Source organism: Rhizobium sp. WSM1328 (assembly GCF_057653715.1).
This window is the reverse complement of the sequence record NZ_CM172788.1, coordinates 890,811-1,112,640: the sequence shown is the minus strand read 5'-3', so window position 1 is coordinate 1,112,640 and position 221,830 is coordinate 890,811. Positions and strand designations below refer to the sequence as shown.

The 221,830-nt window shown below is 61.8% G+C and carries 227 protein-coding genes, 1 tRNA gene and 1 pseudogene; 108 read left to right on the top strand and 121 right to left on the bottom strand.

Annotation, left to right across the window (positions count from 1 at the left end; genetic code table 11):
• Positions 1 to 167: 167 nt before the first annotated feature.
• From AC2444_RS05695 to rpoZ, 9 genes are all read right to left on the bottom strand, one after another.
• Positions 168 to 920, bottom strand: coding sequence for a Crp/Fnr family transcriptional regulator (locus AC2444_RS05695; RefSeq protein WP_012756790.1), 753 nt, complete (start codon positions 918 to 920; stop codon positions 168 to 170).
• A 150-nt stretch (positions 921 to 1,070) separates the two neighbouring features.
• On the bottom strand, positions 1,071 to 2,012 hold the full coding sequence (gene era / locus AC2444_RS05690; protein ID WP_012756789.1) for a GTPase Era: 942 nt from the start codon (positions 2,010 to 2,012) through the stop codon (positions 1,071 to 1,073).
• Positions 2,013 to 2,019: 7 nt separating this feature from the next.
• Positions 2,020 to 2,739 carry a ribonuclease III gene (gene rnc / locus AC2444_RS05685; RefSeq protein WP_003546941.1) on the bottom strand — a complete coding sequence of 240 codons (720 nt, stop codon included), beginning with the start codon at positions 2,737 to 2,739 and terminating at the stop codon, positions 2,020 to 2,022.
• Entirely contained in the window at positions 2,736 to 3,479 is a 744-nt protein-coding gene (gene lepB / locus AC2444_RS05680; protein ID WP_012756788.1) for a signal peptidase I, read from the bottom strand. Before lepB ends, rnc begins: the two co-directional genes overlap by 4 nt.
• 157 nt (positions 3,480 to 3,636) lie before the next feature.
• Positions 3,637 to 4,041 (bottom strand): holo-ACP synthase, encoded by a 405-nt coding sequence (gene acpS, locus AC2444_RS05675; RefSeq protein ID WP_012756787.1) that lies wholly within the window; start codon positions 4,039 to 4,041, stop codon positions 3,637 to 3,639.
• 38 nt (positions 4,042 to 4,079) lie between these two features.
• Complete coding sequence (locus AC2444_RS05670) at positions 4,080 to 4,670, bottom strand: DUF2062 domain-containing protein (RefSeq protein ID WP_012756786.1); 591 nt, start codon at positions 4,668 to 4,670, stop codon at positions 4,080 to 4,082.
• Positions 4,671 to 4,830: 160 nt separating this feature from the next.
• The gene (locus AC2444_RS05665) at positions 4,831 to 4,980 is read right to left on the bottom strand and encodes a DUF3563 family protein (protein WP_012756785.1); all 150 of its coding nucleotides are present in this window, start codon (positions 4,978 to 4,980) and stop codon (positions 4,831 to 4,833) included.
• 193 nt (positions 4,981 to 5,173) lie between these two features.
• Complete coding sequence (locus AC2444_RS05660; protein WP_012756784.1) at positions 5,174 to 7,408, bottom strand: RelA/SpoT family protein; 2,235 nt, start codon at positions 7,406 to 7,408, stop codon at positions 5,174 to 5,176.
• Between the two features lie 204 nt (positions 7,409 to 7,612).
• A complete protein-coding gene (gene rpoZ / locus AC2444_RS05655; protein ID WP_003558080.1) occupies positions 7,613 to 8,017 on the bottom strand; it encodes a DNA-directed RNA polymerase subunit omega in 405 nt (134 codons plus the stop codon).
• A gap of 297 nt (positions 8,018 to 8,314) precedes the next feature.
• Here rpoZ and AC2444_RS05650 point away from each other — a divergent pair, with 297 nt between their 5' ends.
• Entirely contained in the window at positions 8,315 to 8,896 is a 582-nt protein-coding gene (locus tag AC2444_RS05650; RefSeq protein ID WP_012756783.1) for a LabA-like NYN domain-containing protein, read from the top strand.
• Positions 8,897 to 8,964: 68 nt separating this feature from the next.
• On the opposite strand, the gene smpB is transcribed toward AC2444_RS05650, so the two are convergent.
• A complete protein-coding gene (gene smpB / locus AC2444_RS05645) occupies positions 8,965 to 9,444 on the bottom strand; it encodes an SsrA-binding protein SmpB (RefSeq protein ID WP_003558077.1) in 480 nt (159 codons plus the stop codon).
• A 102-nt stretch (positions 9,445 to 9,546) separates the two neighbouring features.
• A complete protein-coding gene (dapA, locus tag AC2444_RS05640; protein WP_012756782.1) occupies positions 9,547 to 10,431 on the bottom strand; it encodes a 4-hydroxy-tetrahydrodipicolinate synthase in 885 nt (294 codons plus the stop codon).
• Between the two features lie 214 nt (positions 10,432 to 10,645).
• Here dapA and AC2444_RS05635 point away from each other — a divergent pair, with 214 nt between their 5' ends.
• On the top strand, positions 10,646 to 12,721 hold the full coding sequence (locus AC2444_RS05635) for a lytic transglycosylase domain-containing protein (protein WP_012756781.1): 2,076 nt from the start codon (positions 10,646 to 10,648) through the stop codon (positions 12,719 to 12,721).
• Between the two features lie 65 nt (positions 12,722 to 12,786).
• Positions 12,787 to 13,683 carry an alpha/beta fold hydrolase gene (locus tag AC2444_RS05630; protein WP_012756780.1) on the top strand — a complete coding sequence of 299 codons (897 nt, stop codon included), beginning with the start codon at positions 12,787 to 12,789 and terminating at the stop codon, positions 13,681 to 13,683.
• Positions 13,684 to 13,785: 102 nt separating this feature from the next.
• On the opposite strand, the gene AC2444_RS05625 is transcribed toward AC2444_RS05630, so the two are convergent.
• The 4 genes from AC2444_RS05625 to AC2444_RS05610 form a co-directional block, all read right to left on the bottom strand.
• Complete coding sequence (locus AC2444_RS05625) at positions 13,786 to 14,793, bottom strand: porin (protein WP_012756779.1); 1,008 nt, start codon at positions 14,791 to 14,793, stop codon at positions 13,786 to 13,788.
• 556 nt (positions 14,794 to 15,349) lie between these two features.
• Positions 15,350 to 15,440 (bottom strand) — tRNA-Ser (locus AC2444_RS05620).
• 169 nt (positions 15,441 to 15,609) lie between these two features.
• Positions 15,610 to 16,827: an NAD(P)/FAD-dependent oxidoreductase gene (locus AC2444_RS05615; RefSeq protein WP_012756778.1), complete on the bottom strand. Its 1,218-nt coding sequence runs from the start codon at positions 16,825 to 16,827 to the stop codon at positions 15,610 to 15,612.
• A gap of 186 nt (positions 16,828 to 17,013) precedes the next feature.
• Complete coding sequence (locus tag AC2444_RS05610; RefSeq protein ID WP_012756777.1) at positions 17,014 to 18,129, bottom strand: Gfo/Idh/MocA family protein; 1,116 nt, start codon at positions 18,127 to 18,129, stop codon at positions 17,014 to 17,016.
• A gap of 206 nt (positions 18,130 to 18,335) precedes the next feature.
• Here AC2444_RS05610 and AC2444_RS05605 point away from each other — a divergent pair, with 206 nt between their 5' ends.
• The 8 genes from AC2444_RS05605 (at position 18,336) to AC2444_RS05570 (ending at position 26,827) form a co-directional block, all read left to right on the top strand.
• Positions 18,336 to 19,211 carry a MurR/RpiR family transcriptional regulator gene (locus tag AC2444_RS05605; RefSeq protein ID WP_012756776.1) on the top strand — a complete coding sequence of 292 codons (876 nt, stop codon included), beginning with the start codon at positions 18,336 to 18,338 and terminating at the stop codon, positions 19,209 to 19,211.
• Between the two features lie 92 nt (positions 19,212 to 19,303).
• Positions 19,304 to 21,238, top strand: coding sequence for a bifunctional 5-dehydro-2-deoxygluconokinase/5-dehydro-2-deoxyphosphogluconate aldolase (locus tag AC2444_RS05600; RefSeq protein ID WP_012756775.1), 1,935 nt, complete (start codon positions 19,304 to 19,306; stop codon positions 21,236 to 21,238).
• Positions 21,239 to 21,436: 198 nt separating this feature from the next.
• Complete coding sequence (gene iolD, locus AC2444_RS05595; protein ID WP_012756774.1) at positions 21,437 to 23,287, top strand: 3D-(3,5/4)-trihydroxycyclohexane-1,2-dione acylhydrolase (decyclizing); 1,851 nt, start codon at positions 21,437 to 21,439, stop codon at positions 23,285 to 23,287.
• A 63-nt stretch (positions 23,288 to 23,350) separates the two neighbouring features.
• The gene (gene iolE / locus AC2444_RS05590) at positions 23,351 to 24,268 is read left to right on the top strand and encodes a myo-inosose-2 dehydratase (RefSeq protein WP_012756773.1); all 918 of its coding nucleotides are present in this window, start codon (positions 23,351 to 23,353) and stop codon (positions 24,266 to 24,268) included.
• A gap of 197 nt (positions 24,269 to 24,465) precedes the next feature.
• Positions 24,466 to 25,263: a 5-deoxy-glucuronate isomerase gene (iolB, locus tag AC2444_RS05585; protein WP_012756772.1), complete on the top strand. Its 798-nt coding sequence runs from the start codon at positions 24,466 to 24,468 to the stop codon at positions 25,261 to 25,263.
• 89 nt (positions 25,264 to 25,352) lie between these two features.
• Positions 25,353 to 25,562 carry a DUF1127 domain-containing protein gene (locus AC2444_RS05580; RefSeq protein ID WP_012756771.1) on the top strand — a complete coding sequence of 70 codons (210 nt, stop codon included), beginning with the start codon at positions 25,353 to 25,355 and terminating at the stop codon, positions 25,560 to 25,562.
• Positions 25,563 to 25,628: 66 nt separating this feature from the next.
• Positions 25,629 to 26,462 carry a helix-turn-helix transcriptional regulator gene (locus AC2444_RS05575; protein ID WP_012756770.1) on the top strand — a complete coding sequence of 278 codons (834 nt, stop codon included), beginning with the start codon at positions 25,629 to 25,631 and terminating at the stop codon, positions 26,460 to 26,462.
• Between the two features lie 203 nt (positions 26,463 to 26,665).
• Positions 26,666 to 26,827 (top strand): hypothetical protein, encoded by a 162-nt coding sequence (locus AC2444_RS05570; protein WP_012756769.1) that lies wholly within the window; start codon positions 26,666 to 26,668, stop codon positions 26,825 to 26,827.
• 104 nt (positions 26,828 to 26,931) lie between these two features.
• Here AC2444_RS05570 and AC2444_RS05565 read toward each other — a convergent pair whose 3' ends face one another.
• Complete coding sequence (locus AC2444_RS05565; protein WP_012756768.1) at positions 26,932 to 28,299, bottom strand: MATE family efflux transporter; 1,368 nt, start codon at positions 28,297 to 28,299, stop codon at positions 26,932 to 26,934.
• 81 nt (positions 28,300 to 28,380) lie between these two features.
• Positions 28,381 to 28,821 (bottom strand): glyoxalase superfamily protein, encoded by a 441-nt coding sequence (locus tag AC2444_RS05560; RefSeq protein WP_012756767.1) that lies wholly within the window; start codon positions 28,819 to 28,821, stop codon positions 28,381 to 28,383.
• A gap of 79 nt (positions 28,822 to 28,900) precedes the next feature.
• On the opposite strand from AC2444_RS05560, the gene AC2444_RS05555 reads away from it, so the two are divergent.
• Together AC2444_RS05555 and AC2444_RS05550 are read left to right on the top strand one after the other, a co-directional pair.
• Positions 28,901 to 29,134, top strand: coding sequence for a hypothetical protein (locus AC2444_RS05555; RefSeq protein WP_128449108.1), 234 nt, complete (start codon positions 28,901 to 28,903; stop codon positions 29,132 to 29,134).
• Between the two features lie 42 nt (positions 29,135 to 29,176).
• Positions 29,177 to 29,509: a hypothetical protein gene (locus AC2444_RS05550; protein ID WP_012756766.1), complete on the top strand. Its 333-nt coding sequence runs from the start codon at positions 29,177 to 29,179 to the stop codon at positions 29,507 to 29,509.
• On the opposite strand, the gene AC2444_RS05545 is transcribed toward AC2444_RS05550, so the two are convergent.
• Positions 29,460 to 29,723, bottom strand: a complete 264-nt coding sequence (locus tag AC2444_RS05545; protein ID WP_012756765.1) for a hypothetical protein — start codon at positions 29,721 to 29,723, stop codon at positions 29,460 to 29,462. The two genes, AC2444_RS05550 and AC2444_RS05545, sit on opposite strands and share 50 nt — an antisense overlap.
• Positions 29,724 to 29,813: 90 nt before the next feature.
• Here AC2444_RS05545 and AC2444_RS05540 point away from each other — a divergent pair, with 90 nt between their 5' ends.
• A complete protein-coding gene (locus AC2444_RS05540; protein ID WP_012756764.1) occupies positions 29,814 to 30,680 on the top strand; it encodes a LysR family transcriptional regulator in 867 nt (288 codons plus the stop codon).
• Between the two features lie 47 nt (positions 30,681 to 30,727).
• Here the strand turns inward: AC2444_RS05540 and AC2444_RS05535 are convergent, their stop codons facing one another.
• Positions 30,728 to 31,174 carry a baeRF12 domain-containing protein gene (locus AC2444_RS05535; RefSeq protein WP_012756763.1) on the bottom strand — a complete coding sequence of 149 codons (447 nt, stop codon included), beginning with the start codon at positions 31,172 to 31,174 and terminating at the stop codon, positions 30,728 to 30,730.
• A 161-nt stretch (positions 31,175 to 31,335) separates the two neighbouring features.
• Between AC2444_RS05535 and AC2444_RS05530 the strand changes: the two genes are divergently transcribed.
• The 3 genes from AC2444_RS05530 (at position 31,336) to AC2444_RS05520 (ending at position 33,551) form a co-directional block, all read left to right on the top strand.
• Complete coding sequence (locus AC2444_RS05530; RefSeq protein ID WP_012756762.1) at positions 31,336 to 31,737, top strand: DUF2177 family protein; 402 nt, start codon at positions 31,336 to 31,338, stop codon at positions 31,735 to 31,737.
• Positions 31,738 to 31,936: 199 nt separating this feature from the next.
• Positions 31,937 to 32,338, top strand: coding sequence for a pilus protein PilZ (locus tag AC2444_RS05525; protein WP_003558031.1), 402 nt, complete (start codon positions 31,937 to 31,939; stop codon positions 32,336 to 32,338).
• A 97-nt stretch (positions 32,339 to 32,435) separates the two neighbouring features.
• A complete protein-coding gene (locus tag AC2444_RS05520) occupies positions 32,436 to 33,551 on the top strand; it encodes a pyridoxal phosphate-dependent aminotransferase (protein WP_012756761.1) in 1,116 nt (371 codons plus the stop codon).
• 137 nt (positions 33,552 to 33,688) lie between these two features.
• Here AC2444_RS05520 and AC2444_RS05515 read toward each other — a convergent pair whose 3' ends face one another.
• A complete protein-coding gene (locus AC2444_RS05515) occupies positions 33,689 to 33,955 on the bottom strand; it encodes an SEL1-like repeat protein (RefSeq protein WP_012756760.1) in 267 nt (88 codons plus the stop codon).
• Between the two features lie 444 nt (positions 33,956 to 34,399).
• Here AC2444_RS05515 and AC2444_RS05510 point away from each other — a divergent pair, with 444 nt between their 5' ends.
• The 5 genes from AC2444_RS05510 (at position 34,400) to AC2444_RS05490 (ending at position 37,450) form a co-directional block, all read left to right on the top strand.
• Positions 34,400 to 34,738, top strand: coding sequence for a DUF2147 domain-containing protein (locus AC2444_RS05510; RefSeq protein ID WP_012756759.1), 339 nt, complete (start codon positions 34,400 to 34,402; stop codon positions 34,736 to 34,738).
• Between the two features lie 72 nt (positions 34,739 to 34,810).
• Positions 34,811 to 35,080, top strand: coding sequence for a CopG family ribbon-helix-helix protein (locus AC2444_RS05505; RefSeq protein WP_012756758.1), 270 nt, complete (start codon positions 34,811 to 34,813; stop codon positions 35,078 to 35,080).
• Positions 35,077 to 35,373 carry a type II toxin-antitoxin system RelE/ParE family toxin gene (locus AC2444_RS05500; protein WP_012756757.1) on the top strand — a complete coding sequence of 99 codons (297 nt, stop codon included), beginning with the start codon at positions 35,077 to 35,079 and terminating at the stop codon, positions 35,371 to 35,373. The genes AC2444_RS05505 and AC2444_RS05500 overlap by 4 nt, the downstream gene beginning before the upstream one ends.
• 210 nt (positions 35,374 to 35,583) lie before the next feature.
• Positions 35,584 to 35,763 (top strand): hypothetical protein, encoded by a 180-nt coding sequence (locus AC2444_RS05495; protein ID WP_012756756.1) that lies wholly within the window; start codon positions 35,584 to 35,586, stop codon positions 35,761 to 35,763.
• 184 nt (positions 35,764 to 35,947) lie between these two features.
• A complete protein-coding gene (locus AC2444_RS05490) occupies positions 35,948 to 37,450 on the top strand; it encodes an AMP nucleosidase (protein ID WP_012756755.1) in 1,503 nt (500 codons plus the stop codon).
• Between the two features lie 9 nt (positions 37,451 to 37,459).
• Here AC2444_RS05490 and AC2444_RS05485 read toward each other — a convergent pair whose 3' ends face one another.
• Entirely contained in the window at positions 37,460 to 37,675 is a 216-nt protein-coding gene (locus AC2444_RS05485; RefSeq protein ID WP_012756754.1) for a hypothetical protein, read from the bottom strand.
• Positions 37,676 to 37,829: 154 nt separating this feature from the next.
• On the opposite strand from AC2444_RS05485, the gene AC2444_RS05480 reads away from it, so the two are divergent.
• From AC2444_RS05480 to AC2444_RS05465, 4 genes are read left to right on the top strand one after another with little or no spacing between them, the layout of a single operon-like run.
• On the top strand, positions 37,830 to 38,186 hold the full coding sequence (locus tag AC2444_RS05480) for a YciI family protein (RefSeq protein ID WP_012756753.1): 357 nt from the start codon (positions 37,830 to 37,832) through the stop codon (positions 38,184 to 38,186).
• A gap of 10 nt (positions 38,187 to 38,196) precedes the next feature.
• The gene (locus tag AC2444_RS05475; RefSeq protein ID WP_012756752.1) at positions 38,197 to 38,556 is read left to right on the top strand and encodes a YciI family protein; all 360 of its coding nucleotides are present in this window, start codon (positions 38,197 to 38,199) and stop codon (positions 38,554 to 38,556) included.
• 2 nt (positions 38,557 to 38,558) lie between these two features.
• A complete protein-coding gene (locus tag AC2444_RS05470; RefSeq protein ID WP_012756751.1) occupies positions 38,559 to 38,918 on the top strand; it encodes a YciI family protein in 360 nt (119 codons plus the stop codon).
• A 9-nt stretch (positions 38,919 to 38,927) separates the two neighbouring features.
• Positions 38,928 to 40,169: an RNA polymerase sigma factor gene (locus AC2444_RS05465; RefSeq protein ID WP_012756750.1), complete on the top strand. Its 1,242-nt coding sequence runs from the start codon at positions 38,928 to 38,930 to the stop codon at positions 40,167 to 40,169.
• Here the strand turns inward: AC2444_RS05465 and AC2444_RS05460 are convergent.
• On the bottom strand, positions 40,137 to 41,099 hold the full coding sequence (locus AC2444_RS05460; protein ID WP_012756749.1) for a lysylphosphatidylglycerol synthase domain-containing protein: 963 nt from the start codon (positions 41,097 to 41,099) through the stop codon (positions 40,137 to 40,139). The two genes, AC2444_RS05465 and AC2444_RS05460, sit on opposite strands and share 33 nt — an antisense overlap.
• Positions 41,100 to 41,272: 173 nt before the next feature.
• Between AC2444_RS05460 and AC2444_RS05455 the strand changes: the two genes are divergently transcribed.
• From AC2444_RS05455 to AC2444_RS05430, 6 genes are all read left to right on the top strand, one after another.
• Entirely contained in the window at positions 41,273 to 42,766 is a 1,494-nt protein-coding gene (locus tag AC2444_RS05455; protein WP_041935491.1) for an ArnT family glycosyltransferase, read from the top strand.
• Positions 42,767 to 42,903: 137 nt separating this feature from the next.
• Positions 42,904 to 43,920 carry a glycosyltransferase family 2 protein gene (locus tag AC2444_RS05450; RefSeq protein WP_003546851.1) on the top strand — a complete coding sequence of 339 codons (1,017 nt, stop codon included), beginning with the start codon at positions 42,904 to 42,906 and terminating at the stop codon, positions 43,918 to 43,920.
• 12 nt (positions 43,921 to 43,932) lie between these two features.
• On the top strand, positions 43,933 to 45,432 hold the full coding sequence (locus AC2444_RS05445) for a glycosyltransferase family 39 protein (protein ID WP_012756747.1): 1,500 nt from the start codon (positions 43,933 to 43,935) through the stop codon (positions 45,430 to 45,432).
• Between the two features lies 1 nt (position 45,433).
• Positions 45,434 to 46,921: an ArnT family glycosyltransferase gene (locus tag AC2444_RS05440; protein ID WP_012756746.1), complete on the top strand. Its 1,488-nt coding sequence runs from the start codon at positions 45,434 to 45,436 to the stop codon at positions 46,919 to 46,921.
• A gap of 178 nt (positions 46,922 to 47,099) precedes the next feature.
• Positions 47,100 to 47,351, top strand: a complete 252-nt coding sequence (locus tag AC2444_RS05435) for a ribbon-helix-helix domain-containing protein (RefSeq protein WP_012756745.1) — start codon at positions 47,100 to 47,102, stop codon at positions 47,349 to 47,351.
• A 4-nt stretch (positions 47,352 to 47,355) separates the two neighbouring features.
• Positions 47,356 to 47,658 carry a type II toxin-antitoxin system RelE/ParE family toxin gene (locus tag AC2444_RS05430; protein WP_080518538.1) on the top strand — a complete coding sequence of 101 codons (303 nt, stop codon included), beginning with the start codon at positions 47,356 to 47,358 and terminating at the stop codon, positions 47,656 to 47,658.
• A 25-nt stretch (positions 47,659 to 47,683) separates the two neighbouring features.
• On the opposite strand, the gene AC2444_RS05425 is transcribed toward AC2444_RS05430, so the two are convergent.
• Positions 47,684 to 49,051 carry an aspartate aminotransferase family protein gene (locus tag AC2444_RS05425; RefSeq protein WP_012756743.1) on the bottom strand — a complete coding sequence of 456 codons (1,368 nt, stop codon included), beginning with the start codon at positions 49,049 to 49,051 and terminating at the stop codon, positions 47,684 to 47,686.
• Positions 49,052 to 49,132: 81 nt separating this feature from the next.
• On the opposite strand from AC2444_RS05425, the gene AC2444_RS05420 reads away from it, so the two are divergent.
• Complete coding sequence (locus AC2444_RS05420) at positions 49,133 to 50,485, top strand: glutamine synthetase family protein (protein WP_041935490.1); 1,353 nt, start codon at positions 49,133 to 49,135, stop codon at positions 50,483 to 50,485.
• A gap of 18 nt (positions 50,486 to 50,503) precedes the next feature.
• Here AC2444_RS05420 and AC2444_RS05415 read toward each other — a convergent pair whose 3' ends face one another.
• Positions 50,504 to 51,448 (bottom strand): diacylglycerol/lipid kinase family protein, encoded by a 945-nt coding sequence (locus AC2444_RS05415; protein WP_012756741.1) that lies wholly within the window; start codon positions 51,446 to 51,448, stop codon positions 50,504 to 50,506.
• Between the two features lie 299 nt (positions 51,449 to 51,747).
• Between AC2444_RS05415 and AC2444_RS05410 the strand changes: the two genes are divergently transcribed.
• Entirely contained in the window at positions 51,748 to 52,974 is a 1,227-nt protein-coding gene (locus AC2444_RS05410; RefSeq protein WP_128449110.1) for an MFS transporter, read from the top strand.
• On the opposite strand, the gene AC2444_RS05405 is transcribed toward AC2444_RS05410, so the two are convergent.
• Positions 52,933 to 53,337: a winged helix-turn-helix transcriptional regulator gene (locus AC2444_RS05405; protein WP_012756739.1), complete on the bottom strand. Its 405-nt coding sequence runs from the start codon at positions 53,335 to 53,337 to the stop codon at positions 52,933 to 52,935. The two genes, AC2444_RS05410 and AC2444_RS05405, sit on opposite strands and share 42 nt — an antisense overlap.
• Positions 53,338 to 53,440: 103 nt before the next feature.
• Here AC2444_RS05405 and AC2444_RS05400 point away from each other — a divergent pair, with 103 nt between their 5' ends.
• Together AC2444_RS05400 and mgtE are read left to right on the top strand one after the other, a co-directional pair.
• Positions 53,441 to 54,454, top strand: coding sequence for a zinc-binding alcohol dehydrogenase family protein (locus AC2444_RS05400; protein ID WP_012756738.1), 1,014 nt, complete (start codon positions 53,441 to 53,443; stop codon positions 54,452 to 54,454).
• 314 nt (positions 54,455 to 54,768) lie between these two features.
• Positions 54,769 to 56,142, top strand: a complete 1,374-nt coding sequence (gene mgtE / locus AC2444_RS05395; protein ID WP_012756737.1) for a magnesium transporter — start codon at positions 54,769 to 54,771, stop codon at positions 56,140 to 56,142.
• A gap of 23 nt (positions 56,143 to 56,165) precedes the next feature.
• Here mgtE and AC2444_RS05390 read toward each other — a convergent pair whose 3' ends face one another.
• Entirely contained in the window at positions 56,166 to 56,687 is a 522-nt protein-coding gene (locus AC2444_RS05390; protein ID WP_017993465.1) for an Lrp/AsnC family transcriptional regulator, read from the bottom strand.
• A gap of 96 nt (positions 56,688 to 56,783) precedes the next feature.
• Here AC2444_RS05390 and AC2444_RS05385 point away from each other — a divergent pair, with 96 nt between their 5' ends.
• Positions 56,784 to 57,689: a DMT family transporter gene (locus AC2444_RS05385; RefSeq protein ID WP_012756736.1), complete on the top strand. Its 906-nt coding sequence runs from the start codon at positions 56,784 to 56,786 to the stop codon at positions 57,687 to 57,689.
• 98 nt (positions 57,690 to 57,787) lie between these two features.
• Here AC2444_RS05385 and AC2444_RS05380 read toward each other — a convergent pair whose 3' ends face one another.
• Both AC2444_RS05380 and AC2444_RS05375 read right to left on the bottom strand, forming a co-directional pair.
• Complete coding sequence (locus AC2444_RS05380; protein ID WP_012756735.1) at positions 57,788 to 58,402, bottom strand: L,D-transpeptidase; 615 nt, start codon at positions 58,400 to 58,402, stop codon at positions 57,788 to 57,790.
• 135 nt (positions 58,403 to 58,537) lie between these two features.
• The gene (locus AC2444_RS05375) at positions 58,538 to 60,202 is read right to left on the bottom strand and encodes an electron transfer flavoprotein-ubiquinone oxidoreductase (RefSeq protein WP_012756734.1); all 1,665 of its coding nucleotides are present in this window, start codon (positions 60,200 to 60,202) and stop codon (positions 58,538 to 58,540) included.
• Positions 60,203 to 60,453: 251 nt separating this feature from the next.
• Here AC2444_RS05375 and AC2444_RS05370 point away from each other — a divergent pair, with 251 nt between their 5' ends.
• Complete coding sequence (locus AC2444_RS05370) at positions 60,454 to 61,242, top strand: SDR family oxidoreductase (RefSeq protein ID WP_012756733.1); 789 nt, start codon at positions 60,454 to 60,456, stop codon at positions 61,240 to 61,242.
• Positions 61,243 to 61,252: 10 nt separating this feature from the next.
• Here AC2444_RS05370 and AC2444_RS05365 read toward each other — a convergent pair whose 3' ends face one another.
• The gene (locus AC2444_RS05365) at positions 61,253 to 62,131 is read right to left on the bottom strand and encodes a phosphotransferase family protein (protein ID WP_012756732.1); all 879 of its coding nucleotides are present in this window, start codon (positions 62,129 to 62,131) and stop codon (positions 61,253 to 61,255) included.
• A gap of 295 nt (positions 62,132 to 62,426) precedes the next feature.
• Between AC2444_RS05365 and AC2444_RS05360 the strand changes: the two genes are divergently transcribed.
• The 6 genes from AC2444_RS05360 (at position 62,427) to AC2444_RS05335 (ending at position 69,839) form a co-directional block, all read left to right on the top strand.
• A complete protein-coding gene (locus AC2444_RS05360) occupies positions 62,427 to 63,722 on the top strand; it encodes an efflux RND transporter periplasmic adaptor subunit (RefSeq protein WP_012756731.1) in 1,296 nt (431 codons plus the stop codon).
• Entirely contained in the window at positions 63,719 to 66,835 is a 3,117-nt protein-coding gene (locus AC2444_RS05355) for an efflux RND transporter permease subunit (protein WP_012756730.1), read from the top strand. Before AC2444_RS05360 ends, AC2444_RS05355 begins: the two co-directional genes overlap by 4 nt.
• Before the next feature lie 219 nt (positions 66,836 to 67,054).
• Complete coding sequence (locus AC2444_RS05350) at positions 67,055 to 68,347, top strand: Hsp70 family protein (protein ID WP_012756729.1); 1,293 nt, start codon at positions 67,055 to 67,057, stop codon at positions 68,345 to 68,347.
• Positions 68,348 to 68,416: 69 nt separating this feature from the next.
• Positions 68,417 to 69,316: a uracil-DNA glycosylase gene (locus tag AC2444_RS05345; protein WP_012756728.1), complete on the top strand. Its 900-nt coding sequence runs from the start codon at positions 68,417 to 68,419 to the stop codon at positions 69,314 to 69,316.
• A 131-nt stretch (positions 69,317 to 69,447) separates the two neighbouring features.
• Positions 69,448 to 69,639 carry a hypothetical protein gene (locus AC2444_RS05340; RefSeq protein WP_003546802.1) on the top strand — a complete coding sequence of 64 codons (192 nt, stop codon included), beginning with the start codon at positions 69,448 to 69,450 and terminating at the stop codon, positions 69,637 to 69,639.
• A 44-nt stretch (positions 69,640 to 69,683) separates the two neighbouring features.
• Positions 69,684 to 69,839 carry a hypothetical protein gene (locus tag AC2444_RS05335; RefSeq protein ID WP_012756727.1) on the top strand — a complete coding sequence of 52 codons (156 nt, stop codon included), beginning with the start codon at positions 69,684 to 69,686 and terminating at the stop codon, positions 69,837 to 69,839.
• Here AC2444_RS05335 and AC2444_RS05330 read toward each other — a convergent pair whose 3' ends face one another.
• Together AC2444_RS05330 and AC2444_RS05325 are read right to left on the bottom strand one after the other, a co-directional pair.
• Positions 69,840 to 70,712, bottom strand: coding sequence for a hypothetical protein (locus AC2444_RS05330; RefSeq protein WP_012756726.1), 873 nt, complete (start codon positions 70,710 to 70,712; stop codon positions 69,840 to 69,842).
• Positions 70,713 to 70,957: 245 nt separating this feature from the next.
• Positions 70,958 to 71,896, bottom strand: coding sequence for a DMT family transporter (locus AC2444_RS05325; RefSeq protein WP_012756725.1), 939 nt, complete (start codon positions 71,894 to 71,896; stop codon positions 70,958 to 70,960).
• Positions 71,897 to 72,243: 347 nt separating this feature from the next.
• On the opposite strand from AC2444_RS05325, the gene AC2444_RS05320 reads away from it, so the two are divergent.
• The 3 genes from AC2444_RS05320 to AC2444_RS05310 all read left to right on the top strand — a co-directional run bounded on the left by AC2444_RS05320 (position 72,244) and on the right by AC2444_RS05310 (position 78,689).
• Positions 72,244 to 73,350, top strand: a complete 1,107-nt coding sequence (locus tag AC2444_RS05320) for a methyl-accepting chemotaxis protein (protein WP_012756724.1) — start codon at positions 72,244 to 72,246, stop codon at positions 73,348 to 73,350.
• A gap of 188 nt (positions 73,351 to 73,538) precedes the next feature.
• Positions 73,539 to 76,187, top strand: coding sequence for an aminopeptidase N (pepN, locus tag AC2444_RS05315; protein ID WP_012756723.1), 2,649 nt, complete (start codon positions 73,539 to 73,541; stop codon positions 76,185 to 76,187).
• 192 nt (positions 76,188 to 76,379) lie between these two features.
• Positions 76,380 to 78,689 carry a PAS domain-containing sensor histidine kinase gene (locus AC2444_RS05310; protein WP_012756722.1) on the top strand — a complete coding sequence of 770 codons (2,310 nt, stop codon included), beginning with the start codon at positions 76,380 to 76,382 and terminating at the stop codon, positions 78,687 to 78,689.
• Between the two features lie 12 nt (positions 78,690 to 78,701).
• Here AC2444_RS05310 and AC2444_RS05305 read toward each other — a convergent pair whose 3' ends face one another.
• The 13 genes from AC2444_RS05305 to AC2444_RS05245 all read right to left on the bottom strand — a co-directional run bounded on the left by AC2444_RS05305 (position 78,702) and on the right by AC2444_RS05245 (position 93,895).
• Positions 78,702 to 79,352 carry a glutathione S-transferase family protein gene (locus tag AC2444_RS05305; protein WP_012756721.1) on the bottom strand — a complete coding sequence of 217 codons (651 nt, stop codon included), beginning with the start codon at positions 79,350 to 79,352 and terminating at the stop codon, positions 78,702 to 78,704.
• Positions 79,353 to 79,452: 100 nt separating this feature from the next.
• The gene (locus AC2444_RS05300; protein WP_012756720.1) at positions 79,453 to 82,410 is read right to left on the bottom strand and encodes a bifunctional [glutamine synthetase] adenylyltransferase/[glutamine synthetase]-adenylyl-L-tyrosine phosphorylase; all 2,958 of its coding nucleotides are present in this window, start codon (positions 82,408 to 82,410) and stop codon (positions 79,453 to 79,455) included.
• Positions 82,411 to 82,645: 235 nt separating this feature from the next.
• A complete protein-coding gene (locus tag AC2444_RS05295; RefSeq protein ID WP_012756719.1) occupies positions 82,646 to 84,055 on the bottom strand; it encodes a sensor histidine kinase in 1,410 nt (469 codons plus the stop codon).
• Positions 84,052 to 84,807 (bottom strand): response regulator transcription factor, encoded by a 756-nt coding sequence (locus AC2444_RS05290; RefSeq protein WP_017993454.1) that lies wholly within the window; start codon positions 84,805 to 84,807, stop codon positions 84,052 to 84,054. The genes AC2444_RS05295 and AC2444_RS05290 overlap by 4 nt, the downstream gene beginning before the upstream one ends.
• A gap of 66 nt (positions 84,808 to 84,873) precedes the next feature.
• Positions 84,874 to 86,469: a Do family serine endopeptidase gene (locus AC2444_RS05285; RefSeq protein ID WP_017993453.1), complete on the bottom strand. Its 1,596-nt coding sequence runs from the start codon at positions 86,467 to 86,469 to the stop codon at positions 84,874 to 84,876.
• Between the two features lie 215 nt (positions 86,470 to 86,684).
• A complete protein-coding gene (locus tag AC2444_RS05280) occupies positions 86,685 to 87,140 on the bottom strand; it encodes a cytochrome c-type biogenesis protein (protein ID WP_012756717.1) in 456 nt (151 codons plus the stop codon).
• The gene (locus tag AC2444_RS05275) at positions 87,137 to 89,134 is read right to left on the bottom strand and encodes a heme lyase CcmF/NrfE family subunit (RefSeq protein WP_012756716.1); all 1,998 of its coding nucleotides are present in this window, start codon (positions 89,132 to 89,134) and stop codon (positions 87,137 to 87,139) included. Before AC2444_RS05275 ends, AC2444_RS05280 begins: the two co-directional genes overlap by 4 nt.
• On the bottom strand, positions 89,131 to 89,628 hold the full coding sequence (ccmE, locus tag AC2444_RS05270) for a cytochrome c maturation protein CcmE (protein ID WP_012756715.1): 498 nt from the start codon (positions 89,626 to 89,628) through the stop codon (positions 89,131 to 89,133). The genes AC2444_RS05275 and ccmE overlap by 4 nt, the downstream gene beginning before the upstream one ends.
• Entirely contained in the window at positions 89,625 to 90,803 is a 1,179-nt protein-coding gene (gene ccmI / locus AC2444_RS05265) for a c-type cytochrome biogenesis protein CcmI (RefSeq protein WP_432431629.1), read from the bottom strand. Before ccmI ends, ccmE begins: the two co-directional genes overlap by 4 nt.
• Positions 90,804 to 90,985: 182 nt before the next feature.
• Entirely contained in the window at positions 90,986 to 91,408 is a 423-nt protein-coding gene (locus AC2444_RS05260; protein ID WP_012756713.1) for an RT0821/Lpp0805 family surface protein, read from the bottom strand.
• A 118-nt stretch (positions 91,409 to 91,526) separates the two neighbouring features.
• Positions 91,527 to 92,930, bottom strand: coding sequence for a sensor histidine kinase (locus AC2444_RS05255; RefSeq protein WP_012756712.1), 1,404 nt, complete (start codon positions 92,928 to 92,930; stop codon positions 91,527 to 91,529).
• A complete protein-coding gene (locus AC2444_RS05250) occupies positions 92,920 to 93,591 on the bottom strand; it encodes a response regulator transcription factor (protein ID WP_012756711.1) in 672 nt (223 codons plus the stop codon). The genes AC2444_RS05255 and AC2444_RS05250 overlap by 11 nt, the downstream gene beginning before the upstream one ends.
• 55 nt (positions 93,592 to 93,646) lie before the next feature.
• Complete coding sequence (locus AC2444_RS05245) at positions 93,647 to 93,895, bottom strand: hypothetical protein (protein ID WP_012756710.1); 249 nt, start codon at positions 93,893 to 93,895, stop codon at positions 93,647 to 93,649.
• 373 nt (positions 93,896 to 94,268) lie between these two features.
• On the opposite strand from AC2444_RS05245, the gene AC2444_RS05240 reads away from it, so the two are divergent.
• Complete coding sequence (locus tag AC2444_RS05240; protein ID WP_012756709.1) at positions 94,269 to 95,495, top strand: MFS transporter; 1,227 nt, start codon at positions 94,269 to 94,271, stop codon at positions 95,493 to 95,495.
• Positions 95,496 to 95,734: 239 nt separating this feature from the next.
• Here AC2444_RS05240 and AC2444_RS05235 read toward each other — a convergent pair whose 3' ends face one another.
• Together AC2444_RS05235 and AC2444_RS05230 are read right to left on the bottom strand one after the other, a co-directional pair.
• Entirely contained in the window at positions 95,735 to 96,040 is a 306-nt protein-coding gene (locus AC2444_RS05235; protein WP_012756708.1) for a Dabb family protein, read from the bottom strand.
• Positions 96,041 to 96,091: 51 nt separating this feature from the next.
• Positions 96,092 to 96,796 carry a hypothetical protein gene (locus tag AC2444_RS05230; RefSeq protein WP_012756707.1) on the bottom strand — a complete coding sequence of 235 codons (705 nt, stop codon included), beginning with the start codon at positions 96,794 to 96,796 and terminating at the stop codon, positions 96,092 to 96,094.
• 156 nt (positions 96,797 to 96,952) lie between these two features.
• On the opposite strand from AC2444_RS05230, the gene AC2444_RS05225 reads away from it, so the two are divergent.
• Positions 96,953 to 97,084, top strand: coding sequence for a hypothetical protein (locus AC2444_RS05225; RefSeq protein WP_012756706.1), 132 nt, complete (start codon positions 96,953 to 96,955; stop codon positions 97,082 to 97,084).
• Between the two features lie 149 nt (positions 97,085 to 97,233).
• Here the strand turns inward: AC2444_RS05225 and AC2444_RS05220 are convergent, their stop codons facing one another.
• From AC2444_RS05220 to AC2444_RS05205, 4 genes are all read right to left on the bottom strand, one after another.
• The gene (locus AC2444_RS05220) at positions 97,234 to 97,794 is read right to left on the bottom strand and encodes a TetR/AcrR family transcriptional regulator (RefSeq protein WP_012756705.1); all 561 of its coding nucleotides are present in this window, start codon (positions 97,792 to 97,794) and stop codon (positions 97,234 to 97,236) included.
• Positions 97,795 to 97,814: 20 nt separating this feature from the next.
• On the bottom strand, positions 97,815 to 98,276 hold the full coding sequence (locus tag AC2444_RS05215; RefSeq protein ID WP_012756704.1) for a nuclear transport factor 2 family protein: 462 nt from the start codon (positions 98,274 to 98,276) through the stop codon (positions 97,815 to 97,817).
• An 85-nt stretch (positions 98,277 to 98,361) separates the two neighbouring features.
• Positions 98,362 to 99,294, bottom strand: a complete 933-nt coding sequence (locus AC2444_RS05210) for a pyridoxamine 5'-phosphate oxidase family protein (RefSeq protein ID WP_012756703.1) — start codon at positions 99,292 to 99,294, stop codon at positions 98,362 to 98,364.
• Positions 99,295 to 99,355: 61 nt separating this feature from the next.
• Entirely contained in the window at positions 99,356 to 99,967 is a 612-nt protein-coding gene (locus tag AC2444_RS05205; protein WP_012756702.1) for a glutathione S-transferase family protein, read from the bottom strand.
• Positions 99,968 to 100,109: 142 nt separating this feature from the next.
• On the opposite strand from AC2444_RS05205, the gene AC2444_RS05200 reads away from it, so the two are divergent.
• Positions 100,110 to 101,009 (top strand): LysR family transcriptional regulator, encoded by a 900-nt coding sequence (locus AC2444_RS05200; protein ID WP_012756701.1) that lies wholly within the window; start codon positions 100,110 to 100,112, stop codon positions 101,007 to 101,009.
• 109 nt (positions 101,010 to 101,118) lie between these two features.
• Here the strand turns inward: AC2444_RS05200 and AC2444_RS05195 are convergent, their stop codons facing one another.
• From AC2444_RS05195 to AC2444_RS05185, 3 genes are all read right to left on the bottom strand, one after another.
• The gene (locus tag AC2444_RS05195) at positions 101,119 to 101,487 is read right to left on the bottom strand and encodes a DUF983 domain-containing protein (protein WP_003546717.1); all 369 of its coding nucleotides are present in this window, start codon (positions 101,485 to 101,487) and stop codon (positions 101,119 to 101,121) included.
• 311 nt (positions 101,488 to 101,798) lie between these two features.
• Complete coding sequence (locus tag AC2444_RS05190) at positions 101,799 to 103,202, bottom strand: aminotransferase-like domain-containing protein (RefSeq protein WP_012756700.1); 1,404 nt, start codon at positions 103,200 to 103,202, stop codon at positions 101,799 to 101,801.
• A 377-nt stretch (positions 103,203 to 103,579) separates the two neighbouring features.
• Positions 103,580 to 104,539, bottom strand: a complete 960-nt coding sequence (locus AC2444_RS05185) for an SDR family NAD(P)-dependent oxidoreductase (RefSeq protein ID WP_012756699.1) — start codon at positions 104,537 to 104,539, stop codon at positions 103,580 to 103,582.
• Between the two features lie 126 nt (positions 104,540 to 104,665).
• Here AC2444_RS05185 and AC2444_RS05180 point away from each other — a divergent pair, with 126 nt between their 5' ends.
• Both AC2444_RS05180 and AC2444_RS05175 read left to right on the top strand, forming a co-directional pair.
• Positions 104,666 to 105,610, top strand: coding sequence for an AraC family transcriptional regulator (locus AC2444_RS05180; protein ID WP_012756698.1), 945 nt, complete (start codon positions 104,666 to 104,668; stop codon positions 105,608 to 105,610).
• Between the two features lie 156 nt (positions 105,611 to 105,766).
• Complete coding sequence (locus AC2444_RS05175) at positions 105,767 to 106,672, top strand: S1C family serine protease (protein WP_012756697.1); 906 nt, start codon at positions 105,767 to 105,769, stop codon at positions 106,670 to 106,672.
• Positions 106,673 to 106,739: 67 nt separating this feature from the next.
• Here the strand turns inward: AC2444_RS05175 and AC2444_RS05170 are convergent, their stop codons facing one another.
• Positions 106,740 to 107,741, bottom strand: a complete 1,002-nt coding sequence (locus tag AC2444_RS05170) for a LacI family DNA-binding transcriptional regulator (protein ID WP_041935489.1) — start codon at positions 107,739 to 107,741, stop codon at positions 106,740 to 106,742.
• Between the two features lie 208 nt (positions 107,742 to 107,949).
• Between AC2444_RS05170 and AC2444_RS05165 the strand changes: the two genes are divergently transcribed.
• From AC2444_RS05165 to AC2444_RS05155, 3 genes are read left to right on the top strand one after another with little or no spacing between them, the layout of a single operon-like run.
• Positions 107,950 to 108,864: a sugar phosphate isomerase/epimerase family protein gene (locus tag AC2444_RS05165; RefSeq protein ID WP_012756695.1), complete on the top strand. Its 915-nt coding sequence runs from the start codon at positions 107,950 to 107,952 to the stop codon at positions 108,862 to 108,864.
• 41 nt (positions 108,865 to 108,905) lie between these two features.
• Positions 108,906 to 109,829, top strand: a complete 924-nt coding sequence (locus AC2444_RS05160; protein ID WP_012756694.1) for a TIM barrel protein — start codon at positions 108,906 to 108,908, stop codon at positions 109,827 to 109,829.
• 7 nt (positions 109,830 to 109,836) lie between these two features.
• On the top strand, positions 109,837 to 111,003 hold the full coding sequence (locus AC2444_RS05155) for a Gfo/Idh/MocA family protein (RefSeq protein WP_162770431.1): 1,167 nt from the start codon (positions 109,837 to 109,839) through the stop codon (positions 111,001 to 111,003).
• A 103-nt stretch (positions 111,004 to 111,106) separates the two neighbouring features.
• Here AC2444_RS05155 and AC2444_RS05150 read toward each other — a convergent pair whose 3' ends face one another.
• From AC2444_RS05150 to AC2444_RS05135, 4 genes are all read right to left on the bottom strand, one after another.
• On the bottom strand, positions 111,107 to 111,268 hold the full coding sequence (locus AC2444_RS05150) for a hypothetical protein (RefSeq protein ID WP_012756692.1): 162 nt from the start codon (positions 111,266 to 111,268) through the stop codon (positions 111,107 to 111,109).
• A 65-nt stretch (positions 111,269 to 111,333) separates the two neighbouring features.
• The gene (locus AC2444_RS05145) at positions 111,334 to 111,726 is read right to left on the bottom strand and encodes a hypothetical protein (protein ID WP_012756691.1); all 393 of its coding nucleotides are present in this window, start codon (positions 111,724 to 111,726) and stop codon (positions 111,334 to 111,336) included.
• 66 nt (positions 111,727 to 111,792) lie between these two features.
• Positions 111,793 to 113,427, bottom strand: a complete 1,635-nt coding sequence (gene groL, locus AC2444_RS05140) for a chaperonin GroEL (protein ID WP_012756690.1) — start codon at positions 113,425 to 113,427, stop codon at positions 111,793 to 111,795.
• A gap of 49 nt (positions 113,428 to 113,476) precedes the next feature.
• Positions 113,477 to 113,794, bottom strand: a complete 318-nt coding sequence (locus AC2444_RS05135; protein WP_012756689.1) for a co-chaperone GroES — start codon at positions 113,792 to 113,794, stop codon at positions 113,477 to 113,479.
• Positions 113,795 to 114,306: 512 nt separating this feature from the next.
• Here AC2444_RS05135 and AC2444_RS05130 point away from each other — a divergent pair.
• The 6 genes from AC2444_RS05130 (at position 114,307) to AC2444_RS05105 (ending at position 116,935) form a co-directional block, all read left to right on the top strand.
• Entirely contained in the window at positions 114,307 to 114,570 is a 264-nt protein-coding gene (locus AC2444_RS05130) for a hypothetical protein (protein ID WP_012756688.1), read from the top strand.
• On the top strand, positions 114,567 to 114,902 hold the full coding sequence (locus AC2444_RS05125) for a hypothetical protein (RefSeq protein WP_012756687.1): 336 nt from the start codon (positions 114,567 to 114,569) through the stop codon (positions 114,900 to 114,902). The genes AC2444_RS05130 and AC2444_RS05125 overlap by 4 nt, the downstream gene beginning before the upstream one ends.
• Entirely contained in the window at positions 114,899 to 115,228 is a 330-nt protein-coding gene (locus AC2444_RS05120) for a hypothetical protein (protein ID WP_012756686.1), read from the top strand. Before AC2444_RS05125 ends, AC2444_RS05120 begins: the two co-directional genes overlap by 4 nt.
• Complete coding sequence (locus tag AC2444_RS05115) at positions 115,219 to 115,494, top strand: DUF1488 family protein (RefSeq protein ID WP_012756685.1); 276 nt, start codon at positions 115,219 to 115,221, stop codon at positions 115,492 to 115,494. Before AC2444_RS05120 ends, AC2444_RS05115 begins: the two co-directional genes overlap by 10 nt.
• 27 nt (positions 115,495 to 115,521) lie before the next feature.
• On the top strand, positions 115,522 to 116,364 hold the full coding sequence (locus AC2444_RS05110; protein ID WP_012756684.1) for a transglutaminase-like domain-containing protein: 843 nt from the start codon (positions 115,522 to 115,524) through the stop codon (positions 116,362 to 116,364).
• 190 nt (positions 116,365 to 116,554) lie between these two features.
• Entirely contained in the window at positions 116,555 to 116,935 is a 381-nt protein-coding gene (locus AC2444_RS05105; RefSeq protein ID WP_012756683.1) for a VOC family protein, read from the top strand.
• 7 nt (positions 116,936 to 116,942) lie between these two features.
• On the opposite strand, the gene AC2444_RS05100 is transcribed toward AC2444_RS05105, so the two are convergent.
• On the bottom strand, positions 116,943 to 117,905 hold the full coding sequence (locus AC2444_RS05100) for a LysR family transcriptional regulator (protein ID WP_012756682.1): 963 nt from the start codon (positions 117,903 to 117,905) through the stop codon (positions 116,943 to 116,945).
• A gap of 123 nt (positions 117,906 to 118,028) precedes the next feature.
• Between AC2444_RS05100 and AC2444_RS05095 the strand changes: the two genes are divergently transcribed.
• From AC2444_RS05095 to AC2444_RS05075, 5 genes are all read left to right on the top strand, one after another.
• Positions 118,029 to 119,429 carry an MFS transporter gene (locus AC2444_RS05095; protein ID WP_012756681.1) on the top strand — a complete coding sequence of 467 codons (1,401 nt, stop codon included), beginning with the start codon at positions 118,029 to 118,031 and terminating at the stop codon, positions 119,427 to 119,429.
• A gap of 96 nt (positions 119,430 to 119,525) precedes the next feature.
• Positions 119,526 to 119,903 (top strand): hypothetical protein, encoded by a 378-nt coding sequence (locus tag AC2444_RS05090; RefSeq protein WP_017993428.1) that lies wholly within the window; start codon positions 119,526 to 119,528, stop codon positions 119,901 to 119,903.
• A 96-nt stretch (positions 119,904 to 119,999) separates the two neighbouring features.
• Complete coding sequence (locus AC2444_RS05085; RefSeq protein WP_012756679.1) at positions 120,000 to 120,335, top strand: hypothetical protein; 336 nt, start codon at positions 120,000 to 120,002, stop codon at positions 120,333 to 120,335.
• A 470-nt stretch (positions 120,336 to 120,805) separates the two neighbouring features.
• Complete coding sequence (locus AC2444_RS05080; RefSeq protein WP_003546677.1) at positions 120,806 to 120,949, top strand: hypothetical protein; 144 nt, start codon at positions 120,806 to 120,808, stop codon at positions 120,947 to 120,949.
• Positions 120,950 to 121,246: 297 nt separating this feature from the next.
• A complete protein-coding gene (locus AC2444_RS05075) occupies positions 121,247 to 122,296 on the top strand; it encodes a fatty acid desaturase (RefSeq protein WP_041935488.1) in 1,050 nt (349 codons plus the stop codon).
• A 100-nt stretch (positions 122,297 to 122,396) separates the two neighbouring features.
• Here the strand turns inward: AC2444_RS05075 and AC2444_RS05070 are convergent, their stop codons facing one another.
• Positions 122,397 to 123,311 carry an SDR family oxidoreductase gene (locus tag AC2444_RS05070; RefSeq protein ID WP_012756676.1) on the bottom strand — a complete coding sequence of 305 codons (915 nt, stop codon included), beginning with the start codon at positions 123,309 to 123,311 and terminating at the stop codon, positions 122,397 to 122,399.
• A gap of 170 nt (positions 123,312 to 123,481) precedes the next feature.
• Here AC2444_RS05070 and AC2444_RS05065 point away from each other — a divergent pair, with 170 nt between their 5' ends.
• Positions 123,482 to 124,051, top strand: coding sequence for a TetR/AcrR family transcriptional regulator (locus AC2444_RS05065; protein WP_012756675.1), 570 nt, complete (start codon positions 123,482 to 123,484; stop codon positions 124,049 to 124,051).
• On the opposite strand, the gene AC2444_RS05060 is transcribed toward AC2444_RS05065, so the two are convergent.
• The 4 genes from AC2444_RS05060 to AC2444_RS05045 form a co-directional block, all read right to left on the bottom strand.
• The gene (locus AC2444_RS05060) at positions 124,048 to 124,674 is read right to left on the bottom strand and encodes an exopolysaccharide biosynthesis protein (RefSeq protein ID WP_041935487.1); all 627 of its coding nucleotides are present in this window, start codon (positions 124,672 to 124,674) and stop codon (positions 124,048 to 124,050) included. The two genes, AC2444_RS05065 and AC2444_RS05060, sit on opposite strands and share 4 nt — an antisense overlap.
• A gap of 28 nt (positions 124,675 to 124,702) precedes the next feature.
• Positions 124,703 to 125,005: a hypothetical protein gene (locus AC2444_RS05055; RefSeq protein ID WP_012756673.1), complete on the bottom strand. Its 303-nt coding sequence runs from the start codon at positions 125,003 to 125,005 to the stop codon at positions 124,703 to 124,705.
• Positions 125,006 to 125,049: 44 nt separating this feature from the next.
• On the bottom strand, positions 125,050 to 126,033 hold the full coding sequence (locus AC2444_RS05050) for a TerC family protein (protein ID WP_128449112.1): 984 nt from the start codon (positions 126,031 to 126,033) through the stop codon (positions 125,050 to 125,052).
• 226 nt (positions 126,034 to 126,259) lie between these two features.
• Complete coding sequence (locus AC2444_RS05045) at positions 126,260 to 126,736, bottom strand: YcgN family cysteine cluster protein (RefSeq protein ID WP_012756671.1); 477 nt, start codon at positions 126,734 to 126,736, stop codon at positions 126,260 to 126,262.
• A gap of 203 nt (positions 126,737 to 126,939) precedes the next feature.
• On the opposite strand from AC2444_RS05045, the gene AC2444_RS05040 reads away from it, so the two are divergent.
• The 3 genes from AC2444_RS05040 (at position 126,940) to AC2444_RS05030 (ending at position 130,484) form a co-directional block, all read left to right on the top strand.
• A complete protein-coding gene (locus AC2444_RS05040; protein ID WP_012756669.1) occupies positions 126,940 to 129,150 on the top strand; it encodes a transglycosylase domain-containing protein in 2,211 nt (736 codons plus the stop codon).
• 205 nt (positions 129,151 to 129,355) lie between these two features.
• Entirely contained in the window at positions 129,356 to 129,943 is a 588-nt protein-coding gene (locus tag AC2444_RS05035) for a DUF1214 domain-containing protein (protein ID WP_012756668.1), read from the top strand.
• The gene (locus AC2444_RS05030) at positions 129,936 to 130,484 is read left to right on the top strand and encodes a DUF1254 domain-containing protein (protein ID WP_012756667.1); all 549 of its coding nucleotides are present in this window, start codon (positions 129,936 to 129,938) and stop codon (positions 130,482 to 130,484) included. Before AC2444_RS05035 ends, AC2444_RS05030 begins: the two co-directional genes overlap by 8 nt.
• 13 nt (positions 130,485 to 130,497) lie before the next feature.
• Here the strand turns inward: AC2444_RS05030 and AC2444_RS05025 are convergent, their stop codons facing one another.
• Entirely contained in the window at positions 130,498 to 130,665 is a 168-nt protein-coding gene (locus AC2444_RS05025) for a hypothetical protein (RefSeq protein WP_012756666.1), read from the bottom strand.
• A gap of 540 nt (positions 130,666 to 131,205) precedes the next feature.
• Between AC2444_RS05025 and AC2444_RS05020 the strand changes: the two genes are divergently transcribed.
• A complete protein-coding gene (locus tag AC2444_RS05020; protein WP_012756664.1) occupies positions 131,206 to 131,409 on the top strand; it encodes a hypothetical protein in 204 nt (67 codons plus the stop codon).
• 248 nt (positions 131,410 to 131,657) lie between these two features.
• Complete coding sequence (locus tag AC2444_RS05015) at positions 131,658 to 132,707, top strand: DUF2336 domain-containing protein (protein WP_012756663.1); 1,050 nt, start codon at positions 131,658 to 131,660, stop codon at positions 132,705 to 132,707.
• 70 nt (positions 132,708 to 132,777) lie between these two features.
• On the opposite strand, the gene AC2444_RS05010 is transcribed toward AC2444_RS05015, so the two are convergent.
• The 3 genes from AC2444_RS05010 to AC2444_RS05000 form a co-directional block, all read right to left on the bottom strand.
• On the bottom strand, positions 132,778 to 133,122 hold the full coding sequence (locus AC2444_RS05010; protein ID WP_012756662.1) for a DUF1491 family protein: 345 nt from the start codon (positions 133,120 to 133,122) through the stop codon (positions 132,778 to 132,780).
• A gap of 111 nt (positions 133,123 to 133,233) precedes the next feature.
• Positions 133,234 to 134,682 (bottom strand): methyl-accepting chemotaxis protein, encoded by a 1,449-nt coding sequence (locus AC2444_RS05005; protein ID WP_012756661.1) that lies wholly within the window; start codon positions 134,680 to 134,682, stop codon positions 133,234 to 133,236.
• 135 nt (positions 134,683 to 134,817) lie between these two features.
• The gene (locus AC2444_RS05000) at positions 134,818 to 135,792 is read right to left on the bottom strand and encodes an oxidoreductase (protein WP_012756660.1); all 975 of its coding nucleotides are present in this window, start codon (positions 135,790 to 135,792) and stop codon (positions 134,818 to 134,820) included.
• A gap of 56 nt (positions 135,793 to 135,848) precedes the next feature.
• Here AC2444_RS05000 and AC2444_RS04995 point away from each other — a divergent pair, with 56 nt between their 5' ends.
• Positions 135,849 to 136,886, top strand: coding sequence for an AraC family transcriptional regulator (locus AC2444_RS04995; RefSeq protein WP_012756659.1), 1,038 nt, complete (start codon positions 135,849 to 135,851; stop codon positions 136,884 to 136,886).
• A gap of 103 nt (positions 136,887 to 136,989) precedes the next feature.
• On the opposite strand, the gene AC2444_RS04990 is transcribed toward AC2444_RS04995, so the two are convergent.
• Together AC2444_RS04990 and AC2444_RS04985 are read right to left on the bottom strand one after the other, a co-directional pair.
• A complete protein-coding gene (locus AC2444_RS04990) occupies positions 136,990 to 137,943 on the bottom strand; it encodes a peptidoglycan-binding domain-containing protein (protein ID WP_012756658.1) in 954 nt (317 codons plus the stop codon).
• A complete protein-coding gene (locus AC2444_RS04985) occupies positions 137,915 to 139,495 on the bottom strand; it encodes a sensor histidine kinase (RefSeq protein ID WP_204338266.1) in 1,581 nt (526 codons plus the stop codon). Before AC2444_RS04985 ends, AC2444_RS04990 begins: the two co-directional genes overlap by 29 nt.
• Before the next feature lie 412 nt (positions 139,496 to 139,907).
• Here AC2444_RS04985 and AC2444_RS04980 point away from each other — a divergent pair, with 412 nt between their 5' ends.
• Both AC2444_RS04980 and AC2444_RS04975 read left to right on the top strand, forming a co-directional pair.
• The gene (locus tag AC2444_RS04980) at positions 139,908 to 140,402 is read left to right on the top strand and encodes a DUF5330 domain-containing protein (RefSeq protein ID WP_012756656.1); all 495 of its coding nucleotides are present in this window, start codon (positions 139,908 to 139,910) and stop codon (positions 140,400 to 140,402) included.
• A 247-nt stretch (positions 140,403 to 140,649) separates the two neighbouring features.
• On the top strand, positions 140,650 to 141,072 hold the full coding sequence (locus tag AC2444_RS04975) for a SufE family protein (protein ID WP_012756655.1): 423 nt from the start codon (positions 140,650 to 140,652) through the stop codon (positions 141,070 to 141,072).
• A gap of 275 nt (positions 141,073 to 141,347) precedes the next feature.
• On the opposite strand, the gene AC2444_RS04970 is transcribed toward AC2444_RS04975, so the two are convergent.
• The 9 genes from AC2444_RS04970 to AC2444_RS04930 form a co-directional block, all read right to left on the bottom strand.
• Positions 141,348 to 141,779, bottom strand: a complete 432-nt coding sequence (locus AC2444_RS04970) for a Ros/MucR family transcriptional regulator (RefSeq protein WP_003546634.1) — start codon at positions 141,777 to 141,779, stop codon at positions 141,348 to 141,350.
• 440 nt (positions 141,780 to 142,219) lie between these two features.
• Positions 142,220 to 142,552, bottom strand: coding sequence for a monovalent cation/H(+) antiporter subunit G (gene mnhG, locus AC2444_RS04965; RefSeq protein ID WP_012756654.1), 333 nt, complete (start codon positions 142,550 to 142,552; stop codon positions 142,220 to 142,222).
• Entirely contained in the window at positions 142,549 to 142,902 is a 354-nt protein-coding gene (locus tag AC2444_RS04960; protein WP_012756653.1) for a cation:proton antiporter, read from the bottom strand. The genes mnhG and AC2444_RS04960 overlap by 4 nt, the downstream gene beginning before the upstream one ends.
• Entirely contained in the window at positions 142,899 to 143,372 is a 474-nt protein-coding gene (locus AC2444_RS04955; RefSeq protein WP_012756652.1) for a Na+/H+ antiporter subunit E, read from the bottom strand. Before AC2444_RS04955 ends, AC2444_RS04960 begins: the two co-directional genes overlap by 4 nt.
• Positions 143,369 to 144,922, bottom strand: a complete 1,554-nt coding sequence (locus tag AC2444_RS04950; RefSeq protein WP_012756651.1) for a Na+/H+ antiporter subunit D — start codon at positions 144,920 to 144,922, stop codon at positions 143,369 to 143,371. The genes AC2444_RS04955 and AC2444_RS04950 overlap by 4 nt, the downstream gene beginning before the upstream one ends.
• Positions 144,923 to 144,986: 64 nt before the next feature.
• Entirely contained in the window at positions 144,987 to 145,364 is a 378-nt protein-coding gene (locus AC2444_RS04945; RefSeq protein WP_032994420.1) for a Na+/H+ antiporter subunit C, read from the bottom strand.
• On the bottom strand, positions 145,364 to 145,783 hold the full coding sequence (locus tag AC2444_RS04940) for a Na(+)/H(+) antiporter subunit B (protein WP_012756649.1): 420 nt from the start codon (positions 145,781 to 145,783) through the stop codon (positions 145,364 to 145,366). Before AC2444_RS04940 ends, AC2444_RS04945 begins: the two co-directional genes overlap by 1 nt.
• A gap of 4 nt (positions 145,784 to 145,787) precedes the next feature.
• Positions 145,788 to 148,145 (bottom strand): putative monovalent cation/H+ antiporter subunit A, encoded by a 2,358-nt coding sequence (locus AC2444_RS04935; RefSeq protein WP_012756648.1) that lies wholly within the window; start codon positions 148,143 to 148,145, stop codon positions 145,788 to 145,790.
• 208 nt (positions 148,146 to 148,353) lie between these two features.
• A complete protein-coding gene (locus AC2444_RS04930) occupies positions 148,354 to 148,569 on the bottom strand; it encodes a hypothetical protein (protein ID WP_012756647.1) in 216 nt (71 codons plus the stop codon).
• A 189-nt stretch (positions 148,570 to 148,758) separates the two neighbouring features.
• Here AC2444_RS04930 and msrB point away from each other — a divergent pair, with 189 nt between their 5' ends.
• Positions 148,759 to 149,172, top strand: coding sequence for a peptide-methionine (R)-S-oxide reductase MsrB (gene msrB, locus AC2444_RS04925; RefSeq protein WP_012756646.1), 414 nt, complete (start codon positions 148,759 to 148,761; stop codon positions 149,170 to 149,172).
• A gap of 95 nt (positions 149,173 to 149,267) precedes the next feature.
• Here msrB and AC2444_RS04920 read toward each other — a convergent pair whose 3' ends face one another.
• The 4 genes from AC2444_RS04920 to AC2444_RS04905 all read right to left on the bottom strand — a co-directional run bounded on the left by AC2444_RS04920 (position 149,268) and on the right by AC2444_RS04905 (position 152,023).
• A complete protein-coding gene (locus tag AC2444_RS04920; RefSeq protein ID WP_041935486.1) occupies positions 149,268 to 149,969 on the bottom strand; it encodes a pentapeptide repeat-containing protein in 702 nt (233 codons plus the stop codon).
• A gap of 231 nt (positions 149,970 to 150,200) precedes the next feature.
• Entirely contained in the window at positions 150,201 to 150,752 is a 552-nt protein-coding gene (locus tag AC2444_RS04915; protein ID WP_012756644.1) for a GNAT family N-acetyltransferase, read from the bottom strand.
• Between the two features lie 66 nt (positions 150,753 to 150,818).
• Positions 150,819 to 151,487: a PAQR family membrane homeostasis protein TrhA gene (gene trhA, locus AC2444_RS04910; protein WP_012756643.1), complete on the bottom strand. Its 669-nt coding sequence runs from the start codon at positions 151,485 to 151,487 to the stop codon at positions 150,819 to 150,821.
• A 116-nt stretch (positions 151,488 to 151,603) separates the two neighbouring features.
• The gene (locus AC2444_RS04905; RefSeq protein ID WP_012756642.1) at positions 151,604 to 152,023 is read right to left on the bottom strand and encodes a universal stress protein; all 420 of its coding nucleotides are present in this window, start codon (positions 152,021 to 152,023) and stop codon (positions 151,604 to 151,606) included.
• 188 nt (positions 152,024 to 152,211) lie between these two features.
• Here AC2444_RS04905 and AC2444_RS04900 point away from each other — a divergent pair, with 188 nt between their 5' ends.
• From AC2444_RS04900 to AC2444_RS04890, 3 genes are all read left to right on the top strand, one after another.
• A complete protein-coding gene (locus AC2444_RS04900) occupies positions 152,212 to 153,177 on the top strand; it encodes a VOC family protein (RefSeq protein ID WP_171815674.1) in 966 nt (321 codons plus the stop codon).
• Positions 153,178 to 153,377: 200 nt separating this feature from the next.
• The gene (locus AC2444_RS04895; protein ID WP_041935485.1) at positions 153,378 to 154,544 is read left to right on the top strand and encodes an AI-2E family transporter; all 1,167 of its coding nucleotides are present in this window, start codon (positions 153,378 to 153,380) and stop codon (positions 154,542 to 154,544) included.
• Between the two features lie 18 nt (positions 154,545 to 154,562).
• Positions 154,563 to 155,861 carry an NAD(P)/FAD-dependent oxidoreductase gene (locus AC2444_RS04890; RefSeq protein ID WP_012756639.1) on the top strand — a complete coding sequence of 433 codons (1,299 nt, stop codon included), beginning with the start codon at positions 154,563 to 154,565 and terminating at the stop codon, positions 155,859 to 155,861.
• Positions 155,862 to 155,873: 12 nt separating this feature from the next.
• Here the strand turns inward: AC2444_RS04890 and AC2444_RS04885 are convergent, their stop codons facing one another.
• The 3 genes from AC2444_RS04885 to AC2444_RS04875 all read right to left on the bottom strand — a co-directional run bounded on the left by AC2444_RS04885 (position 155,874) and on the right by AC2444_RS04875 (position 157,881).
• Positions 155,874 to 156,431 (bottom strand): PH domain-containing protein, encoded by a 558-nt coding sequence (locus tag AC2444_RS04885; protein WP_012756638.1) that lies wholly within the window; start codon positions 156,429 to 156,431, stop codon positions 155,874 to 155,876.
• 85 nt (positions 156,432 to 156,516) lie between these two features.
• Positions 156,517 to 157,377, bottom strand: coding sequence for a polysaccharide deacetylase family protein (locus AC2444_RS04880; RefSeq protein WP_128449115.1), 861 nt, complete (start codon positions 157,375 to 157,377; stop codon positions 156,517 to 156,519).
• Between the two features lie 114 nt (positions 157,378 to 157,491).
• A complete protein-coding gene (locus AC2444_RS04875) occupies positions 157,492 to 157,881 on the bottom strand; it encodes a DUF930 domain-containing protein (protein WP_012756636.1) in 390 nt (129 codons plus the stop codon).
• A gap of 250 nt (positions 157,882 to 158,131) precedes the next feature.
• Between AC2444_RS04875 and AC2444_RS04870 the strand changes: the two genes are divergently transcribed.
• Positions 158,132 to 160,240, top strand: a complete 2,109-nt coding sequence (locus tag AC2444_RS04870; RefSeq protein WP_012756635.1) for a S9 family peptidase — start codon at positions 158,132 to 158,134, stop codon at positions 160,238 to 160,240.
• A 226-nt stretch (positions 160,241 to 160,466) separates the two neighbouring features.
• Complete coding sequence (locus tag AC2444_RS04865) at positions 160,467 to 160,991, top strand: DUF1697 domain-containing protein (RefSeq protein WP_012756634.1); 525 nt, start codon at positions 160,467 to 160,469, stop codon at positions 160,989 to 160,991.
• Between the two features lie 11 nt (positions 160,992 to 161,002).
• Here AC2444_RS04865 and AC2444_RS04860 read toward each other — a convergent pair whose 3' ends face one another.
• Positions 161,003 to 161,671, bottom strand: coding sequence for a TetR/AcrR family transcriptional regulator (locus AC2444_RS04860; protein ID WP_012756633.1), 669 nt, complete (start codon positions 161,669 to 161,671; stop codon positions 161,003 to 161,005).
• 218 nt (positions 161,672 to 161,889) lie between these two features.
• Between AC2444_RS04860 and AC2444_RS04855 the strand changes: the two genes are divergently transcribed.
• Positions 161,890 to 162,837 carry a homocysteine S-methyltransferase family protein gene (locus AC2444_RS04855; protein WP_012756632.1) on the top strand — a complete coding sequence of 316 codons (948 nt, stop codon included), beginning with the start codon at positions 161,890 to 161,892 and terminating at the stop codon, positions 162,835 to 162,837.
• Between the two features lie 97 nt (positions 162,838 to 162,934).
• Here AC2444_RS04855 and AC2444_RS04850 read toward each other — a convergent pair whose 3' ends face one another.
• On the bottom strand, positions 162,935 to 164,389 hold the full coding sequence (locus AC2444_RS04850; RefSeq protein ID WP_012756631.1) for a DHA2 family efflux MFS transporter permease subunit: 1,455 nt from the start codon (positions 164,387 to 164,389) through the stop codon (positions 162,935 to 162,937).
• Positions 164,390 to 164,630: 241 nt separating this feature from the next.
• Here AC2444_RS04850 and AC2444_RS04845 point away from each other — a divergent pair, with 241 nt between their 5' ends.
• From AC2444_RS04845 to AC2444_RS04830, 4 genes are all read left to right on the top strand, one after another.
• Positions 164,631 to 166,133, top strand: a complete 1,503-nt coding sequence (locus AC2444_RS04845; RefSeq protein WP_128449118.1) for a protein adenylyltransferase SelO — start codon at positions 164,631 to 164,633, stop codon at positions 166,131 to 166,133.
• A gap of 155 nt (positions 166,134 to 166,288) precedes the next feature.
• Positions 166,289 to 168,019: an ABC transporter ATP-binding protein gene (locus AC2444_RS04840; protein WP_012756629.1), complete on the top strand. Its 1,731-nt coding sequence runs from the start codon at positions 166,289 to 166,291 to the stop codon at positions 168,017 to 168,019.
• A gap of 207 nt (positions 168,020 to 168,226) precedes the next feature.
• The gene (locus AC2444_RS04835) at positions 168,227 to 170,566 is read left to right on the top strand and encodes a glucose/quinate/shikimate family membrane-bound PQQ-dependent dehydrogenase (protein ID WP_012756628.1); all 2,340 of its coding nucleotides are present in this window, start codon (positions 168,227 to 168,229) and stop codon (positions 170,564 to 170,566) included.
• 71 nt (positions 170,567 to 170,637) lie between these two features.
• Positions 170,638 to 171,102 carry a hypothetical protein gene (locus AC2444_RS04830; RefSeq protein WP_012756627.1) on the top strand — a complete coding sequence of 155 codons (465 nt, stop codon included), beginning with the start codon at positions 170,638 to 170,640 and terminating at the stop codon, positions 171,100 to 171,102.
• A 59-nt stretch (positions 171,103 to 171,161) separates the two neighbouring features.
• On the opposite strand, the gene bla is transcribed toward AC2444_RS04830, so the two are convergent.
• The 3 genes from bla to dmeR form a co-directional block, all read right to left on the bottom strand.
• A complete protein-coding gene (gene bla, locus AC2444_RS04825) occupies positions 171,162 to 172,076 on the bottom strand; it encodes a class A beta-lactamase (RefSeq protein ID WP_012756626.1) in 915 nt (304 codons plus the stop codon).
• 146 nt (positions 172,077 to 172,222) lie between these two features.
• Positions 172,223 to 173,221 (bottom strand): CDF family Co(II)/Ni(II) efflux transporter DmeF, encoded by a 999-nt coding sequence (gene dmeF / locus AC2444_RS04820; protein WP_012756625.1) that lies wholly within the window; start codon positions 173,219 to 173,221, stop codon positions 172,223 to 172,225.
• A 105-nt stretch (positions 173,222 to 173,326) separates the two neighbouring features.
• Positions 173,327 to 173,599 (bottom strand): Ni(II)/Co(II)-sensing transcriptional repressor DmeR, encoded by a 273-nt coding sequence (gene dmeR / locus AC2444_RS04815; RefSeq protein WP_003546569.1) that lies wholly within the window; start codon positions 173,597 to 173,599, stop codon positions 173,327 to 173,329.
• A 268-nt stretch (positions 173,600 to 173,867) separates the two neighbouring features.
• Between dmeR and AC2444_RS04810 the strand changes: the two genes are divergently transcribed.
• Entirely contained in the window at positions 173,868 to 174,362 is a 495-nt protein-coding gene (locus AC2444_RS04810; protein ID WP_012756624.1) for a GNAT family N-acetyltransferase, read from the top strand.
• Positions 174,363 to 174,551: 189 nt separating this feature from the next.
• Positions 174,552 to 175,181, top strand: coding sequence for a glutathione S-transferase family protein (locus AC2444_RS04805; protein ID WP_128449120.1), 630 nt, complete (start codon positions 174,552 to 174,554; stop codon positions 175,179 to 175,181).
• A gap of 126 nt (positions 175,182 to 175,307) precedes the next feature.
• Here the strand turns inward: AC2444_RS04805 and AC2444_RS04800 are convergent, their stop codons facing one another.
• From AC2444_RS04800 to AC2444_RS04790, 3 genes are all read right to left on the bottom strand, one after another.
• On the bottom strand, positions 175,308 to 176,222 hold the full coding sequence (locus AC2444_RS04800) for a c-type cytochrome (protein ID WP_012756622.1): 915 nt from the start codon (positions 176,220 to 176,222) through the stop codon (positions 175,308 to 175,310).
• 163 nt (positions 176,223 to 176,385) lie between these two features.
• Positions 176,386 to 176,826, bottom strand: a complete 441-nt coding sequence (locus AC2444_RS04795; RefSeq protein WP_012756621.1) for a c-type cytochrome — start codon at positions 176,824 to 176,826, stop codon at positions 176,386 to 176,388.
• 192 nt (positions 176,827 to 177,018) lie between these two features.
• A complete protein-coding gene (locus AC2444_RS04790) occupies positions 177,019 to 177,654 on the bottom strand; it encodes a LysE family translocator (RefSeq protein ID WP_012756620.1) in 636 nt (211 codons plus the stop codon).
• Positions 177,655 to 177,784: 130 nt separating this feature from the next.
• Here AC2444_RS04790 and AC2444_RS04785 point away from each other — a divergent pair, with 130 nt between their 5' ends.
• On the top strand, positions 177,785 to 178,477 hold the full coding sequence (locus AC2444_RS04785) for a helix-turn-helix transcriptional regulator (RefSeq protein WP_012756619.1): 693 nt from the start codon (positions 177,785 to 177,787) through the stop codon (positions 178,475 to 178,477).
• A gap of 22 nt (positions 178,478 to 178,499) precedes the next feature.
• Here AC2444_RS04785 and AC2444_RS04780 read toward each other — a convergent pair whose 3' ends face one another.
• The gene (locus AC2444_RS04780) at positions 178,500 to 179,270 is read right to left on the bottom strand and encodes an SDR family NAD(P)-dependent oxidoreductase (protein ID WP_012756618.1); all 771 of its coding nucleotides are present in this window, start codon (positions 179,268 to 179,270) and stop codon (positions 178,500 to 178,502) included.
• A 177-nt stretch (positions 179,271 to 179,447) separates the two neighbouring features.
• Between AC2444_RS04780 and AC2444_RS04775 the strand changes: the two genes are divergently transcribed.
• Positions 179,448 to 180,356, top strand: coding sequence for an AraC family transcriptional regulator (locus AC2444_RS04775; protein WP_012756617.1), 909 nt, complete (start codon positions 179,448 to 179,450; stop codon positions 180,354 to 180,356).
• Here AC2444_RS04775 and AC2444_RS04770 read toward each other — a convergent pair.
• Positions 180,353 to 181,198 carry a metallophosphoesterase gene (locus AC2444_RS04770; RefSeq protein ID WP_012756616.1) on the bottom strand — a complete coding sequence of 282 codons (846 nt, stop codon included), beginning with the start codon at positions 181,196 to 181,198 and terminating at the stop codon, positions 180,353 to 180,355. The two genes, AC2444_RS04775 and AC2444_RS04770, sit on opposite strands and share 4 nt — an antisense overlap.
• A 141-nt stretch (positions 181,199 to 181,339) precedes the next feature.
• The gene (locus AC2444_RS04765; protein ID WP_008528928.1) at positions 181,340 to 181,942 is read right to left on the bottom strand and encodes a superoxide dismutase; all 603 of its coding nucleotides are present in this window, start codon (positions 181,940 to 181,942) and stop codon (positions 181,340 to 181,342) included.
• A 225-nt stretch (positions 181,943 to 182,167) separates the two neighbouring features.
• Between AC2444_RS04765 and AC2444_RS04760 the strand changes: the two genes are divergently transcribed.
• The 3 genes from AC2444_RS04760 to AC2444_RS04750 all read left to right on the top strand — a co-directional run bounded on the left by AC2444_RS04760 (position 182,168) and on the right by AC2444_RS04750 (position 184,048).
• Entirely contained in the window at positions 182,168 to 182,494 is a 327-nt protein-coding gene (locus AC2444_RS04760) for a hypothetical protein (protein WP_012756615.1), read from the top strand.
• Positions 182,495 to 182,601: 107 nt separating this feature from the next.
• On the top strand, positions 182,602 to 183,255 hold the full coding sequence (locus tag AC2444_RS04755; RefSeq protein ID WP_012756614.1) for a class I SAM-dependent methyltransferase: 654 nt from the start codon (positions 182,602 to 182,604) through the stop codon (positions 183,253 to 183,255).
• 61 nt (positions 183,256 to 183,316) lie between these two features.
• Positions 183,317 to 184,048 (top strand): sulfite exporter TauE/SafE family protein, encoded by a 732-nt coding sequence (locus tag AC2444_RS04750; RefSeq protein ID WP_012756613.1) that lies wholly within the window; start codon positions 183,317 to 183,319, stop codon positions 184,046 to 184,048.
• Positions 184,049 to 184,075: 27 nt separating this feature from the next.
• Here AC2444_RS04750 and AC2444_RS04745 read toward each other — a convergent pair whose 3' ends face one another.
• Positions 184,076 to 184,420 (bottom strand): nuclear transport factor 2 family protein, encoded by a 345-nt coding sequence (locus AC2444_RS04745; RefSeq protein WP_012756612.1) that lies wholly within the window; start codon positions 184,418 to 184,420, stop codon positions 184,076 to 184,078.
• 333 nt (positions 184,421 to 184,753) lie between these two features.
• Between AC2444_RS04745 and AC2444_RS04740 the strand changes: the two genes are divergently transcribed.
• Entirely contained in the window at positions 184,754 to 185,995 is a 1,242-nt protein-coding gene (locus AC2444_RS04740) for a multidrug efflux MFS transporter (protein WP_012756611.1), read from the top strand.
• On the opposite strand, the gene AC2444_RS04735 is transcribed toward AC2444_RS04740, so the two are convergent.
• Positions 185,992 to 186,612: a TetR/AcrR family transcriptional regulator gene (locus AC2444_RS04735; RefSeq protein WP_041935484.1), complete on the bottom strand. Its 621-nt coding sequence runs from the start codon at positions 186,610 to 186,612 to the stop codon at positions 185,992 to 185,994. The two genes, AC2444_RS04740 and AC2444_RS04735, sit on opposite strands and share 4 nt — an antisense overlap.
• A gap of 115 nt (positions 186,613 to 186,727) precedes the next feature.
• Between AC2444_RS04735 and gstA the strand changes: the two genes are divergently transcribed.
• Positions 186,728 to 187,411, top strand: a complete 684-nt coding sequence (gstA, locus tag AC2444_RS04730; protein ID WP_012756609.1) for a glutathione transferase GstA — start codon at positions 186,728 to 186,730, stop codon at positions 187,409 to 187,411.
• A 42-nt stretch (positions 187,412 to 187,453) separates the two neighbouring features.
• Here gstA and nadE read toward each other — a convergent pair whose 3' ends face one another.
• The 4 genes from nadE to AC2444_RS04710 form a co-directional block, all read right to left on the bottom strand.
• On the bottom strand, positions 187,454 to 188,287 hold the full coding sequence (gene nadE / locus AC2444_RS04725) for an NAD(+) synthase (RefSeq protein ID WP_012756608.1): 834 nt from the start codon (positions 188,285 to 188,287) through the stop codon (positions 187,454 to 187,456).
• Between the two features lie 347 nt (positions 188,288 to 188,634).
• A complete protein-coding gene (locus tag AC2444_RS04720; RefSeq protein WP_012756607.1) occupies positions 188,635 to 189,840 on the bottom strand; it encodes an adenylate/guanylate cyclase domain-containing protein in 1,206 nt (401 codons plus the stop codon).
• Between the two features lie 30 nt (positions 189,841 to 189,870).
• Positions 189,871 to 191,490, bottom strand: coding sequence for an MDR family MFS transporter (locus AC2444_RS04715; RefSeq protein ID WP_012756606.1), 1,620 nt, complete (start codon positions 191,488 to 191,490; stop codon positions 189,871 to 189,873).
• 98 nt (positions 191,491 to 191,588) lie between these two features.
• Complete coding sequence (locus AC2444_RS04710; protein ID WP_012756605.1) at positions 191,589 to 192,830, bottom strand: HlyD family secretion protein; 1,242 nt, start codon at positions 192,828 to 192,830, stop codon at positions 191,589 to 191,591.
• Between the two features lie 137 nt (positions 192,831 to 192,967).
• On the opposite strand from AC2444_RS04710, the gene AC2444_RS04705 reads away from it, so the two are divergent.
• Positions 192,968 to 193,870, top strand: coding sequence for a LysR family transcriptional regulator (locus tag AC2444_RS04705; protein ID WP_012756604.1), 903 nt, complete (start codon positions 192,968 to 192,970; stop codon positions 193,868 to 193,870).
• A 166-nt stretch (positions 193,871 to 194,036) separates the two neighbouring features.
• A complete protein-coding gene (locus AC2444_RS04700; protein WP_012756603.1) occupies positions 194,037 to 194,582 on the top strand; it encodes a hypothetical protein in 546 nt (181 codons plus the stop codon).
• Between the two features lie 194 nt (positions 194,583 to 194,776).
• On the opposite strand, the gene AC2444_RS04695 is transcribed toward AC2444_RS04700, so the two are convergent.
• Positions 194,777 to 195,664 carry a branched-chain amino acid aminotransferase gene (locus tag AC2444_RS04695; RefSeq protein ID WP_012756602.1) on the bottom strand — a complete coding sequence of 296 codons (888 nt, stop codon included), beginning with the start codon at positions 195,662 to 195,664 and terminating at the stop codon, positions 194,777 to 194,779.
• Between the two features lie 248 nt (positions 195,665 to 195,912).
• Here AC2444_RS04695 and AC2444_RS04690 point away from each other — a divergent pair, with 248 nt between their 5' ends.
• The gene (locus AC2444_RS04690) at positions 195,913 to 196,956 is read left to right on the top strand and encodes a zinc-dependent alcohol dehydrogenase family protein (RefSeq protein ID WP_012756601.1); all 1,044 of its coding nucleotides are present in this window, start codon (positions 195,913 to 195,915) and stop codon (positions 196,954 to 196,956) included.
• 249 nt (positions 196,957 to 197,205) lie between these two features.
• Here the strand turns inward: AC2444_RS04690 and AC2444_RS04685 are convergent, their stop codons facing one another.
• Positions 197,206 to 198,024 carry a sugar phosphate isomerase/epimerase family protein gene (locus AC2444_RS04685; RefSeq protein ID WP_012756600.1) on the bottom strand — a complete coding sequence of 273 codons (819 nt, stop codon included), beginning with the start codon at positions 198,022 to 198,024 and terminating at the stop codon, positions 197,206 to 197,208.
• Between the two features lie 443 nt (positions 198,025 to 198,467).
• Between AC2444_RS04685 and AC2444_RS04680 the strand changes: the two genes are divergently transcribed.
• The gene (locus AC2444_RS04680) at positions 198,468 to 198,935 is read left to right on the top strand and encodes a cupin domain-containing protein (protein WP_041935483.1); all 468 of its coding nucleotides are present in this window, start codon (positions 198,468 to 198,470) and stop codon (positions 198,933 to 198,935) included.
• A gap of 59 nt (positions 198,936 to 198,994) precedes the next feature.
• Here AC2444_RS04680 and AC2444_RS04675 read toward each other — a convergent pair whose 3' ends face one another.
• The 4 genes from AC2444_RS04675 to AC2444_RS04660 form a co-directional block, all read right to left on the bottom strand.
• Positions 198,995 to 199,504: a P-loop nucleotide/nucleoside kinase family protein gene (locus AC2444_RS04675; RefSeq protein WP_012756597.1), complete on the bottom strand. Its 510-nt coding sequence runs from the start codon at positions 199,502 to 199,504 to the stop codon at positions 198,995 to 198,997.
• Positions 199,505 to 199,629: 125 nt separating this feature from the next.
• Positions 199,630 to 199,998, bottom strand: a complete 369-nt coding sequence (locus AC2444_RS04670; protein WP_244432246.1) for a GNAT family N-acetyltransferase — start codon at positions 199,996 to 199,998, stop codon at positions 199,630 to 199,632.
• A 41-nt stretch (positions 199,999 to 200,039) separates the two neighbouring features.
• On the bottom strand, positions 200,040 to 200,582 hold the full coding sequence (locus AC2444_RS04665) for a P-loop NTPase family protein (protein ID WP_012756595.1): 543 nt from the start codon (positions 200,580 to 200,582) through the stop codon (positions 200,040 to 200,042).
• Positions 200,583 to 200,757: 175 nt separating this feature from the next.
• A complete protein-coding gene (locus tag AC2444_RS04660) occupies positions 200,758 to 203,139 on the bottom strand; it encodes a methyl-accepting chemotaxis protein (RefSeq protein ID WP_012756594.1) in 2,382 nt (793 codons plus the stop codon).
• A 652-nt stretch (positions 203,140 to 203,791) separates the two neighbouring features.
• Between AC2444_RS04660 and AC2444_RS04655 the strand changes: the two genes are divergently transcribed.
• From AC2444_RS04655 to zwf, 3 genes are all read left to right on the top strand, one after another.
• The gene (locus AC2444_RS04655; RefSeq protein WP_012756593.1) at positions 203,792 to 205,066 is read left to right on the top strand and encodes a hemolysin family protein; all 1,275 of its coding nucleotides are present in this window, start codon (positions 203,792 to 203,794) and stop codon (positions 205,064 to 205,066) included.
• Between the two features lie 113 nt (positions 205,067 to 205,179).
• On the top strand, positions 205,180 to 205,950 hold the full coding sequence (gene tam / locus AC2444_RS04650; RefSeq protein ID WP_012756592.1) for a trans-aconitate 2-methyltransferase: 771 nt from the start codon (positions 205,180 to 205,182) through the stop codon (positions 205,948 to 205,950).
• A gap of 137 nt (positions 205,951 to 206,087) precedes the next feature.
• Complete coding sequence (gene zwf, locus AC2444_RS04645) at positions 206,088 to 207,596, top strand: glucose-6-phosphate dehydrogenase (RefSeq protein ID WP_012756591.1); 1,509 nt, start codon at positions 206,088 to 206,090, stop codon at positions 207,594 to 207,596.
• A gap of 33 nt (positions 207,597 to 207,629) precedes the next feature.
• On the opposite strand, the gene AC2444_RS04640 is transcribed toward zwf, so the two are convergent.
• The 3 genes from AC2444_RS04640 to AC2444_RS04630 form a co-directional block, all read right to left on the bottom strand.
• Complete coding sequence (locus tag AC2444_RS04640) at positions 207,630 to 207,971, bottom strand: hypothetical protein (RefSeq protein ID WP_017993372.1); 342 nt, start codon at positions 207,969 to 207,971, stop codon at positions 207,630 to 207,632.
• Positions 207,972 to 208,048: 77 nt separating this feature from the next.
• Positions 208,049 to 208,504, bottom strand: a complete 456-nt coding sequence (locus AC2444_RS04635; protein WP_012756589.1) for an NUDIX hydrolase — start codon at positions 208,502 to 208,504, stop codon at positions 208,049 to 208,051.
• A 97-nt stretch (positions 208,505 to 208,601) separates the two neighbouring features.
• Positions 208,602 to 208,994, bottom strand: a complete 393-nt coding sequence (locus tag AC2444_RS04630) for a hypothetical protein (protein WP_003546502.1) — start codon at positions 208,992 to 208,994, stop codon at positions 208,602 to 208,604.
• A 223-nt stretch (positions 208,995 to 209,217) separates the two neighbouring features.
• Between AC2444_RS04630 and AC2444_RS04625 the strand changes: the two genes are divergently transcribed.
• Positions 209,218 to 210,783 carry a helicase HerA-like C-terminal domain-containing protein gene (locus AC2444_RS04625; protein ID WP_012756588.1) on the top strand — a complete coding sequence of 522 codons (1,566 nt, stop codon included), beginning with the start codon at positions 209,218 to 209,220 and terminating at the stop codon, positions 210,781 to 210,783.
• 347 nt (positions 210,784 to 211,130) lie between these two features.
• Positions 211,131 to 212,723 (top strand): ABC-F family ATP-binding cassette domain-containing protein, encoded by a 1,593-nt coding sequence (locus tag AC2444_RS04620; RefSeq protein ID WP_012756587.1) that lies wholly within the window; start codon positions 211,131 to 211,133, stop codon positions 212,721 to 212,723.
• Between the two features lie 7 nt (positions 212,724 to 212,730).
• Here AC2444_RS04620 and AC2444_RS04615 read toward each other — a convergent pair whose 3' ends face one another.
• The gene (locus AC2444_RS04615; protein ID WP_128449123.1) at positions 212,731 to 213,228 is read right to left on the bottom strand and encodes a metal-dependent hydrolase; all 498 of its coding nucleotides are present in this window, start codon (positions 213,226 to 213,228) and stop codon (positions 212,731 to 212,733) included.
• 383 nt (positions 213,229 to 213,611) lie between these two features.
• Here AC2444_RS04615 and AC2444_RS04610 point away from each other — a divergent pair.
• A pseudogene (locus AC2444_RS04610) lies at positions 213,612 to 215,137 on the top strand (ABC-F family ATP-binding cassette domain-containing protein).
• Between the two features lie 166 nt (positions 215,138 to 215,303).
• Complete coding sequence (locus AC2444_RS04605; protein WP_012756584.1) at positions 215,304 to 215,921, top strand: outer membrane protein; 618 nt, start codon at positions 215,304 to 215,306, stop codon at positions 215,919 to 215,921.
• A gap of 56 nt (positions 215,922 to 215,977) precedes the next feature.
• Here the strand turns inward: AC2444_RS04605 and AC2444_RS04600 are convergent, their stop codons facing one another.
• The 3 genes from AC2444_RS04600 to AC2444_RS04590 all read right to left on the bottom strand — a co-directional run bounded on the left by AC2444_RS04600 (position 215,978) and on the right by AC2444_RS04590 (position 218,064).
• Complete coding sequence (locus tag AC2444_RS04600) at positions 215,978 to 216,757, bottom strand: VOC family protein (RefSeq protein ID WP_012756583.1); 780 nt, start codon at positions 216,755 to 216,757, stop codon at positions 215,978 to 215,980.
• Between the two features lie 79 nt (positions 216,758 to 216,836).
• The gene (locus AC2444_RS04595) at positions 216,837 to 217,301 is read right to left on the bottom strand and encodes a DUF1579 domain-containing protein (protein WP_012756582.1); all 465 of its coding nucleotides are present in this window, start codon (positions 217,299 to 217,301) and stop codon (positions 216,837 to 216,839) included.
• A gap of 34 nt (positions 217,302 to 217,335) precedes the next feature.
• Positions 217,336 to 218,064 (bottom strand): DUF899 domain-containing protein, encoded by a 729-nt coding sequence (locus AC2444_RS04590; RefSeq protein ID WP_012756581.1) that lies wholly within the window; start codon positions 218,062 to 218,064, stop codon positions 217,336 to 217,338.
• An 88-nt stretch (positions 218,065 to 218,152) separates the two neighbouring features.
• Here AC2444_RS04590 and AC2444_RS04585 point away from each other — a divergent pair, with 88 nt between their 5' ends.
• A complete protein-coding gene (locus AC2444_RS04585; protein WP_012756580.1) occupies positions 218,153 to 218,599 on the top strand; it encodes a MarR family winged helix-turn-helix transcriptional regulator in 447 nt (148 codons plus the stop codon).
• A 344-nt stretch (positions 218,600 to 218,943) separates the two neighbouring features.
• Here the strand turns inward: AC2444_RS04585 and AC2444_RS04580 are convergent, their stop codons facing one another.
• Positions 218,944 to 219,366: an organic hydroperoxide resistance protein gene (locus AC2444_RS04580; RefSeq protein WP_003546481.1), complete on the bottom strand. Its 423-nt coding sequence runs from the start codon at positions 219,364 to 219,366 to the stop codon at positions 218,944 to 218,946.
• 125 nt (positions 219,367 to 219,491) lie between these two features.
• Between AC2444_RS04580 and AC2444_RS04575 the strand changes: the two genes are divergently transcribed.
• Entirely contained in the window at positions 219,492 to 219,977 is a 486-nt protein-coding gene (locus AC2444_RS04575; RefSeq protein ID WP_017993366.1) for a MarR family winged helix-turn-helix transcriptional regulator, read from the top strand.
• 59 nt (positions 219,978 to 220,036) lie between these two features.
• Here the strand turns inward: AC2444_RS04575 and AC2444_RS04570 are convergent, their stop codons facing one another.
• The 4 genes from AC2444_RS04570 to AC2444_RS04555 all read right to left on the bottom strand — a co-directional run bounded on the left by AC2444_RS04570 (position 220,037) and on the right by AC2444_RS04555 (position 221,528).
• Complete coding sequence (locus tag AC2444_RS04570) at positions 220,037 to 220,261, bottom strand: hypothetical protein (protein WP_003546479.1); 225 nt, start codon at positions 220,259 to 220,261, stop codon at positions 220,037 to 220,039.
• A 225-nt stretch (positions 220,262 to 220,486) separates the two neighbouring features.
• Positions 220,487 to 220,726: a 30S ribosomal protein S21 gene (gene rpsU / locus AC2444_RS04565; protein WP_003546477.1), complete on the bottom strand. Its 240-nt coding sequence runs from the start codon at positions 220,724 to 220,726 to the stop codon at positions 220,487 to 220,489.
• Between the two features lie 56 nt (positions 220,727 to 220,782).
• Positions 220,783 to 221,067 carry a hypothetical protein gene (locus tag AC2444_RS04560; RefSeq protein ID WP_012756578.1) on the bottom strand — a complete coding sequence of 95 codons (285 nt, stop codon included), beginning with the start codon at positions 221,065 to 221,067 and terminating at the stop codon, positions 220,783 to 220,785.
• Between the two features lie 251 nt (positions 221,068 to 221,318).
• On the bottom strand, positions 221,319 to 221,528 hold the full coding sequence (locus AC2444_RS04555; protein WP_003546468.1) for a cold-shock protein: 210 nt from the start codon (positions 221,526 to 221,528) through the stop codon (positions 221,319 to 221,321).
• Positions 221,529 to 221,830 lie beyond the last annotated feature (302 nt).

Here is a 221,830-nt window from a genome sequence, read left to right as displayed (position 1 = left end):
GACGGCCGAGCTTATTTTGCCTGCTGCTAATCTGCATTTAAAAAAGACATAACCAAGCTGCTTGGCCAGGCATGTCGCGCAAAAGTGTGCAGCGGTTTTGCGACAGCGGCATGCGCAAAACAAAGACCTAAAGCGCGAGGCGCGAATCTGAAAGATCGCAACGCGCTTTAGATGAAGGGGCGTTTGCCCTCTCCGAGCCCTTCCCAGCCGGCGATCGCCATCAACTCCTCGCCGTTCAGCACCTCGCAGCCGCGCTCCTGCCAGCGGATCAACCCACGTTCGCTGAGCTTTTTCAAGGTCTTGTTGGTATGAACGATGGAAAGGCCGAGCGTGTCGGCAATGTGCTGCTGGGTGATGGGGATGAATTTGCGGCCGTTGAAGATATTGAGCTTCCGGCCGCGCTCGAACAGGAAAGCGATCAGGTAGGCTGCTCTTTCCAGCGCCGTGCGGCGGCCGATGCTCAGGAGATGCTCATCCAGGATGCGCTCCTCGCGCGCGGCGATCCAGGTGATGTCGAAGGCGAGCGAGGCGTGCTTGTTGTAGAGCGTCATCAGCCTGTCACGCTCGAAGACACAAAGGGACACGGGCGAAAGCGCTTCGACGGAATGCTGCATTTCACCGGCAATCGTTCCCTGCAGACCGACCAGGTCGCCCGGCATGATATAGTTCAGAATTTGGCGGCGCCCGTCCTCCAGCATCTTGTAGCGGAAGCCCCAGCCGGCAAGCACCGTGAAGAGGTGAGCGCTATGTGCGCCCTCGACGAGGATGGTGGAGCCGGCATCGACGGCAAGCTCACCCCTCTTGAAGCTCGAAACGAATTCCAGCTCGTCACGGCTGAATTCCCTGAAATGCGGCAGGGGCCGCAAAGGACATTGCTCGCAAGGGGTCTTGAAAGAATTGATGGGTCTCGACGTCGCCATACTTGCCCCCGCCGTCGCAAAATCGGCGCGCCAACATTGGCGCGCCGTTCATCAAGGAATGCGCAAAGCATGGATTTGTTCCATGAGCGAGGCGGATTTTTTATGCGGAAACAAAGGGCTGGCGCCAACCCGGCGAAATCCTTGCCATGCTTATTTCGGGAAATCGAGACCCATTTCGCGGAACCGCTCGGGATCATCACCCCAATTTTCGCGAACCTTGACGAACAGGAAGAGATGGACCGGCTGTTCGAGGATCTGCGACAATTCCTTGCGCGATGCAGTCGAGATCGCCTTGATGGTTTCACCACCCTTGCCGAGCGCGATCTTCTTCTGGCTGTCACGCTCGAGATAGATCACCTGCTCGATCCGCACCGAGCCGTCCTTGCGCTCTTCCCACGTCTCCGTTTCGACATGCGAGGCATAGGGAAGCTCCTGGTGCAGGCGCAGAAACAGCTTCTCGCGGGTAATCTCGGCGGCGAGCTGGCGCATCGGCAGATCGGAGATCTGGTCTTCCGGATAGTACCACGGCCCCTCCGGCAGCGTTTTCGCCAGATAGTCCATGAGGTCGTCGCAGCCGGAGCCGTTTTCGGCGGAGATCATGAAGGTGCGCTCGAAAGCGATCTTCTCGTTGGCGGCAGCGGCCAGTGCCAGCAGATCCTCGCGGTTGACGCGGTCGATCTTGTTGAGCAGCAGGATCTTCGGCTGCCGGACTTCCTTGAGGCCTTCGAGGATGGCTTCCGCATCGCCGCGCAGGCCGCGCTCGCTGTCGATCAGCAGCACGATCAGATCGGCATCCCTCGCACCGCCCCAGGCCGAGGTCACCATCGCGCGGTCAAGCCGGCGGCGCGGCTTGAAGATACCAGGCGTATCCATGAAGACGATCTGGGCATTGTCATGGATCGCGATGCCGCGGACGATGGCCCGCGTCGTCTGCACCTTATGGCTGACGATCGAGACCTTGGCGCCGACGAGGCGGTTCACCAGCGTCGACTTGCCGGCATTGGTCGGCCCGATAAGCGCGACAAAGCCCGAATGCGTCGGACCATTGGTTTCTGCGGCAGCTTCGGCCGCGATCTCTTCTTCTTGTGTCATTGTCCCGTCAGTTTCCGGCAGGCGATTGCTGCCAAATGCCTTCGCGCTCAAGCATCTTCGTTGCCGCGACCTGTTCAGCGGCACGCTTCGACCGCTCTACGCCGGTTTCGGGCTTAATGCCAGCAACTTCCACCGTCACCTTGAAGCGTGGATCATGATCCGGTCCGCTGCGTTCATCAACCCGGTAGATCGGCGTGACGCCGAATTTCGCATGCGACCACTCCTGCAGCTCGGTCTTGGCGTCGCGCTTGGCGCCATCGGCCCGCACCGCCCTGCCCTGCCAGTAACGCAGAATGAACCGGCGGGCAACTTCGAGGCCGCCGTCGAGATAGATCGCGGCGATCAGGCTTTCGACGACGTCGGCGCGCACGTTCATCATCCGCTTGCCGGTCAGTTTCTTCACATCGGCGCCGGTGCGGATATAGAGATGAAGATTGAGTTCATCGGCGACCGCGGCACAGGTTTCGGCGCTGACGAGCTGGTTGAGGCGAACCGAGAGCTCGCCTTCTCCTGCTGTGCCGAAGGTGCGGAACAGAAGCTCGGCGATGCAGAGCCCAAGGACCCTGTCGCCGAGGAATTCCAGCCGTTCGTAATTGCCGCCCTTTTCGGTGCGGGCGCTGGCATGGGTCAGCGCGCGATCCAGGCGTTCCTTTTCAGCGAAGTCATGACCGATCAGGGCTTCAAGCTTTGCGCGGTCCGCCGCAGAAAGCGTCTGCGCCTTACTCATTCAACAACCTTGAAGAGGCGGTCCCAACGCATGTTCGTCGGCCACTTCCAGATTTCGCGGAAGGAGGTGTCGTTGCCGAGCGAGAAGAAGATGACGCTGGCACGGCCGACAAGATTTTCGGCAGGCACGAAGCCGACGTCGAAGCGGCTGTCGAGCGAGTTGTCGCGGTTGTCGCCCATCATGAAATAATGGCCTTCCGGCACGATGAATTCGCGGGTGTTATCGCCACGCGACACCGGCGACTGATCGAGCGTGTCGTAGGACTTGCCGTCGTCGAGCGTTTCGCGGAACACCGGCACGTCCTCGCCCGGGTCGAGCTTGTAATCCGAAGTGAACGCACCGTCCGCCACCTTCGGAACCGGCTTGCCGTTGACGTAGAGCACGCCGTCGGTAACCTGGATACGGTCGCCGGGCAGGCCGATGCAGCGCTTGATATAGTCGATTTCGGGGTTCGGCGGGAAACGGAAGACGACGATGTCGCCACGCTTCGGATCGGCGCCGAACAGGCGGCCGCTGAAAACATCTGGCGAGAAGGGCAGCGAATATTTCGAATAGCCGTAAGCGAACTTGTTGACGAAGATGTAGTCGCCGACCAGCAGCGTCGGCATCATCGAACCGGACGGAATGGTAAAGGGCTGGAACAGCACCGTTCGGATCACCATCGCCAGAATCAGCGCCTGGATGATGACTTTGATATTTTCCCAGAGGGCGTTCGGCTTGGCTTCGACTTTTTCGGACACGCAGTCTTATTCCTTCAAGACGCCGCGGCGGCGCAATTCTTTCTGTCGTTCTCTCTAGCGGCTTCGACCGGTTGCGGCAATGGCGACAACATCAAAAGCGACGAGAGGTCGCGATCAACAGCGCCCGAGGTCGCGATCAACGCTCCCGAGGTCACGATCAGAGGCTCTCGGGCAACGCCTCGATAATGACGAAGGCCTGCGCCAAGGGATAATCATCCGTTATTGTCAAATGAATGGCGGGCCTGTGGCCCACGGGCAGCAGTGATTCGAGGATCAGCGCGGCGCCGCCCGATAAAAGCATGGTCGGCTTGCCGCTCGGCAGGTTGACGACGCCCATGTCCTTCCAGAAGACGCCCTGCGCTATGCCGGTGCCGAGCGCCTTGGAACAGGCCTCCTTGGCGGCAAAACGCTTGGCATAGGATGCGGCACGGTTTGCCCGCTTGTCGGAACGGGCGCGCTCGATCTCGGTGAAGCAACGATGGGTGAAACGCTCGCCGAAGCGCTCGATGGATTTCTCGACACGGCGAATGTCGATCAGATCGCTGCCAATGCCGATGATCATGCCGGAGCCTTCCGTCGCTTAAGAATTCTTGATCGGGTTCATACGCTCGGCATGTTGCCGGCTGGAACGGCAAGGCGCAGGCGCGCCCGCTCCATCAACCGTATATGCCGGCGCGTCTGAAAACCCCTGGCGGTGTAGAACGTCAGCGCATAGAGCGCAACGGAAGTGACGATCGCCGGCGGGATGGCGCCGACCAGCATCGGCTCCAGCACCGGCCTCCATAGCTCAGTGAAGTTCAGCTTGTGGAAAAGGGCGGCGAGATCCACCGTCTGACCGGCCAGTTGATCCTTGCGGCTCAACAGCAAATGTCCGATCTCCCAGGTGATCCCCCAGATAAAGGGATAGGTCAGCGGATTGCCGAAGGCGGCGCAGCCGAGGGCGGCGGCCACCATGCTACCGGAGAGGAAATAGGTGATGACGAAAGCCATGACGAAATGCACGCCGATGAAAGGCGTCCACGAGACGAAGACACCCGCAGCGACGCCGGCGGCAACCGCATGCGGCGAAGCGCTCAGGCGCAGGACGCGCATTGTCAGGTAACGGATCGGGCGAAGGAAACCCTTGCGAGGCCATAAAAGCTCCCGCATCTTTTCCTTGAATCCCGCAGGTTTGCGACGGCGAAACAACATGGCCGGTATTTAGTGCAGTGCACACCACCATGACAAGAGCGGCAAATGATACCGCTCGAAAATCCGCCCCTCATTTCTCTCTGTGAAGAGGAGCTTCTTCATGCCGAGGGGCGTCCGTTATGCATAACGTCCCTCACTCGTCTCAAGTATAAGTTTGGTATCAGCGATTACGGAACAGACCGCGATCGACCTGGCGCTGACGAAACTCGAGGTCGATACGGTCGAACGAGCCATCCAAATATGCCATTTCACGTTCCTGCGTGGTCGGAGCGCGAAAGGCACGAGCGAATTTCTTAATAGGGTCAAACATTACGTTGTCTCATCTTCTGTTTACGTTTCGATGACCAGAAGATAGGCCCAGCAGAGGTTAATTACCACCACCGCAACATGGAGACAGCCATGCACTCACTGCATTACTCGCCTTTTTGATGCGCCATTCCGATCCTAAAACGACCATAAAATGTGCAATTTTTCGCTCAAATCCCTGAGGGCTTAATAAAAACTTACTCGTAGAGCCGCCGGACCGTGGCGATGCAATCCAGTTCCTTCATCTGGGCGAGCAGCTGGTTGAGCTGACGCAGGTCCCAGACCTCGACCTCGAGCATCATTTCGGTGAAATCGGCCGCCACCCGCACCGTGTTCAGCAAGCGGATATTGACGTCGATGCCTGCCACCGTCTGGGCGACCTTGGCAAGCGTGCCGGGTTCATTCAGCCCATTCACCATGATGCGCGCCATGAAACGCGACTTATTGGCTTCGTCGAGATCCCAGCGGACGTCGATCCAGCGGTCGGGCTGATCGTCGAAGCGCTGCAGGCTCGGCGACTGGATCGGATAGATGGTGATGCCCTTGCCCTGGTCCATGATGCCGACGATGCGATCGCCGGGCACGGCACCGGTCGGCGCGAACTTGACGTCGACATTGCCGGACAGGCCGCGGATCGGCCCGATATCGGCATCGGCGTCGATTTCCGAATGGCCGCCGTCGTGCCCTGCCTTGGTCTTGCCGGGGATCTTGAAGATCATGCCGGCGGCGCTGCGGACGTTGAACCAGCCGTCATCGCCGGAGGGCTTCACGGTGACGCGCTCGTCCTGATGATCAGGATAGACGGCGCGCAGCACGTCGAGCGAAGACATTTCGCCGCGGCCGACAGCGGCGATCGCATCCTCGACATCCTTCTGGCCGAGACGGTGCAGCGCCGGCTTCATCGCCTCGCGCGAGAAAATCTTGCCGGCCCTGTTGAAGGTGCGCTCGAGAATGCGGTGGCCGAGGCCGGCATATTGCTTGCGGATCGCCATGCGGGTGGCGCGACGGATGGCGGCGCGCGCCTTGCCGGTCACGACGATCTCCTCCCAGGCGGCCGGCGGAACCTGCACGCCGGAGCGGATGATCTCGACCTCGTCGCCATTCGCAAGCCGCGTCACCAGCGGCATGATGCGGCCGTTGATCTTGGCGCCCACCGTGGTATCGCCGATATTGGTGTGCACCGCATAGGCGAAATCGATCGGGGTGGCGCCACGCGGCAAGGCAATCAGCTTGCCCTTCGGCGTGAAGCAGAAGACCTGGTCCTGGAACAGCTCGAGCTTGGTGTGCTCGAGGAATTCTTCCGGGCTGTCGCCCTCGGCCAGCGCCTCGATCGTATGGCGCAGCCAGGAATAGGCATTGGATTCGCGAGAAAGGATGTCGCCATCGGCATTGGTGGCGCCGTCCTTATAGAGCGTGTGGGCGGCGATGCCGAATTCGGCGATTTCGTGCATGCGCTTGGTGCGGATCTGCAGTTCGATGCGCTGGCTGGAAGGACCGACGATGGTGGTGTGCAGCGAACGGTAATCGTTCTGCTTCGGCGTCGAGATATAGTCCTTGAAGCGGCCGGGCACGACGCGCCAGCGCGTGTGGACGATGCCGAGCGCCCGATAACAGGAAGGGATATCCTCGACGATCAGGCGGAAGCCGTAGACATCGGAAAGCTGCTCGAAGGAAAGCGACTTCGACTGCATCTTGCGGAAGACCGAATAGGGCTTCTTCTGCCGGCCCTTGACGTAGGCGCTCGTCAGGCCGCTTGCGACCAAAAGGTCGCGCAGCTCGGCCTCGATCTTCTTGACGATGCCCTCGTTGCGCTTCGAAAGCTCTTCCAGCCTTTTGGTGACGGTCTCGTAGGCTTCCGGGTTCATATGCCGGAAGGAGAGCTCTTCGAGTTCCTCGCGCATGTCCTGCATGCCCATGCGGCCAGCGAGCGGCGCATAGATTTCCATCGTCTCCTCGGAGATGCGGGCACGCTTGTCGGCCGACATGTGATCGAGGGTGCGCATATTGTGCAGGCGGTCGGCAAGCTTGACGAGCAGCACGCGCACATCGTCGGAAATGGCGAGCAGCAGCTTGCGCAGGTTTTCCGCCTGCTTGGCCTTTTTGGTGACGAGATCGAGCTTCTTGATCTTGGTCAGACCCTCGACCAGGCGGCCGATATCCTCGCCGAAGAGTTCATCGATTTCGGCGCGCGTCGCCGTCGTGTCCTCGATGGTATCGTGCAGCAGAGCGACCGCGATCGTCGATTCATCGAGGTGCATGTCGGTGAGGATGGCGGCGACCTCGAGCGGATGGGAAATATAGGGATCGCCGCTCGCGCGCTTTTGCTGGCCATGTTTCTGCATGGCATAAACATAGGCCTTGTTCAGCAGTGCTTCATTGGCATCGGGCTTGTATTGCTGAACCCGCTCCACGAGCTCGTACTGCCGCATCATTCCAAAGCCACTCCGATAAAAATAAAAGCGCGCCAATCAACGATTGGCGCACACATGGGCAATAATATGCCTAAGCAATAAAGGTGCAAGATTGACGATTGGTAATCGTCGCTCTTTTGCATCGCATGCAGCTTTTTCCGGATCGCATCAGCGCAACCGGGCGATCGCATTGATGCGATGCGACAGAGGATCCGGCAGACGCGCTTAGTAGTCGTCGCTCTTTTCCGGCGGCACCAGGCCTTCGATGCCGGCGAGCAGCTCTTCTTCCGACATCTGGTCGAAAGTGATCGTCTCCGGCACGTCGTCCTGCTCTTCGCTGTCGGCTGCGGCGACACCGCCGGCGGCGATCATGCTTGCCGGATCGGGTTCGGGCTCGTCGACTTCGACATGCTTCTGCAGCGAATGGATCAGATCTTCCTTGAGGTCATCCGGCGAAAGCGTCTCATCGGCAATTTCGCGCAGGGCCACCACAGGGTTCTTGTCGTTGTCGCGATCGATGGTGATCGAGGCACCCTGGGAAATCAGCCGGGCGCGGTGGCTGGCGAGCAGAACCAGCTCGAAGCGGTTCTCCACCTTGTCGATGCAATCTTCAACTGTGACACGGGCCATTGCCTGTCCTTTACGGTCGTCATTTCGGGATTAACACGCCCGATACAATTAAAACCGGGCAAATACAAGTTTTTCATTCCGGCTCCCCTCGTCTTTATCCGCGGCTGAGCTACATTCCCATGGAGAATGTCATAATTCCACCGAAGGTTGCTTGGAATATGTCGAATCGTGCCCTAAATCTTTCATATATGAATAATTCATAAAGTAAGGACCGGATCGAAATCGAAACACAAGCTATTGTTTTTATTTAAGTTTGTCCCATGCGGATTTCGATTGCTCTCATTGGATTGGTAAGCGATGTTTGACCCACGCGAAAAAATTGCACTCTTCATTGACGGCGCCAATCTCTACGCTGCATCCAAGAGCCTCGGCTTTGACATCGATTACCGCAAGCTCTTGAAAGCGTTCCAGAAACGCGGATATTTGCTGCGCGCGTATTATTATACCGCTCTGATCGAAGATCAGGAATATTCATCGATCCGGCCGCTGATCGACTGGCTCGACTACAACGGCTACAAAGTCGTCACCAAGCCCGCCAAGGAATTCACGGATTCCATGGGCCGCCGAAAGATCAAGGGCAACATGGACATCGAGCTTGCGATCGACGCCATGGAACAGTCCGAAACGGTCGATCATCTCGTCATCTTCTCGGGCGACGGTGATTTCACGAACCTGGTCGAGGCGTTGCAGCGCAGAGGCCGCAAGGTCTCGGTGATCTCGACCATGGCGACCCAGCCGCCGATGATTGCCGACGACCTGCGCCGTCAGGCCGATCATTTCATCGATCTCTTATCTCTGAAGGCTGAAATCGGTCGCGACCCCTCCGAGCGGGCGCCACGCCCGGTCGAAGTCGCCCCGGTCAGCGATCTCGAGGATTGATCTCGCCATCATCCCGAACCGGATTGGCCGCGACGATCAGGACGTGATCATAAACCACGGCAACGCGGTCAGCCATGAGCCTTCAGCAGGCGGCTCTTCTGCCTGTTCCAATCGCGCTCCTTCTCGGATTCGCGCTTGTCGTGCAATTTCTTACCCTTGGCGAGCGCCAGTTCCATCTTCGCCCGACCGCGATCGTTGAAATAGATCTTCAGCGGGATCAGCGTCATGCCTTCGCGGTTGATCGCAGAGCGCAGGCGATGGATTTCACGGCCCGACAGCAGCAGCTTGCGGCGCCGGCGCGGCTCGTGGTTGAAGCGGTTGGCCTGCAGATATTCCGGCAGGTAGGAATTAATCAGCCAGATCTCGCCGCCCTCATCCGAGGCGTAGGATTCGGCGATATTGGCCTTGCCTTCGCGCAGCGACTTGACCTCCGTGCCCATCAGCACGATGCCCGCCTCGTAAGTATCGATGATCTCGTAGTTGAAGCGGGCCTTGCGGTTTTCGGCCACGATCTTGTTCACCACGCGCTGGCTGCCTTTGGGGGCCATGACGATATTCCAATTGCTTTTTTAGAGCGCGAAAAGCCGCGCCCTCATTCCTTGCCCTCTATGTAAGGGAGAGACCCCGTCTTGTGAAGACGGCCGGTCTCGTCAGTTCAACAGGCCTGCATGGCGCATCGCGGCGTCAATCGCCGATTCCGTTGCCGGCTCCAGCGTCGAAAGCAGGGGCGAACGAACGTTGCGGCTCATCCGGCCAAGTTTGGAGAGCCCGTATTTGGCGCCGCAAAGACCCGGCTCAAGGAAGATCGCCTTGTGGAGCGGCATCAGCCGATCCTGATATTCCAGGGCGCGGGCATAGTCGCCTGCCAGCGTTGCCGCCTGGAAGTCGGCGCAAAGGCGCGGGGCGACATTGGCCGTTACCGAAATACAGCCGACACCGCCATGGGCGTTGAAGCCGAGCGCCGTCGCATCCTCGCCGGATAATTGTCTGAAATCCGCGCCGCAGGTGATGCGCTGCTCGGAGACGCGCTCGATCTTGCCCGTCGCATCCTTGACGCCGACGATATTTTTGTGCGCCTTGGCGAGCGCACCCATCGTTTCCGGCGTCATGTCGACCACCGAGCGGCCGGGGATATTGTAGATATAGATCGGCAGATCGACGGCCTCGGCGATCGCCGAAAAATGGGCGATCAAACCCTTCTGCGTCGGCTTGTTGTAATAGGGCGTGACGACCAGAACGGCGTTCGCACCGACCTTTTCGGCATGCTGGGCAAGCTCGATCGCCTCACGTGTATTGTTCGAGCCGGCGCCGGCCATGACGGGAACGCGTTTTGCGGCAACTTCGATGCACAGTTCGACCACCCGTTTGTGCTCGGCATGCGACAGCGTCGGGGATTCGCCTGTCGTGCCGACCGGAACGAGACCACCGCTGCCTTCCTTGATCTGCCAGTCGACATGAGCGGCGAAGCTGTCTTCGTCGATCAGTCCGGCATCCGTGAAGGGGGTGACGAGGGCGGGAATGGACCCATTGAACATGCAAAGCTCCTCACGACCAAATCCTTGCTTCGGCCGCATTCCATGAATAAGAGTTGCGCACCATAGAGCGCCGAAATCATCGCGACAAGCGCGCAGAGTTCGGTTTAGGGCAAATTCCGATAGCAGATGTGAATGAATTTTACCTGGTACGGTAAGGTTTCGTTAAGATGCCTCTAGCCAAATGGCAGGGCGTGTTTTCGTTGCGAGATCCCGGATGAAGAAAGCTGTCCTGATTCTGTCCGCCTTCGGCTTCATTGCCGCCGCGTGGAGCAGTGTTGCGTCGCCGCTTCCCGGCGAGAGCGCTTCCATGCCTGCCGTCAAGCCGCTTGGCTTCATTCCCGAGACAGCCATACCGGAATCGATTACAACGGGCGCCATTCCGCGGAATCCGGCCATCGCGCCTGTCAATGGCGACCTGAAAGCCGGCCTCGATGCGCTTTCCGACAAAGACCCGCAGCTGGCGCTTTCGATCCGCGACCGCATGCGCGACGAGACGCTCGACCGCCATATCCTCACCTGGGCGATCGCCGTTTCCGGATTGAAGGGCGTTCCCTCCTATGAAATCGCCAGCGCCGCACAGGAACTCAAGGGCTGGCCGGGTCTTTCGCGGCTGCGTTCCTATTCCGAACGCGCGATCTATGACGAAAATCCCGCCCCTCCCGCCGTGCTCGCCGCCTTCGGCGATACCGCGCCTGAGACGATGCAGGGCGCCGTCATTCTCGGCCGGGCGCTGGTTGCGTCAGGCAAGCAGGCGCAGGCGGCAAAATATATCCGCAAGGTCTGGCGCGAGGAGGCTCTCGACAAGGCGACCGAGGACAAGATCCTCATCGAGTTTTCCGCGCTGTTGACGCCTGCCGACCACAAGGCGCGGATGGACTATCTGATGTATCGCGGCCGGGTGGCGCAGGCCAAGCGCTTCGGCGACATGGGCCAGGCCCAGTCGCTCTATACGGCCTGGGCTGCCGTTGACGCCAAAGCCGGCAATGCCGGCGCGCTGCTCAACGCCGTCGATGCAAAATGGCGGGGCGATGCCGGCCTGCTGTTTGCGCGGATCGAGTATCTGCGCAGGCAGGACAAATATACCGAGGCGGCAGCGCTTCTGGAGCAGATGCCGCCCGAGCGCAGCGAACTCGTCAATTCCGGCGAATGGTGGAACGAGCAGCGCATCGTCAGCCGTGGCCTCGTCGACCAGGGACAATTCAAGCCTGCCTATCGCATCGTCGCAAACTACGCCGCAACGAGCCCGACGGATATCGTCGAGGCTGAATTCCATGCCGGATGGTACGCACTTCGCGGCCTGCAGGACCCGGAAACGGCGGAAAGACACTTCCGCAAGATCCTCCAGACATCAAACGGGCCGATCTCGGTTTCACGCGCCTGGTATTGGCTGGGACGAGCAGCGGAGGCCGGAGGCCCCGGCAAATCCAGCGAATTCTATGCGAAGGCGGCGAATTTTCCCGGCACCTTCTATGGCCAGCTCGCGGCCGAAAGGCTGGGGCGAAAGACGCTTGATGTCACCTATCCCGCACCGAGCACGGCCGACCGGCAGCGCTTCCAGGCACGCGAAGCCGTGCAGGCGATCGCCCGACTGGAGGCCGCCGGCCATGGATGGCGAGCCGCCATTCTCTATCTCGCGCTCGCCGACCAACTGCAAAGCCCCGGCGAATTGGCCGTCCTTGCAGCACGGGCCGAGCAATCCGGCGATCATCATCTCTCGCTGCAGATCGGCAAGATCGCCTATGGGCGCGGCATCGATGTCGCAGCGCTTGCCTTTCCGGTCGGCGTGATCCCGGCGAACGCCAATATAACAGGTTCCGGCAAGGCACTCGCCTATGCCATCGCCCGGCAGGAAAGCGCCTTCAACCCGGCCGCCGTTTCGGCGGCGAACGCGCGCGGCCTGCTGCAGCTTCTGCCGGGGACAGCCCAGGCGGTGGCCAAGCGCCACAACATCGCCTTTTCCAAGGACAAGCTGACGGCCGATGCCGGCTATAACGCGACACTCGGCGCGCATTATCTCGGTGAGCAGATTGATGCCTTCGGCGGCTCCTATATCCTCACCTTCATCGCCTATAATGCCGGGCCGAAGCGGGTGCCGGAGTGGATCGGCCGTTACGGCGATCCGCGCGGCAGGCCGATCGACGAGATCGTCGACTGGATCGAACGCATCCCCTTCCCCGAAACGCGCAACTACGTGCAGCGGGTGATGGAGAATTACGAAGTTTATAAAGCCCGTCTCGGCCAGTCCACCGATATCGAGCGCGACCTGATCGGCGGACGCAGCGCCTCCTGAAGCCGTTTGGCGGGGCTCGAAAAGCAAGCTACATCTTCGGGATCAAACAGGTCTCGAGGGATGCGATGCCGGATACGGATGAAGGCGGTTTTCAGGAACGATTTTTCACTTCTTCTGATGGGTTGAGGCTTCATGCCCGCGATTACCTGTCCGACCGGGCGGCGACCGCTGGACGGATGCCGGTGATCTGTCTGCCCGGCCTGACCCGCAATACGCGGGATTTTCATCCGCTTGCACTGCTTCTTTCCCGAGACACAAAAGTGCCGCGCAGGGTGGTTGCACTCGATTCGCGCGGGCGGGGAAACTCGGCATGGGATGAGAACAAGGCGAACTACAATCTCGCCATCGAAGCCGGCGACGTCATTGCCGCCTGCGCAGCACTCGGCATCGAGCGGGCGATCTTCATCGGCACGTCGCGGGGCGGGCTGATCCTGCATCTGATCGCGGCGACACGGCCGGATCTTCTCGAGGCTGTCATCCTCAACGACATCGGGCCTGTGCTTGAGGCTGTGGGGCTGGCGCGGATCCGCGATTACCTCAACAGCGGTCGAAAGCCGGCGGATTGGAACGAGGCGGCCGTTATATTGAAGGAAAATCATGGCGCGTCGTTTACCGCGCTTACAGAGCAAGACTGGGGCGAGATGGCGCTTGCCCTTTATCGCGATATCGATGGAAGGCCTGTCGCCGATTTCGACCCGGCGATCGCGGAGGCGCTCAAATCGATCGATTTCAGCCAGCCGCTGCCTGATCTCTGGGAGCAATTCGAAAGCCTGAGCCGGTTGCCGCTGATGCTGATCCGCGGTGACAATACGTCGCTGCTTTCACAGGAAACCGCCGGTGAAATGGCACGGCGGCATCCGGGCTTGATCCGACATGCTGCCGAAGGGCAAGGACATGCCCCGCTCCCGCATCTCGGCAATATCCCGACAGCACTTCGAGCTTTTCTCGCCACCTGCCGATAAACCTGATCGACACTGGTCAACTGGCACAATGGGCCATTCGTCCAAATACAAAAAGCCCGGCTCGAGAGCCGGGCTTTCCTGATTGACCGAAGTCAGATCAGATTAGAACGAACGCTGCAGGCGGAAGTAGCCCGTCGTGGAGTCGTCAGCATCTTCCGGATCGAGGTACTGAACCGAAGCCTTGGCGTAGAAGTTGTCGACGATCTGGTAATCAACCGTCAGACCGACCTTCCAAGCTTCGTTGTCGCTGAAGTCGTCGCCAGCAACGTAGTAGTTGCTGTAGTACTGGACACCAGGGGTGATCTTAAGCTTGTCGGTTGCCTTGATAGCGTATTCGGCAGCGATAGCCCATTCAGCCTTGGTGTAGTAGGAGCTCGGGCCGGTAGCGTATACGGCAGCGAGGCCGAGCGTACCAGGACCGATGTCAACCGTACCCATTGCACGGACAGCACCGTCTTCATTGTCGACGTCGTAGCCTGCAGTGATCTGGTAGCTGAATGCACCAGCCTTGCCGCCGAGACCGACTGCAACACCAACGTTGTTGGCTTCTTCGTCCGTCTTGTAGAAGCCGTCTTCGAGTTCGTCGACGCTGATGCCAGCGTAGAAGGAGTCGGTTTCGTACTGATAACGGATGGAGTTGTGCAGCGTGACCGGCGAGCCGATGTCGTCGGTTTCGCCGGAGAGGCCATCGTCCCACCAGCTGTAGAAGAGACCAGCGCGGAAGCCCGCGATGTCGAGGTAAGCGGAGTCGAGCTTGGCAGCCTGATCGGTGGCGTTGTCAGCATTGAACTGCATGACGATGACGCCGGTCAGCGGACCATACTCGGTGTCGCTCTTGGCCGTGAACTGAACCTGGCCGCGGGTCGTTGCATCCCAGTCAGAATCGCCGCCGATGTCTTCGCCAACGTTGACCTGGAAACGGATGTAGCCGTTGATCTTGAGGCAGGTTTCGGTGCCCGGGATGTAGAAGTAGCCGGTGCCGTAAGCGTCGCAGACGCGAACATATTCAACCGGTTCCGGCTCGGCAGCAACGATAGCGTCAGCAGCCTGAGCACCGGAAACTACTGCGAGAGCAGCAGCGGAGCCGAGAAGAAGGCTCTTGATGTTCATAAATGACCTCCAATTCAAAGTTTCGATCGGGTTTGGGATCTTTCGCTGAGCAGCGTTCCCTGCCCCATCCCCGTGTTTCAAGAAGTGGACGATCAGTCGCCCTTGCTTCCGAGGTTGAAAATACAAGACGGAAGCCGTCACGCAATCACCAACTTGTGTAGATAGGGCATTTGAGGAAGCCTTCCCGACATTCTGTTGCTGAAAGGACACAAGTCGGGCAGCCGGCCCCGGTTTCCTTTATGCTTTGTTAAGAAAACCCTGATTTTGCGGAGGCTTAGGTCGGCCCAACAAAGAATTGGACATGCGCCTAACGACACTTTCGAGACACTTTTTTGACAAAATGCGGCACTTGCGGGGGATTCATGGTTGCCGGAAGCGTAACCGGACATGCACCGATCCGCTTTCGCCCCTGCCGGTGGCTTGAGCGCGGGAGGTGATTCCCGCAGGCGATTCTCTCGCTCGAGGCAGAGAGATTTTTTTGTCGCCCGGCCTAGCCGACTAAGCGAAAATGATTCCCTGCCAGAAAAACGATCGACGCGTGCTCAGGAAATCGGAATGGCGGAGAAGATGGGATTCGAACCCACGATACGCTTTTGACGTATACTCCCTTAGCAGGGGAGCGCCTTCGACCACTCGGCCACCTCTCCGGTGCGGCCTAACTATGGCGACCGGTCTGTGAATGCAAGGGTTTTTTGAGTTTTCACCAGAAGAAATGCAGCGAGCTGCAATTCGGCTGGTTACGCAAACCTTCTGCGTTTCCTGCCGCAATCCGCGGAATTTGATCGCGCTTCGTTCTCGTCGATGAACAAGCCGAGCTCAGCCGAGCAGGCTCTTGAGGTCCGCAGAAGGGTCGGCGAGAATCGATTTATCGGGGTTGGTCCCGGATTCCAGCAGTTTTTTGCCGGTCACATAGGCTTTCGCGTCGTTGATCGCATCGACGGCGATCAGTTGGCCTTCCCTGAAGTACCAGACTGAATGGGCGCCTTCGCGGGTGCCGGGGCGCAGCAGCGTCTCGTCATAACCGAGATTGAAGCCGGCGATCTGCAGCTTGACGTCATACTGGTCGGACCAGAACCACGGCTTTGGCGCATAAGGGTCGCTGCCGCCGGCGATGACTGCTGCGGCTGCTTCGGCCTGGTCGACGGCGTTCTGCACCGATTCGAGCCTGATGCGACCACCCTGCCAGGGAAGAGCGGCGCAATCGCCGGCGGCAAAGATCGCCGGATCGGAGGTGCGGGCGAATTCGTCGACGACAATGCCGTTGGCGACTTCGAGGCCGGCTTCCTTGGCAAGCTGATCGTTCGGCGCGACGCCGATGCCGACGACGGCGAAATCGATGTCGATGACTGATCCGTCGGAAAGTGCGGCGCCGGTGACGCGGCCATCCTTGCCGATCAGATGCTTGAGCCCTGTCTTTTCGCGGATCACCACGTCATGGGCCTCATGGATCGCGCGCATGATGTCGGCGGTCTCCTTCGCCGCGACGCGCTGCAGGATGCGGTCGGCCATCTCGATGACAGTGACTTCCAGACCGCGATGGCGGGCAACGGCTGCCGCCTCGAGGCCGATATAACCGCCACCGATGATCAGAACACGGCGGCCGGGGCGCATCTCCTCGGCCAGCAGATCTGCATCGCGCTTGTCGCGGGCGACATAGACGCCTTCGAGATCGCCGCCGATCGCGGCCGGCAGCCGGCGCGGCGTCGAGCCGGTGGCGAGCGCCAGCGTGCCGTAATCGAGAACGGAGCCGTCCTGCAGCAGGACCTGCTTGCTGTCCGGCTTGATCTGCTCGGCCCAAGTCGAAAGGCGAAGGTCGACGTCATTGTCGGCATACCAGTGCTCGGCGCGGAACAGCAGGCGGTCGAAGGCCATTTCGCCAAGCAGGTATTTCTTCGACAACGGCGGGCGCTGATAAGGGGCGACGTCCTCTGCTCCGATGAGGGTGATCGGGCGCGTATCCTTCAACGCACGCAGCTTGGCTGCCAATGCGAAACCGGCCTGTCCCGCGCCGATGATCACCAGTCTATCCGTCACGATCTCGCTCCTGAAGCTGCGCCCGACAACCACGCCAAGGCCTATTCCCGACAGCGCCGCGTGTCTTTCAGACGCGCAAAGGACGCAGTCGCATTTTTGAGTTTCTGCATAATCCCTGAAATCGATCCCGATTTCAGGGATTATGCAGTAGCCCACGCCCCGTCAACGGAAAGCGGCCTCTTACATTCAGCCGATCTCGATCCAGCGACGCTCGTGGAAGGACTGTGCCATGGCATGCACCGACTTTTCTATCCTGAGACCGTCTTCGAATGTCACAATCGACGACGGTTCGCCTGATATTGCCCGGATCAGCTCGCGGCATTCGATGATCTTCAGATCGTTGAAGCCGAGGCCGTGGCCTGGCGCCGGGATGAAGCGATCATAAGGCTGATGGGCGGGTGCCGCCAGTATCTTGCGGAAACCCTGTTCGGAGCCGCGGCCGTCGGCCTGATAGAGTTCGAATTCGTTCATCCGCTCCTGATCATAGACGATCGAGCCTTTCGAGCCGTAAATCTGCAGGGCGATCCGGCCCTTGCGACCCCAGGCGGCGCGATTCGCCATCAACACGGCGGAGATGCCACCGCCAAGCCGCATCAGCACGTTGGCGCCATCGTGGTTTTCGACGGCACGGCGGCCACCCTCGCTCAACGGGCGATCGGCGTAGGGCCTCACCATATCCGTTATAACGGCCTCGACATGGCCGAAGAGATACCAGAGCAGGGACAGCGGGTGCACGGCGAAATCGTCGAGCGCGCCGTAGCCGGCGGAAAGCTCGCTCTTCCAATAAAAGAAGACATCGGGATCGGCCATGAAATCCTCGTCCATCTCGACGCGGATATGATTGACTGTGCCAATGGCGCCTTCGCCAATCAGCGTTTTGATGTGCCGCATGACGGGATTCTGGATGTAATTATAGCCAAGGGCGGCAACCCTGCTGGATTTCTTCGCCGTTTCCAGCATGCGCTCGGCATCGGCATAGGCCGGCGCCATCGGCTTTTCGCACCAGACATGTTTGCCGGCCTCAAGGGCAGCAATCGCCATCTCGGCGTGGAACTGATTGGGCGTGGTGACGGAGACGACGTCGACCTCGGGATCGGCGATCAACGCCCGCCAGTCGGCCGTTGCCTTCTCGAAGCCGAATTCACCGGCACGAGTCTCAGCAAGCCCGGCATTGGCTTCGGCCAGATGCACGAGACGCGGACGCTCGACATCGCCGAACACCGTCTTTACTGCATTCCACGCCAATGCATGGCACTTGCCCATATAACCGGTGCCGATCAAACCGATGCCGAGTGGCTTCATTTCCGTCTCCTCCAGAGCTGCGCGCGGATTTTTGGAATATTTGGATCATTTTGACAAGGACCTACTCACAGGCATTTCTGCGTTCTTCGCGAAGAGATTGTCCAAAAGCCTTCAATTACAGGGGATTAAAAACAATTAGCCGTGTCGTTTGAAATCGTTTATGTTCGATAATATGGAATATTTGTTTCATCTCGTGAGCCGCAAGCATGGATAACGATCCCCAGAGGCACGCGCGTGTACCGCGCGATTTCGAAAGCCTGCGCAGCACCATCATCGAGCGCAAGGCAAGCATGCCGAAGCGGCTGGCACAGGTCGCCGCCTTCGCGCTCGGCAATCCCGATGAGATCGCCTTCGGCACGACGGCGAGCATCGCGGCGGCCTCCGACGTCCAACCCTCGACGCTGGTGCGCTTGGCGCATCATCTGGGCTATGGAGGCTTTTCCGACCTGCAGAGCATCTTTCGCGAAAGATTGCGGGACCGGACGCTGAGCTACGAAGAGCGCCTCGTCACGCTGGAGCAATCGAGCGGCGACGATGAGGACGCCAATCTGCTCTCCGGCTTCATTGCCGCGGCAAATCAGTCGGTCAACCGGCTGGCCGCAACGGTGCAGAGCGATACTTTCACCAAAGCGGTGAATATCCTTGCCAACGCCGAGACGATCTACCTGATCGCCAAACGGCGCTCCTACCCGCTGACGGCGCACATGACCTACGCTTTTTCTAAGCTCAACATCCGCCACCAGATCGTCGCCTCGCCGAACGGCGTCGACCCTGAAATGGTGCAGTTCGCAACACCGAAGGATGCAGCGATCGCGGCGAGCTTCTCGCCCTATGCGGCCGACAGCCTCAGCCAGAGCCAGGAGCTTGCCGATCGCGGCGTCCCCGTCATTGCGATCACCGATTCGGCCTTCTCGCCGCTTGCCGCCTGCGCCACGCACTGGTTCGAGGTGGCGGAGGCCGATTTCGCCGGCTTCCGCTCGCTTTCGGCCTCGATGGCGCTCACCATGGCATTACCGGTTGCAATCGCTGAACGGCGGCGCAAGGGTCAGCCGTCAAAACCTGTAAAAGGCAAAATGGAATAAACATTCCGAATTGACAAAATATCGGAACCGATGTTTCATTATTGAAAATTCGCAGGCACTGGAAGCCGCGCAAAATCTAGCGGGAGGACATCATGGTACAATCGAATCCGGATTCACAGCCGGAGCCGGCGCTTGATGTGATCACCATCGGCCGCTCTTCGGTCGATCTTTACGGCCAGCAGATCGGTTCGCGGCTGGAGGATATCGGCTCCTTCGCCAAGTCCGTCGGCGGCTGCCCCGCCAATATCGCCATCGGCACGGCGCGGCTCGGCCTCAAATCCGGCCTCATCACCCGCGTCGGCGACGAGCAGATGGGACGCTTCATCCGCGAGCAGTCGGCGCGCGAAGGTGTGGCCACTGACGGCATCATCACCGACAAGGAGCGGCTGACGGCGCTGGTGCTGCTTGCGGTCGAGGCCGAGGGCGTGTCGCCAATGATCTTCTATCGCTCGGACTGCGCCGACATGGCGCTCGATGAAGGCGATATCGACGAAAACTTCATCAGATCGTCGCGCGCCGTTCTCGTTTCCGGCACACATTTCTCACGGCCGAATACCGAAGCCGCGCAACGCAAGGCTATCCGCATCGCCAAGGCGAACGGCCGCAAGGTGATCTTCGACATCGATTACCGACCGAACCTCTGGGGCCTTGCCGGGCATGCGGAAGGCTTCGAGCGCTATGTGAAATCCGACCGAGTCTCCTCGAAGATGAAGGAGACGCTGCCCGACTGCGATCTCATCGTCGGCACCGAAGAAGAAGTCCTGATCGCGTCCGGCGCCGACGACGTGCTCGGCGCGCTGAAGGAGATTCGCCGCCTGTCGCCGGCGACGATCGTGCTCAAGCGCGGCGCCATGGGCTGCATCGTCTATGACGGGCCGATTGCCGACGATCTGGAAGCCGGCATCATCGGCCAGGGTTTCCCGATCGAAGTCTTCAACGTGCTCGGCGCCGGCGATGCCTTCATGTCGGGCTTCCTGCGCGGCTTCCTGCGCGACGAGCCGCTGAAGACCTGTGCGACCTGGGCCAATGCCTGCGGCGCCTTCGCTGTCTCCCGCCTGCTCTGCTCGCCGGAATATCCGACCTGGGCCGAACTCGACTTCTTCCTGACGACCGGAAGCAAACACCGGGCGCTGCGCAAGGACGAGGCGATCAACCATATCCACTGGGCATCGACCCGGCGCGGCGAAATCCCGCTTTTGATGGCGCTGGCGATCGACCACCGCTCGCAGCTCGTCAGCGTCGCCGATGAACTCGGCGTCGGCCACGAGAAGATCGTCGCCTTCAAGCGGCTGGCGGTCGCGGCGGCGGCGCGGGTTTCGAATGGCCGCGACGGCTACGGCATGCTGATCGACGAACGCTTCGGCCGCGACGCTTTCTTCGATGCGGCGACGAAGAATTTCTCCTGGATCGGCCGGCCGGTGGAATTGCCGGGCTCGAAGCCGCTGCGCTTCGAATTCAGCCAGGATATCGGCTCGCAGCTCGTCGAATGGCCGCTCAATCATTGCATCAAGTGCCTGTGTTTCTATCATCCTGATGATCCGGCTGAATTGAAGACGGAGCAGCAGGAGAAGCTGCGCACTCTGTTCGAGGCCTCCCGCAAGGTTGGCCGCGAGCTGCTGGTGGAGATCATCGCCGGCAAGAACGGCCCGCTGACCGACGATACCATCGCGACCGCGCTGGAGGAGCTCTATGCGCTCGGCATCAAGCCGGACTGGTGGAAGCTGGAGCCGCAAGCATCCCGTGAGGCCTGGAAAAAGATCGATGCGGTGATCGCCAAAAATGATCCATGGTGCCGCGGTATCGTGCTGCTGGGGCTCGAGGCGCCCGCCGACGAGCTGATCTCCTGCTTCGAGGCGACGCTGGCTGCCCCCTCCGTGAAGGGCTTCGCCGTCGGCCGGACGATCTTTGCCGATCCGGCGCGCGCCTGGCTTTCGGGCGAAATGAACGACGAGGAAGCGATCGCCGATATGGCCGGCCGCTTCCGGCAACTGACAGAGGCGTGGCTGAAGACCCGCGGACATCAGTAGACTTAGAATTAAGACCCCTCCCCACCCCCTCCCACAAGGGGAGGGACTTAACCCGGGCACCGCCTCACGCCATCAGCAAGCTTCCCATTGGAGGAGACGTTGCGGCGAGAATGAAGGGAGCCCGGCAAGTTAACCCCTCCGCTTGTGGGGAGGGTTGGGGAGGGAAAAGCGCGAAAAGAAAGATTGCGGGAGGACCCGATGGGCAAGACGATACGGTTGACGATGGCGCAAGCCGTCACGCATTTCCTCAAGGTACAGATGACGATCGTCGACGGCAAGAAAGTGCCGATCTTCGGCGGCGTCTGGGCGATCTTCGGTCACGGCAACGTCGCCGGCATCGGCGAGGCGCTCTATCAGGTGCGCGATGAATTGACGACCTATCGCGCTCACAACGAACAGGGCATGGCGCATGCCGCGATCGCCTATGCCAAGGCGAATTTCCGCACGCGCTTCATGGCCTGCACGAGTTCGATCGGCCCCGGCGCGCTGAACATGGTGACGGCCGCCGGCGTGGCGCATGTCAATCGTATTCCCGTTCTCTTCCTGCCGGGCGACGTCTTCGCCAACCGCGCGCCGGATCCGGTGCTGCAGCAGATCGAGGATTTCGGCGACGGCACGGTTTCAGCCAATGATGCCTTCCGTTCGGTTTCGCGCTATTTCGACCGCATCACCCGGCCCGAGCAGATCATCGCGGCGCTGAAGCGCGCCATGCAGGTCCTGACCGACCCCTTGGATTGCGGCCCGGTGACATTGTCGCTCTGCCAGGACGTTCAGGCAGAAGCCTTCGATTATCCGGAAAGCCTGTTCGATGAAAAAGTCTGGACGACCCGCCGGCCGCAGCCGGATGCAGACGAGCTGGCGAATGCCATCGCGCTGATCAAGGCGTCGCAGAAGCCGGTGATCGTTGCCGGCGGCGGCGTGCTTTATTCGCAGGCGACGAAGGAGCTTACCGCCTTTGCCGAGGCCCACGGCCTTCCCGTCGTCGTCAGCCAGGCCGGCAAGTCGGCGATCAACGAGACCCACCCGCTGGCACTCGGCTCGGTCGGCGTCACCGGCACGTCGGCGGCGAATGCGATCGCCGAAGAGACGGATCTCGTTATCGCCGTCGGCACGCGCTGCCAGGATTTCACTACCGGCTCCTGGGCGCTGTTCAAGAATGACAGCCTGAAGATGATCGGCCTCAATATCGCCGCCTATGACGCGGTGAAGCACGACAGCTATCCGCTGGTGACAGACGCCCGCGAAGGGCTGAAGGCGCTTTCGGCCGGACTTTCGGGCTGGAAGGCGCCGGCCGCCCTCACCGAGAAGGCGGCTGCGGAAAAGAAGGTCTGGATGGAGGCTGCGGCCAGGGCAATGGCCACGACCAATGCCGCCCTGCCCTCCGATGCGCAGGTGATCGGCGCGGTGGCGCGCACGATCGGCGGTGAGAATACGACGGTGCTTTGCGCTGCCGGCGGCCTTCCCGGTGAATTGCACAAGCTCTGGCCGGCGACGGCGCCGGGCAGCTATCACATGGAATACGGCTTTTCCTGCATGGGCTACGAGATCGCCGGCGGGCTTGGCGCCAAGATGGCGCGTCCCGAACGGGATGTGGTCGTCATGGTCGGCGACGGTTCCTACATGATGATGAATTCCGAGATCGCCACCTCGGTCATGCTCGGCCTCAAGCTCAACATCGTCTTGCTCGACAATCGCGGCTATGGCTGCATCAATCGGCTGCAGATGGGAACCGGCGGCGCCAACTTCAACAATCTGCTGAAGGACTCCTACCACGAGGTGATGCCGGAGATCGATTTCCGCGCGCATGCCGAAAGCATGGGCGCCATCGCCGTCAAGGTCGCCTCGATCGCCGAGCTGGAGCAGGCGATCGCCGACTCGAGGAAGAACGATCGCACCTCGGTCTTCGTTATCGACACCGATCCGCTTATTACCACGGAGGCCGGCGGCCACTGGTGGGATGTCGCGGTGCCGGAGGTCAGCCCGCGCGAAGAGGTCAACGAAGCGCGCAAGGGCTATGTCGAAGCACGCGCCGCCCAGCGTATCGGCTGATCTATCGCTATCATTTTTTCGGAAGAGCAGAGCTCTTCCGCAATGCTTTTAAGGAGAATGTTGATGAAGGCCAAACTCGGCATGTCGCCCATCGCCTGGTGGAACGACGATCTTCCTGAGCTCAGCGACGATGTGTCCCTGGAGGAATGCCTGCGGCAATCGCGCGGTGCCGGCTTTACCGGCATGGAAAAGGGCCGCCGCTTCCCCGACGATCCAAAGGTGATGCTGCCGATTCTCCGTGCAGCCGACGTCACGCTGTGCGGCGGCTGGTTCTCGGGCACGCTTGTTGACGAGGAGCTTGCCGCCAACAAGGACCGCATCGCGCCGATGATCGAACTGTTCAAGGCCGTCGCCGCGCCCTGCATCGTTTATGGCGAAGTCGGCCGTTCCATCCAGGGCGACCGCTCCAAGCCGCTCGCGACCAAGCCTCGCCTTTCCGATGACGAGATGAAGGCCTATGCGCACCGCGTCACCCGGTTCGGAGAATGGTGCGCCGAGCAGGGCATGCCGCTTTCCTATCACCATCACATGGCGGCCGTCGTCGAAACCGAGCCGGAACTCAACGCCTTCATGCGCCATTCGGGCGAAGGCATCCCGCTGCTGCTCGATGCCGGGCATCTCGCCTTTGCCGGCGGCGACGTGCTGCGCGCCATTGGGAACCACCACGCCCGCATCAACCATGTTCACGTCAAGGATATCCGCAAACCTGTGGTGGATGGACTGGATCGCAGCCGGCAGTCCTTCCTCGATGCGGTGGCACTTGGCGCCTTCACGGTGCCGGGCGACGGCTCGCTCGATTTCGGCGCCATCGTCCAGCGGCTGGCCGATCACGGCTATGAAGGCTGGTTCGTTGTCGAGGCCGAACAGGATCCGCGCAAGGCTCCGCCGCAGAAAATGGCCGAGATCGGTAACGCCGAGTTGATGCGCGTCATGACGGCTGCGGGCTATACCGTGGAAACGGAAGGCTTTCCTAAGGGATAGCGGGAGCAAAAGACCCCTCCCCAACCCCTCCCCACAAGGGGAGGGACTTAACTTGAGGCACCGCCCCGCACCAGATGGCGGCCACCTTGAAAAAAGGAAGGCCGTAATATGGGCGAGACAGCACGGCAGGTTAGCCCCTCCCCCTTGTGGGGAGGGGTTGGGGAGGGGAATTTTCCAACTTACGAGGAAAAACACCAATGCCAAATCTCAAGGTGAAACCATCAGGCACGTATGGCCGCGTCACGCATGTCACCCCGGAAAACGCCGGCTGGACCTATGTCGGCTTCGATCTGCATCGGATGAAGCCGGGCGAGACCGTTTCGGGAGAGACGGGTGATCGCGAAGTCTGCCTCGTCTGGGTGACCGGCAAGGGCAAAGCGTCTGCCGGCACCAAGGATTTCGGCACGCTCGGCGGCCGCATGAACCCGTTCGAAGGTGCGCCGCATGCGCTCTACATCCCGATGGAATCGACGTGGTCGGTGACGGCGGAGACCGATCTGGAGCTCGCCGTCTGCTCCGCACCCGGCGGCGGCACCTATCAGGCAAAGGCCATCCCGCCCGGCACGCACCCGCAGGTGACGCGCGGCAAGGGCACGAATGTGCGCTATGTCAACAATATCATGCCGGAAGACGACAGCTCGGCGCATTCGCTGCTGGTCGTCGAGGTGATTACGCCCGGAGGCCACACCTCCTCCTATCCGCCGCACAAACACGACCAGGACGACCTGCCGAACGAGAGCTTCCTGGAAGAGACCTATTATCATCGGCTCAACCCGCCGCAGGGTTTCGCTTTCCAGCGCGTCTACACCGACGATCGCTCCCTTGACGAAGCGATGGCGCTCGAGGACGGCGACGTGACGCTGGTGCCGAAAGGCTATCACCCCTGCGCCGCCTGCCATGGTTACGACCTCTATTACCTCAACGTCATGGCCGGACCGCAGCGGATCTGGAAATTCCACAATGCCGCCGAGCACGAGTGGCTGCTGAAAGCGTAAGCGTCGCGTTCGATCGCTAAATAATCTGACAGCGCGGAACCGCCGCTGATGGTTCACTGCCTCCATCCAATCACGGATGGAGGATCACAATGCATAGCTCGAATTCCACAATCTCGGCCCGCAATATGCGGCCCGGCCTGTTCCTTGCTATAGTCACCGCAGCACAGTGGCTGGCGCGCAAAATGAACGAACGGCGCAACTGCAATGCTCTGATGGAGCTGTCCGACGAGCAGTTGAAGGATATCGGCCTTTCCAGGGGGCAGACCGAAAGCGACGTCCATGTCTACAGTCGCTGCTGAAACTTAAGCGTGATATTGTGCCGCTAGGTCGCCTCATCGGGCGGCCTGTCTGACCCGGAAGATGCAATGTCGCAGTTTTCAACAGCGCCGCTCCTGAAAACGAAGACGGTCACCATTCGTGACATCGTCTGCAATGGCGAATGCCGCCACAAGAGCGACGAGGAATGCGCTCACAAGACGAGCCTCGTCTATCCCTATCGCGGCGTATTCATGCGGCATGTCGGCCGCAATGATACGGTGGCCGAAGCCAATCAGGTTCTGTTCTTCAATGCCGGCCAGGGATACCGGATCAGCCACCCAATCGAGGGTGGCGATGCCTGCATCGATCTGGCGATCGACGAATCCATGCTCGAAGAGCTCACGCCGAAGGAGCAGGCGCAGCCCGGCCCGCCCTTTGCCTTTCGCCGCCAGCGCCGGCGGATCGATCCGCGCGCGCAGGCGCTGGTCGCCCTCCTGCGTCATGGTCTCAGCCGCAACGTCGCCGAAACGCTGGAAGCGGAAATATTGGCGCTGACGCTGGTGCGCCGCTCGCTCGGCGAGCGCACATCGCATGCGGCGGGCGCCAGCGCCGGCCGACAGAAGCTCGTCGACCGGGCAAAGCTGGTGCTCTCCTCCGATCTCGCGCGGCGCTGGACACTTTCGGAAATCGCCACCGAAGTGGGCGTCTCGCCCGTTTATCTCACCCAGGTCTTCCAGCAGGTCGAGGCGACGCCACTTTACCGCTACCAGCTGCGGCTGCGGCTTGCCCGCGCGCTCGATCTGCTTGGCCAATATGAGGATCTGACCGCGCTCGGTCTCGACCTCGGCTTTTCCAGCCACAGCCATTTCAGCGCTTCCTTCAAGCAGACTTTCGGGCAGACTCCGGCCGAATTCCAACGCGCGGCGCAGCTGCGGCGCTAGTGAAAGCCTACAGCGCCGCGGGTCTTTTCGAGAGCCGCAAGGACGCTGTAGCACTTTGAATCCCCGCATAATTCCTTAAATCGATCCCAATTTAAGGAATTATGCGGGGGGTCGATCGCTAAAGATTTCGACAGCGGCAATGCGGACTTCAATGATCTTATCAGCCTGTCCCGATCGCGGGACGATCAACGGAGGATCATCAGATGAAGAAGACCACATGCGCCGCCTGCGACTGCGAACTCGGTGCGGAGACCATCACCGTCAAGCTCGGCGGCAAGACTGTCGAGGTCTGCTGCCAGGAATGCGCCGAGGCGCTGAATGAGGCGGAAGCCGCGACAACGGCCGCTTCGAGCGGCAAGGAATAGACGATATCAGGCAAAAGCCGCGCTCCCGGCGCGGCTTTTGCGTCTATATCTTTATTCTGCACAATTCCGGACGCAAACCGTTGCACCGTTTTGCTGGAATTGCTTTAGACGGACAGAAGCCCGTACCGCCAGCCCCGGCGTTTGGCGTTCTGCGACAGCACCAGGAAGGCAAGGATGAACATGCCTGCCTCGGCAAAGACCGGCACCATCCAGATCCCCTGTTCGCCGAAGACGAAGGGTAGCAGGAAGGTAAGCGGCAGGGTGAGCAGATAGGGCCGCGACAGGCCAAAGATCGCCGCACGCGGCGCATCGCCGATCGACTGGAAATAGGATGACAGGATCATCATCTGCCCGAAGAGAAAATAGGCGCCGATCGTCCAGGGCAGAATTCGCCTGACCTCGGCAATGATCGCGGGATCGGCGACGAAGACGGCGCCGAGGCGGCCGGCCAGCAGCTCGACGATGATCTCCACCAGGGTGCAATAGACGAGTGCGGCGAGCATGGCGATCTGCAGGCTGCGGCCGACGCGGAGCCGGAGGCCGGCGGCGTGATTGTTGCCGGCGACCGTCTGCAGCGCGATGCTGAGACCAAGCAGCGGCAGATAGGTGAAGGTCATGATCCGGGTGATGATGCCGTAGGCGGCCACCGTCGCGACATAGTCATGTTCGCTCCAGAGAGAGATGTTGATCAGAATGGCGGCCGAGGCCAGCGATATGCCGATGAAACCGAGGCTCATCGGCGCGCCGAAGGCGACGATGCCGCGCCATTCGGCAAGAGCCAACCCCGGAGACGGCCTTAGTGCCGCCGGCCGGCGCCAGCGAAAGGCGAGCACGGCTGCGAGACAGACGCATTGCGATGCGATGGAGCCGGCTGCCGAACCGAGCACGCCCCAATGCATCACCGCCATGAACAGCCAGTTGGCGAAGATGTTGAGCAGCGAGGCCGACAGCGTCACCAAGGTCATGAAACCGATCTTGCCTTCGCAGCGCAGCCCGTCGAGATGCAGCGACAGGAAGAAGCTGATCGGCGCACAGGCGATCATCGCGCCCATGAACAGCATGGCGCCATCGGCCACGGCAGCATTGCCGGCAGCACCGGCATCGATGATCTGTCGGCCAACGATCCAGTAGACCAGATTGAGGATGAGGGTGACGGCGAGCGCTAGCGCATGCGCGCCGGCAAACACCCGACGCGCGCCTTGACGATCGCCGGCGCCGAGCCGGCGGGCGAGGATACTCGCCATACCGTTCGAGACCAGCGATTGCAGGGCGACCAGCAGCATCAAACCGGGAAAAATCAGGCTGACGGCAGAGAGCGCATCCGGGCCGACATAGGCGCCAAGGAAATAGGCGTCGACGACGGTGAACAGGCCGTTGACGGTGGTGATCGCGACGATCGGTGCCGCCGTTTTGATGAAGACGCCCGGCAGCCAGCCGGTGAGAAAGGCATTGCCTTCGGAAAGATCGGTCATGGAGAAATCCGTGCGATAGGAGGCAGGGCCCGATCCGGCTAAATCATTTGGATCCGGACGGCCTCAAAAGGACAAAACAATCTAGAGATCGAGCACCAAATGCGGCACGCCGTTCGAGGTCTTCCTCGGCGACACGCCGTCGGCATCGATCTGCGCGTTCACACGCCGGCGAAAGGCTGAAAAGCTCTCGAAGGTGACGACATCCACCGGCTCGTCGAAATGGATGGTGATCCTGTGAAGGTCGCCGCCCGGCAGGGCCGAAAGCGCCAGGACTTCGCCGGTGAACGGCTGATTGAGATAACGGCCGCGAATATGCGCGCCGACGAAGAGCGGTGTCTTCGGGCTGGCATTGGGCTTTGCCGCAAGGGCCGCGAGCGTGTTCCAATCGCGTACACCGTGCTGGCGGGCAATCATTTCCAGAGCCGCACTGTGGGTCAGCGGGGTGCCGCGATCGTTCATCGCCTGGCGCAGGCGCTTGGCCTGAGCCTTCAATTCTTCAATGGCAGGATAGGTCGTCGTCATGGCGTGAGCCTTCGCAAGGCATGCTCTTCGACTGTGGATGGGAACTCGCATTGCCGCCAGTCAGCATGCACAAAGGGCCGTGACCATGATCGCGAGGACTTCACCATGGATTTTCATCCGCGAGCGGCCGGTGCCTCGAACCGGCCTTTGTATGCGCGAACGCCGCCGACATGTCAAGAATGGCGCATCTGCCTTGGGAATGCGCAACTTTGGGGCAAATCTGCGCGAAATCGGTGCGATTTTCCCGCAGCTTTCACATAAGCATTCAATTTTTAACGATGTTCTTCAGCAAATGTCAGCATTCTTCACGTAATATCCTGTCGTATTACAAGCGGAGGCTAAAAGGGCCTTTCAGATGCACCTCGACACAGAACACCCCAAGCCGGAACGTGCCTACAGGGAATTCAATCTCGACAGGCCCGGCAACATCATCTTCGTCGGCCATCACCTCAGCACCGGAATGCAGGTGCGCTGCCTGATCCGCACGATCACGCTTGCCGGCGCATTGCTCGAAGTCAGCCCGAACCTGGAAATGCCGAGCCATTTCTTCCTCGAAATCCTCGGCATCCATGACGAGATCGGTGCGACCGTGGTCAAGCGCGAAGGTGAATTGGTGACGATCAGCTTCAACATGCTGATCAATCCGGAATTCCTGCACCACGTGTTGCGATTGAACTTCGAAACCTGAGGCTTTTTCCGATCCGCGAATCATCGCGGCACGGCACCTTTGTTTCTGCAGCCCGTCTTGCGACAAGACGCGCGATGATCGAAACGGTCCAGAGAAATCCGCGCCATTCCGGACGATCAAGCGGATCGGCGAGCGGATCGGCAAAGCGATCGCGGCGGATTCGGCGATTGCCGATTTCGATTTCCCTGAAGAGAACAACCCAGTTGAGATCCATTGCTTCATCCTCCATCTATTGCTGGAGCACTTGAGCTAAGCCTTCGCGCCCTTCCGATGTAGAGGCGCTGGGGAAAGGGGGTTTTCATCCATGAAAGATGCGAGCTGGGACGACCTGCAACTTTTCTTCCATGTTGCGACCGGCGGCGGTCTTTCGGCAGCGGCTCTGCGCACCGGGCTCAGCGCACCGACGATCGGCCGGCGCATGCTGGCGCTCGAACGGGTGACCGGCCGCTCGCTGTTCAGCCGCGGCCCCACCGGTTATCTTCTGGCCAAGGACGGGCAGGAGCTGCTCGATCGCGTCCGGCTGATGCAGGATGCGGCGCGTGCGATCTCCGACTGGCGCGGCGAGGTGCTGACACTGCCGATCGTCTCGACCGCGGCCGACAGCTGGACTTCACGCTTCGTCGCCGACCATCTGGCCAGTGTCTGGACGCCGAAAGACAGCTTCCGCATGTGCTACAAGACCTGCGATGCGAGCGTCGATTTCACCTATCGCGAGGCGCATATCGCCATTCGCCACAGCCGGCCGGAGAGCGGCAACGTCGCGATCCGCCGTTCGGTCAAGGTGGCGCATGCGGCCTATCAGGCCGCCGGCTATGACGAGACAAACTGCAACTGGATTTCGCTCGGCACCGATACCGCCATCACGCCGGCGGACAAATGGACTTTCGAGCAGCCGGATTATTGGATCACCAGCTGGACGAACACGCCACATATGCTGTTTCACCTCATCCGCGGCGGTGCGGGACGCGGCGTGCTGCCCTGTTTCATCGGTGACCAGGAGCGCAGGCTCGTCCGCGCCGGCCCTGTGATCGACGAGCTGACTTACGAGATGTGGATCGTCGCGCATGACGACGAACGGCAACGGCCGGAGGTCAGGATCGTCATCGACCGCCTGGCGGCGCTCTTTGCCGATCATGAAGACCTGTTTGCCGGGCATAAGGCGGCGACATAAGAAAACGCGGGCCGTTCGACCCGCGTTCTCTGAGGTTGCTAACCGGCTCAGGCGGCGAGATGCCGCTCGATCTCGTCGACCGGCATATTGGTATAGTCCTTCGCCAATTCTACGGAGATCGCTGCCTGCGTGTCGGCGCTGAGGGCCGGCCGCAGCGCGCCGAGTGCTCTCGGCGGCGCAACGAGGACGATGCGGCGAACATCCTTTTCCTGCGCCAGCTCATCCAGCCTTTCCGCGACCTGTTTCAGGAATTGGGCTTCGGCCTGATCCTGCCAGTTGGTCTCCTCGACAGCACTGCGGCTGAAGCCATCGGCGGCATGGCTGCGGCCGGGCTTGTCGGCGCCGATTTCGCGATCCGGCTCACTCGGCTGCGTCAGAGTTTCCAGCACCTTCAGGTTCATCAGTTGGGCATCGCCGGCATTCTGCATGATCAGAGCCTTGGCTCCGTTGCAGACCACGACCCATGATTTCCAAGGGATTTTAACGTCGGTCATCTTCAACTCCTAGCTGTCGTCATTCGAAGCGCGCCGTGCTTCATCGATCAAGGCAGAACGCCTGGCCATTGAAAGAGTTCGGGAAAATTGCACCGAAATCGAACGGGCGGCGATCCGGCCGGCCCTGGCTGCGTAGAAAGGCCAAGTTCGGGAGATTGACGATGAAGACATCACTGCTCGCCTATGCCGGCACCTTTCTCACCCTTCTCATCTGCGACGGGATATGGCTCGGCCTCATCGCCCGCAACTTCTATCGCGATCAGCTGGGAGCGCTGATGCTGCCCTCGCCTAATCTCGCGGTCGGCGCACTGTTCTACCTGTTCTTCGCCGCCGCGGTGGTTGTGCTTGCCGTGCTGCCGGCGCTGTCGGCGGGCTCGATCGCCACCGCGTTTCTCCACGGTGCCATTCTGGGACTGGCGGCCTATGGCACTTATGACATCACCAATCTCGCTACGCTTCGCAACTGGCCGCTCGCCATGAGCCTGGTCGACATGGTCTGGGGCACGGCCCTGACGGCGCTGACTGCCGCCGGCGGATATCTCGCCGTCAGATTTTTTGGCTGAAACGGGAGCCTGGAGATGAAAGCCCGCGTCCCGATTATGAACATCGGGCGTCCCGCTTGGGCACAAAGTTTAAACTCGTTAAAATTGTCATTTTATATTTGACGAATGTGCAAAACATTCATGTGACCTTGGTTCGAGCAAGACCCCAGCTTGCTCGCGATCAAGACCCCAAATGTGCCCCGTCTGACGGAGAATGTGAATGACTATGCTCCGCGCCACACACCTTGCCACGGTCAAGTCCGCTGTCTACGACCTGCGCTGGGAAGAATTCAGTGTCAAACGGCCAGCCCGCATTGTCGCCGTCCGGCCGTGCCTCACAGGCGTCTCCATGCGAAGCGCCGAGATCATCGATATCTCCCAGGGCGGCGCCACCTTCATCGTCTCGACCACGGCCGGCCTGCCAAAGCATTATTATCTCAACATTCTCGGCCTCGCCTACCGGATCGGCTGCGCCGAGGTCTATCGCCATAAGGAACGCATCGGGGTGCGGTTCATCAACATCATGGACCCCGAGGTTCTGCGCCGCGTCGTCCGCACCGATTTCCTTGTCGGCAACATGGAAGCAATCGCTGCCCGACGCGCGCCGATCTTCCGCGCCTGAACAGGCCGAGTCGTTGCGGAAATAATCTTGCTTGCGTTGGCCGTGCCCGGGCCTATTGTTTCGCCAATTGTCATTATGTCCGGGAAACTGCCGTCGCATGTCCGCCTTTTCGCGCTTTACACCTCTTGCCAGCGCCCTGCCCTCCACAGTCCCCTTCGTGGGCCCCGAGGCGATCGAGCGCCAGCGCGGACTTGCCGTTTCGGCGCGCATCGGCGCCAATGAGAACGGCTTCGGCCCAGCCGCTTCCGTGTTTGCAGCGATGCGCGAAGAGGCCGGCAATATCTGGAAATACAATGACCCGGAGAATTTCGCGCTCAGGGAAGCGCTGGCCGCCCATCTCGGCGTCTCGGCCGCCAATATCGCCATCGGCAGCGGCATCGACGAATTGCTTGGCCAGATCGTCCGGCTGGTGATCGAGCCGGGCGCGCCCGTCGTTACCTCGCTCGGCGCCTATCCGACCTTCAATTTCCACGTCGCCGGTTTCGGCGGCCGGCTGGTGACCGTTCCCTACGCAAACGACCGCGAGGATCTCTACGGGCTGCTCGATGCGGTGAAGCGCGAGAACGCACCGCTCGTCTATTTCGCCAATCCTGACAATCCGATGGGAAGCTGGTGGGATGCCGACAGCATCGTCGCGTTCGCCCGTTCGCTGCCCGAGACGACACTGATGGTGCTCGACGAGGCCTATAGCGAGACGGGACCATCAGGTTCGCTGCCGTCGGTCTCCTCGCTGATCGAAATGCCGAACGTCGTTCGCACCCGCACCTTCTCCAAGGCCTACGGGCTTGCCGGCTCACGCACCGGCTACGTGATCTCGACGGCAGGCACGGCGCAGGCCTTCGACAAGATCCGCAATCATTTCGGCATGAACCGGCTGGCAACGGCTGCAGCGCTCGCGGCGCTGAAGGACCAGGCCTATCTCGTCGAGGTGGTCGGGAAAATCCATGCGGCGCGGGAGCGGATCGGCGGCATCGCCCGGGCGAACGGCCTCGTCCCCCTGCCCTCGGCAACAAATTTCGTGGCGATCGACACAGGGCGCGACGGCTCTGATGCACGGTCGATCGTCGACGGCCTGATAGAGCACGGCGTCTTCATCCGCATGCCTGGTGTAGCGCCCCTCAACCGCTGCATCCGCATCAGCGTCGGGCCGGAGACGGATATGGCGCTGCTCGAACAGGCTCTGCCGCAGGTTCTGAAAAAGATCGGCCGATAAAACAGAAGAACCGCGGCCGGTGGAGGAAATCCGGTCGCGGTTCTCTTCTCCCGGCGTCGGCCCCGTCCAAAGCGCCCCGCCAGCCCCCTCTTTTTGAGGTTGTTATTGCTGCTTTGCCGAATTGATTGGAGACGGTTCTAGTGAACCGTCATCCACTCGCGGGCGGCGCGCAGCGCTGCTGCGAGCTGCATCTTGTCCATGGCGGCGGCCACGTCGGCACGAAGCTCGGCGGCGCGGTCGTTGCCCTTGATTGCGGCGATGTTCAGCCATTTGTGGGCTGCAACGAGATCGACTTCGCAGCCGCGGCCGGTCGCATACATCAGACCCATTTCGCAGAAGACATCGGCGCTGTTGTCGCCACCCATGGTGGCCGTTTCAGCATTGTGCATTTCAAAGCGTGCCATCGGTTTTATCCCTGTTAGCCTGTTTATGACTTACCCTGTTTTACCTCGGGGCCTTGCCGTCTATCGCGGCTTGCGGCCCTTGCGGTCCGGCGGGTTTGCCCCGCTCGTTTGATGGGTTCACTATGCCAAACGGCTTTCAAAAAACGCCTAAAATGCATGATTAATTTGAGACAAACAAAGTGCAAACACTTGGTAAAATTGGATTTTCGTTAAACATCGGACTCCCTGCGAATTAAGGATTTTCGAGCGGGTTTTACGAAAGATTCAGGTTTGAAAATAAACGGAACGTTCACCATGAAATCAGCAAGCGATCTCTTTGAACGCTCGCCGCATAGCTTTTTCTCCCGTTTTTCAGCCAGTCAACATGATAGTGATTGGTGTTGTTTACCTTTACGTTCGCGTCAGTTATTTTCACGGCCGAACAGGGACATCATGGAGGAAAAGATGATCCGCAGCTTCGTTCTCGCCGGCGCCATAACAGTCATCGCGGGTATCGCGCATGCCGAGGAGCCGATCGTCGGCAACTGGAAGACGGCCGCCGGTGATACGGCGGTGATCGCATCCTGCGGCGGCAGTTATTGCGTGACGCTGAAGACCGGTAAATATGCCGGCCGGAAGATCGGCACGCTTGCTGGAACCGGCGGCAGCTATGCCGGCGAGATCACCGACCCGGCCGCCGAGAAGACCTATAGCGGCGCGGGCAAGGTTTCCGGCAATTCGCTAAGGATGCAGGGCTGCGTGATGAAGATCCTTTGCAAGTCTCAGACCTGGACGCGGCTCTGAGAGAACGCGGGGGATAGCTGGCAAGGCCGACATGTGTTAGATTGTACACAGTTCAACACAGGAGTTTTCAAAATGGCCGGCAGCACGACCATGACGATTCGGGTCCGCCCCGACGTAAAAGAAAAGCTCGACAGGATTGCCGCCGATACGCACCGCAGCAAATCGTTCCTCGCTGGCGAGGCAGTAGCGGCCTATGTGGAGCGCGAGCTTGAAATCATCGAGGGTATCAAGCGGGGCATGGCCGATGCGGAAGCTGGGCGCGTTATACCGCACGAGCAGGCTGTCGCCGAAATGCGTGAGGTCATCGAAGATGCCAAGCGCAGGAAGACCCCGCGCGGATGAGGCCGGTTCTTTGGTCGAAGGAAGCACACCAAGATAATCTGGAAATTCTGCGTTACATCGCGAAGGACAGCCCCGATGCGGCCGAAAGGGTCGTGGACGCCATCGAGGAAGCCGGCAAGAAACTTGGGGAATTTGCAACCGGTCGGCCAGGGCGAGTAGCTGGCACTTATGAAAAATCCCTCACCCGGCTCCCCTACATAATTTCTTATGAGCTGCGGTCGATCGCGGGACGTGAAAGCGTCGTTATCTTGCGTGTGATCCATACCGCGCGGGATTGGCCGGCCGAAGAATAGCCGAACCAACTTATAAGCGTATCGTAGCGCACCTGCGCAGCCATCATCCAAAACGCCAAGCATGTCGACGCGGCATGCCTCCAAGCCTCTGGCGGTCGGCCGAGCCTGTCCGGCAAGCTGAACGGCTGATGAACCGGCATCTCAGCACCCGTTCAGCCATCGCATGCCAAAACTCTTGTCACGATAGAGTTGCGTATCGGGGATAAGGGGATGAACATCTATATTTTGGCAAGACGCTTTAGCATCATCACGCTGTTTGCGGCGATCTTCGCGATCACGTTTTCGGCAGTCGTGGTGCACGAAGGCGGCGGCGGGGCGCAGTCGCATTTCGGGGCGAGCTATACCTGCCTGGAGAGAAACGGCACCTTCTGCGCGCCTGCGGTGCGGTGACTAAAGCGCATCGCATCGAACCGAATTCATGCAATGCGCTTTAAGTCTTTTATGTATGCAGATCCTTATAAAAAACCGCTGGACACTTTTGGGCGACATCGCATCGGACAGGCAGCAGGATAAAAAATCGGAATCCGCCAGCGCGCGTCGTTTGCTTGTCAAGAACAACTCTCTATAATGTGTCATGAACAAACGAATCCCCCCTTTGTCGCCCCTCGACATTTCCTCTCCACCGCCTTTCCAGCCTGAGAGTTTCGATGATCCCGCCAAGGCGGTCGAGGCGCTGACGGCGCTTTACGAGCGCAATACGGCGTTTCTCATCCAGAGCTTCGCCGAACTCGCACAGGGCGCGCCGATCTCCTCGCGCTACCGCGCTTTTTATCCGCAGGTCAGCATCGAGACGACAAGCTTCGGCCATGTCGATTCGCGGCTTTCCTATGGTCATGTCACGGCACCCGGCATCTATACGACGACCGTCACCCGGCCGAAGCTCTTCAAGCATTACCTGAAAGAGCAGCTGGCGCTGCTGGTGAAGAGCCACAATGTGCCTGTCATCGTCTCGGAATCGACGACGCCGATCCCCTTGCACTTCGCCTTCGGCGAGGGTGCGCATGTGGAAGCATCGACCAACGCCTTCATCGACGTTCCGATGCGCGATATCTTCGACACACCCGATCTCAACACCACCGACGACGAGATCGCCAACGGCGAGTATATCCCGCCGCCTGGAGAGCCCTCGCCGCTTGCGCCATTTACCGCACAACGCATCGACTACTCGCTCGCCCGACTGTCGCATTATACGGCGACGCATGCCGAGCATTTCCAGAATTTCGTGCTGTTTACGAACTACCAGTTCTATATCGACGAATTCTGCAGCTGGGCGCGCAAGCTGATGGCCGAGGGCGGCGACGGCTATACTGCCTTCGTCGAGCCCGGCAATGTCGTCACCCTGCCCGGCTCGAACGCGCCGGAAACGGATTCCGCCCTCACCCGCCTGCCACAGATGCCAGCCTACCATCTGAAGAAGAAGGGCCATGCCGGGATCACCATGATCAATATCGGCGTCGGCCCCTCCAACGCCAAGACGATCACCGACCACGTCGCCGTGCTGCGCCCGCATGCCTGGCTGATGCTCGGCCATTGCGCCGGTCTTCGCAACAGCCAGCGGCTCGGCGACTATGTACTCGCCCATGCCTATATGCGCGAGGACCATGTCCTCGACGACGACCTGCCGGTCTGGGTGCCGATCCCGGCGCTGGCCGAAGTGCAGGTGGCGCTGGAAGCCGCCGTTGCCGAAATCACCGGTTACGAAGGTTTCGAGCTGAAGCGCATCATGCGCACCGGCACCGTCGGCACAATCGACAACCGCAACTGGGAACTGCGCGACCAGCGCGGGCCGGTGAAGCGGCTCTCCCAGGCGCGCGCGATCGCGCTCGATATGGAATCGGCAACGATCGCCGCTAACGGCTTCCGCTTCCGCGTGCCCTATGGCACTCTGCTCTGCGTCTCCGACAAGCCGCTGCACGGCGAATTGAAGCTGCCGGGCATGGCAACGGCCTTCTACCGCACGCAGGTCAACCAGCATCTGCAGATCGGCATCCGCGCCGTCCAGAAGCTTGCCGCCATGCCGAAGGAAGCGCTGCATTCACGCAAGCTGCGCAGCTTCTTCGAAACGGCCTTCCAATAGGCCGTTTCCTCATCTGCCCGTGACGACAGGCGCCGAACCGTCGGCCAGCATCTGCGGCCGGCCGGCGGCAAGGTTCAGCCCTGATATCAGTAGGGTGAAGGCGACGACGACGAAAGCGATGCGCAGAAGAACCTTCAGCGCATCGGCATCGTCGAGTACGAGCTGATGCTTCTCACGACGGCGTGCCCAGATCTGGCTTGCCAGGGCGATTTCAAGAATGCTCATTTCCGTTCTCCTCGACAGGTTTCGATGAAGCCTTGTCGAGTGCTGCCTTGCGATTTCGACAGCCGGCCGGCACAAAGATTTTTTCCGCCGCTGTCGAAATGCAGGGAACTCGGTCGTCCAGGGTTATTGAGACGCTCACAAGGAGGCTGCCGCGATGAAATATCTCTGTCAGGTCTGGTTCGATGGCGGGGTACTCGACGCCATGACGAAAGAGGAAAAGATAGAACTCGACACCAATTCCTTGAACTATGACAAGGACCTCGTCGAAAGCGGGCATATGATCGTCGCCCAGGCGCTGCAGCCGCCGAAATCGGCGGTGACCGTGCGGGTGCGCAACGGCGAGATGTCAGTGACCGACGGTCCCTTCGCCGAGACGAAGGAGGCGCTCGGCGGCTTCATCCTGATCGAGGCAAAGGATCTCAACGAAGCGATCCGCATTGCGTCAGGCATCCCGCTCGCCAGGCTCGGCGCGATCGAGGTGCGGCCAATCCACGAATTCGGAGCTAAATGAGGAGAGACCAATGAAATTTCTATGCCAGATCTGGTTCGACACGGAAAAAAGCAAGCTGGTCCCTCAGACCGAATGGGATGCGCTCACACAGGAGTGCATCACCAGCGACAATCGCTGGCGCGAGAGCGGTCATCTGCTGGTGGCGCTCGCCTTGCATGAACCGTCAACGGCGGTCACGGTTCGCCTGCGCAATGGCGAAGCCTTTGCGACCGATGGCCCATTTGCCGAAATCAAAGAGCACCTCGGTGGTTTTGTGCTGATCGAAGCCGAGAATATCGAGGAGGCGAAGACGATCGCGTCGAGTTTTCCGATCCTCAAATATTGCTCAATCGAAGTGCGCCCGACTTACGCCATCCAGGATGGGAAATAGCCATGCGCTACATCTGCCTGATTTATAACAGCGCCGACACGGACGGGACGCTGACGCCTGATGAAACCGATGAACTCGTCAAAGCGCATTTCGCCTTCGACGAGGAGCTGCGCCGCGACCGCATCATGATCCATGCCGATGCGCTTGAGATGCCGGACAAGGCGATCGTGCTGCAGGTTCGAAACAATAGACTGTCTGCCACCGACGGCCCCTATGTCGAGACGAAGGAGCATCTGGCCGGCTTCTACGTCATCGAAGCGCCGGATGTGGTGAAAGCCAGGGAAATTGCCGGACGGATCCCGTCGGCGCGTTTCGGCGCGGTCGAACTGAGGCCCGTGCGGATGCTAACCTTGCCGGACTGAGGTGCGCCGTTGGAAAGCGTGATCGAGGAAATCTATCGGACGCAGTCGCGCCGGGTGCTGGCGACGCTGATCCGCCTGCTCGGCGATTTCGACCGGGCGGAGGAAGCGCTTCACGACGCCTTTGCCGCGGCCGCGCGGACATGGCCGACGGACGGTATTCCCGGCAATCCAGTTTCCTGGCTTGTTTCCACCGGGCGCTTCAAGGCGATCGACACGATCCGGCGGCGGGCGCGTTTCGATGCTTCGCAGCATCATATCGAGGACAGCCTCTACACGCCCGATGCAACGGAGATCGGCGACATGGAACCGATCGAGGACGACATGCTGCGGCTGATCTTCACCTGCTGCCATCCTGTTATTCCCGCCGATGCGCAGATGGCGATGGCGCTCCGGGAAATCTGCGGGCTGACCACCGAAGAGATCGCCCATGCCTTCCTCATTCCAGCGCCGACGGTCGCCCAGCGGATCGTGCGCGCCAAGAGCAGGATCCGGGCGGCAAAGATCCCCTACGAGGTGCCCGGCCGCGAGGCACTGCCGCCGCGGCTCGACCGGGTGCTGCACGTCATCTATCTCGTCTTCAATGAAGGTTATTCGGCCTCCTCCGGCGAGGAGGTGGTCCGCGCCGACCTGACGGCGGAGGCGATTCGGCTGGCGCGGCTGCTACTGACGCTGCTGCCGCATCCCGACGTCTGCGGCCTGCTGGCGCTGATGCTGTTGCAGGATTCCCGCCGCACCGCCCGCCGCGGCGAGCAGGGATCGCTGGTGCTGCTTGCCGATCAGGACCGCTCGCTCTGGGATCATGCAAAGATTACCGAAGGCCTCGCGCTGCTCACGGAAGCGATGCGGGCGGGAGAGATCGGCACCTATACGCTGCAAGCGGCGATCGCTGCCGAGCATGCCCGAGCGCCGGCTGCCGAAGAGACCGACTGGCGGCGGATCGCTTTCTATTACGATCTGCTTCTGGCGGCGCAGCCCTCCCCGATTGTCGAGCTCAACCGTGCCGTGGCGATTGCGATGGCGGAAGGGCCTGCAAAGGGGCTGGAACTGGTCGATGCCATTCTGGCACGCCGGGAGTTGCAGGCCTATCACCTCGCCCATTCGGCGCGTGCGGATTTCCTGCGCCGTCTCGGCCGGACCGATGAGGCTATCGCGGCCTATGAAACGGCGCTGTCTCTCTGCCGGCAGGAGCCGGAGCAGGCGTTTTTGAGAAAACGGATTTCAGAGCTTGCCGCGACGCCCGAGCGGCAGTGAAATCGCCGTGCCTGTCAGTGCCGAGACGATGATCAGCAGGTGGGCATTGACGCTTGCCTGCGCCAGCGCGGCCAGGGCCAGCCGCTCGCTTGAGGCGCCCAAGGCGATGGCGCCGGCCGTGATGCCGGCCGGATAAGTGCCGACGCCGCCTGGCGCATGCATCGGCAGCACGGAGGAGAGCTCGCCGCCGAGCGCGCCGCCGAAACTTGCGGCCATCGGCAGCACACCCATCAGGCCGAGCGCCCAGGCCAGCACCATCACCTTCACCAGCCAATTGACGATGGTCATCGCCCAGGCGCGCGCAAAGGTGATGGCATCGAGCGGCAAGCCGTTTTCGATCTCGGCGACGAATTTCTGCGCCTTCTTCGGCAGCAGTCTGGCGGCCAGGCGCAGCAGCGGCTTGCGGGCGGCGAAAGCCGCGACCGGCAGCAACAGGAAGACCGTCCAGAGCGACCAGGCAACAGCCGCATCGGCCGAAGCGACGGCAAAACCGATGCCGGCGGCGGCCAGAAGGGCGTGCAGATCAAGCAGCCGCATGACGAACAGCGCCGAGGTTCCGCGCGTCAGAGGAATGCCGAATTCGGTGCGCATCAAGAGCGGAAAGCTGGTCTCGCCGGTGCGGAAGGGCAGCATGATGTTCAACAGGTTGTGGATCTGCGTGACGCGGAAGAGGACCGCGAACCGGCCAGCCGTTTCCTTCGGAAAATAATCATAGATGCGCCAGGTGCGCAGGAAATAGGTGCTCGTCAGCAGCACCAGCGCACCGATCACCGGACCCGCGCCGACATCGGCCCACTGCCTGATGATAACAGGCCAACCCCAGAACCATTGGATGAAGAGGCCATAGGCTGCGACGATGACGACCGTCAGAACGGTCATGCGATTGCGCATAAACCAGGATTGCCGGCTTTCAACGATCGAACTCTTCATGTAGTAGGCATTCCTCGCTTGGCTTCGGCATAGGCAGCGGTTCCGTCGCCAGGCCTTTTAGGAGAAATGAAGGTTGCGCACAACGGCGGAGTTGATGGCGGCGGTGGCGAACAGGCTTCCACGCCGACGATCCGAGCGCCGTGACGGCGCCTTGCCGGCTTGACGTGGAGACGATGTTGGAGCGGATTACCAAAAGCATTACGAGCGCAAGTATTTTTCTGGCAGGCTATTTCCTGCTGAACATCGCGCTTCGCATCGCCTTGCCGCATACGCTCGATCTCGACGAGGCGGAGCAATCCTTCTACTCGCAATACCTGCTTGCCGGCTACGGCCCGCAGCCGCCCTTCTACAACTGGATCCAATATGCCATCGTTTCGGTGACCGGCATATCGATGTGGGTGCTCTCGGTGCCCAAGAACATCATCCTCTTCGGCTGTTATCTCTTCTACGGGCTTGCTGCCCGCGAGGTACTGAAGAGCCGTTCGCTCGCAGCCGTCGCCATGTTGAGCCTGATTACTCTGCCGCAGGTCGGCCTGATGGCGCAGCGCGAACTGACCCATACGGTTGCCCTGCTGTTTGCGACCTCGCTCTTCCTCTTCGGTTTTTTCCGCACGCTGCGCCAGCCGACGATCGGGAGCTATCTCCTCATCGGCATCGCCACGGGCATCGGGCTCATCTCGAAGTATAATTTCGCCATCCTGCCATTTGCTGCTCTCGTCGCCGTGCTGCCAGAGCGGGAATGGCGCAGCCGGCTCATCGACTGGCGTTTGCTGCCGGCCGCCGTCCTTGCCATTCTGATCGTGCTGCCGCATGCGCTCTGGCTGCCTGACAATCTTGCCAGCGCCTCTGCGCCGACGCTGGAGCGGATGACTGCCGAACACCTGGCCCCGGCCGGCCTCCCCCGCATCGGGCAAGGACTGCTGTCTCTCGTCATCGCCGTCCTCGGCTTCGTCGCATTGCCGATCGTTCTGATCGCGGCCGCCTTCCGGCGCAACTTCTTTCGCGCGCTCTCCTCTTCCAGCCCGATGATCCGGGTGATCGAGCGGATGATGGTCATCAGCCTGCTCGCCTTCGTCGGCGTGATCCTCTTCGCCGGCGCGAGCGATATCCACGAGCGCTGGCTCGACCCATGCCTGCTCGTCCTGCTGATCTATCTGTTCCTGAAACTGGAAACCGCAGACCTCGATCTTTCCGCCGGTCTTGCGCGCTTCCGGCCGGTGGTGCCGGTCTTCATGGTCGTCATCCTGTCGATCCTTCTTTTCCGGATCGCCGGCATTCAATATATCGGCACTTATACGAGAACGAACGTACCCTTTTCCGGCTACGTTGCTGAATTGACCGCGACCCGCAAGCCGGTTCTGATCGTGGCGGGAACCAAGTTCGTTGCCGGCAACATGCGGCTAAAGTTTCCCGACGTTCCCGTCGTGATCCCGTTCTTCCCCGGTCCCGGAGTTCCCGAATATGCTGACGCGAAGGGGCCGGTGCTGGTTATCTGGCGCGGCGAGACCGCAGATGATCCAACAATTTCCCCCGGCTTCGCCAATGACCTCGTCAAATCGGGCATTCATCTGCCAGAGTTGAAGACGCTGACGCTGCCCTATCTCTTCGGCGACGGCAAACGCAGCTTCTCCATTGGTTACTCCTGGGTGGACGGCGGCGCGAAATAGCGCCCCGGCAGATCAGCCGATTGCGGGAAACCGGCATTGCCCGCTGGCAACCGGCGGACACTTCATGTAGTAGCCTTCCGCAAGTGCGGCGGCAGCAGTAAAGATTGCTCGGCCGTCCGGCCTTTTGGAGATGAAAGTTGCAGACAACCGTAGAGCCCATTCGCGGTACGAATGATCCGGTACAATCGCTCGAACTGTCGCTGGTCGTGCCCATCTTCAACGAAGAGCAAAGCGTCGGCCCGCTTGTCGAGCGCGTCGCGGCTGCGATGGTTAGCTACCCCCATCGCTGGGAGCTGATCCTCGTCGACGACGGCAGCACGGATGCGACGCTCGTCAACGCCCGCAAGTATGTGGGACGCGAGGGGCTGGCGCTCAGGATCGTCGAGCTGCAGCGCAACTTCGGCCAGACAGCCGCCATGCAGGCCGGCATCGATACCGCCCGTGGCCGCCTGATCGCGACGATGGACGGCGACCTGCAGAACGACCCGAAGGACATTCCTTCGATGGTCTCCGAGCTGGAACGGCGTGAACTCGACCTCTTGGTCGGCTGGCGCAAGAACCGCAAAGACGGCCTGTTCCTGCGCAAGATCCCCTCCTGGTGCGCCAACTACCTGATCGGCCGCATCACCGGCGTCAAGCTGCATGATTACGGCTGCAGCCTGAAGATCTACCGTGCCTCGATCATCAAGCAGGTGAAGCTGATGGGCGAGATGCACCGCTTCATCCCCGCCTGGGTCGCCGGTGTCGTCCCGAGCTCGCGCATCGGCGAGATGGCCGTCACCCACCATGCCCGGGAGCACGGCGTTTCGAAATACGGCATTTCGCGCACCTTCCGCGTCATCCTCGATCTGCTGTCGGTGATGTTCTTCATGCGCTACAAGGCGCGGCCGGGGCATTTCTTCGGTTCGCTGGGTCTCGGCCTCGGCGCGCTCGCCATGCTGATCCTGCTCTATCTCGGCTTCGACAAATTCATCCTGGGCAACGACATCGGCACGCGACCGATGCTGATGGTCGGCGTCGTGCTGCTGCTGTCGTCGGTACAGATGATCACCACCGGCATCCTGGCGGAAATGATCGCGCGCACCTATTACCGCGACGATGCCTCTCCGAATTATATCGTGCGGCAGATCTTCGACGATCAAAGCCAAGCCTAAGCCGGCAGCACGATGCTGGAGCGCGCGACGAGGACGATCAGAACCGCGGGCCTGCTGCTTGCAGCCTATTTCGTGCTCAACATCGCGCTGCGCATCGCGCTTCCGCATTCGCTGGAGCTCGACGAGGCCGAGCAATCCTTCTTCTCGCAATATCTGCTGGCCGGCTACGGCCCGCAGCCGCCCTTCTACAACTGGATGCAATATGCCGTCGTTTCGGTGACGGGCATGTCGATCGGCGCGCTGATCGTTCCGAAAAACATCCTGCTGTTCCTATCCTATCTCTTCTATGGCCTTGCCGGGCGGCGCGCGCTGAAGGACGAGGCGCTTGCCGCCGTCGGCATGCTGGCGCTGATCACCCTGCCCCAGGTCTCCTACATGGCCCAGCAGGATCTGACCCACACGACGGCGCTGCTCTTTGCCAGTTCGCTGTTTCTCTACGGCTTCTTCCGCACGCTCGACCGGCCCGATATGGCGAGCTACCTGCTGCTCGGGCTTGCGACCGGCATCGGGCTGATCTCGAAATATAATTTCGCCCTGATGCCTGTCGTCGCCTTGATCGCCATCCTGCCCGATGCCGAATGGCGGCGCCGGGCGCTCGACTGGCGCATGCTGGCAGCGATCGCTGTTGCGCTCGTCATCATCCTGCCGCACGCGATCTGGCTGCAGGGCAATCTCGCATTCGCCTCCTCCGACACTCTGGTCAAGATGGCCGCCGGCAGCGAACCCGCCGGCGCAGTGCGGATCGGCAAAGGCCTTCTCGCCTTTCTCGTCGCCATCATCGCCTTTGCGGCGCTGCCGGTCACTATCTTCGCCGCCACCTTCCGCCGGGATTTTGTCCGGGCGCTTTCGGCGGGCAACCGCTGGACTGCGATGATGGAGCGGATGATGCTCGCAAGTCTTGCCGGCATCGTTCTGATCGTGCTGTTCACCGGCTCTACCACGGTGCGCGAGCGCTGGCTCGACCCCTTCCTGCTAGTGCTGCCGATCTATTTCCTGGCGAAGATGCAGGCGGCCGGGCTCGACCTTTCCGCCGGGCTGCGCCGCTTCCGGCCGGTGTTGCCGGTGCTGATGGCCTGCGTGCTGATCGCACTCGGCTTCCGCGTCGTCGGCGCCGGGCTGATCGGCACTTACAGCCGGCCGAATGTGCCGATGGCGGGTTTTTCGCGCGAGATGACGCAACAGGCACAACCGGCGCTGGTGATCGCTTCCGACACCTATATCGGCGGAAACATGCGGCTGCAATTTCCCGATGTGCCGGTGGTGATCCCGGATTTTCCGGCACCGGGCATTCCGGCCTATGCCGAGGCCAAGGGGCCGGTGCTGATCGTCTGGCGCGGCAAGAAGACGGCGACGGCTGCCGATGCGGTGATGCCGGAGCGTTTTTCTTCGGCGCTGACGGCGGCTGATATCGCGCTGCAGGAGATCGGCTCGCTGTCGCTTCCCTATTACTTCGGCCGCCAGGGCGACAATTTCGCGCTCGGCTACGCCTGGGTTCGGCCGGAGAGCAAATAGAATGACCGAGAGCAACCGTCGCGGCCTGAGTTGGATCTTTGTCCTGCTGGCGGCCTATTTCGTGCTTCAGGTCGGCGTGCGGCTCGCAACCTCGCATTCTCTCGATCTCGACGAAGCCGAACAGGCCTTCCGCTCGCAATGGCTTGCCGCCGGCTACGGCCCGCAGCCGCCCTTCTACAACTGGCTGCAATACACCGTCTTCCAGTTCGCCGGCGTCTCGCTAACCGCCCTTTCGGTGGTGAAGAACCTACTGCTGTTCAGCTCCTACGTGCTCTACAGCCTGACCGCGCGGCTTATCCTGCGCGACAAGGCGCTGGTGGCGATCGCCACGCTCGGACTGCTGACCATCCCGCAGATGGCTTTCGAGATGCAGCGCGACCTGACGCACACGGTCGCCGTGTTCTTCTCGGCCAGCATCTTCTTCTACGGCTTCATCCGCAGCCTGAAGCAGCCGAGCCTTGCCTCCTATCTCATCGCCGGCATCGGCATCGGTTTCGGCCTGCTTGCTAAATATAATTTCGCGATCCTGCCGGCGGCCGCCCTGATTGCCGCGCTTTCGGATGCGCGCCTGCGGCCGCGGATCTTCGACTGGCGGCTGGTGCTGACGGCGGCGGTAGCGCTCGTCATCATCCTGCCGCATCTCTTCTGGCTGAAGGACAATCTCGATTTCGCCACCGCACGCACCCTGGAGAAGATGACCGCGAGCGGCCATGCGAGCTATCTCACGCAGGTGGCCATGGGCGTCAGTTCTCTGGCTCTCGCCATCATCAGCTTTGCCGGATTGACTGTGGCGGTGTTCGCGATCGTCTTCGGCAAGAGCCTTCGTCCGGCGCTGACCGCCGGTTCGGAATGGACGCGGCTGTTCGAGCGGATGATGCTCGTCTTCCTCGCCGGCATTCTGCTTCTGATCGTCTTCGGCGGCGCGGCCGGCATCAAGGATCGCTGGCTGGTGCCGATGCTCTTCATCCTGCCGCTCTATTTCTGCCTGAAGATCGAGGCAGTGGGCGTCGCGACAGACAGGGCGTTCAGGCGTTTCATGCCCATCGTCGCCGTCATCATGATCGGCGTGCCGGCGGCCCTTTACGGCAGCGTCGCGGCGGCACGTATCACCGGTCATTACGAGCGGCTGAACAGGCCTTATGCCGGAATGCTGGAAACCTTGCGCAAACAGGCCGAACCGGCGGCGATCCTTGCCGGGGACAGCCTGCTCGCCGGCAATCTCAGGCAGGATATTCCCGGCGTGCCGATCCTCTCGGTGGATTATCCTGGCTTCCACCCGGATCTTACCGGCCGGCGACCACTTCTCCTGGTGTGGTTCCTCCCGCAGAGGGGGGGAAGCGAAGCTCTTCCGCCTGATATGGCTGAATGGCTGCAGACCCATCTCGGCGTGTCCGCACCGCAGGCGTCGGTGATCGACGTGCCCTATCTCTATGGGCGCGGCGACGACCGCTACCGTTTCGGCTATGCTTGGGTCAACCAGCCGGGCTGAGCACAATCAGGATTTCAGCTCCTTCCAGGCCAAATCCAGCGCCAGTTTCGTGATCCTCGCTATCTCATTCACTGTGCTCGGAGGCGCTGAGCCATTAGCTCGTTGGCCATATCCAGCATGCTCGAATATTGTAAAAGTATTGTATTTGTCATACACTAAGAGCAGGGAGTAAATTTACATGGCACGGGCAAAAACCTTTTCCCTTGGCGATACCTATGACGGGATTCTATCGGATCTTGTCCGCAATGGCCGGTTCGGCACCGAAACCGAGGCCGTGCGGGCAGGCATCCGTATGCTCGCCGACCACGAGCTGAAAATGCAGGTGCTGCGTAAGGATATTCAGGCGGCGGATGCCGAGATCGAAGCCGGCCTCGGCAAGGAATACGCTACCGGCGCGGAGTTCCTCAAAGACGTCATGAACGAAAGCTAAGGCCATCAAACCGAAACGCCTGATTATCGCTCCATCCGCCATTGAGGATCTGCGGAATATTCGACGCTATATCGCCGAGAGCAGCCCCCACTACGCGCATGAGTTTCTGGCCGACCTGACCGCGAAGATCGCCTGGATCGCCGAAGTGGACTTCACCGGATCTCCACGCGACCACATTGCGGAAGGCCTGCGCGGCCTGCCCTACCGGAACCGCTGCATCTACTACCGCTCCTATCACGACCGCATCGTTGTCCTACGTGTCAAGCATGGCGCCGAGGATATCAAGTCGCAGGATTTCGAGCTTTAGGCCCAGCTAGCTGGGCTGAGCGCAATCAGGATTTCAGTTCCTTCCAGGCCAAATCGAGCGCCAGCCTGGTGATCCTCGCCATCTCGTCCACCTCGGCGTGGCTGATGACGAGCGGCGGCGAGGCGAGCATGCGGTCGCCGGTGGCGCGCAGCACGAGACCGTTCGCCAGCGCGTGGTTGCGCACCAGCGCACCGACCTGATCGGGCTTGGCATAACGAGCGCGCGTGCTCTTCTCGGCGGCAAGCTGCAGTCCGCCCATCAGGCCGATGCTGGCGGCTTCGCCGACCAGATCATGGTCTGCGAGCTCTGCCCAGGCCCTGCCGAAATAGGGGCCGATATCGTCGCGCACGCGCTCGACCAGTCTTTCCTCTTCGATGATGCGCAGGTTTTCGAGGGCTGCGGCAGCGCAGACCGGGTGGCCGGAATAGGTGAAACCGTGGTTGAAGTCGCCGACATCGTTGATCAGCACATCGGCGATGCGGTCGCTGACGAGTACGCCGCCGATCGGCAGGTAGCCGGAGGAAAGCCCCTTGGCGATCGGCGCCAGATCGGGCTCGACGCCGAAATACTGGTGGCCGAACCAGGCGCCCAGACGGCCGAAACCGCAGATTACCTCGTCGGTCACCAGCAGGATATTGCGCGCCTTGCAGATGCGGTCGATCTCCGGCCAGTAGGTCTCGGGCGGGATGATGACGCCGGCAGCCCCCTGCACGGGTTCGGCGACGAAGGCGGCGACATTCTCCTCGCCGAGTTCGTCGATCTTCGCTTCGAGCTCGCGGGCAACCTTGAGACCGAATTCGGCGGGTGAGAGATCGCCGCCCTCGCCGTACCAATAGGGCTGGCCGATATGGACGATTCCAGGGATCGGCAGATCGCCCTGCTCATGCATGTATTTCATGCCGCCGAGGCTGGCGCCGGCGACGGTCGAACCGTGATAGCCGTTCCTTCTCGATATGACGATCTTCTTCGACGGTTTGCCGATGGCGCTCCAGTAGACGCGGGCCATGCGGAACCAGGTGTCGTTCGCCTCCGAGCCGGAGCCGGTGAAGAAGATATGGTTGAACCGTTCCCCGGCATGGGAGGTGACCTTCTGCGCCAGCAGCGTCGCAGACGTCGAGGTCGTGCCGAAGAAGGTGTTGTAGTAGGGCAGCTCGTTCATCTGCCTGGTGGCGGCATCGGCAATCTCGCGGCGGCCATAGCCAATATTGACGCACCAGAGGCCGGCGAAACCATCGAGATATTTCCTGCCGTGATTGTCGAAGATGTAGACGCCCTCGCCGCGCTGGATGATACGCGCGCCCTCGGCATTCAGCTTCTTCATGTCGGCGAACGGATGCAGGTGGTGCGCAGCGTCGATCGCGGCGAGGTTCGAAGGTGGGTAAGTATCGGGCATGGTGGTAAAGACCCTCGCGGATTGAAAGGCTGATGTCGATGAGATAGGAGCTTGGCCTTGTCCCGGAGGATTTTCAAGGTCATGGCAAGCGACAGGATGGACGGCAAGGCCGACGGCGGCGATCCGCGCTTCGAGATCCTGATCGTCGGCATGAACGGCGACCTGCGCGGCAAACAGCTTCCACCCGGCGCCGAAGCCAAGGTCTGGGCCGGGGACATCCGCCTGCCGACCTCGACGCAATCGCTCGACATCTGGGGTGACGACAATGACGATATCACCGGCCTGTCACTGACGATCGGCGATCCTGACGGCAAGGTCGTCCCCGACCGGCGCAGCTTGGCGCCGATGCCTTGGGCGCCCGAGGGCTCGATGCAGGTGCTCGCCACCATGCACGAATTCGAAGGGAGCCCGAGCTTCATGGATCCGCGCGCCATCCTCGCTTCGGTGCTGGAGCGCTATGCGGCGCGCGGGCTGACGCCCGTCGTCGCCACCGAGCTGGAATTTTACGTGATGTCGGGAGACTGGCGCGAAACCGGACGCCCCTGCCCGCCCGAAAGCCTCACCTTTCGCGGCGAACCGAACGGTTTTCAGCTCTACGACATGAGCGTCGTCGACGCGCTCGACGGCTATTTGCAGACGCTGAGGGCCTATGCGAGAGCGCAGGACCTGCCGGCGGATGCGACGACAGCGGAATTCGGTCCGGGCCAGTTCGAGGTCAACCTGCTGCACCGCGCGGACGCGCTGGCAGCCGCCGACGATTGCCTCTATCTCAAGCGCATCGCCGAACAGGCGGCGCGCCGGCACGGGCTGAAATCGACCTGCATGGCCAAACCCTATTCCGAACATGCCGGCTCCGGCCTGCATGTGCATGCGAGTATCATCGACGGACAAGGCCGCAACATCCTCGATGCCAAGGGCGGCGAGCCGAAGATGCTCAAATCGGCGATAGCAGGCCTGCTCGACTCCATGCGCGCGGCGCAGCTGATCTTCGCCCCCTTCGCCAATTCCTACCGCCGCTTCCAGCCGGGCTCGTTTGCGCCTGTCGATCTGACCTGGGGAAGCGGCCATCGCGGCACGGCGATCCGCATCCCCGACAAGGATGGGCCGGCCGCACGCATCGAGCACCGCGTCGCCGGCGCCGACGCCAATCCCTATCTGCTGCTGGCAGCGATCCTCGGCGGCATGCTCACCGGTCTCGACGGCGACCTCGACCCCGGTGAGGAGACGACGCCATCGCACACACCTGCGAATACGGCGCGACTGACGCATGATTTCCTCAGCGCCGTCGAGACCTTCCGCACCTCGCCGTTCATCGCCGATATCTTCGGCGCGCGCTATCAGGCGCTCTATGGCGACACCAAGCGCAAGGAAGCGCTTGCGCATCTGCGCACCGTTTCGGATTTCGACTACCGCACCTATCTGCCGCGGCTCTGAAATTACGCGGCGGCCGACTTACGCAGCGGGCTCGCGGCGTTCGTCCGCATTCACCTGGGCGGCGAGACCCTGCTTGACGAGAACCTTCAATTCGCCCGGATGCAGCCGGATCGAGACGTCGCGTTCGAGCGGCAGCAACTCGCCGTCCATGACGCAATTGGCCTTGGAGCGCAGTTTCGGGAAATGCAGGTGCACTTCGGCCGGGTGCATCACCATGACATCGGCATTCTCGCGGACCTTGCCGCGCAGCATGTCGATGGCGAGGCGGGCGACACCAAGCGGCTTCAGCGGATTTGCCGTGTAAAAGCCGAGTTCGCCGCTTCTCAAATTATCGGCGTAAAGCAGCGCGTTCTCTCCGAAGGGATTGTTAGAGACTGATATCGCCGACACCCTGCGGCGCTCGCGCATGCCGATCGCCTCGAACTCGACCTCGAATTCCGGCGGGTTGAAGATGACGCCCAAGGCAGCCTTCGTACTCGCCCGGATCTTGCCCAGCCGGGAACGATAGCTGTAGGCGTTGCGGTAACGCACCATGCGGGCATGCAGGCCGGCGGAAAACTGGTGGATGAAGGGCCGGCCGTTGGCGCTGGCGATATCGACATTGTCGACCTCGCCAGAGGCAAGCACATCGAGCGCCTGCCAGATATCGAGCGGCACACGCAGCGAGCGGGCAAAGAGGTTCATCGTGCCGGCCGGCACGACGCCGAGCGCAATGCCGTTTTTCCAGGCAATCGATGCCGCCGCCGAAATCGTGCCGTCACCACCGCCGGCAACGATACCGTCGATATCGTCGCGCTTGGCAGCCCGCTCCATGGCGGGAACGATTTCCTTTCCTGAGAAGACGATGGCGTCAAAATCGTGCCCCGCTTCGCGGAAAGCCGCCTCCGCCCTTTTTTCATAGGCCAGCATGTCGGTGGTCTTGAAGGTCCCGCCGTCGCGATTGAAAAAGCCTACAAGCTTCATAAGAGCTCCCGTCTCTGGCGCGGAAATGCTCCTGCCTTGCCCTGAGATGGTTGCGGTATCGCCGATTTCAAGCGCAGCCTTCTTTCCTCACAAAGGACAGAAGTGCAAAAATTGCAATAGACGTATGCACATAGCAGGACGCTGCACTGCAAAAAATGCACTCGACGGCAGCCGAGAGCTCACGGATAGATGGTCTATCGGAGACATCGTCTCCACCTCCCGCCATTTCCACCGATCGGCTTGCCGCTGCGCCTGCGCCAGGGGCCATTGCCAAGCAGAAACCGCCTCGAGGAGCTCTCGTGAGTGAGATTGCCGCCAATATTTCCATCGATAGCCTGGATGAAGAGCTGCCGTCGGCAATGACCGTGGCGCTGGTCCAGTTGGCGCTCGCCTGCGGCGGCTTCGGCATCGGCACCGGCGAATTCGCAATCATGGGATTGCTGCCCAATGTCGCCGAAACCTTCTCGGTCACCACGCCGCAAGCCGGCTACGTCATCAGCGCCTATGCGCTCGGAGTCGTCGTCGGCGCACCTGTTATTGCCGTGCTCGCTGCGAAGATGGCGCGCCGCACGCTGCTTTTAATGCTGATGCTGATCTTTGCCGCCGGCAATATATCAAGTGCCATGGCGCCGACCTTCGAAAGCTTCACGCTGCTGCGCTTTGTCAGCGGCCTGCCGCATGGCGCTTATTTCGGCGTCGCGGCCCTTGTCGCCGCCTCAATGGTGCCGGTGCATCGCCGCGCCCGCGCCGTCGGCCGCGTCATGCTCGGCCTGACCGTTGCGACACTTCTCGGCACGCCGTTGACGACCTTCTTCGGTCAGTCGCTCGACTGGCAGGTGGCGTTTTTCTCGGTCGGCGTGCTCGGCCTGCTAACGGTGGCGCTGATCTGGTTCTACGTTCCAAAGGACAGGGTTTCCGAGGACGCGGGCTTCCTGCGCGAACTCGGCGCTTTCCGCCGGCCGCAGGTGTGGCTGACGCTCGGCATCGCCGCCGTCGGTTACGGCGGCATGTTCGCGATGTTCAGCTATATCGCCTCGACAACGACTGAGGTGGCGATGCTGCCGGAGACGGCCGTTCCGATCATGCTGGTCCTCTTCGGTGTCGGCATGAATGCGGGCAATTTCATCGGTTCGTGGCTCGCCGACAAATCGCTGCTCGGCACGATCGGCGGGTCGCTGATCTATAATGTCGTCGTGCTGACCACTTTCTCGCTGACCGCCGCCAATCCCTATATGCTCGGCCTTTGCGTCTTCCTCGTCGGCTGCGGTTTTGCTGCTGGACCGGCGCTGCAGACGCGGCTGATGGATGTCGCCGCCGACGCGCAGACGCTTGCGGCCGCTTCCAACCATTCCGCCTTCAACATCGCCAATGCGATCGGCGCCTGGCTCGGCGGCCTCGTCATCGCCGGGGGTTATGGTTTTGCGGCGACCGGCTATGTCGGTGCAGCACTATCCTTCCTCGGCCTCTTCGTCTTTGCAGCCTCGCTACGCCTTGAGCGCCGCGACCGGAGCACGCAGGCCGTCTGAGGCCAAGCGCAGCTCGCGGCCTTCCGGGCTGCAGAAGACATAATCGTCACCCCAAGCGGCCAACGCCTGGATGACAGGCTTCAGCGTCATGCCGAGCGGCGTCATTGCATATTCGACCCTCGGCGGCACGACCGGATAGACGGTGCGTGATACAAGGCCGGACTCTTCCAGTTCACGCAGCTGCTTGGTCAGCATGCGCTGGGTCACGGCCGGGAGCTTACGCCGCAATTCGTTGAAGCGCAGGGTTCCCTCCATCAGATGAAAGAGGATCACGCCTTTCCACTTCCCGTCGAGGTAGGTCAGCGTCGCTTCGACCGGGCAGCCAGGGAAATTCTTGACGAGTTTGGCGCGCGGCAATGACATTTTACAGTATCCTTTTGGGTACTACGTACAGAATTTGTGCATTCTTGCGTTGTTAGAACATAATGCGCATCTAGCTTCCGTGCAACGAACACAGGAGTTTCCCATGCGCGCCGTCGCCTATAAAACGCCCCAGCCGATCTCCGCCGAAACCTCGCTGATCGATGTCGAGCTGCCGATGCCGGAGGCCAGGGGCCACGATCTGCTCGTCGAGATCAAAGCCGTTTCGGTCAATCCCGTCGACGTGAAGGTGCGCGCCCATTCCGCGCCGCCCGCAGACGAACTCAAGGTGCTCGGCTGGGATGCCGCCGGCATCGTCAAGGCCATCGGCGCCGATGTCACCCTGTTCAGGCCGGGCGACGAAGTGTTTTACTCCGGCGTCATCAGCCGCCCGGGCAGCAATGCCGAATTCCATCTCGTCGACGAGCGTATCGTCGGCGCCAAACCGAAGAGCCTCGGTTTCGCGGCCGCGGCCGCCCTGCCGCTGACCTCGATCACGGCCTACGAAGCGCTATTCGACCGGCTGAAGGTGCAGGACGCGGTTTCGGGAGCGGGACGCTCCATCCTGATCATCGGCGGCGCCGGCGGCGTCGGCTCGATCGCTATTCAGATCGCCCGGGCATTGACCGATCTGACGGTGATCGCCACGGCGTCGCGGCCGGAAACGCAGGACTGGGTGAAGGAACTCGGCGCGCATCATGTCGTCGACCATTCCAGGCCGATTGCGCCGCAGGTGGCGGCTCTCGGCATCGGCGCGCCGGGATTCATATTCTCGACCACCAATACCGACAGTCATATCGGCGACATCGTCGAAGCGATTGCGCCGCAGGGCCGCTTCGCGCTGATCGACGATCCGAAGACGCTCGATATCGTACCCTTCAAGCGCAAGGCCGTCTCTGTCCATTGGGAGCTGATGTTCACCCGCCCGCTCTACGGCACGCCCGACATGATCGAGCAGCACAAGCTGCTGAACAAGATTTCCGAGCTCATCGACGGCGGAAAGATCCGCACCACGCTTTCGGAGATCGTCGGGCCGATCAATGCGGCAAACCTAAAGACGGCGCATGCCATGGTCGAAAGCGGCAGGATGAAGGGCAAGGCGGTGCTTGCAGGATTCTGAGATCGCAGCCGGCAGGCCGGTATTCGGGGACCCCCAAGATCATACAAACCAAACCCGCCTGGAATGCCGCATCGTGGGGTGCGACATTCTGGCGTTAAGCATTTACCCCGCTTGACTTTTTCCGCGTTCGGGACCACCTAGCATTCACGTGGATGACACTCGTCGACCACGGATTTCAACGGAGCCATCATAACGATGCCAAGCGACAGTAGCAGTCGATTGCCTTTGCCGTACGCGACCCTCGTGCGCTGACCGACGCCTGTCGGCTCGCCTGATCGGACGCTACGGCGGATCGACGGAAAGGCGAGCCTCAAATGAATATCAATCGCTTCCCTCTTCGGGCAGGCCATGCCGCCCGTGCCTTCATCAACAACAGCCGCGGCGCAACGATCGCCGAACGCGTCGAAGCGTTGAACGCGCTGAGCGTCCAGGACGCCGGGCGTGTTCTATGCGGCATGCCGCTGGACTATGCGGTCAACATCCTCGACCGGCCGGAGCTTCGCAACGCCGCACAGATCCTTGCGCTGATCAGCGCCGAGGATGCCGCCCGGCTGCTGCACGGCATGTCGAACGACCGCGTCGCCGACGTGCTGCTCGAACTCGACGGCGAGACCCGCGCCCGGCTGTTCTCCAGCCTCGACGAACCGGTGCGCATCGCGATCCAGCACCTGATGGGCTATCCGCCGCGCACGGCCGGCGGCATCATGACGACGGAGTTCGTCAGTGTGCCTGACAGCTGGACCGTCGCCCGCACACTCGACCATGTGCGCCAGGTCGAACGCTCGCGCGAGACCGTCTACGCCATCTATGTGCTGGATGGGGTCAGCCATGCGCTGCTGCATGTGGTGACGCTGCGTCGCCTCATCACCGGCGAGCCGGACGCTTCGATCCTTTCCGTGGCACAGAAGGGCGCGCCGGTTTCGGCCGATCCGCTGATGAAGCAGGAGGATGTCGCCCGGCTGATCCGCAAGCACGACCTGCTTGCCCTGCCCGTCATCGACGAACAGGGGCAAATACTCGGCATCGTCACTGTCGACGACGTGATCGACACGATGATATCAGACACGACGGAAGCGGCCCAGAGGTTCGGCGGCATGGAGGCGCTCGGCCAGCCCTACATGAAGATCAGCTTCGCCGGCATGATCCGCAAGCGCGCCGGCTGGCTCGCTGCGCTCTTCCTCGGCGAGATGCTGACGGCAAGCGCCATGCAGCATTTCGAAGGCGAGCTGGAAAAGGCCGTGGTGCTGACGCTGTTCATCCCGCTGATCATGAGCTCGGGCGGCAATTCCGGTTCGCAGGCGACCTCGCTGATCATCCGGGCGCTGGCGCTCGGCGAGCTGAAGCTCTCGGACTGGTGGAAGGTGCTTTTGCGCGAACTGCCGACCGGCGTCGTGCTCGGCGCGATCCTCGGCCTCGTCGGCTTCATCCGCATCGTCTTCTGGCAGTCGGCCGGGCTTTACGATTACGGCCCGCACTGGCAGATGGTCGCCGTTACGGTGTTTGCCGCCCTGATCGGGATCGTCACCTTCGGTTCGATCTGCGGTTCGATGCTGCCCTTCGTGCTGCAGAAGCTCCGGCTCGATCCGGCCAGCGCCTCGGCCCCCTTCGTCGCCACGCTGGTCGATGTCACCGGGCTCGTCATCTACTTCTCGGTGGCGCTGCTCATCCTCAGCGGGACGCTGCTCTAACCCGCAATAATGCCCGAGGGAAATTATTTTCCCTCGGGCAACTTCAACGGCCCATGCGTCTTCATGCTGCGGATGGCGAAGTTCGAGCGGATGTCGCTGACATTCGGCAGGGTCAACAGCGTTTCCGTCAGAAGCCGTTCGTAGGCGGCGAGATCCTCCACCACCACTTCGGCGAGGAAATCGGCCGTGCCTGAGATCAGGAAACAGGAGACGATCTCGGGGATGGCGAGCAGCGCCTTCTGCTGCGCCTCGGAATTTTCGCGGCTGTGCTGGACGACCTTGAATTCGACGAAGACGGTGAGGCCGAGACCGACCTCCTTGCGATCGATATCTGCCGTGTAACCGCGGATGATCCCGGACCGTTCGAGATTGCGGATGCGGCGCAGGCAGGGCGACGGCGAAAGGTTCACCTTCTCGGCGATCTCGACATTTGTGGCCCGTGCATCCTCCTGCAGGCACTTCAGGATGGCAATATCGAATTTATCGAGATTTGGCATTTTCGCGACCCCCGCCGACATCAATTGGCAGAAGATTGCGCATAGCATGATTTTTTAGCCATAGATAGCAAGGACATGCCCTGACCTCTGGCGCTAGTCTTCTCTTCAACCGGACAGGCTCCGGATGAAAGAAAGGACAGGACGATGACCACCATTGCTTTCACGAACGACAAGTCGCCATCGCAGGTACTGGGTTATGCCGGCGGCACCATTACCGTGCTGATCTGGGCGACATGGTTTCTTGTCACCCGCCACAGCGCCGCAACGCCCCTCGGCTCGATCGATATCGGGCTGATCCGCTTCGGAATTCCGGCGCTGGTGCTTTCGCCTGTCTGGCTGAAGACGGGACTGCTGCCGAAGGGCCTGCCGCTTCACCTGCTGGCGATCATGGTGTCCGGTTCGGGCGCTGTCTTCTTCCTGCTGACCACGCTGGCAATCCATTCCACGCCGGCGGCCTCTTCGGGGATTCTGCTCGGCGGCTCGATGCCGCTCGCCGCGGCGCTGATCGGGATTGCGCTGTTTCGCGAAAGACCTGACGGCACACGCATCGCCGGGCTTATCGCAATCGTTGCCGGCGTGCTGATCCTGCTCACGCGCAGCCTTGCAGACGCCTCGCTGCCATGGACGAGCTTCGTGCTGCTGCCGGCCGGCGCCATTCTCTGGGCAAGCTATACGCATGCCTTCCGCCGCTCCGGTCTGACCGCCGTACAGGCAAGCGCCCTGATCGCCGTCTGGTCCTTCCTGATCATGGGCGCGCTTGCCCTCGTCTTCGGCATCTCGCTGCCAGAGGCTACTCTCCCGGAGATCGGCCTGCAGGTGCTAAGCCAGGGCGTTCTTTCCGGCCTCGTCGCCATGGTCGCCTACGGCACCGCCGTCAGAACACTCGGCGGAACACAGGCTGCCGCCTTCACGGCGCTGACGCCGGTTCTCGCGACGCTTGGCGGCGGCTTGCTGCTTGGCGAAGCAATCGGCATGACGGAAATCAGCGCCGCCGTGATCACCGGCATCGGCGTGGCGCTGTCAACAGGTATCGCCACGCCACGCCGCTGAAATCCAGCCCCAACAGCAAATGGAAAGCCGCCTGCAGCCTTCGCTGCGGCGGCTTTTTCAATGGAGACGGCGTCCTTACCGAGTGTCGAACGGGCACTTCAGGCCTGGATAACGACGACCCTGGCGCCGACTTCGACGCGGCTATAGAGGTCGATCACATCGTGGTTCATCATACGGACACAGCCGCTCGACATGGCGAGACCAATCGATTGCGGCTGGTTGGTGCCATGAATGCGGAAATGCGTGTCGCCGCCGCCGCGGTAAAGATACATCGCCCGCGCGCCGAGCGGGTTGTTCGGGCCGCCCGGCATGCCGCCGGCGAGCTTGCGATAGCGCTCTTCGCGGCGCTGCATGTTTTCGGTGGGTGTCCAGCTCGGCCATTCGGCCTTGCGGCCGATATAGGCGTTGCCGGCAAAGGCCAGCCCCTCGCGGCCGACACCAACGCCATAACGTACTGCCCTGCCGCCGCCGAGGACGTAATAGGCGCGGCGCGCAGGTGTATCGACGATCACGGTGCCGGCAGCATGCGTGGTTTCGTAGGCCACTTCCTGGCGGCGGAGCTCCGGCTTGATCTTGTCGATCGGCACCTGCTTCAACGGGAATTTTTCGTCCGGAAGTGCGGCATAATTCGTCTGGCTGTTTAGACCGGTCGAAGAGCAGCCGGCCACGAAAAGCGGCAGAGCGATCAGAAAGCCCCGGCGGGAGATCGTCATGAATGTGTCCTTAGTGCGTCAACTTGATGTCGCAAGCTAAGGAAATTATGGTTAACGAACGGCTAACAGCCTCCGGCAGAAGGCGATCACGAAGGCGTCAGCACGCAAGAATTGTCGCGGTGGGGATAATCCGCCTCACATATTCGGATAGACGGGCCCCTCGCCGCCCTGCGGCGGTACCCAGTTGATGTTCTGGTTGGGGTCCTTGATGTCGCAGGTCTTGCAGTGCACGCAGTTCTGGGCGTTGATGACGAAGACATCCTTGCCGTCCTTTTCCACCCATTCATAAACGCCGGCGGGACAGTAACGCGTCGACGGGCCGGCATAGATGTCATGCTCGGACGACTTCTGCAGGTTCATGTCCTTGACCTGCAGATGCACCGGCTGGTCTTCCTCGTGATTGGTGTTCGACAGGAACACCGAGGACAGCCGGTCGAAGGTCAAGACGCCATCGGGCTTCGGATAGACGATCGGCTTGTGCTGCGAGGCCGGCTCAAGCGATTGGGCATCGGTCTTGCCATGCTTCAGCGTGCCAAAGACGGAAAAGCCGAACAGCGTGTTGGTCCACATGTCGAAGCCGCCGAGCGCCACACCAAGCGCGGTGCCGAACTTCGACCACAGCGGCTTTACGTTGCGGACGCGCTTCAAATCGCGGCCGATGTCGCCCTTGCGCCATTCGTTCTCGATCTCGGTCACTTCGTCATGGCTGCGGCCTGATACAATCGCCGCGGCGATCTTCTCGGCCGCCAGCATGCCCGACAGCACCGCATTGTGGCTGCCCTTGATGCGCGGCACGTTGACGAGACCGGCCGAACAGCCGATCAGCGCCCCGCCGGGGAAGGAAAGCTTCGGCACCGACTGGTAGCCGCCCTCGGTGATGGCACGCGCCCCATAGGACAGGCGCTTGCCGCCCTCGAAGGTGGTGCGGATCGCCGGATGGGTCTTGAAGCGCTGGAATTCCTCGAAGGGATAGAGATAGGGGTTCTTGTAATTGAGGTGGACGACGAAGCCGACGGCCACCAGATTGTCTTCCAGGTGATAGAGGAAGGAGCCGCCGCCGGCCTTCATGCCGAGCGGCCAGCCGAAGGAGTGCTGCACGAGGCCCGGCCTGTGGTTCTCGGGCTTGACCTGCCAGAGCTCCTTGATGCCGATGCCGAATTTTTGCGGTTCACGGTCTTTCTGCAGATCGAACTTGGCAATCAGCTGCTTGGCGAGCGAGCCACGCACGCCTTCGCCGATCAGCACATATTTGCCGAGCAGTTCCATGCCGCGGGTATAGTTCGGGCCGGGCTCGCCGTTCTTCTCGATACCCATGTCGCCGGTGGCGACACCGATCACCGCACCTTCGTCATTGTAGAGCACTTCGGTTGCGGCAAAGCCCGGATAGATCTCGACGCCGAGTTCTTCGGCCTTGGTCGCCAGCCAGCGACAGACGAGCCCAAGCGAGACGATGTAGTTTCCGTGATTGTTCATCAGCGGCGGCATCAGCACATTCGGCAGGCGAACGGAGCCGGCCGGACCGAGCAGCAGGAAGTGATCGGCGCTGACTTTGGTCTTGAAGGGATGATCGGCCTCGCCGCGCCAGCCGGGCAGCAGCCGGTCGATGCCGATCGGATCGACGACGGCGCCCGAGAGGATATGCGCGCCGACTTCCGCGCCCTTCTCCAGCACGACGACCGACAGTTCCGGGTTGACCTGTTTCAACCGGATCGCCGCCGCAAGACCGGCAGGACCGGCGCCCACGATCACAACGTCGAATTCCATGCTTTCGCGTTCGGGCAGCTCAGTCGTCTCGGTCATTCACTCGTCTCCGCTTGGCGGCACGCGGCCGTCATCCCGTCATGGCACTTTCTTGTCAAAACGAGAAAGCATTGTCGAGCCGGGATACGACAGCCAATCTTCCAATTCGCACAATGATAACGCCTCGCGCGGCAGAATTACATATCGTTTACGTCAACGTCAATTTTCAAGTGCCATCAAACCGCTGACATGCCCTTTCCTTTTCCGCCGCTTGCGCCTTATACATCGCTCAAAGCTATCGGAGAACAATCATGGATCTCGGCATCAAGGGCAAACGGGCACTCGTCCTCGCCTCCTCGCGTGGTCTCGGCCTCGGCATCGCCGTGGCGCTGGCGCGTGAGGGCGCGAACGTGCTGCTCTGCGGGCGCAGCGGCGAACAGTTGGAGGCCAATTGCAAAGCGATCAATGGCGAAGGCAAAGGCCGGGCCGACTGGATCTGGGCCGATCTCGGGGACGAACGCTTCGTCGAGATGGTGACGACGGCGGTAAAGGAAAAGTTCGGCGGGCTCGATATCCTGGTCAACAATACCGGCGGGCCGACACCCGGCACGACGGAGGACATGACGGGCGAAAAGCTCGAAATCTATTTCCTCTCCATGGTCGCGCGCGTGATCACGCTCACCAATGCGCTGCTGCCCGGCATGAAGGCGCAGGGCTGGGGCCGCATCCTGACGGTTGCCTCATCCGGCGTGATCGAACCGATCGCCAATCTGGCGTTGTCGAATACGCTGCGCCCTGCCCTTGCCGGCTGGAGCAAGACGCTTGCCTCCGAAGTGGCGGGCTTCGGCGTCACCACCAACCTGCTCCTGCCGGGCAGCATCCTGACGGCGCGGCTCGACGATCTCGACGGGGCTGCGGCAAAGCGGACCGGCAAGAGCCTCGAGGAGATCCGCACCGACAAGGAGGCGCGCATTCCGGTCGGCCGCTACGGCAGGGTCGAGGAATTCGCCGCAACCGCGGCCTTCCTGTGCAGCCAGCCGGCAAGCTATATCACCGGCTCGCTCATCCGCTGCGACGGCGGCGCGGCGCGGTCCGTCTGAGCATTCCCTCTCAGCCGACGCGGGCCGACGCCGCCCATGTCGCCACACTTCGGATCATCTGTTCGACGTTCGCCGGATCGTCCGCAAGTTCGGCGAGCTCGGACAGACGATGGAAGCCGGTCAGGATCGCAATGCGCCGCCGGTCGAGCCTGCGTCCGGTCAGCATTTCATAGGCCGATACGATGCGGGCGGTCAGATCGGGCGAGATGAAATTCGAGTAGATGAATTCCTGGTGCAAGGGGCCAAAACCTGAATCGGCGAAATCATAAATGCCGTTCAGCCGCCTTTGCGCGTGGTCGAAGGCCATGTTCCAACCATGACCGTCGAAGAAGCCGTAGATCTTGCCATAGGGATCGGGCGGCAAGGCTTCGAAATCGAAAATGATCACCTGCGCAAAGCTCCGGATGTCAGGCGGCAGCAGCGCCAAAGCCTTTGTTCGCACCGTCTCGGGCGATTGCCATGGCTGGATCGCCCCGGCACCGGCCGACCGCATGCGATCGGCATCGAGCACATGCAGCTCGGCGTAAAAACGCGCGAGATCTTCCGCGAGGTGCTGACGATCGCTTTCGCCAAGCGCATCGTAATCTTCGACAATGAGATGTTCGCCGTCGAGCTTGGCATGGCTGGAGAAGATCGGCGGCCCGTCGTGAATGCGCATGTCGGGAACCGCCATCGACAGCGACGGCCGAACGATCTCGAGCAAGGCGGCTTCCTTCTGAAGCGCTCTTTCTGCGCCGAGATTGCGGGGAAACTTGAAGATCAGCGTGTCATCGACGTCGACGGCAAGCGAATCCCAGCCTTTTGCCGCCAGCTTGAAGACGGAGGCCGTGAGCTCAGGAAACACACTTGTTATGAGAGAGCGAAATTCGCTGGCGTCCAACTCAGTCATGACGACCTGCCTTCTCTAGTTTTTCCTCCCGGGCGACGGTCGGCTTACGGGCCGAAATCGTCGCCCCGCGAACCACCCTCGCCGCCGCCGTCAGACGGCACCGGCTACACTGGCTCTATATTAGTATAGTTTGAATATTACGGAATATTCATTACAAAAATTTAAGCCATTATAACCACTTAGTGATTACCCGCCGGGAATTATGTCTTTTTTGCGCCGCAATATAAGTGGCTCAATCGGGGCATAAAATTCGCAACCTTGCCCCCGCAACCTTGCCCAAAGTCCGGTATCGCCCATGAAGAAATTTTGGATCACCGTCAGCGTTATCGCAATTGCCGCCGTCGGCGTCTGGCAATTCGGGAATCTGGTCCCTAATGCCTCCCGCATTCCCTACCTCTCGCAGTTCATCAAGCAGCCGGCCGGCGGTAATGGCGGCGGGCAGCAGGCACAGGCCGATCAGGGGCAGGATGGTGGGCAACATCAGGGCGGCGGGCGCAGACGCGGTGGCGGCGGCCCGACCGTCGTTAAAACAGTCGCAGCCGTGAAAACGACACTGCCGATGGACGTGACGGCGACCGGCTGGGCCGATGCCGATGACAATACGACCATTGCCGCACAGGAACAGGGCCTGATCGTCAGCATCGATGCGCAGGACGGGGCGACCGTCAAAGCCGGCGACCTGATCGCCAAGCTGGACGATCGGACGGCCAAGGCGACGGTCGACAAGGACAATGCGATGATCGTGCGCGACGCGGCAACCCTTTCGGAAGCCGCGACCGCATTGACGCGTGCGCAGGATCTCTTCAACCAGAAGGCCGGCACCCAGCAGAGCCTCGACCAGGCAGTCGCCGCCCGCGATACCGCTGCAGCCACTGTTGACGCCGACAAGGCGTCGCTGGCCTCCGATCAGATCTTGCTCGAGCACACCGATATCCGCGCTCCCTTCGACGGCCGGCTCGGCGATATCGTTGTCAGCAAGGGGGCTTTCCTCAGTGCCGGGGCGGCAATCGTCACCATCGCGAAATACGATCCGATCTATGTGAAATTCCACCTGCAGGAACGCTATCTGCGGGAGCTGAAGAGTGCCTTGGCAGCCGGTCCGGTCGAGGTCAGCACCGCCCCCAATTCCACCAAGGGGCAAGTGCGAAAGGGCGAAATCAGCTTCTACGACAACACGGTCGATACGGCCTCGGGCACGATCCTCGCCAAGGCGAAATTCGAGAATGCCTCCGGTGCGCTCTGGCCCGGCCAGTCAGTCAACATCGTCGTGCATTTCAACAATGACGAACAGCAGGTGGTGGTGCCGACGGTTGCCGTCAGCCCCGGTCCGGAGGGATTCTTCGCCTTCGTCGCCAAGGACGGCAAATCGCATCTGACGGCCGTCACCGTTGCCCGTGCAAATGGCGGCTTCACCGCCATAGAATCGGGCCTTCAGGCAGGCGATCACGTCGTCGTCGAGGGCCAGGGCCAGCTCAGCGACCAGCAGGCGATCAACGAGCAATTCGACGAAAAGGCGCTTGATGTCGCCTCCGCCGAAGAGCCTCGGCAACAGCAGCCGTCCGAGACGATCGCGGTGGGAGCTCAGCAATGATCCCGAATTTTTGTATCCAGCGCCCCGTCGCGACGACGCTGCTTGCCATCGGCGTCATTCTGGCCGGTCTTGCCGGTTATCAGCTCGTGCCGGTCGCGGCCCTGCCGCAGGTCGATTTTCCCACGATCAACGTTTCGGCGCAGTTGAGTGGCGCCTCGCCGCAGACGATGGCAACCTCGGTTTCGACACCGCTGATCAAGCAGTTCGAGACCATTCCCGGGATCACCGAAATCAGCGCCTCCAGCTCGCTCGGCAGCACCAGCATCGTGCTGCAGTTCGACCTCAGTCGTAATATCGATGCGGCTGCAGCCGACGTGCAGGCGGCGATCTCGCATGCCACCCGGCAACTGCCCGACAATCTGACGACGCCGCCGAGTTATCGCAAGACAAACCCGGCCGATGCGCCCGTCATGCTGCTCTCGGTGCAGAGCAACACCATGCCGCGCAGCAAGCTTGACGACATCGCCGAGAACATCATCTCGCCGTCGCTTTCCACACTTCCCGGCGTCGCCCAGGTCAGCGTCTACGGTGCACAGACCTATGCCGTCCGCGTCGAGGTCGATCCCAACAAACTGCTGACCCGCGGCATCGGCATCGACACCGTCAACAAGGCGCTTGCTGCCGCCAACAGCCAGCAGCCCGTGGGAACACTGCAGAACAATTCGCAGAGCATGACCATCACGGCGAACACGCAGAGCACCAGCGCCGAGCAGTTCCGTTCGCTGGTCATTGCCAATCCGAACGGTGCGCCGATCCACCTCGGCGATATTGCCGACGTGCAGGACAGCGTCGAGAACCAGTATACCGGCAGCTGGTATGACGGCCAGCGTGGCATCATCCTCGCCATCCAGCGCCAGCCGGACGCCAACACCGTCGATGTCGTCGATGCGATCAACGCCAAGCTGCCGCAGCTTCACGCCGAAATCCCACCCTCGGTCAACACGGTCGTCATGAACGACGCCGCAAAGCCGATTCGCGATGCCATCTCCGATGTGAAGTTCACGCTGCTCCTGACGATCGGCCTCGTCGTTCTCGTCATCTACCTCTTTACCGGCCATGCGACCGCAACGATCATTCCCGGCCTTGCCGTTCCTCTGTCGCTGATCTCGACCTTCGGCATGATGTATGTGCTCGGCTATAGTATCGACAACATCTCGCTGCTCGGGCTAACGCTCGCGGTGGGGCTCGTGGTGGATGACGCCATCGTCATGCTCGAGAACATCCTGCGACATGTCGAGGAAGGCATGCCGGTGCGGGAAGCGGCGATCAAGGGTGCGGGCGAAGTCAGCTACACCATCATTTCCATGTCGGTTTCGCTGATCGCGGTCTTCATCCCGATCCTGCTGATGGGCGGTGTTGTCGGCCGCGTGTTCAACGAATTCGGCATGGTGGTCGCCATCGCCATCATCTCCTCGGCAATCGTCTCGCTAACCGTGACGCCGATGCTCGCCTCGCGCCTGTCGAACCACCAGAGCCGCCCGCCGCTCATCATCCGCATCTTCGATGCCGGCTTCGAACGGACGCTGCGCGGCTACGACAGGGCTGTCGGCTGGTGCCTTCGCCACCGCCCAACGATCCTCGGCGTTTTCCTCGCCTCGGTCGCGCTGACAATCTATTTCTTCATGACGCTGCCAACGAGCTTCTTCCCACAGGAGGATATCGGCCGCCTGACGATCAGCACGCAGGCCCGGCAGGACATTTCCTATTCCGCGATGTCGGCGCTGCAGCAGCAGGCGGCCGCCGTCGTGAAAGCGAACCCGGCGGTCAACCATGTGATGTCGACGATCGGCGGCAACCCCAACAAGCCGCAGAACAATGGCTCGATGTTCGTCGAACTCAAGGACAAGAAGCAGCGTGCGCCGCTTGACCAGACGCTGCGCGAACTGCGCACGGCGATCAACAAGATCCCCGGCTTGCAGGCCTTCGTGACGCCGAACCAGAGCCTGCGCTTCGGCGGCCGCCAGACCGCCAGCCAGTATCAGCTGGTCGTGCAGGCGCTGAACGTCGACCAGACCAACCTCTGGGCCGGCAAGATCCAGGCGGCGATGCGCAAGGACCGGCTGTTCACCGACGTGACCTCGGACGCCCAGAACAACGCCCTGCAGGCCAATATCGTCATCGATACCGAGCGGGCAGCCGCCTACGGGATCGACAACGACACGCTGCGCACGACGCTGCAGGAATCCTTCAGCGGATATTCCGCTGCGGAAATCCAGTCGACCGGCGACAGCTATGACGTCATCGTCGAATACGACACCAGCAAACCCTGGGACGACCAGAAGCTCTCGGAGATCCGTGTCGCCTCGGCCAATGGCAGCCTGGTGCCGCTTTCGAACTTCGCGCATGTCCAACGCACCACAGGCCCGGTCACCATCAACCAGACGGGCCAGCTGGTCTCGACCACCGTTTCCTTCAACCTGCCGGAAGGCGTCTCGCTCAGCGACGCCACGGCAGCGATCGACCAGATCAAGAAGGACATCAGCGTGCCGGCAGACGTCTTCACATCCTACGGCGGTACGGCGCAAATCTTCGAGCAATCGCAGGGCAATACGCCCTATCTGATCCTGGCGGCGGTGCTGACCATTTATGTCGTGCTCGGCGTGCTCTATGAAAGCTTCATCCACCCGCTCACCATCCTGTCCGGCCTTCCGGCCGCGGCATTCGGTGCGCTGCTGGCATTGAAGATCATGGGCTTCGACCTGTCGATCATCGCCCTGATCGGCCTCTTGATGCTGATCGGCATTGTCAAGAAGAACGCGATCATGATGATCGACGTGGCGGTGGAGACCATGCGCACGACGGGCGAGAAGGCGACGGCGGCGATCCACGAAGCCTGCGTGCGACGCTTCCGGCCGATCATGATGACGACCTTCTGTGCCCTGCTTGGCGCCCTGCCGATCGCGCTCGGCACCGGCGCAAGCTCGGAACTGCGTCAACCGCTCGGCATCGCCGTCGTCGGCGGCCTGATCGTCTCGCAGATGCTGACGCTCTTCATCACCCCGGTCATCTTCGTCGAGATGGACCGCTTCGGCAATTTCCTCGGCCGCCTGATCGGCCACAAGAAGGTCGAGGAGCCGGAGCTGCACGAGGCAAGGGCGATGGCCGCCGAATAACGGCGGACTGTTGAACCTTCATGGCTGATCTGCCCTGCGGCATCCTTCTTCTCCCTGGCGGGAGGAGAAGGATGCCTGCTCGACATATGCGCCTTCAATCCTCTTGAATGTGTCACGCCCCTGTGGCATCACCCGCCCTCCTGATTTCGGGGCGTGCTTACGCCCTTTCGCGGAGCGATGCTCCGTCTCCAATAACAATCGGCATGAAGAGGTGCGGGCATGGCTCAGGCGCTGGGTTTCGACTTCGGCACGACGAATACGGTTCTCGCCACGGCGGATGGCGGGGCGACGCGCTCGATGGCGTTCACGAGCACGGAGGGTACGGCAGACAGCATGCGCACGGCGCTTTCCTTCATGAAGGATGCCCAGCTCGGCGCATCGGCGCTGAAGGTGGAAGCGGGCCATGCGGCGATCCGCCAATTCATCGACAATCCCGGCGAATGTCGCTTCCTGCAGTCGATCAAGACCTTTGCGGCAAGCGCGCTGTTCCAGGGCACGCTGATCTTTGCCAAGCGGCATAATTTCGAGGATCTGATGGAGGTCTTCGTGCGGCGCCTGCGCAACTACGCCGGCGACAACTGGCCTTCAGACGTCAGCCGCATCGTCACCGGCCGGCCGGTGCATTTTGCCGGCGCCAGCCCCGATCCGGCGCTGGCGACCGAACGCTACAATGAGGCGCTGTCGCGCTTCGGCTTTCCCGAGATCCACTATGTCTATGAGCCGGTTGCCGCCGCCTTCTACTTCGCGCAGAACCTGAAGCGGGATGCCACCGTGCTGGTCGCGGATTTCGGCGGCGGCACGACCGACTATTCGCTGATCCGCTTCGAGACCGTCGCCGGCAAGCTGACGGCAATGCCGATCGGCCATTCCGGCGTCGGCGTCGCCGGCGACCATTTCGACTACAGGATGATCGACAACATCGTCGCGCCGCTGATCGGCAAGGGCAGCCATTTCAAAAGCTTCGACAAGATTCTTGAAGTGCCGTCCAATTACTATTCCAGCTTCGGCCGCTGGAACCAGCTGTCGATCTTCAAGACGACGCGAGAATTCGAGGATCTGAAGAAGCTGGTTCGCACCAGCCTGGAACCGGAAAAGCTCGAAATCTTCATCGACCTCATCGACCACGACGAGGGCTACCCGCTTTATCAGGCGGTGTCGGCGACGAAGATGGCGCTCTCGGCATCCGAGGAGGCGCCTTTCGATTTCGCACCGCTCGGCCGCGGTGGACATCGCAGCATCAAGCGCAGCGACTTCGAAGGCTGGATCGCCGATGATCTTGCCCGCATCGAAGGCGCGCTCGACGACGTGCTCGACAAGACCGAGACGAAACCGTCGGAGATCGACAAGGTGTTCTTGACCGGCGGCACCTCTTTCGTGCCGGCGGTGCGCCGCATCTTCACCGAACGCTTCGAGCGCGATCGGATCGAAAGCGGCGGCGAACTGCTGTCAATCGCCCATGGCCTGGCGCTGATCGGCGAACGCGACGACATCGCGCAATGGACTGTGCAATAGAGCCGGCAAGGGCGGGCAATCGGCTGCCCGCCCTTTCAATGCCAGTGTCACTCCGCTAAGCTTGCCCACATGATCTCCGCCAACGACCTTTCCCCAGCCGAGCTCGCAGCGCTTCTGCATTTCCATGCCGATGCCGGCGTGGAATGGCTGCTGGAGGAAGAGGCGATCGACCGCTTCGCCGAGTTCGAGGCAATGAAGGCCGCCCGCCGGCCGGCGGCACAGGCGCAGCAGCAACGTCCCGCCGCTGGGGAACGCCCTGCCCCAGGTCAGTCACCGGCGCGCCCGAACGCCGCAGCCCGCCCAGCGCCTGCCGAACGCGCAGCGTCAGGTCCGCAACCGGCAATCCCGGATGGCGAGGCGGTGCAGCAGGCGCGCTTCGTCGCCGAAACCGCGCGATCGCTCGTCGAGCTCAAGACCGCGATCGAAACCTTCAACGGCTGCAACCTCAAGCACAGCGCCCGCTCGACCATCTTTGCCAGCGGCGATACCGAAAGCGGGATCATGGTAATCGGCTCGGCGCCGAGCGCCGAAGACGATCGCGAGGGTTTGCCCTTCTCCGGAAAATCCGGTCAGCTGTTCGACAAGATGCTGGCGGCGATCGGGCTGACGCGCTCAACCATTCTGTTGACGCAGGTCATCCCCTGGCGGCCGCCTGGCAATCGTGCGCCCTCGGCGGCGGAAATGGACATCTGCCGACCCTTCATCGAGCGGCAGATCGCGCTTGCCGAACCGAAAGCGATCCTGCTGCTCGGCAATTTTTCGGCGCGTTTCTTCTTCGGCGAAAACGATACGATTCACGGCCTACGCGGCCGTTGGAAGGAGATTGCGGCTGCGGACTGTGTCATTCCTGCCATAGCCAGCCTGCATCCGCAGGATCTGTTAACCGCACCTGTAAACAAGCGGCTGGCCTGGAACGACCTGCTCGCCTTTCAAGCGAAGCTTAAGTCCCTCTCTTTGCTTAGAAATTAGCCAAAGTTGAATAATTTGTGAATCAATCCATGCGTTTTTCGCATGGCTGCATCCCGTCGTGACGCATTGCGGAATCTATGCTGCATCGCAATATCAGCTGTGTCTTGGGAGGAATCACAGGAACCAAGGCCATGAACAAACGTTTTCGTCCTATCCATAGCGGGTTTGAAACCCTTCGCCTCGCCGGCGACCAGGTTCGTTCTACTCAAGGCTACAGCCGTTTCGGCTTTGCCACGAACGAACAGATGATTGCCCGCGGCACCGGCATCAACAGCCGTACGGCGCGCCCGAACGCCATTTTTTCGGACTTCCAGCAATATTAAGCGGCAGGCCCTGCGCCTGCCCTTTCGTGTCAAGAGTACCCAACATGTCGAGCCTGATATCACTTCTGCGCAACATCGAAACCTTCGAGCACATCCGCGTCGCGGTCTGCGCCGCGCGGGAATATGAGCGCGAGCTCACGGTCAAGCCGGCCGATGCCGGAACTCGCAATGGCGCAGGCACAGCGGCGATCGTTCTCTGATCAAACGGCCATTTCCTCGATCTGGGCTTTCGCCCATTCGAAGGCTTCGTCGACATAGGCGAACTTGACGGCTTGCCAGGCGCAATATTCCTCGACGAAATCCCGCGATATCCAAAGGTGCGTCTTGCGCGGCTCGTCATACCAGCCGACGCAGCCGCGTTGCGCCGCTTTTGCAAGCAGCCGCTGCAGGTGCGTGCGCGACATCATGAAATCGGCAGCAAGAGCCCGGGTTTCGACACGGCCGACGGACAGCCGCCCCGGCTCGCTGCTTTCCATATCCATCCGGCCGATGAAGTTGTCGACGACGAGGCCGCCGGCTTCCGTCCAGAGGAACAACGCCACCTGCTCCGGCGGTTCGCGCCAGGCGGCATCTTCGATGCAATGGCGGGCAATGCGCGGCTGAATGAGCCGCATCAGTGATGGATTTGCCTGGAGAAAGGCGGCCCTTTGACCGCCGTCGAGCAGGTCGAGCGCGGCGAGATTGGAGAAAAGCCAGGCAAACATTCCCTGATGGCTGACGTCGGCCGGTTCGAAATGACGTGGCCGCCGCCGCTCGTCGCCGGGCGTGTGGGTTATGAAGCGGTAGGTATAGAGTTCTTCGATGAAGGCGAGCACGGTGTTGCGGCTCGCCACCTTGTGCGCGGTAATGCGCCCGGTCAGCCGCACGGCGGTGAAACCCGACGTCGGGTCGCGCGGATCATATTCCAGGTTGAGGGCATAGGCAGTCTGGGTCAGAAGCCAGCGTTGATGGGAAGCGAGCAATCGCGCCAGCCGCGGACCGGCATCGAACATGCCGCGCATCTGCCCAGCCAAAAAGCGAATGCTCATCAGAAAGGAAGAGTTCCCCACCAATTGCTCCGCTGTGAATGCCATTATGCTTTTCTCCACCTCCGCTCGCCGGCCAGCGTTCGGAGCAACGACACCCGAGAGCTCCTCCGGCATCAGCGGCCATTCAGACATGCACAGCTTGGAATAAATGATACTCTCTCATGTTCAACAATCATATTCCACAGGCCGACGGTATCCCAAGAATTCACCATTCTTTTCACTCTTTGAGCGCAATCCTCAACCCACTGCAATCGGCGCGTTAAAACCTTGATAACATGCACTTGCAGGTCTCAGGCTTGCGGCGTCGTGGCCTTGCGCGCCTCTCTTTGCTCGATGCCCAGTTGGTGCTCGCGATAGATGATGAAGATGCCGGCGGCGACGACGATGACGGTGCCGATCAGCATGGTCACGCTCGGCACGTCGCCGAAGACGAAGTAGGCGACGATGCCGCCGAGCAGGATCGAGGTATATTCGAACGGTGCGATGGTGGAGACGTCGGCATGGCGGTAACTTTCCGTCAGCAGGATCTGCGCGACGCCGCCGCAAAAGCCGGCGGCGATCAGATAGAGCGCCGTCGGCCATGGCAGGATGAGCCAGCCAAAGGGAAGAGAAGCCAGCGAGAAGACCGAGGCGGTGATCGAGAAATACAGCACGATCGTCGCAGTCTTCTCTTCCTCGACGAGCCGGCGCACCTGGATCATCGCCACGCCGCCGAGAACGGCCGAGAACAACACGCAGAGCGCACCGACGGCCTGGTCTGCTTCCATGCCGCCGTCGCGAAACAGCGTGAGTTTCGGCCAGGAAACGATGGCGACGCCGACGATGCCGACCAGGACGGCGCTCCAGCGATAGATGCGCACGGTCTCGCCGAGAAAAACGGCAGCGAAGATGACGGCGACGAGCGGCAGCGCATAGCCGAGCGCGATCGCCTCGGGCAGCGGCAGATGCAGGAGGCCGTAGAAACCGAAAGCCATCGACAAGATGCCGATCGTGCCGCGCTTCAGATGACCGATTGGATTGGCGGTGTAGAAGGCGGCGCGCAGCTGCCTGTTATAGGCCAGATAGGCCATGATCGGGAAGAGCGCGAAGAACGACCTGCAGAAGGTGACCTGACCCGGCGGGATGTCTGAGCCCGCCAGCTTGATGAAGGTCTGCATGGCCAGGAAGACCACGACCGACGAGACTTTCAGCGCAATGCCTCTCATCGGGTTTCTGAGAACCGAGTGCATGATCCTGGCTCTTGATACTGACTTAACCGGAACGGGGAGACGCGTTCGACTCGGGAACGCAGCAGGTGACGTCATCCATCGTAGCGAAAGAAAAACCCGATTGGCGAAAAAACCGCAAGCAACATGGCAGAATCGCAGAATCGCCGTCAGCCGCGGGATGAACCGTGCTGCATACGCGTCACTGCGCTGAAATTTCCCTATTTGAGTCATTCACCCCCAAAATGTTCATCTCCCGGCGTTCGGCGTTAACCAATTGAAAACCATAGGCAAGCATCGTTTTTTATCGCTGATCTCGAAATTTTCTTCACCGCACAAACAATTGCCCGCTCCTTTCAGGATCCCATTTGATGAAGCCGCTTAGCGCCGAAACCATCGCCCAGTCGCAGAATGCGACCCCGCGCTCCATGCGCGTCGTCACCGACGGCATCAGCACCGACCTCGAGCGCTTCAGCGCCGACAACACCCATATCGTCAAGCAGATCAAGCTGCTGGCGATCAATGCGCTGATCGAGGCGGCCAGAGCCGGCGAGACCGGAAAGGGCTTCGCGGTCGTTGCCAACGAGGTGCAGCGGCTGGCGCAGATCGCGACCGACATTACCGGCAGGTTTGAAAGCAACGTGCTTGGCCGCATCGGCCTCAGCCGCGCCATGGCCGATTCGCTGGTCGAGGAGATGGAGGGCGTTCGCCTCACCGATCTGGCGCAGACGCTGGTGCAGCTCATCGTCCGCAATCTCTTCGAGCGTACGGCCGATGTGCGCTGGTGGGCGACGGATCCGGCGCTCTGGCAGGCGCTGCAGAACCCGGCCCGTGAGACTGTCGCCTTTGCGGCGGAGCGTCTCGGCGCCATCAACCGCTTCTACACCGTCTATCTCGATCTCGTCATGACCGATCTCTCGGGCAAGGTGATCGCCTCCGCCAATCCCAAGTTCCAGCGCAAGATCGCAGGCACGAGCCTTGCCGGCGATCCGTGGTTCCGCGCGGCGTCGGTCTGCTCCTCCGGCGACGCGTATATTGTCGACGACGTCAAAGCGAGCCCGCTGCACGAGAACAGGCATGCGCTCGTCTATGCCACAGGCATCCGCGAAGAGGGCAAGCTCGACGGGCGGCTGGTCGGCACACTCGGCGTCTATTTCGACTGGCAGAACCAGGGCCAGGCGATCGTCGAGAAAGAGGCCAACCTGCCGCCGCAGCTGGCGGAAAGAACGACGGTCATGCTGCTCGACGGCAAGAGCCGGGTGATCGCCACCACCAATCCCGCCTTGCTCTTTTCCCATTTCGCGCTCGCCAATCCGTCCGGCCAGGCGAAAGGCAGCTACTACGACAATAACGGCTCAATCGTCGCCTTCGCACGCACCCTCGGCTATGAGGATTACGACGGGCTCGGCTGGTACGGCGTCGTCGTGCAGCAGACGGAAAACGACGCAACGATCAAGGCCGCGCTCAATCTGAAGTAGAGACTTTCTCCCCTCAGCTGCGTTCATTCGTTTCCAATAAGATATTTTGCCCGCGAACTTGGTGTTCGCGGGCAATTTGCTTTAAGTTTAGTTCAGACTTTAATGTAATCATCCCCGGCAAAATTTATGGCAGAGTGCGCCCGCCTCTGTATTCCGCGGTTATCAAATAACGGTCTTCAGGAAACACCATGCGAACAGATACCGGCCAGGTCATTCATCTGGCAGATTACCGTCCCACCGACTTCGTGCTGGAACGTGTGGACCTGACCTTCGAACTCGACCCGACTGAGACAAAGGTCGAGGCGCGTCTGATCTTTCATCGTCGCCCGGGCGCCGATCCGGCAGCGCCGATCGTTCTCGACGGCGACGAACTGACGCTGTCGGGGCTGCTGCTCGACCAGGTGGAGCTGGACCCTTCGCGTTACGACGCAGCACCGGAAAGCCTGACGGTGCGCGACCTGCCGGAGAGCGCGCCCTTCGAACTGACGATCACCACCGTCATCAACCCTGAGGCCAACACCAAGCTGATGGGCCTTTACCGCACCGGCGGCATCTACTGCACGCAGTGCGAGGCGGAGGGTTTCCGCCGCATCACCTATTTCCCCGACCGGCCCGACGTGCTTGCGCCGTTCACGGTCAACATCATCGCCGACAAGGACGCCAACCCGCTGCTTTTGTCGAACGGCAACTTCCTCGGCGGCGCCGGCTACGGCCCCGGCAAACATTTCGCCGCCTGGTTCGATCCGCATCCGAAGCCGAGCTATCTCTTCGCGCTCGTCGCTGGCGATCTCGGCGTTGTCGAAGACACGTTCACGACCATGTCCGGTCGCGAGGTGGTGCTGAAGATCTATGTCGAGCACGGCAAGGAGCCGCGCGCAGCCTATGCCATGGACGCGCTGAAACGCTCGATGAAGTGGGACGAAGAGAGGTTCGGCCGCGAATACGATCTCGACATCTTCATGATCGTCGCCGTCTCCGATTTCAACATGGGCGCGATGGAGAACAAGGGCCTCAACGTCTTCAACGACAAATACGTGCTTGCCGATCCCGAGATCGCCACCGATGCCGACTATGCCAATATCGAGACGATCATCGCGCATGAATATTTTCACAACTGGACCGGCAACCGCATCACCTGCCGCGACTGGTTCCAGCTGTGCCTCAAGGAAGGCCTGACGGTCTATCGAGACCACGAATTCTCTTCCGACCAGCGCTCGCGCGCCGTCAAGCGCATCGCCGAAGTGCGCCACCTGAAATCGGAGCAGTTCCCGGAAGATAGCGGCCCGCTCGCCCATCCGGTGCGGCCGACGACATATCGCGAGATCAACAATTTCTACACGACGACCGTCTACGAAAAGGGCAGCGAAGTCACGCGCATGATCGCGACGTTGCTCGGCAAGGACGGCTTCAAGAAGGGCATGGACCTCTATTTCGACCGCCATGACGGTGAGGCCGTGACGATCGAGGATTTCGTCAAATGCTTCGAGGATGCAAGCGGGCGCGACCTCGCGCAATTTTCGCTCTGGTACCATCAGGCCGGCACGCCGCTCGTCACCGCATCGGGCAGCTATGATGCGGCAGCCGGCAGCTTCACCCTGTCGCTCGAACAGATGATCCCTGCAACGCCCGGCCAGCCGAGCAAGGAGCCGATGCATATTCCGCTCAGCCTCGCGCTGTTTGGCGAAAACGGCGGCAAGATCGAGCCGACCTCGGTCGACGGCGCGGAATATGCCGGCGAGGTGCTGCATCTCACCGGCCGCACGCAGACGGCCGTGTTCCATGGCGTTGGCTCGCGGCCGGTCGTTTCGATCAACCGCAGCTTCTCGGCGCCGATCAACCTGCATTTCGATCAGAGCCCGGCCGATCTTGCCCATCTCGCCCGCCATGAGACCGATCATTTTGCCCGCTGGCAGGCATTGACCGATCTGGCGCTGCCGAACCTGCTGAAAGCGGCACGCGACGCCCGCGAGGGCAAGCCTGTGATCTGCGAGACGACCTTCGTCGAGACGCTGATTGCCGCCGCTGCCGACGAGAGCCTCGAGCCCGCCTTCCGCGCCCAGGCGCTGGCTCTGCCGAGCGAATCCGATATCGCCCGTGAACTCGGCGGCAACAATGACCCCGATGCCATCCATGCCGGCCGGCAGGCGGTCCTGAAACAGATCGCCGATGCCGGAAAGGATGTCTTTGCCGGCCTCTACGCAGCGATGACGACATCAGGCGATTTCAACCCGGATGCGAAGAGCGCCGGCCTGCGGGCGCTGCGCAATAGCGCCCTCACCTACCTCTCGCATGCCGAAGAGACGCCGACCCGCGCCAAGGCCGCCTTCGATGCGGCCAACAATATGACCGATCTCAGCCATGCGCTGACCATCCTCGCCCATCGTTTTCCCGACAGCGCGGAGACGAGCGAGGCGCTCGCCACCTTCCGTGACCGCTTCGCGGAAAATGCGCTCGTCATCGACAAATGGTTCGCGATCCAGGCCGGCATTCCGGGCGCAAAAACCCTGGGACGGGTCCGCGCGCTGATGGACGATCCGCTCTTCAAGCGCACCAATCCGAACCGGATGCGGTCGCTGGTCGGCACCTTCGCCTTTGCCAACCCCACCGGATTCGGCCGCGCCGATGGCGAAGGCTATCACTTCCTCTCGGATCAGATTCTCGATATCGACGGGCGCAACCCGCAGCTTGCCGCCCGCATTCTCACCTCGATGCGCTCCTGGCGCTCGCTCGAACCCGTGCGTGCCGATCACGCCCGCTCGGCGCTGATCGAGATCGAGCGAGCCACCGATCTTTCGACCGACGTGCGCGACATCGTCGAGCGCACGCTTAAGGGGTAATTTGATTCGACCGGCCATCAGGAGAAATTCGGCGGCCGGTCGCCCAGCACCTCGAATCATCTGGAAAAACCCGAAATTATAAATAGTTAACGGATTTTTACCTTTGCCTCTGGACAAGGCGAATCACCCATGATTCTCTAGGTCAGGTTCGAGCGAGCGGCGCGCGAATCACATGAGGGACAAGGCGAAGAGATGATGGACGTGCGGCGGGCAACCGTGGCCGGAGGACGGCTGCGTGTCGATTTTGACGGGCTCAATGCCTGGCGCGACAGCCTTTCGGGCCATGCGACATCGGAACCACTTCTGCGTTATCTGCCGAAGGCCGAGCTGGTCTTGAAGCGGGCCATCCCGGCGCTGATCGTCGCCTTCCTCTCCGTCGTCGCCGCCTCGCATTTCTTCGGCATGATGAGCGAATATGGGCGGCTGGAGGCCTCGGCGCGCCATGCCACCGCACTTTCGGCGGCGACCGCCTCTGCGGTGTTTGCCGATGCGTCCGACATCTTTGACAGCGGCGATATCACCGGGGCGCAGGCCCGCCTCGCCAAATACCTGCCGCAGGACCGGCTGGACAGCGGCGCTTTCGTGCTGCTCGTGCAGGCAAGCGGCAAGGTTTTTGCCGCGACCACCGCCGGGCTTTCGCATGTTGGCAGCAATGTCGGCGACTTCTTCCCCGAGGTCTCGGCGATCCGCCGCTTCGGCGATCGCGCCGGCGTCATCGAAACGACGATCGGCGGCGTGCCGCACTATGCCGAGATCACGCTGATGGGCAATGCCGGCGGTTATATCGTCGCCGCCACCTCGCTCGACGAGATCGGCCGGCTCTGGCGTGAGGAACTGGCGCTCAACGTGACGCTGTTTGCCGGCATCTCCTCTATCCTGCTCGTCATCCTCTATGCCTATTATACGCAGGTGAAGCGCGCTCGCGACGCCGACGACATCTTCCTGGAATCGAACCTGCGCGTCGAGACGGCGCTGTCGCGCGGCCGTTGCGGCCTCTGGGACTTCGATTTCGAGAACCGCGAATTCTTCTGGTCGCGCTCGATGTACGACATGCTCGGCCTGCCGGGTTCCGACAAGACGATGGGTTTCGGCGAAGCCGCCCGACTGATGCATCCCGATGACGGCGGGCTCTACGAGATCGCGCGCGCCATCGGCAAGGGCGCTTCCGGCCAGGTCGATCAGATCTTCCGCATGCGCCATGCCGGCGGCCACTATGTCTGGATGCGGGCGCGTGCCCAGGTGATCCGCAGCAATTCCGGCCGTATGCACCTGATCGGCATCGCCATGGACGTGACCGAACAGCATCGGCTCGCCCAGCGCTACGCAGAAGCCGACCAGCGCCTGGCCGACGCCATCGAATGCACCTCGGAAGCCTTCGTGCTCTGGGACAAGAACGATCGGCTGGTCATGTGCAACACGCATTTCCAGCAGGCCTATGGCCTGCCGGACAGCGTGCTCGTGCCCGGCACCGAGCGTTCGACCGTCAATGCCGCCGCCGCCCGGCCTGTCATCGAGCGGCGGATTTCCGATGCCGACGGCTCCGGCTATTCGCGCACGACGGAGGTGCAGCTTGCCGACGAGCGCTGGCTGCAGATCAACGAGCGGCGCACCCGCGACGGCGGCAGGGTTTCGGTCGGAACCGACATCACACTGATGAAACGCCACCAGGAGCGGCTGCGCGAATCCGAGCGCCGGCTGATGGCGACGATCGGCGATCTGTCCGCCTCGCGCCAGACGCTGGAGATCCAGAAATCCGAGCTTTCGACGGCCAACTCCAACTACCAGGCGGAGAAAGAACGCGCCGAGGCCGCCAACAAGGCGAAATCGGAATTCCTGGCCAACATGTCGCATGAGCTGCGCACGCCGCTCAACGCCATCCTCGGCTTCTCGGAAATCCTGCAGAACCAGATGTTCGGTCCGCTCGGCTCGCTGAAATACGACGAATATGCCCGCGATATCCATGACAGCGGCAAACATCTGCTCAACGTCATCAACGACATTCTCGACATGTCGAAGATCGAAGCCGGCCATGTCAGGCTGCATTGCGAGCGCATCGATCTTGTGCCGCTGATCGAGGAAAGCCTGCGCTTCACCGCCATGCCCGCTGCTGAAAAGAACATCGTCATCGAACAGCGCATCTGCTCCGGCCTGACGCTGATGGCCGACCGCCGGGCGATGAAACAGGTGCTGCTCAACCTGCTCTCCAATGCGGTGAAGTTCACCGACAATGGCGGCCGCATCGCGGTGCGCACCCGCCGCGTCGACGGCGCCGTCGTCGTCACCATCGCCGACACCGGCATCGGCATTCCACGCTCGGCGCTGTCGAAGATCGGCCAGCCCTTCGAGCAGGTGCAGAGCCAGTATGCCAAAAGCAAGGGCGGCTCAGGCCTCGGGCTCGCCATCTCGCGCTCCCTGACCTCGCTGCATGGCGGCCGCATGAAGATCCGCTCACGCGAAGCGGTCGGCACCGTGATCTCGCTGCGCATTCCGGATGATATCTAGAGCCGACCTCATTTAGCCGGCCGATGCGGCGGTGAAAACCGCCAGCTGAGCGGCGAAAGCACGCTTATATGCCGGCCGCGCCTCGGCCCGGGCGACATAGGCGGAGAGGTTCGAATATTCCTCCAGTATGGCAGATCCTTTCAACCTGAGCAGCACCGACACCATCAGCAGGTCGCCGGCGCTGAACGCACCATCGAGCCAGTCGGCATCGCCAAGACGGTGGGAGAGGCCGATCAGCCGTTTGCGGATGCTGTCCTCGAGGGCAGAAAGGCGGTGATCGTACCAAGGCTTGTCGCGCTCGAGGATCATGACGAGAGCGCGGTCGAAGATCGGTGGTTCCACCGTGTTGAGCGCGGCAAACATCCATGTGAGCGCGCGCGCCCGGGCATTCACATCGTCCGGCAGCAAGCCCGCATGGCGCTCGCCGATATGGAAGACGATGGCGCCGGACTCGAACAAAGTGAGATCGCCTTCCTCATAGGTCGGGATCTGCCCGAATGGCTGCAGCGCCAGATGCGCGGGCTCCTTCATCTCTTTGAACGAAACAAGACGAACGTCGTAAGGTTGGCCCACTTCTTCGAGCGCCCAGCGAACGCGCATTTCACGGGCCAGGCCCCTGCCGCGATCGGGCGACCGTTCAAAGGCGGTAATGGTAATCGTCATTCGTGTTCTCCATAGCTTTGCCCTGAAGACGACTGGCTAACCGAGAATCCGACAGGCGATGCTCGAGATAATCCTCACGGTCGTTCCATCTGGTGTGAGATCAGGCTTTCACGACAGTCAGGAATATTTTCCGAACCGCTTTCGAAAGCCGCTTCATCTCCGCTTCCAGCGTCCTGATGTCGGGGCAGTCGCCAGCGCGGCAGACGAGTTCGACGAGACCCGCCGGCGCCTCCTTCGGATCGAACAGGCCATCAATGCAGAGGCGGATCAGTTGCGAAAGGCCGGTATAAAGCGTGAAGGCCTCGAGACATATGTCGAGATCGGACGTTGCCATCAGCCGGTCACCAAGCACTTTCAGGGCCTCGCCAGTGCTCACCCCATTGACGGCAATGCCGACGCCCTTGGTCGGTGCGATCAGTGCAAGATACTGGGCGATGAATTCGAGATCGATGACGCCGCCGGGAATGAGCTTCAGGTCCCACGGACCGGAGGGCGGCTTTTCCTTGTCGATCAGTCCGCGCATCTCGGTGACATCATGCGCCACCTTAGCAATATCGCGATCGGCCGACAGCACCTCGCGAACGATCAGTTCCGCCTCGGCGATCAGGCTCTCATTGCCGCAGATCAGCCGGGCGCGGCTGAGCGCCATATGTTCCCAGGTCCATGCCTCAGCGCGCTGATACTTGCCGAAGGCATTGATGCGGGTGGCGACGGGCCCCTTGTTGCCGGATGGGCGCAGCCGCATGTCGACCTCGTAGAGCACACCTTCGGCGGTCGGCGCCGACAAGGCGGCCATCAGTCTCTGGGTGATGCGGGTGAAGTAACGCGTCGCGTCGAGCGGCTTCGGCCCGTCGGATTCGGAAGCCGAATCGTCATAATCATAGAGCAGGATCAGATCGATGTCGGAACCGGCCGTCAGCTCGAAACTGCCGAGCTTGCCCATGCCGGCGACCGCGATGCGCCCGCCGGGATAGTCGCCGTGTGCTGCCCGCATCTCGCCGACCACGGCATCGAGTGCCGCCGCAATGATGAGGTCGGCGAGATGGGTGAAGGCGCGTGCAGCCATCACGCCGTTGATCGCGCCGGTGAGCAGGCGGATGCCGATCAGGAAGCGCTGCTCGGCGGCGAAGATGCGCAGCCGGTCGAGCACCTCTTCATAGTGGCGCGCCTGGGCAAGCGAGCCCTTCAGCCGCTCGCCGAGATAATCGCGCGTCGGCAGCTCGGCCATCAGGCCGGGATCGAGCATGCCGTCGAAGACATGCGGCTTGGCGGCGATCACCTCGGCAAGCCGGGGTGCCGAGGACATGATGTTGACGATCAGCGACAGCAGCGCCGGGTTGCTGCCGAGCAGCGAGAACAGCTGGATGCCGGAGGGAAGGCCCGAGATGAAGCTGTCGAAGCGCAACAGCGCCTCGTCGGCGCGCTTGCTTTCGCCGAAGACCCGCAGGAGCTGAGGCGCCAGCTCCGTCAGCCTTTCACGCGCCTCGACCGATTGCGTCGCCCGGTAGCGGCCATAGTGCCAGGTGCGGATGATGCGCGAAATATCCGACGGCCTGGTAAAACCGAGTTTCTTCAGCGTCTCCAGCGTATCCGGGTCGTCGCCCTGGCCGGTGAAGACGAGATTTCCGGTGTCTGTGGAAAGCCTGCTCTCCTGTTCGAAGAGGTGGGCATAACGCCGCTCGACCGTCTTCAGCACGCCGACCAGCCGTTCGGAGAAGCTCGGCGTGTCGGAAAAGCCCATCATGAAGGCGATGCGCTTCAAATCGGCATCCGTCTCCGGCAGCAGGTGAGTTTGCTCGTCGCGCACCATCTGGATGCGATGCTCGACATCGCGCAGGAACCAGTAGGCCTCGATCAGCTCGTCGCGGGTTTCAGCGTCGATCCATTTCGCTTTGGTGAGTTCACCGAGCGTCTCCTCCGTCGCCCGGCCACGCAAGGCCGGCATGCGGCCGCCGGCGATCAGCTGCTGCGTCTGGACGAAGAATTCGATCTCGCGAATACCGCCGCGGCCGAGCTTGACGTTGTGGCCTTTGACGGCGATCGCACCGTGGCCCTTATGCGCGTGGATCTGCCGCTTGATCGAATGGATATCGGCAATCGCCGCGTAATCGAGATATTTGCGGAAGACGAAAGGGGCGAGCCCGCGCAGGAAATCACTGCCCGCGGTCAAGTCGCCGGCAACGGCGCGCGCCTTGATGAAAGCCGCCCGTTCCCAGTTCTGACCCCTGCCCTCGTAATAAATCATCGCCGCATCGACCGGGATCGCCAGCGGCGTCGAACCCGGATCAGGGCGCAATCTGAGATCGGTGCGGAAGACGTAGCCGTCCGCTGTCCGCTCCTGCAGGATGCGCACCAGCCGCCGCATCATCCTGGGGAAGATCTCGATCGCGTCATCCGGGTCGGGCACGATTCCCGCCTGTTCGTCGAACACGACGACGAGGTCGATATCGGAGGAATAGTTGAGTTCGGATGCGCCGAGTTTGCCCATGCCGAGCACGATCAGCCCGGAGCCGTCGCTCGGCGCCGCCACATCCCGCAGCCGCAGCTTTCCGCCCTCATGCGCCGAAAGCAGCAAATGGTCGATCGCGGCGGCAACCGAAGCTTCGGCAAGCTCGCTCAGCCAGGCCGTCGTCGCCCGGCCGTCGAAGATGCGTGCAAGATCGGCGAGCGCGACCAGGAAGGCCACCTTGCGCTTGATGATGCGCAGCCTGCTCATTACCACGGATTCCGCGGGCGCTGCCCCCTCGCCGTCCGGTTGCCAGCAGCGCCGCGCCTCGGCGACCAGCGCCTCGATCTGCGGCTCCAGCGGTTGGGTGATGGCACCAGCGAGGATGGCGGGATCGAGATTGACGATTTCGCGCAGATAAGGCGACAGCGTCAGCACGGCCGCGATGAAATCGCGAAGCGGCCCTTCCGTCTTCAGCATCGCAGCCACGGAAGGCTCGCTCCCGCCGGCCTCCTGAAGGTCGGCCAGCGCCAGCTTCAACTCCGTCTGGTTCAGCGGACGCAGCAGCCCTTCGGCGACATCCTTCAGACCATGCGTCGATTTCGTCAGCATGCGCTCTCCTGCTTTAGCACCTAAAGCGCATCACGATCTTTCGGATTCGCTCCTTGCGCTTTCAGCCTTTGTTTTACGCATGCCGTTATCGCAAAACCGCTGCACAGTTTTGCGCGACATGCTCGAGGGAAACGACCACGCAGAATCTCGGGAACGCCTCCTTCGATCGGCATTAAACTAGGGTCTTGGTGGAAAACCGCCAATACGCGATTCAGCCGATCATCGATCTCGGCAATCAGGCAGCCTTGGCGGGGAAGATCATGCTGACCGTCAATCCGCGCTTTTCGGGTTTGTCGGGATCGGTGTCGGAGAGTTCCAACCGGCCATTGTGCAGCTCCATCACCGCTTCCACCAGCGAAAGCCCGAGCCCCGTTCCAGGCTTCGACCGGCTTTCATCGAGGCGGACGAAGCGCTTCACCACGTCGTCGCGCCTGTCGGCCGGAACGCCCGGCCCGTGGTCGGCGACCGAAAGGCAGATGCCATCCGGGCGGCGGGCGAGCTTCAGCGTTATCTTGCCCGCCCCTTCCGTATCGGAAGAATATTTGATGGCATTGTCGAGCAGGTTGAAGATCGCCTGGCCGATCAGCTCGCGATTGCCCTGCACCTCGACATCGGGTTCGATGCTGGAGCTCAAGCCAAGCCCCGCCTCCTCCGCCGCCGGTTCGTAAAGCTCGGCGCTATCGGAGACGATGGCCGAAAGCTCCACCGGCGACATCTCGGCGGCGACCGATCCGGCCTCGACGCGGGAGATCATCAACAGCGCGTTGAAGGTGCGGATCAGTTGGTCGGATTCGGAAATGATGCCTTCGAGCGCGGTGCGCCGCGTCTCGCCATCGGCGATATCAAGCGCATCGGCCGCCTTGTTGCGCAACCGCGTCAACGGCGTCTTGAGATCGTGGGCGATGTTGTCGGAGACCTGCCGCAGGCCCTCGTTCAGCTTCTCGATGCGCTCCAGCATGGTATTCAAAGACATCGACAAGCGGTCGAATTCATCGCCGGATCCGCCCACCGGCAGGCGCTGCGACAGGTCGCCGGCCATGATCTTCTTGCTGGCATCCGACATGCGGTCGATGCGTTTCAGCGCGTTGCGGCCGATGCCGAACCAGATGATGATGGCGCCGAGCCCCATGATCGCCAAGGCCACCATCAGCGCCTGGCGCACCAGCAGACGGAAACGCTCGGGGTCGCCGAGGTCGCGGCCGATCAGGATTCTGAGGCCATTGTCGAGCACGAAGATATTGGCAATCGCCTTGTGGCGGCGCTCGACGCCGCTGTCGGTATAACGCTGGTAGCCGAATGGCGCGGAGGTCCAGCCGATCTCCTCGAAGACACCCGGCTGCACCGACGCGACGTTGCCGGCGAGAATATCGCCCGAAGGACCGGCGATGATGTAGAGGTTGGCGCCCGGCTGGCGGGCACGCCGCTCCATCGTGCGCAGGAGAAGGTTCATGCCACCGGTGTCATAGGCGCGTTGCACCTGTTCCACCTCCTGCCTGACGGCATCGCGGATCTGGCCCGTCAGCAGCCGTTCCGACATTGCCGTCACATAGAAGACGAGCGTCGCGGCGCAGATGGCGAAAAGCAGGATGTAGAGTGCCGAAAGGCGGACTGCGGTGGACTTGAAGAGAACCTTGAAACGGCTCATCCCTCATCCTTGATCATATACCCCGCGCCGCGAATGGTCTTCAGGAGCGGCTGGCTGTAGTCCTTCTCGATCTTCGAGCGCAGGCGCGAGACATGGACGTCGATGACGTTGGTCTGCGGGTCGAAGTGATAGTCCCAGACATTTTCGAGCAGCATGGTGCGGGTCACCACCTGGCCGGCATTCTTCATCAGATATTCGAGCAGGCGGAATTCGCGCGGCTGCAGCGGGATCTCCTTGCCGCCGCGGCGCACCTCATGGGAGAGCCGGTCGAGTTCGAGATCGCCGACGCGATAAACGACGTCCTGATCCGGCGTGCCCTTGCGGCGGCCGAGCACCTCGACGCGCGCCAGCAATTCGCTGAAGGCATAAGGCTTCGGCAGATAATCGTCGCCGCCGGCACGAAGCCCGGTGACGCGGTCATCGACCTGGCCGAGCGCGGAGAGGATGAGGACCGGCGTATGGATCGCCTTGCGGCGCAATTCGCTGATGACCGAGAGCCCGTCCCGGCGCGGCAGCATGCGGTCGATGACGATGACGTCGTAGGTATTTTCCGACCCCATGAACAGGCCGCTCTCGCCGTCGCTGGCGTGATCGGCGACGATGCCCGCCTCGCGAAAGGCTTTCGTGAGGTAGACCGCGGCTTCGAGATCATCTTCGATGATGAGAATCTTCATGCGGCCGACATTACCCACCGGCTGCGTTTCGGCAAGGCTCAAAGCATCTTCCTGCGGGGCGGCGCTCATCGCGATCATCCTTCAAAGGTCAGAAGAATCGAGCCGCGCGGACTCTCGTCCGCACGGCTCCAGTTTTCTTGAAGATCAGCCCTGGCCGTTGATCGGAAGCGCTACGAAGCGGCTCCCCTCACTGGACTGGATCTGGAAGAGAGCGCGGGTGCGCCCGTCCTTCTTGGCTTGGTTCAGCACCTTGACGATGTCGTCGGCGCTGGAGACCTCCTGGTTGTTGACCGAGGTGATCTTCTCACCTTCCTTAATGCCCTTGTCGGCGGCATCGGAGTTCGGGTCGATGTCTGTTATCGCCAGGCCCTTGCCGTCGTCAGACGGGCCGACCGTCAGGCCGAGATCGGCAAGCGCCTTCTCGGAAGCCGGTGCTTCAGGCTGCTGCGGCTGGCTGTTGTCATCGGCAGACGCATCCTTCTGGTCGATCGGCAACGTGCCGAGTTCGACGGTGAGAGGCTGGGCCTTGCCGGCGCGCCAGACCGAAAGCTCAACCTTGCTGCCCGGCTGCATCGCACCGATACGGCGGCTGAGATCACGGGCATCCTTGATCGTCTCCCCATTCAGCGCGGTGACGACGTCGCCGGCCTTCATGCCGGCCTTGTCACCCGGCGACCCGGCCTGCGGGGCAACGACCAGGGCGCCGCTCGGCTCGGAAAGGCCGATGGATTCGGCGATGTCCTTGGTTACCGGCTGGATCTGGACACCCAGCCAGCCGCGCGAAACCTGGCCGTCCTTCATCAGATCGGCGACGACGTCCTTGGCGGTCGAGGCGGGAATGGCGAAGGCGATGCCGACGCTGCCGCCCGACGGCGAGAAGATCGCGGTGTTGATGCCGACGACTTCGCCGCTGAGGTTGAAGGTCGGACCGCCGGAGTTGCCGCGGTTCACGGCGGCATCCACCTGCAGATAATCGTCATAAGGACCGGAACCGATATCACGGCCGCGAGCTGAGACGATGCCGGCTGTAACCGTGCCGCCGAGACCGAAGGGATTGCCGACGGCAACGACCCAGTCACCGACGCGGACATTGTTGTCGTCGGCCCAGTTGACGTAGGTGAACTTCTTGCCCTTGCCGTCGACCTTCAGCACAGCGAGATCGGTGCGCGGATCCTTGCCGATCAGCTTGGCATCGAGTTCGGTGCCGTCTTTCATGACGGCGACGAAGGCCTGACCATCGGAAACGACGTGATTGTTGGTGACGATGTAGCCGTCCTCAGAGATGAAGAAGCCGGAGCCCTGGGCGACGGGGCGGAGGCGACCCTTGCCGCCCGGACCATTCGGGCCACCATTCGGTCCGTTCTGGCCGAAGCGCCTGGAATGGCCCTGCTGATCATTCGGATCCTGGCCGAACTGCTTGAAGAACCGCTTCAGCGGATGATCGTCGGGTAGGTCGTCGAAGCCGCGGCCGTTGAAATCGAAGGAGAAGCCGTCATTGTTGTTGTCGGAGACGGGATTGACGCGATTTTCGACCCGGACGGAAACGACGGCCGGCGAAACGGCGTCGACGACATTGGCGAAGCTCGGAACGGCGGGCGCCTGAACCTTGACAGCTTCGGCATAAGACCGGGTGATTTCGAGCGGAACGCCGGTTGCGAGCACAGCGGCTGCGATACCGGCAACGGTAGAGGCCTTGAGCACAGTGGCGAGGGACGGACGTCCGTTGAAATTCTTGAGCATTGGAGCACCTTCTCTTGTTCTTAGTTCTCAGAGCCGGCGATGCCGGATCAGTCGATGAGTAAAGATATAGGACGCCGCACCTTACTGCGAACTGTCCGGCCAATGAAAAGTTGGTAATGTTTGCAAGGTTTGGCAAACGGCCGAACGTGCCGCGGGCTTCTCTGGGCGGCCTGGACGCGGTCGGAAATGCTCGTCTACCGGCTCAGCCCGGTCGGTTATTTCTTCAGCAGCTCGCTCAGCCGCGCCTGCTCGTCTGCCGTCAGCTTGCTGCCGGTCGGCTTGCCCGCCCTCTTGCGCGCAAAGACCAGCAGCGACAGCCCGCCGGCGAGCACCAGCAGTACCGGTGCGCCCCAGAGCAGCACCGTCTTCATGCTGACACGCGGCTTCAAGAGCACGAACTCGCCGTAGCGCGAGACGATATAGTTCAGCACCGCCTCGTCGCTGTCGCCATCGGTGATGCGCTCGCGCACCAGCAGGCGCAGGTCCTTGGCCAGATCGGCGTTGGAATCGTCGATCGACTGGTTCTGGCAGACCATGCAGCGCAGTTCCGCCGAAAGTGTGCGGGCCCGCGCCTCGAGCGCCGGATCGGCCAGCACCTCGTCCGGATTGACGGCGAAGGCGGGGGCCGCCATCAGCAGCAAAGCAAAAGCCAGGAGCAGACGCCGCATCATTCCGCCGGCTCCATTTTGGGAGCTGCCGGCCTTGCCGGCTTCGCCTTGCGGCGCGGCGCGCCGACACGCAGGCGGCGGTCGCTGAGCGAGACCAGGCCGCCGAAGGCCATAAACACCGCTCCGCCCCAGATGCAGAGAATAAACGGCTTCCACCAGATGCGCACGACAATGCCGCCGTCCTTGGTGGCGTCACCGAGCGACACATAGAGCTGGCTGAGCCCGAAGGTCAGGATGCCGGCCTCCGTCGTCGGCATCTGGCGGGCAGTGTAGAGGCGCTTGGCTGACCAGGTATCGGCAACCGCGACACCGGCGCGCCGGACGGTGAAGTGGCCGCGGTCCTCGGTATAGTTCGGCCCGGTCGCCGGCTGCATGCCGTCGAAATGCAGACTGTAACCGCCGGCCTCGGTCACCTCACCGGGCTTCATCTCGATGACATACTCGCTCTCGAACGTCGTCACCGCAACGATGCCGAGCACGGTGACGCCGAGCCCGGCATGGGCAAGGGCCGTGCCGAAGGCCGACCGCGGCAGGCCGGAAAGCCGGCGCCAGGCGAGACGGCCTGCGACCTTGCCGATGCCGGCGCGGTACCAGAGATCGGCGACAGCACCGAGGATCAGGAACAGCCCGGCAGCGAGGCCGAGCACCGAAAGCACCGGCCCGCCATGTTGAATGTAGAAGAAGACCACCGCGGCAAGGAAGGCCAGACCTGCGACGACATAGAGCCGCTGCAGGGCGCCAAGCAGATCGCCGCGCTTCCAGGCAAGCATCGGCCCGAAGGGCACGATGACGACCAGCGGCGCCATCAGCAGGCCGAAGGTCAGGTTGAAGAAGGGCGCCCCGACGGAAATCTTGTCGCCGGTCAGCGTTTCCAGCAGCAGCGGATAGAGCGTACCTGTGAGCACCGTGCCGCAGGCGACCGTCAGGATGAGATTGTTGACGACGAGCGCGCCCTCGCGCGAAATCGGCGCAAACAGCCCGCCGGCCGACAGCTTCGGCGCGCGGAAGGCGAAGAGCGACAGCGCCCCGCCGATGAAGATCAGCAGGATGCAGAGAATGAAGACGCCGCGGGAGGGATCGCTGGCAAAGGCATGCACCGAGGTCAGCACGCCGGAGCGCACCAGGAAGGTGCCCATCAGCGACAGCGAGAAGGTGAGGATGGCGAGCAGCACCGTCCAGATCTTCAGCGCCTCGCGCTTCTCCATGACGAGCGCCGAATGCAGCAGTGCGGTGCCCGCTAGCCACGGCATGAAGGAGGCATTTTCCACCGGGTCCCAGAACCACCAGCCGCCCCAGCCGAGCTCGTAATAGGCCCAGTAGGAGCCCATGGCGATGCCAAGCGTCAGAAAGGTCCAGGCGGCCAGCGTCCAGGGCCGCACCCAGCGTGCCCAGGCGGCGTCGATGCGCCCTTCCAGCAGGGCCGCAACCGCAAAGGAAAAGCAGACGGAGAAGCCGACATAACCGAGATAGAGCAGCGGCGGATGGATCGCGAGGCCGACATCCTGAAGAACCGGGTTGAGATCGCGGCCCTCGGCCGGCGCCGGATCGAGACGGAGGAAGGGATTGGAGGTCAGCAGGATGAACAGCGTGAAGGCGACCGAAATCCAGGCTTGCACGGCCAATACGTTGGCTTTCAGCGTCTCCGGCAGATTGCGGCCGAAGATGGCGACCAGCGCGCTGAACAGCGTCAGGATCAACAGCCAGAGCATCATCGATCCCTCGTGATTGCCCCAGACGCCGGAATACTTATAGAGCAGCGGCACCAGCGAATGCGAATTCTCCCAGACGTTCTCGACCGAGAAATCCGAGACGACATGGGCATAAGCCAACACACCGAAGGAGAAGGCCACGAGCGCAAACATCGCCAGCGAGCCGATCGTCGCCACATCCATCATCGCCCGGTCGTGACGGCGGGCTCCGATCACCGGCACGATGGAGAGGATGAGCGCCGTGGCCAGCGCCAGCACCAGCGCGTAATGGCCGATCTCGATGATCATGGCGTCGCCTTCACTTCCTGGCCCTGAGCTTCTTTCCCTTGAGCTTCCTGGCCTTGGCCTTCCTTCCACAGTCCCTGGGATTTGAGCCTGTCGGCCACATCCTTCGGCATGTAGGTCTCGTCATGCTTGGCAAGCACGGTGTCGGCGACGAAGACGTTCGTTCCAGCGGCAAACATGCCTTCGGTGACGACGCCCTGGCCCTCGCGGAAGAGATCGGGAAGGATGCCGGTATATTTGACCTTCACGGCATTGGTGCTGCCGTCGGTGACGGCAAACTCCACCGTCGAACCGGTGCCGCGCACGACACTGCCCTCACCGACCAGGCCGCCGAGGCGGATGCGGGTTTCCGGCGCCACCGGCGTCTTGGCGAGATCGGCCGGCATGTAGAAATAGGCGACCGACTGGCTGAAGGCGAACATCACCAGCAGCACGGCGGCGAGGATGAAGCCCATGCCGCCCGCAATCACCGCCAGGCGCTTCTGCTTGCGTGTCATTGCGTCGCTCCCTCCGTGGCTATGCCGAGTTCCCTGGCAAGCGTCAGCAATTGCCTGCCCTGTTCGCCGGGCGGCGGAAAGGCCGCAAGCCCACGCTTCAAGGCGCCGGCGGCGCGATCCTTGTCGTTTAATACGGCGTAAGAGCGGACGAGCCGCATCCATCCCTCGAAATTGTTCGGATCCTCGCTGAGCTTGGCGTCGAGGCTCTCGACCATGCCGCGGATCATCTGCTGCTGGTTGCCCGCGCTCATAGTCTCGGCCGCCGCCACATCTTGCTGCGTGGGATTGCCGGGGGCAGCCGGACGGGCGCCCGGGGCAGCCGGATCGGCGCCTGGGGCAGCCGGATTGGTCCCGGCCGGCGCGCCGCCGTTCATGGCGATATGCTGGTTGACCAGCGGCAGCCAGGGCGCATCTGATGGCGATTGTTTTGCCAGCGCCTCGAAGGCCTGGCGCGCCTCGTTCGGCCGTCCCGCCTGCTCCATGCTGAGGGCGATGTAGAAGCGGGCACGCGGATTGTCAGGTTCGAGCGTCAGCGATTGTTCCAGCACCTGCCGCGCCTCCTCCGTCACCACGCCGTCGGAGACCGCCATCAGCGTCTCGGCAAGGCCATCGAGCCGGACCGGGCTCGGGCCGAGAAGCCGGATGGCATTGCGATAGGCCAGTTGCGCATCGTTGACGCGCATCGTGCGGAAATAGATCGGCGCCAGCACGTCCCAGCCCTTGCCGTCATCGGGCTTCTCAGCCAGGTGCCGTTCCGCCTTGGCGATCAGCACCGCCACGTCGTTGCCAGGGTTTTCCAGCCGCGCCTCCAGCGGCTGCGAGGGCAGGTCCGGCCTGCCCGTCGTCAAATAAAGACAGAGCCCGAGAACCGGCAGGACCAGGAGAACGAAGGCTTCGGTGAAACGGTGATGCCGTGCGGGTTTCGGCGTCTCAGCCGGCTCGTCGGCAGAGACGGCGATCAGCCGCCGGCCGATTTCCGCCCTCGCATAATCAGCCTCCTCCGGGGTGATCAGCCCGCCATCGAGATCGCGGTCGAGTTCGCGCAACTGGTCGCGATAGACCGCCGCCTCGCCCGCACGGATATTATCCGCCGCCTTCGCTCCGCGCAGAAGGGGGTAGAGCAGGATGACGGCGAGGGCTGCCGTCAAAGCGGCAACGAGAATCCAGAACAGCATGTCGCCCAAATACGTGAAGCGCGCCTTCATTCCAACTGCCAAAGCCGGAATGACGAAGATTTGAGGCTAGCGCATAACCCCGAGAATCGGAATCGATTTTCGGAAAGGATTATGCGCCATTTAAAGTGATAGAGCGTCCTTAGCGCGTCCTGTCGGACGCGCGGCGCTCTATTGGCCGCAATTCAGAGCGGCGACCAGCTGCCGTCGTCATTGCGGCAGGCAGCGCCGCGCGTCACCGTGTCCTTGCCGTCGACGGTCAGCGTGTGGGTATATTGCCGGCAGTTCTGGGAACCGACCTGATAGGGTGCAGCCGCAACGACCTTGCCGGTCACGTCCTTGCCAGTCCAGAGCACTGGCTGGCCGACGGCGGCGCCTTCCAGCGCCCGATATTCCGCCTCGAGCGCGCGCTGCTTGTCGCTGTCGTTCAGCGTCACGCCGCTGCGGCCGACGATGCCGCCCTGCAGCGCGGTGATGAAGGCGGCCGATGCCGAGGGCTTGCTCGAAAAAATGCCGCGCGAAGCGGCACTCTTCGTCGTCGTGCAGCCGGACAGCGCGACGGCGACGAGAAGAGCGGAAGCGATCATGCCTTGCGAGCGTAAAATCATTGCGTCGAACCACGATCAGGGGTCAATTTCAGCCGATCGAAGTGCAGCGTCCCCGTGTCAGCATTAAGGCAAAGCATGCTATACATTTGCCAGTATCTTTGTGACATCAAGCAGTTGCTCATGCAACATCCTTTGTGACGCCGGGCAGGATAAGCTTGGCCTTCAGCCCGCCCCATTCACCGCGGGAAAGCTCGAGCCGTCCCTGGTACTCATTGGAAATCTCGGTGACGATCGAAAGGCCGAGCCCGGTTCCAGGCTTGCTTTCGTCGAGCCTGCGGCCGCGCTTCAGCGCCTCGCGGATCTGGTCCGGCTCCAGGCCCGGCCCGTCATCCTCGACGGCGAGTTCCACCCAATGGCGGCGGCCGCTCGCCTCCACCCCCTTCACATCCTCGGCGGCCTCGACGGCCGAAAGCCGCACCCGGCTTTTGGCAAAACGCGCCGCATTTTCCAGGAGATTGCCGACAGTCTCCTCGAGATCCTGCTGCTCCATGGCAACGGCCAGATGCGGCGGCGAGACGACGAGATCGAATTCGGTATCGACGTTCAGCCGGCGCATGACGCGCACCAGCCGTTCAAGCGCCGGCTCGGCATCGGTGCGGGCGAGCACGGATTCGCGCTGCGCGGCGATGCGCGCCCGATTGAGATAGGACTGCACCTGCCCCTGCATCGCTTCCGCCTGGCTGCGGACCAGCTCACCATGGGATTTTTCCAGGACGCGCGCCTCGTTGAGAAGCACGGCGATCGGCGTCTTCAGCGAATGCGCGAGATTGCCGACCTGCATGCGGGCCCGCTCGACAATGCGACGATTGCTGTCGATCAGCGCGTTCACCTCGTTGGCGAGCGGCAGGATTTCGCGCGGGAAGTCGCCCTTCAGCTGTTCGCTCTCGCCGGCGCGGACGCGTTCCAGCGCGGCACGCGCCTTGTCGAGCGGCTTAAGGCCGTAGAGAATCGCCAGCGCATTGACGATCAGGCTGCCGACGCCGAAACCGGCCAGCGCCAGATAGAGGCTGTGGGAAAAGGTGCGCACGTCGTCCTCGACGACATCGACGTTACCGGTGACGCGGACGCGCGCCGCGCGGCCGTCGGTATCGAGCACCACTTCGGTCTCGGCCACCTGCACGCGGTTCCCGGAAGCATCCGTCACCTGATAGTAGCGCTCGTAATTCTTGTCGAAGGGCGCCTCGACGACGGAGGGAACCGGAATGAGCGCCGAGCCGAGCGAAGGCGACACCAGCGGCGCGGTCGTATAGGTGCCGAGCGGCTCCACCACCCAATACCAGCCGGTCTTCGGCTGGGCAAAACGCAGGTCGCCAAGCTGCGGGCTGCCGCTGAGAGCGCCCTGATCGCCGATCGTCACCGAATTGATGACGTTGTAGAGCTGCGCCCGCAACAGATCCTGGAAACCGCGTTCGGCACTCTTGCGGTAGAGGGTGGAGATCAAGAGGCCGATCACCACCAGCGCCACCGTCGACCAGACCGTGGTCAGCAGCAACACACGTGCGGTGAGCGACTTAATTCGCATGTTTCGGCGCTTGGATGCGGTAACCGAGACCGCGCACCGTTTCGATCAGGTCGACCCCCATTTTCTTGCGCAGGCGGCCGACGAAGACCTCGATCGTGTTGGAATCACGGTCGAAATCCTGGTCGTACATATGCTCGACCAGTTCCGTGCGCGAAACGACCTCGCCCATGTGGTGCATGAGATAGGAAAGCAGGCGATATTCGTGCGAGGTCAGCTTCAGCGTCGTGCCGTTGACCGTCGCCTTCGAGGACTTGGTATCGAGCCGCACCGGCCCGCAGATGATCTCGGATGAGGAATGCCCGGCCGCGCGCCGGATCAGCGCCCGAAGGCGGGCCAGCACTTCCTCGACATGGAAGGGCTTGGTGACGTAGTCGTCGGCACCGGCATCGATGCCGGCGACCTTGTCGCTCCAGCGGTCGCGCGCCGTCAGGATCAGCACCGGCACACCGCGGCCGGCGCCACGCCATTTTTCTAGAACGGTGACCCCGTCCAACTCCGGCAGGCCGATATCGAGGATGATGGCGTCATAGGGTTCGGTGTCGCCGAGGAAATGGCCTTCCTCGCCATCGAACGCCTGGTCGACGACATAGCCCGCCTCCTTCAGCGTGTCGGCCAGCTGCCGGTTCAGATTCACGTCGTCTTCGACTACCAGGATGCGCATCGGTCCGCCTTCGTCCGCTTCAAATCAATCAATGTCCTGAATAAGCCGATTCCGCCTACATCGGAACCTTTACCGTGACTTTGCGTGGGCGCTGTCCATTGCCCTGCACAAGAACGGTGATGATGCAGGTATCGCCCACCGGTTGCACGGACAGGAGCTGGCCGCCGGTCTGCTCGACGACCTGGGCTGCGGCGGCGCTGCAATCGCCTCCGATACGCACGACAAAACTGCTCGTGGCGTCCGGTGAGGGCGCCGATACCACCAGTCCGGCGGCCAATGCTGCGACGCTCAGAGGAAAGGCCATGTGTTATGCTTTCAAGATAATGCCAACTTGCTCCGAATATGTACTCACGCGACCTGAATGGCAAATGAATGCCCCGTAATGCAGGGTGTTTAGAACTGTTCTCGACTGTTCGAAGCAGCCGGTTTCAGGGCCTGGAAAACGCCGCAGCAGCCAGCTACGGCCACCGCCATTGCACCCAAAAACGATGACCTCCAGCCTTATCCACGCGTTCTTTATCACCTCCGGTAAAGGTGGGGAGCCGGCGGGACCGACACCACAGTCTTTGTCCGCGAATCGGCCGCGCCGTTCCGATTCCTGCCGACCGCAGCTTTCACGGGCCGGTTGAAACTGTTATGTCCTTGCCGCCCCCACATTTCAGACCGTTTCAGCACCAATGCCAAAATCCTCCCGCTTCCGCTCGGCGCAGACGGTCACCGTCCTCGCCGTTACCCAGCTGATCGGCTGGGGCACGACGTTCGACATGCTCGGGGTCATGGGCCGTGTCGTCGCGCCGGATCTCGGCCTGGCGAACGAAGTGGCGTTTGCCGGCCTGACGATCATGATGGTGGTCAGCGCCATCGTCGGTCCGGCGACCGGCCGATGGCTCGGCCGCTATGGTGCTGCCCGTGTGCTTTCGGCCGCCTCGCTGACCTTTGCGCTCGGGCTGCTTCTGCTTGCCGCCGCAAACGGCATCGTGCTCTATGCCAGCGCCTGGGTCATCATCGGCATCGGCGGCGCATTTGGCCTCTCGGCGCCGGCCTATACCGCCGTCGTCGAGCGCGAAGGAGCAAACGGCAAACGCGTCATCGCCATCCTGATGCTGTTCACCGGGCTTTCGAGCGCCATCTTCTGGCCGATCCTCAGCCTGCTCAACGAGGCGGTCGGCTGGCGCCTCACCTTCCTGGTCTGTGCGGCGCTGCAATTCTTCGTCTGTCTGCCGCTGCATCTCTTAGGCCTGCCGAAGCCGATCGCAACACATGTCGAAGGCGGCACAGCCGAAATCGCTCCGGTGCCGCTGTCGAAAGCCAAGCAGCGAAAAGCCTTCCTGCTGATCGCCGCGGCGACGACGATCTCGACCTTCGTCACCTTCGGAATCTCGCCATCACTGCTCGAAATCTTCCGCCAGTCCGGCGCCTCGCCGGCCTTTGCGCTGCAGCTCGGCTCGGCACGCGGCGTCCTCGGCATCTCTGCACGTTTCCTCGACATGCTGCTCGGCCGGCACGGCAACCCCATGCTCAGCGCGGTCATGGGCATCAGCCTGATGATGATCAGTTTCCTGATGATGCTGGTTGCCAGCCCGTCGACGCCGCTGCTTGTCACCTTCGTCCTGTTTTACGGGTTCGGCACCGGGGTCATGACCGTCGCCCGCGCGCTGCTACCGCTGGCGCTGTTCTCACCGCGCGAATTCGGACTGCAATCGGCCCGGCTGTCGCTGCCGCAGAACCTCGCCAACGCCATCGCCCCCGTCATCTTCACCGCCATCCTCGATCGCGCCGGCACCGGCCCGGCGCTCGCCGCCTGCGCCGTTCTCGCGGCCTTGTCGCTGGCCTTCGTGCTGATGCTGATGGCGCTGGTGCGCGGTGCCCGCGCATCAGAGTCAGCCATTCTTAATGTCTCTTGATTATCATCCAAGCATGGACGAGCGCGGCTTTCCGTCCATACGCCGCAACCGCTGCGGCAGCCAGATCATGAACCAGAAGCCGCTTTTCACGAATCTTTTGAATCGCTTGCCGCCGCTTTTTCGAAAGGTGAGTCTGAGGACTCAGAAGTTGAGTCAGCTTCCGGGCGATCCGAATCCGGAAAATCATTCATCCAGTTGAAATTTCGATGGAATACAGCGTGGCCAAACGCCTGGGCAAGTCAGAGCGGCCGCGTCACAGCCGTGCGGTTATCGTAGTCGGCGGCGATGCGCTTTTCCCGGAGCGGCCGCACGCGATCGATCGAGAGCTGATAATCGGGATGCGCCTTGTAGGCGGCAAGGGCCGCCTCGTCGTCGAATTCGCCATAGACTACGAGATCGATCTCGGTGCCCAACTGATCGGTCTTCACATTGGTGCCGATTTCCAGCAACCGCGCATGCGGAATGCCGGTCAGAATCGAAAGCCCGGCCCTCACCTCCTGCAGATGTTCCTCCTGCACGGTGAAGAAGACGATATGACGGATCACGCGGAAGCTCCTGTCCGATTTATCAAAATGATGAAGCGACCTTGGCGCACCCTATCGGAGGCGCGGCGCTCCAGCTGTCAGCCGGGCGATAACACGCGCGCCCCAGGCCTTCAACCGCGCGAGCATGCCACGGGCCGCATCGGGACGTATCGCCGCATCGAAGACCATGGCATAAGCGGCGAGCTTTTCCGCCCGGTCGGTGCCATTGACGATGCGGCGCGCATTCACCCAATCCGCGGTCGTCGCGTTCAGGTGATCGGCGAGCTTGTGGCCGGTAAAACTTCCCTGCAGCATGCCCTCGATCAGGATCGTCACCGCCGCATCCATCTCCATCGCCCGGTCGGGATCGGCAACGAGGTCGATCCCCGTCAGCACACTCATCGCCTCGTAGTTCCGCTTGTGGGTGAGCTGCACCAGGCCGCGTCCGAGCCAGCTGCAGCCATCCTCGTCCGGCCGCCAGTAGGGCGTCTTCACCCAAGAGAGCCGGCCTGCGGCAAAGGCCGTCTCGAGGATCTCGACTGCGCGCGCATCGCTTTCCGCCAGCGTCTCACGCACCGGCTGCATCGTATAGGCGGTCTCGTGGTAAGCGGTTGCGAGGATATAGGCGAGCCACCGACGGTCGGCATCGGCAAACCGTTCTTCCCAGGCGTCGAGAATCGCCGTGATGCCCACTACCTGAGGCTGAGTCAGGTTTCCCTTGAAGAGTCCGTGCCGTACCGTATCAAAAAAGAATGCCCGGTCCATGTGGACAACCATTCCGCGCTTCCCTCAAATATCAAGGTTAAAACTATCTTAATCGATTAAATTCGGTTTAATCGTTTAAAGTGTTTAAGCCACTGATTTACACGCCTTTTGTCTTGTGCAATGCATCTTCCTGCCCTGAAGCCTTACTGCGAAAAGAGGAGACTTCCGATGCAGACGTCCGCCAATAGCCCAGCCACCATTCCCCAGCATGTCGTCGACCAGATGGAAAACGAATGGCGCCAGGTTCGCCCTGAACGGGAAAATACGCGCCCGGCCCAGCAGCCTCAACAGCAACGCTGAAATAGACGCAAAGCGGTACCGATTTAAGCTCGAGCGCCGCCCCAGCGCCCGATCAACGCCCCGGCCAGTCACTCATGGCCGGGTGAATTTTTTCATAGGTATAATACACGTCCCAGCGGTTGACCGCCCCTCATCGTAGTACAGCCCCCTCATCGCATCACAGCATCTAGCCGTTTCGCCAGCGTGTCCAATGATCGGGTGAAAATCATCCTGTCGTCGAGCGCACGCGACAGCACCAGTGCGCCTTGAATGCCCGCGACGCCCTCCTCGGCGAGTGTTTGCGCCTCCCCCTCAGAGCAGCCTGCCCGCATCAACGCCGAGCGCAAGGCGTCGATCCAGCGAATGAAATAATCGCCGATCTCTGCCGAAAACCGCTCGCGGGTTTCGTCAAGCGCGAAGGCGCCGACGAGGCAGATGCGGCGACCGGAGCGGAAGTAGTCGTTCACATTCGTCCACATCGCCGCGATCGCCTGATCGGCGTCGTCCTTTCTCAGCGGCTGATAGATCGCATGTTCGAACCAGGCATCGACATCGGCGAGCACGGCGCCCGCCATCTCCTCCTTGCCACCGGGGAAGAAGTGGTAAAGGCTGCCCTTGCCGATGCCGGTGCGTTCGGTGATGCGGCTGAGCGAAGTGCCCTCATAGCCGAGCTCGCGGAAGATTTCCGCCAGCAGCGGTACGATGTCGGCGCGTTCGTAGACGGTCTTCACCCGTGGCTTCCCTGGCTTGTTTAGAGGCCGAGTTCGGTCAGACCGGGATGGTCATCCGGCCGCCGGCCGAGCGGCCAATGGTACTTGCGCTCCGATTCCCGGATCGGCAGGTCGTTGATGCAGGCGAAGCGGCGCTGCATCAAGCCGGCGGCGTCGAATTCCCAGTTCTCGTTGCCATAGGAGCGGAACCAGTTGCCGCTGTCATCGTGCCATTCATAGGCGAAGCGCACGGCGATGCGATGATCGGTGAAGGCCCAGATCTCCTTGATCAGCCGGTAATCCAGCTCCTTTGCCCATTTGCGGGTGAGGAAAGCGACGATCTCGGCGCGGCCGGTGATGAATTCAGCGCGGTTCCGCCAGCGGCTGTCCGGCGTATAGACGAGCGAGACGCGCTGGGGATCACGGCTGTTCCATCCATCCTCGGCAAGACGGACCTTCTGGGTGGCGGTCTCAAGGGTGAAAGGCGGGACGAGGCTGGACATAGGTTCTCCGGGCGCTCCTGTACTGAACGGTTATCATTGTACTGATCAGTACATTGATTGGCAAGCCGCTTCCAGGCGGCGTTTCTCAAAGGCCGGGAGGCCGGCGCCACCGCAACGGCAGGGCATCCGGGCGAAGCACGATCTTTTGCGGCGTGAAACGCCACAACCGTTCCGCCCGTTGAAAGGTGGCGATCTCAGGCGAATCCAGCAGCACCTCGGCCCTGCCCGTCATCTGCAGCATGTCCCCGGTTTCGAAATCGATGAAGACCAGCCCCGCCTTCGGGTTGACGAGGAAATTACCCAGCGTGTTGAAGAACCGATTGCCGGGAAAATCGGGAATGGTCAGTACGCCATCGGCGCCGACATGGACGAAGCCGGCATTGCCGCCGCGATGGGACACGTCCACCTGCCGCTCGCCATTGTCTCTGTCGACATAGGAGGCAACGAAAAACGTATCGGCGCCCTCGATCATCCCTAGCGCCCGATCGTCGAGTTGGCCGGAATGAAGCGTCGGCATCGCCGTCGGCAGATCGGGATCGCGTACGAAGGCGGAGGAGCGAAGCTGGATATATTGCGGGCAATTGCCGAAGCTCTGGCCGACGCGTACTTGGAAAGCTTCAGCATCCGTCCTGTGGATCACGCCGTTCAGCCGGTTGCGCCGCCGGGTCTCGAGCTGGATGCCGAGCATTCCAATCGCGTCACCATCCTCCATGCCGGCATCGGCAGGATCGGCTGCGTCACGCGGCAGGTGCACCTCGAGAATCTCCGGCTCCGGCGAGGCCATGAACCCCGGGCGCTCGGCCCTGACCGTTGCCCAGACATCGCCCTTGGCATCGACCGCGCCGAGCACGACGAAAGGCAGCATCGGAAAGAAGGCGCGATGCTGCTCCGGCATGGCCTTGCGGACGAAATTCCGGCCCGGCCCGTCCATGCGTTCGGCGACACCGACACTGCGCTGCATGGCGAGTTCGCCCGCATGCCAGGGCGATGTGGCGTCCTGTCTTGTCTGTTCCAGCATCACGGCCTCCTTCAGGGCAGCATTTTGGGAACCGGGGCAGCGTTCCTGCCCCGGCAACTTGTCACGCGGCAAGGCCGATCTTGGTCTTGCGAAAACCGACGAAACCCGGCAGCGCCTCGATGCGCGCAAGCCAGGCGCGAACGCTTGGATAGGCCGAGATATCGACATTACCCTCCGGCGCATTGGCGATGTAGCTGTAGAGCGCCACGTCGGCGATCACAGGATTGTCGCCGAGCAGGAAGCTGTGACCGTGGAGCTCCGCCTCGATCAGCGCAAGAATGCGGTGCGCCCGGGCGATCACCTCGTCGGTGCGGAAGTCAGCGCCGAAGACGGTGACTAGGCGCGCAGCACATGGCCCATAAGCGATCTCGCCCGCTGCAACCGAGAGCCATTTCTGTATCCGCGCCGCGGCCACCGACTCTTCCGGCAACCAGTCGGTGCGGCCACATTTGCGCGCGAGATAGACGAGGATGGCAGAGGAATCGGCAATGACCGTGCCATTGTCGTCGAGCACCGGCACCTGGCCAAAGGGATTGAGCTTCAGAAAGTCCGGCGCCTTGTGGGCGCCAGCCGCCAGGTCGACCTCGACCAGTTCATAGGGCACGCCAAGCAGCGACAGGAACAGGTGAGCCCGGTGGGCATGGCCGGAAAGCGGGTGATGGTAGAGTTTCATGATGGTTCCTTTGGTCTTCCGATCGACGGGACGCGGTTGGCGATGGCCGCTTGTAACCATCTGCGGTCTATTTACTGCCTTCCATCCATCAGCAGTAGAATGCTAATCTGGAAGGCATGTTACCAATTCATGGAAGGATAGAATGGACCGCCTCGACGCCATGACCGTGCTTCTTGCCGTTGTCGAACAGGGCAGCCTGTCGGCCGCCTCACGGCATCTGCGATCCCCGCTCGCAACCGTCAGCCGCAAGGTTTCGGAACTGGAAGCCCATCTCAACGCCCAGCTGCTGCAACGGAGCAACCGGAAGGTCACGCTGACGGAAGCCGGCCGCTCCTATGTCGAGGCGGCGCGGGAAATTCTTAATCGGGTGGAAGAGGCGGAACGGACCGCGGCCGGCGAATACAGCGCCCCGAAGGGCGAACTGACGATGACCGCACCGATCGTCTTCGGGCGGCTGCATGTCCTGCCTGTGGTGGTGGATTTCCTGAAGGCCTATCCCGATATCAATCTGCGGCTGATGCTTGGCGACCGGCTGTCGAACCTCGTCGAGGATCATATCGACGTGGCGCTGAGGATCGGCAACCTGCCTGATAGTAACCTGATCGCCACAAGGCTCGGCGCGATCCGCCGCACAGTCTATGCCAGCCCGGATTATCTCACACGGCACGCACTCCCCCGGCATCCAGGCGATCTCGCCGGGCACGACTGCGTCACCTTCGAGGGTATGGCCTCGATGCTGAGCTGGACATTCATTGAAGGGAGACATGACCTCACGGTGCCGATCCGCTCGCGGCTTGCCGTCAACACTGCCGAGGCCGCGGTCGATGCGGCTGTCGCCGGCCTCGGCATCACCCGCGTGCTCTCCTACCAGGCCGCACGCGCCGAGATGGCTGGCCTGCTGGTGCCGCTGCTTGCCGATTTCGAACCGCCGCCGGCGCCGGTGCATCTCGTTTATCCCGCGCAGGGACTGGTGCCCTTGAAACTGCGGGCGCTGCTCGATTTCGCGACGCCGCGCCTGCGCGCGACGCTAAACAAGTCCTAGATCAGGATGCTTTTAGGCCCGATCGGCCCAAAATCTGAATCCTGATCTAAATCAAAGAAGTAGAGCATGATGTCGTCTGAAAACCGCTCACACTTTTCGGCATCATGCTCTAGGCGAGCTTGCCCTCTTCCGCCTTGTAGAAATACTGGCTGGCGACCAGCCAGCCCTTCAGCGGCCGGAGCGGCGGAATACAGGTGGCGAGCATGAACGGACCGGTGACCAGAAGCTGCACCCAGATCGGCGCCGAAAAGGCCACCTCCAACCAGACGCCGAGCAGCACGCTCGGGATGCAGGCGAAGCAGATGACGAAGAAGGCCGGACCGTCGGCCGGATCGGCGAAGGAATAATCGAGACCGCAGACCTCGCATTCCGGCCGCAACGTCAGGAAGCCCTTGAACATATGGCCCTGGCCGCAGCGCGGACAGCGTCCCTTGATGCCGGTCTGCATCGGAGGAAGTGGGGGATATTCCGTGTCCATGACGATCTCGCTTTCTTGCTTCGCGAACATTTATGCCATCAATATCTATAATGACTGCATTCAATATAATTACATTATAGGGAAATTACCAGTCAATTCGCCAGAATGCCGCAGAGCTCCCCAGCGCATGCCGGCAGCAAGCTGACTGCAGATTTATCAAGCAGCATTTGGGGCCGCAGCCAGGCCTGGCAGCCTGGGCGAATCAGACGTGAACGTGACGGTTTCGCTTCGCCCAGGCCCCGACAGATCAGGGCCAGACCGATCTGATCTCGACCGCTCGTGCCTGATCAGCCTGGGGCGGCGTTTCCGCGTCAGAAGAACGACGCTGCCATTTCCGGCGGGCCTTCCAGCGCATGGGCCATGAATTCCAGTGCGCCCTGCAATTTCTCCCGGGTGATCGGTCCGCCAAGGCAGACACGCACGGCCTCGGGCGCCGCGCCCTCGACCGTGAAGGCATCGCTTGCGACGACGCCGATGCCGGAAGAACGGGTGTGGCTGCCGAAGGTCGAGCGGGTCCAGCCGTTGGAGAGCGGCAGCCAGATGTTGAAACTGATCGGATCGGCGCGGTAGCTGCCGGCCGGCAGGATGGCGGCGACCATCTGCTGGCGGGCGGCGGCCTCGGCGCGGATGAAACGCAGGATCGTATCGGCGGTGCCGTCCTCGATCCAGCGGGTGGCGAGCGCCACGGTCAGCGGCGAGGCCATAACATTGTTGGCGCGCATGGCGCTGACGAAGGGCCACACGGCCTTGCTGTCCGGCGCTACGACATAAGCAAGTCGCAGACCCGCGCCGATGCATTTCGCCAGCCCGCCGATATGCCAGGTCAGATCGGGCGCTGTTGCCGCGAGCGGCGCCGGGCCGTGCTGCGGAATGAAGCCATAGGCATCGTCCTCGACGATCGGCACATGATATTTGCGGGCAACGGCGCAGATCTCCTCACGGCGCCTGGCCGGAATGGTCAGCGTCGTCGGATTCTGCAGCGTCGGATTGAGATAGAGCGCCTTCGGCTTCAATCTCTCGCAGGCCTCGGCAAAGGCGTCCGGCAGGATACCGTCCTCGTCCATCGGCAGACCGGCCAGATTGAGCCGCAGCTGGGCGGCGATCGAGCGCATGCCGGGATAGGTGATGATTTCCGAAAGCACGGTTTCGCCCGGTTTTGCCAGCAGGCCGAAGATCGCCAGCAGGGCCGGATGGGCACCGGGTGTGACGAAGATGCGCTCCTGCGAGGGCACCAGCCCGCGACGGCTGAGCCAGGAGGCCGCAGCCTCCTTGTCCATGCTGGAGCCGCCGAAGCCCTGGTAGCGCAGAAGCGGAATGAGGTTCGCCGTCACCGCCGACATGCCCTCGCGCATGCGGGCGATCAGCTCGGGGTCGTGCGTTTCCGGCGGCATGTTCATCGAGAAATCGACGATGGAGGCGCGGCGGGGATCGGGCGCGGCGTCGGGCGCGAATCCCTGGCGCTCCTTGTCCGCGCCACCGGTAACGAAGGTGCCTCGGCCGACATGCGAATCCACAAGCCCACGCTTCTGCGCCTCGACATAACCTCTCGCCACCGTCGTGAAATCGACATTCAGCCGCTTGGCGAGTTCGCGTTGCGGCGGCAGCCGGTCCCCAACCACCAGATGCCCGCTGCGCAGATCCATTTCGATCACATCGGCGATCGCCATATAACGCGGACTGCTGCTGCGGCTGAGATCGGGATGCCAGTCTTTCATGTCGTGATCCGTGTCGGTCTGATTCCTGATGAGATTGACCGTATATTGTTGCATAATGCCGCTGTCACGAAAAATGTCGCGCGCCAAGTCCCGAGAATGATGCACGTCGAAATGCCGCAGCTTTTGCGCACGCCTTGATACAATTTAATGACGGATTGTCGCCGGATTTGACTGTTGTTTGCGCAAATTCGATCTGGCACGACGACCGCGCTGTCGCAGGCCGATTTCGGCAGCGTGTGCGCCAATGACGTGCTGACGATCCGCTCGGCTTGCCGATCGGGCTTCACCCGAGAAGTCCCGGGTGAGGCGCGAGGACGGCAAGACAATCGGCAGCGTCTTCAGCGCGCATTGACGACGGTTTGCCGCGAGCCATGGCTTCAGGCGTACGCCGCGAAAGCGTCAATGCCGGTCAGCCTTGCCGACAAGATCCACAGGCGTGCCGCCTCCTCGGGATCGGCTGCATGGTCGCTGACGCCGCCGGGTTCTCCAACCGTTGCGCGGATGGCGATATCGCAGTCCTCGCAATAGAGGCCTCCCATACCTTCGAGTTGTGGCGAGGTCGCCGCCCAAACCTGCGTCGCTGCCCCCTGGGCTGGTGTCTTGAACGTCGGATCAATCGGATTGCCGTCTGCATCGATCCAGCCGGCACTGACCATTTCCTCCTTTGCGAGATGGCGCTGCAAGGGGGTAAAAATCTTGCCCGGGTGCAGCGAGAAGGCGCGGATGCCGGTGTCGCGCCCGAGCCTGTCCAGATGCACGGCGAAAAGTGCGTTGGCGGTCTTCGACTGGCCGTAGGCCTGCCATTTGTCGTAACCGGTCTCGAAATGCACATCCTCCCATCGTATGGCCGAGTTGCCATGGCCACCGGAGGAAACCGAAACGATGCGAGTGCCGCGCGAGATCGCCGGCCAGAGGCGGTTGACCAAGGCGAAATGGCCGAGATGATTGGTCGCGAACTGTGCCTCCCATCCGTCGCCGACACGCGTTTCCGGGCAGGCCATGATGCCGGCGCTGTTGATCAAAATGTCGATGCTGCGGCCAGATGCGACGAACCGCTCGGCAAAGGCGCGAACGCTTTCGAGGTCGGAAAGGTCGAGCCGATCAATCTCTACGCCATCGATACCGGCGACCGCGCTACGCGCCGCCTCGATGCTCCTTGCGCCGATGGTCACCTTCGCGCCGGCGCCCGCCAGAGCGCGCGTGGTCTCGAGCCCGAGGCCGGAATGGCCGCCGGTGACGATGGCGCGCTTGCCGGAAAGATCGAGACCGGCCAAAACCTCGCCGGCCGTCGTGTGGGCTCCAAATCCGGAGCGGATGGGGACTTGTTTGTCACTCATGATAATTACCTTTGTTCTGCGGCGCGTTGCCGTCGCTCGGGATGACGGTCGCGAGAATAAGGCGTGGCTTCCAGACGATCCATGCGCTAAAGTCCGGCATCTCTTCGCCATCGTCCGGATTTCTACATGGACCCGTTATCCGATGTTCTCGCATTGCTCAAACCGCGCAGCTATGTTTCCGCGGGGCTTGACGCTGGCGGTGCTTGGGCGATCGATTTTCCTCCCCCTGACGGCATCAAGTTCAACGCAGTGATTTCAGGCGCGTGCTGGCTGAGCGTCGATGGCGTCCCCGAAGCTGTCCGCCTGGAGGAAAGCGACTGCTTTCTGCTGACGAGCCGCCGAGCCTTTCGTCTCGCCAGCGATCCGGCTCTCGAAGCGATCCCGTCCGATGCGATCTATTCGATCGCCCGCGACGGCATTGCGACTTGCAATGGCGGCGGCGATTTCTTCCTGATCGGCAGCCGTTTTTCCTTTTCGGGAGGAAATTCGGACATCCTTCTCGGAATCCTGCCGCCGATCGTCCACGTGAAGAGGGATTCCGATCACGCCGCCGTGCTGCGCTGGTGTCTCGATCGGATGACGCGCGAATTGCGCGACCAGCAGCCGGGTGGCTTTCTGATGGCGGAGCATTTTGCTCATGTTATGCTCATGCAGGTGTTGCGCCTCCATATCGCATCGCCGAATGCGCGCGGCGTCGGCTGGCTTTTCGCGCTTACCGACCGGCGGATCGGTGCGGCTATCGGTGCCCTGCATGCCGATCCAGCCCGCAAGTGGACGCTGCAGTCACTGGCTGAACGTGCCTCGATGTCGCGGTCCAGTTTTGCTCTCCACTTCAAGGAAAAGGTCGGGCTTGCGCCGATGGATTATCTGACGCGCTGGCGCATGCTTCTCGCCGGTGACCGATTGACAAACTCGGCCGAAGCAATTGCCGGTGTCGCCCTGTCGCTCGGCTATGAATCCGAAAGCGCATTCAGCACCGCTTTCAAGAGAGTGATGGGATGCTCGCCGCGGCAATATGGTCGCGCTCATCCGCCCGCCGGTGCCATGCGAGATAGTCTCGGCGCTCAGTGAAACCTTGATTGGTGCAGGCATCGGAGGGAGGTCGCGCGTTGGCCTGCCGAAATTCGCTCCGATACGGTCTTGCACCTGCCGTCGATTCTCTTACCTATTCAAGGAAGAATGCGCCGGCTTTCGGCCTTTCGCGTCGGCGCCCATCGGGATGAAAGCATGAATATCGATCCGATTTTGCGGTCAGTCGTGGCCGTCCGTTCCTCCATTCCGGAAGATGCCTTCACAGCGGAGACGCTGGGCACTGTCCGGGAGGGCAGCGGCGTGGTCATTCGCGACAACGGGCTGGTGCTGACCATCGGTTATCTGATCACCGAGGCCGAAGAGGTCTGGCTGACGACCCATGACGGGCGTGTGGTTCCCGCGCATGCGCTTGCCTATGATCAGGAAAGCGGCTTCGGTCTGGTGCAGGCGCTTGGCCCTCTGAATGCGCCGGCGGTGGATCTCGGCGACGCGGCCACGGCCAAGGCCGGCGATCCCGTCGTGCTGGCCGATGGCATCGGAGAATTCGTCGAGGCTAATATCGTCGCCCGGCAGGAATTCGCCGGCTATTGGGAATATCTGCTGGACGAGGCGATTTTCACGTCACCAGCCCATCCCTCATGGGGCGGTGCGGCGCTGATCGGTTCGGACGGCAAGCTTCTCGGCATCGGTTCGCTTCGCCTGCAGATGAGCGATGGCGACGAGGTCGCCGATATCAACATGGTCGTGCCGATCGACCTTTTGCCGCCGATCCTCGACGATCTCTTGAACCGGGGACAGGTCAACAGACCGCCGCGGCCCTGGCTCGGCGCCTTCTCCGCCGAGAGCAATGGCGGCGTGGTGGTCATGAGCGTGGCCGAAGGCGGGCCGGCCGCTCAGGCGGGCCTGCGTCAGGGCGATATCATATCGGAAATCCGCGACGAAGAGGTCGACGGCCTGGCCGATTTCTACCGCAAGGTCTGGAGCAGCGGCCCGGCCGGCGCCGAGATCCCCATGCGCATCCTCAGGAACGGCCGGGAAGCCTGGCTGCGCATCAAGTCCGCCGACCGCAACAGCTTTCTTAAGAAGCCGCAGCTGCAGTAAGTCCGCGCCGGCGCCGTGAAAGCCGCTGGCGCTCATTCGAGCGGATTGTCCGGGCATCCTTATCCCCTCAAAGATTTTCCGGTGTGATCGTCAGAAAGCGCACCGGCTCGGCGCTGACCTCCATCTCGATGAGACCGAGCCTGTTCAGGGCAAGGTCTATCGATCGCCTCGCCTGGACCTCCGGCGCCTGGTCGAGCACGATCGACATGATGCCACGGCTGAGATAGTCCTGCGTCTCTCGCGTCAATTCGTGGCCGACCCAGAAGGGCCGCCCAGCCTTGTTGGCCGCGAGCACCCTGGCAACACCCTTGTTGTCGCCGCCTGCACTATAGACCCCGATGATGCCGGGCTCGCGCCGGAGTGCCGCTTGCAGCAGCTCCATGGCATTGTGCTCGTCATCGAGGTCGAACATGACCTCGATGAAACGATGGTCGTTTGAACCCTTCTCCGAGAGATAGCTGGAGAAGCCGCGGATCCGCTCCTTATGGTTCTCATAGGCGCCGCTGTGGCAGAGAGCGACGAACGAACCGGTGCGCTGCGCCAGCATGCCCGACATGTAGTGAGCTGCGGTGCGTCCTGCAGCATAGTTGTCGATGCCGACATAGGGCAGTTCGGGGGCCGGACGGGTCATGATCTGTACAACGGGAATGCCGAGACCGGCCGCCTTGCGCACGCTTGTGACCACATCGGCATGGTCGGGCGCGACCACGATCAGCGCCGACCGGCGTGCCGTCGGGTTGGCGATGTAGCGGGCGAATTGCGCCGGCTCGTTCTCGCGGACGAAGGTGCGGTGAACGGTGATGCTGTCGTCGAGCGAGGCGGCGATGCGCTCGAACGCCCGGTTCAGACGCGAATAGAAGCTGGTCTCCGGGCGAACGAGGATCACCTCTATCCGGATCAGACCGCGATGGGCGACCGGCAGGCTTTGCCGGTATTCAAGCCGCCTTGCCGCCAGGAAGACTTTCTCCACCGTTCCCGGCCGCACGCCGCCGCGGCCGTTGAGGACGCGCTCGACGGTCGCTGTGCCAACGCCGGCTTGGCTTGCGACATCCTTCAAAGTCACCTTCATCAGGCTCACCCACTCCCAAAGCTTGACACAGCAAAGCATCGGCCTGCTGTGAGGTCAATGATCAAATTTGATCAAGGAAGCATTGGAGCATGGGGGCGCCGCAGCCGTATCGTACCAGCAATCCGGGAGGAGCACCGGACGGTCCAAAACAACCGAGATCAAGGATCATCCGCCGGCCCGAAGCGGCCGGGGATGACGGAGGAGCCAGATGAAGATCGCACTCGACCCGCATATGCACCGTCACCTCAACCTGCGCGACCTCTGCCGCAAGGCAGCGGAACTCGGTTATGAGCATATCGAGCTTTCACCGCGCGACGATTTTCTGCCCTGGTGGGTGCGCCCGCGGGCGCACAAGGAACGCATCGCGGAATTCAAGGCGGCCCTCAAGGATCACGGCGTCCAGCTCGCCTCGATCCTGCCGATGTACCGCTGGGCGAGCCCGCATGAGGACGAGCGGCAGGCAGCAGTGCGTTACTGGAAGGAAGCGATCGCGATTTCGGCCGAAATGGGCTGCGATACGATGAACTCGGAATTCGGCCGCGGGCCATCGCCGGATCGCAGCCACCGCGCCAGCTGCTGCGGCGGCATGCATACCCACGAGCACAGCGAGGCCGCCTGGTGGCGCTCGATAGAAGAACTCGTTCCGGTGTTCGAGCGCGAAGGCGTCACGCTCAACATGGAACCGCATCCGGAAGACTGGTGCGAAACGCTGCATCCGGCGATCGACATGCTGAAGACCATCGGCTCGAAGAACGTCAAGTTCCTCTACTGCGCGCCGCATACCTTCTATTTCGGTGACGACATGGCGCAGATGATCCGCGATGCCGGCCCGCTGATTGCCCATGTGCACGTGGCCGATACCTATAATCACAAGGCCTCATCCGGGCTGCGCTACATCATCAATCCGCCGGGCGCGAAGGTCACCATCCATCAGCACATGGATATGTACCAAGGCGAGATCAATTGGGATGTCTTCTTCTCCTCGCTCGCCGCGGTCGGATTCGACGGCATCATCACCGCCTGCGTCTTCGGCTGGGAGGAGCGCGCCGACGATTCCGGGCGCTTCATGCGCTCCGAAATCCAGAAATATGTCGACAAATACTGGCCCGGGAAACTTGGCTGATCGTCAACATCCGCCCCGGCACCACTATCAGGAATAAAACCGTGACCATCACCATTACGACAGCCCCCTGCTGCTGGGGCGTGGACGACGTTAACAATCCAAACCTTCCCGCCTGGGAACGCGTCTTCGACGAGGCGGCGGCGGCCGGCTATGGCGGCCTCGAACTCGGCCCCTATGGTTACGTGCCGCTCGATGATGCGCTCGTTGCCAAGGCGCTCACCGAGCGCAATCTCTTCATCGTCGCCGGCACGATCTTCGACGATCTGGTCTCTCCTGAAAACCGGGAGACATTGCTGCGGCAGACGGATGAGATCTGCGCCGTCATCACCAAGTTGCCGCAGCCGGATCAGGTGGCAGGCCAGCGGTTCAGGACACCCTATCTCACAGTGATGGACTGGGGCCACGACGAGCGCGACTATGCCGCCGGCCATTCCGATCGTGCACCGCGTCTCGATGACAAGGCCTGGGCCGGGATGGTCGCCAATATCACGGCGATCGCCGAACTCGCTCAGCGCAAATACGGCGTGCGCGCCGTCATCCACCCGCATGCGGGCGGCTATATCGAATTCGCCGATGAGATCGAGCGGGTGGCAAGAGACATTCCGCAGGAGATCGCCGGCTTCTGCCTCGACACCGGCCATAGCTATTATGCCGGCATGGAACCCGTGGAGATGCTTCGCCGCTATGCCGACCGGCTCGACTATGTCCACTTCAAGGACATCGACCAGACCGTCTTCGACCGCGTGCTTGGGGAAAAGATCCGCTTCTTCGATGCCTGCGGACAGGGCGTGATGTGTCCGATCGGCCGCGGCGTCATCGATTATCCCGCCGTCAAACGAGCTCTCGAGGAGATCGGCTATCACGGCTTCATCACCGTCGAACAGGAGCGTGATCCGAGGAATGTCGCCGGCAGCCTCGAAGATGTGAAGCAAAGCCGCGATTACCTCCGGTCGGTTGGTTTTTAGGGAAAAGATGATGACGAATAACAGGCAAAAGCCGATCCGTTGGGGCATGGTCGGCGGCGGCAGAGGCAGCCAGATCGGCTATATTCATCGCTCGGCAGCGCATCGCGACGACGTCTTTGCCCTTGCGGCGGGTGCCTTCGATATCGATCCGGAACGCGGCCGCGCGTTCGGCGTCGATCTCGGGCTCGACGAAGCCAGGAGCTACCGGGACTATGCGGCGATGTTTGCGACTGAGGCCCGGCGGGCCGACGGCATCGAGGCCGTGTCGATCGCGACACCCAACAACACCCATTTCGCGATCTGCAAGGCAGCACTCGAACATGATCTGCATGTGATCTGCGAAAAGCCACTCTGCTTCACGACCGCCGAAGCCGAAGAGCTGAAGACGCTTTCCCAGGCGCGCGGCCGGATCGTCGGCGTGACCTATGGTTATGCCGGCCATCAGATGATCGAGCAGGCGCGCGCCATGGTCAGGAATGGCGATCTCGGCGAAATCCGCATCGTCAACCTGCAATTCGCCCATGGTTTCCATAGTGCTGCGGTGGAGGAGCAAAACCCCTCGACGCGGTGGCGCGTCGATCCGAAATTCGCGGGGCCCAGCTATGTCCTCGGCGATGTCGGGACCCACCCGCTTTATATCGCCAAGGTCATCCTGCCGCACCTCAAGATCAGACGTCTCCTCTGCACCCGCCAGAGCTTCGTCAAAAGCCGAGCGCCGCTCGAAGACAATGCGGTGACCCTGATGGAATATGATAATGGCGCGATCGCCACCATCTGGTCGAGCGCCGTCAATGCCGGCTCCATGCACGGCCAGAAGATCCGCATCGTCGGCTCGAAGGCCAGTATCGAATGGTGGGACGAGCGGCCGAACCAGCTCTCCTACGAGATCCAGGGCGAACCGGCCCGTATTCTCGAGCGTGGCATGGACTATCTCTATCCCGAGGCCAGGATCGACGACCGGATCGGCGGCGGCCACCCGGAAGGTCTCTTCGAAGCCTGGGCGAACCTCTATCGCCGCTTCGGCTTCGCCATCAACAGAGAGCGCGGCCTCGCCCCTGCGGGGATCGAAGAGCTGGTCTTTCCCGATGTCGATGCCGGACTGGAAGGGGTGCGCTGGGTGGAAAACTGCGTGCGTTCCGCCGATGCCGGCGGGATCTGGCTGGATTATCGCTAGGTGTTCAAGGGGCCCTGGTGCGTCCCTGTTCTCAGATCGCGCCGTATGCCGGCTTTACACAGCTGCGCTGGAGACCTGTTCAAGGACGCCTTTCCATACCCTCTCAGATAAGCGGGTCTTCATCTTCCGGCGCCCGCGGGGCGCGGCGGGGCGTGCTGTCATTGGCGGCTTTCTTATGCTCGTCGGCAGCTGCCTCGCGGATTTTCTGGAAGCGGTTGTCGTCTGCGGGTGGCTGCGGGTCGCTCTTTTTCACGAAACGGATCATTGGTCATTTCCTGCTTTGAGAGTGGAAGCGCTCCGCACACATATCGGAGCGCTCTGAAAATGGTGTCAGACGGCAAGCGCGGTGGCGCAGGCTTGAACACTTCGGCTGTCGGGTGAAGTCTGCCCAGGCATGGTCGCCCAACCGCCGGCCTCGACGAACTGCCGCTGCTTGTAGCCTTCGGTAATCGCCTTGAACTCGATCAGTTTAGCGCTCGCGTCCGGCGCCGCATTGAACCGCTCGACACAAATGGCCGACGCCAGCTCTCCGCGTGCGGTGTCGCCGGCGGCGACTGCCGCTTTGCTTGACGTGCCGCCTGTTACCCAACCTCCCCAGCTGAAGCCGATAATCATCGTGGCGATCGCCGTGACGACGCAGGCCCAGACGAGAAGCGTCTTGGATGGCTGGTAACTCTCGAAACGCTGGGTGATCGATGTCTTGCTGCTGCTCTGCACGGACATTGGAATTCTCCCTGTCTATTGTTCGGGTTGCGCCGTCCGGCCACGCCGGAACAGTTCAGGCTGTTCTCAGTATCCCATATCTCCCATGCCGCCATTTCCGGCTGCAGGGGCGGAGTCTCTTGCGGGAATGTCGGCGATCATCACCTCGGCGGTGATCAGCAGCGCCGCAATCGAGCCGGCGTCCTGCAGAGCGGTGCGCACGACCTTGGCGGGATCGACGATGCCGGCCTCGATCATATCGACATAGGTCTCCGTCTGTGCGTCGAAGCCCTGATTGTGATTATTGCTGCCGGCGAGTTTTCCAACGACGATGGAGCCCTCGAACCCGGCATTGTCGGCGATCTGCCGGATCGGGGCTTCGAGCGCCCTGAGCACGATCGAGATGCCCGCCGTCACGTCGGCGTTCTCCCCGGTCAGCCCCGTCAGCGCCGACTTGGCGCGCAACAGTGCCACGCCGCCGCCGGGCACGATGCCCTCTTCGACCGCCGCACGGGTGGCGTTCAGTGCATCGTCGATGCGGTCCTTCTTTTCCTTGACTTCCGTCTCGGTGGCGCCGCCGACACGGATGACCGCGACGCCGCCGGCGAGTTTCGCCAGGCGCTCCTGCAGCTTTTCCTTATCGTAATCGGAGGTGGTCTCCTCGATCTGCGCCTTGATCTGCTGGATGCGCGCCTGGATGGCCGCTTTCTCGCCGGAGCCGTCGATGATCGTGGTGCTCTCCTTGTCGATCAGCACGCGCTTGGCGCGGCCGAGCATATCGAGCGTGACGTTGTCGAGCTTGATACCGAGATCCTCGGAAATCATCTGGCCTGATGTAAGCACGGCAATGTCTTCGAGCATCGCCTTACGGCGATCGCCGAAACCCGGCGCCTTGACGGCTGCGACCTTCAGGCCGCCGCGCAGCTTGTTGACAACAAGCGTCGCCAAGGCCTCGCCTTCGACGTCCTCCGAGATGAGCAGAAGCGGTTTGCCGGTCTGTACGACGGCTTCCAGGATCGGCAGCATCGCCTGCAGGCTGCCGAGTTTCTTCTCGTGAACGAGGATATAGGGATCCTCCAGTTCCACGCGCATCTTCTCGGCATTGGTGACGAAATAGGGTGAGAGATAGCCGCGGTCGAACTGCATACCCTCGACGACGTCGAGTTCGGTCTCGGCGGTTCGCGCCTCTTCGACCGTTATGACGCCCTCATTGCCGACCTTGTCCATCGCCTTGGCGATCATCTCACCGATGGCGGCGTCGCCATTGGCGGCAATGGTGCCGACTTGGGCGATCTCACCTGACGATTTGACCTTCATCGCCCGCGCCTTGATTTCCTTGACGACGGCGGTAACGCCGAGATCGATGCCGCGCCTGAGATCCATAGGGTTCATGCCGGCAGCGACGAGCTTGGCGCCTTCGCGGAAGATGGAGGCGGCGAGAACGGTTGCCGTCGTCGTGCCGTCGCCGGCAAGATCATTGGTCTTCGAAGCCACTTCACGCACCATTTGCGCGCCCATGTTCTCGAACTTGTCCGCGAGCTCGATCTCCTTGGCGACGCTAACGCCGTCCTTGGTAATGCGCGGCGCGCCATAGGCCTTGTCGATGACAACGTTGCGACCCTTCGGGCCAAGCGTCACCTTGACGGCGTTGTTGAGCAATTCGACGCCGCGCAGCAGGCGGTCGCGCGCGTCGGTGGAGAACCTGATTTCCTTGGCAGACATGATATTTCTTCCCAGTTCGGTCTTGAGATGCTGGTCACAAATTCGACGGTCAGGCAGCTTTGTCGGCAGCCGCTTCAGTCTTTTCGACGATGCCCATGATGTCGGTCTCCTTCATGATCAGAAGGGTTTCGCCATCGATCGTGACCTCTGTCCCCGACCATTTTCCAAACAGAATGAGATCACCGACCTCGACATCGAGCGGGACCAGATTGCCGCTTTTGTCGCGAAGGCCCGGGCCGACTGCGACCACTTCGCCGTGCTGCGGCTTCTCCTTGGCGGTGTCTGGAATGATGATCCCGCCCTTGGATTTGACATCGCCTTCCGCACGTCGAATGACGACGCGGTCGTGAAGTGAACGGAATTTCATAGAGGTCTTTCTGCTGCCGGCGCGTAGGGCGGCTGCAACTCATAAATAGCATTCGTGGCACTCGATTGATAGGAGTGCTAAGAAATATTATTCGCCCATGAACTTTTTTGAGATATTCAGGAAATCAATCCGACCGGATATTTTGTATTGATCAGCAAATAAATAGAATTTTTTACGCCATCGCGCTCCATTTTATTTTCGTGAGCGAAGAGTTAATTTGGCGTTTTTCATAGATAAATCAGAATTTATCTTGATTTAAACTCAATCGAGGCGCAATGATAGGCTTCGTCGATTTGGCCGACTTGGCTTCGCGGTGTCAGAGACCTACGACCCGCCATCACCACTGAATTCTCGATAGCGATCCATGACGTCGTTCCGGCGTTGAGTTCGCCTGTTCCGATCCGGAATGAGCTTGGCGCTGACCGCGGATGTACCGGCAGCCTCGAGTTCGTCCGGTTCGGATCTCAACGATACAGGAAACGCATCGGTGTATTCCTGCGGAGGCCTCAGCCGTGACCAGTCGTACCACACAAACCGTCGTCCGCTTTTCATCCCCATTCCGTCTGCCCGGTTTCGACGGGGCGCAGCCAGCCGGAGAATACCGCGTCGACTATGACGAGGAATTGATCGACAGCGTTTCCAGGCTTGCCTGGCGCCGGGTCGGCGCCTTCATCCACCTGCCGGCGATCGCTGCGCAGAGTTCGACGCAGCAGATGATGCCTATCCACCTGTCAGATCTCGAAACCGCGATCGAAAAGGACCACAAACCGTCATGACCGCTACGCGCATCCCGCAACGCAATGGACGCTCAATCCGGCGCGAGGCAGCAACGCATATCTTCAAGGTGGGGCAGACTGTCCGAGTGAAGGACGGGTTCTTGGTCGTTCCCTCCAAGCTTCCCGACACATACCGCATTACCGCCACACTGCCTCTGAGAGGAAATGTGCTGCAATACCGTATCCACAGTGACGATGAACGTCATGAGCGGGTCGCGACGGAAGATAGCCTGGAACTGGTAAACCTATCGCCCGCCGGTAGCGGCGCAACACTGATCGAGAGGACGTTTGGCCATGGCCACGGCCCGAATGACGAAAGGTTGACATCGTGAACAGTCATGAAGACGAAGCCGAACGCAGACGGAATGCCGTTGCCGTCGGCACATGGGAAAATAAATGTGGTGCGTCGGGCCGCTACTTGATGGAGGTCGAACATGACCGCCGGATCGAATCTGCCCGTTCGTGGACCGTCTATCGTGTCTCTGCAAGCGTTCCAGTGCACGCCGACCATGGCATGATCGGCAAGAGCCGTTCGGAGGCCGGTGAAGACATGATGTCCTTCAATCTTCTCAACATAGGATACCGGAAGGAGTGGCTGAGGCTGTCGGACGCCGCCCGGAGCGGTCGCCAGACCCCGCCGGTTCAACCATGGCGCTAGCCTTTTTGAACCAAAGCCGCAGCTTCGATGCGGCGAGAAATGCAGTGCGCTTCATCGGCCATGACGGCATGTTCCAGGTGTTGTTTTTCGTCGAGGTTGGCGCGCTGGCGAAATCCGACGCCGCATTGCAAAGAACCGAGCCTTCGGAAACGGGGTGGCTTTCGTCGTTCGACGCCCTGCGCAACTCCATTCAGGACGTGGCGCACAAAGCCTATTCGTACCGCCGCCGCGCCTTCTATACTCTAACTGCGGCGGATTTCCGCTAGACGGATCCGGACGCGCGAGAACGCTCCATGTTGATCCGTTACGGCTATGAAATGACGCTGACCTGCCCGCAGCCGACCGCATTGGTCTGTCTGCTGTCGGTTCATGACGATCGCGCGGCCGACATCAGAATTCCGGAAACGGTCTTCACCACGCCCGATGTCCCCACTTCTTCCTATCGCGATCTCTTCGGCAACCGCTGTCTTCGGCTGGTTGCGCCAGCGGGCGACCTGACCATATGGGGCGATGCGACGATCGAAGACGACGGCAAACTGGACAGGTCGCTGCCAGGCGCCAGGGAAGTCCCGGTTTCGGAGTTGCCGGATGATTGCCTCGTCTACCTGATGGGCAGCCGCTATTGCGAGACGGATCGTCTCAGTCAAATTGCATGGGATATGTTCGGCACCGTCTCACCCGGCTGGGGCCGCGTTCAGGCGATCTGCGACTTCGTTCACGGCCATATCCAATTCGACTACATGCAGGCGCGATCGACGCGGACAGCCTTCGAGGCGTTCCACGAACGTGTCGGCGTCTGTCGCGACTTTGCGCATCTCGCGGTGGCGCTGTGCCGTTGCCTCAACATTCCTGCCCGATATATCAATGGCCATCTCGGTGACATCGGTATTCCCGTCGTCGATCCGATGGACTTCAGCGCCTGGATCGAGGTCTTCCTGGACGGTGCATGGCATACATTTGATCCGCGCAACAACACGCCGCGGATCGGTCGTATCATCGTCGCACGCGGGCGCGACGCCGCCGACATACCGCTCATCAATTCCTTCGGACCGCATGTGCTGAAGGCGTTTCGAGTCTGGACCTATGAGGTGACGAACGTGGAGCCGATGCAAAACGTCGCCGAGGAAGCTGTTTAGAACGAGACCTGAACGGATGCGGCAATGTCCAGCCGCAGGCTTTGCCGCAGGCGGCAGATGTCGCGGGACTGCCTGTCCCACACACTTTTATCCGACATGCTTAGAACAACGGTTGAAAGATGTTGGCGTCGAGCCATCTTGGGTGTGGGCAGTCCTTCGGGGTTAGCGGAAGATAGGGAGTTGGCAGTCCATGTTCGATCACATTTCCATCGGCGTAAAAGACCTCGCAAGAGCCCGCCGTTTCTACGATGCGGCGCTGACGCCGCTCGGATATGAGCGCCTGTCCAATTCCGACTCCATGATCGGCTACGGCCCGGAAAGGGTCGGGCTCTGGGTGATGCAGGTCGAACAGCCCGTTGTTGCCGACATGCGATCCGGGCTGCACTTCTGCTTCGTCGCGCCTGATGAGGCCGCTGTCGATGCCTTTCACGCGGCGGCCGTTGCATCCGGCGGCACGGATAATGGCGAACCAGGTGTGCGGCCGGATTATGGGCAATTCTATTACGCCGCCTTCATCATCGACCCGGACGGCTATCGCCTCGAAGCTTATTTCCACAAAGGCGAGCTATAACGGACCGTCAGGCAGCGGCTCTCGGAATGGATACGCAGCAGCCGGAAGCTTCGAGCGCTTTATTGGCTACATCGATGAACAGGCGACGGAACCAGCGCGCCCGGCCGTCCGTCTGGTCGACTCGGCGATAAAGCATCGTCACGGGATCGGCCGGCAGCGAAAGCGGCGGCTCGCAAAGCATCAGCCCATGTAACTGCGCCATGCAGCGACCGATCGATTCCGGCACCGTGGCAATGGCGGGCATCGCCTTCAGCACCATCGGCAGAGCGGAAAAGCGCGGCACGGTCGCCACCACCTGTCTCACATCGCCGGTGCGGTTCAGCGCCATGTCGATACCGGTCGAGGTGTTGCCTTCGAACGAGACGGTGACATGCGCGACATTGGCGAAATCCCTGAGGCTCAACGGCGCCTTCAGCCCGAGCTGAGCTTCATCGTAGATGCAGATCGAGACTTGGTCGAACAGCGGCGCGCGAATGTGCCAGGAGGCGGGCTCGTCGTGCATCGCGACGCTGAAATCGAAGACGCCTTCATCCAGCCGGCGTGCGGCATCGCGCTTTTCGGAAGCGATACCGATCAGCCGGGCGCCGGGTGAAAGCTGGAGGAGACGGGCGGCAAGCGGGCCGAAGAAGGCCGACTCGAGATTGTCGCACATGCCGATGCGGAACTCGCCCTGCCAGCTTGCCGGATCGAACTCGGCCTGCGGGCGGATGGCGCGCTCGATACCCGACAGCGCATCCTCGATCGCCGGGGCGATGGAAAGGGCGCGCGGCGTCGGTTGCAGGCCGCGCCCGACACGCACGAATAGTTCATCGTCCAGCGCCTCGCGCAGGCGCCGCAAAGCGGCCGACAGGCCTGGCTGACCGAGCAGCAGGCGCTCGGCGGCGCGACTGACATTGCGCTCCTGCATCAGCACCGAAAAGGCCAGCAGGAGATTGAGGTCGATCTTGCGAAGGGTGACATCATTCATCATCGTCAGTAATACCTGGCATGGCTACTATCAATTTGCAATAGGAATGGAAGCTGTACATTTTCTCGTTCCCTGCCGCCCGGCAACCTCCCCCGATGAGGCGGCAGCAAAGAAGGAACGATTTCGATGACTCTTTCCAAATCGCGAAGCGGAGCGGGGCTGGCATTGCTGCTGCTCTGCGCCGCCAATTTCCTCGACGCCATGGACGTCTCCACCATCGGCGTTGCGCTCCCCGCCATCCAGGCCGAACTCGGCATGGAGGCGACCTCGTTGCAATGGGCCGTCAGCGCCTATGTGCTCGGCTATGGCGGCTTCCTGCTGCTCGGCGGCCGGGTCGCCGATGTCTTCGGCCATCGCCGCGTCTTTCTCTGGTCGCTGGCGATCTTTGCCGCCGCCAGCATCGCCGGCGGCTTCGTCAACAGCGGCCCGACGCTGATCGCCGCCCGATTGGTCAAGGGCATTGCCGCCGCCTTCACCGCGCCCGCGGCGCTTGCGCTGCTGCTCTCCGTCTTCGGCGAGGGAACGGCACGGGCAAAGGCGCTCGGGGTCTTCTCCTCCACCGGCGCCGCCGGCTTCGTGCTCGGCATGGTGCTCGGTGGTGCTGCGACGATTATCAGCTGGCGGGCGACATTGGTCATGGGCGCGCCCGTCGCCATCCTGACGCTTTTTGTTGCGCCACTGGTGCTGCCCGCCGACCCGAAAAGGACGGGACCGCGGCCGGCCTTCGACTGGGCCGGCGCGCTGACGATCACCCCTGGGCTGCTGCTCTTCGTCTTCGGCATCACCAATGCTGCGGCCGCCGGCTGGCAGGCTTTTGCGACCTGGGGTTCGCTCGTCGCGTCGCTGGCGCTGATCCTGCTCTTCCTCGTGGTCGAAGCGCGCCATGCCGATCCAATGGTGCCGCTCGGCATGTTCCGGCGGGCCAAGCTCCGGCATGCCAATGCGATTGCCGCCCTCTTCCAGGGCGCCTATGTCGGCTTCCAGTTCCTGGCGACGCTCTATTATCAGAACGTCCTCGGCTGGTCGGCCTTCACCACCGGCTTCTGTTTTGCGCTTGGCGGTGTCTTCGTGATGTTCCTGGCGCCCCGCTTTGCGACGCTTGCGCAAAATCGCGGCGCCACCGGGCTGATGGCAGTGGGGGTCGGTCTGCAGGCGTTCAGCTACATCTTCTGGGTGACCGCACTTGGACATGTCGATCCGATCCTGCTCGTGCTGTTCTCGCAGATCCCGCTCGGCCTCGGTTACGCCCTGACCTACCCCTCGGTGCAGGTTGCGGCCCTTTCCGATGTGGAGGATGACAAGGCGGGACTCGCCTCCGGACTGCTCTTTGCCTCATTCCAGATCGGCGGCGGCATCGTGCTTGCGGCCGCCTCGGCAGTCTTCGGCGCCGCACCGCATTTCGGCTGGAACCCCTATGTCGCCGGCATCGCCTTCGTGGCGCTGCTTGCGGTGGCGATTACCCTGCTTGCCGCTGCCGGTCCGCGGACATCGGCCGCCCGGAGACCCAGCTATCAGGCGGCGGAATAACCGTCATCGGCCCGCACCCTGAACGGTGCGGGCTGCTCATGAACCGGAGCGATATCTGCAGCAAGAATCCCGTTGCGTTGCCTGGGTGAAAGGCGCATGGTCGCAACTTCGGCAGCCAGTGTACGGGCGCTGCCGACTGAGGGTTTTTATACCCTTGCCCCGATGAAAGGAGGACCGATGTCTTCCACTTTCGAAAAGTCGCATCTGACTTCGTCCGATCTCGACATGCTGCAAGGCGTGCTCGACGACGCCGGCTACGACGCCAAAATCCTGATCGGCAACGAACGTGTCTTCAACGTCGCGGCCATACTGTTGATCAGGCTGTTCGAAGAGGGCGTCACCTCGCCGGCCATGCTCTCACAAGCGCTCGAACACCATTTCGGCAAGCTGAAGACGCCGCCGAAACCGGTAACCCCCGTCTTTAACCGATATGCGATACAGGGATTGCCCCGCGAAAGACGCGCTGCTGGCTAGAGCATAACGCGAAAAGTGTGAGCGGTTTTCGGACGACCTCATGCTCTCACTGAATGTTCTAGCGGCAAGCGAGCCGCCCGGCTCCGAAGGAATATTGTGCGAAAAACCCTCTTGCTTTGTATCTGCGTCGCAGCGGCCGGTTATTTCGGATGGGTGCAATTCGGGGCTTACCAACAACGGCAACAGGCTAGAGATCTTGCCGACATCGACAGGGAGCGCCGGGTGGCGCTCCTGGAAGTCGATGGCTGCCAGGCGAAAGTGGATATGCTTCTGTCGATGACAGACCGCCTGCTCAAGGCCGGCGGCATGCTGGTGCCGCTCGATATCGGACGGGACATAGAACTCTGTTTGGACCGCGGCATCATGTCGACATCAGGCCGAGCGGAGATGGAAAGAACGAAGTTGATCCGCCTGTTTTCCGTGAATGACTAAGGCGTTCGCAAGATTCGTTGCTCGCGCTTCAGGTCCTGTTTTTACGTGTGTCGCTATCGCAAAATCGCTGCGCAGTTTTGTGCGGCGCGCTTTATGCCCTGTGGAAATATGGCTTTCCTGCGGCGGCGGCCTTAATGGCACCTCAATTTTAGTCTATAAGGGAAGCTCGCTGATTTGGCCGATGCGGCGTTAGCGGTGACCGGGTTTCCGGCCCCGCCATTTTCCCGATCGCGAAAGCATGGTGACGTCCCCGTCTCAACGTCGGGTTTGGCTTTCGGTGACCTCTCCGGTCATCCGCCTCCAGACAGCGATGCGGTTTCAGCAGGCATCATTTTCATTCCATCCCTGCGGCCCGGTGTTGTCGGGTTGCCCCTCATGACGATCCCGCGATCTCCGATCGCGACCGACAAACGGGGCGAATACCACGCAGGCTGCGGCTTTCAATTTCGATCTAAAGGGAGATTTTATCGATGGCAAAAGGACAGGTAAGAAGCAATCGCGAGGTCCGGAAGCCGAAGAAGGACAAGCAGGCAGCGAAGGTGGAAAGCACATTCGCCAATCAGATGAAGACGGCGACCAAAACCGCCCCGCAGGGCAGTGCTCCAAAGAAATAGAACCTCTTACCGAGCCGCCGCTCTCGCCCTCGCTGCGCCTAACAGCGCAAGTGATAACGCGTCCTGGCGGACGCGCCGGCGTGACATCATCACCTATTGACATGTCTTCAGAAAAACAGGAATTGCTGCAACCATGACCACACTTCTTACAATGTACCACTTCGACTATCCGCTCTTCCTCATCCGCTCGGCCGTAGTGATTGCACTCGGCCTTTCGGCCGTCGCGGCCTTTCACGGCGTCACTCTGTGATCGAATCTGCGCGCCGCAGCGAGTGCGAGGAAATCCAAGTGGCCCCTTTGGGCGAGCCCGACGAAAACCCGGAGCGATCGCGGGGGAATGCCGAGCTTTTCGCTGAAAAGCGCTGGTTGAAGATCCTTGCCGGATATCGCCAGCCACGAGCCGGACGCAGCGCTTTCGAGCTTGCCGTCACCGTCGTCCCCTTCGCGCTGTTCTGGGCTGCCGCCTGGGCAGCGGTTCACTACAGCTTCTGGCCCGGCCTGATCCTCGTCCTTCCCGCCGCCGCCTTCCTGCTCCGGCTGTTCATGATCCAGCATGATTGCGGCCACGGCTCGTTTTTCGCCCGTCGCCGCGTCGACGACTGGGTTGGACGCACGATCGGCATCCTGACGCTGACGCCCTACGACTATTGGCGCCGGGCGCATGCGGAGCACCACGCCTCGGCCGGAAACCTTGACGAACGCGGCGTTGGCGACATCGAAACGCTGACGATCGCCGAATATAACGCGCTGTCGCGCTGGGGCCGGCTCGGCTACCGGCTCTACCGGCACCCGATCGTGATGTTCGGGATCGGACCGGCATGGCTGTTCCTCTTCAAGCAGCGCCTGCCTTTCGGCATGATGCGCTCCGGCGCCCTGCCCTGGGTCTCGACCATGGCAACCAATCTTGCCATCGCACTGGTCGCCGCGCTGCTGATCTGGGCGGTCGGGATCGTCCCCTTTTTACTGGTGCATCTTCCGACCGTGCTTCTGGCAGGCGCTGCCGGCGTCTGGTTGTTCTACGTCCAGCATCAATTCGAGGAAACACATTGGTCGAAGGAGCCGGATTGGCAGTTCCAGCATGCGGCCCTCCACGGTGCCTCGCATTACGACCTGCCGCCAGTGCTGCGGTGGATCACCGGCAATATCGGCATCCACCACGTGCATCATCTGTCGAGCCGGGTGCCTTACTACCGGCTGCCGGAGGTGCTGCGAGATCATCCTGAGCTTGCCGATCTGGGCCGCATCACGCTCATGGAAAGCCTGCGTTGCGTCAAGCTGGTGCTGTGGGACGAACAGACGAAGCGACTGGTCTCGTTTCGCGAAGCGGCGCGGCTTGCCGCAGCATAACAACGGGGCGTTAGAGCGATTTAGCTTTCACGGAAGCGCAGAGCCGCTCTAACCTTTTGCCTGAATCCAATTCCGGGGAAAGCCGTTTCCCTGGAATTGTTTAGCGATAACCCGTCACGTCAGCCGGTCTGCCCGGCTCCTGCACTTCCACCATGTAGCGCCAGCAATCCGGCCGCGAACCGTCGATATCATCGAAGCCGTAGGTCTTGGCCACTCCGCCGCTCGACAGCGACTGGCCGTTCCAGCGGGCGCGGTCGGGATCGGCGGCGATGGCCGCAACGGCACGGCCGACGAAATGCGGCGTTTCGGAAATGGCGAAATGCGGCTGCACTTTCGTCGCCTCGCGCCAGTTCTCCTCGCGAACACCATAAGCATCCAGCATCATTTCGGAGCGCAGCCAGCCGGGCGTGATCGAAACGGCGGTGGCGCCGTGTTTCGCCAAATCTTGCGCATGCGCCCAGGCCATGCGGGTGACGCCCGTTTTGACGAGGTCGTAAAAGGGCGACAGCCGGTAATGGGTGGCATTGTATTCGGCTGTGCCGTCGGTCATCTCCACCAGCAGCCCGCCGGGCCGCTCGATCATCAGCGGCAAGGCGTAGTGGGCGGTAATCAGATGCGTCTCGATGCCGAGCTGCAGCATGCGCAGGCCCTTGTCCAGCGAATGCTCCCAGACGGCCTTGTCCCATTCGAATAGCTTCTCGCAGCCCCAGATGTCGTTGACGAGAATATCCAGCCGACCGGCTTCGCTGCGGATGCGGGCGACCAGCGCCTCGACCTGTTGTTTGATGAGATGGTCCACCTGCACGGCGATACCCTTACCGCCTGCGGCGGTTACCAGTTCGGCCGTCTCTTCGATCGTCTCCGGCCTGGCATATTCGGATTGCTTGGCGCGCGTCGTGCGCCCAGTCACGTAGACGGTGGCGCCGGCGGCGCCGAGCTCCACCGCGATGCCGCGGCCGGCGCCGCGCGTGGCACCCGCCACCAAGGCAACTTTCTCCCGCAATTTTGCTGTCACTTCTCCATCCTCCACGCCAATGCAAAGTGTTACAGCGTCCTTTGCGCCTCTAAAGAGGCGCGGCGCTGTAGAACGCCTTATGCCGTAACGGAAGCGCCAGGAATTGGCCGGCGCTCCTTGTTTATAAACGAATGATCATTTATATATAATGTGAATGCAAGAGGAATTTCATGCCGCGTCGCCGCACACTGTCCGACGAACAGCTTCTCGCCATGGTGCTGGCGCTGATCCATGCCGAGGGGCCGGAGGCGGCGACCTTTGCGGCGGTGGCGAAAACGAGCGGTCTTTCCGGCTCGACGCTGGTACAGCGCTTCGCCACGAAAGCGGCGATGCTGCGCGCCGCGCTGCTTTATGCCTGGGACAGGCTTGATGCGGAAACGGCGCGGCTTGCCGAGGTCGTGCCGAAAACGCAAGAAGGCGCCGTCGCGCTGCTCGTTGGCCTGTCGCAGGATTACGGCGATAATGCCGCCGCCTATGGCGAGGGACTGCTGGTGCTTCGCGAGGATTTTCGCGATCCGGTGCTGCGTGCCCGGGGTGCGGCCTGGGGAGCGGCACTGACGGCGGCAATCGCGCGATGTTTCGGCTCGGCGAAGGCGCCGGAGACGATCGCCCGGCTGATGCTGTCGCAATGGCAGGGTTCGCTCATCTGGTGGGGTTTTGGCGCCGAAGGGCCGGTGGCTGCCTATGTCCAGACGGAGTTGCGGCATTTCCTCGCCGCGGTACCTGTCCATTCAGGTTAAGAGGCCGTGAAGATCATCGCCTTGATAAAATAAAGCAAGGCGGCAGTCGCGACGATGGTCGCCAATGTGAGCAGCAGTCCGATCAGGGTGACGAGACCATCCCGCTCCATCAGGGCGACGGCGAGCACCACCAGCGAGAACACCGGCAGAATATTGCCGAAGGGGATCGGCAGCGCGATCACCACGGCGAGCAGGAAGACAGGAATGCCGAGCAGCGCCTGCACCGTCGGGCCGGTGAGGGCCTGCAGCCGGCCGGCGCGCACGACCTTCTCCACCCGGGCGATCACCGGGACCGCGTGACCCACGACGAGATCGAGCGCCGCCGATGAAACCCGGCGATCCCTGACGATGGCGGGCAGCCAGACCTTCCGGCCGCCCGCAACGATCTGGAGGGAGACCAGCGCCAGCGCGGTACCGAAAACCATTCCGAATGGCCCGGGAATCGGGGTCAGTGCCGGGATTGCCAGGAACAGGATGGTGAAGGCGATGCTGGTCGAGCCCATCGCCTCCAAAGCCTCACCGATGGAGAGGCCGCCCTTCGCCCGGGCGAGTTCCAGCATCTCCCGGAGCCGCGCGGTGGCCACACCGCGCGGCGGCCGTCTATTTCCGGCTTGATCAGACATTACGCAGTCCATTTTCAGCTGGTCGCCGTCACGCACCCGCGCCGGCTCCCTTCAGGGCGCCGACCAGGGCTGCGCATTGCGGGTCGCTGCCGTCGAGAAGTTCGGCCGGCGCGGTATGACCGATCGCTATGCTGACGACTGTGGCCGCCGCCCAGCCGTAGTCGCCGGCGGCGCGCTCTATGAGCTTCGGCCCCTGGGATGTCAGGCAGGCCTGGGACTGGCGGACGATCTCCACGGGAAGCCGGGCGCGCTCAGCCTGTTGCTGGATCTCAGCCTGCAACGGATCGACGACGAGCAGGGCAAAAATCCAACCGATGAAATTCGAAATCATATCTGTTTCCTTCTTTGTTGACGTATTCCCTGTGCAGAGCCCGCTCAGGCGGGCTGTTGCGGATCCCGCGTCTTGAGGAGGCTCCAGACCACGCCGGCTGCGATGATCGCGAAGGTGATGCTGAGCGAGAGCGCGGCCGGGAATTTTTCAAGGCCCAGCAGGTCGGCGAGGAAGATCTTCGAGCCGATGAAGATCAGCACGATGGCAAGCGCCGGCTTGAGGTAACGGAAGCGATGAATCATCGCAGCAAGCGCGAAGTAAAGGGCGCGAAGGCCGAGGATCGCGAAGATGTTCGAGGTGTAGACGATGAACGGATCGGTGGTGATTGCGAAGATCGCGGGGACCGAATCCACGGCGAAGATAGCGTCGGCCACCTCGACCATCACCAGCGCCATGAAGAGCGGCGTGATGAACCAAGTCATCCTCCCCGTCCTGGGATTTGCCTTTCTGACGAAGAACCGTTCGCCGTGATGTTCCTCGGTGACGTTGAAGCGGCTGCGCATGAAGCGCACGAGGATGTTCTTCGAGACATCAGGCTCTGCCTCCTTGATGACCAGCATCTTGATGCCGGTGACGATCAGGAACGCGGCGAAGATATAGAGAAGCCAGGCGAATTCGGCGACCAGCGTCGCGCCGACGCCGATCATGATGGCGCGCAGCACGATGACGCCGAGAATGCCCCAGAAGAGCACCCGGTGCTGGTAGATGCGCGGCACGGCAAAGAACGAGAAGATCAGGGCGATGACGAAGACGTTGTCGAGGGCCAGCGTCTTTTCGACGACGAAGCCCGTCATATAGGCAAGACCGGCCTCGGAGCCGAGGTACCACCATACAAAACCACCGAAGGTAAGGCCGAGCGCGATATAGAGAGCGGAAAGCCTGACGCTTTCGCCGACGCCGATCTCCTTGTTCTGCTTATGAAGAATACCGAGGTCGAACGACAGAATGGCGATGACGAGGGCGAAAAAGCTCGACCACATCCAGAGCGGCGTTCCCAGCCACTCGACGAACAAAAATGAGAGATTCAAGGATAGTCCCCTGTCGGCACTGGTTGTCGGAGAAGAGGTCCGACATCGCAAGAGTGCCGAAGCTCTCGCCAGAGGGGCCCGGACCAGCGGGTTGCACCGCAAGTAGGGTCTCACTTTTCAATAATCAAGCAGCGGCCAGTGCCAATTTTACGCATCGCGCCGGAGGTAAGGCGTGCGCTGTGCGAATGCGTCATTCGCCCCGCAAGAAAAACCTTCGCCAGCCGTCTCAGGCGTCCTCGTCGTCCTTCTCCTCGCCCACGGTCAGCGGCCAGTCGACGACGTAATCCTCGAGATCGTCGAGATCGATCTCATTTTCGTTGATCGCGCGGCCTCGCGCGGAAATGCCGGCGGCATGGACGGTCTCCGGATCGCCGGAGACGAGCGGGTGCCACCAGTAGAGGTCGCGGCCTTCATTGACCAGCCGGTAGCCGCAGGTGGGCGGCAGCCAGGCGATATCGGGCACGTTCTCCTTGGTCAGCTGCACGCAGTCCGGCACGAAATCCCAGCGGTTCTCATAGCTGGAGCAGCGACAGCTTTCGCCGTCTAGCAGCTTGCAGCTGACCGAGGTGAAATAGATATCGCCGCTATCCCATTCCTCGATCTTGTTGAGACAACAGAGGCCGCAGCCGTCGCAGAGGCTTTCCCACTCGGCGACGGTCATCTCGGCAAGCGTCTTGCTCTTCCAGAAGGGCAGATCGTTCATCGTCGTTTCATGCAACAGCGACCCGCAAATTCGCGTGACCCTTATGCATCTCTCTTGTTATCGGCCGCAAAATCAATCAATCCTTCAGTATACTCCTGGTACTCGGAGAATTCTCTCCTGGTATCGGAGAGATTTGCGGCCATATGCGGGCCTCGCGCTTTTGTCGGTTATGACCGAAGCGAGATCAGGCGGGAATACAGGACGTGCAGGATCCGGACAACCCAGGAAATGGGCCAGGAAATGGGCCAGAAAACGGGCCAGAAAAAAGGCCCGGAAAAGCGGCGAGCGAGGCAGCGGAAAAGCGGCCGGCGAAGAGCCGTCACATTCTACTGCGCATCGATTCCTGGATCGATTCGACCGTCTGGAACGCCGGCTTCCGCGCTGCCGAGATCTGGGAAGACATTACCATTTTCTTCCGCCGCTTCCGCGTGCGCGGCTGGAAGCGCATGGTCTTCGAACTCGCCGGCGAAGGGCTGACGCTCGGGACGGCCGGCTCGGTGCTGATGCTGCTGCTTGCCCAGCCCGCCTTCGAGGCAACCAAGGAAGACTGGCGCAACCGCGGCGATTTCGCCGTCACCTTCACTGACCGCTACGGCAACGTCATCGGCCATCGCGGCGTCATCCACCAGAATTCCGTACCGATCGACGAGCTGCCGGATTCGCTGATCAAATCGGTGATCGCCACCGAGGACCGGCGCTTCTTCGACCATTTCGGCATCGATTTCATCGGCCTCTTCCGCGCCATGAGCGAGAATGCGCGCGCGGGCGAAGTCGTCCAAGGCGGCTCGACACTGACGCAGCAGCTCGCCAAGAACCTGTTCCTGTCGAACGAACGCTCGATCGACCGCAAGGTCACCGAGGCGTTCCTGGCACTGTGGCTCGAGGCGAACCTTTCCAAGAAGGAAATCCTCTCCACCTATCTCGACCGCGCCTATATGGGCGGCGGTACTTTTGGCGCGGCGGCGGCGGCGCAGTTCTATTTCGGCAAGAACATCACCGATGTGAACCTTGCCGAATCCGCCATGCTTGCCGGCCTGTTCAAGGCGCCGGCGAAATACGCGCCGCATGTCAACCTGCCGGCGGCGCGTGCCCGCGCCAACGAAGTGCTGACCAATCTGGTGCAGAGCGGGTTGATGACCGAGGGCCAGGTGATCGCCGCCAGGCGCAATCCGGCCACCGTCGTCGACCGCAACGAGGTGGAATCGCCCGATTTCTTCCTCGATTGGGCTTTCGACGAGGTCCAGCGGCTTTCGTCGCGCTTCCACCAGCATTCGCTGATCGTGCGCACGACCATCGACATGGGCATCCAGCAGGCGGCGGAGGATTCGGTCGAGACGTCGCTGCGCGAATATGGCGAGGCCTATCACGCCAAGCAGGGCGCGATGGTGATGATCGAAAACGGTGGCGCCGTGCGCGCCATGGTCGGCGGCCGGGATTACGGGGAGAGCCAGTTCAACCGCGCCAGCAGGGCGCTGCGCCAGCCGGGCTCGTCCTTCAAGGTCTACACTTATGCGGTGGCGATGGAGAGCGGCATGACGCCGCAGACGACGATCGTCGATGCGCCGATCTACTGGGGCAACTGGAGCCCGCACAATTACGCAAACCGCTATGCCGGCCGCATCACACTCGAGACCGCGATCGCCCAGTCGATCAACACCGTGCCGGTGCGGCTCGCCAAGGAAAAACTCGGTATTCAGCCGATCCGGGCGATGGCGAAGAACCTCGGCGTCGAAACGCCCATCCGCGACGACGTCACCATCCCGATCGGCACCTCCGAGGTGACGGTCCTCGACCAGGCGACGGCCTATGCCACCTTCCCGGCCGGCGGCTACCAGTCGCGCCGCCACGGCATCACCCAGATCCTCGATTACGACGGCGACGTGCTCTACGATTTCGACCGTGACGAGCCGGCGCCGAAACGCGTGCTCTCCGAACAGGCCGACGCCTATATGAACCAGATGTTGTCGCGTGTTCCCTATGTCGGCACGGCGCGCAAGGCAGCCCTCGACAACGGCATCCTGACGGCCGGCAAGACCGGCACGACCCAGGCCTATCGCGACGCCTGGTTCGTCGGCTTCACCGGCAATTACACCTGCGCCGTCTGGTTCGGCAATGACGACTACACCTCGACCAACGAGATGACCGGCGGCTCGCTGCCGGCGATGACCTTCAAGCGCGCCATGGACTACGCCCACCAGGGTGTGACGCTGCGCGCCATCCCCGGCGTCGAAAATCCCCTGCCCTCGGAAAAGGACCTCGCCAAGACCGCCGCCGCCAAGCCGCAGGACGGATTGCCGCAGCTCATCCGGCCGCGCATGCTCTCGGTTCAATCGACCGACATCCTCAAGAAGCTCGGCGAAAAGCTGAAGAATGCCGCCCCGCTCGCGCCAGCGAAGGTGGCGAGCGCGGAGTAGCAGGCTCCGCCTGGCGCACGATCCCGAAATCAGCCTCCGCCCGCCTCGATATATCGGCACGGATTGCCGTTGCCGCACTTGGCATGACGGCTTTGCCGCATGGACATAACCGTGGATCAATCGGCTCCCATGTCACGGCGCGGCATTCCACCCTGCCAGAATCAGTGGTAACCCTTTCATCCGATATGGTTTCCAAGGTCTTGACGTGTTTCGATTCCCCCTCTTTATCGCGATCACGCTGATCGTCGCCTTTGGCGGCGGGATCATGATTTCGCTTTATGCGCTGGATGCGACACAGGGTTTCGGGGCGATCAAGCTCGGCGCCTGGGAGGCCTTTCCAGCGCTGCAGACGGTCGAGGCCGATCCTTATGCCAAGTCGCACCGGGCACGCGCCGGCAAGCTGCTCTATGGCAGCGCCGAGGGCCTGACGTTTACGGCGAGCGTCGACGACGAGGGCGCGCGGCTGAATGCCGGCTGCCGCTACCGCATCAGCGGGCAGACGCCGCCTGCCCGGCTCTGGACCCTCTTTACCGCCGACAATGGCGGCAATCCGGCGGCGGTGACGACCGGGCATCCCTCAGCGCTGAATTCCTGGACGGTGCTGCGCCAGCAAGATAGCGGCTTCTCGATCGAGATCTCAGCCGTCGCACAGCCGGGCAACTGGCTGGCCTTGCCACAGGCCGGCACCTTCCGGCTGGTGCTGACGCTGTTCGACACCCCGACCGCCGGCAGTTCCGGCGTGATCGACCTCGCTATGCCGAAGCTCACCAAGACCGGATGCGGCAATGCTTAGGATATTCTTCGCGGTCCTGACCGGTCTTTTCGGCGCAGCCCTGCTGCATCTCGTGATCATCCTGTCGCTGCCGCATTTCACCGGCAGGGATGCGGCGACCCGCGTGGAGGCAGAGGGCGACCTCAACAATTTCTACCTGCTTGGCAACCAGTATGACGAAGCCGGCCTTGCCAATGGCGACCCCTTCCTGCGCACCGCCGTCTGCTCCTTCGACGTCGAGGATGCGCCGGTGCATTTCACTGCCAAGGGCAATGTGCCCTTCTGGTCGATCGCGATCTACGACAGCGCCTCCAACGAGGTCTTCAGCATGAACGACAGGACATCGGTCGGCGGCGCGCTCGATGTGCTGGCCGGCAGTCCGATCCAGCTGACAGACCTGCGCAAGAACTTGCCGCAGGAGCTGCAACAGGCGATCCTGGTGGAAATGGCCCGGCCTGACGGCTATGCCGTGCTGCGGACGCTGGCGCCGCAGGCGAGCTTCGATGAGGCTGCGCGCAACTTCCTGACGGAAGCCGGCTGCGAGCAATTCGCCGCTCGCTGAGGTTGAAGAGCGGTTACTTCTTGTTGACGCGTGGCGCGGGCGCCGGACGATGTTTCGGGCTCTCGGCCAACCGCTCGTAGCGGACGCCGGTGAACCAAAGAATCTTGGCTTCGCGGGGCTCTTTGTCCGGACGACGCGGCGCCCGCGGCTGCCGATCCGCCAATGCGACTACTATTGCCATTCTCGTCTCCATGCACTGCCCGAGACGGATGAACTTGCGATGGATTTCACCCTGCCCGCCAATGTGCGGGCCGGCGCGTCCTGCAGTACCGGGATGACCGGACCGAGGGCATTCGCGCCTTTCCCACGGCACCTGATTGAAATACCGTGATGCGGAGTTTCAACGATCCAAATACTCAAATCGCGTCGTTCCTATCCGAATTGAGACAGATGACAGTTAACAGTTTACTAATATTCGGCCGATGCCAAACACAGTTCACGTTACTTCCCCTTTAACGCTCGAAGAGTTGATTTGGTTTCACCCCGCCTGCGCAAACTGCCGGCTGGAGTTCAACGGATAAATTTAGAAACAATTCATATAGTTGACATCGGCGCTGCAATCCGCCGGCCGGGAAAAGCGCGATGTTGCAAAAATACATCACGAAAATATTTAATTGCGAGGCGCGCGGATGCGCGTATGTTCGCTCATGTCGATCACACGTTTCCGGGCTCCGATCGATCGGGATTTTCCACGTTCTTGCCGGAATGCGGAGGGCAAGCGGTGTCTTTGCTGGTAAATTCATCTTTCTCGCCTGACGATCTCGACGTGCTGCGCAGTGCGCTTGATGCCTGGTGCACAGAACGGCGCATCGACATCAAAAGCGTCGACGCGCAATTCGCGGCATCCGCAGCACTCGACCTTTATCAGGCAGGTTACGACAGCCGCGAAAAGCTGCTGCACGCGCTACGCGATCAAAGGGCCTGAGTTTTTCCACCATCACGGCAGCGATAGGCATCGTTGCAGTACTCCTTTCAAACCGCGCATTTTTATATTGCCGGCCAACCATGTCGCGACACTTTTCGCGTGTATATTTCTGTAGCATTTTAATAAAATCTTCAGCATGCATTAACCGTACCGGTGTAGGATTTGTTCATAACCGTATGGCCTGACATGCGTTCCGCCAGCGCATATCGGCCCTTGGTCCCCTTGTTCTGCGTTTTCGGGGTGTTTTTGTGCGTGACCGGTTTCGAGACCTAGAAGGCCCCTTGGCCGTCAGGAAAAAGGACGTGGTGTTGATGGCGACTGTCAGCAGTTTCGAGAACCTGTCTCATCCGACAAGGTCCGAACTGCGCCAATTCGCCGAACTTTTCATGCCGCTGTTCCAGGCTTCCTCCGACGAGGCCAAGCGCCAGGCGGTCGCGGCGCTGTCCCAATGCCAGAACATGCCGGCCGCTGTAGCGCTGTTCATCGGCAACCAGCCGATCGAGATCGCGGCGCCTTTTCTTGCCGCCTCAAAGGCAGTCGCCGACGACACGCTGATCACCATCGCGCGCATGCAGGGTGCAGCACATGTCAAGGCGATCGTCAGCCGCGATTCACTCTCGCCGAAGGTCATCGATGCGCTGGTGGCGCTGCGCCAGAGCCAGCCGCGGTCCGCGAGCGCATCGGCGCCAGTGATGGAATCGCCGGCGGTCCCGCTTTCACCAGCGCCGACTGAGACCAACGAGGCAGACGCGCTGGAGGAACAGCGGATTGCCAATGAAGAGGCGTTGCGCGAGCGCATCCTCGGGCTTGCCGGCCATCTCGGCCGTGCCGACGAGGACAGGCTCGGTCTGCGCACGCTCACCGACATTCAAGAGGCGCTGCTGGTGCGCTTCGCCCGTTCGCGTGAGGCGACGCATTTCGCAACCGCGCTTGCCGATGCGCTTTCCGCCAGCCGCTGGCTTGCCGAGCGCATCATGCTCGATCTTTCCGGCCAGCAGCTCGCCACGACGCTGACCAGCCTCGGCATGGGCTTTCTCGACGCCGTCTTCGTGCTCGAAAGGCTCTATCCGCACCTTGCCGAACAGCAGCATAACGTCACGCGCGGCTGGATGGTGCTCGATGCGCTCGACCCGGAAGAATGCCACGAACGCGTCGAAGCCTGGCGGCGCGCCGATCGCTACACTTATAAGCCGGAAGCGCCCGCCATGCCCGCGCCGGCGGCAACGCCCGACTATCGCTTCATCCGCCAGGCGCCGCCGCAGCGCGACATGCGCGTCATGGGACGGCGGTCTCGCTGAGCTGCAGGTTGATGACCTTGCCAGATATCAGCGCCTCGAAATGACGCTGAGCTGACGAGCGCCTTGGCTGTCAGCCGTCCTTCGCAAGCGGGATCATGTCCCCCAGTTCCTCCGCCTCCAGCTCGACGATCCAGAGATCGGGATCGAATTTGCGTTCGCGCTCCAGCATCGTGCGCACCGCTTCCGGTTCGCCGCGCGACAGGCGGATCTCGAACAGGCGGTCGCCGGCCTGGCCTTCGTCGAAGGCGGTCTGCGGCGCCGGCGCGTAGAGCGTTTCCAGGCCGTCGCGGAAGTGCTGGCGGATGAAGATCGCACCCGCCTCCTCCGCGCCCTTCTTCTCGACGGCGGCGAAATCGCCGCTGGCAAAGACGCGGCGCAAGAGGGCGGAAACGAAGATGTCGGCGCGTAATCTCATCGGCGCGGTATAGACCGGCGCGCCGGTGGCGGCAATGCGGGGTCGGTCAGAGTTTGACCCCTGGGGCGTCAGAGTTTGACCCCTGGGGAGTCAGAGTTTGACCCCTGGGGGTCAGACCTTGACTGCCAGCCGCACGCCTCCCCAATGCCGTCCACGGACGGTGATCGGAGCGGAGATATCCTTCATCATCACGAAATTGCCGCCGCCCATGTCGCGCCTGTAGGTCTGGACGAGGAAGGGCGCGGTGCTGCGGCCGGCGGCAAGGCCGACGCGATCGGCGAAGATGCGGCGGTTGCGGCAATTGGCGGTGTTCCAGACGGTGTCGCCGGGCCGCTGGGCTTGCGAGAACTTCCGGTTGTGAGTCGGCAGATAGCCGTTCTCGTCGATCGCCGCGCAGAAGGCGATGCGCTCGTCCAAGGTTGTGACGGGTTCCTGGATCGGCGGCAGCAGGCGGTCGGTGAGTTCGGTGAAGGCTGCCATCACCTGTGCCGGATCGGAGCCCGCTATCGGCCGATAGCGTCGGTCGAAGAGAGCATCGAGCCCGATCTGCCCTTCAGCGACGGCACGTTCGAAGGCGCCGGAAATCTGTCTTGCCACCGACTGCGCTTCCTCGATCCAACGGCTGTCGGCAGTCTTGACGCCGGCGCTCGCCGTCAGCTGGATCAGGGTTTCCGAGAGGCCGACGACGCTGTCGACGCGCTTTGCCGCCTGCTGTAGCCTGACATTCGAGCCGGCGACCTCGGCTGACATCTCGCCGAGTTTCTCGACGAAGCCGGCGCATTGCTGGTCGACCGCCTCGGTGGTGTTAGCCATGACAGTCGAACTGTCGAGGATGCGGGTGATCACATGTTCCATGCTTTCGAAGGCGCCGCGCATCGCCTCCGACTTGTCACGCACGCCGGCCGCACTGTCGCGCGCATCGCTGCCGACGGCCGACAGCCGGTCGATCTTGACACGCAGTTCGTCCAGCGTCTGCTGGATGGAACCAGTCGCCTTCGAGGTCTGCAGCGAAAGGGCTCGGACCTCGGTGGCGACGACCGCAAAACCCTTGCCCGCATCGCCGGCGCGCGCCGCCTCGATCGCGGCATTCAGCGCCAGCAGGTTGGTCTGGCGGGCGATGATGCTGATCTCCTCGGCAATATTGTCGACATCGGCAAGCGACTTGGAGAAGGCGGCAATCTCAGTGCCGATCTCGTTGGAGGACTGGACCATATGGCCGATCTCGGCGACGGAGCCGGTCAGGCGGTCGGCCGATTCTTTCAGCATGTGGCGGGCCTCGGCCGCCGTGCGGTCGGTCTCGCGCAGCGACACGGCGACCGAGCGGTTGGTGTCGGCAATCGACAGCGCGGTGCGGGTGACATGATCGAAGGCCGAGGCATGCCGGGCCGACATTCCCGCCATGTCCTGGATGGCGCCGGCGATATCGACGAGGTCGATGCCAAGGGTGGAGGCTTCTTCGGCAAGACGCAGCAGGATGTGGCGCAGCGCCTCGGGATCTGGCCCCACCGCTTCGACCACAGGTTCTGCGGCCAGATCGTCTATCGCCTTCAGCGCATGCATGACCGACGCTCCCCCGCCCCAATCAGAAAAGCTTCAGGCAACATGGTTAACAAGTTGCAAACAGTGGCAGCACCTTAGACTTAGGTTGTAGGGAAATCGAACTCCGTGACTGTGGGCCGGCCGTGCGGCGCCCGATCAGCTGGCGATGAAGCCCGTCAGCCGCTCGCTCAACTGCCAGAGGCGTTCGGCGAGTTCCGGATCGGTTGCCCAAGGACGGACGCCGAGCATCTCGGTCGAATCGCCGGGGACGGCGGTGGCGATATCGCAGTTCTCGCAATAGACGCCGCCGAGCCCCTCTAGCTTCTCGCTGACGGCGCACCAGACGGTGGTCGCCGCCCCCTGCTCAATCGTCTTCTTGTTGTTTTGCGGATCGATGACCGGCTTGCCATCCTCGTCGACATAGCCGCTCGTCTTGAGGAAGTCGCTCGACTGGTGGCGGACCAGATCGGTGGTGACTATACCGCCGGGATGCAGCGAGAAGGCTCTGACACCGTGCTTCGCACCCAAAGCGTCCAGTGAGATCGCAAAGAGAGCATTTGCCGTCTTCGACTGGCCGTAAGCGAGATAGGGCGCGTATTCGCGGTTCTCGAAATTCGGATCATCGAAATCGACGCCGGAGAAGACGTGACCGCGCGAGGAGACGGCGACGACGCGCGCGCCCTCGGCCTTCACCAGTGCCGGCCAGAGGCGAGCCGTAAGCTGAAAATGGCCGAGATGATTGGTGGAGAACTGCGATTCGTAACCGCGGGCGTCACGCGTCAGCGGGTTCGCCATGACGGCAGCATTGTTGATGAGCAGATGCAGGGGCTCGACGCTTTCGAGGAAGCGGTCGGCGAAGTCGTCGATCGAGCCGGGGTCCATCAGGTTGAGCTTTTCCAGCGCAAGGCCGGGAATGCTTTCCACGGCTGCCTTGGCTTTTTCGAGATTGCGGGCGGGGACGACAACCCTGGCGCCAGCTTCGGCGAGCACACGAGCCGTCTCGAGACCAAGACCCGAATAACCGCCGGTGACGATCGCGACTTTGCCTGAAAGATCGTGTCCGGCAATGACGTCGGTGGCGGTCGAGGCCGCACCGAAGCCGGAACCGATGGGAGCCTGTGGAGTGGACATGACATGCCTCCGCTGTGTGTGATGGCCTTATGTACGCCCGGGAAATGGGATTCTGAATGCTTGCAAATCCGAATTTCCTGCTTCATCGTTCAAAAATGATCAGTGACCCACTCTCCGAAATGCTCAATCTACTCGATGCGCGCTGCCTTGTGTCGGGTGGGCTGATCGCCGGCGGCGCCTGGGCGCTGCGCTTCCCCCGGCCGAACCGAATCAAGATCAGCGCGGTCGCCAAAGGGCGCTGCTGGCTTTGCCTCGACAATGGCAGTGAACCCATTCTGCTCGAAGCAGGCGACGTTGCGCTTCTGAACGGCCGGCATTCGTTCGTCCTGGCGAGCGACCTTGCCGTTACGCCCACTGACGCGGTCGGCGCCTTCAAGGAGAAGGTCGACGGCCTGGCACGCCACGGCGTTGGCGAGGATTTCCATTATCTCGGCGGCCACATCGCGCTCGGACCGCAGGGCATGGAGCTGCTGTCCGACGTACTGCCGCCGATCATTCATGTGCGTGCCGCCCTTGCCGAAGCCGGCGTGCTGCGCTGGCTACTCGACCAGTTGGTCCGGGAGATGGCGGCAAAGCGGCCAGGCGCCCTGCTCGCCTCGACCCAGCTTGCGCAGTTGATGTTCGTGCAGGTGCTGAGGGCGCACATCATGAGCTCGGCGCCACTGACGGTCGGGTGGCTCCGCGCCTTCGGCGACGATCGCATTGCGCCGGCGCTGCGGCTGATGCATGGCGATCCCGGCCGGTCCTGGCAGCTTGGCGAACTGGCAAAGGCGGCCGGCATGTCGCGCACGAGCTTTGCCCTGCGGTTCAAGACCGTGGCGGGGGTGGCGCCGCTCACCTATCTCACCGGCTGGCGCATGCGCCTTGCCGAACGCGAGCTGCGGGAGGGCAGCATGCCGGTTTCGGCGCTGGCGCTTTCGCTCGGCTACACATCCGAAAGCGCCTTCAGCAACGCTTTCAAGCGGATGACGGGTATGGCGCCCAGGCGCTATCGCGTGGCGATGGCCCGCGAGGCCGGGCCGATCGAAGAGGTGGTGGATGTCGAGGGCCAGGCGATGACGACACATTACCGGCTGTTGAAGGCGGCATCCTAGTGGTTAGAGCATTTCCGTTTTGCTCCAAGTCGCGAAAATGCTCTAACATTTTGGTTGCGCAATTCCGGACGCAAAACCGCTGCGCACTTTTGCTGGAATTGCTCTATATCGCGCCGATTTCCTTGAGTTTCTTCAGCACCGCCTGGTTCGGCTCGCCGTCTTCGGGCAGGTTGTAGTGCTTCTGAAAATGGCGGATGGCCGCGCGGGTCTGCTCACCGGCGACACCGTCGACGCCGACATTGGCATAGGCCATGTTGGAAAGACCCTTCTGGATCTTCAACACCAGGTCAACATTGGTGATTTCGCTTGATGGAACCTGCTTTGCCGCTGATGGAGCCGTTTTGACGGTCTTTTCGGCGCTGCGGATCGCGGCTGCCACCGGGTCTTCCGCCGCCGCCTTCGAGCTCACATCCTCGGGCGGCTTTTCGGCGGGCACGGTCGAAGGGCCAGCGGCATCGGTCTTCAGCGCCACTAGCACCTCCGGCGTCGGATCGCCGGTTTGGGTCATGCCGACGGTCTCCTCGAAGAAGAGAATGGCCGCGCTGGTGCGCGGGCCGATAATGCCGTCGGGTATGCCGCTATAGAGACCGCGACGCACCAGCTGCTGCTGGATGTCCATGACGAGCTGGCTTGGCTGCTGGCCGGGTGCGGCAGGCGCCGGTGTCGCGTTGGTGGTGGCAGTATCCCGCGGCCGTTCGATCCGGAAGGTGGTGACATCGCCCTGTTGCTCCTCGGCCGGGCGGCGGGCGCCGAGCACGGTCGGAGACTGCGGATCGCGGGTGCGGAAGATCGGATGCGGATGCAGGCCCGGCTGATACCAGAGCGCATTGGCGGCGACGAAGGAGAAGATGACAGCGAAGGTGATCGCGCCGCCGGCGACCGACGGATTGCGGCCGATGACGCCGCCGAGCACGGAGGCGCCCTGCAGGCCGACCCCGCCGAGCACGGAGGCGCCCTGCAGGCCGAGACCGCCGAGAGCGGCAGCGCCTGACATCAGAAGGCCCGGCTGCTGCCGTCCTCTTTTTCCCTTAGGCGATTTTCGCTTGCGCGCGGCCATCGAAACGCCCCTCTTTCAATTCTACACCGCTATTGACCGCGCCCTTCAGCCGCGGCGGAAACTCGACAGTCGCGCCATGACCGGCGTCTTCGGCGTGTTGGGCGCCCGAGCCGTCCGCTGCGATCTCGATAGTGATGATCGTGCCCTCGCCCGGCTGGCTGGCGATGGCGAAATACCCGCCATGCAGCGCCACCAGCCCCTTGACCAGGGAGAGACCGAGGCCGGAGCCTTCGAAGCGGCGGGTATAGTCGTTCTGGATCTGGACGAAGGGCTGGCCTAGCAATGCCAGCTTGTCGGCCGGGATGCCGATACCGGTATCGCTGACCGTCAGTTTGAGGATGCCGTCTCGGGCTGCCGCATCGACCGAGACGACGCCGCCGGCCTCGGTGAACTTTATGGCATTGCCGACGAGATTGATGAGGATCTGCTGGATGGCGCGCTGATCGGCGACGACCTCGCCGAGGTCGCGCTGGATACGGCTGGTTAGGGTGAGGCCCTTGGTCTTGGCTTGCAATGCCAGCATCGACTCGCAGGATTTGACGGAGCTTGATATATCGAAGGCTTCGAGGATCAGCTCGTAGCGGCCGGCTTCGATCTTGCTCATGTCGAGCATGGTGTTGACGACGGACAGCAGATGCGCGCCGGATTCGCGGACCAGGCCGACATATTCGCGCTGACGGTCGTTTTCGAACTTGCCGAAATATTCGCCGATCAGGATATCGGAAAAACCGAGAATGGCGTTCAGCGGCGTGCGCAGCTCATGGCTGACGGCGGCGAGGAAGCGCGACTTGGCGTCGTTTGCGGATTCGGCGTCCGCCGCACGGTTCTGGGCTTCGTCACGCAGTTGCTGCTCGACGGAGACATCGCGCAGCTGGGCAATGATGGCGGCAAGTTCGCCGTCGGCATCGCGCCGGGCCGTCATGTCCATTCTCAGATATGCAAACTGGCGCTGGTCGCGCGAGACCGAGGGCCGGTCGAGGCGCAGATCGACGCTCTGAGCATCCTCGCCCCGGCGCAGGCCATCGAGCGCCTGCAGGAAAAGGATGCGGTCGGAGACATGCACCTGCTCGAGGAAGCCCCTGCCCTTGGGATCACGCATCCAGCCGAGGAAGTCGCGCCGGTCGCGACCGCCGATGGTCGCCACACTGCCGTGCGGGTCGAGGAAAAAGACGAGGCCCGGGGTGGCGGCAAGGAAGAAATCCTCGGCCGACTGCGTGGCGATACCGGCTGCCGAGCCCTGACGGGCGAGCGCGATGCTGCCGACGGCGGAAAAAAGAAAGGCGGCGCAGACCATGGCGACACCTGCCGGCAGCGCGACGGCAGGACTGGTGACTGCCGAAAGGCCGATGGGAGCGGCAACGAGAGCGGCCGACGAGAGCAGCACGAGGCGGCGCAGGATCGCGAGCTCGCGTTGGCGCACGGCTTCACCGCCGCCCGTCCGGGAGAGCCAGCTTGTCGCTGCCCGGTCTACGAGGGCCGTCATCCAGCCGCCAATGTTACTCAATACACGCACGCAATACCCGCCCGAAAGGCTGTCGATCGATCCGGACAATAGGCCTTGGCGACTTAAAGAAAGGATAAGGCAAAAGCGCTGTTCACAGCCTGAAACGGCTGAAATTCTCGTTTTGAAGCATCTGGAAGGCTCTTTGCCTTTTGTGGTTAATAGGGGGTAAGCGACGGATTTTCCTCATATTTCAGCATTGCGTTAACTCCTGTGGCAAGGCGAGCCGGCAAAAGTCCTGCAATTGCAAGCAGGTGCTGCCCTGATGCTTAACGGCGATCGCTCGCATTCGACTAAAATGCGGCTCAAATGCCGTTCGCTAAAATTTGAACTAAATTTGCCGCAAATGCGCGTGAGTTTCGAAAAGCGGCATTCGCAACTTGGCGCTAGGGTGAAAACACACCGGACAACCGGCCTGATTCGGCAACAAGAACCGGACGGGGAAACAGGATGGGCGACGACAATGTGGTTTCTGATCAAAGGATCCTTCTGGTTTGGCCTTGTGCTCGTGCTTCTTTCCGTCTTCAGCACGGAGAGTTCCGACAAGTTGGCCAGCGGCCCGCAATTGCAGCTTTCCGACGCGTTCACGGCGGCAAGCGGCGCCTACGACTATTTGACCGGCATGTGCTCGGAGAAGCCCGAAGTCTGCGCCAAGGGTACCGAGACCCTCACCGCACTCGGCTACCGGGCCCGTGAAGGCGCCCGCGTTGCCTATGAACTTCTCGACAGCCAGTTCAAGGATGAGACGCCGGCAACCGCAAAGCTTGCCGACCCGCAGGTGCCAGTGGCGCTCAACATGCCTTCCCTCACCACGCCTGCCATCCAGGAAAAGGTGCGCGAGGCCAAGGCAGCGCTCAACCAGCCGATGCCTTACCGTCCGCCGGTCGAAGATGACGCCTCCTCTGAGACGGTGGTGACCGGCGCTATTCCGCTGCCGACGCCGAAGCCGGCGACCTGACCCTCAACCAGCTTGCATCGGTGGTCCGCATGACGCGGAGATGCCCCATGCCTGACGTGCCTGCCCTGTTTAATTCAGCATGTTGCTGCGCCGTGAGGATGCCCATCCCTCACGGCGTTTCTTTTTAACGGTTCAAATCTGCCGGTCTTTCACCTATATGCACTCTTAGAGCATTTCCTGACGCATTCCGGACGCAAGACCGCTGCGCACTTTTGCTGGAACTGCTTTAATAGTGAAAGGCTTCTCCATGGCATCCCTCGACCAGATCATCGACGACTTCGCTTTCCTGGACGATTGGGAAGATCGCTACCGCTATGTCATCGAACTCGGCAAGGCGCTGCCTGATTTGGCCGAGGAGAGGCGCACCTCGGAGAACAAGGTGATGGGTTGCGCCAGCCAGGTCTGGCTGGTGACTCATACGGCAGGCGATCCCGACAATCCGGTCATGAGCTTCGAGGGTGATTCCGACGCCCATATCGTGCGCGGCCTCGTCGCCATCGTGCTTGCCACCTATTCCGGCAAGACGGCATCGGAGATCGCCGGGCTCGATGCCTTCGAGATATTCTCGAAGATCGGCCTGGTGGAGAACCTGTCATCGCAGCGTTCGAACGGACTGCGCTCGATGGTGAACAGGATCCGCGAAGAGGCAAGAGCCCGCGCTGCGGCTTGACCGCGATCGTGGCTGGCCGGCTTTCAGAGCCATAAGGCGAGCAAGCGGGTCAGTGCCGGCTCTGCAATCGAGTATATTAACACTTGCTCATAGTATAGGAATACATTCAAAGCCTGTCGGCAAAGCATAAGACGGGATCTCTTACGCAGTCGTGGCGTCCGGCCGAATCAGACGCAACGCTTCAAATACCGGAAAATGTATTTCTTCCCCTTGCGAAGGCACAAAAAAGCCGGGCACAAGACCCGGCTTTTTGTCGTTGATGCTTTCGAAAAAGCTCAGCCGCGGCCGCGCTTGCGGCGCTGCCCGAGGCCCATTTCCTTTGCCAGGCGCGAACGCGCTTCGGCATAAGCGGGCGCTACCATCGGGTAATCGGTCGGCAGGTCCCACTTCTCGCGGTATTCTTCCGGCGAGAGGCTGTGATGCGTCATCAGGTGACGCTTGAGGGACTTGAAATTGCCGCCGCATTCCAAACACGTGATCTGCTCGTCCTGTACGGACTTGCGGACAGAAACTGCAGGCTTCTGCTTTTCGACGATCGCCGCAGCAGGCTGCGGTACGGACGTGTTGCTCAGTGCCGAATGCACGTCGGAAATCAGATTGGCCAGGTCGCTGACCGGTACAACATGGTTGCTGACATAAGCTGCGACGATGTCGGCTGTCAGTTCCACAAGCAGCTCCGGCGCACTGCCGGTCGCTATATCCGTCATATTCTTTCTCCTGTTAGCATGCTCAAACGGTCTTTGACTGACACGCCAAAGACCCGCCTCGTAGAAGCGAACAGCAAAAGCACAGGAAGCGACCTTCTGTTTCGAAAAACGCGAAATCCACCCCTAGATTCCGAAGAGCCTGACCTGTTCTTATACTGCCTGACTGGAAACCACTACGTCATGCTCCAGGCGATGGCCCCAGTTTAGACATTAAAAATCAAAACTGAGGGACTTGGAAGCAGTACGATTGCAATTCACAATCAGAACTCTACTTGCATTTTCAAATACCATCGTTTGGTCGAAAGGCCAATTATTATTTGTCGTTTTTCTTGAGAAAAAATGACAGATGAAGAATTGAGGGGCTCTTCGGCAAGCTTTACTCACAGCTTCCTGTGCATAAGTTTTGCATAAATCTGGTAAAGTCGCCGAACAGCATAGCCTCAACGATCCCTGATATCGTCACGGACCGAGAGTGCACCGAGATCATATCCCGAACGATGGGCAACTCTGGCAAGCAGATGGGCCGCCACCGGTGCCGTCAGCAGGAAGAAGACGAAACCGGCAATGGCGCGGGCGAGAATCGCCGGGTCCTGCGAATAAAGGCCGGCGGCAAGGAGCAACAGGCCGGAGCCGACAGTCCCCGCCTTCGAGGCCGAATGCATGCGCGTATAGAGATCAGGCAGCCGGACCAGGCCGATCGCTGCCGCAAGCGTAAAGAGCGAACCAACGATCAAAAGCAAGGCGGTGACGGCAGCCACGATATAATCGATCATCGCTTCTTCCCCCCTGCCCGGCGTTTTTGCGTGTCGCCATTTGCCGCAGATGCGGACGGCTTCGATTTGATATTGCCGCGCGACAGCACGAATCGGGCGAAGGCGACGGTCGCCAGGAAACCGACGAGGCCGAGCGAGATGGCAATATCGATATAGAGCGAAAATCCGGTCTTGACCGCAATGACGGCGATGAAACCGATGGCGATGCCGGTCAGCATGTCGAGGGCGAGGATCCGGTCCGGCAGTGTCGGGCCGGCAACGACGCGCCAGACGGTGAGGATCAGCGCCAGGCCGAGGATGACGAGTGCGGCCGAGGATGCGGCTGCGACGATGGCGGCAGGTGTGATCACCGGAAGGCCTCCATGATCTTGCGTTCGAAACCGTTGGCGATATCACGCCTGGTCGCCTCCGGATCGGAACAATCGAGCGCGTGCACATAGAGCGTGCGGCGATCTGTGGAGACGTCGACCGAAAGCGTGCCTGGAGTCAGCGTGATGAGGTTTGCCAGCAAAGTGATCTCGAAATCGCTCGTCACCGTCAAAGGGTAGGCGAAGATGCCGGGTTTCAGCTTCATATCGGGCGAGAGCACGGTGACCGTGACCTTCCAGGCCGACAGCGACAACTCCTTGAGGAACAGAGCGGCGAGCGAGAATACCGGGAGGACGCGGGGGATGCGTCCCTTGCCGCCGAAGGATTCGCGGATGATGACCAGCGCCAGGGCCCCGAGCAGGACGCCGAGGACGAGATTGTGCAGCGAGGCGCTGCCGGTAACAGTGACCCAGGCAGTAGCAAGCAGCAGGTTGAAGAGGAAGAAGATCACGGCGCACGCCCTTCCGGGAAGACCGAATGAAGATAGGCGTGGGGATCGGCCAAGCCGGCGGCGGCCGATTGCGACAGCGCCAGCAACTGTTCCGGCAAGATGCCGAAGCCGATGACCAGCGCGGTCAGCGCGGCGAGCGGCAGGCCCGTGCGCCACCTCGGTCCGGACGGCGTCAGTGCTATCGCCGCCGGGCGCCAATAGGCGAGCAGAAAGAGACGACCGAAGGCGATCGTCGTCAGAAAACCGCCGACGAGGATCGAGGCCGCCAGCCACCAGGCGCCGAGATCGAGCGAGGCCTTGACGAGAATGACCTTCGGCCAGAAGCCGGAAAAGGGCGGCAGGCCACAGGCGGCCAGGAAGAGCACGAGGGAGAGTGCGGTGAAACCGCCGCTTTGCCGGTAGAGCCCGCCGAGGGCCGACAGCGAAAAGCCGCCGCCGCGCCGGGCGATCTCGCCGGCGGCAAGATAAAGTGCGGTCATCAGCACCATCGAATGGAGCGCATAGAAGACAGCGCCGCTGATGCCGCCAAGGCCGCCGAGGGCGACGCCGGCCAGCATGTTTCCGATGCCCGATATGACGACATAGCCGAACAGCCTGCGGATATCGTTTTCGGCAAGCGCGCCGAGAGCGCCCACGACAATGGTCGCGGCGGCGGCGAGCGCGATCACCGGGCTCAATTCCTGGCGCTCCACCGGCAACAGCATGACCATCACCCGGATCAGCGCGTAGATGCCGACCTTGGTGAGCAGGCCGGCAAACAGTGCGGAGACCACGATACGCGGCGTATGATAGGCGGCGGGCAGCCAGAAATTGACCGGGAAGGCCGCCGCCTTCATGCCAAAGGCGAGCAGGAAGAGGCTTGCCAGCGTCATCAGCGGCGCCGTGCCGCGCAAATCACCAGCTTTTGCAGCGATATCGGCCATGTTGAGGGTGCCGAAGGCGGCATAGAGAATGCCGACGCCGACCAGGAACAGGGTCGTGGCGATCAGATTGAGCACCGCATATTTCAGCGCGCCGTCGATTTGCTCACGTTCGGAACCAAGGATGATCAGCCCGAAGGAGGAGATCAGCAGCACCTCGAACCAGACATAGAGATTGAAGATATCGCCGGTGAGAAAGGCGCCGGTGACGCCGGCCATCAGCAGCATCAGCAGCGGGAAGAAACCATATCGCCGGCCGCTTTCGCCGATATCGGCCAGCGCATAGATGCCGCCGGCGAGTGCGGCAAGGGCCGCGGTAAAAGCCATCAGCGCACCGAAGAGATCGACAGTGAAGGCGATGCCGAAGGGCGGCAGCCAGCGGCCCATGACCATGGTCAGCGGCCCGTCGGCCGCGACCTTGGCGAGCAGCGCCGCATCGATCAGCGCCAGCGCCGCAAGACCAGGGATGGCAAGCCAGGCCTGCAGGCGGGGATAGGCGCGCAGCATCAGCAGGACGGCGCCGAGCGTGATGCAATGGGCGACCGGCAGGATGGCAAGCCAGTGACCGATCGGCACTGGGGCGGTGATCAGGGCAGCGGAGAGATCGACGGTGGAGGTGGCGGCAGCCATCAGATGGCGCCTCCGCTATCGCACGAGAGGGTTTGCCGTGTAGTGAGCATCCGCACCAACATCCTCAATACCCCAATGGCGGCAGCGGCCGGTCGTCGGGCTCGGCGGCGCGCATGTCGCTGGTGTTGTCGGTGCCGAGGTCCTGATAGGCGCGGTAGGTCAGCACCAGCAGGAAGGCAAGGAAGGAAAAGGAGATGACGATCGCCGTCAGGATGAGGGCCTGCGGCAGCGGGTTGGCCGTGCCTGCGGGCAAGCTGTCGAGACCCGCCGGGATGATCGGCGGCACCTCGCGCGTCAGCCGGCCACCGGTAAAGAGCAGCAGGTTGACGGCGTTGCCGAGGATGGCGATGCCGAGCATGATGCGGATCGAGAATTTCGACAGCATCAGATAGATGGCGGCGGCGAAGAACAGACCGACGAGGATCGCCAGAAGCGGCTCCATCATTCCACCTCCTTTTCTTCCAATGCCAATGCGATCGACGTGATGGCGCCGAGCACGACAAGATAGACGCCGATATCGAAGAGCATGACGCTCGACAGCGGCACCTCGGCGCCGAAAAGCGTCGGATAGATCCACAGGCCGGTCATAAAGGGAACGGCAAACAGGATGGAGAGAAGACCGGCTGCGGTGGACAGGAACAGGCCGAAGCCGGCGATCGACAGCGGATGGAAAAACAGCGCCCGGCGAACGGCGCCGACGCCGCGGGCAATGCCGTAGATCGCCAGTCCCGAGGCAGCGATCAGCCCGCCGATGAAGCCGCCGCCCGGCTCGTTATGGCCGCGCAGCAGCACGAAGACGGAAAACAGCAGCATCAGTGCGGTGAGGAACGGGGCGACGGTGCGGAAGATGAGGGTGTTCACGCGATCAGCCCTCCGTCGCGGGATCATTGGCGGCAAGCTTGCGCTCGCTGCCGGCGCGAATGCGGATAAGCGCCAGGATGGCAAGGCCGGTGACCGCAACGACGGCGATTTCGCCGAGCGTGTCGGTGCCGCGGAAATCGACGATGATGACGTTGACGACATTGGCGCCATGGGCGATCGATTTGGAATAGGCGTTGAAGAATTCCGTCAGCGCATCGTTGAACGGCGCCTGCGTCGCCCGCATCAGCAGAAGCGTGAAACCGAGGCCGCAGGCAAGCGCCAGCGCGCCGTCGAAGAGCTTGCGGCCGAGCGGCCGCCGATCGGCGGGAGAAAGACGAAGCCTGGTCATGACCAGGGCAAGGATCACCACCGAAAGAGTTTCGACCATGAACTGGGTGAAGGACAGATCCGGCGCGCCGAAGAGCAGGAAGATGATGGCGACGGCGAAACCCTGGATGCCGAGCGAGACGATCGCCGTCAGCCGGTCGCGGGCAACGAGCACGGCTGCAAGGCCGACGGCGGCGATCAGGAAGACCGCCCATTCATAGAGCCTGACATCGGCCGGCCAGGCCGGCAGACGCGGCAGTTCGCCATAGACGACAAGCGGAATGATGAGGATAGCGGCGACGCAGAGGAAGGTGCAGGTGACATAGATCTCCAGCCGCCCCGGCTGGAGCACACGCATGACGCGGCCGGAAAAGCGGACAAGGCCCGATAGTGCAACATCAAAGCCATGGTCCGGCCCAGGTCCGGCCGCGCGCAGGAAAACGGCCATCAGGAAACGGGCGCGCGCGAGCTGCCCGTAGACGCCGATGCCGAGCAGCACGGTCAGGGCGGAAACCGCCAAGGGCAGGCCGATATGCGGCGTCAGCGAAATGTCGATTTCGACGGGTGTCTGGCGGATGGCGGAGGCGATCGGCGAGGACAGGACGGTATGGGTGAAGGTCGAAAAGATCGCCGCGAGCAGCCCGAGGACGGCGAGAACGGCCGGGCCGAGCCAAAGCAGGACGGGCGCTTCGTGCGGCGGTTTCGGCGTCTCCACCGGTTGGCCGAGGAAGGGTTTCAGCGCCACGGCGAAGGCGACGGCAAACATCAGCGCATTGCCGAAGACGGTTATGGCGGTAAAGGTGAGCGCGCGGATATCGCCGCCGACAAGTGCCATATAAATCTCCTCCTTGGCGAGGAAACCGAAGAAGGGCGGCAGGCCGGCCATCGAGAAGGCCGCCGCAAGGGCAATCATCCAGGTGAGCGGCATCGCCCGCATCAGGCCGCTGAGCCTGGTGATATCGCGCGTGCCGGTCTCGTGATCGATGATGCCGGCGACCATGAAGAGCGCGCCCTTGAAGAGGGAATGCGCCACCAGATAGAGCGCCGCCGCCTCCACCGCATGGTCCGAGCCGAAGCCGATCAGCATGACGAGCAGGCCGAGCGAGGAGACGGTGGTATAGGCGAGCTTGAGCTTCAGGTCGGTCTGGCGGATGGCGAGCGCGGTGCCGACGACCAGCGTCAGCCCGCCGAAGAAGGGCAGAAGGATTTCCCAGGCAGGGGTTGCCCCCATGACGGGATTGAGCCGCATCAGCAGATAGACGCCTGCCTTCACCATGGTGGCCGAATGCAGATAGGCGGAAACCGGCGTCGGCGCCTCCATGGCGTTCGGCAGCCAGAAATGAAAGGGAAACTGCGCCGATTTGGTGAAGGCACCGCCCAAGACCAGGATGAGGGCAGCGAGATAGAGCGGGCTTTCGCGCACGATATCGCCCGCTCCCATGAGCCGCGACATCTCAGTGACGCCCGAGATGTTCCAGAGCAGCAGCAGGCCGGCCAACAGGCAGAGCCCTCCCCCGCCGGTCACAACAAGCGCCTGCAGGGCGGCGCGGCGAGCCGCCTCACGCTCGTGGTCGAAGCCGATCAGCAGGAAGGACGTGATCGACGTCAATTCCCAAAAGACGAAGAGCATCAGGAAACTGTCGGAAACGACGACGCCGAGCATCGCGCCCATGAAGAGGAAGATGAAGGAGAAGAAGCGGCCCTGATCCTTGTGTCCTTTGAGGTAGCCGCCGGCATAAAGCACGATCAGGGTGCCGATGCCGGTGATCAGCAGCGCGAAAGTCAGCGACAGGCCATCGAGAAACCAGGAAAAAGAGAGATGAAAGCTCGGCACCCAGGAATAACCGCCGGCGACGACCTCGCCGCGCGCGATCTTGGGAATGAAACGCAGGAAATGCAGGAAGGCGAGCAAGGGAGCGACCGCCAGGAGCCAGGCACCGTTTGCGCCGAAGATGCGGATGACGAAGGGGGCGGCAAGAGCGCCGACGAGCGGCAGACACATGGCCAGAAATGTCAGAGCCGTGACATCGGCCATGTCCCCTCCTCTACTGCATAATTCAAAATGTTACAGTCCTTTGCACGTCCGACAAGGCGCGCGGCGCTGTAAAGGCAAAAGTCTGTTGCAAGAGCAACAGACGGAAAAACCGGAGAAAACCAGCCTGTCCTCTGGCTTAGGCGAAACGGGGGAGCGTCTCAAGTGATTTCGGCCGCGAGCCGCACTGCATGGTGATGTTCAAAGCCGATCAGGCCGTCGATCTGGAAAGACGCGTCAGCAGCCGGGCGATGCAACCGTGGAGGATGAAGACCACAAGCGTCAGCGGCCAGAGCAGGCAGGCGAAGAGCCCGGCGAGACGATGAAGCGTCACGCCGTCATGGTTGGCCCAGCCTTCCAACAGTGTGACCGCCATGGCTGCCACGGCCACGAGGCCGTAGAGCAGGACGATTGCTGTTTCAAACACCAGTGATTCTCCAATGCACGCAACATTAACCCTAACAGAAAACCCCTAACGGATGTAAAAGCAAGCCTCTTCCCCCAATTGGGTATGCGGCCAATCTCATGGCGCGCCGGCGGGAGACTTGATGAACTGAACGCGGCGCACCACATTTCTCGCGAAACGGAACCCGCCCCTCGGCGAAAGGAGCACCTCATGTCCGAAACTGCGACCACCGCCAAGATCCACAAGACCGACGCCGACTGGAAAGAGCAGCTCACTCCCGAGCAGTACCGCATCACGCGCCAGCACGGCACCGAACGCGCCTTCACCGGCCCTTATTGGGATTCGTTCGAGACGGGGCTTTACCGCTGCGTCGGCTGCAACGCGCCGCTTTTCCGCTCCGACACGAAATTCGATGCCGGCTGCGGCTGGCCGAGCTATTTCGAAGCAGTGTCGCCCGAATCGGTGACGGAGCATCGCGACACGGCCTTTGGCATGGTGCGCACCGAAATCCGCTGCGGCAGCTGCGACGCCCATCTCGGCCACGTCTTTCCCGACGGCCCACCGCCGACCGGCCTGCGCTATTGCATCAACGGCCACTCCATGGTGTTCGAGCCTGGGAAGTAAGCGACCGGCCCCGTAATCGGCAAGCGGTTCATTCGGATGATAAGCCGAGACAGACGCTTGCGCAGCTCGACCATAAGGCCGGCGAGCCTGCCTGATCACTCGTGCTCGGCGGGACAGGGCCAGGTTGTCGGTGCGGAGAGGCCGGCCGGCAGCTTGGTCGAGGTATCGCCGCAGGCAAGGTCGATTTGGGTCTGTTCGAGCCCGGTTGCGGCCGAGAGGTCAAGGCCTTCGATGTGGGTCAGGAACATGAAGGCGCGATCGAACATCGGCGTGGTTTCGAAGGTGGCGCCGGAGAGATCGGCACGGGAGAGATTGGCGAACGAGAATTTCGCCCCCGTCAGCACCGCCTTGTCGAAATCGGCGCGGCCGAGCTCCGCCTTTTCGAAGCTCGCGCCGGCGAGCCGGGCGCCGGCGAAATTGGCGCGCTGCAGCTCGGCGCCGGCAAAGGAAGCGCCATCGGCGGCGATATTGGCGAAGCTGGAGCGATAGGCCTCGATCTTGGCGAAGTTGGCGCCTTCGGCATGGGCGCCCTCCAGCGAGGCGCGCACCAGCGTCGCCTTCTCCAGATTGGCGGATTTGAAGTTGGCGCCAGCAAGATCGGTCAGCGAGAAATCGGTGCCGACAAGATTGGCGCCTTCGAGATCACTGCCCTGCAACATCAGGTTCTTCTTGGTGCATTCCTGCCAGTCGAGCTTCGGCGAGGCCAGGCTGCCGCAATCGGCGGCCCGTGCGGCAACCGGCGCAAATGCCAGAAGGACGAGGGCAAGGAGACCGAGCGACGATCCGTGCTTTGCCATTGAACTATTCACCCCCATGACGCCTACAATATGCTTTCAGGCCGCCTTCCGCGAAGCAGACTGCTTCCACATTCTTACACAGCTCAGACTACAATAAAAAGATGGCGCGCGCCGTTCACAATGGCTTTGGCTGATGAGTTTGGGGCTTTGCCTGATGAGTTTGGCGCTTTGCCTGATCAATCTGGGGCTTTGCCGGGCAGGCAGGTCAATCCGCCTTGCCGGCCAGGTGGATCAATCCACCTTGCCGGGCAGGCGAAGTTCCATGCAGGTGAGGTCCAGCCAGCGGCCGAACTTGGTGCCGACCTCGGAAAACCTGCCGGCGATGCGGAAGCCGAGCTTTTCGTGCAGCCTGATCGAGGCGGTGTTCTCAGCCTCGATGCCGGCAATCATCACGTGGATATTGCCGGCGGCAGCACGCACGATCAGCTCCCGCATCAGCCGCTCGCCGATGCCGCCACCGCGGCAATCCTTGTCGACATAGACGGAATGCTCGACCGTGTGGCGGTAGCCGTCGAAGGCGCGCCAATCACCATAGGAGGCGTAGCCTGCGACCTTGCCCGACATTTCGGCGACGATGACCGGAAAGCCGCGTGCCTTGCGCGCCTTGAACCATTCCAGCCGATTTTCGAGATCGACCAGCGTGTCGTTCCAGATTGCCGTCGTGTGCTCGACGGCGTGATTGTAGATATCGCGGATGGCGGAAAGATCGGCTTCGGTGGCGTCGCGGAGGAGGACAGCGTCTGTCATGATGCTCGGGTTCATATTGTTTGCGAAGGCGGGCATACGCCCCGCCTCGAGAGATGTAAACGGCGGACGCAAAACAGGAACGGCTTCGGGCACATCAGTCGTTCAGAGGCCTGGTGGCGACAGGCTGAAACAGGTGAAGACGGCCGAATAATGCACGGCCGCCGCGGCGACGACGAAGCCGTGCCAGATGGCGTTCTGGAAGCGCAGCTTCTCCCAGACATGGAAGATGACGCCGAGTGAATAGATGACACCGCCGATGACGATCAGCAGCATCGAGGCGGCGGGAATGCGCGAGGCGACGGGCTCGGCCACCAGAACGCCGCTCCAGCCCATGGCGAGATAAAGCAGGATGGCAAGACGGTCGAAACGCCCGGGAAAGACGCATTTCAAGAAAATGCCGACGGCGGCGAACAACCAGATGGCGACCAACATGAACAAGAGCAGCGGATCGTCGGCGCCGCGTTCGAGGAAGGGCGTGTAGGTGGCGGCGATCAAGAGGAAGATCGCCGAATGATCGAAACGGCGCAGATACCATTTCGTGCGCGAGACCGGCCAGGCGTTATAGGAAAAGGAAATGGCAAGCGTCAGCACCAGCCCGACGCCATAGATCCAGGCGGCGGCGAGCGCGCCGTGTGAACTCCAGACCGTGGCGTAGAAGATCAGCACGGTGGCGCCGATCAGGGCCAGCACGAGACCGACGCCGTGGACAATACCGTCGGCGATCAATTCGTATCTATCATAAGCCCAGCGGATGCCGTTGAACTCGCCCATGCACGCCAATCCGTTTCATACCCCGATTGCAATCGTCGCATCGAACGGACGGAGGTGCAACTGCGGCAAAGCGCACGGGCGGTAAATCTTCGTGACAGGCCGCAGTGGCGCAAAAATCAAACCTTCTGCCGGTCGACGAGCACCGAGCATTTGGCATGGCGCACGACCCGATCGGCGGTGGCGCCGATGAAGTAGTTGGAAAAGTCCGGAACGTGCGAGGCGACGATAATCAGGTCAGCGCCGTGGCTTTCGGCGGCCGAAATGATCGCTTTGGCCGGCGGGCCGTTGCGGATCTCGATGGTTGCCGTGACGCCGGCTGCGGCGATCAGTGCTTCCAGCTTCTCGCGGCCATCCTTCATGGCGTCCTCGACCATGTTGGCCGGCAGTTCGATCGCGACATAACTCGGCACATCCTCGACAACATTGAGCGCGATGATCTCGCCGCCTTCGTCGAGCAAGGACGCGGCCTTGCGGAGGATTTTTTCTCCCTTGTCGATGCCGCCGAGCGCGATCGCTACGATGATCTTTCTGTACATGGCTTCCCTCCATGACTGCGATGCATAAGCTTTCTCTAAAGAAGATATGAACGCATTGATCGCGATCAAGTGGGCGCAAGTCATCGTCAACGCCTGCTCAACGCTTCATCCTCAAAAACAGATCTTCTGTGAACAATCGAGATGCGCCATATAGAGATCAAGTACGGCAACCGAGGGGACCTCAGAGAATGAACCGGCGAAACTTCCTCGGGCTTGCTGCAGGCGGCACATTTGCCGCCACCGCCGGTACGCCTTCTATCTCAAGGGCCAATTCAGAGGCAGGAGACCAATCCATGACGACCGAAACTTCCTATGCGCTGACGCGACCCGCCTATATCGACCAGTCGCATCTGATTGTGACCGACCTCGGTCTGGTTTCCGGCTTCTACCAATCGATGCTCGGCCTGAAGGTGATCGAGAAGACGGCGAGCGGCGAAGTGCTGGGTGTCGGCGACCTGCCTTTGCTGACGCTGACCACCGCAAAGAATGCCATGATCGCGCCGCGCAATGCCGCAGGCCTTTTCCACACCGCCTTCCTGATGCCGGACCGGACGGAGCTCGCACGCTGGCTGCGCCACGCGGCACAGAATAACGTCACGCTCGACGGCGCCTCGGACCATCTGGTCAGCGAAGCGATCTATCTTTCCGATCCGGAAGGCAACGGCATCGAGATCTATGCCGACCGCCCGCACGAACAATGGAAATTCCATGAGGACGGCATGGTGGAGATGGCGACGCTTCGCCTCGACCTGCAGGCGCTCTACAACAGCGCGCCTGATGAGCGCTGGGACGGCATGGCTGCGGGGACGGCGATCGGCCATCTGCATCTGCAGGTCGGCGACATCCCGCAGGCCGACGCCTTCTACCGTGACGTCCTCGGCCTCAAGCTGATGGCGCGTTATCCGGGCGCGAGCTTCTTTGCGAGCGGCGGCTACCACCACCATCTCGGCGCCAATATCTGGAACAGCCGAGGCGCCACGGCACGCGCCGGCAACATGACCGGGCTTTCGGACTACAAGGTCCGTTTCAACGACAAGGCGACGCTGGATGCGGCGGTCTCCAAGCTCGATGCGCTTGAGATCAACAGTGAGAAGCGCGACGGCGGCGTGTTCTTGAAAGATCCCTGGGGCATCGGCCTGACGCTTTCGGCGTAACTCCTGCAACAACGGTTCAGCCCTCCGGTTGAAGGAATAACGGCGGAAATCGTCCTGCTTCGGTTGCACGCCGGACGGCAAAGGGCGCCAATGCGGTGCGCCTTCACGTGCACCGCGCCACATTGTCACACCCTTGAGGAACCGGAACCCTATCGGCGCGTTTCCGTGAGGAAGCAATGGGGCTTCGGGGACCTCACCGCATGGGCATCGCCAACGGCATCCGCAAACAAGCAAAGAAGATCGCCATCGGCGAACGCCACACCAGCGCCTGGGCACAGTCGCTGAAGGAGGCAGCCGAAGAGTTGCCGCCGCCACCGCTGCACCGGCTGGAAAAGGACGGGCTCGACGTCAGCATGGCCTGGGCGATCATCGGCATCTTCGGCATTCTCTTCCTTGCCGCCGTCTATCTGATGTCGCTGATCCTCATTCCCATCACGCTTGCCGTCGTCGTCGGCATGATCCTCGGCATGGCGGCAGAAAAGCTCAGCAGGATGGGGGTGCCGCGGCTTGCCAACGCCTTCATCCTGTCAAGCAGTGTGGCGCTGGTGATCTTCCTGTTGATCAACTCGCTTGCCGACCCGCTAATGACGCTGGCCAATGAAGGCCCCGCCTTCGCCGAGCGAACCATCAACCGCGTCATGCCTTATCTGGAGCGCATCAGATGGCTGCATATCACGCCGGCGACATTCGAAAGCGGGTCGATGTCGATCGGCGCGTTGCTCGAGAACACCGGCAACGTGCTGCATGTCGTGACCACCAGCCTAACGCCGGCCCTGGTGCAGGGATTGATTTTCTTTGCGGCGCTGCTGTTCTTCCTCGCTGGTCGGGTCAATCTGCGCAAGACGATCATCATGACCTTCCGCACCCGCACACAGCGCCTGGCGGCGATCCGTGTCATCAACGCTGTCGAGCAGGTGCTCGGCTTCTATTTCGCCACGGCCTCGCTGATCTATGTCGGGCTCGGCGTGGTCATGACTGTCATCGCCTATGCCGGCGGGCTGTCGGCCCCGGTGCTCTGGGGCTTCTTCGCCTTCCTGTCGAGCTTCATCCCCTATCTCGGCATCACACTGATGACGCTTGCCGTCGCCGTCGCCGGCATCCTCACCCATGATGGCCTCCTTATCGGCCTGATGCCGGCCGCAGCCTTCTTCACCGTGCATCTGCTCATGGAGAACCTGATCTTCCCGGCGGTGATGGGACGGCGGCTGGAAATCAATCCCTTCGTCGTCTTCCTCGCCATCCTGTTCTGGACCTGGATGTGGGGCGCCGTCGGCGCCATGCTGGCGCTGCCGCTTTCGTTGATCGTCATGACTATCATCGACGAATTGCTGATCGAGGAAAAACCGCAGCCGCAGTTGCCGAAATGATCAACCGGGGGAACTTCAGTGGCATCTGATCTCGATCTTGCCGAATCCGATCACGACCAGATGGTGAGCGGCCGTTCTCTCTGGGGGAAGAGCGGTATACGGCCGGAATGGCGGCCGATCGAGCAGAGCTTTTCCACCGACGTCGCCGTGATCGGCGGCGGCATCACCGGCGCATTGGTTGCCGAACATCTGACGGCACGCGGTTTTTCGGTGGCGATCATCGACCGCGAGGAGCCCGGTTTCGGCAGCACTGCGGCGAGCACGGCGATGCTGCAATGGGAAATCGACAGCACACTCACCGAACTCGAGGATTATTACGGCTTCGAGCGCGCCGCCGGCATCTACCGCCGCAGTGGTGCCGCGGTCGCCGGCCTTTCCAAGCTGATCGCCGCAAACGGCATCGTCTGCAGCTTCCGGCCGCGCAACACGCTCTATCTGGCCGACGGCCGCGAAGGCGCACGCGACCTCTTGGAGGAGCGCCAGCTTCGCCGCCGGGCGGGCCTGCCCGGTGTCTATCTCGAACATCCCGATCTCTTCACACAATTCGAACTCGACCGGGATGGCGCGATCTATTCGCCGGGTTCGGCGGAGTGCGATCCGCTGCTTCTGACCTGGGCCCTGATTGAGATGGCGGTGCGGCGCGGCGCGCGGCTGCTCGACGCTTCCGTGACCGCGCTGCACAGCGAAGGCGACCACGTCACGGCAGAGACCGATGGAGGCCACGTCATCGAGGCGCGGCATGTCGTGCTGGCGACCGGCTATTCGATGCCGGGCCTCGACATGCCGAAGCTGCACCGGTCGACTTCGAGCTGGGCGCTCGCCACCGTGCCGCAGGACCCGGCAAATTTCTGGCGTGACAGGGCGCTGATCTGGGAGGACAGCCACCCCTATCTCTACATGCGCACGACGGCGGACAATCGCATCGTCGCCGGCGGCGAAGATGACGAGACGATCGATGCGGAGGCGCGCGACCGCAAGCTGCCGGCAAAGACCATGGCAATCCAGGAGAAGATGAAGCGGCTGTGGCCGAAAGCCGATACGCGGGTGGAACACGCCTGGTGCGGCACTTTCGGCGAGACGGTCGACGGTCTGCCGCTGATCGGCCCGGTGCCGGAGACGCCGCATGTCTTCGCAGCCTATGGCTACGGCGGCAACGGCATCACCTTTTCCTATCTCGCCGCGCAGATGATCGGCGCCATGCTGGCCGGCATGCATCGCGACTGGTTCGAAGATTTTGCGCTCGACAGGGATGGGCCGGGTTTGGCGCGCTTTCATTCGGGAATGCATAGAAGCGAGACGGAAAGCCAAAGGCGCTGAAATTTCAGTCGTCTAGCTGGCTTGTTTTCTTGCACTCATTCGCAACTCTTCAACATGCTTAGCCACTTCGCGAACGTTTGGGATACCGATAAAGGCGAATTTTTTGACGCTATCCCCGTCTCCCTCCCGACGGAAAGTGAGGGTTCCCGAGCGGTCCCATTTTTCCCGGGCCTCCACGACGTTGATGGCTGTTGGTGCTATCGTCGTCGCGCGTCGCCTGATCATGTTTCGAATGATGAGAAGCCTGCGATCGGTGGCGGCGTAAACGGTTCGACTCGTGGCGATCATATCGAAAACCACGCCCGCGATAGTCGAGATGCCAATGAGCATGAAGATCCCGGGGAATATGATGCCCATGATTCCAGCTGGCTGATCGATGCTGATAACCCCGTTATTTGCCCACAACAGCGCGGGGGAACCCACGATCACGAAGATCACGCCAAAAAGCACATCGGGACATTTAAAAACGAAAGTTCCCCAGGCACTTGGCTGCCCTGTCCAGACAACCACTTCCGCGGGATGAAGCTCATTTCGAATTTCACTTTCGACATTCCAAACCGCACGAGACATGCGCTCCCCTACGTTCCCGCAACCGAACAAACAAAAACAGCATTATTCGTTTTCCGGGGGTAAACAAGCAAGAGGTTCGGACGCTCTATTCGGTCGTTTTGTCGTCGCCGGTGTCCTCGACATCCTGGAGGCGGACGAATTGGGTGCCCTTGGCCTTGAGATCGACCAGCGCCTTCGCCACCCCTTCGCCGGCCGTATGGGTCGGCTGGTTGATGTGGGAGATGACGACGTCGCCGTCCTTGGCGGAAGCGATGCGCTTTTCGGTGATGACAGCCCCAAGCAGCGAGCCGCCGTCGCCGTTTACCGAATAACCGGCAATGCGATAGCCCATGGCGCGAATCTCGCCGATGGCGGACAGGTCATATTTGGCGGTCGAACCCCGGAACCAGTGCGGCGCCGGGATGCCGGCTGCGACCATGGCGGCAGCGCCGCCTTCGACCTCCTGCCGCACCGCCTGCGGCGAGCCGGCGGACGCGATGCCATAAATCAGCGTCGGCGTGTCGACGGCCGGAATATGGTTCTGGCCATGATTTTCGAGTTCGAAGAGATCGGGGTTTTGCAGGAAGACGGCAAGTGCTGCTGGATTGCGCTTCAGCCAGCGGGCGGTGACGAAGATCGTTGCCGGGATGCGTTCACGCACCAGCGTCGAAAGGATGCGCTCGTCCGCCTGCCCCATGCAGGCATCGAAGGTGAGCGCAATGCGAGCGTGGCCGACAAGGTTCGAGCGGGCGATGTGCAGATGCGGCTCGACAAGCTTTGGCGCCGACGCCTTCGGGGCCGGACTGACTGCAGCCGGGACCGGACTGACTGCAGCCGGGACCGGACTGACTGCAGCCGCGACCGGACTGACTGCGGCCGGGGCGGGCAGCGCTGACGGGGTTTCGTCCGCGAATGCAGCGGAGATGTTGACGAGAAGGAACGCCGAAGCGAGCAGGATGCGGTTCATGTAATGGATTTCTATGATTCGAGCTGCCGATTTTAGCGGCGGCTCTCTCCCGGCGCCATGCGGCCGGATGTCACCGTAGCCGCTTGGACGGGCAGGACCGCATCAATCACCGCATCAGTCATAGAGATAGTACTTGTCCCACTTCTCGCGCGGCACCTTCTCGCCGATCTCATAATTGAGTTCGCGCACGTTGATATGCTGCGGACCGGTGATGCAATTGTAGGAGAGATGGTACCAGTCGCCCTTGCTGCGGAAGACCGCACCCGGCGCGTCCAGCGAATTGTCGCCGGGGATCGGGTCCTTGAAGGTGTAAGCGATCACCTTGTCGGGCTTGAAGCCGGTGCTGTCCTTGTTGATACGGCTCATCGCCTCGGTGTCGCAGCTCTGTTCCAGGCGGGTCGAGGGATCGAGTTTTTCCAGCTGCTTCTTGATGGCGGGATCGACGGCAAAGGCGGGGGCAGCAAGGCTTGCGAGGGATAGAAACAGGACCAGACGTTTCGGCATTGCGGTGAAAATCCCTTACTGTTCTGCAATTCTTACCCTACCGCCGACAGCTTGCCGGGAGCTTGGCACGTGCAAATTCACTGAGATAGCGGACTTTCTTAAATATTGTGGTGACATCAAGGCAAGGTGGGCCGGGCGTCCTCCTTGTCTGTGGAAGGTCATCCGCGGCCTTGTCGCACCCTTGCCGCTTGATCCGGCGGCGGCGCGCCTCTATCTCTTGCCAACCCGCATTCCGACCCGGAGCCATTCCTTGTCCGTTTTCAAAAGCCTGCCGACACCGCCTGCCGCACCGAAGAAGCCGATCTCCGATACGCGCCACGGCATTACCCGCACGGACGACTATGCCTGGCTGCGCGCCGATAACTGGCAGGCGATGTTCAAGGATCCGTCGATCCTCGATCCTGAAATCCGCCGCCATCTCGAAGCTGAAAACATCTATATGAACGCCGCGATGGAGGACACCAAGCCGCTGCAGAAGGTGCTGTTTGCCGAAATGCGCGGCCGTATCAAGGAAGACGACAGCTCGGTGCCGATGAAGGATGGCGCCTATGCCTATGGCACCTTCTATGTCACAGGCGGCGAACAGCCGCGCTTTTTCCGCATCGCCCGCGACGGCAACGTCGCCGACGAGACGATCCGCACCGTGCTGCTCGACGGCGACAAGGAGGCGGCCGGCAAGGCCTATTTCCGCCTCGCCGGCCTCGACCATACCAGCGACCACAACCGCGGCATCTGGGGTTATGACGACAAGGGTTCGGAGTTCTTCACGCTGCAGGTGCGCGACTTCCAGACCGGGCAAGACCTTGCCGACCGGATCGAGAATACCGGCGGCGGCGGCGTCTGGGCGCCCGACGGCAAGAGCTTCTTCTATTCGGCGCTCGACGAGAATCACCGGCCGTCGAAGGTGTTCCACCATATTCTCGGCCAGCCGCAGTCGGAAGACCGGCTGGTCTATGAGGAAGCGGATGCCGGCTTCTTCATGGGCGTCGGCGGCTCGCTGCTCGACGATTTCATCTATATTGACATTCACGACCACGAGACCAGCGAATACCGGCTGCTGTCGACCAAGGACCTGACAGCCGAGCCGAAACTGGTGGCGGCACGCGAAGAGGGCATCGAATATTCGCTGACCGAGGGCGGCGACGTCTTCTACATCCTCACCAATGACGGCGGCGCCAAGGATTTCAAGATCATGGAAGCGCCGGTCGACAATCCGGTGAAAGAGAACTGGCGCGAAGTGGTCGCCCACAAGCCCGGCACGCTCGTTATCAGCCACATGGCCTATGCCCGCCATCTTCTGTGGCTGGAGCGCAAGGACGGGCTGCCGCAGATCATGATCCGCAATCGGGAGACCGGCGAGGAACATGCGATCGCCTTCGCCGAGGAAGCCTATTCACTGGGGCTGCAGGGCGCGGCGGAATATGACTCGGATATCATCCGCTTCTCCTATTCGTCGATGACGACGCCGTCGCAGCTCTACGACTACAACATGGTGACGCGCGAGCGCACGCTATTGAAGACGCAGGAAGTGCCGTCCGGCCACAATCCCGACGACTACGTCACCCGCCGCGTCTTTGCCCCGGCATGGGATGGCGAGAAGGTGCCGGTCACCCTGCTCTATCGCAGGGATACCCCACTCGACGGCAGCGCCCCCTGCCTGCTCTACGGCTATGGCGCCTACGGCATCACCATTCCAGCCGGCTTCAACACCAACTGCCTGTCGCTCGCCGACCGCGGCTTCGTCTATGCCATCGCCCATATCCGCGGCGGCAAGGACAAGGGATTTTCCTGGTACGAAGACGGCAAGATGGACAAGAAGACGAATACCTTCAAGGACTTCGTCGCAGCGGCCGATTATCTGAATCAACAGAAGTTCACCTCTTACGCGAAGATCATCGCCGAGGGCGGATCGGCCGGCGGCATGCTGATGGGTGCGGTTGCCAACATGGCGCCGGAGAAGTTCGCCGGCCTCATCGCCGCCGTTCCCTTCGTCGACGTGCTCAACACCATGCTCGACGACACTTTGCCGCTCACCCCGCCGGAATGGCCGGAATGGGGCAACCCGATCGACAGCCAGGAAGAATACGAGCAGATCGCATCCTACTCGCCCTATGACAATGTCGGCGCAAAAGCCTATCCGCCGATCCTGGCGCTCGGCGGCCTGACCGACCCGCGCGTCACCTATTGGGAGCCGGCCAAATGGGTGGCGAAGCTGCGCGACAAGACGACCGGCAACGCGCCGATCCTGCTCAAGACCAACATGGACGCCGGCCACGGCGGCGCCTCGGGCCGCTTCCAGCGGCTGGAAGAGATCGCGTTCGAGTATGCGTTTGCGATCAAGGTTGCTGGGAAGATGTGAAGGGTTGGGGGCGTGCTAGTGGCACGGCACCCCCCTCTGCCCTGCCGGGCATCTCCCCCACGAGGGGGGAGATCGGCAGGAGGCCATGCCTCGCCCTGATTTAAGATTGATGTGACGGCCTGTTGTTTGGGGAAGCCATCGCGCCCAGCCAATCTCCCCACCTGTGGGGGAGATGCCCGGCAGGGCAGAGGGGGGCCGGCACGGCACGAGGTCAAGGGAGAAAGAAATGCCCGTCTATATCGCCCTCCTCCGCGCCGTAAACGTCGGCGGCACCGGCTCTTTGCCAATGGCCGAGCTGAAGGCGATCTGCGAAGGCCTCGGCTTTTCCGACGTCAAGACCTACATCCAGAGCGGCAACGTGCTTTTCCGCTCGGATGAGGCGGAAAAGACGGTGGAGGAGCGGCTCGACGAGGCGCTCGGCAAGACGATGGGCAAACGGCCAGGCGTGATGGTGCGCAGCCGCAAGGAACTCGACGGAATCGTTGCCAACGCACCCTTTCCCGATGCCAAGCCGAACTTCCTGCTCGTCTACTTCCTGCCTGAAAAGGCGCCCGGCGATGCGCTGGAGACGATGGTGGCGCTCGACGGCGAGGAGGCGAAACTCGCCGGCCGCGAAATCTATGTGCATTACCCCAATGGTTCCGGCCGCTCAAAGCTGAAACTACCGGCGGTGAAGTCGGGGACGTCGCGCAATCTCAACACCGTGCGCAAGCTCGCGGAAATGGCGGCGGCGCTGGAGGACGGGGACTGACGCCCAAAAAGTTAGTGCGGCTCTGCGCCTCCATGAAAGGCTGAACCGCTCGACGCCCTCGGCATCTCCGCCACCGGCAGGAAGAGCATCTTCACGAAAGTGCGGAGCATCAGCACCTGTTCGGCCAGCGTGTTCGGCTCCTTCAGCGTCTTCGACAAAACGATGCCGCCTTCCAGGACGGAGGACACCATGTCGGCGAGTTGGTCGACGTCGACGGGTTCGCGCGGCGGATAGACCTCCATGATCTCCCGGAGCATGCGGCCAAAACGGCGCCGCCAGGCAAGCACCGCATTCCGGTTGATCTCCTGTATCTCCCGGTCGAACAGCCGCTCGTGATAGCAGATGCCCGCCACAAGGCAGCCCGGATGGCCGTTCGGCAGGTCGGAGAGCAATTCGGAAAGCAGCTTCAGGCCGAGCAGGAAGGATTGCAGCGGATCGCCGGTCAGCTCGCGCGCGCGGCTGAAGATTTCGTCGTAGATGCGCTCGTCATTTTCGATGTAGCGGTTGAGCAGCGCCTTGGCGAGCTCGTTCTTGTCCCTGAAATGATAGAAGAAGCCGCTCTTGGTGATGCCGGTCTCGGCGATCAGTTCCTCGATGGAAGTGCCGCCGAAACCCTTCTGCAAGACAGCCGCTTCGGCCACATCGAGGATGCGGGTCCGCGTTTCCTCGCCCTTTCGCATGTCCCCTCCTGTACCGGCGGTACAGTTTTCCGCGTCGCACGATCAGACCTGCCTCCGCCCCCGGCAGCCTCGGTTGAAGCAAGCAATTGATATCAATCGGCAAAAGCCACAACCGCCTGGAGTATACCTCAAGTCGCCTAGTTTGGCAGCCGATTAAGCGCCAGAACATCATTCATCGACGGCAGCCAATCGGCTGCCGCGAGGGAGAGGCTTCAACAATGGCAAAGTACAGAAACTGTTTGCCGCAGCTCAAAGGCGGCACTTTCATTACCGATGGCGGCATGGAAACGACGATGATCTTCCAGGAAGGGATCGAGCTTCCGCATTTCGCCGCCTTCATATTGCTGGCTTCCGAAGACGGGCGGCAGCGCATGCGGAATTACTATCGCCGTTATCTCGATGTCTCACGGCGGCACGGCACTGGCTTCGTGCTCGATACCGCCACATGGCGGGCCAATCCGGACTGGGGGCAGAAGCTCGGCTATACGAGCGAAGCCCTGAAGGCGGTCAACGAGGAGGCCATCGACTTGCTGGTCGGCTTGCGCAGCGCCTATGAACGGCCGGAGCAACCGATCGTGATCAGCGGCGCGATCGGCCCGCGCGGCGACGGCTACAAGGCAGGCTTCATGGATGCGGCCGAAGCGGAAGACTACCACGCCTTTCAGATCGGGGCTTTTGCCGGCACGGAAGCCGACATGGTGAGCGCCTTCACGTTGACCAATATCGACGAGGCGATCGGCGTGGCGCGGGCGGCACAGGCGCTCGGCATGCCCTCGGCCATCTCCTTCACGCTCGAGACGGATGGCCGGTTGGTGACGGGCCGCAGCATTCAGGAGGCCATCGAGACGACCGATGCGATGACCGGCGGGGCGCCGGCCTATTACATGATCAATTGCGCCCACCCGACGCATTTCGAAACAGCGCTCGATCCTGGAAGCGCCTGGGTGAGGCGCATTTCCGGCATCCGCGCCAATGCCTCGACCATGAGCCATGAGCAGCTCGACAATAGCGAGACGCTGGATGCGGGCGATCCGGAAGATCTCGGCCGCCGCTACCGCACGCTCATCGACCGCATGCCGGAGCTCCGCGTGCTCGGCGGCTGCTGCGGCACCGACCACCGCCACATCGCGGCGATCTGCGAGGCATGCCTGCCGCAAGCGGCGTGACGACCTGAGAGGGAGGAGATGTTGTATCCGGCAGGGCAGAGGGTGCCGGCACGGCACAACAGAAATGGCGACGGCGGTGGACGGGCCGCGGGCGGCGTCAGCTTTCGGCGACGGCGCCCTTCCTCTGTTTCGCCCTATAGCCGGTGATCTCCTCGCCGGCGGTCGGCGAGAAGCGCAGGTTCCAAAAGGTGGCGGTGATCGAGATGATCGTGACGACGATGAAGGCGGCCGAGAAATCGCCAAGAGCCGGCGTCTCAGTGCCTGACAAAGCCATGGAGCCGTGCAGCGCCAAGGCGCCGATGCAGATGCCGAGTGACAGCATCAGCTGCTGGAAGGTGGTGTAGAAGCTCGTGGCCGAGCTCATCCGCTCCTTGCTGATCTCGTCATAGGCAATGGTGTTATAGGCGGTGAACTGGAACGACAGGAAGAAGGCGCTGAGCACCAGGACGACGAAGATCAGCGGCATCGGCCAGTCCGGCCGGAAGGCGGCACAAAGGCCATAGCCGATCGTCCCGAGGATACCGTTGAGGATGAGGCTTCTGCGGAAGCCCAGCCGGCGGAAGACAAACTTGGCCATCGGCTTCATGGCGAGAGCGCCAAGCGCGGTCGCGATGATGATCTGGCCGGCCGCGGCGGCAGACAGGCCGAAGCCGATCTGGAAGAGCAGCGGCAGGAGGAAGGGCTGCGCCCCTTGCGTGATGCGGGTCAGGGAACCTGCAATGACAGACGTGCCGAAGCTTGGCACCTTCATCAGCGAGAAATCCATGATCGGCGACGGATGCTTGCGGGCATGCCTGAGATAGGCGATGCCGAAGAGCAGGCCGATGGCGATCAGGAAGATCGAAAACGCACCCTCACCCTCATGGCTCGACATTTCGAAGCCGAAGAGCAGCGAACCGAGCGAGATGCCCGAGAGGACGAAACCGATCGTATCGAACGGACCACTTGCCTTGCCCTTGACCTCGTCGATGTAGATCGAGACGAAGATCATACCGATGATGCCGATCGGCACGTTGATATAAAAGATCCAGCGCCAGTCGAGATAGGTGACGATGAAGCCGCCGAGCGGCGGGCCGACAATCGGGCCGATCAGCGCCGGTACGAGCAGCCAGGACATGGCGCTGACCATATCCTTGCGGTCGACGCTGCGCATCAGCACCAGGCGCCCGACCGGCATCATCATCGCGCCGCCTATGCCCTGAAGCAGCCGCGCCAGCACCAGGAAGGACAGCGTCGGCGCCAGAGCACAGAGGATGGAGCCGACGACGAAGACGGCGATCGCCGAGCGGAAAACGGTGCGGGAGCCGAAACTGTCGGCCATCCGGCCGCTTGCCGGGATGAAGATCGCAAGGCTCAAGAGATAGGAAGTCAGGGCGATCGACATGGCCGGGGCGCCGACGCCGAAATCGCGCGCCATGGTGGGCAGCGCGGTCGCAAGCACGGTCGCATCGATGTTTTCCATCAGCATCGCACTCGCGACAATCATCGCGATCACCCGAAAATTGGGCGTGGCGCGCCGAACCATCGGCGCCTGGTAAATCTGATCCGACATCGTCCGGGATCACTCGCGGTGGCGCGGCGGAGCACACAAAGGCAGCAAGGCCGCGGGGGATGACATGGCGTAAAGCCAAGGGGAGACGATTTGCTATACGCCCGCGATCATGGCGGCGCTATGTCGTTTATGGCAAAGCTGCTTTGACGAGAGGTAAAGGCAGGTCACGATTCCTTGCATCGGTTCGATCTTCGTGAATGTCCGGCTTGCGCCACAGACACCCCGGCCCTACCTATGAACCATGACCTCCGCCCTGCAGAAAAACCGGCCCGGTGCGGCCTTTCCGTTCGACAACAGCTATGTCGGTTTGCCGCCCCACTTCTTTGCGGCGCAAGCGCCGACCGCGGTGGCGGAGCCTTGGCTGATCAAGCTCAACGAGGCGCTCGCCGCCGAACTCGGGCTCGATGTCGAGGCCTTGCGCCGCGATGGCGCGGCGATCTTTTCCGGCAATCTCGTTCCCGAAGGGGCCGAACCGCTGGCGATGGCCTATGCCGGGCACCAGTTCGGCGGCTTCTCGCCGCAGCTCGGTGACGGGCGGGCGATCCTTCTCGGCGAGGTGGTCGGCCGCAGCGGCAAGCGCTACGACATCCAGCTGAAGGGCGCCGGACCAACGCCTTTTTCGCGCCGCGGCGATGGGCGGGCGGCAATCGGGCCGGTCTTGCGTGAATATATCATCAGCGAAGCGATGTTCGCGCTCGGCATTCCCGCCACGCGGGCGCTGGCGGCGGTGACGACAGGCGAGCCGGTCTATCGCGAAGAGGTGCTGCCGGGCGCGGTTTTCACCCGCGTCGCGGCCAGCCATGTCCGCGTCGGCACCTTCCAGTACTTCGCAGCCAGGGGCGATACCGACGGCGTGCGGGCTCTGGCCGATTATGTGATCGACCGGCACTATCCGGCATTGAAAGAAGCCGAGAACCCCTATCTCGCGCTGTTCGAAGCGGTCTCCGAACGCCAGGCGGCGCTGATTGCCCGCTGGCTGCATGTCGGCTTCATCCATGGCGTGATGAACACGGACAATATGACCGTCTCCGGCGAGACGATCGATTTCGGCCCCTGCGCTTTCATGGATGCCTATGATCCGGCGACCGTTTTTTCGTCGATCGACCAGCATGGTCGTTACGCCTATGCCAACCAGCCCGGCATCGGCCAATGGAACCTCGCAAGGCTCGGCGAAACGCTGCTGCCGCTGATCGACGCCGAGCCCGACGGCGCGGTCGACAAGGCCAATATCGTGATAAAGAGTTACGGTGAACGGTTCCAGGCGCATTGGCTGGCCGGCATGCGCGAAAAGATCGGCCTTGCCGGCGAAGAGGACGGCGATCTCGACCTGGTGCAGGCGTTACTGTCACTGATGCAGGCGCAGGGCGCCGATTTCACCCTGACCTTCCGGCGGCTATCGGATCTTGCCGGCGATGATGCCGCAGAGCCTGAATTTGCGGCGAGTTTCCGCGAGCCGGACGCCCGCGGCGCGTGGCTTACGCAGTGGCGCGAGCGGCTGTCACGCGATTCGCAGACGGCCACCGAGCGCGCCATTGCCATGCGCCGCGTCAATCCGGCCTTCATTCCGCGCAATCACCGCGTCGAACAGGCGATCGAGGCCGCCGTCGAGAATGGCGATTTTTCGCTGTTCGAGGCGCTGCTGAGCGTGCTTTCGAAACCCTATGAGGACCAGCCGGGCTTTGTTGCCTATCGGGAACCGCCGAAGCCCGACGAACGGGTGCTTGCGACCTTCTGCGGAACGTGACAGGCGCTTCGATCGTTTTCGGTGCGGCAGTTGCGCCACAGCGATCCGCTTCCATCCGGCCTGCGACGAAAAGGGCTGTCCTTGCAGGATCGCCGCCGCTACAGCGTCCTTGACGAGGAGCGGCGCCTCCTTCCGCATTTCCCGTGGGGCCGTCCATGCTGCTCAGATTCTTTCGCTATTACAGTCCCTACAAGCAATTGTTCTTTCTCGATTTCGGCTGCGCGGTCGTTGCCGGGCTGCTGGAACTCGGCTTTCCTATCGCCGTCAAGCTCTTCGTCGACACCCTGCTGCCGCAGCGGGACTGGTGGCTGATTGCGGCGACGGCCGGGCTGCTGCTGGTCATCTACCTGTTCAACACGGCGCTGATGGCGGTGGTCAATTATTGGGGCCATGCGCTCGGAATCGGCATCGAGACCGATATGCGCCGGCAGGCTTTCGACCATATCCAGAAGCTGTCCTTCCGCTATTTCGACAACAACAAGACCGGCCATCTGATCACCCATGTGACCAAGGACCTCGAAGAAGTCGGCGAAGTCGCCCATCACGGTCCCGAAGACCTGTTCATCGCGATCATGACCTTCATCGGCGCCTTCATCCTGATGTTCACCGTGCACTGGAAGCTGGCGCTGCTGACGACCGCCATCGTGCCGTTCATGACCTGGCTAGTCAGCCGCTACGGCGCCAAGATGACGCTCAGCTGGCGAGACCTGTTCCGGCAGGTCGGTGAGTTCAATACACGCGTGCATGAAAGCGTCGGCGGCATCCGCGTCGTCAAGGCTTTCGCCAACGAGGATCACGAACGCGATCTGTTCGCCCGCAACAACGAGGGCTACAGGGCAACCAAACTCAACGCCTATGCCTATATGACCGCCAGCATCACGCTCAGCTATTTCAGCACGCGCTTCGTGCAACTGGTGGTGATGATATCGGGAACCTGGTTCGTCATATCGGGCGAACTCAGCTATGGCGGCTTTGTCGGCTTCCTGCTGCTGGTCAATGTGTTCTTCCGGCCGATCGACAAGATCACCTCGGTGCTGGAGAGCTATCCGAAGGGCATCGCCGGCTTCAAGCGCTTCACGCAGCTGATCGACACCGCCCCAGATATCGCCGACCGGCCGAACGCGACCAGCGTCGATCACCTTACCGGCAACATCGTCTACAGCAATGTGAGCTTCGGCTATACCGGCGACGGCAAGGTGCTCGACGGGCTCGAACTCTCGATCGCGGCCGGCGAGACGATCGCCTTCGTTGGTCCGTCCGGCGCCGGCAAGACCACGATCTGCTCGTTGCTGCCGCGCTTTTACGAGGTGGATTCCGGCTCGATCCTGATCGACGGCATCGACATCCGCGACATGACCCAGAAGTCGCTGCGCTCGCAGATCGGCATCGTCGCCCAGGACGTCTTCCTGTTCGGCGGCACCATCCGCGACAATATCGCCTATGGCCGGCTTGGCGCCGACGACGCGGCGATCATCGACGCGTTGCGGCGCGCCGCCCTCGACGAATACGTGCTGTCGCTGCCGAACGGGCTCGATACCGTCGTCGGCGAACGCGGCGTCAAGCTTTCCGGCGGGCAGAAGCAGCGCCTGGCGATCGCCCGCATCTTCCTGAAAAATCCGCCGATCCTCATCCTCGATGAAGCCACCTCGGCGCTCGATTCGGCGACCGAATATGCCATCCAGCAGTCGCTGTCGGCGCTCTCCAAGGGACGCACCACGCTGGTCGTCGCCCATCGACTCGCCACCATCCGCAACGCCGACCGCATCGTCGTAGTGGGAACGTCAGGCATCGTCGAACAGGGCACGCACAGCCAGTTGCTGGCGCGCGAAGGCGGCTACGCCAGGCTGCATCAAGCCCAGTTCGGTGCATCCGGACCGACTGCATAATTCCTTAAATCGGAATCGATTTAAAGCTAAAGTTATGCAGCATTCAAAGTGTTACAGCGTCCTTTGCGCGTCTTAAAAGACGCGTGGCGCTGTAGCCCCTGCGGCAATTGTGGCCGTTGAAAGGCATCTCCTTCGCGCTATCTGCCTGATCGGCGGGACTTTTCCGCCGATCCTTCAGCCCGGCTAACCTCAGCGGGAGACAGCCTTATGGCGATCATCGTCACCTCCATCTTCTTCATCATCGTCGGGCTCACTCTCAGCGGCGGCGGGCTCTGGCTCGTCACGCTCGGCGGCAGCGTCTTCTATCTGTTCGCCGGGCTGATGTTCCTGATTACCGCCGGGCTGCTGCTGATGCGCAAGGCGGTGGCGCTCTGGGTCTATGCGGTGCTCGTCGTCGCAGCACTCGCCTGGGCGATTTGGGAGGTCGGCTTCGACTGGTGGCAGCTTGGGCCCCGCGGCGGCATGATCATCCTGCTCGGGCTCTGGCTGCTGACGCCATGGATCCGCCGGCCGCTTGGCCTGCGCAGCCCAACGGGCATCACCTATGCCGCAAACCCCTGGCCGCTCGCCGCGCCTGTCATTCTCGCCATCCTTGTCGCCCTCTATTCGATGACGACTGACCCCCATGATCTCGCCGGCGAGCTGCCCAAGGATACGGTCGCCGCCAATCCCGCCTTCGGCGGCAGCGTCCCGGACGGCGAATGGCATCAATACGGCCGCACGCCCTTCGGCCAGCGCTATTCGCCACTCGACCAGATCACCGCCGAAAACGTCTCCACCCTCAAGGAAGCGTGGCGATACCAGACCGGCGACGTCAAGCGGCCGGACGATGTCGGCGAGACGACCTATCAGGTGACGCCGCTGAAGGTGAAGGACACGCTCTATCTCTGCACGCCGCATAACTGGGCGATCGCGCTCGACGCCAAGACCGGCAAGGAGAAATGGAAATACGACGCCAACTCGGGCATGAACCCCGACCGGCAGCATCAGACCTGCCGCGGCGTCACCTATTATGCCGATCCAACCGTTGCCGCCGGCCAGCCCTGCGCCGAGCGCGTCTACCTGCCGACCTCAGACGCCCGGCTGATCGCGCTCGATGCGGCGGACGGGAAGGTCTGCACCAGCTTTGCCGACCAGGGCGTGCTGCATTTGGAAACCGGCATGCGGTTCAACCCGGCCGGATACTATTATTCCACTTCGCCGCCGGTCGCGGTGGCGGGCAAAATCATCGTCGGCGGGGCGGTGAACGACAATTATTCGACTGAGGAGCAATCCGGCGTCATCCGCGCCTTCGACATCAATACCGGCGCCCTGGTCTGGAATTGGGATTCCGGCAATCCCGATGTGACGACGCCGATCACCGAGGGCCAGACCTATACGACCAACTCGCCGAACAGTTGGTCGGTCTTCAGCGTCGACGAGGCGCTCGGCATGGTCTACATCCCGCTCGGCAACCAAGTACCCGACCAGATCGGCATCGGCCGCAGCGACAATGTCGAGAAATTCTCCTCCTCTATCGTCGCGCTCGATATCGCCACCGGCCAGTTGCGCTGGGTGCGCCAGACAGTGCATCACGATCTCTGGGACATGGACGTGCCGGCCCAGCCGGCGCTGATCGACCTGACGAAGCAAGACGGCACCGTGGTTCCGGCCTTGGTCGGCCCGACCAAACAGGGCGATATCTATGTGCTCGACCGGCGCAGCGGCGAGCCGATCATCCCGATCAAGGAAATACCAGCGCCAGGCGGCGCGGTCTCGGGCGATCATACCTCGCCGACGCAGCCGATCTCGGACCTCACCTTCTCGCCAAAGCCGCTCCAGGAAAGAGACATGTGGGGCGTATCGCTGTTCGATCAGATGGCCTGCCGCATCGACTTCCACCGCTACCACTATGAGGGCCGCTTTACGCCGCCTTCGCTGAAAGGGACGATCGTCTATCCCGGCAATTTCGGCACCTTCAACTGGGGCTCGGTGGCGGTGGATCCGGAGCGGCAGATCATGTTCGGCATGCCGACCTATCTCGCCTTTACCTCGCGCCTGGTGCCGGCCGCCGACATTCCTCCGAGAGGCCAGGACGAGAAGGGCAGCGAACAGGGGCTCAACCGCAATGACGGCGCGCCCTACGGCGTCTTCATGGGTCCCTTCCTCGGGCTGCTCCAAATCCCCTGCCAGGCGCCGCCATGGGGTTATGTCGCCGGCGTCGACCTGCGCACCGGCAAGATCGCCTATATGCACAAGAACGGCACCGTCCACGACATGACGCCATTGCCCCTGCCCTTCAAGGTGGGCGTGCCCGGCATCGGCGGGCCGATGCTGACCAAGGGCGGCGTCGCCTTCCTGGGGGCCGCGGTCGACAACTACCTGCGCGCCTATGACGTGACGAGTGGCCGGGAGCTCTGGCAGGGACGGCTTCCCGCCGGCGGCCAGGCGACGCCGATGACCTATATGACCGATGACAACAAGCAATATGTCGTCATGGTCGCCGGCGGCCACGGCTCGGTCGGCACCACGCCCGGCGATTATGTGATCGCCTATACGTTGCCGTGACACCAAGCTTCCCGCAAGCTCTGCGCAGGTTTACCGCTTCATTCTCTCCCCGGTTTTCGGGGAGAGTTTTTATGGAAATCTCTAGCAATATTCGCAACTATTACGGCATCGGCGGCCTTTTCGATCAGCCGGCCAAATCCAAGAATCAGCAGACGACGGACTTCACCAAAACAGCGCGCAATACCGCGCCCGGTCTCGAGCCCAGCAGCACGCCGCCTTCGATCGCCAATACGATCTGGGCTCTTCAAAGCAGCGAAGGCCCTTATATCAACCCGCCCTCCGACGAAGAAGTGGCGGCAAGCGCTGCGCATGACTCCCTGGTCGACGAATTCTCCAAATGGGGCAACATGACGCCGGCGGAATATATCCGGGCCCGCTACCTCGAGCAGCACGATCTGACCGAGGCCGATCTGGCCGCCATGCCGGCCGACCAGCGCGCAGCAATCGAGAAGGAAATCGCCGACCAGATCAAGCGCGAGATGGCCGGCATCGAGGATGACGGCACCGAGACGGCAGACGATATCACCGCCGCCTGAGCCACTGAAAGATCGACAGCATGCGGCGGGAGAGCCTTCTCCGCCGCATTTTTTATGATTCACACCATCTCGACGATCATGCGGCCGACTTCGGCAAAGAGCGGGTTGAGCTCCTTTACCGGCACGGTCGTCTCGCTGATATAGACGGCCGCGACGATCGGGCCGCGATCGGGCGGCCAGATCACCGCGATATCGCCGAGAGATCCATTCGGACCGGTGCCGGTCTTGTCGCCGACCTTCCAATCCGCCGGCAGGCCGGCCCTGAGCCGCTCCTTGCCGGTCGTGCTCGTCACCAGCCAGGCGATCAGCCTGTCGCAGGAGGCTTCGGCGAGGACCGAGCCGAGCGTCAGATTGCCGAGCGTGTTGAGCATCGCATCCGGGGTCGTCGTGTCGCGCGGATCACCCTTCCGGCCCTCGTTCAGCGTCGGTTCGGTGCGGTCGAGACGGGTCGTGCCGTCGCCGATCGAGCGCAGCCAGTTGGTCAGGCCCGCCGGCCCGCCAAAACTTTCGAGTAGCAGATTGCCGGCTGTGTTGTCGCTGACGGTCACCGCCGCCTCGCAGAGTTCGGCGACGGTCATCCCATCAGTGCCGGCATGTTTTTCGCTGAGCGGCGAATAATCGACGAGCTTGTCCTTGCCGTAGGTCACCCGCCGGTCGAGGTTCTCCTCGCCCTTATCGGCCCGGGCAAGCACGAAAGCGGCGGCCAGCGCCTTGAAAGTGCTGCACATCGGGAAGGCCTCGCTGCCGCGATAGCCGAAGGAGATGCTCGTATCGGTGTCGAGCACCGAGACGCCGAGGCGGCCGCCGGTGCGTTTTTCCAATGCGGCAAGGCGGTGTTCGATATTGTCGTCGCCCTCGCCGGCACTCTCTTTGGCACTCTCCTTGGCCCCCTCCTCGGCATTGGCTCGAAGCGTCAGCACGGGCAGGCACAATGCCGAGCCTATCAGCATGCGGCGGGTCAGACTGAGATCCATGAAATCCTCCGGCGAATCAGGAGGACAGAGCTAAGCAGCGATTGCGGCGACTTGTCGTCCCCGCGGCGATGTTAATCGTCCGCCGAGCGATGTTAATCGTCCGCCGAGCGATCTTGTCGTCCGCCGAGCGTCTCCGCCCGCGCCGATCACGCCGCGCGCGTCACCTCGACCGTTACATGCGACAATTCCTCCAGCGCCGAAAGCCTGCCCTTGTAGAAAGCCGGGTCTCGCGGCTGCGAGGTGAGGACGGCGACGATCGCGGCATGATGGCCGGGGCCGACCTGCCAGACATGCAGATCGGTGATCCGGTCGCCCTCCGTCTCGATGGCGCCGCGGATTTCCGCCGGCAGCGTCTCGCCTTCGGGAACGACATCGAGAAGGACGCCGCCCGAGGATCTCATCAGGCTCCAGGACCAGTTGGCGATCACCAGCCCGCCGACGATGCCCATCAGGGGATCGAGCCAGAGCCAACCGTAGAGACTGCCGAGCGTCAGCGCCGCGATGGCGAGCACGGAGGTCAGGGCATCGGCGATGACATGCAGATAGGCGGCGCGGATGTTGTTGTCGCCGGTCTTTGCGTGATGGGCATGATCGCCATGTCCGTGATGATGATGGCCGTGGGCATGGGCATGATTACCATGCCCGTGATGCGCATGATTGCCATGCGCGACATGGCCGCCGCCGGCCAGCAGCCAGGCGCTCACCAGATTGACGGCAAGGCCGATCACCGCCACGGCGATTGCCTGGGCAAAGCCGATCGGCACGGGATTGGAAAGGCGCAGCAGGCTCTCCCAGGCCATCAGCAGGGCGATCAGCGCGAGGACGATGGCGCTGGCGAAGCCGGCGAGATCGCCGAGCTTGCCGGTGCCGAAAGTGAAACGCGGATTGCGCGCCTGCCGGCGGGCGAAGAGATAGGCGAGTGCGGAAATCAGCAGTGCGCTGGCATGGGTCGACATGTGCCAGCCATCGGCGACGAGCGCCATGGAGCCGTAGACGGTGCCGGCGGCGATTTCCGCCACCATCATCACCGCCGTCAGCGCAATCACCAGCCAGATGCGCCGCTCGTTGCGTGCATGATCAGTGCCGAGGAAGACGTGATCGTGTTCCAGGGCATCAATTCCAACTTTGTCGATTCCGGCACTCATGACAGGCTCCTTCGTCGCCATAACTCTTTGTTTTTACGCAATTCTCGGCAAAATCGCTACGCGCTTTGCCTGGGAAAACCGCTTCACGCTTTTCCTGGAATTGCTCTAGCGCATATAGGTTCTCAAGACTTCGGATATTTCCTCGACCGCCTCTGCCCTGGCCGCATCATCAGCGGCATTCAGCACATGCTCGCGCAGGTGATCGTCGAGCACCTCGCCGGTCAGCCCGGTGAGGGCGCCGCGGATCGAGGCGAGCAACTGCAGGATCTCGCCGCAGGGGCGCTCGGCCTCGAGCGCGCGCTCGACCGCCTCCATCTGCCCCTTCAGCCGGCTGATGCGGGCGACGAGCTTCTTTTTCTGCAGGGTGGTGTGGGACATGATGGGCTTTCATATAACATAGGGGGGTATAGTATCAAGGCTGAAGCCGAGGCTCAATGCCGGTGATGGGCTTGATCCGCCATTGACAAAGCCCGCGTTTCCGACGATCTATGATCCATGATCAAGAACGCGCACCAGAGCCGCTCGTATTTTTGGCTGTACCTGTAAAGGGCGGCCGGACAAGATCATATTGTCAACAAGCCGCCGTCAGGCGGCTTTGTTGTATCGGCAGCGTCCTGACGGCAGACTATCAAAGGACGCGAAGACCATGACCGAAATCGAAGACAGCGAAATTTCACTGATGCGCCCATCGGTGGTGACGATCCGCGCCGCCAAGCCGCGCGACCTGCCCGAACTCGGCGAGATGATCGCCCTGCTTGCCGCCCATCACGGCGATGCGGCTGCCACAACGCCGGAGCAGCTGGAGCGCGACCTCTTCGGGCCCCTGCCCTGGATCAATGCGCTCGTCGCCGAGACCAGCGAAGGTCTGATCGGCTACGCCATTCTCGTGCCGCTCTACAGGGCGCAGGAAGGCAAGCGCGGCATGGACCTGCACCATCTCTTCGTGCGCGACGGCCATCGCGGCCACGGCACCGGCCAGCTGCTCGTCGACCGGGCGCGCGAGACCGCCCGCAATGCCGGCTGCGGCTACCTCTCCGTCAGCGCCGCCACCGGAAACGTGCTGGCGCACCGCTTCTACGAACAGCTGGATTTCACCCCGCGGCCAGTAACCGGCATGCGCTACATGCAATCGATCGCCTAAAGCGCGTCGCGCAAAGTGTGAGCGGTGTTGCGATAACAGGATGCGTTGACATAAAGGCCTAAAGCGCGACGAGCAAATCTGAAAGATTGCGACGCGCTTCAGGGCTGGAGGTCATGAAGCGGCCGATCGGGTTTATGTAGGGACCGGTTTCAGCCTACTGACAATTCTCGAATTGCATGAGGAGCTTTCATGCCAGATTTCAAACTACATTGCTTCGCTCTCTCGGGGAACTGTTACAAGGTCGCGCTCTTCCTCACACTTGCCGGCATCGAGTGGGAGAGCATTTTCGTTGACTATCTCGGCGGCGAAACACGCACTGAAGCATGGCGAAAAACCATAAACGAGCAGGGCGAAGCCCCTGTGCTCGAGCACGGCCAAACGAAGATCAGCCAATCGGGGATTATCCTGGACTATTTGTCAGAGGTGACAGGCCACTTCGGGGCGCAGACAGCCGAAGAGCGACGTGACATCATGCGTTGGATTCTTTTCGACAACCACAAATTCACGAGCTATTACGCGACGCTGAGGTTCATGTATGGCCTCCAGAAGAGCGGCGAGACGCCCGTCGTCGAGTTTTTGAGACTGAGGGCCAAAGCTGCCTATGCCATTGTTGACGAACATCTGGCGCACCAGGCCTTCATGGTCGGCGATCGGCTGACGATCGCAGACCTCTCTCTGGCGGGCTACGTCTTCATGCCGGAGGAAACCGGGATAGATCACAGCGACTTCCCGGCTATCGCAGCCTGGAAAGATCGTATCAGCACGATGCCCGGCTGGCGCCATCCCTATGATCTGATGCCGGGTCCCACCTCCCTATAAACAGGCGTGGGACCCTGCGAAAGCGCCAAGCACAACCGCACTTTAAAGCGCGCGTCGCATCAAACTTGATTCATGCGACGCGCTTCGGATGTTTGTTTTTACGCATGTCGTTGCTCGCAACATGCTCTAGCGTCCCGGCACGGCCTTCAGATAGGCTGCGATCGCTTCACGGTCGGAGGCCGGCAGATGGGCGATGTTCTGCTGCACATCGACCATCGAGCCGCCGACGGAATCGAAATCGGGGGTGAAGCCGGTTTCGAGATAACTGGCGATATCGGCCTCGCTCCAGCCGCCGATGCTCTCGGAAGCCGGGGTGATATTGGGTATGCGACCCTTGCCTTCCGGATTGGGCGCGCCGGCAAGCCACTGATCCGCCTTGAAGCCGCCGAGCGCATCACGCGGCGTATGGCATTCGCCGCAATGGCCGGGGCCTTCGACGAGATATTGCCCGCGCTTGATCTTGTCGTCGCTCTTTGCCAGGGCGACGCGCGGCTGGTCGTTGAGATAGAGAAATTTCCAGCCGCCGAGCGCCAGCCGGATGTTGAAGGGGAACGGCAGTTCGTGCGGCGGCGCCACGTTTGCGCTCTTCGGCAGGGTTTTCAGGAAGCCATAGAGATCGTTGACGTCCTTGTCGCTCATGCGGGAATAGGAGCCATAGGGAAAGGACGGGTAGAGATGCTCGCCACCCGGGCCGACGCCGCGCTTCATCGCATTACCGAACTCGGCAAGCGTCCAGGTGCCGATGCCGGCTTTTTCATCGGGTGAGATGTTCGGCACGTGGAAGGTCCCGAAAGGGCTCTTCAGCGCCAGGCCGCCTGAAAGCGTCAGCTTTGCATCGCCTTCGGACCCGGGTGCGGCATGACAGCTGACGCAGCCGCCCGCCCAGAAAACCATCTGACCATTTGCCGGATCCGGCGCGCCGAGACCCGCCCAATGGCTCTCCGGCAGCGGATCGGGTGCGGTGACGAGATAGAAGGCGCCCCCGCCGAGCACAGCGACGCCGATCAGACAGAGCAGTACCCGGATGAACCTGCGGACCATGCGCCGCCTCTCCTTTTGCCAATGTTGCCGCCGTCGGTCCCACATAAAGCGATCCGCGCCGGCGGCAAGCCCGGCACGGATCGCGGGTCCCGAGCGTTCCATTTCCCCCACGTCACGCGGAAGCAAGCCGCGCACCTTTGCTGGAATTGCTCAGGCCGGCCTATCACTCCTTGATACGATAGGCCTTGTGACAGCCCGCGCAATTGGCGCCAAGCGTGTTCATCGTGGCGCCGACGGCCGCAGGATCGGCCGGAAGCTGGGCGAGCGCAGTTTCGGCGTCAGTGGAGAGCTTGGCGGCGCGCGCCTTGAAGTCGTCCATGTTTTCCCAGATTTTCGGGCTCGCCTCTTTGTCGCCGGTCTCCGTGCCCGGCTTGAACTGATCGGGGAAAACCTTGGCCGTTGCGGCAATCGTCGTCAGTGCCGCCTTCACCGCCTCGGCGTCGTAAGGCTTCGTGCCCTTGGCGATGGCCGCCAGCGCGCCAGCCGAACCGCCGATCTGCTTCATCAGCGCAATGCGCGAATCATGGGTGCCGTCGGCGGCGGTCACCGAACTGAAGGCCATGCCGGCGATCGCTACAGCCGCAGCTGCTGCTTTCCAATTCATATTTCTCTCCCTTTTTCCTCGGCCAAGCTGGCCGATGGCCAATCTGCACCGGGAGCATGACAAAATCCACGGCGGCAGACAGTCACTTTTTGCCGGATTGTCATAAAAACAATGTGATAGGCCGTTCTCTGCTTTTATGTATGTCGTTATCCCGGAACCGCTGCACACTTCCGGGCGACATGCAGTGGCGGTTCAGGCGCTTTTCCACCCCTGCCAGAGGCTGAAGGCGGAGACGGCAACCAGCAGCAGTCCGGCGAAGCGGCCGACAAAGGCCGTGACGTCAGGGTTGGCGACGAGCAGGTCGCGGCTGCGGCCGGCCGTCATCGCCAGCGTGCCGTAGATGGCGAACTGGGTGACGACAGTCATGACGCCCATGATCAGTCCCTGCATCCAGATCGGGCCATATTCCGGCCTGAGGAACTGCGGATAGACAGCGAACATGAAAATATAGGCCTTCGGATTGACGAGACAGGTGACAGCGCCCTGGCGGAAGGCGCGCCAGCCGGAGCGTGCGGTTCCCGGCTCGACCGCCTCGACGGTGATCGAACTGCGGATCAGCGAAATACCGATCCAGATCATGTAGGCGACGCCGGCAAACAGCAGTACGTTGAAGAGCTGCGGCAGCATGGTGACGAGCACGCCGACCCCAGCCGCGCCATAGGCCGAATGCACGGCGCCGCCGGCCATGATGCCGCCGGTCGCCGCCAGCCCGCGCTTGACGCCGCCGGTCAGCGAATTGGCGAGCACGAAGAGCATGTCCATACCCGGCACGATGATGATGCCGACGAGAAGGGTGAAGAAGAGCCAGAGGTTTTCGTGGTAGTTCATGTCAGTTACCGCCTTGGGTTCTGCGGGCCGTTTTCAAAAGACCCTGATTGATTTCAATCCGATAGGCGGCTCTATACGGGAACCCAACTGACAGTGTATTGTCAGGAGCGTGGCGGATGGGAGAGGTTAAATGCGCAAGGCCTCGCGGCTTTTCGAGATCATTCAGATCCTCAGGCTGGCAAGAAAACCGATGACGGCGGCGACGATGGCCGAGACGCTCGAAGTGACCGTGCGCTCGATCTATCGCGACATCGCCGCCCTTCAGGCGATGCGGGTGCCGATCGAAGGCGGGCGCGGCATCGGCTACATCATGCGGCCGGGCTTCGACCTGCCGCCGCTGATGTTCTCGATCGAGGAGATGGAGGCGATCGTGCTGTCGCTGGCGCTGCTCGAACGGACGGCGGACGAGGAGCTGAAGCAGGCCGCGCGCCGGGTCAACCGGAAGATATCAGGCGCCGTGCCGGCGCCCCTGCGCCAGGCGATGGACAACAAGGCGCTTTACGCCTGGGGCTCGATCGCGCAGCCGGCGGGCTTCGACCTGGCGATCGTGCGCCGCGCGATCCGCGACGAACGCAAGCTGATGCTCGGCTATCGCGACGAGCTCGGCCGCGCCAGCGAGCGGACGATCCGGCCGGTCGCGCTGATCTATTATTCGCAGACCGCCAATATCGTCGCCTGGTGCGAGCTGCGCCAGGCGATCCGCAATTTCCGCAGCGACCGGGTGGAACGCTGTGCGACAGCTGAGGATTTCTTCAAGGGCGACGGCGACCGGCTGCGGGAACTCTGGACCAGCGGCTGGACAGAGAAACCGATCGCCGTGTAGCTGTTCGCCCAATCGCGATTATTCAGAGCGACATGCCGCCCGAAACCTCGATGCGCTGGGCGTTGACCCAACGGTTGGCATCGCTCAGGAGGGAAGCGATCATCGGCCCTATATCGTCGGGGACACCGGCGCGGCCCAGTGCGGTCATGGAGGCGACCGCACGGTTGATCTCCGGATTGTCCCGCACCATGCCGCCGCTGAAATCGGTTTCGATGGCGCCCGGGGCGACGGCATTGACGGCAATGCCGCGGGGGCCAAGCTCCTTTGCCATGTAGCGCGTCAGCACCTCGACTGCGCCCTTTATCGAGCCGTAGGCCGAAGCGCCGACCATGGCCATGCGGGCAAGACCGCTGGAGAGGTTGACGATGCGGCCGCCGTCCTCGATCACCGGCAGGAGCTTCTGCGTGAGGAAGAAGACCCCCTTGAAATGCAGGTTGTAAAGCTTGTCCATCTCCGCTTCGGTCGTCTCCAAAATCGGGGCGTGGTAGCTGGTGCCGGCATTGTTGACTAGAAAGTCGAAGTGCTCACGCCCCCAGCCCTTGAGGATCTCGCGAACACTTTCGACAAAGGCATCGAACGCCGCCACGTTGCCGGCGTCAAGTTGAAGTGCGGCGGCCTTGCGGCCCAGCGCCTCGATCTCAGCGACGACCTTCTCCGCCTCGTCGCGGTTCGAGTTGTAGGTCAAGATCACATCGACGCCGCTCCTTGCCAGATGGACGACCGTATTGCGGCCCAGGCCGCGGCTTCCGCCGGTTACGATTGCGATTTTCGAGGTTGAATTCTGGTTAGGCATTTCAGGTACTCCTGATGTTTTGATAGACCAGTTTATGCGCCGCAAGCTTGGAATCCTGAATGCCGAAACCCTGCAATTTCTTGCCTATTCCTCCAAACGCCTTGCCCAGCCGGGCTGAGGGATTAAGATCATCCTCACCGGCGCGGCAGACCGACCCCGCGTTCACTGGAGACTAAGATGTCCGCAGATCTGAAGCAGGCGCTCAATGGGTACATGGATGCACATGGCGGCGGTGACGGCCTCTTTGCCACCGCTATCGACGGCTTTTTCCTGATGCGTTCCAGCACTCTCTCCATGCCGAAACCGGCGATCTACCGACCGGCGCTCTGCATTATCGTCGATGGCGCCAAGCAGCTCATGTTCGGAGACCGCCTTTTCGATTACGAAGCGATGCAAGCGCTTATCATCAGCGTCGAGATGCCGGCCTTCGGACAGGTGACGAAAGCCAGTGCCGAACGGCCGATGATCGCCATCAACTTGGAACTCGACGTCACTATCCTGCGCGAGGTGCTGGAGGAGATGGATGCGCCGCCGAAGCCGGCAGGCGACGGCGGGCCGGGTGTTTTCGTACAAGAATTCGGCCCCGAGCTGCAGGACTGCATACTGAGGCTGATCCGAACGCTCGCAACGCCCAAGGCGATCCCAATCCTTCATCCGGCAATCATGCGAGAGATCAGTTTCTGGTTGCTTTCCGGAAAAAATGGCGATGAGGTCTGCAAGCTTGCATTGCCCGACAGCCATACGCGCCGCGTGGCCGAGGCCATCTACCTGTTGCGCGGTAATTTTGCGGACGCCGTCCGGGTGGAAAAGCTTGCGGCGGCAGCCAGGATGAGCCCTTCCTCCTTCCACCAGCATTTCAAAATCCTGACCACGATGACGCCGCTGCAGTATCAGAAGCAGTTGCGGCTACTCGAGGCCCGGCGGCTGATGGTGACCGATGGTTTCAACGCCGCAAACGCGGCCTATCAGGTGGGTTACGAGAGCGCCTCCCAGTTCAGCCGCGAATATGCCCGCATGTTCGGGACACCACCGAAGCGCGACATCAGTGAAATGAAGGCGATGCCGGCTGAGCCGGCAATCAGCTAGATGGACAGCGTGCGGCTCACCTCGCGTCCGAAGCCGCGGATTTCGATTCTGGAGGCATAGACCTCGACGATCGCAAAGGCGTTTTCCATCTCGGTGTCAACCACGCCCTTGAAATTGAGGAAGTGGCAGGCGCCGGCCATGCCGTAGTTGCCGACGTGGTCGTGGCCATTGAGATAGGCGACGACATTGCTGCTGGAGGCGAGCAGCGCGACGGTGCGTTCGCTGTCCCACATGCCGTGCTCACTGGGCGGATGCACCGGATAGTGATTCATGACGATCACCTTCTCGCCGGCCGCAGCCGCTTTTGCGATTTCATCGCCGAGCCAGGCGAATTGTTCGTCGCTCAGCGCGGCATTCCAGCGATGGGCATTCCTCGCACCTTTTGCCTGCAGCTCCGCCAGCATCTCAGCGGCAAGGGCGCGATGAGGATGGCCTTCGGGCGGTGCGAAGATGCTGACCTCGTTGCCGTCGAGCACGATAAAGCGCCAGCCGTGGCGCACGAAGCTGTAATAGGGCGACGGCATGCCGAGACGCGCGGCGACTTCGGCGAGATGCCCAGAAGAGACCGAGAAATCGTGATTGCCGAGCAGGAAGAGCGCCTCGTGCCTGAGCTTGCCGTAGACCGGCAGGATATCGTCGAAGCTTGAAAAGCTGCGGTCGATGACATCGCCGAGCGTCATGACAAAGCTCAGCTCCTCGCCATTGAAGACCTCGATCGCCTCGGCGACCTTGGCGAGGCTGTTGGCGTAATAACGATCCATCGCCACATGCGGCGCGATCGCCGCATATTGCGGGTCGGCGATGATGCCGAAGCGGAACAGGGGAGAAGCAGAGGAAGACATGCAGCGTGATTAGGAGCGGCTGGTGACAGGGATGTGACGGCTTGCCTCTCCAAACAAAACACCCGGCGCTTTGGAGGCGCCGGGTGTCAAATTCAAACAGGCGGACGGACATCGCCGCCAGGGCGGCGAGCCTGGTAGCGCTTACTTCGTGGCTTCTTCGTAGCGTTCCAGGACGTAGTCCCAGTTGATCAGGCTGTCGACGAAGGCTTCGAGGTACTTCGGGCGGGCGTTGCGATAGTCGATGTAGTAGGAGTGTTCCCAGACGTCGACGCCGAGGATCGGGGTGGCGCCGTGAACGAGCGGGTTTTCGCCGTTCGGGGTCTTGGAGATTTCGAGCTTGCCGTTCTTGACGGAAACCCAGGCCCAGCCGGAGCCGAACTGGGTGGCGCCGGCATTGGCGAAATCGGCCTTGAACTTGTCATAGCCGCCGAGATCGGAGGTAAAGGCCGCTTCGAGCTTGCCCGGCAGCTTGTTGCCGCCGCCGCCCTTCTTCATCCACTTCCAGAAATGGATGTGGTTGTAATGCTGGGCCGCGTTGTTGAAGAGGCCGGCATTGGTGCCGAAGGACTTCTTGACGACGTCTTCGAGCGAGAGGTCCGAAAGACCGGCTTCGGCGGCGAGCTTGTTGCCGTTGTCGACATAGGCCTTGTGGTGCTTGTCGTGGTGGAACTCCAGCGTTTCCTTCGACATGAAGGGAGCAAGCGCTTCGTAGTCATAGGGAAGTTCAGGCAATTCGAAAGCCATGTCAGATCTCCTCTTGGCAATAGATTGCGTCTCGGCAGGTGAGGCGGAACATAGGAGGGGAAAGGGGGAGAGGCAACCGGCGAATTATCAAAAAACGACCGGCCGGAGGAAAATTTGCCTCAGTTGCAGGGTTGGAGTCGTGCGTAGAAATCGCCTGGGCAAATCAATGGGAATACCCGCCCCGAAAACCACTTTGCCCATTATGGAGATCAACGGAGACCCGATATGAACAGGAAAATAATCCAGCCTCTCACTGCCGCCGTACTGCTTTGCCTGGCAGGTGCGGCGCATGCCTCCTCCGATGACGCCTGGAAGCAGCTCGCCGTTGACGTCGAGGCTAAATGCAAGAAGGCAGCGGTCACGATCGAAAAGCCCAGCGCCACCGTCGATCCCTTCGGTAGTTCGCATTACGGGCTTGCCCTTGTGATAGGCAAGCCGAAGGGCGCCAAGGGGTTGATCGCCCAGATCTGCGTCTACGACAAGCAAAAGAAAACCGTCGAGATCGGCAGCGAGCTGGACGCCAAGACGCTCGGTCTCATGCCGGCAAAATAGGCCGCTATGAGGCTGCTCACCAAGCTGGTTTGTGCCTTGGGTCACATTTCTGGGGAACCGAAGCCTCCCTCAGGAGTTGAAAACCTGGGCTTTAAGGGAGGTGCGGCATGTCAGAGCTTCGCAGCAGGGCGGACGATCAGCAAAAAATCTATCAGCGCTGGGCACCGGTCTATGACCGGGTCTATCGCGGCATCCTGCGCGATGGCCACCGCAAGCTTGCAGCCCTCGCCGCTGCGGCCGGCACCGACATCCTGGAGATCGGCGTCGGCACCGGCCTGACGCTCGGGCATTACCCGCGCCACTGCCGGGTGACCGGCATCGACATTTCCGACCATATGATTGCGCGGGCGCGTGAAAAGGCGAGACGCGAAAAGCTGCATCATGTGCAGGCGCTTGATGTGATGGATGCGCATGCGCTCACCTTTGCCGACCGTTCTTTCGATGTGGTCTGCCTGCCCTTCGTCATCACGCTCATCCCCGAACCCGAACGGGCGCTGGACGAATGCGCCAGGGTGCTGAGGCCGGGCGGCGAGATCATCCTTGCCAGCAAGCTTGGCGACGGCGCCGGTCTGCAGGGCGCGATCGAGACGGCGGTGGCGCCGCTGGTGCGTCACATCGGCTGGTCCTCCGCCTTCCGCATTCACCGCATCGTCGCCTGGGCCGAGCGCCGCGGCGACTTTGCCGCTGCCGATATCCTGCCGGTCTTTCCGAACGGCTTCTTCAAGATCATCCGGCTGAAGCAGCGCGGACTTGCCGGCTGAGACCGGAACTTTTTTCCCCGCGTCGCTTATTCTGATGCTACCGTTCGCCTGAGGGGACTGCATGACATCGGATATCTTCTTTTTCATCGTCGTGGGTTTCTGCGCGCAGATCGTCGACGGCGCGCTTGGCATGGCCTTCGGCGTACTGTCGACGACGAGCCTTCTCGCCTTCGGGGTGCCGGCGGCCAATGCCAGCGCCATGACGCATGTGGCGGAAATGTTCACCACCGCCGCCTCGGGCATCTCGCATGCCTATCATCGCAACGTCGACTGGCGCCTGGTGGCGCGGCTTGCACCGGCCGGCATGATCGGCGGCGCGATCGGCGCCTATCTGCTGGCCAATATCGACGGCAAGGCGATCGCGCCCTTCGTGTCGGCCTATCTGATCGCGATCGGGCTGGTGATCCTCTACAAGGCCTTTCGGCCACCGCCGAAGCGGGATGTTCGCGATTGGATGGTGCCGCCCGTCGGATTTTGCGGCGGCGTGCTCGATGCGATCGGCGGCGGTGGATGGGGTCCGATCGTCACCAGTTCGCTCGTTAGCCGCGGCCATGACCTGAAACGGGTGATAGGCTCGACCAATTTCACCGAATTCGCGGTGACGCTGACGATTTCCCTGACCTTCATGCTGACGCTCGGCTGGTCGGAGCTCAATTCGGCGATCGGCGTGATCATCGGCGGCGTCATCGCCGCCCCCTTCGGCGCGATCCTCGTCAAACGGCTGCCGGTGCGGCCGCTGATGGTGGCGGTGTCGATGATCATCATCGGCACGTCGGCGATACGGATCCTGTAAAGAGCGATCGCCATCCCGGCCGGGGGATCAGAGATTCCGGCCGAAATAGACATCCACGGAGGCGATCTTGTCGCCGCGGAAGCGAAGGCTCTCGATGTTGCGGAAGCTGCCACCGTCGCGTTTTTCCGCACGGTAGCGGACGACCGCCTCGTCGCCGTCGATCGCCAGGAATTCGATGTCAAAGCCGCGGAAGACCGGCTCCTTCGGCCAGCAACGCTCGAAATAGGTCGCCCGGTCGATGTGGTCGTCGCGCGGACTGGAGAAGGTGAAATCCTCCGTCAACATGGCGCCGACAATATCCTTGCGATCGTCGAGATACGCGGCGTAGAGCTGACGGACGGTCTGCTCTCGGGATGTGCACATGTCGCTCATGGCAATGTCCTTGGATTAACCGATTGCATCATGCAATCGGTCCTGTTCTAGCACTTTTGCCCGAGAGGGTCCAGATTGCGGCTCTCATTTCGATAGACAGGTCACCGATGCGAAAGCGCTGTCTTGAAGGATGGGCCATAGCGCGGTTATATCAGTGCGTGCCCGCCCTGGAACGGCGAGCGCATGCACCGCTACGGCCTATGCGCTCGACCTCGAAAAGCTCGATCTTCAGGACAGTTTCACCCGCGCCGATCTCCTCGCCGCGGCAAAGGGCACATCGTTTCATCAGGCGTGCGGAACTTCGCCCGCGCGATCAATGCCGGGGCAGAGAGAATGACCGATACGCAATTGGACGCCGCCAGCGCCAGGCCGGGCTCGATCCACTGGAAGCGCAATCTTACCATCTCGCTGATCGGCTCCTTCACCACGATCGTGGCGATGACGCTGCTGCTTCCCTTCCTGCCGCTCTATGTCGAGGAGCTAGGCGTCAGCGACCATGCTGACATCGTGCAATGGTCGGGCATCGCCTATGGCGCCACCTTCTTTGCCGCGGCTCTGGTCGCTCCGCTCTGGGGCCGGCTCGGCGATATCTACGGCCGCAAGCTGATGCTGGTGCGCGCCAGCCTCGGGATGACGCTGGCGATCTCGCTGATGGGCATGGCCGGCAATGTCTGGCAGTTGGTGGCGCTGCGCCTCTTCGTCGGGCTTGCCGGCGGTTATGCCTCCGGCTCGATGGTGCTGGTGGCGACGCAGACGCCGAAGGACCGCTCGGCCTGGGCGCTCGGCGTGCTCTCCTCCGGAATCATGGCCGGCAATCTCGTCGGGCCGCTGATCGGCGGCGCGCTGCCGCCGATCATTGGCATCCGCGGCACGTTCCTCGCCGCCGGCGGCATGATCTTCCTCGCCTTTCTCGCCACGGCCTTGCTGATCAAGGAAGAGAAATCGCCGGCCCGCAAGCAGGCGGCCAAGGCCAGCGGCGGCTGGAAATCCATTGCCGACAAGCGGCCGGTCATCGCCATGCTGGCAACCGGCATGCTCTTGATGTTTGCCAATATGTCGATCGAGCCGATCATCACCGTCTATGTCGCGCAGCTGGTGCCCGTCGAATCCCAGGTGACGATGGTATCGGGCGTCGTCATGTCGGCTGCCGCCCTCGGCAGCATTCTCTCGGCCTCATGGCTCGGCAAGCTTGCCGACAGGATCGGCCATTGGCCGGTGATTGCAGGAGCGCTCGCCGTCGCCGGGCTGCTGCTGATCCCGCAGGCCTTCGTCACCAGTTCCTGGCAGCTGATCATCCTGCGCTTCATGATGGGTGTGGCGATCGGCGGGCTGCTGCCCTGCATCGCCGCGGTCATCCGCCACAGCGTGCCTGATAGTGCGGCCGGCAGCATTCTCGGGTTTTCCATCTCGTCGCAATATGTCGGCCAGGTGGCCGGCCCCATCCTTGGCGGTTTTGTCGGTGGGCATATCGGCATGCGGGCGGTGTTCCTCGGTACCTCCGTGCTGCTTCTCGCTGGTGCGGCCTATGCCTGGATCGTGCGGCCGAGGGATGGGGAGACTCGGGAGTCGACCTAAGGATTATTGGCACTCCCGCAGATCAGCTCGACGCCCGACCGGGCAATCGCTTCCAGCGTCTCGCGGCTGTCGCCGGCGCGGGCGCGGACGGCGAGCGAATGCATGACGGCGGAGGCGAGCCTGGCCAGCATCTGCGGATCGGCGCTTCGGGGAAGCTCACCCTTTTCCACGGCAAGGCGCATGCGCTTTTCGATCTCGTCGTCGAAATCGTTGAGGCTGCGGCCGAGCACCTCGCGGACCCGCTCATGCTGGACCGCCTCGGCCGACGCCGTGCCGATCAGCAGACAGCCGCGGGCCGCGGTTTCACCATGCAGATAGATCGCCAGCGCGCCGGCATAGACGCGGGCGATATTGTCGCGAAGCGGCAGTGAGGGGTCGAGCGCCTCGGCGAGCGTATTCATGCCGTCCTGCCGATAGCCCTCCAGCGTATCGAGATAAAGATCCTCCTTGTCGCCGAAGGCGCCGTAGAGGCTCGGGCGGTTGAGGTTGGTCGCAGCACTCAGATTGTCGAGCGAGGCGGCGGCAAACCCCCTGTCCCAGAAGACATCCCGTGCCTTGCCGAGCGCCGCCTTGGTGTCAAAAGCCCTCGGGCGGCCCCGCTTCTTCTCGTCTTTCATATTTGTACCGTTTCGCATTAAATTCTTGACGAGAGTCATTTTATGCGAAACAGTACAGATATTCAACACTGTCGGCCGGCGGCATCGACCGCCTCCGCAAGGAGAGGAAACCGGAATGAAACTTTACATGCACGCAGCCGCCTGTTCGCTTTCGCCGCACATCATCTGCCGCGAGCTCGGGCTCGATATCGAGCTCGTCCAGGTCGATCGTCAGACCTACAGGACGAGCACCGGCGAGGATTACCTCGCGATCAACGGCAACGGCTATGTGCCGGCGCTGGTGCTCGACGATGGCAAGGTGCTGACCGAGGGGCCGGCGATCGTGCAGTTCCTCGCCGACAGCGTGCCCGAAGGGGCAGCCCTGTTGCCTGAGGTCGGCAACATCCGCCGCAACGAGGTGCAATCCTATCTGAACTTCATCACCGCCGAGCTGCACAAGCCGATGGTGTTGCTCTTCAATCCGATCTATTCCAGCGTTCATGGCGAGGTCCGCGCGCTGATCTCCAAGCGGCTCGCCTGGCTGGACGGCCGTCTTGCCGGACCCTATCTCACCGGCGATGCGTTTACGGTGGCGGATGCCTATCTCTTCGTCTGCCTGAACTGGTCGCCCTGGACCGACATCGATCTCAACCAATGGCCGGCGCTGCACGCCTTCATGGCCCGGGTGGCGGCACGACCGAAGGTGCGCGAGGCGCTGCAGGCCGAAGATCTCGAGGCCTTCGATGCCGACGGCGTCTATTTCGCGCCGCATGCCTATCTCGCTTCATCAGGACGGACAGGTGAGCCGGTCAGACCGTAAACCCCGGGTCGTGCCCGCGCGCATCCCGCGCTTGGTCGACCGTCAGAGCGCGCTGACCGCCACCGGCAAAGCGCGCTTGTGAGCAGTCGCCCGATAGGCGGCGAGGATGCGGCGGCGGGCGATCTCGCCGACCGGCTTACCCTCGAGGAAATCGTCGATCTCGTCATAGCTGACGCCATAGGCCTCCTCATCGGGGCGCAACGGCCGCTGGTCCTCGAGATCGGCGGTCGGCACCTTGAACACCAGCTCGTCCGGAGCACCGAGACGCTTTGCCAGCAGGCGGACGCGGCGCTTGTTGAGACCGGCGAGCGGCAGGATATCGGCTGCGCCATCGCCGAACTTGGTGAAGAAGCCCATGACCGCCTCGGCCGCATGATCGGTGCCGATGACGAGGCTGCCAAGCGCCCCGGCAAGAGCGAACTGGGCGATCATCCGCTGGCGCGCCTTGATATTGCCGAGGATGAAATCCTGCCGGCCGGCATCGGCAAAGGCGAGGCCGCCGTCCTGCGCGGCGGCAAGCATCGCATCCGCCGGCGCCTTGATGTTGACCACCATCGAACGGTCGGCGCCGATCGTTTCCAGCGCCCTTCCCGCATCCGCCTCATCCGCCTGGACACCGTAGGGAAGGCGCACGGCAATGAATTCGGCCGCATGGCCGCTGTCACGCAGCTCGCGCACCGCCTTTTGAGCCAGCAGCGCCGCCGTCAGCGAATCGACGCCACCGCTGATCCCGAGGACGTAGCCGCGCATGCCCGAGGCGACGAGATAATCCTTGAGAAAAGCGGTTCGCCGTTCGATCTCGCGCTCAGGGTCGATATCGGCGGCGACACCCAGTTCGCGGATGATCTCGCCTTGTTCGTCGAACAGCACAGTCATAAGCCTCTTCCTCCCTGCTTACGGAATTTCGGCGCCACTATGGCGAAAAGATGGGGGAAGACGAAACCGTTTCGGGCAGACCTGCCATGCATTTTATGCAAGTGGGCGGTTTGGTATCTCGGTGGGTGCAGCACCCCCTCTGCCCTGCCGGGCCCCGGGGTCGAGCCACGGGTCTCGAACCGTCCTTCGGACCCCCCAGAGGTCGGGAGATCGGCAAGAAGCCATGCCTCGCCCTCAATTTACGATTCATGTGGCGGCCAGTTGCTTGGGGAAGCCATCGCGCCCATCCAATCTCCCTCCTTGTGGGGGAGATGCCCGGCAGGGCAGAGGGGGGTGGCGTCGCGCCCCTACCGTACGATCGTAAACAGCTCCACCGGATCGGCAAACCCCTTCAGCCCGTGCGCCCCGACCGACACCACATCCCCTGCCCCCGCTTCGTCGCGAAACGGCGCCGACATCAGCAGTGCCTCTCCCAGTTCGCTGCAGGCGGTCTGGATACGGCTGACCAGATTGACGTCGCCGCCGATCAGGGTGAAGTCGAGGCGGCGGCCGGAGCCGACATTGCCGTAGCTGACCTCGCCATAATGCAGGGCGATGCCGGCTTTGACTCCGATGCCCTCGTACTGGAAATGGTCGATCTCATCGAGGATGGCGCGGGCCGATGCCAGGGCCGCGCCGCAGGAATGGGCGGCATCATAACCCGGGAAGAAGGCAAGCACGGCGTCGCCCATGAACTTCAGCACCTCGCCGCCTTCACGGGTAATGGCCGGCACGATCCTGTCGAAATAGGCGTTCAGCAGCCCGAGCACGGTGCTGCCGGGCAGCCGGTTCGACAGTTCGGTAAAGCCGCGCAGATCGCAGAGCAGCAAAGCTGCCTCCATCGATTCGATCTCGTCGCGGCGGATGCGGCCGGCCAGGATGCGGCTTGCCGTCAGCGGGCCGATATAGGTATCGAGCAGGCTGAGCTCGACCTGGCGTAGAATGCGCAGCTCGCTGGTGTTGCGCAGCGCCGGCAGGATGCGCTCGATCACCTGACGCTCGGATGCAGTGAAGCCGCCCGGCCGCCGCGTGCCGAAGACGGCGGCGCTGACCGGGCCATCGACATTGCAGAGCGGCGCGATGACGAGCTGCATCAGGCCGCGATCGGCAAAGACATCGATATGCTGCCAGCGGCCATGCACGCTTTCGCCGGTATCGACGACCAGCGGTTCGCGGGTCTCCATGACCTTGCGCAGCGGCGTATTTGATATGGCGACCCGCGCGCCGTGTTCCCGGTCGTGGATCTCGACCGGCTCGCCCGGCGCCCAGGCGATGGTACGGCCGATGAACTCGGGATGCAGCGTCATCAGATGCAGGGTCAGCCGGTCGACTGGCACGCCGAGCGCCTGAAGCCGCCGGCCGAGGCCGGAGACCAGCCCCGCTTCGTCGAGCGCGTGGCATTCATCGCCGGAGAGCCACTCGATGATCGACAGCAGTGCGCCGATGCTGACGGCATGGCCGGCGGTCTTCGTTGGGAGCCTGTCGGTATCGGGAGCATAGATCGCAGTTGTCATGGCTTTCTCCTCCTTGAGGGAGGCAGGGCGCTAGTGGGCGCCGCCGCCGGAGAGTTGACCGGGTTTTTTCAGAAGCAGGGTTGCAAGCAGGGCGACGACGAGGGCGACGCCGAGCAGGAAGAAGGTGTCGCTGAAGGCCATGATATTGGCCTGTTTGCGTATTTTGAGCGCGATGGCGACGACGGCCTTATGGCCGGCAAGCGCCTGATCGCTGACACCGTGGCTCATGAAATAGCCGGTGAGCCTGGCGATGCGATCGCGGGTGGCTTCCTCGAAGATCGAGACCGAGTGGGTCAGGATATTCGAGTGGAACTGCTCGCGTTTCGACAGGAAGGTTTGCAGCGAAGCGATGCCGACGGCACCGCCGAGATTGCGCATCATGTTGAAGAGCGCGGACGCCGAGCCGGCATTTTCTTGCTCGATGCCGGCGGTGGCGATTGCCGAAAGCGGCGTGAAGACGAGCGCTTGGCCGATGGCACGGACGATGTTCGGCCAGAACAGCTGGTCGCTGGCATAATCGCCGGTCATGTGGACGTTCATGAAGTTCGAGGCGGCAAAGAGGGCAAAGCCGACGACGATCAGCAGGCGCACGTCGAAACGCTTCATCAGCTGCGGCACCAGCGGGATCAGCAGCAACTGCGGGATGCCGGTCCAGGCGAGAACCATGCCGATCTGCTCGGAATTATAGCCCTGGATGCGGGTCAGATAGATCGGCAGCACGAAGACCGAGCCGTAAAGCGCGATACCGAGCAGGAAATTGGCGACGATGCCGAAGCCGAAGTTGCGGCGCAGCAGCAGGCGAAGGCTCAGCAGCGGATTGGCGGTCTTCAGCTCGATGATCAGGAACAGCGTCAGCGAGACGGCGGCGATAACAGACAGGCGAACAATGAAATCGGAGCCGAACCAGTCTTCCTTGTTGCCCTCTTCCAGCACGGTCTGCAGGGCTGCCAGGCCGATCGCCATGGTGACGATACCAGGCCAGTCGCCCTTGGCGAGCAGCTTCAGGTTCATCGGCGCCCGGTCGAGCGAGGCCCAGAGCAGGCCGACCATCAGCGCGCCGGGCACCAGGTTGACATAGAAGATATGTTCCCAGCCCCAGTTCTCGGTGAGATAACCGCCGATCGTCGGGCCGATCGCCGGCGCGAAGGTGGCAGACAGGGCAAAGAGGGCAAGGCCGATCGGCTGCTTGGCCTTGGGCAGCAGCGTGATGATGATGGTGAAGGCCATCGGGATCAGCACGCCGCCGGAAAAGCCCTGAATGGCGCGGAGGATGATCATCTGCTGCAGATTGGCCGCGAAGGCGCAAGCGACGGAGAAGATGAGGAAAAGGATGGCGTTGGTGAGCAGGTAATTGCGGAGCGAGAAGACACGCGCCAACCAGGCACTGAGCGGAATGACGACGATCTCGGCGATCAGATAGGAGGTCGAAATCCAGCCGCCGTCATCCGTGCCGGCGCCGATTGCGCCCTGGATATCGGCAAGCGAGGCGTTGACGATCTGGATGTTGAGGACGGCCATGAAGGCGCCGAGCGTCGAGCCGACAACGGCTGCCCACATGCGCAGAGGGCTCATGACGGCAGGTGCCGCGGGCGCTGCGGCGGCGGGGCGCGCCAGCGCATTGCTGTTGGCTGCGATCTGAAGAGTGGCCATGGCTTATCTCCTTCCAGCTCTCGCGGGAAACTTTCTCATGACGGGGTTCGGGTGATCATTCAGGGAATGATCGGGATCATTCGGGAAAAAAGAAAGGATCATCCAGCAGGGTTGGATGATCCCTCCTTAGCTGCCGCGGAGGTCTGGACAGCCTTGGTGTCGATTTCGGGCTCGACCGACATGCCCGAACGCAACAGGCCGCTCAGAGGCTCGTCGTCGATGACGATCTTGACCGGGATACGCTGGACGATCTTGGTGAAATTGCCGGTGGCATTGTCCGGCGGCAGCAGCGAGAATTCCAGGCCGCTTGCCGGGGAAACGCTGTCGACATGACCCTTGATCGAGATGTCGGGAAAGCTGTCGACCTTGATCTCGACCGGCTGGCCGGGGCTGATATAGGTCAACTGCGTTTCCTTGAAATTGGCAACGACATAGACCGCATGCAGCGGAACGACCGCCATCAGCTGCGTGCCCGAGGTGACATACTGGCCGACCCGGATAGACCGGGCGCCGACCGTGCCGTCAACGGCGGCGACGATATCCGTATAGGAAAGGTTGAGCTCTGCCTGCTGGGCGGCGGCTGCCGCACGGTCACGCTGGGCAACCGTCTGTTCACGCTCAGTCTGCAGCACCGGCACCTTATTCTGAGCCGTGACGAGGGCTGCCCGATCGCGCTCGACGGCGGCAGCGGCCTGGTCGCGGGCCGACTGGGTCTGTTCGGCGCGAGACTGGGTGCCGGCGCCGTTGGTGATCAGGCGGGCCGAGCGGGCGGCATCGGATACTGCGAAATCCAGCGATGCCTGCGAGGCATCGACCGTCGCCCTCGCCTGCTCGATCACCGATTGCTGCAGGGAGATCTGGGCGTCGATATTGGTGATGGCGGCTTCGGCCGCCTTCACATCGGCCTTCGCCTGCGACAGTGCGGCCTGGAAGTCGCGGTCGTCGATGCGGGCGAGAACCTGGCCGGCCTTGACCGCATCATTGTCGTTGACCAGCACCTGGCTGATATAGCCGGCGACCTTCGGGGCGACGGTGGTGTAATCGGCCTTCACATAGGCGTCGTCGGTGGATTCGATGAAGCGGCCGACCGTCCAATAGCGGTAGCCGAAATCGCCGGCGAAAGCGACGCCGGCAAGCAGTAGGGCGGCGATGACGGCGCGCTTGACGATGCGACGGCCGGTCTTTTTGGGAGCACCCGCGACCGGTGCGTCCGCAATCGGCGCTTCGGCGACAGGCATGGCAGGCGCCTCGGCGACGGGCGCCTTGGCGGCTTCCTCGGCCAGGATCTGCTCGGCCTTCCTCGCACCTTCGAAAATGTCCTTGCGGGGTAACTCGACCATCGTAATTCTCCTTCGTCCTGGCCTGCTCTGTGAGAGGCCGTGTTTGACGAGAGGGAAAATGCACCCTGACATTTATTTTGATAATCTGCTTAAATCGGGAAGGATCATCAACTCTCAGCGGATAATCCGAGGGCAATATGGATCGGCTGACAAGCCTCACAGTCTTTGGCCGGGTGGTGGAATGCGGTGGTTTTTCCGCCGCCGCGCGCCGGCTCAACATGTCCGTCACCATGGTTGGCAATCACGTGCAGTCGCTGGAGGACCGGCTCGGCGTGCGACTGCTCAACCGCACGACACGCAAGGTCAGCCTGACGGAAACCGGCAAATATTACTATGAGCGCTCTTTGCAGATCCTGGCCGAACTCGATGAGGCGGATCGGACGGCCGGCGCGCTGAGCACGACGCCGCGCGGCACGCTGAAGGTTTATACCAGCAGCGCCATCGTGCGTTTCCTGCTGCCCGTCGTCGGCGAATTTATGGAACTCTATCCGTCGATCTCACTCGATTTCAGCGTCGGCGAGCGGATGGTCGACATGATCGAGGATGGCTACGATCTGGTAATGCGCACCGTACCGCCGCCGGATTCATCGCTCGTCGCACGCAAGCTGACGCCCTGGCGCCATATGCTCGTCTGCTCGCCGGTCTACTTCGAGAGCCATCCGATGCCGAAAACGCCGGCCGAGGTCGCCGACCACAACTGCCTGCAATATGCCTATTACCCCTATGGCGACGAATGGCGCTTCGAGGATGGCGAGGGCAAAAAGGAGAGCGTCAAGATCAGCGGCAATGTCGTCTCCAACAGCGCCGAGATGCTGCGCTTCTTGACGCTGACCGGGCGGGGCATCTTCCTGGCGCCGAGTTTCGTGGTGTTCGACGACATCGCCGAAGGGCGGCTGGTGAAGATCATGCCGGACTACCGGCCGATCGAATTCAACATCAACGCGGTCTATCCCAACCGCAGCCATCTCCCGACGAAGGTGCGGCTGTTCATCGACCTCTTGGCGGAGAGATTTGCGGAACATCGGAAGTGGATGACGTGAGGGGCAATTTTACATTGGAGGTCACCCTTCACTGCAACACAGCGGAATTCGGCAGCAATGCCGTTCGGCCCCAAAAATGCCTCGACTTCGCTGGACACCATTCGACTATGAAAAACAACAGGATGGTGTGTCGGCTGTGCCCATAGATATTTGGAATGTTCGGCGAATGGTCATCGCCGCTTTTCTTGGCATCGCGTGTGCAGCTTACCATCGCGCCTTGGATTTTTGGCCGCTTGATTCGGCCAATGGGCTACGAGGACTCTTGGATCTATTGGGAGGGCCGCTGCTCTTTCTCTCGGTCGCGGGCATACTGTTCGTTTGGTTTATCGGCGTATTAGTCGCGTTATTTCGTCGTCGTATCCTTGGAATGGTGAGTCGTCTTATTGCTATCATCATTGTTCCGGTTTGTTTTGGGACGATGATCACCGTGCCTTTGTTCGATCCTTGGCTATGGTACGTCATTTTCAATAAATCGCGTTTCGAAGCGTCGGCAGCCGCGAGTGGCTCTGCACAGAACGGTACGATCATCGAGGGGCGCGACGTTTCGACAGGGATCGCCGGCGCGGGTTACAATCATTTTGTCGCTCTCATCTTTAGCGAAAGCGATCCGCCCAAACTGGTTTATGGCGACAGCGATGAAGAAAAATTGGCAGCCAATTCGGTGCTGACGCACCTCTACGGCAATTTCTACAGGCGAGATGAGTACTTTTGACGACCCTTGCGTGAACTGAGAGGCTGCGGCTATCACCCTTCGCCCCGCAAGCGGGGAGAAGGTGCCGGCAGGCGGATGAGAGGCGGGCTGGGCTCTGATCCGCCGAACCGCTGCAGCCCTGCGCTTGCGCTTCGGGCGTTCGTCGTTGCAATCGATTCACTGGATCGATTGCTCCCGCTTCGCGGGACCTCTCCTCACTCCTCGCTCTCGCTCCTTCCGAAGGCCCAGTCCATGTAGAGTTCCAGCGCCTTGCGGGTGACCGGGCCTTCCTGCAGGTCGCGGCCGTCGAGGCGGGTGACGCCGACGACTTTGGAGTAGTTGCCGGTGGTGAAGATCTCGTCGGCTTGCATGAAATCCTCGACGGAGAGCGCTGCTTCATGCACGTCGAAACCGGCCTTGCGCAGCAGGTCAATAACGCGGGCCCGCGTAATGCCGGCAAGGAAGGTGCGGTTGGCGGCGGGCGTCATCACCACGCCGTCCTTGACCATGAAGACGTTCGAGGAGGCGGTCTCGACGACATTGCCGTTCAGGTCGCGCACCAGCGCATTGTCGAAACCGCGGCTGCGCGCCTCGGCGATCATCCGGCCGCTATTCGGATAGAGCGAGCCGGTCTTTGCCTCGGTCATCGCCGTTTCCGGCGACGGGCGCCGATAGGGCGAGACAGTGAGGCTGGTGCCGCCATGACCGCCCATCGGCGCCTCGAACAGGCAGAGCGCGAAGCGGGTCGATTCCCCGTCGACGGCGACGACGCTGCCGGGCGAACCGTGTTCGCCCCAGTACATCGGCTTGATATAAATCGCCGTGGCGCCATCGAATTTCGCAACGCCTTCCCAGGCGAGCGCTACGATCTCCTCGGCCGATTTCACCGGCTTCAGGCCCATGGCAAGTGCCGAGCGATTGATGCGCTGGCAATGCAGGTCGAGATCCGGCGCGATGCCGTCGAACCAGCGGGCACCGTCGAAGACCGTGGAGCCGAGCCACATGGCATGGGAGGTCGGCCCGATCAGCGGCGGATTGCCGGGGAACCACTCTCCATCGACATGAGTCCAGGTGGTTGAACGGGGTGTTGTATCGACTGCCATGATGGTTTCCTCCTGAAGCCGGAGAAGGAAAAACCGCCGCGGTAAGCCGGGTCAAGGACAAATCCCGAGCGGAAACACGGAAGCAAGAAAATGCCGGGGAATGCCGCCAGGCCGCAATATTCGTGCGCAGCAACGGCAGCTTCATCGATGGGTGCATCAGCAAAAATGATGGAATGGAATGTTGGAATGGCTGGCTGCCGCATGCGATGATGGGCGCAACAGCGGATAAGCAGCAAGGAAAGACGCCGATGAAAGCCATGTTCTACGAAGCCTTTGAACAGGCGCCCGAAATCCGCACCGTTGCCGATCCGACGCCGGCCGAGGACGGTGTAGTCATATCCGTCGGGGCCAGCGGGCTCTGCCGCAGCGACTGGCATGGCTGGATGGGGCACGATCCCGATATTCGCCTGCCGCATGTGCCGGGACACGAGCTTGCCGGGCGGATCGTCGCCACCGGCCGCGGCGTGATGCGCTTCAAGGTGGGCGACCGGGTGACCGTGCCCTTCGTTTCCGGCTGTGGCCATTGCAGCGAATGCCATTCCGGCAACCAGCAGGTCTGCCCGAACCAGTTCCAGCCGGGCTTCACCCATTGGGGGTCGTTCGCTGAATATGTGGCGATCGATTATGCCGACACCAATCTGGTGCACCTGCCCGATACGATCGACGATGCGACGGCGGCAAGCCTCGGCTGCCGCTTCGCCACCTCGTTTCGCGCCGTCGCCGACCAGGCCCGCACCGGGCCTGGCGAATGGATCGCCGTACATGGCTGCGGCGGCGTCGGCCTGTCGGCGATCATGATCGCCACCGCGCTCGGGGCGAATGCGATCGGCATCGATATATCCGAGGAGAAACTCGCCTTTGCGCGGGAGTGCGGGGCGGTGGCGACGGTCAATGCGTCAGGCGTTGCCGACGTGGCGGAGGCAGTGCGCGAGATCACCAAGGGCGGTGCGCATGTCTCGATCGATGCGCTCGGCCATCCCGTTACCTGCTTCAACTCGATCAAGAACCTGCGCCGGCGCGGGCGGCATGTTCAGGTGGGGTTGATGCTCGGCGAGCATGCGACGCCGCAAATCCCGATGGCACAGGTGATCGGCCACGAGCTGGAAATCTACGGCAGCCACGGCATGCAGGCCTGGCGCTACGACGCCATGTTGTCGATGCTTTCGGCCGGAAAGATAGCGCCGCAGAAGCTGATCGGACGGCGGATCAGCCTCGAGGAAGCCGTGCCCGCGCTGATGGCGCTCGACAAGGCCGAGGCCACGGGGATCAGCGTGATTACGCGGTTTTCGTGAGGCGACTCCGCCTCCCGTCCATAGCGAGCACGGGAGGAGCAAAGCGCCGCCACTGTCCTCTTCTCCCCAGCGGGGAGAAGTGCCGGAGCGATAGCGAGGCGATGAGGGGGTGAGCGGCAAAGCCGCGAATGCGCTGAGCGCAAGCGAAGGGCAATAATAAATGTTCTGCCCGTGCTGCCCCCTCATCCGCCCTACGGGCACCTTCTCCCCGAGGGGAGAAGAGGGAGCCAGGCCGCTTTGCAACGACCCTTATTCAGCCACGCCAATCGAGGCGAGATAGGCCGCAGAAGCCGGGATCTTCGACTTGTCCTTGATCTCGATGATGAGGCGAGGATTGCTTTCGAGCTTGGCAAGGGCCCTAAAGACGGCGTGCCAGCGGATCGAGCCTTCGCCGAGGCTCCAGTGACGGTCGGCATATCCGTCGGCATCCTGCAGGTGGACATGCTGGAGGCGGTTGCCGGCGGCCTTGACGTAATAATCGACCGGCGGAGCACCGGTATAGCCATGGGCATAATGGGCGTGGCCGGTATCGATCGAGACGGCAACGGCAGGCGATTGGAAGCTCTCGGCAAGCGCCACGCGAATATGCGGATCCTTGTCCTCGATGTTCTCGATGACCATGGTGCAGCCGATATCCTCGGCGCGCCTGATGGCGTCGCGCAGGGTCATGTGCGTGCGCTCGACCAAGGCCTCGCGGGCGCCGGCATTGTCGTCGAGATTGTTGTAGGACCAGGACGTATAAGGGCTGTGGATGACCATATGGGTCGCGCCGATGGCGGCGCAGACATCGAGGCCCTGCAGCAGGCGCCGGGTGACGATGGCGCGGATATCGGGATCTTCCGAGGCGATGGTGAAGCCCCAGAACGGGCCGTGAATGCCGAGGCGGCCGCCATGACCGTCGAGAAGCCTTCTGGCGCGGGCGGCGAGCGGCGCCCAGTCGCCGTTCAGAACCTCGGCATCGACGAAGCTCTGCAATTCGAGATCGCGGGACTTTTCGAACAGCCAGTCACGGTGAAGTTCGACTTCATCGAGCGTCATGGCGGCGCCGACGACGGGAAGAGAGGACATGAATGCGCTCCATCAATGTGAATGATCATGTGAATGCCGGGACGGCGTGGAAGGACAGCCCCAGGGAAGGCCAGGAACAGCCGCCGCGTTCTATGCGCTCCTTCTGTGTCGGCGGTATTACAGGCGCCGAGCCTTTCGAACCCTTCCGGCCTCAGTCATTTCCGCATAGCTGATGCGGCATTGCCGGACCTTGCGGAAACGCCCCGAAGTACCGATATCGGCCCCGACAGTCTCGTGACGTAGTGGCGCGCGAGCCGCGCTGAACTCTTGGCAACGGAGCCGCTTGTTCATCGCTTCGGCCGATGTCGCGGGCTTCTTTGAAAGCGTTCGGCGATGGCACCCCCAACAACAGGGCGGGTTGTCAAAGACGGCGCAAAGGTCTAACGGCTGCGCCCGCAAGAAAAAGCCCATAAGAAGAAGCCCTGTAAGAAAAAGAAAGAGACATGATGTCCAACTCATTTGTGAAAATGCCTGCGAGCGACGAGGCAAAGCGGTTTTTCGTCCTCGGTGACCGGGTCGAGCGGCGGCTCCGGATCAGCGGAGCCTGGCTCAATATCTTCGACGTCACCGTGCCATCAGGCAGCCGGACGCCGAAACATGCGCATGCGAGCCCCGAAGTGTTCCGCATCCTCGAGGGACGCCTGACGATCTGGCGCCTGAGCGACAGCGGCCCCGAAGAGATCGAGGCCAGCGCCGGCGACATCGTCACCATCCCTCCCTTCATGGTGCACGGCTATTCCAACCGCGGAACCGTCCCCGTGGTCTTTTCTGCGATCGTCGATCGGGACATGGCCGAGTTCATCGAAGCGGAAGGCGCGACCGAGCCACCGAAGGCCAGCCCTTCGGCCGAAACCATCGCCCGCATGACGGCGGCTGCTAACGCCTATGGGATCACCATCCTCGCGGCGTGACGGCGCGCGTGCGTGGTGTCGTTCTTCGGACGACATCATGCGTTCCTTCGTCGGTTATGCTAGGCATTTGGCGGGAGCGATTTCAATCGGCTCACCAGTTCATCCAAAGCGGCGTCGACCGTTTTTGAAGCCGTATCGATGACGATTGCATGGTGCCATTCGTCATAGGCTCTTTCGGAAATCTCTTGCCATGTCGGCTTCACCAGACCTTCGACGTCGGTGAGGCGCGTTTCAGCACGGTTGCGATGCTCGGCTTTATCCGAGCAAACAACCTCGACCTCCGCCGCTGTCACCCCGGCAGCTTGCGCGACCGAAAGCCACGCTGACCGGGTTATCCGAAGCGGGTTGACGGAGTCGGCGATAACGGTCCTGCCAAGGGTCAGATTGTCTCCGGCAATACCGTAAGCCACGATATAGCCTGCAGGCCCGGCATCATCGGCAATTCCGGAGGCACGGATTGCCTGCTCGATGGTATCGACGCGCACATGGACCGCATTCAACCGCTCAGCCAAAGCGCGGGCGATCGTCGTCTTTCCACTGCCAGGCAGACCACCGAAGATAATGAGCATCGTCACCTCGTCGTTTTTGGAGAGGCTCCACGAGAACGTCAGAGCAGCTCACGGTCAACGCAATACTTCACCATTGAGGCCTGGTTCGCAATTCCTTTGTCAGCACGGGGTTTTCACCACCGGCCTCAACGACGGTCCATTCGAGCGCCTCGTAGAATCCGACGGCGTCTCGCGCCGCATACCAATCTCTTGACCCCGTGCCGTGATGCGAATTTTTCGAGGCCGGCCATGAGCAACCGCCCGTACCCTTTTCCCTGGCATTCCGCCCTGATCGCGACGGTTCGCACCCACGCCGCCGCATCGTCCATCAGATCGAGGCGAGCCGCACCCACCGGAGTATTTTCGAGCAAAAGCAGCAAAGGGAAATGCCCATCCCTTCGATCATCGGGATGGTTCGCATCATAGCCAATCAACCCGCGGGCCTCGAAAAGGACAGCGCGGCGGATGTCGTGGTAGGCGTTCCAGTGTTCATCCGCAGACACTTGGACGACCATCCAGGCGGCTTCGCCCTCGTCATTCGGAAATCTAGGCTCGTTCATCGATGGCCTCGTCGATGCTCGTGGACAATCGGCCGGCAAAAATCGGTGACGGCCTCACGGCTCGATAGCAGGAATTTCGGACGGGAAAAGACCGAGAACAATCGGGTGTGCGTCTCGAAGGAATTCCAGTTGTTCGTTCTACTCCGGTATTCGGCCACCCACTTCAAAAGGCCATCGAACTGGGTTTGGGACTCGCCGCCCTGGATGCCTCGCTCCTTGATGTTGGCGATGCATTCTTCCTCCGGCAGATCAATCCAGATCAGGATCGTCGTGCGGCTGAGGACCATGTTCGCCAGCTGCCCGTAAACGCCCTCCATAACCCAGACATCGCGCTCGGCCGCTGCCATGACCATCTCATCCCGCAACGCCCTGTCGCGAGCGATGCCGTAGCCCCCCGGCTCCCAATGCATGTCATCAAGGTGGACAACCGGATGGTGAAGCTGCTCGCCGATACGACGGGCAAGCCATGTTTTACCCGCGCCGCCATTGCCCATGATGAGCATGCGGTCAAAGGCGGCTGAGGGATTGGGAAACGTCATCGGCAACTCCGAGGACTTTGCGCTGATGCTGGTTTTGTGTGACCTTAGCGCGAGATATTGAATGCTTTCAAATCAAAATTGAGCGCGCGCCATCCTTGCAGCTGTGTGGAAAAACAATGTGCCGCCCTCGAGGGCGCGTGTGGCGCGGCGCTTAGCAGCGTCGCGCGCCAAATGTCTAGAACTCTTCCCAGTTGCCCTCGGTCGAAGCCGGTGCGGCTGAGGTGCCGAAGGCGGCTGCGAGCTTGCCGCCGAGTGCGCGGGCCGGCGAGGGAGCGGGCCTGGCATGGTCGGTGGCCGAGGCGGGAACCTGTCTACGCGCCGCAAGCGTCGCCGCGACCGGGCGTGCCAACGGCTTGGCAGCCGTCCGGGCGACGGGGGCCGCCTTTGCCATCTGGCCGAGATTGAACTGTGCCAGGCGCTCCGAGAGAGCGGACACCTCGGTCACCAGCGTGTGCGAGGCGGCATTCGATTCCTCGACCATTGCGGCGTTCTTCTGGGTCGACTGGTCCATCTGGTTGACCGCCGTGTTGATCTCGAGGAGACCCGTCGACTGTTCGCGGGCGGCCTGGACGACCGCCTGGACATTGCTGTTGATCTGCTGGACTTCGCCAACGATCGCCTGCAGCGCCTTGCCGGTCTGACCGACGAGATCGACGCCACGCTTGACCTGGGCGCCGGACGAGGTGATCAGCGCCTTGATCTCCTTGGCGGCCGTCGCCGAGCGCTGCGCCAGTTCACGCACTTCCTGTGCGACGACGGCGAAGCCCTTGCCGGCCTCCCCTGCACGTGCTGCCTCAACGCCTGCATTGAGGGCCAGCAGATTGGTCTGGAAGGCAATATCGTCGATCACGCCGATGATGTTGGAGATCGACTGCGAGGATTGCTCGATGCCGGTCATGGCATCGACGGCATTGCGCACCACCTCTCCGGACTTTTCCGCACCATCCTTGGTGCGGCTGACGAGCGTTCCCGCCTCCTCGGCGCGAAGGGTGGAGTCCTTGACCGAGGTGGTGATCTGCTCGAGCGCGGCGGCAGTCTCCTCGACGGAAGCGGCCTGCTGTTCGGTGCGGCGGGCGAGATCGTCGGCGCCGGAGCGGATTTCTTCCGAACCGGCCTGGATGACGGCGGCGTTTTCGGAGAAGGAAATCAGGGCTCCCTGGAGCTTTTCGACAGACGCATTGAAATCGACGCGGATTTCGTCAAGCGAGTCGGCAAACGGCTTTTCCAGCCGGATGGTCATGTCTCCATTGGAAAGGCTGGCCAGTCCGTTGCCGAGTTCGCTGACCGCGAACTTGATCGAATCTTCGCGGGCGGCATGGAGGACGGAACGTTCCTGCCGTTCGATCTCTTCGCGGGACCGGGAGGTTTCCGCATCCGTTTCCAGCTTGATCTTCTGGCGGTTGCTTTCCAGCAGGATGGCGAGAGAACGCGAGAGGTCGCCGATTTCGTCCTTGGCATTCTTGTCGTTCAATTGCACGTCGAGCTGGCCATGGGCGATACGATCAGTCTCGGCAATCACACCCTCTATGCGGCGGATGAATTTGCGGGCAATGAGCCAGCCTGCGAGACCGAGCAGGAGGGCAGCGATGGCGGTGATCGCTACGGCGCTCCAGGCCATGTTGTTGAGCTGGGCAAAGACGGTGGATTTGGGCACCGAGACGACGGCGTACCAGTTGAGGTCATTCGTGAGCTTTACCGGATAGGCGACCGAGAAATAGCTCTGGCCGTCCGGGCCTGCGATCTCCTGCGCGACGCCGGGCTTGGCGATCAACTGATCCCAGCCGGCGGTCAGATCACCGCCGTCCTTGATATTCTTGCCTGCGAGCTCGGCGGAGGGATGGCTGATGATGCTGCCGGCGCCCGTCACCAGGCTGAGATAGCCGGTCTCCATCGGATGGACCGCCGAGATCGCCTTGTTGGCGTCGTCCAGCGAAATGTCCATGCCGGCGACGCCGAGCGCCTTGCCATCGACCATGATCGGCTTGGCGACCGAGGTCATCAGCACGTCCTTGCCGTCGACCGCGTAGACATAGGGTTCGATGACGACGATCTTTTTCTGGGTAAAGGGCAGCTGGTAGTAATCGCCGGCGCCCGACACGCCATAATCGACCAGCGGCGTGTGCTGGATCTTGTCGCCACTGCGGACCCAGTAAGGCACGTAGCGGCCCGTCGTGTCGTGGCCTTCCTTGCCGACAAAATCCTTGTCCTTGCCGTCGAAGGCATTCGGTTCCCAGCCTGTCCAAACACCGAGCGCCATCGGATTATCCTGCAGCATGTTCTTCAGCAGGTCGTCGGCAGCAGCACGATTGGCGTTTCCGCCGTCCTTCATCGTCGACAGCGACGTTTCCAGCGCATTGACGATGCCGAGTGCCACGCCCATGGATTTCTCGACGTTGAGCGCATTGGTGGCGGCGATCTGGAGCATCTGATCGAGGCTCGATTTGCGCATATCGTTGTAGGCGATGTAAAAAAGAACGCCCGATGCCGCGATCGTGGCGATGACACCGCAGGCCGCCACGGAAAAAATGTTGCGTCCGGTCGCCGATTTGAACTGCATGCGCTTAACCTCCTCAAGCGGGCAGGTCGTCGATCGCGCACCGATCTATTCCGTCCCGGCTTCCCCAGACCGAGAACTGATTTCAGGACGTGGCTGCACGTCACGGAAATCGTTCGCAATTTGGAGAAAATACGGACAGGCTGTTAATTTACGGTGTATTGCGGCAGCTTTCCTTATGACTGGCTGATCGCCGCGCCTCTTTTAAGACGCGCAAACGCGATGGTGCTGCCGTTGGCGAAACTGTCACATCAAGACGCTATAAGGATTTTCGCCCGGCGCCTCTTGCGTCGGCACTGTTTCACCGTCAAAATTGCGACATGCCTGACAGCGACCCATCCAGTACAAGCTCCGCCCCTTCCAACCGGGATCTCCCGGCCGAGGAAGCAGGCGACCATTGTAGACGGTGCGATGACCTCCGCCTCGCGTCAAGCATGTCTATGCTCCCGCAGAGAGGGCCGCTTCCCAGACCATTGCCGCTGACGGGCGGCCGCGGCTCACTTCAGAGGAGCGGTCTGATGGAACCTGCACTGATGTCAACACTATGATGGAGAGACGACAGGCGATGCGTATATGCGTATAAGAGCGTCCCTTCGAATGCCTCGCCGCTTCGCCTGATGAATGCGGCACTACAACCTAAACGAATAGGGTCCCTGTGTTTCTGGAAATTGGAATTGTGGCGTTTCTCACCATCCTGAATGGTGTGCTCGCCATGTCGGAGCTGGCCGTCGTGTATTCTCGAACAGCTCGCCTAAAGGTCCTCTCCGACAATGGAAGCAAGGGTGCAGCTCAAGCGATCAAACTTGCTGAAAACCCTGGTCGTTTTCTCTCAACGGTGCAGATCGGCATCACGCTGGTCGGCGTTCTATCCGGCGCTTTCTCGGGGGCCACGCTCGGCGGCCGCCTGAGCGGATGGCTAGAAGCCCAGGGAATGTCATCGACGGCCGCTGATGCCATTGGCGTAGGTTCAGTCGTCGTGGCAATCACATATCTTTCGTTGATCGTCGGCGAACTTGTTCCAAAGCAGATCGCATTGCGGGAACCCGAAGCGGTTGCGGCCAGGGTCGCACCCGCTATGGCGGTCCTTTCAAAAATTGCGCTGCCACTCGTGTGGCTTCTAAACGCCTCCGGAAACCTTGTGCTCAAACTCTTGGGCCAAACAGGAAAAGCTGGCGAAAATGTCTCTGACGCAGAAATCAAAACTGTTCTGGCCGAGGCGCAGTCGGCTGGAGTGATCGAAAGCGAAGAGTCCGCGATGATATCAGGTGTCATGCGGCTGGCGGATCGCACTGCCCGAGCGCTTATGACGCCCCGACGGGACGTCGAAATTATTGATATCGACGACAGCCTTGATGAAATTCGGACCCAGTTGCACAGGACGAAGCGGTCGCGGTTGCCCGTTCGAAAAGGCAGTTCGGACGAGGTGATCGGCATCCTTCCGGTCAAGGACTTCTACGACGCGATGTCCGAACACGGCAGCGCCGACATCAAGGCTCTGACGCAAGACGTCCCGGTGGTTTCAGACCTTTCAACTGCCATCAATGTTATTGAAGCCATCAGGAAATCGCCCGTTCACATGGTGCTGGTTTTCGACGAGTACGGCCACTTCGAGGGGGTTGTCTCGTCAGGTGACATTTTGGAAGCAATCATGGGGGCTCTGCAGGAGGGACCGGTCGATGAACAGGCCATCGCTCGGCGAGACGACGGCTCTTATCTCGTGTCGGGCTGGACGCCAATTGACGAGTTCGCTGAATTCTTAAACCTCAAGCTCGATGGCGACTTGGAATATCAGACTGTCGCCGGCCTGGTGTTGGAAGAGTTGAAACATCTGCCGGAATTGGGCGAGAGCTTCACGAGAGATGGATGGCGCTTCGAAGTCGTCGATCTCGACGGGAGGCGCGTGGACAAAATACTTGTGTCGGCTGAGTGAAGCTTCGTCGCCGGCGACTTCGCCTTTGAGGTCGTCAATCTCGACGGCCGCAACATCGACAAGATCCGCATCCACCACATCGACGATGTGGCCTGACAGCAGGAGTGAACGCCATGGCATGGTCCGCCAATCAATATGTGAAATTCGAGGATGAGCGCACGCGACCGGCGCGCGACCTGTTGGCACAGGTGCCGCTGCAAAACCTTCGTCATGCCATCGATCTCGGCTGTGGCCCGGGCAATTCGACCGAGCTGATCATCGAGCGCTACGGGGCGGACGGCGTCTCGGGCGTCGACAGCGACATGAACATGCTGGAGGCGGCGCGCAAGCGGCTTCCGGGCACTGCCTTCGTCGAGGCCGATCTCACCCGCTGGCAGCCGGACGAACCCGCCGACCTGCTGTTTGCCAATGCCGTCTTCCAATGGCTGCCCGATCATCTCGATATCTTCGACCGACTGATGGACGGGCTTTCCGAAGGCGGCGTGCTGGCCGTGCAGATGCCCGACAATCTCGGCGAACCCTCGCATCTGGCGATGGAGGAGACGGCGCATGCCGGCCCGTGGAAATCCGCCTTCGAGGCGAAGAGCGTGCGCCGCAGGTCGCTGCCGCCGCCGTCCACCTATTACAGCCGACTGATCGCCAAAGCCGCGCGCGTCGATATCTGGCACAGCGTCTACAATCACCCGATGGCGGATGCTGCTGATATCGTCGAATGGGTGAAGGGAACCGGGCTGATGCCCTATCTCGCCCATGCCGGCGAAGAGCATCGCGAGGCGTTCCTGGCCGATTATCTGGAGCGGTTGGAAAAGGCCTATCCCAAGATGTCGGACGGGCGGGTGCTGCTCAGGTTTCCGAGGATCTTCATGGTGGCGGTGAAAGGCTGACGCTGACCGCCGGCAAGCAAGGCTACTCGAGCTCGGGCGCCCCGGATAGTGTCAAATGCTTGTTATCCCTCGCCTGCATATGTTGCGGCAAAGCTGGCGCGCAGTATAGTCGGCCGCAAAATCCAAGGAGATGACACATGGACGCTGCCCCTACCCCGCCGGTCACCCTCGTCATCTTCGGCGCCACCGGAGACCTGACGCGCCGCCTGCTGGTGCCGGCGATCATCAATCTGACGCGCAGCCGCCTGGTCGGCGAGGATCTCCACATTCTCGGCATCGGCATCGAACCGGGTGACGACGAATTCCTACGCGGGCGGCTCGACCAATTCCTCAGCCATCTGAGCGGCGAAGAGCCGATGGTGAAGGACGAGGCCTGGGAAAGCCTGCGCCGGCGAATTTCCTATACGTCCGGGGATTTCACCAAGGACGATATTTTCGTCGAGATCGGCAAGAGGCTGGGCCCGCATGCGAATGCCGCCTTCTATCTCGCGGTGCCACCCTCCTTCTTCGGCACGATCGTCGAGAAGCTCGCCGCGCATGGGCTGACCGATGAAAGCGACGGCGTCTTCCGCCGCGTCGCGATCGAGAAGCCGTTCGGCACCGATCTCGCCTCGGCGCAGGCGCTCAATGCACAGATCCTCGCGCAGGTCGGGGAGAGCCAAGTCTACCGGCTCGACCATTTCCTCGGCAAGGAAACCGTGCAGAACCTGATGACCGCCCGTTTCGCCAACATGATGATCGAATCTTTGTGGAACAGCCGCTATATCGACCATGTGCAGATCACCGCTGCCGAAATCGTCGATGTCGGCAGCCGCGGCAAATTCTACGATGCGACGGGTGCGCTGCGCGACATGGTGCCGAACCATCTCTTCCAACTGCTGGCGATGATCGCCATGGAGCCGCCGAACAGCTTCGATGCCGAAGCGATCCGCAATGAAAAGAGCAAGGTGCTGAAGGCGCTGCGCGTCTATACGCCTGAGGAGGCCAAGACGCATGGCGTGCGCGGCGCCTATGCTGCGGGCCCGCTCAATGGGGCTCAGCTTCCCGCCTATCGCGACACCAAGGACGTTTCGCCAGACAGCAGGACCGAGACCTTCGTGGCGCTGAAGCTCTATGCCGATACCTGGCGCTGGGCCGGCGTGCCCTTCTATCTCAGGACCGGCAAGGCGCTGACGGCGCGCGACACCGAGATCGTCATCACCTTCCAGCCGGTGCCCTTCGCGCAGTTTCGTGAGACCGACGTCAAGCGCCGCCTGCCGCCGAACCGGCTGGTGATCCAGGTGCAGCCGGATGAGGGCATGAGCATGGAAATCTCGATCAAATCGCCGGGGCTTTCGGTCGATACCGTGCCGGTCTCGCTCGATTTCCGCTATGCCGACAAATTCGATATTGCCAAGACCACCGGCTATGAATCACTGCTCTACGATCTCTTCATCGGCGATCAGACGCTGTTCCAGCGCGCCGACGGCATCGAAGCCGGATGGGCGGTGGTGCAGCCCTTCCTCGATATCTGGGCGAACGACCAGAGTGTGCCTGACGCCTACGCGCCGGGCAGCATGGGACCCGCCTCAGCCGACGAACTGATGCAGCGCGACAGGCGGCAGTGGCATGAACTCGGCGTCGTGCTGCACAAAAACGACAAATAGCCGGTCCTGCTTTCTGATCTGGGGCCTATCCTGTCAGCGGCAGGCGTCGCTTAGCGTACCGTCGCGCTCTGCCGCGCGGTACTGACGCGTTCCGGGCCGCGGGCAGATGGTCCGATCGGACGGAATGACGACGGTGATATCACCGGTTTCGACTGGATCGAGCGGAATCATGAGTCCGCCATTGGATTCCGCTCCCGGCACCGTGCCGGGTGGCATGCCGCCGAAGCGGCCGCTAGAGTCCATATCAGCAAGCGCCTGGGAGAAGGCCGGAGCGACGAAGCCGAGGAGAATGATCGAGGCTGCTGCAAGAAACATACGCATGATGCTATTCCCTATGGTTTCAGCGATGCGACAGAAACAGCAGAACGACCTCATTGTTCCCCCGGAAGCGGAGGCGGACGATCAAAGTTTGGCGATCGGAATATGGCACCTCAGAGCGGGCGATCTCCGGCTCAATCGCGCCAGCGCGACAGCAGCCTGTCGAGACCTGTCGGATAGAGATCGATGCCGGCGTCCCGCAGGCTGTCGCGACAGAACCAGCGCGCGGTCGCCGCCGTCTCGTCGAGCTCGGAATAGTGGATTTCGTCGCGCTCATAGAGCGATGCATCGGCCAGTTCGATATCGGCAGCAAAGATGTATTCGTGACCGGTCGCGCCGTGATGCTCGTAGATGTTTTCAAGCAGATGCCAGGGGCCGACGATGCGGATATCGGTCTCGAGTTCCTCCTGGAATTCGCGGTGCAGGGCTTCTTCGCGGCTCTCGCCGAATTCAATCGCGCCGCCAAGCGGGCGAACGCCCTTGATGCGGCCGCTGTCATCCTCCACTTCGGCGGCAAGCAGCTGGTCTTTCCGCCAGGCGAGGCCGATCACCTTCACCCTGATCTGCTGCGATGGGCGCCAGACGGTCACGAACTCTCCTTTCATAGGGACAGGGCTTGCTTTTCACCCCGGTATAGCGAGAACAGTGAGCCCCGCAACAAAGCGAGGCTCCTGCCGATCCCTCGTCTCAGACGAACTGGCTGAGGCCCGGAACGGAAGCGACGACCTCGTCGACAACCTCCTCGCCGGCATATTGCTTGGCGATCGCGATGGTTTCCTTGGCAAGCGAAGTGATCTCGCCCATGCCGAGGCCCTCACCCATCAGCTGCTGGCCGAGCCCCATGATGCCGCCGCCGCCGAGCGAGCTCATCAGCCCGCCGAGCAGGCCGCCGCCGCCGGCGCCTGCGCCGTTGAACTGGGCAACGAGATCGGCGCCGCCAGGGATCGCTTCGATCATCTTGGCAACCGGACCATCGGCGGCCTCGCGCTGCAGAAAGCCGAGCATCATGCCGAGCGCCTTTTCGGCGAGGTCTGGCGCGATACCCACGCGATCGGCGATCTGGGTTACAATTTCATTCATGTCAGCCTCCTGTTATTTGACGTTAACGTCAACGTTAATCGAAATTCCACAGCAACTCAAGCCGGCCCCTCCCCGGGCCGCACTTTGTCCGGTTTTGCTTTCAACGCAAACAGTTGTCGGCATGCACCTGCCTGCTTATAACAAGGAAACGATGGTTCGATGAAGGCGGCAGAAGCACGCCTTCTCATACAAATGGCGGCAGAGCCCCAAGGGAGCATTCCGAATGATCGAGGATGGCAAGATTTTCATCGGCGCGAGCCGCAATCCCGATGACAGCATCAACAAGCCAGAATATCTCGACCTGAAATTCGGCAACCGTCACGGCCTCGTCACCGGCGCCACCGGTACCGGCAAGACGGTGACACTGCAGGTGCTGGCCGAAGGCTTCTCGCGGGCCGGCGTTCCGGTATTTGCGGCCGATATCAAGGGCGATCTTTCCGGCATCGCCGCCAAGGGCGAGCCGAAGGATTTCCTGACGAAGCGCGCCGAGCAGATCGGTTTCACCGACTATGAATTCGACCAGTTTCCGGTGATTTTCTGGGATCTGTTCGGCGAGAAGGGCCACCGGGTGCGCACCACCATCGCCGAGATGGGACCGCTGCTGCTCGCCCGTCTGATGGATGCCTCCGAACCGCAGGAAGGCGTCATCAACATTGCCTTCAAGATCGCCGACCAGGGCGGGCTGCCGCTGCTCGACCTCAAGGATTTCAGCTCGCTGCTCAACTATATGGGCGAGAACGCCAGCCAACTTTCCAACCAGTACGGCCTGATCTCCAAGGCCTCGGTCGGCTCGATCCAGCGGGCGCTGCTCGTTCTCGAACAGCAGGGTGCGGAGCACTTCTTCGGCGAACCGGCGCTGAAGATTTCCGACATCATGCGCACCAGCAACAACGGCTACGGCCAGATCTCGGTGCTGGCCGCCGACAAGCTGATGATGAACCCGCGGCTTTACGCCACTTTCCTGCTCTGGCTGCTTTCCGAACTCTTCGAGGAACTGCCCGAGGTGGGCGACCCCGACAAGCCGAAGCTCGTCTTCTTCTTCGACGAGGCGCACCTGCTCTTCAACGATGCGCCGAAGGTGCTGACCGAACGTGTCGAGCAGGTGGTGCGGCTGATCCGTTCCAAGGGCGTCGGCGTCTATTTCGTGACGCAGAACCCGCTCGACGTGCCGGAAACGGTGCTCGCCCAGCTCGGCAACCGGGCGCAGCACGCGCTTCGCGCCTATTCGCCGCGCGAGCAGAAGGCGGTGCGGACGGCGGCCGATACATTCCGCGCCAATCCGGCCTTCGATTGCGCCACCGTCATCACCAATCTCGGCACCGGCGAGGCGCTGGTCTCGACGCTGGAGGCCAAGGGCGCGCCTTCGATCGTCGAGCGCACGCTGATCCGCCCACCCTCCGGTCGCGTCGGCCCGGTGACCGATGACGAGCGCCGTCAGATCATGGACAGGAGCCCGGTTCTCGGCGTCTATGACGAGGATATCGACCGCGAATCCGCCTTCGAACTGCTGGCCGCACGGGCGAAGAAGGCAGCCGATGCCGAAGCCGCCAAACGGGCGCAGGAAGAAGCGCCTCAGCAACAGGGCGGCACAACCTCCGGCTGGAACCTGCCGGGCTTCGGCGGCGGCAATGACGACGACAACCAGGGCCGCGGCCAATCGCGCGGCCGGACGTCCAGCTATCAGCGCGAAACGGTGGTGGAAGCGGCAATGAAGAGCGTGGCCCGCACGGTGGCAACACAAGTCGGCCGGGCGCTGGTGCGCGGGATCTTGGGGAGCTTGAAGCGGTAGGGTTGCGGCGAGCTATAAAAGCCCCTCATCCGCCTGCCGGCACCGACCGGGGTCGAGCCACAGGTCTCGCCCCGTCCTTCGGACCCCCGCTCGCGGGGCGAAGCGGAATAGCCGCAACCTCTCCGTTCCTCCCCTCTCGTAGGGCACGTCCCCTCGCCCCGCTTACGGGGAGAGGGTTAGGGTGAGGGGCAACTTCGCACGCCTTCTCTGATCGTTCCCCTTCTTGAACCCGCAGCATTTATTCCCTAAATTACCTGCCATCGACCATTTCAACAGGATGTGTGCCGCAATGGATTTCAACCCGATCGCAACGCCAGTTCGCCTTGCCAACGGGGAAAACCATATCCATGCCTGCATCCATCACCCTCTCCCAAATTTCGTGGTCCGCGCCTGACGGGCGGCCGCTTTTTTCCAATCTCGACCTGAGTTTCGGGGCTGAGCGTACCGGTCTGGTCGGGCGCAATGGCGTCGGCAAGACGACGCTGCTCAAGCTCGTCTCCGGTGAACTCCAGCCGCATTCCGGGACGGTATCGGTCAGCGGCAGTCTCGGCGTGCTACGGCAGAGCGTTCAGGTGACGTCTGACGAAACGGTTGCCGATCTCTTCGGCGTGACCGACGCCCTCGCTATTCTTCGCCATGCGGAAGCCGGCGAGGCAACGGCCGACGAGCTGGCATCCGCGGACTGGAGGCTAGAGGCGCGCATTGCCGCAGCGCTCAATCGGACGGGGCTCGACGCACTGCCGGAGACGCCGCTTGCTGTGCTCTCAGGCGGGCAGCGCACCCGTGCCGGGCTTGCGGCGCTTGTTTTCACCGAACCGGACTTTCTGCTGCTCGACGAACCGACCAACAATCTCGATCGCGAGGGCCGCGAGGCGGTGATCGCGCTGATGTCAGGCTGGCGGGCCGGCGCCGTCATCGTCAGCCATGACCGCGAACTGCTCGAAAGTGTCGATGCGATCGTCGAATTGACGTCGCTCTCTGCCACGCGCTACGGCGGAAACTGGAGCCATTATCGCGAACGCAAGGCGCTCGAGCTCGCGGCGGCACGGCATGATCTCACTGACGCCGAAAAACGCATCGCCGAGGTTGCCAGGAAGGCGCAGGCGACGGTGGAGCGTCAGGCGCAGAGGGACAGCACCGGGCGGAAGACGGCCGCCAAGGGCGGCATTCCGCGCATCGTGCTCGGCGGTATGAAGGAGCGGAGCGAAACGACGGGTGGCAACAATGCCCGCCTCGCCGACCGTCGGCGCGCCCAGGCACTGGACGAGGCAAGGGCGGCGCGCGAGAAGATCGAGATCCTGCAGCCCTTGTCGGTCACCCTGCCGCCAACCGGGCTGCCGACCAGCAAGACCGTCCTGAAAATGGATGGCGTGACATCGGGCTATCTGCCAGGCGATCCCGTCATCCGCAATCTTTCCTTCGATGTGACGGGACCGGAGCGTATCGCCGTCACCGGCCGCAATGGCTCGGGCAAGACGACGTTGCTGGCGCTTATTACCGGCGAGTTGAAACCCTGGGCCGGCACGGTCAACGTCATGACCGACCTCTCGATGCTTGATCAGAAGGTCAGCCTGCTCGATCCGTCGATCTCGATCCGCGACAATTTCCGCCGGATCAATCCGCTTTCCGATGAAAATACCTGCCGGGCTGCGCTTGCCCGCTTCATGTTCCGGGCGGATGCGGCGCTGCAGACCGTATCGACGCTCAGCGGCGGGCAATTGCTGCGGGCGGGCCTTGCCTGCGTGCTCGGCTCGGCACCGCCGCCGCTGTTGATCCTCGACGAGCCGACCAACCATCTCGACATCGACTCAATATCAGCGGTCGAGGCCGGACTGCGCGCCTATGACGGCGCGCTGCTCGTCGTCAGCCACGACGAAACGTTCCTTCAGAGCATTGGGATCACGCGGCGGTTGGAACTGTCGCCCGCCGACCCGGGATAATTCCGGCTCATGCCTGCTGCCGGCCTCCGACGCGACGGCTCCGGCAGACGGCGACGATCAACGCGGTTACGCAGATCAGGAGTTCAAGAGCGAAGGTCCAATGCAACATGAAACTCACGACCCAATTGCTGTAGGTCGCCGGCACCGTCGTCAGCTCGAATTTCGACCAATCGAATGGCGCGAGCCAGAGGATCGGCGCGGCGACGGTATCCATGATCATGTGGAGCACGACGGCTGCGAAAAAGACGGCGGCCGCGGGAAACCAGCGCGACGCCAGCCGTCCGATCACCGGCAGAGCCACGACGGCGAGAGCAAGCCAGAACAGCGGCCAGTGCGAGACATAGCCGTGATGATGGACCTTGCCGCCGGTCAGAAAGAAATAGACCATGTCGAAATCCGGAAGCACGCTACCGACCAATGCCGCGGTCATGATGCCGGGCGCAGCGGATCGCTGCCGCGCGGCGCTCGCCAGAATGTAGCCTGCCGGCAAATGGGCAATGAGCATGCGTCTTGTTCTCCCGGTCGGCCCCGAGGAATCCTCTATGCACGGTTTGTGGCTGGAAATCGGCGCACGTCCGGCTCCCTTGCCTCTTCTTGCGGGCAATGTTATTTGGATCGCTCAAGCTTTTGAGAAAGGAGGATCACGCAATGCAGTATTATTTTCGGTTTAATCGCCAGCGTGGTCCCGTCAACGCCCTGCAAATGCGTTTGCAGGGCTGACCAGAGACCGTTTCTCGACATCTCTTCCTGGTCTGCCCTTCGTGGCCAATGCGACGCCGTAGATGACAGCGCGCATTCCTCTCATTTCCCGGGCTCGAACCGCGCAATCCCGTGATGGCTGAACGCCCCGGAGCGCGCTTGATACCCGGTCAAGACCAGAGAACGATCATGACACTCATCAATATCCGCAATCTCGGCGTGACGCTGGGCAGTCCGTTGTTTTCCAAGCTCAATCTCGTCGTCAATGGCGGCGACCGCATTGGTCTCGTCGCCGCCAACGGGCGGGGGAAATCGACGCTGCTTGCCTGCATCACCGGCGCGCTGGAGCCAAGCGAGGGCGAGATCACCAAAGCGCGCGGGCTGACCGTCGGCCATGTCGCGCAGAATGTGCCGCCTGCCCTTTTCGACACGCCGTTCTACGATGCGGTGCTGCAGGCGCTGCCGGCCGATCAGGCCGAAAGCGAAAGCTGGCGGGTCGACGTGGTGCTGGAATCGCTCGAGGTGCCGGAGGTCATGCGCGGCCGGCCGCTGAAGCAGTTGAGCGGCGGCTGGCAGCGGCTTGCCATGCTTGCCCGCACCTGGGTGAGCGAACCCGACGTGCTTCTGCTCGACGAGCCGACCAACCATCTCGACCTCGAAAAGATCGCGCAGCTGGAGAGCTGGCTGAATGCGCTGCCGCGCGACGTGCCGGTTGTCCTGTCCAGCCACGATCGCGCCTTCCTCGATGCGACGACCAACCGGACGCTGTTCCTGCGGCCGGAGCAATCGCCGATCTTCGCCCTGCCCTATACAAGGGCGCGCGCCGCCCTCGACGAGGCCGACGCTTCCGAAGCCCGGCGCTACGAGCGCGACATGAAAGTGGCGGAGCAACTGCGCAAGCAGGCGGCCAAGCTCAACAATATCGGCATCAACTCCGGCAGCGATCTGCTCGTCGTCAAGACGAAACAGCTCAAGCAGCGGGCGGAGAAGCTGGAGGATGCGGCAAAACCGGCGCATCTGGAGCGCTCGGCCGGCGCCATCCGGCTTGCCAATCGCGGCACGCATGCCAAGGTGCTGGTGACGCTGGAGGATGCGGCTGTGACGACGCCGGATGGAACGCTGCTGTTCAAAACCGGCCGACAATTCATCTGCCAGGGTGACCGCATCGTGCTGCTCGGCCTCAACGGCGCCGGCAAGTCGCGGCTGGTGTCGATGCTGAAGCAGGCGATCGAAAGACCGGATACGGCGCGGGACGCGTCAAGGCGACGCCTTCGCTCGTGCTCGGCTATGGCGACCAGGCGCTTGCCGATCTTGCCGACACCGATACGCCGATCGGCACAATCATCCGCCGCTTCGATGTCGGCGACCAGCGGGCGCGGGGCTTGCTGGCTGGCGCCGGCATGACGATCGACATGCAGGCAAAACCGATCGGCCAGTTGTCCGGCGGCCAGAAGGCACGGCTCGGCATGCTGGTGCTGCTGCTTGCGGAACCGAATTTCTACCTGCTCGACGAGCCGACCAACCATCTCGACATCGAGGGACAGGAGGCGCTGGAGGGCGAGTTGATGGCGCACGAGGCGAGCTGCCTGCTGGTCTCGCATGACCGCAGTTTCGTGCGGGCGGTGGGAAACCGGTTCTGGCTGATCGAGAAGAAGCGGCTGGTGGAAGTCGAAAGCCCGGAGGGGTTCTTTGCTTCGTTGGAATCAGGCGTGTGATGGGTGGCGCGGCGTGCCGCGCCGCCCCATCCTTCGCGAGGGTTCGCAACAAATCTCAATGTTAAAAGACACTCCGCAACGTCGGCGCGGGGCATGGTTTCTTGAGAGCCGGGCGGTGTCGCAATCGCCCTCTCGGCTTTTCTTCCCATGAACACGAGGCATCTCCATGCATATCAGATTAGTCGCCTGCGCCGTCCTGGCGCTTTCGGTTGCCGTTCCGGCCGTTGCCGCCGATCTCACCTATGAAACGCCGCCGGCGCCGTCAGCCGGAGAGGTATCTTCAGCCTATGACTGGTCGGGCTTCTATCTCGGCGCCCAGGGCGGATATTCCTGGAGCCAGGCAAAGATCCTCGGCTCGGATCAGGATATCGACAGCGGCACGTCAGGCCTGCATGCCGGCTATAATTTCCAATCCGGAAATATCGTCTACGGCATCGAGAACGACTTTAACTACAACTTCGAGAAAAATGACAATGCGAACCTCGAATGGGATGCCTCGGGCCGAGCTCGGGTCGGTTATGCTTGGGATCGAACCCTGTTCTTTGCAACGGCAGGCGTGGCGGCCGGCGGCGGCAAGGTCGACATTTCCGCTGCCGGAAAGAAGGACGGCATCCTGATCGGCTGGACGGCCGGCGGTGGCATCGAACACGCGGTCACAGACAATATCCTGGTGCGCGGCGAATATCGCCATTCCGATTTCGGCAACAAGGACTTCGGCTCGACCATCGGCGATGTCGGCGCTACGCAGGATAAGGTCCTCTTCGGGACCAGCTACAAGTTCTGACGGAAAGGCAGGGCGGCAGCCGTATGAGGGGCCTGCCGCAGCTGCCGCGTCAAACCCTACCGCTTCGGTGCGACCAGGCAGAAGAAGGCGCCTTGCGGGTCGGTGGCCTGGATGATCCAGCTGCCGCCGGGGACTTCCATCGGGCCGTGGACGACCTTGCCGCCGCCTGAGGTGACGCGTTCGATCGCGGCGTCGAGGGTGGGCACGATGAAATAATAGCACCAGAACGTCATCGGCATGTTTTCCGGCTTGGTCATCATACCGCCGGTCTGCCTGCCGTTATGGGCGAAAAGATAGTAGACGCCCATCGGGCCCATGTCGAATTCACTGTCCTTCGTCCAGCCGAACAGCTTGGAATAGAAGGCCAGAGCCTGTTCGCCATTGCCGGCATAGAGTTCGTGCCAGCCGATATTGCCGGGTGCGTCGAAGGCCAGTTCCGGCATGGGCTTCTCCATCGGCGCCGGCGTCATGATGCAGAGCACCGCGCCATGTGGATCGGCGACGACGGCGAAGCGGCCGATGGTCGGGATGTCTTCCGGCGGACGGCGGACCGAACCGCCACTGGCGGCGAAATCCTTGGCCGACTGGTCGACGTCGTCGACATCGACATAACCCGTCCAGTTCGGTGGAATGCCCTTACCCTCGAGTTCGGCCGGAAATTCCATCAGGCCGGCGACGCCGATGCCGTTCGCCTCGAAGATCGTATAGGTGGGCATGCCCTCCATTTTCATTTCGGAGGTGGTCCAGCCGACGACCGAGCTATAGAATTTCGCGGCAGCCGATGTGTCGGGGGTCATCAACTCGCACCAGATGAACTTTCCATGCGTCTCGGACATCATACTCTCCCTTGTTCGACGCCCTTTTCCCGAGGCCTCTTTTTCGAAACCCCTTTTTCAAGGTTGAGCGCCGTGATTGTCAGATCTTGCGGGCGTAATGTGCTTCCATGAACTGCTTCCAGGAACCGTCAGGCTGCTTGGCGCTGGAGATGAAGGTGCGGTGATCGGCGTCGGTGAAGATGATCTGCTCGCGGTAATCGGCAAGCCTCTCGCTGTTGAAGTCGGGACCTGTGGTATAGAGGTCCAGCACACTGCCTGACGCGTCGAGCTCGCCCTCATAGACCCACATATAATCCATCATGCTGCCGATCCAGCTGCCGACGTATTTGCCTTTTGCGGCGTTGTAGCCGAGCGTCAGGATGCTGGTGGCCTCTTTGCCATCAGGCATGCGGCCGGTCCCTTCGGCGACGAACCAGATGCCGTGCAGTGAGCGGACGGTTTCCGTCCAGGGCTCGCTTCCCGTCATGTCGGGTGCGGTGACGGTCCAGTCGCCGATCAGTCTTTCCAGGAAGGAATGTTCCTTCAGCACTTCAGCGGTCTTCATCGTCCTCTTCTCCCTTGAGTGATGGTGGCCTATTTCAGTGACAGCAGGATGGCGCCTTCGGGGCCTCATCATATTCGTCGTGGCGGCGCACGAAATTCATCGTGCTGTCCTCGTTGCGGCCTTTCGGCGCGCGGTCGAGGATCATCAGGGTGCCGATCAGTTCTTCCGGCCCGCGGGCATAACTCGAATAGGTATGGAAGATCTCGCCCCTGTCGTTGTGGTAGAAAGCGCTGAGGCCCGGCAGTTCGTCATTGGCGTCAGCCGGCTGCATAGGCGTGAAATTGTAAAAGACCTCGTCCTTGGCAAGATCCTCCGGGCTAAAAGATACGTGATAATCGAAATTGAAGTCGCTGCCGAAGGAAGAGACCCAGGGAAATTGCCAGCCCATGCGCTGTTTATAGGCGGCGATCTTGTCGAGCGGCGCGCGTGAAACGGCGACCCAGGTGACGTCGTGATGGTTCAGATGCGGCAGGGCGCCATCGACATGATCGGACAGGAAGGAGCAGCCGGTGCAGCCGGCGTCCCAATCCGGGCCGAGCATGAAATGGTAGATCAGCAACTGGCTGCGGCCGTCGAAGAGATCGGCGAGCGACCTCCTGCCCTCCGGCGTTTCGAAGACATAATCCTTGTCGACCTTCACCCAGGGCAGCGCCAGACGGGCGGCGTTGACGCTGTCGCGTAGCCGCGTCGCCTCCTTCTCCTTGGCCAGCAGGGCACGGCGGGCTTCGAGCCACTCTTCGCGGGACACAACTTCATTCTGCATGAAATGCGCCCTCCTCCGGCGCTTGCCGGTGAAGCCGGCTCATCTCCTTCTCCTTGACTAAATACATTGATATCAATAGAAATGGGGCATGTCAAATTCGATCGAGATTCCCTTTTCCACGACGCTATTGGTGCGCGACACCTGCCTCTGCCTGCATGTGCAGCGGGCGGCACGCGCGCTTGCCCGGCTGTTCGACGATGCGCTGAGGCCGGCCGGGCTGACCAATGGGCAGTTTTCGCTGATGATGTCGCTGAACCGGCCGGAACCACCGCCAATGGGGCCGGTCGCCGCCCTGCTCGCCATGGACCAGACGACGCTGACGGCGGCGCTGAAGCCGCTGCAGCGCAAGGGCTGGGTGAAGGTGATGGAGAACCCGAGGGACAGGCGCGGCCGGCTGCTGAGCCTCACCGTCGAAGGCAAGGCGGTGTTGGCGAGAGCGCTGCCGATCTGGGAAAGCACGCATGCGATGATCGACGGAAAGCTGCCGGATGGCGGCGCCGCAAGGCTGCGGCAGGACCTGCAGGCGCTGTCATGAATGATGGCAGAAACGCCCGGGCCGCCGGGCTGAACGCCGACCTCGTCACAGCGGACGGCTAGCGGCCGAATAGAGCAAGCCGATGGCTGCCCCTCACCCTAGCCCTCTCCCCGTAAAAACGGGGAGAGGGGACGTGCCCCGCGAGAGCTTCGCGAGGAACGGAGAGGTCGCGGCATATCCCCTTCGCCCCGTTTACGGGGAGAAGGTGGCGGCAGCCGGATGAGGGGCTGGCCTCACCGATCTCCTGGGCCGGGCTCTACTGCGTTCGTCTCAGGAGTTGAAGCGCGACGGCGTCCGGCCGAAGATGGAAGCTGCTCCCACACTTTTGCTGGGAATTGCTCCGATCAGGCGACGGTGACCGGGACCTCGGTCGAGGTGCGCATGGCGTGGCTGTAGGGGCAGACGATGTGGGCTGCGGCTGCGAGCTTTTCAGCGGTTTCGCGGTCGAGACCCGGAATGTTGACCGTCAGCGCCACTTCGATGCCGAAGCCGCCGCCATCTTCACGCGGGCCGATGCCGACCTTGGCGGAGACCGTCGTGTCCTCGGGAATCTTGACCTTCTGCTGGCCCGCGACAAATTTCAATGCACCGAGGAAGCAGGCGGAGTAGCCGGCAGCGAAAAGCTGTTCGGGATTGGTGCCGGTCGCGCCGTCACCACCGAGTTCCTTGGGAACTGTCAGCGTCACGTCCAGAACGCCGTTTTCGGAAACGGCGCGGCCTGCGCGGCCGCCGGTGGCAGAGGCTTTGGTCGTATAGAGAATAGGCATGACGATCTCCTTTGATTGGCCCTTCGATCGGGTTGGATTTTTATTATCGCACAATTAAATTGCACGCAAGTGAATTTTGCAAATTGCATTTCGGATTCGAAAAGAGGACAATCAGCGCCTCAGGGATGATGGATATGAAAGCGCAAACGACGAAGACGATGGAGATACCGCAAGAGGAGAAGCGGCTGGAAAAGCAGTTGTGCTTCGCGGTCTACGCGACAGCGCATGCTTTCACCCGCGCCTACAAGCCGATCCTCGACAAGGTCGGCCTGACCTATCCGCAATATCTGGTGATGCTGGTGCTGTGGGAACGCGGCGAATTGCCGGTGAAGACGATCGGCGAGCAACTGGATCTCGATTCCGGCACGCTATCGCCGCTGTTGAAACGGCTGGAACAGAGCGGGCTGCTCAAGCGCATCCGCGACCTGCGCGACGAACGGCAGGTGATCGTGTCGCTGACCCCGCAAGGTCAGGCAATGAAGGGGGAGATCGATACGATCATGACGGCGATCGGGCAAGCCGCAGGCTGCACGCTTGAGGAAATGGCCGAGATGCGCGACATGCTGCATCGGCTGCGGGGCAATCTCGGGCGGGCCGGCACGGGCGGCTGAACGCATTCATCCGATAGAGCCGGCACACCCGGTAGAGCGGGCGGGGGCGCGCCGAGAGATCAGGGCCGCGGCTTAGCCGGCGACCGGCGCTTCTTGGCAGGCGCCGCCTTAGGTTCGGCCTCGGCCTCCTGCTGCAAACGCAGCGCCTTCAGCTTCTCCGTCTTCTTGTCACGGGCCGATGCCTCGGCGGCGATAATCGCGCGCGCCGTGTGGTCGGTCGCTTCGGCCTTGTCGCGAGACGAAAGCTTGGCGGGATTGAAGAATTCTCCCTTGGTGGCGGTCATGTGCCCCTTTCCCAGGTGATGGCGGCGTTGCTGCATAGTTCCTCAAATCGAAATCGGTTCAAGGAATTATACTGAAATTCAAGTGTCACAGCCTCCTTTGCGCGTCTGGAAAAGACGCGCGGCGCTGTAAGCCATGGCTCCACGGCAGAAACCATGATTCACGGTTGGCCGTGATTCCGCGGTGAGCCCGTGATGCCACTGTTGGCCGTGATGCCACAGCCGGGATTAGCGGGTGGGGCGGAGAACCTTCTTCGGCGCCGGCAGCAGACCTTCGCGCTGCAACTTCTTGCGGGCGAGCTTGCGCTGGCGGCGAATGGCCTCGGCCTTTTCGCGGGCGCGCTTCTCGGACGGCTTCTCAAAGGCGCTGCGCGCCTTCATTTCCCGGAACAGGCCTTCCCGCTGCATCTTCTTCTTGAGCACGCGGAGCGCCTGATCGACATTGTTATCTCTGACGAGTACCTGCAAAACGATATCCTTCCTGTCGCGGCGGCCGCCGCACTGTCCAAATTAAAAACGCGGGACTATTTCCCGATTTTGATGCTCGAAAACTTCAGCCAGGGCTCGGCGCCGTCGGACTTGGCTGCCGCCTCGGGGGAAGCCCTCGAAGGAGATTCACCGGTATCGATGTCCGCCTCAGTGATGCGGCGCTCGAAATTCTCTGCGTCGAACTGGACGCGATATTGCACATGCCCATGGTCGTTGGGCAGGATGCTGGAGATCCGGCACCGCTTATCGGCTTTCGCCGTGCGGGTGAGGCCCGATTTCAGCACGATCATGTCGCCGACTTTATAGTTTGGTCTGCCCATTTCAGCGTCCCTTCGACTCTTCGGCTGCTCACTCGGTCAATCAGAACGACCGGGGGTCATTCAGGAACGACCGGGCATTCCGGAAAAGCCTGCGATCAAAGCAAAAAGGCCGGGCTGGTACCCGACCTCTTCCAGTCACTCAGCCCGCCGCCGGTATCGGTAGCTCGCTGCCAGTACATCCGTGGTCAGCTTGCTGCCAGCACATGGCCAGCCTGCTGCCATATTCATGGCCAGCAGAGGCGAATGACAAATCATGCGGCCTGAAGGTTGTCAGCCGAATTCTTGCCGGACTTCTTGTCGCGGACGAGATCGTAGCGGATCTTCTGACCTTCAACGAGTTCGCGCATTCCGGCGCGTTCAACCGCTGAGATATGGACAAAAACGTCCGTAGAACCATCATCGGGCTGAATGAAGCCAAAACCCTTCGTGCCATTGAACCACTTGACGACGCCTGAATTCATAACGATCTCCTTTTCAACCGTTTGTGTTCGCCTGCGGAATAATCCCCGACAAGCCGTATCGATGTTGAGAGGATATCTGACGGAGCGCTCAAGCGCGTGGACAAAGGTCGCAAGCAATTCGATACGCACCATGTAGGATATTTACCGAATTAAGCAATGCTATTTCGGAAAATAATTCTCTCGCGGGCGCAAAATGAAGCTCTTGCCCCCGCGGAAAGCACCCTTTTTCCCCGGGGCAAAGCACTCGCTTGCCTGGGGCAAAGCATCTGCTTGCCCGGGAAAAGGATCAAGCCGAGGCGGCC

Excerpts from the sequence above, each read along its gene's own strand:
- rnc (WP_003546941.1), bottom strand. The coding sequence starts at position 2,739 with ATGAGTAAGGCGCAGACGCTTTCTGCGGCGGACCGCGCAAAGCTTGAA.
- AC2444_RS05105 (WP_012756683.1), top strand. The coding sequence starts at position 116,555 with ATGTTCGATCACATTTCCATCGGCGTAAAAGACCTCGCAAGAGCCCGC.
- AC2444_RS04670 (WP_244432246.1), bottom strand. The coding sequence starts at position 199,998 with ATGGTCGTCCAAGTGTCTGCGGATGAACACTGGAACGCCTACCACGAC.
- AC2444_RS05345 (WP_012756728.1), top strand. The coding sequence starts at position 68,417 with ATGATCTCCGCCAACGACCTTTCCCCAGCCGAGCTCGCAGCGCTTCTG.
- AC2444_RS05635 (WP_012756781.1), top strand. The coding sequence starts at position 10,646 with ATGAAGAAAGCTGTCCTGATTCTGTCCGCCTTCGGCTTCATTGCCGCC.
- AC2444_RS05385 (WP_012756736.1), top strand. The coding sequence starts at position 56,784 with ATGACCACCATTGCTTTCACGAACGACAAGTCGCCATCGCAGGTACTG.
- AC2444_RS05125 (WP_012756687.1), top strand. The coding sequence starts at position 114,567 with ATGACCGCTACGCGCATCCCGCAACGCAATGGACGCTCAATCCGGCGC.
- AC2444_RS05570 (WP_012756769.1), top strand. The coding sequence starts at position 26,666 with ATGAAGAAGACCACATGCGCCGCCTGCGACTGCGAACTCGGTGCGGAG.
- mgtE (WP_012756737.1), top strand. The coding sequence starts at position 54,769 with ATGAATATCAATCGCTTCCCTCTTCGGGCAGGCCATGCCGCCCGTGCC.
- AC2444_RS05530 (WP_012756762.1), top strand. The coding sequence starts at position 31,336 with ATGAAGACATCACTGCTCGCCTATGCCGGCACCTTTCTCACCCTTCTC.
- gstA (WP_012756609.1), top strand. The coding sequence starts at position 186,728 with ATGAAACTTTACATGCACGCAGCCGCCTGTTCGCTTTCGCCGCACATC.
- AC2444_RS05135 (WP_012756689.1), bottom strand. The coding sequence starts at position 113,794 with ATGAAATTCCGTTCACTTCACGACCGCGTCGTCATTCGACGTGCGGAA.
- AC2444_RS05355 (WP_012756730.1), top strand. The coding sequence starts at position 63,719 with ATGATCCCGAATTTTTGTATCCAGCGCCCCGTCGCGACGACGCTGCTT.
- AC2444_RS04885 (WP_012756638.1), bottom strand. The coding sequence starts at position 156,431 with ATGTCTCGTGCGGTTTGGAATGTCGAAAGTGAAATTCGAAATGAGCTT.
- AC2444_RS05695 (WP_012756790.1), bottom strand. The coding sequence starts at position 920 with ATGGCGACGTCGAGACCCATCAATTCTTTCAAGACCCCTTGCGAGCAA.
- AC2444_RS05210 (WP_012756703.1), bottom strand. The coding sequence starts at position 99,294 with ATGCTGGAACAGACAAGACAGGACGCCACATCGCCCTGGCATGCGGGC.
- AC2444_RS04770 (WP_012756616.1), bottom strand. The coding sequence starts at position 181,198 with ATGTCTTCCTCTGCTTCTCCCCTGTTCCGCTTCGGCATCATCGCCGAC.
- bla (WP_012756626.1), bottom strand. The coding sequence starts at position 172,076 with ATGGATCTCAGTCTGACCCGCCGCATGCTGATAGGCTCGGCATTGTGC.
- msrB (WP_012756646.1), top strand. The coding sequence starts at position 148,759 with ATGTCCGAAACTGCGACCACCGCCAAGATCCACAAGACCGACGCCGAC.
- AC2444_RS05405 (WP_012756739.1), bottom strand. The coding sequence starts at position 53,337 with ATGTCATTGCCGCGCGCCAAACTCGTCAAGAATTTCCCTGGCTGCCCG.
- AC2444_RS04920 (WP_041935486.1), bottom strand. The coding sequence starts at position 149,969 with ATGGCAAAGCACGGATCGTCGCTCGGTCTCCTTGCCCTCGTCCTTCTG.
- AC2444_RS05435 (WP_012756745.1), top strand. The coding sequence starts at position 47,100 with ATGGCACGGGCAAAAACCTTTTCCCTTGGCGATACCTATGACGGGATT.
- AC2444_RS05610 (WP_012756777.1), bottom strand. The coding sequence starts at position 18,129 with ATGAAGCCACTCGGCATCGGTTTGATCGGCACCGGTTATATGGGCAAG.
- AC2444_RS05005 (WP_012756661.1), bottom strand. The coding sequence starts at position 134,682 with ATGCATGCGCTGAAGGCGATAGACGATCTGGCCGCAGAACCTGTGGTC.
- AC2444_RS05045 (WP_012756671.1), bottom strand. The coding sequence starts at position 126,736 with ATGAACGATCTGCCCTTCTGGAAGAGCAAGACGCTTGCCGAGATGACC.
- AC2444_RS05175 (WP_012756697.1), top strand. The coding sequence starts at position 105,767 with ATGAATATCGATCCGATTTTGCGGTCAGTCGTGGCCGTCCGTTCCTCC.
- AC2444_RS04905 (WP_012756642.1), bottom strand. The coding sequence starts at position 152,023 with ATGTACAGAAAGATCATCGTAGCGATCGCGCTCGGCGGCATCGACAAG.
- AC2444_RS04790 (WP_012756620.1), bottom strand. The coding sequence starts at position 177,654 with ATGAACTACCACGAAAACCTCTGGCTCTTCTTCACCCTTCTCGTCGGC.
- zwf (WP_012756591.1), top strand. The coding sequence starts at position 206,088 with ATGGACGCTGCCCCTACCCCGCCGGTCACCCTCGTCATCTTCGGCGCC.
- AC2444_RS05365 (WP_012756732.1), bottom strand. The coding sequence starts at position 62,131 with ATGACTGAGTTGGACGCCAGCGAATTTCGCTCTCTCATAACAAGTGTG.
- AC2444_RS04840 (WP_012756629.1), top strand. The coding sequence starts at position 166,289 with ATGCTGCTCAGATTCTTTCGCTATTACAGTCCCTACAAGCAATTGTTC.
- smpB (WP_003558077.1), bottom strand. The coding sequence starts at position 9,444 with ATGGCCCCCAAAGGCAGCCAGCGCGTGGTGAACAAGATCGTGGCCGAA.
- AC2444_RS04835 (WP_012756628.1), top strand. The coding sequence starts at position 168,227 with ATGGCGATCATCGTCACCTCCATCTTCTTCATCATCGTCGGGCTCACT.
- AC2444_RS05025 (WP_012756666.1), bottom strand. The coding sequence starts at position 130,665 with ATGGCAATAGTAGTCGCATTGGCGGATCGGCAGCCGCGGGCGCCGCGT.
- AC2444_RS04990 (WP_012756658.1), bottom strand. The coding sequence starts at position 137,943 with ATGGCCGCGCGCAAGCGAAAATCGCCTAAGGGAAAAAGAGGACGGCAG.
- AC2444_RS04795 (WP_012756621.1), bottom strand. The coding sequence starts at position 176,826 with ATGAATTGGAAAGCAGCAGCTGCGGCTGTAGCGATCGCCGGCATGGCC.
- AC2444_RS04555 (WP_003546468.1), bottom strand. The coding sequence starts at position 221,528 with ATGAATTCAGGCGTCGTCAAGTGGTTCAATGGCACGAAGGGTTTTGGC.
- AC2444_RS04710 (WP_012756605.1), bottom strand. The coding sequence starts at position 192,830 with ATGGTCGAGTTACCCCGCAAGGACATTTTCGAAGGTGCGAGGAAGGCC.
- AC2444_RS04975 (WP_012756655.1), top strand. The coding sequence starts at position 140,650 with ATGGCATCCCTCGACCAGATCATCGACGACTTCGCTTTCCTGGACGAT.
- AC2444_RS05320 (WP_012756724.1), top strand. The coding sequence starts at position 72,244 with ATGAAGCCGCTTAGCGCCGAAACCATCGCCCAGTCGCAGAATGCGACC.
- AC2444_RS04995 (WP_012756659.1), top strand. The coding sequence starts at position 135,849 with ATGCTTGCAAATCCGAATTTCCTGCTTCATCGTTCAAAAATGATCAGT.
- AC2444_RS05440 (WP_012756746.1), top strand. The coding sequence starts at position 45,434 with ATGACCGAGAGCAACCGTCGCGGCCTGAGTTGGATCTTTGTCCTGCTG.
- AC2444_RS04680 (WP_041935483.1), top strand. The coding sequence starts at position 198,468 with ATGATGTCCAACTCATTTGTGAAAATGCCTGCGAGCGACGAGGCAAAG.
- AC2444_RS05080 (WP_003546677.1), top strand. The coding sequence starts at position 120,806 with ATGGCAAAAGGACAGGTAAGAAGCAATCGCGAGGTCCGGAAGCCGAAG.
- AC2444_RS05225 (WP_012756706.1), top strand. The coding sequence starts at position 96,953 with ATGCAGACGTCCGCCAATAGCCCAGCCACCATTCCCCAGCATGTCGTC.
- AC2444_RS05545 (WP_012756765.1), bottom strand. The coding sequence starts at position 29,723 with ATGGATCTCAACTGGGTTGTTCTCTTCAGGGAAATCGAAATCGGCAAT.
- AC2444_RS05605 (WP_012756776.1), top strand. The coding sequence starts at position 18,336 with ATGGATAACGATCCCCAGAGGCACGCGCGTGTACCGCGCGATTTCGAA.
- rpoZ (WP_003558080.1), bottom strand. The coding sequence starts at position 8,017 with ATGGCCCGTGTCACAGTTGAAGATTGCATCGACAAGGTGGAGAACCGC.
- AC2444_RS04785 (WP_012756619.1), top strand. The coding sequence starts at position 177,785 with ATGCGCAAGGCCTCGCGGCTTTTCGAGATCATTCAGATCCTCAGGCTG.
- AC2444_RS05090 (WP_017993428.1), top strand. The coding sequence starts at position 119,526 with ATGGTCGCAACTTCGGCAGCCAGTGTACGGGCGCTGCCGACTGAGGGT.
- AC2444_RS05185 (WP_012756699.1), bottom strand. The coding sequence starts at position 104,539 with ATGAGTGACAAACAAGTCCCCATCCGCTCCGGATTTGGAGCCCACACG.
- AC2444_RS05420 (WP_041935490.1), top strand. The coding sequence starts at position 49,133 with ATGGCAAGCGACAGGATGGACGGCAAGGCCGACGGCGGCGATCCGCGC.
- AC2444_RS05575 (WP_012756770.1), top strand. The coding sequence starts at position 25,629 with ATGTCGCAGTTTTCAACAGCGCCGCTCCTGAAAACGAAGACGGTCACC.
- acpS (WP_012756787.1), bottom strand. The coding sequence starts at position 4,041 with ATGATCATCGGCATTGGCAGCGATCTGATCGACATTCGCCGTGTCGAG.
- tam (WP_012756592.1), top strand. The coding sequence starts at position 205,180 with ATGGCATGGTCCGCCAATCAATATGTGAAATTCGAGGATGAGCGCACG.
- AC2444_RS05415 (WP_012756741.1), bottom strand. The coding sequence starts at position 51,448 with ATGAAGCTTGTAGGCTTTTTCAATCGCGACGGCGGGACCTTCAAGACC.
- AC2444_RS04605 (WP_012756584.1), top strand. The coding sequence starts at position 215,304 with ATGCATATCAGATTAGTCGCCTGCGCCGTCCTGGCGCTTTCGGTTGCC.
- AC2444_RS05380 (WP_012756735.1), bottom strand. The coding sequence starts at position 58,402 with ATGACGATCTCCCGCCGGGGCTTTCTGATCGCTCTGCCGCTTTTCGTG.
- AC2444_RS05505 (WP_012756758.1), top strand. The coding sequence starts at position 34,811 with ATGGCCGGCAGCACGACCATGACGATTCGGGTCCGCCCCGACGTAAAA.
- AC2444_RS04915 (WP_012756644.1), bottom strand. The coding sequence starts at position 150,752 with ATGCCCGCCTTCGCAAACAATATGAACCCGAGCATCATGACAGACGCT.
- AC2444_RS05145 (WP_012756691.1), bottom strand. The coding sequence starts at position 111,726 with ATGTCCGTGCAGAGCAGCAGCAAGACATCGATCACCCAGCGTTTCGAG.
- AC2444_RS05550 (WP_012756766.1), top strand. The coding sequence starts at position 29,177 with ATGCACCTCGACACAGAACACCCCAAGCCGGAACGTGCCTACAGGGAA.
- AC2444_RS05525 (WP_003558031.1), top strand. The coding sequence starts at position 31,937 with ATGACTATGCTCCGCGCCACACACCTTGCCACGGTCAAGTCCGCTGTC.
- AC2444_RS04830 (WP_012756627.1), top strand. The coding sequence starts at position 170,638 with ATGGAAATCTCTAGCAATATTCGCAACTATTACGGCATCGGCGGCCTT.
- AC2444_RS05155 (WP_162770431.1), top strand. The coding sequence starts at position 109,837 with ATGATGACGAATAACAGGCAAAAGCCGATCCGTTGGGGCATGGTCGGC.
- AC2444_RS05010 (WP_012756662.1), bottom strand. The coding sequence starts at position 133,122 with ATGAGATTACGCGCCGACATCTTCGTTTCCGCCCTCTTGCGCCGCGTC.
- AC2444_RS05275 (WP_012756716.1), bottom strand. The coding sequence starts at position 89,134 with ATGATCATCGAGATCGGCCATTACGCGCTGGTGCTGGCGCTGGCCACG.
- AC2444_RS04755 (WP_012756614.1), top strand. The coding sequence starts at position 182,602 with ATGTCAGAGCTTCGCAGCAGGGCGGACGATCAGCAAAAAATCTATCAG.
- AC2444_RS04575 (WP_017993366.1), top strand. The coding sequence starts at position 219,492 with ATGATGGATATGAAAGCGCAAACGACGAAGACGATGGAGATACCGCAA.
- AC2444_RS04720 (WP_012756607.1), bottom strand. The coding sequence starts at position 189,840 with ATGACAACTGCGATCTATGCTCCCGATACCGACAGGCTCCCAACGAAG.
- AC2444_RS05425 (WP_012756743.1), bottom strand. The coding sequence starts at position 49,051 with ATGCCCGATACTTACCCACCTTCGAACCTCGCCGCGATCGACGCTGCG.
- AC2444_RS05495 (WP_012756756.1), top strand. The coding sequence starts at position 35,584 with ATGAACATCTATATTTTGGCAAGACGCTTTAGCATCATCACGCTGTTT.
- AC2444_RS04855 (WP_012756632.1), top strand. The coding sequence starts at position 161,890 with ATGGCAAAGTACAGAAACTGTTTGCCGCAGCTCAAAGGCGGCACTTTC.
- AC2444_RS05110 (WP_012756684.1), top strand. The coding sequence starts at position 115,522 with ATGTTGATCCGTTACGGCTATGAAATGACGCTGACCTGCCCGCAGCCG.
- AC2444_RS05230 (WP_012756707.1), bottom strand. The coding sequence starts at position 96,796 with ATGGTTGTCCACATGGACCGGGCATTCTTTTTTGATACGGTACGGCAC.
- AC2444_RS05475 (WP_012756752.1), top strand. The coding sequence starts at position 38,197 with ATGAAATTTCTATGCCAGATCTGGTTCGACACGGAAAAAAGCAAGCTG.
- era (WP_012756789.1), bottom strand. The coding sequence starts at position 2,012 with ATGACACAAGAAGAAGAGATCGCGGCCGAAGCTGCCGCAGAAACCAAT.
- AC2444_RS05215 (WP_012756704.1), bottom strand. The coding sequence starts at position 98,276 with ATGTCCAGCCTCGTCCCGCCTTTCACCCTTGAGACCGCCACCCAGAAG.
- AC2444_RS05335 (WP_012756727.1), top strand. The coding sequence starts at position 69,684 with ATGTCGAGCCTGATATCACTTCTGCGCAACATCGAAACCTTCGAGCAC.
- AC2444_RS05245 (WP_012756710.1), bottom strand. The coding sequence starts at position 93,895 with ATGGCCTTTCCTCTGAGCGTCGCAGCATTGGCCGCCGGACTGGTGGTA.
- AC2444_RS05445 (WP_012756747.1), top strand. The coding sequence starts at position 43,933 with ATGCTGGAGCGCGCGACGAGGACGATCAGAACCGCGGGCCTGCTGCTT.
- AC2444_RS05515 (WP_012756760.1), bottom strand. The coding sequence starts at position 33,955 with ATGGCACGCTTTGAAATGCACAATGCTGAAACGGCCACCATGGGTGGC.
- AC2444_RS05170 (WP_041935489.1), bottom strand. The coding sequence starts at position 107,741 with ATGAAGGTGACTTTGAAGGATGTCGCAAGCCAAGCCGGCGTTGGCACA.
- AC2444_RS05565 (WP_012756768.1), bottom strand. The coding sequence starts at position 28,299 with ATGACCGATCTTTCCGAAGGCAATGCCTTTCTCACCGGCTGGCTGCCG.
- AC2444_RS04935 (WP_012756648.1), bottom strand. The coding sequence starts at position 148,145 with ATGGCCGATGTCACGGCTCTGACATTTCTGGCCATGTGTCTGCCGCTC.
- AC2444_RS04620 (WP_012756587.1), top strand. The coding sequence starts at position 211,131 with ATGCCTGCATCCATCACCCTCTCCCAAATTTCGTGGTCCGCGCCTGAC.
- AC2444_RS05370 (WP_012756733.1), top strand. The coding sequence starts at position 60,454 with ATGGATCTCGGCATCAAGGGCAAACGGGCACTCGTCCTCGCCTCCTCG.
- AC2444_RS05500 (WP_012756757.1), top strand. The coding sequence starts at position 35,077 with ATGAGGCCGGTTCTTTGGTCGAAGGAAGCACACCAAGATAATCTGGAA.
- AC2444_RS04625 (WP_012756588.1), top strand. The coding sequence starts at position 209,218 with ATGATCGAGGATGGCAAGATTTTCATCGGCGCGAGCCGCAATCCCGAT.
- AC2444_RS04865 (WP_012756634.1), top strand. The coding sequence starts at position 160,467 with ATGCCCGTCTATATCGCCCTCCTCCGCGCCGTAAACGTCGGCGGCACC.
- AC2444_RS05260 (WP_012756713.1), bottom strand. The coding sequence starts at position 91,408 with ATGATTTTACGCTCGCAAGGCATGATCGCTTCCGCTCTTCTCGTCGCC.
- AC2444_RS05340 (WP_003546802.1), top strand. The coding sequence starts at position 69,448 with ATGAACAAACGTTTTCGTCCTATCCATAGCGGGTTTGAAACCCTTCGC.
- AC2444_RS05165 (WP_012756695.1), top strand. The coding sequence starts at position 107,950 with ATGAAGATCGCACTCGACCCGCATATGCACCGTCACCTCAACCTGCGC.
- AC2444_RS05255 (WP_012756712.1), bottom strand. The coding sequence starts at position 92,930 with ATGCGAATTAAGTCGCTCACCGCACGTGTGTTGCTGCTGACCACGGTC.
- AC2444_RS04750 (WP_012756613.1), top strand. The coding sequence starts at position 183,317 with ATGACATCGGATATCTTCTTTTTCATCGTCGTGGGTTTCTGCGCGCAG.
- ccmE (WP_012756715.1), bottom strand. The coding sequence starts at position 89,628 with ATGACACGCAAGCAGAAGCGCCTGGCGGTGATTGCGGGCGGCATGGGC.
- dmeF (WP_012756625.1), bottom strand. The coding sequence starts at position 173,221 with ATGAGTGCCGGAATCGACAAAGTTGGAATTGATGCCCTGGAACACGAT.
- AC2444_RS04945 (WP_032994420.1), bottom strand. The coding sequence starts at position 145,364 with ATGGAGCCGCTTCTGGCGATCCTCGTCGGTCTGTTCTTCGCCGCCGCC.
- AC2444_RS05330 (WP_012756726.1), bottom strand. The coding sequence starts at position 70,712 with ATGGCATTCACAGCGGAGCAATTGGTGGGGAACTCTTCCTTTCTGATG.
- AC2444_RS05400 (WP_012756738.1), top strand. The coding sequence starts at position 53,441 with ATGCGCGCCGTCGCCTATAAAACGCCCCAGCCGATCTCCGCCGAAACC.
- AC2444_RS05305 (WP_012756721.1), bottom strand. The coding sequence starts at position 79,352 with ATGACGATTACCATTACCGCCTTTGAACGGTCGCCCGATCGCGGCAGG.
- AC2444_RS05295 (WP_012756719.1), bottom strand. The coding sequence starts at position 84,055 with ATGAGCCGTTTCAAGGTTCTCTTCAAGTCCACCGCAGTCCGCCTTTCG.
- AC2444_RS05115 (WP_012756685.1), top strand. The coding sequence starts at position 115,219 with ATGGCGCTAGCCTTTTTGAACCAAAGCCGCAGCTTCGATGCGGCGAGA.
- AC2444_RS05200 (WP_012756701.1), top strand. The coding sequence starts at position 100,110 with ATGGACCGCCTCGACGCCATGACCGTGCTTCTTGCCGTTGTCGAACAG.
- AC2444_RS05250 (WP_012756711.1), bottom strand. The coding sequence starts at position 93,591 with ATGCGCATCCTGGTAGTCGAAGACGACGTGAATCTGAACCGGCAGCTG.
- AC2444_RS04585 (WP_012756580.1), top strand. The coding sequence starts at position 218,153 with ATGTCAAATTCGATCGAGATTCCCTTTTCCACGACGCTATTGGTGCGC.
- AC2444_RS04560 (WP_012756578.1), bottom strand. The coding sequence starts at position 221,067 with ATGGGCAGACCAAACTATAAAGTCGGCGACATGATCGTGCTGAAATCG.
- AC2444_RS04780 (WP_012756618.1), bottom strand. The coding sequence starts at position 179,270 with ATGCCTAACCAGAATTCAACCTCGAAAATCGCAATCGTAACCGGCGGA.
- AC2444_RS05095 (WP_012756681.1), top strand. The coding sequence starts at position 118,029 with ATGACTCTTTCCAAATCGCGAAGCGGAGCGGGGCTGGCATTGCTGCTG.
- AC2444_RS04595 (WP_012756582.1), bottom strand. The coding sequence starts at position 217,301 with ATGAAGACCGCTGAAGTGCTGAAGGAACATTCCTTCCTGGAAAGACTG.
- AC2444_RS05470 (WP_012756751.1), top strand. The coding sequence starts at position 38,559 with ATGCGCTACATCTGCCTGATTTATAACAGCGCCGACACGGACGGGACG.
- AC2444_RS04800 (WP_012756622.1), bottom strand. The coding sequence starts at position 176,222 with ATGGTCCGCAGGTTCATCCGGGTACTGCTCTGTCTGATCGGCGTCGCT.
- AC2444_RS05485 (WP_012756754.1), bottom strand. The coding sequence starts at position 37,675 with ATGAGCATTCTTGAAATCGCCCTGGCAAGCCAGATCTGGGCACGCCGT.
- iolB (WP_012756772.1), top strand. The coding sequence starts at position 24,466 with ATGCCAAATCTCAAGGTGAAACCATCAGGCACGTATGGCCGCGTCACG.
- AC2444_RS04705 (WP_012756604.1), top strand. The coding sequence starts at position 192,968 with ATGGATCGGCTGACAAGCCTCACAGTCTTTGGCCGGGTGGTGGAATGC.
- mnhG (WP_012756654.1), bottom strand. The coding sequence starts at position 142,552 with ATGATCGATTATATCGTGGCTGCCGTCACCGCCTTGCTTTTGATCGTT.
- AC2444_RS05490 (WP_012756755.1), top strand. The coding sequence starts at position 35,948 with ATGAACAAACGAATCCCCCCTTTGTCGCCCCTCGACATTTCCTCTCCA.
- AC2444_RS04900 (WP_171815674.1), top strand. The coding sequence starts at position 152,212 with ATGAACCGGCGAAACTTCCTCGGGCTTGCTGCAGGCGGCACATTTGCC.
- AC2444_RS05375 (WP_012756734.1), bottom strand. The coding sequence starts at position 60,202 with ATGACCGAGACGACTGAGCTGCCCGAACGCGAAAGCATGGAATTCGAC.
- AC2444_RS05030 (WP_012756667.1), top strand. The coding sequence starts at position 129,936 with ATGCTTAGGATATTCTTCGCGGTCCTGACCGGTCTTTTCGGCGCAGCC.
- AC2444_RS05540 (WP_012756764.1), top strand. The coding sequence starts at position 29,814 with ATGAAAGATGCGAGCTGGGACGACCTGCAACTTTTCTTCCATGTTGCG.
- AC2444_RS05630 (WP_012756780.1), top strand. The coding sequence starts at position 12,787 with ATGCCGGATACGGATGAAGGCGGTTTTCAGGAACGATTTTTCACTTCT.
- AC2444_RS05390 (WP_017993465.1), bottom strand. The coding sequence starts at position 56,687 with ATGCTATGCGCAATCTTCTGCCAATTGATGTCGGCGGGGGTCGCGAAA.
- AC2444_RS04740 (WP_012756611.1), top strand. The coding sequence starts at position 184,754 with ATGACCGATACGCAATTGGACGCCGCCAGCGCCAGGCCGGGCTCGATC.
- nadE (WP_012756608.1), bottom strand. The coding sequence starts at position 188,287 with ATGACTGTGCTGTTCGACGAACAAGGCGAGATCATCCGCGAACTGGGT.
- AC2444_RS05285 (WP_017993453.1), bottom strand. The coding sequence starts at position 86,469 with ATGCTCAAGAATTTCAACGGACGTCCGTCCCTCGCCACTGTGCTCAAG.
- AC2444_RS05150 (WP_012756692.1), bottom strand. The coding sequence starts at position 111,268 with ATGATCCGTTTCGTGAAAAAGAGCGACCCGCAGCCACCCGCAGACGAC.
- AC2444_RS05650 (WP_012756783.1), top strand. The coding sequence starts at position 8,315 with ATGTTTGACCCACGCGAAAAAATTGCACTCTTCATTGACGGCGCCAAT.
- AC2444_RS05290 (WP_017993454.1), bottom strand. The coding sequence starts at position 84,807 with ATGATCGCGATGAGCGCCGCCCCGCAGGAAGATGCTTTGAGCCTTGCC.
- AC2444_RS05060 (WP_041935487.1), bottom strand. The coding sequence starts at position 124,674 with ATGTCTGATCAAGCCGGAAATAGACGGCCGCCGCGCGGTGTGGCCACC.
- AC2444_RS05535 (WP_012756763.1), bottom strand. The coding sequence starts at position 31,174 with ATGACCGACGTTAAAATCCCTTGGAAATCATGGGTCGTGGTCTGCAAC.
- AC2444_RS05325 (WP_012756725.1), bottom strand. The coding sequence starts at position 71,896 with ATGCACTCGGTTCTCAGAAACCCGATGAGAGGCATTGCGCTGAAAGTC.
- AC2444_RS05360 (WP_012756731.1), top strand. The coding sequence starts at position 62,427 with ATGAAGAAATTTTGGATCACCGTCAGCGTTATCGCAATTGCCGCCGTC.
- AC2444_RS05560 (WP_012756767.1), bottom strand. The coding sequence starts at position 28,821 with ATGACGACGACCTATCCTGCCATTGAAGAATTGAAGGCTCAGGCCAAG.
- AC2444_RS04970 (WP_003546634.1), bottom strand. The coding sequence starts at position 141,779 with ATGACGGATATAGCGACCGGCAGTGCGCCGGAGCTGCTTGTGGAACTG.
- AC2444_RS05350 (WP_012756729.1), top strand. The coding sequence starts at position 67,055 with ATGGCTCAGGCGCTGGGTTTCGACTTCGGCACGACGAATACGGTTCTC.
- AC2444_RS05670 (WP_012756786.1), bottom strand. The coding sequence starts at position 4,670 with ATGTTGTTTCGCCGTCGCAAACCTGCGGGATTCAAGGAAAAGATGCGG.
- trhA (WP_012756643.1), bottom strand. The coding sequence starts at position 151,487 with ATGGGCGAGTTCAACGGCATCCGCTGGGCTTATGATAGATACGAATTG.
- pepN (WP_012756723.1), top strand. The coding sequence starts at position 73,539 with ATGCGAACAGATACCGGCCAGGTCATTCATCTGGCAGATTACCGTCCC.
- AC2444_RS04810 (WP_012756624.1), top strand. The coding sequence starts at position 173,868 with ATGACCGAAATCGAAGACAGCGAAATTTCACTGATGCGCCCATCGGTG.
- iolE (WP_012756773.1), top strand. The coding sequence starts at position 23,351 with ATGAAGGCCAAACTCGGCATGTCGCCCATCGCCTGGTGGAACGACGAT.
- AC2444_RS05180 (WP_012756698.1), top strand. The coding sequence starts at position 104,666 with ATGGACCCGTTATCCGATGTTCTCGCATTGCTCAAACCGCGCAGCTAT.
- AC2444_RS05660 (WP_012756784.1), bottom strand. The coding sequence starts at position 7,408 with ATGATGCGGCAGTACGAGCTCGTGGAGCGGGTTCAGCAATACAAGCCC.
- AC2444_RS05195 (WP_003546717.1), bottom strand. The coding sequence starts at position 101,487 with ATGGACACGGAATATCCCCCACTTCCTCCGATGCAGACCGGCATCAAG.
- AC2444_RS05055 (WP_012756673.1), bottom strand. The coding sequence starts at position 125,005 with ATGATTTCGAATTTCATCGGTTGGATTTTTGCCCTGCTCGTCGTCGAT.
- AC2444_RS04600 (WP_012756583.1), bottom strand. The coding sequence starts at position 216,757 with ATGTCCGAGACGCATGGAAAGTTCATCTGGTGCGAGTTGATGACCCCC.
- AC2444_RS04765 (WP_008528928.1), bottom strand. The coding sequence starts at position 181,942 with ATGGCTTTCGAATTGCCTGAACTTCCCTATGACTACGAAGCGCTTGCT.
- AC2444_RS04660 (WP_012756594.1), bottom strand. The coding sequence starts at position 203,139 with ATGCAGTTCAAATCGGCGACCGGACGCAACATTTTTTCCGTGGCGGCC.
- AC2444_RS05240 (WP_012756709.1), top strand. The coding sequence starts at position 94,269 with ATGCCAAAATCCTCCCGCTTCCGCTCGGCGCAGACGGTCACCGTCCTC.
- AC2444_RS04760 (WP_012756615.1), top strand. The coding sequence starts at position 182,168 with ATGAACAGGAAAATAATCCAGCCTCTCACTGCCGCCGTACTGCTTTGC.
- AC2444_RS05665 (WP_012756785.1), bottom strand. The coding sequence starts at position 4,980 with ATGTTTGACCCTATTAAGAAATTCGCTCGTGCCTTTCGCGCTCCGACC.
- AC2444_RS04580 (WP_003546481.1), bottom strand. The coding sequence starts at position 219,366 with ATGCCTATTCTCTATACGACCAAAGCCTCTGCCACCGGCGGCCGCGCA.
- iolD (WP_012756774.1), top strand. The coding sequence starts at position 21,437 with ATGGGCAAGACGATACGGTTGACGATGGCGCAAGCCGTCACGCATTTC.
- dapA (WP_012756782.1), bottom strand. The coding sequence starts at position 10,431 with ATGTTCAATGGGTCCATTCCCGCCCTCGTCACCCCCTTCACGGATGCC.
- AC2444_RS05205 (WP_012756702.1), bottom strand. The coding sequence starts at position 99,967 with ATGAAACTCTACCATCACCCGCTTTCCGGCCATGCCCACCGGGCTCAC.
- AC2444_RS04665 (WP_012756595.1), bottom strand. The coding sequence starts at position 200,582 with ATGACGTTTCCCAATCCCTCAGCCGCCTTTGACCGCATGCTCATCATG.
- AC2444_RS04775 (WP_012756617.1), top strand. The coding sequence starts at position 179,448 with ATGTCCGCAGATCTGAAGCAGGCGCTCAATGGGTACATGGATGCACAT.
- AC2444_RS05310 (WP_012756722.1), top strand. The coding sequence starts at position 76,380 with ATGATGGACGTGCGGCGGGCAACCGTGGCCGGAGGACGGCTGCGTGTC.
- AC2444_RS05580 (WP_012756771.1), top strand. The coding sequence starts at position 25,353 with ATGCATAGCTCGAATTCCACAATCTCGGCCCGCAATATGCGGCCCGGC.
- AC2444_RS04615 (WP_128449123.1), bottom strand. The coding sequence starts at position 213,228 with ATGCTCATTGCCCATTTGCCGGCAGGCTACATTCTGGCGAGCGCCGCG.
- AC2444_RS04695 (WP_012756602.1), bottom strand. The coding sequence starts at position 195,664 with ATGGCAGTCGATACAACACCCCGTTCAACCACCTGGACTCATGTCGAT.
- AC2444_RS05280 (WP_012756717.1), bottom strand. The coding sequence starts at position 87,140 with ATGATGCGGCGTCTGCTCCTGGCTTTTGCTTTGCTGCTGATGGCGGCC.
- AC2444_RS05300 (WP_012756720.1), bottom strand. The coding sequence starts at position 82,410 with ATGCTGACGAAATCGACGCATGGTCTGAAGGATGTCGCCGAAGGGCTG.
- AC2444_RS04850 (WP_012756631.1), bottom strand. The coding sequence starts at position 164,389 with ATGTCGGATCAGATTTACCAGGCGCCGATGGTTCGGCGCGCCACGCCC.
- AC2444_RS04980 (WP_012756656.1), top strand. The coding sequence starts at position 139,908 with ATGTGGTTTCTGATCAAAGGATCCTTCTGGTTTGGCCTTGTGCTCGTG.
- AC2444_RS04745 (WP_012756612.1), bottom strand. The coding sequence starts at position 184,420 with ATGAGCGACATGTGCACATCCCGAGAGCAGACCGTCCGTCAGCTCTAC.
- AC2444_RS04875 (WP_012756636.1), bottom strand. The coding sequence starts at position 157,881 with ATGCCGAAACGTCTGGTCCTGTTTCTATCCCTCGCAAGCCTTGCTGCC.
- AC2444_RS04640 (WP_017993372.1), bottom strand. The coding sequence starts at position 207,971 with ATGAGGTCGTTCTGCTGTTTCTGTCGCATCGCTGAAACCATAGGGAAT.
- AC2444_RS04700 (WP_012756603.1), top strand. The coding sequence starts at position 194,037 with ATGGTCATCGCCGCTTTTCTTGGCATCGCGTGTGCAGCTTACCATCGC.
- AC2444_RS05510 (WP_012756759.1), top strand. The coding sequence starts at position 34,400 with ATGATCCGCAGCTTCGTTCTCGCCGGCGCCATAACAGTCATCGCGGGT.
- groL (WP_012756690.1), bottom strand. The coding sequence starts at position 113,427 with ATGTCTGCCAAGGAAATCAGGTTCTCCACCGACGCGCGCGACCGCCTG.
- AC2444_RS05520 (WP_012756761.1), top strand. The coding sequence starts at position 32,436 with ATGTCCGCCTTTTCGCGCTTTACACCTCTTGCCAGCGCCCTGCCCTCC.
- AC2444_RS04880 (WP_128449115.1), bottom strand. The coding sequence starts at position 157,377 with ATGAACCGCATCCTGCTCGCTTCGGCGTTCCTTCTCGTCAACATCTCC.
- ccmI (WP_432431629.1), bottom strand. The coding sequence starts at position 90,803 with ATGCTGTTCTGGATTCTCGTTGCCGCTTTGACGGCAGCCCTCGCCGTC.
- AC2444_RS05625 (WP_012756779.1), bottom strand. The coding sequence starts at position 14,793 with ATGAACATCAAGAGCCTTCTTCTCGGCTCCGCTGCTGCTCTCGCAGTA.
- AC2444_RS04630 (WP_003546502.1), bottom strand. The coding sequence starts at position 208,994 with ATGAATGAAATTGTAACCCAGATCGCCGATCGCGTGGGTATCGCGCCA.
- AC2444_RS04805 (WP_128449120.1), top strand. The coding sequence starts at position 174,552 with ATGCCAGATTTCAAACTACATTGCTTCGCTCTCTCGGGGAACTGTTAC.
- AC2444_RS05455 (WP_041935491.1), top strand. The coding sequence starts at position 41,273 with ATGTTGGAGCGGATTACCAAAAGCATTACGAGCGCAAGTATTTTTCTG.
- AC2444_RS04950 (WP_012756651.1), bottom strand. The coding sequence starts at position 144,922 with ATGGCTGCCGCCACCTCCACCGTCGATCTCTCCGCTGCCCTGATCACC.
- AC2444_RS04860 (WP_012756633.1), bottom strand. The coding sequence starts at position 161,671 with ATGCGAAAGGGCGAGGAAACGCGGACCCGCATCCTCGATGTGGCCGAA.
- AC2444_RS05600 (WP_012756775.1), top strand. The coding sequence starts at position 19,304 with ATGGTACAATCGAATCCGGATTCACAGCCGGAGCCGGCGCTTGATGTG.
- AC2444_RS05190 (WP_012756700.1), bottom strand. The coding sequence starts at position 103,202 with ATGAAAGACTGGCATCCCGATCTCAGCCGCAGCAGCAGTCCGCGTTAT.
- AC2444_RS04715 (WP_012756606.1), bottom strand. The coding sequence starts at position 191,490 with ATGGCCACTCTTCAGATCGCAGCCAACAGCAATGCGCTGGCGCGCCCC.
- AC2444_RS04570 (WP_003546479.1), bottom strand. The coding sequence starts at position 220,261 with ATGACCGCCACCAAGGGAGAATTCTTCAATCCCGCCAAGCTTTCGTCT.
- AC2444_RS05065 (WP_012756675.1), top strand. The coding sequence starts at position 123,482 with ATGCCGCGTCGCCGCACACTGTCCGACGAACAGCTTCTCGCCATGGTG.
- AC2444_RS04735 (WP_041935484.1), bottom strand. The coding sequence starts at position 186,612 with ATGAAAGACGAGAAGAAGCGGGGCCGCCCGAGGGCTTTTGACACCAAG.
- AC2444_RS04845 (WP_128449118.1), top strand. The coding sequence starts at position 164,631 with ATGACCTCCGCCCTGCAGAAAAACCGGCCCGGTGCGGCCTTTCCGTTC.
- AC2444_RS04590 (WP_012756581.1), bottom strand. The coding sequence starts at position 218,064 with ATGCAGAATGAAGTTGTGTCCCGCGAAGAGTGGCTCGAAGCCCGCCGT.
- AC2444_RS04675 (WP_012756597.1), bottom strand. The coding sequence starts at position 199,504 with ATGCTCATTATCTTCGGTGGTCTGCCTGGCAGTGGAAAGACGACGATC.
- AC2444_RS05480 (WP_012756753.1), top strand. The coding sequence starts at position 37,830 with ATGAAATATCTCTGTCAGGTCTGGTTCGATGGCGGGGTACTCGACGCC.
- AC2444_RS05460 (WP_012756749.1), bottom strand. The coding sequence starts at position 41,099 with ATGAAGAGTTCGATCGTTGAAAGCCGGCAATCCTGGTTTATGCGCAAT.
- AC2444_RS05100 (WP_012756682.1), bottom strand. The coding sequence starts at position 117,905 with ATGATGAATGATGTCACCCTTCGCAAGATCGACCTCAATCTCCTGCTG.
- AC2444_RS04895 (WP_041935485.1), top strand. The coding sequence starts at position 153,378 with ATGGGCATCGCCAACGGCATCCGCAAACAAGCAAAGAAGATCGCCATC.
- dmeR (WP_003546569.1), bottom strand. The coding sequence starts at position 173,599 with ATGTCCCACACCACCCTGCAGAAAAAGAAGCTCGTCGCCCGCATCAGC.
- AC2444_RS05000 (WP_012756660.1), bottom strand. The coding sequence starts at position 135,792 with ATGTCCACTCCACAGGCTCCCATCGGTTCCGGCTTCGGTGCGGCCTCG.
- AC2444_RS04685 (WP_012756600.1), bottom strand. The coding sequence starts at position 198,024 with ATGTCCTCTCTTCCCGTCGTCGGCGCCGCCATGACGCTCGATGAAGTC.
- AC2444_RS04690 (WP_012756601.1), top strand. The coding sequence starts at position 195,913 with ATGAAAGCCATGTTCTACGAAGCCTTTGAACAGGCGCCCGAAATCCGC.